The sequence below is a fragment of the Gammaproteobacteria bacterium genome (assembly GCA_009838035.1).
Classification (GTDB): domain Bacteria; phylum Pseudomonadota; class Gammaproteobacteria; order Steroidobacterales; family Foliamicaceae; genus Foliamicus.
Genome location: VXSK01000002.1, coordinates 346,029 through 573,971 on the forward strand (window position 1 = coordinate 346,029; position 227,943 = coordinate 573,971).

The 227,943-nt window shown below is 63.9% G+C and carries 196 protein-coding genes, 4 tRNA genes and 2 pseudogenes (1 of these 202 cut by a window edge); 91 read left to right on the plus strand and 111 right to left on the minus strand.

Annotated elements, in window-relative coordinates; translation table 11 throughout:
- The 20 genes from F4Y72_01565 to F4Y72_01660 all read right to left on the minus strand — a co-directional run.
- Positions 1-1,575, minus strand: the 5' portion of a protein-coding gene (locus F4Y72_01565) for a DUF262 domain-containing protein (GenBank protein ID MXZ26975.1). Its footprint begins 225 nt before the window's first position; only the first 1,575 of its 1,800 coding nucleotides appear in the window; it begins with the start codon at positions 1,573-1,575; its stop codon lies beyond the left edge, outside the window.
- A complete protein-coding gene (locus tag F4Y72_01570) occupies positions 1,575-3,551 on the minus strand; it encodes an SAM-dependent DNA methyltransferase (GenBank protein MXZ26976.1) in 1,977 nt (658 codons plus the stop codon). Before F4Y72_01570 ends, F4Y72_01565 begins: the two co-directional genes overlap by 1 nt.
- A gap of 148 nt (positions 3,552-3,699) precedes the next feature.
- On the minus strand, positions 3,700-4,269 hold the full coding sequence (locus F4Y72_01575; GenBank protein ID MXZ26977.1) for a hypothetical protein: 570 nt from the start codon (positions 4,267-4,269) through the stop codon (positions 3,700-3,702).
- A gap of 133 nt (positions 4,270-4,402) precedes the next feature.
- On the minus strand, positions 4,403-5,134 hold the full coding sequence (locus F4Y72_01580; GenBank protein ID MXZ26978.1) for a hypothetical protein: 732 nt from the start codon (positions 5,132-5,134) through the stop codon (positions 4,403-4,405).
- A 187-nt stretch (positions 5,135-5,321) separates the two neighbouring features.
- Complete coding sequence (locus tag F4Y72_01585; protein ID MXZ26979.1) at positions 5,322-5,795, minus strand: methyltransferase domain-containing protein; 474 nt, start codon at positions 5,793-5,795, stop codon at positions 5,322-5,324.
- Between the two features lie 119 nt (positions 5,796-5,914).
- Positions 5,915-6,706 carry an NAD(P)H-binding protein gene (locus tag F4Y72_01590; protein MXZ26980.1) on the minus strand — a complete coding sequence of 264 codons (792 nt, stop codon included), beginning with the start codon at positions 6,704-6,706 and terminating at the stop codon, positions 5,915-5,917.
- Between the two features lie 38 nt (positions 6,707-6,744).
- Positions 6,745-6,817 (minus strand) — tRNA-Lys (locus F4Y72_01595).
- A gap of 25 nt (positions 6,818-6,842) precedes the next feature.
- On the minus strand, positions 6,843-7,670 hold the full coding sequence (gene ybgF / locus F4Y72_01600) for a tol-pal system protein YbgF (GenBank protein ID MXZ26981.1): 828 nt from the start codon (positions 7,668-7,670) through the stop codon (positions 6,843-6,845).
- On the minus strand, positions 7,657-8,256 hold the full coding sequence (pal, locus tag F4Y72_01605; GenBank protein ID MXZ26982.1) for a peptidoglycan-associated lipoprotein Pal: 600 nt from the start codon (positions 8,254-8,256) through the stop codon (positions 7,657-7,659). Before pal ends, ybgF begins: the two co-directional genes overlap by 14 nt.
- A 28-nt stretch (positions 8,257-8,284) precedes the next feature.
- Positions 8,285-9,562, minus strand: a complete 1,278-nt coding sequence (gene tolB, locus F4Y72_01610; GenBank protein ID MXZ26983.1) for a Tol-Pal system beta propeller repeat protein TolB — start codon at positions 9,560-9,562, stop codon at positions 8,285-8,287.
- Positions 9,562-10,581: a cell envelope integrity protein TolA gene (tolA, locus tag F4Y72_01615; GenBank protein ID MXZ26984.1), complete on the minus strand. Its 1,020-nt coding sequence runs from the start codon at positions 10,579-10,581 to the stop codon at positions 9,562-9,564. The genes tolB and tolA overlap by 1 nt, the downstream gene beginning before the upstream one ends.
- Entirely contained in the window at positions 10,578-11,003 is a 426-nt protein-coding gene (gene tolR / locus F4Y72_01620; protein MXZ26985.1) for a protein TolR, read from the minus strand. Before tolR ends, tolA begins: the two co-directional genes overlap by 4 nt.
- A complete protein-coding gene (tolQ, locus tag F4Y72_01625; protein ID MXZ26986.1) occupies positions 11,004-11,687 on the minus strand; it encodes a protein TolQ in 684 nt (227 codons plus the stop codon). It lies immediately after the preceding gene.
- A 53-nt stretch (positions 11,688-11,740) separates the two neighbouring features.
- Positions 11,741-12,787 carry a Holliday junction branch migration DNA helicase RuvB gene (gene ruvB, locus F4Y72_01630; protein MXZ26987.1) on the minus strand — a complete coding sequence of 349 codons (1,047 nt, stop codon included), beginning with the start codon at positions 12,785-12,787 and terminating at the stop codon, positions 11,741-11,743.
- Positions 12,784-13,359: a Holliday junction branch migration protein RuvA gene (ruvA, locus tag F4Y72_01635; GenBank protein MXZ26988.1), complete on the minus strand. Its 576-nt coding sequence runs from the start codon at positions 13,357-13,359 to the stop codon at positions 12,784-12,786. The genes ruvB and ruvA overlap by 4 nt, the downstream gene beginning before the upstream one ends.
- Positions 13,356-13,889, minus strand: coding sequence for a crossover junction endodeoxyribonuclease RuvC (gene ruvC / locus F4Y72_01640; protein MXZ26989.1), 534 nt, complete (start codon positions 13,887-13,889; stop codon positions 13,356-13,358). The genes ruvA and ruvC overlap by 4 nt, the downstream gene beginning before the upstream one ends.
- Before the next feature lie 5 nt (positions 13,890-13,894).
- Positions 13,895-14,632 (minus strand): YebC/PmpR family DNA-binding transcriptional regulator, encoded by a 738-nt coding sequence (locus F4Y72_01645; GenBank protein ID MXZ26990.1) that lies wholly within the window; start codon positions 14,630-14,632, stop codon positions 13,895-13,897.
- A 28-nt stretch (positions 14,633-14,660) separates the two neighbouring features.
- Positions 14,661-16,088: a dihydrolipoyl dehydrogenase gene (lpdA, locus tag F4Y72_01650; GenBank protein ID MXZ26991.1), complete on the minus strand. Its 1,428-nt coding sequence runs from the start codon at positions 16,086-16,088 to the stop codon at positions 14,661-14,663.
- Positions 16,089-16,106: 18 nt separating this feature from the next.
- Entirely contained in the window at positions 16,107-17,378 is a 1,272-nt protein-coding gene (odhB, locus tag F4Y72_01655) for a 2-oxoglutarate dehydrogenase complex dihydrolipoyllysine-residue succinyltransferase (GenBank protein ID MXZ26992.1), read from the minus strand.
- 3 nt (positions 17,379-17,381) lie between these two features.
- Positions 17,382-20,189 carry a 2-oxoglutarate dehydrogenase E1 component gene (locus F4Y72_01660; protein ID MXZ26993.1) on the minus strand — a complete coding sequence of 936 codons (2,808 nt, stop codon included), beginning with the start codon at positions 20,187-20,189 and terminating at the stop codon, positions 17,382-17,384.
- An 82-nt stretch (positions 20,190-20,271) separates the two neighbouring features.
- Between F4Y72_01660 and F4Y72_01665 the strand changes: the two genes are divergently transcribed.
- Genes F4Y72_01665 through F4Y72_01675 form a run of 3 tightly spaced genes read left to right on the plus strand, consistent with a single transcriptional unit; the run spans position 20,272 to position 22,999 of the window.
- Positions 20,272-21,012 (plus strand): glycosyltransferase, encoded by a 741-nt coding sequence (locus F4Y72_01665; GenBank protein ID MXZ26994.1) that lies wholly within the window; start codon positions 20,272-20,274, stop codon positions 21,010-21,012.
- Positions 21,005-21,313 (plus strand): hypothetical protein, encoded by a 309-nt coding sequence (locus F4Y72_01670; GenBank protein MXZ26995.1) that lies wholly within the window; start codon positions 21,005-21,007, stop codon positions 21,311-21,313. Before F4Y72_01665 ends, F4Y72_01670 begins: the two co-directional genes overlap by 8 nt.
- Positions 21,314-21,316: 3 nt before the next feature.
- On the plus strand, positions 21,317-22,999 hold the full coding sequence (locus F4Y72_01675; protein MXZ26996.1) for a glycosyltransferase family 39 protein: 1,683 nt from the start codon (positions 21,317-21,319) through the stop codon (positions 22,997-22,999).
- Between the two features lie 4 nt (positions 23,000-23,003).
- Here the strand turns inward: F4Y72_01675 and F4Y72_01680 are convergent, their stop codons facing one another.
- From F4Y72_01680 to F4Y72_01700, 5 genes are all read right to left on the minus strand, one after another.
- Positions 23,004-23,963, minus strand: a complete 960-nt coding sequence (locus F4Y72_01680) for an SDR family NAD(P)-dependent oxidoreductase (GenBank protein ID MXZ26997.1) — start codon at positions 23,961-23,963, stop codon at positions 23,004-23,006.
- A 24-nt stretch (positions 23,964-23,987) separates the two neighbouring features.
- Positions 23,988-24,326 carry a hypothetical protein gene (locus F4Y72_01685; protein MXZ26998.1) on the minus strand — a complete coding sequence of 113 codons (339 nt, stop codon included), beginning with the start codon at positions 24,324-24,326 and terminating at the stop codon, positions 23,988-23,990.
- Between the two features lie 89 nt (positions 24,327-24,415).
- On the minus strand, positions 24,416-25,738 hold the full coding sequence (locus F4Y72_01690) for an MFS transporter (GenBank protein ID MXZ26999.1): 1,323 nt from the start codon (positions 25,736-25,738) through the stop codon (positions 24,416-24,418).
- A 9-nt stretch (positions 25,739-25,747) separates the two neighbouring features.
- Entirely contained in the window at positions 25,748-27,061 is a 1,314-nt protein-coding gene (locus tag F4Y72_01695) for an MFS transporter (GenBank protein ID MXZ27000.1), read from the minus strand.
- Between the two features lie 25 nt (positions 27,062-27,086).
- Positions 27,087-28,577 carry a hypothetical protein gene (locus F4Y72_01700; protein ID MXZ27001.1) on the minus strand — a complete coding sequence of 497 codons (1,491 nt, stop codon included), beginning with the start codon at positions 28,575-28,577 and terminating at the stop codon, positions 27,087-27,089.
- Here F4Y72_01700 and thpR point away from each other — a divergent pair.
- Positions 28,441-28,965 (plus strand): RNA 2',3'-cyclic phosphodiesterase, encoded by a 525-nt coding sequence (gene thpR, locus F4Y72_01705; GenBank protein ID MXZ27002.1) that lies wholly within the window; start codon positions 28,441-28,443, stop codon positions 28,963-28,965. The two genes, F4Y72_01700 and thpR, sit on opposite strands and share 137 nt — an antisense overlap.
- 6 nt (positions 28,966-28,971) lie before the next feature.
- On the opposite strand, the gene F4Y72_01710 is transcribed toward thpR, so the two are convergent.
- The 3 genes from F4Y72_01710 to F4Y72_01720 form a co-directional block, all read right to left on the minus strand.
- A complete protein-coding gene (locus F4Y72_01710) occupies positions 28,972-29,877 on the minus strand; it encodes a DUF1838 domain-containing protein (GenBank protein ID MXZ27003.1) in 906 nt (301 codons plus the stop codon).
- A 326-nt stretch (positions 29,878-30,203) separates the two neighbouring features.
- Positions 30,204-30,277 (minus strand) — tRNA-Arg (locus F4Y72_01715).
- An 85-nt stretch (positions 30,278-30,362) separates the two neighbouring features.
- Positions 30,363-32,864 (minus strand): TonB-dependent receptor, encoded by a 2,502-nt coding sequence (locus F4Y72_01720; protein ID MXZ27004.1) that lies wholly within the window; start codon positions 32,862-32,864, stop codon positions 30,363-30,365.
- Positions 32,865-32,950: 86 nt separating this feature from the next.
- On the opposite strand from F4Y72_01720, the gene F4Y72_01725 reads away from it, so the two are divergent.
- Positions 32,951-35,218, plus strand: a complete 2,268-nt coding sequence (locus F4Y72_01725) for a hydroxymethylglutaryl-CoA reductase, degradative (protein MXZ27005.1) — start codon at positions 32,951-32,953, stop codon at positions 35,216-35,218.
- The gene (locus tag F4Y72_01730; protein MXZ27006.1) at positions 35,215-35,736 is read left to right on the plus strand and encodes an isopentenyl-diphosphate Delta-isomerase; all 522 of its coding nucleotides are present in this window, start codon (positions 35,215-35,217) and stop codon (positions 35,734-35,736) included. Before F4Y72_01725 ends, F4Y72_01730 begins: the two co-directional genes overlap by 4 nt.
- Here the strand turns inward: F4Y72_01730 and F4Y72_01735 are convergent.
- Complete coding sequence (locus F4Y72_01735) at positions 35,724-37,109, minus strand: class II fumarate hydratase (protein MXZ27007.1); 1,386 nt, start codon at positions 37,107-37,109, stop codon at positions 35,724-35,726. The two genes, F4Y72_01730 and F4Y72_01735, sit on opposite strands and share 13 nt — an antisense overlap.
- 54 nt (positions 37,110-37,163) lie before the next feature.
- On the opposite strand from F4Y72_01735, the gene purB reads away from it, so the two are divergent.
- The 4 genes from purB (at position 37,164) to F4Y72_01755 (ending at position 40,884) form a co-directional block, all read left to right on the plus strand.
- Positions 37,164-38,540 (plus strand): adenylosuccinate lyase, encoded by a 1,377-nt coding sequence (gene purB, locus F4Y72_01740; GenBank protein ID MXZ27008.1) that lies wholly within the window; start codon positions 37,164-37,166, stop codon positions 38,538-38,540.
- A gap of 24 nt (positions 38,541-38,564) precedes the next feature.
- Positions 38,565-39,635, plus strand: a complete 1,071-nt coding sequence (gene mnmA, locus F4Y72_01745) for a tRNA 2-thiouridine(34) synthase MnmA (GenBank protein MXZ27009.1) — start codon at positions 38,565-38,567, stop codon at positions 39,633-39,635.
- 116 nt (positions 39,636-39,751) lie between these two features.
- Positions 39,752-40,468 (plus strand): hypothetical protein, encoded by a 717-nt coding sequence (locus tag F4Y72_01750; GenBank protein ID MXZ27010.1) that lies wholly within the window; start codon positions 39,752-39,754, stop codon positions 40,466-40,468.
- A 110-nt stretch (positions 40,469-40,578) separates the two neighbouring features.
- Positions 40,579-40,884, plus strand: coding sequence for an RNA-binding protein (locus F4Y72_01755; protein ID MXZ27011.1), 306 nt, complete (start codon positions 40,579-40,581; stop codon positions 40,882-40,884).
- Positions 40,885-40,899: 15 nt separating this feature from the next.
- Here the strand turns inward: F4Y72_01755 and F4Y72_01760 are convergent, their stop codons facing one another.
- Genes F4Y72_01760 through F4Y72_01770 form a run of 3 tightly spaced genes read right to left on the minus strand, consistent with a single transcriptional unit; the run spans position 40,900 to position 43,919 of the window.
- Positions 40,900-42,345 carry an MFS transporter gene (locus F4Y72_01760; protein MXZ27012.1) on the minus strand — a complete coding sequence of 482 codons (1,446 nt, stop codon included), beginning with the start codon at positions 42,343-42,345 and terminating at the stop codon, positions 40,900-40,902.
- Positions 42,306-43,340 carry an NADP-dependent oxidoreductase gene (locus F4Y72_01765; protein ID MXZ27013.1) on the minus strand — a complete coding sequence of 345 codons (1,035 nt, stop codon included), beginning with the start codon at positions 43,338-43,340 and terminating at the stop codon, positions 42,306-42,308. Before F4Y72_01765 ends, F4Y72_01760 begins: the two co-directional genes overlap by 40 nt.
- 45 nt (positions 43,341-43,385) lie before the next feature.
- Positions 43,386-43,919: a VOC family protein gene (locus F4Y72_01770; GenBank protein MXZ27014.1), complete on the minus strand. Its 534-nt coding sequence runs from the start codon at positions 43,917-43,919 to the stop codon at positions 43,386-43,388.
- A gap of 244 nt (positions 43,920-44,163) precedes the next feature.
- Here F4Y72_01770 and F4Y72_01775 point away from each other — a divergent pair, with 244 nt between their 5' ends.
- The 3 genes from F4Y72_01775 to F4Y72_01785 all read left to right on the plus strand — a co-directional run bounded on the left by F4Y72_01775 (position 44,164) and on the right by F4Y72_01785 (position 46,755).
- Positions 44,164-45,255: a choice-of-anchor B family protein gene (locus F4Y72_01775; GenBank protein ID MXZ27015.1), complete on the plus strand. Its 1,092-nt coding sequence runs from the start codon at positions 44,164-44,166 to the stop codon at positions 45,253-45,255.
- Positions 45,256-45,326: 71 nt separating this feature from the next.
- Positions 45,327-46,409, plus strand: a complete 1,083-nt coding sequence (locus F4Y72_01780; GenBank protein ID MXZ27016.1) for a class I SAM-dependent methyltransferase — start codon at positions 45,327-45,329, stop codon at positions 46,407-46,409.
- 49 nt (positions 46,410-46,458) lie between these two features.
- The gene (locus tag F4Y72_01785) at positions 46,459-46,755 is read left to right on the plus strand and encodes a hypothetical protein (GenBank protein ID MXZ27017.1); all 297 of its coding nucleotides are present in this window, start codon (positions 46,459-46,461) and stop codon (positions 46,753-46,755) included.
- Here the strand turns inward: F4Y72_01785 and F4Y72_01790 are convergent.
- From F4Y72_01790 to F4Y72_01815, 6 genes are all read right to left on the minus strand, one after another.
- On the minus strand, positions 46,729-49,890 hold the full coding sequence (locus F4Y72_01790; GenBank protein MXZ27018.1) for an efflux RND transporter permease subunit: 3,162 nt from the start codon (positions 49,888-49,890) through the stop codon (positions 46,729-46,731). The two genes, F4Y72_01785 and F4Y72_01790, sit on opposite strands and share 27 nt — an antisense overlap.
- Before the next feature lie 2 nt (positions 49,891-49,892).
- On the minus strand, positions 49,893-51,005 hold the full coding sequence (locus F4Y72_01795) for an efflux RND transporter periplasmic adaptor subunit (protein MXZ27019.1): 1,113 nt from the start codon (positions 51,003-51,005) through the stop codon (positions 49,893-49,895).
- Between the two features lie 146 nt (positions 51,006-51,151).
- Positions 51,152-52,384, minus strand: coding sequence for a TolC family protein (locus F4Y72_01800; GenBank protein MXZ27020.1), 1,233 nt, complete (start codon positions 52,382-52,384; stop codon positions 51,152-51,154).
- Between the two features lie 79 nt (positions 52,385-52,463).
- Positions 52,464-52,865, minus strand: a complete 402-nt coding sequence (locus F4Y72_01805; GenBank protein ID MXZ27021.1) for a hypothetical protein — start codon at positions 52,863-52,865, stop codon at positions 52,464-52,466.
- A gap of 63 nt (positions 52,866-52,928) precedes the next feature.
- Positions 52,929-54,182 carry an MFS transporter gene (locus tag F4Y72_01810; protein ID MXZ27022.1) on the minus strand — a complete coding sequence of 418 codons (1,254 nt, stop codon included), beginning with the start codon at positions 54,180-54,182 and terminating at the stop codon, positions 52,929-52,931.
- A 51-nt stretch (positions 54,183-54,233) separates the two neighbouring features.
- A complete protein-coding gene (locus F4Y72_01815; protein MXZ27023.1) occupies positions 54,234-55,460 on the minus strand; it encodes an MFS transporter in 1,227 nt (408 codons plus the stop codon).
- 119 nt (positions 55,461-55,579) lie between these two features.
- Between F4Y72_01815 and F4Y72_01820 the strand changes: the two genes are divergently transcribed.
- The 6 genes and pseudogenes from F4Y72_01820 (at position 55,580) to F4Y72_01845 (ending at position 62,952) form a co-directional block, all read left to right on the plus strand.
- Positions 55,580-56,962, plus strand: coding sequence for an MFS transporter (locus F4Y72_01820; GenBank protein ID MXZ27024.1), 1,383 nt, complete (start codon positions 55,580-55,582; stop codon positions 56,960-56,962).
- 30 nt (positions 56,963-56,992) lie between these two features.
- Positions 56,993-59,593 carry an aconitate hydratase AcnA gene (gene acnA / locus F4Y72_01825; protein MXZ27025.1) on the plus strand — a complete coding sequence of 867 codons (2,601 nt, stop codon included), beginning with the start codon at positions 56,993-56,995 and terminating at the stop codon, positions 59,591-59,593.
- A gap of 9 nt (positions 59,594-59,602) precedes the next feature.
- On the plus strand, positions 59,603-60,493 hold the full coding sequence (locus F4Y72_01830; protein MXZ27026.1) for an ABC transporter ATP-binding protein: 891 nt from the start codon (positions 59,603-59,605) through the stop codon (positions 60,491-60,493).
- Complete coding sequence (locus tag F4Y72_01835; protein MXZ27027.1) at positions 60,487-61,503, plus strand: ABC transporter permease; 1,017 nt, start codon at positions 60,487-60,489, stop codon at positions 61,501-61,503. Before F4Y72_01830 ends, F4Y72_01835 begins: the two co-directional genes overlap by 7 nt.
- 1 nt (position 61,504) lies before the next feature.
- Positions 61,505-62,323, plus strand: a complete 819-nt coding sequence (locus F4Y72_01840; GenBank protein MXZ27028.1) for a TatD family deoxyribonuclease — start codon at positions 61,505-61,507, stop codon at positions 62,321-62,323.
- Positions 62,320-62,952 (plus strand): annotated as a pseudogene (locus F4Y72_01845) (glutathione S-transferase family protein). The gene F4Y72_01840 and the pseudogene F4Y72_01845 overlap by 4 nt, the downstream one beginning before the upstream one ends.
- Here F4Y72_01845 and thrC read toward each other — a convergent pair.
- The 4 genes from thrC to F4Y72_01865 are packed head-to-tail and all read right to left on the minus strand — an operon-like array spanning position 62,933 to position 69,643.
- Positions 62,933-64,240, minus strand: a complete 1,308-nt coding sequence (gene thrC / locus F4Y72_01850) for a threonine synthase (protein ID MXZ27029.1) — start codon at positions 64,238-64,240, stop codon at positions 62,933-62,935. The pseudogene F4Y72_01845 and the gene thrC sit on opposite strands and share 20 nt — an antisense overlap.
- Before the next feature lie 11 nt (positions 64,241-64,251).
- Positions 64,252-66,729, minus strand: coding sequence for a bifunctional aspartate kinase/homoserine dehydrogenase I (thrA, locus tag F4Y72_01855; GenBank protein MXZ27030.1), 2,478 nt, complete (start codon positions 66,727-66,729; stop codon positions 64,252-64,254).
- Between the two features lie 47 nt (positions 66,730-66,776).
- Entirely contained in the window at positions 66,777-67,706 is a 930-nt protein-coding gene (locus F4Y72_01860; GenBank protein MXZ27031.1) for an alpha/beta hydrolase, read from the minus strand.
- Positions 67,703-69,643, minus strand: coding sequence for an ATP-binding cassette domain-containing protein (locus tag F4Y72_01865; protein ID MXZ27032.1), 1,941 nt, complete (start codon positions 69,641-69,643; stop codon positions 67,703-67,705). The genes F4Y72_01860 and F4Y72_01865 overlap by 4 nt, the downstream gene beginning before the upstream one ends.
- Before the next feature lie 278 nt (positions 69,644-69,921).
- Here F4Y72_01865 and F4Y72_01870 point away from each other — a divergent pair, with 278 nt between their 5' ends.
- Genes F4Y72_01870 through F4Y72_01885 form a run of 4 tightly spaced genes read left to right on the plus strand, consistent with a single transcriptional unit; the run spans position 69,922 to position 77,261 of the window.
- The gene (locus F4Y72_01870) at positions 69,922-71,922 is read left to right on the plus strand and encodes an ATP-binding cassette domain-containing protein (GenBank protein ID MXZ27033.1); all 2,001 of its coding nucleotides are present in this window, start codon (positions 69,922-69,924) and stop codon (positions 71,920-71,922) included.
- A gap of 35 nt (positions 71,923-71,957) precedes the next feature.
- On the plus strand, positions 71,958-74,009 hold the full coding sequence (locus F4Y72_01875; protein ID MXZ27034.1) for an ATP-binding cassette domain-containing protein: 2,052 nt from the start codon (positions 71,958-71,960) through the stop codon (positions 74,007-74,009).
- The gene (locus tag F4Y72_01880; protein MXZ27035.1) at positions 73,906-75,273 is read left to right on the plus strand and encodes an efflux RND transporter periplasmic adaptor subunit; all 1,368 of its coding nucleotides are present in this window, start codon (positions 73,906-73,908) and stop codon (positions 75,271-75,273) included. The genes F4Y72_01875 and F4Y72_01880 overlap by 104 nt, the downstream gene beginning before the upstream one ends.
- Positions 75,270-77,261 carry an ATP-binding cassette domain-containing protein gene (locus tag F4Y72_01885; protein ID MXZ27036.1) on the plus strand — a complete coding sequence of 664 codons (1,992 nt, stop codon included), beginning with the start codon at positions 75,270-75,272 and terminating at the stop codon, positions 77,259-77,261. Before F4Y72_01880 ends, F4Y72_01885 begins: the two co-directional genes overlap by 4 nt.
- 29 nt (positions 77,262-77,290) lie before the next feature.
- On the opposite strand, the gene F4Y72_01890 is transcribed toward F4Y72_01885, so the two are convergent.
- From F4Y72_01890 to F4Y72_01905, 4 genes are all read right to left on the minus strand, one after another.
- Positions 77,291-79,279, minus strand: a complete 1,989-nt coding sequence (locus F4Y72_01890; protein MXZ27037.1) for an ATP-binding cassette domain-containing protein — start codon at positions 79,277-79,279, stop codon at positions 77,291-77,293.
- Positions 79,280-79,316: 37 nt separating this feature from the next.
- Positions 79,317-80,576 carry a TRAP transporter large permease gene (locus tag F4Y72_01895; protein ID MXZ27038.1) on the minus strand — a complete coding sequence of 420 codons (1,260 nt, stop codon included), beginning with the start codon at positions 80,574-80,576 and terminating at the stop codon, positions 79,317-79,319.
- Positions 80,576-81,103 (minus strand): TRAP transporter small permease, encoded by a 528-nt coding sequence (locus tag F4Y72_01900; protein ID MXZ27039.1) that lies wholly within the window; start codon positions 81,101-81,103, stop codon positions 80,576-80,578. Before F4Y72_01900 ends, F4Y72_01895 begins: the two co-directional genes overlap by 1 nt.
- Before the next feature lie 91 nt (positions 81,104-81,194).
- Positions 81,195-81,941, minus strand: a complete 747-nt coding sequence (locus F4Y72_01905; protein MXZ27040.1) for an NADPH-dependent F420 reductase — start codon at positions 81,939-81,941, stop codon at positions 81,195-81,197.
- On the opposite strand from F4Y72_01905, the gene F4Y72_01910 reads away from it, so the two are divergent.
- Genes F4Y72_01910 through F4Y72_01940 form a run of 7 tightly spaced genes read left to right on the plus strand, consistent with a single transcriptional unit; the run spans position 81,763 to position 88,508 of the window.
- Positions 81,763-83,079 carry a zinc-binding alcohol dehydrogenase family protein gene (locus F4Y72_01910; GenBank protein ID MXZ27041.1) on the plus strand — a complete coding sequence of 439 codons (1,317 nt, stop codon included), beginning with the start codon at positions 81,763-81,765 and terminating at the stop codon, positions 83,077-83,079. The two genes, F4Y72_01905 and F4Y72_01910, sit on opposite strands and share 179 nt — an antisense overlap.
- Entirely contained in the window at positions 82,959-84,119 is a 1,161-nt protein-coding gene (locus F4Y72_01915; protein MXZ27042.1) for a TRAP transporter substrate-binding protein, read from the plus strand. Before F4Y72_01910 ends, F4Y72_01915 begins: the two co-directional genes overlap by 121 nt.
- Positions 84,116-84,715 (plus strand): peroxidase-related enzyme, encoded by a 600-nt coding sequence (locus F4Y72_01920; protein MXZ27043.1) that lies wholly within the window; start codon positions 84,116-84,118, stop codon positions 84,713-84,715. Before F4Y72_01915 ends, F4Y72_01920 begins: the two co-directional genes overlap by 4 nt.
- A 20-nt stretch (positions 84,716-84,735) precedes the next feature.
- Positions 84,736-85,788 (plus strand): aldo/keto reductase, encoded by a 1,053-nt coding sequence (locus F4Y72_01925; GenBank protein MXZ27044.1) that lies wholly within the window; start codon positions 84,736-84,738, stop codon positions 85,786-85,788.
- A gap of 37 nt (positions 85,789-85,825) precedes the next feature.
- Positions 85,826-87,163, plus strand: coding sequence for an MFS transporter (locus F4Y72_01930; protein MXZ27045.1), 1,338 nt, complete (start codon positions 85,826-85,828; stop codon positions 87,161-87,163).
- Positions 87,160-88,221: a class I SAM-dependent methyltransferase gene (locus tag F4Y72_01935; protein ID MXZ27046.1), complete on the plus strand. Its 1,062-nt coding sequence runs from the start codon at positions 87,160-87,162 to the stop codon at positions 88,219-88,221. The genes F4Y72_01930 and F4Y72_01935 overlap by 4 nt, the downstream gene beginning before the upstream one ends.
- Positions 88,218-88,508, plus strand: a complete 291-nt coding sequence (locus tag F4Y72_01940; protein MXZ27047.1) for a hypothetical protein — start codon at positions 88,218-88,220, stop codon at positions 88,506-88,508. The genes F4Y72_01935 and F4Y72_01940 overlap by 4 nt, the downstream gene beginning before the upstream one ends.
- Positions 88,509-88,520: 12 nt before the next feature.
- Here the strand turns inward: F4Y72_01940 and F4Y72_01945 are convergent, their stop codons facing one another.
- The 5 genes from F4Y72_01945 to F4Y72_01965 form a co-directional block, all read right to left on the minus strand.
- On the minus strand, positions 88,521-89,687 hold the full coding sequence (locus F4Y72_01945) for an NAD(P)-binding protein (protein MXZ27048.1): 1,167 nt from the start codon (positions 89,685-89,687) through the stop codon (positions 88,521-88,523).
- Positions 89,688-89,693: 6 nt separating this feature from the next.
- Positions 89,694-91,277, minus strand: coding sequence for an FAD-binding oxidoreductase (locus tag F4Y72_01950; protein MXZ27049.1), 1,584 nt, complete (start codon positions 91,275-91,277; stop codon positions 89,694-89,696).
- 3 nt (positions 91,278-91,280) lie between these two features.
- Positions 91,281-92,345: a class I SAM-dependent methyltransferase gene (locus F4Y72_01955; protein ID MXZ27050.1), complete on the minus strand. Its 1,065-nt coding sequence runs from the start codon at positions 92,343-92,345 to the stop codon at positions 91,281-91,283.
- 69 nt (positions 92,346-92,414) lie between these two features.
- The gene (locus tag F4Y72_01960; protein MXZ27051.1) at positions 92,415-92,732 is read right to left on the minus strand and encodes a hypothetical protein; all 318 of its coding nucleotides are present in this window, start codon (positions 92,730-92,732) and stop codon (positions 92,415-92,417) included.
- 37 nt (positions 92,733-92,769) lie between these two features.
- Positions 92,770-93,699, minus strand: a complete 930-nt coding sequence (locus F4Y72_01965; GenBank protein ID MXZ27052.1) for a phytanoyl-CoA dioxygenase family protein — start codon at positions 93,697-93,699, stop codon at positions 92,770-92,772.
- Positions 93,700-93,862: 163 nt separating this feature from the next.
- Between F4Y72_01965 and F4Y72_01970 the strand changes: the two genes are divergently transcribed.
- Together F4Y72_01970 and F4Y72_01975 are read left to right on the plus strand one after the other, a co-directional pair.
- On the plus strand, positions 93,863-95,344 hold the full coding sequence (locus tag F4Y72_01970) for an aldehyde dehydrogenase (protein MXZ27053.1): 1,482 nt from the start codon (positions 93,863-93,865) through the stop codon (positions 95,342-95,344).
- Positions 95,214-96,185 (plus strand): alpha/beta fold hydrolase, encoded by a 972-nt coding sequence (locus F4Y72_01975; GenBank protein MXZ27054.1) that lies wholly within the window; start codon positions 95,214-95,216, stop codon positions 96,183-96,185. The genes F4Y72_01970 and F4Y72_01975 overlap by 131 nt, the downstream gene beginning before the upstream one ends.
- Positions 96,186-96,201: 16 nt before the next feature.
- On the opposite strand, the gene F4Y72_01980 is transcribed toward F4Y72_01975, so the two are convergent.
- From F4Y72_01980 to F4Y72_02015, 8 genes are all read right to left on the minus strand, one after another.
- The gene (locus F4Y72_01980) at positions 96,202-97,491 is read right to left on the minus strand and encodes a beta-lactamase family protein (GenBank protein MXZ27055.1); all 1,290 of its coding nucleotides are present in this window, start codon (positions 97,489-97,491) and stop codon (positions 96,202-96,204) included.
- Between the two features lie 19 nt (positions 97,492-97,510).
- Complete coding sequence (locus F4Y72_01985) at positions 97,511-98,794, minus strand: beta-lactamase family protein (protein MXZ27056.1); 1,284 nt, start codon at positions 98,792-98,794, stop codon at positions 97,511-97,513.
- A gap of 42 nt (positions 98,795-98,836) precedes the next feature.
- A complete protein-coding gene (locus F4Y72_01990; GenBank protein MXZ27057.1) occupies positions 98,837-100,171 on the minus strand; it encodes an MFS transporter in 1,335 nt (444 codons plus the stop codon).
- Positions 100,168-102,057 (minus strand): propionyl-CoA synthetase, encoded by a 1,890-nt coding sequence (locus F4Y72_01995; protein ID MXZ27058.1) that lies wholly within the window; start codon positions 102,055-102,057, stop codon positions 100,168-100,170. The genes F4Y72_01990 and F4Y72_01995 overlap by 4 nt, the downstream gene beginning before the upstream one ends.
- 32 nt (positions 102,058-102,089) lie before the next feature.
- Positions 102,090-103,022: a nuclear transport factor 2 family protein gene (locus F4Y72_02000; protein ID MXZ27059.1), complete on the minus strand. Its 933-nt coding sequence runs from the start codon at positions 103,020-103,022 to the stop codon at positions 102,090-102,092.
- The gene (locus F4Y72_02005) at positions 102,968-103,486 is read right to left on the minus strand and encodes a cupin domain-containing protein (protein MXZ27060.1); all 519 of its coding nucleotides are present in this window, start codon (positions 103,484-103,486) and stop codon (positions 102,968-102,970) included. Before F4Y72_02005 ends, F4Y72_02000 begins: the two co-directional genes overlap by 55 nt.
- A gap of 90 nt (positions 103,487-103,576) precedes the next feature.
- Positions 103,577-104,494 carry an ABC transporter permease subunit gene (locus F4Y72_02010; protein ID MXZ27061.1) on the minus strand — a complete coding sequence of 306 codons (918 nt, stop codon included), beginning with the start codon at positions 104,492-104,494 and terminating at the stop codon, positions 103,577-103,579.
- The gene (locus F4Y72_02015) at positions 104,491-105,348 is read right to left on the minus strand and encodes a TlpA family protein disulfide reductase (protein MXZ27062.1); all 858 of its coding nucleotides are present in this window, start codon (positions 105,346-105,348) and stop codon (positions 104,491-104,493) included. Before F4Y72_02015 ends, F4Y72_02010 begins: the two co-directional genes overlap by 4 nt.
- On the opposite strand from F4Y72_02015, the gene F4Y72_02020 reads away from it, so the two are divergent.
- Positions 105,223-106,017 (plus strand): SDR family oxidoreductase, encoded by a 795-nt coding sequence (locus tag F4Y72_02020; GenBank protein ID MXZ27063.1) that lies wholly within the window; start codon positions 105,223-105,225, stop codon positions 106,015-106,017. The two genes, F4Y72_02015 and F4Y72_02020, sit on opposite strands and share 126 nt — an antisense overlap.
- A gap of 56 nt (positions 106,018-106,073) precedes the next feature.
- Here F4Y72_02020 and F4Y72_02025 read toward each other — a convergent pair whose 3' ends face one another.
- From F4Y72_02025 to F4Y72_02035, 3 genes are read right to left on the minus strand one after another with little or no spacing between them, the layout of a single operon-like run.
- Positions 106,074-107,954, minus strand: a complete 1,881-nt coding sequence (locus F4Y72_02025; GenBank protein MXZ27064.1) for a hydantoinase B/oxoprolinase family protein — start codon at positions 107,952-107,954, stop codon at positions 106,074-106,076.
- 14 nt (positions 107,955-107,968) lie between these two features.
- Positions 107,969-110,026, minus strand: coding sequence for a hydantoinase/oxoprolinase family protein (locus F4Y72_02030; GenBank protein ID MXZ27065.1), 2,058 nt, complete (start codon positions 110,024-110,026; stop codon positions 107,969-107,971).
- Positions 110,027-110,052: 26 nt separating this feature from the next.
- Entirely contained in the window at positions 110,053-110,979 is a 927-nt protein-coding gene (locus F4Y72_02035) for a hydroxymethylglutaryl-CoA lyase (protein MXZ27066.1), read from the minus strand.
- A 124-nt stretch (positions 110,980-111,103) separates the two neighbouring features.
- Here F4Y72_02035 and F4Y72_02040 point away from each other — a divergent pair, with 124 nt between their 5' ends.
- The 5 genes and pseudogenes from F4Y72_02040 (at position 111,104) to F4Y72_02060 (ending at position 115,249) form a co-directional block, all read left to right on the plus strand.
- Positions 111,104-112,306, plus strand: coding sequence for a CoA transferase (locus F4Y72_02040; protein MXZ27067.1), 1,203 nt, complete (start codon positions 111,104-111,106; stop codon positions 112,304-112,306).
- A 4-nt stretch (positions 112,307-112,310) separates the two neighbouring features.
- Positions 112,311-112,934, plus strand: a complete 624-nt coding sequence (locus F4Y72_02045; protein ID MXZ27068.1) for an isochorismatase family protein — start codon at positions 112,311-112,313, stop codon at positions 112,932-112,934.
- Complete coding sequence (locus F4Y72_02050) at positions 112,931-113,794, plus strand: hypothetical protein (protein MXZ27069.1); 864 nt, start codon at positions 112,931-112,933, stop codon at positions 113,792-113,794. The genes F4Y72_02045 and F4Y72_02050 overlap by 4 nt, the downstream gene beginning before the upstream one ends.
- Before the next feature lie 46 nt (positions 113,795-113,840).
- A complete protein-coding gene (locus F4Y72_02055) occupies positions 113,841-114,971 on the plus strand; it encodes a class I SAM-dependent methyltransferase (protein MXZ27070.1) in 1,131 nt (376 codons plus the stop codon).
- Positions 114,972-114,994: 23 nt separating this feature from the next.
- Positions 114,995-115,249: pseudogene (locus F4Y72_02060) on the plus strand (hypothetical protein).
- Positions 115,250-115,332: 83 nt separating this feature from the next.
- Here the strand turns inward: F4Y72_02060 and F4Y72_02065 are convergent.
- The 9 genes from F4Y72_02065 to F4Y72_02105 form a co-directional block, all read right to left on the minus strand.
- The gene (locus F4Y72_02065; protein ID MXZ27071.1) at positions 115,333-115,653 is read right to left on the minus strand and encodes a 2Fe-2S iron-sulfur cluster binding domain-containing protein; all 321 of its coding nucleotides are present in this window, start codon (positions 115,651-115,653) and stop codon (positions 115,333-115,335) included.
- A gap of 33 nt (positions 115,654-115,686) precedes the next feature.
- Positions 115,687-117,003, minus strand: coding sequence for a tetratricopeptide repeat protein (locus tag F4Y72_02070; protein MXZ27072.1), 1,317 nt, complete (start codon positions 117,001-117,003; stop codon positions 115,687-115,689).
- Between the two features lie 4 nt (positions 117,004-117,007).
- A complete protein-coding gene (locus F4Y72_02075) occupies positions 117,008-117,640 on the minus strand; it encodes a TonB family protein (GenBank protein MXZ27073.1) in 633 nt (210 codons plus the stop codon).
- A 15-nt stretch (positions 117,641-117,655) separates the two neighbouring features.
- A complete protein-coding gene (locus F4Y72_02080; GenBank protein MXZ27074.1) occupies positions 117,656-118,279 on the minus strand; it encodes an energy transducer TonB in 624 nt (207 codons plus the stop codon).
- An 87-nt stretch (positions 118,280-118,366) separates the two neighbouring features.
- The gene (locus tag F4Y72_02085) at positions 118,367-118,777 is read right to left on the minus strand and encodes a biopolymer transporter ExbD (GenBank protein ID MXZ27075.1); all 411 of its coding nucleotides are present in this window, start codon (positions 118,775-118,777) and stop codon (positions 118,367-118,369) included.
- A gap of 60 nt (positions 118,778-118,837) precedes the next feature.
- Positions 118,838-119,248 (minus strand): biopolymer transporter ExbD, encoded by a 411-nt coding sequence (locus F4Y72_02090; GenBank protein MXZ27076.1) that lies wholly within the window; start codon positions 119,246-119,248, stop codon positions 118,838-118,840.
- Between the two features lie 41 nt (positions 119,249-119,289).
- Positions 119,290-119,820 carry a MotA/TolQ/ExbB proton channel family protein gene (locus tag F4Y72_02095; protein ID MXZ27077.1) on the minus strand — a complete coding sequence of 177 codons (531 nt, stop codon included), beginning with the start codon at positions 119,818-119,820 and terminating at the stop codon, positions 119,290-119,292.
- 41 nt (positions 119,821-119,861) lie between these two features.
- Positions 119,862-121,232 (minus strand): energy transducer TonB, encoded by a 1,371-nt coding sequence (locus F4Y72_02100; GenBank protein MXZ27078.1) that lies wholly within the window; start codon positions 121,230-121,232, stop codon positions 119,862-119,864.
- 6 nt (positions 121,233-121,238) lie between these two features.
- Positions 121,239-122,003, minus strand: a complete 765-nt coding sequence (locus F4Y72_02105) for a DUF3450 domain-containing protein (protein MXZ27079.1) — start codon at positions 122,001-122,003, stop codon at positions 121,239-121,241.
- A gap of 441 nt (positions 122,004-122,444) precedes the next feature.
- Between F4Y72_02105 and F4Y72_02110 the strand changes: the two genes are divergently transcribed.
- The 15 genes from F4Y72_02110 to F4Y72_02180 all read left to right on the plus strand — a co-directional run bounded on the left by F4Y72_02110 (position 122,445) and on the right by F4Y72_02180 (position 136,532).
- Entirely contained in the window at positions 122,445-124,028 is a 1,584-nt protein-coding gene (locus F4Y72_02110) for a 2-isopropylmalate synthase (GenBank protein ID MXZ27080.1), read from the plus strand.
- 57 nt (positions 124,029-124,085) lie between these two features.
- Positions 124,086-125,024: a branched-chain amino acid transaminase gene (locus tag F4Y72_02115; protein ID MXZ27081.1), complete on the plus strand. Its 939-nt coding sequence runs from the start codon at positions 124,086-124,088 to the stop codon at positions 125,022-125,024.
- A gap of 6 nt (positions 125,025-125,030) precedes the next feature.
- Complete coding sequence (gene leuC, locus F4Y72_02120) at positions 125,031-126,437, plus strand: 3-isopropylmalate dehydratase large subunit (protein ID MXZ27082.1); 1,407 nt, start codon at positions 125,031-125,033, stop codon at positions 126,435-126,437.
- Positions 126,438-126,451: 14 nt separating this feature from the next.
- Positions 126,452-127,030, plus strand: a complete 579-nt coding sequence (gene leuD / locus F4Y72_02125) for a 3-isopropylmalate dehydratase small subunit (protein ID MXZ27083.1) — start codon at positions 126,452-126,454, stop codon at positions 127,028-127,030.
- Positions 127,031-127,033: 3 nt separating this feature from the next.
- Positions 127,034-128,110 (plus strand): 3-isopropylmalate dehydrogenase, encoded by a 1,077-nt coding sequence (gene leuB, locus F4Y72_02130; GenBank protein ID MXZ27084.1) that lies wholly within the window; start codon positions 127,034-127,036, stop codon positions 128,108-128,110.
- Entirely contained in the window at positions 128,110-129,015 is a 906-nt protein-coding gene (locus F4Y72_02135; GenBank protein ID MXZ27085.1) for an ATP phosphoribosyltransferase, read from the plus strand. Before leuB ends, F4Y72_02135 begins: the two co-directional genes overlap by 1 nt.
- Positions 129,012-130,322: a histidinol dehydrogenase gene (hisD, locus tag F4Y72_02140; GenBank protein ID MXZ27086.1), complete on the plus strand. Its 1,311-nt coding sequence runs from the start codon at positions 129,012-129,014 to the stop codon at positions 130,320-130,322. Before F4Y72_02135 ends, hisD begins: the two co-directional genes overlap by 4 nt.
- On the plus strand, positions 130,319-131,614 hold the full coding sequence (locus F4Y72_02145; protein ID MXZ27087.1) for an amidohydrolase family protein: 1,296 nt from the start codon (positions 130,319-130,321) through the stop codon (positions 131,612-131,614). The genes hisD and F4Y72_02145 overlap by 4 nt, the downstream gene beginning before the upstream one ends.
- 3 nt (positions 131,615-131,617) lie before the next feature.
- Positions 131,618-132,679, plus strand: a complete 1,062-nt coding sequence (gene hisC, locus F4Y72_02150) for a histidinol-phosphate transaminase (GenBank protein MXZ27088.1) — start codon at positions 131,618-131,620, stop codon at positions 132,677-132,679.
- Complete coding sequence (gene hisB / locus F4Y72_02155) at positions 132,676-133,743, plus strand: bifunctional histidinol-phosphatase/imidazoleglycerol-phosphate dehydratase HisB (GenBank protein ID MXZ27089.1); 1,068 nt, start codon at positions 132,676-132,678, stop codon at positions 133,741-133,743. The genes hisC and hisB overlap by 4 nt, the downstream gene beginning before the upstream one ends.
- Entirely contained in the window at positions 133,740-134,345 is a 606-nt protein-coding gene (hisH, locus tag F4Y72_02160; protein ID MXZ27090.1) for an imidazole glycerol phosphate synthase subunit HisH, read from the plus strand. The genes hisB and hisH overlap by 4 nt, the downstream gene beginning before the upstream one ends.
- Positions 134,336-135,070, plus strand: coding sequence for a 1-(5-phosphoribosyl)-5-[(5-phosphoribosylamino)methylideneamino] imidazole-4-carboxamide isomerase (locus tag F4Y72_02165; protein MXZ27091.1), 735 nt, complete (start codon positions 134,336-134,338; stop codon positions 135,068-135,070). The genes hisH and F4Y72_02165 overlap by 10 nt, the downstream gene beginning before the upstream one ends.
- A complete protein-coding gene (gene hisF / locus F4Y72_02170; protein ID MXZ27092.1) occupies positions 135,052-135,819 on the plus strand; it encodes an imidazole glycerol phosphate synthase subunit HisF in 768 nt (255 codons plus the stop codon). Before F4Y72_02165 ends, hisF begins: the two co-directional genes overlap by 19 nt.
- Positions 135,820-135,889: 70 nt before the next feature.
- Positions 135,890-136,126, plus strand: a complete 237-nt coding sequence (locus tag F4Y72_02175; GenBank protein ID MXZ27093.1) for a type II toxin-antitoxin system prevent-host-death family antitoxin — start codon at positions 135,890-135,892, stop codon at positions 136,124-136,126.
- Entirely contained in the window at positions 136,116-136,532 is a 417-nt protein-coding gene (locus F4Y72_02180; GenBank protein MXZ27094.1) for a type II toxin-antitoxin system VapC family toxin, read from the plus strand. Before F4Y72_02175 ends, F4Y72_02180 begins: the two co-directional genes overlap by 11 nt.
- 60 nt (positions 136,533-136,592) lie before the next feature.
- Here the strand turns inward: F4Y72_02180 and hisE are convergent, their stop codons facing one another.
- From hisE to F4Y72_02295, 23 genes are all read right to left on the minus strand, one after another.
- Positions 136,593-137,000 (minus strand): phosphoribosyl-ATP diphosphatase, encoded by a 408-nt coding sequence (gene hisE / locus F4Y72_02185; protein ID MXZ27095.1) that lies wholly within the window; start codon positions 136,998-137,000, stop codon positions 136,593-136,595.
- Positions 136,892-139,480 carry a bifunctional aspartate kinase/diaminopimelate decarboxylase gene (locus F4Y72_02190; GenBank protein ID MXZ27096.1) on the minus strand — a complete coding sequence of 863 codons (2,589 nt, stop codon included), beginning with the start codon at positions 139,478-139,480 and terminating at the stop codon, positions 136,892-136,894. The genes hisE and F4Y72_02190 overlap by 109 nt, the downstream gene beginning before the upstream one ends.
- Complete coding sequence (locus F4Y72_02195; protein MXZ27097.1) at positions 139,477-140,883, minus strand: FAD-binding oxidoreductase; 1,407 nt, start codon at positions 140,881-140,883, stop codon at positions 139,477-139,479. The genes F4Y72_02190 and F4Y72_02195 overlap by 4 nt, the downstream gene beginning before the upstream one ends.
- Positions 140,880-142,022, minus strand: a complete 1,143-nt coding sequence (locus tag F4Y72_02200; protein ID MXZ27098.1) for an AI-2E family transporter — start codon at positions 142,020-142,022, stop codon at positions 140,880-140,882. Before F4Y72_02200 ends, F4Y72_02195 begins: the two co-directional genes overlap by 4 nt.
- Positions 141,978-142,054: transfer RNA gene (locus F4Y72_02205), tRNA-Pro, on the minus strand. Before F4Y72_02205 ends, F4Y72_02200 begins: the two co-directional genes overlap by 45 nt.
- Before the next feature lie 34 nt (positions 142,055-142,088).
- On the minus strand, positions 142,089-142,442 hold the full coding sequence (locus F4Y72_02210) for a MerR family transcriptional regulator (GenBank protein MXZ27099.1): 354 nt from the start codon (positions 142,440-142,442) through the stop codon (positions 142,089-142,091).
- On the minus strand, positions 142,429-142,734 hold the full coding sequence (locus F4Y72_02215; GenBank protein MXZ27100.1) for an integration host factor subunit alpha: 306 nt from the start codon (positions 142,732-142,734) through the stop codon (positions 142,429-142,431). The genes F4Y72_02210 and F4Y72_02215 overlap by 14 nt, the downstream gene beginning before the upstream one ends.
- Positions 142,731-144,764 carry a phenylalanine--tRNA ligase subunit beta gene (gene pheT / locus F4Y72_02220; GenBank protein ID MXZ27101.1) on the minus strand — a complete coding sequence of 678 codons (2,034 nt, stop codon included), beginning with the start codon at positions 144,762-144,764 and terminating at the stop codon, positions 142,731-142,733. The genes F4Y72_02215 and pheT overlap by 4 nt, the downstream gene beginning before the upstream one ends.
- A complete protein-coding gene (gene pheS / locus F4Y72_02225; GenBank protein MXZ27102.1) occupies positions 144,761-145,747 on the minus strand; it encodes a phenylalanine--tRNA ligase subunit alpha in 987 nt (328 codons plus the stop codon). Before pheS ends, pheT begins: the two co-directional genes overlap by 4 nt.
- A 40-nt stretch (positions 145,748-145,787) precedes the next feature.
- Positions 145,788-146,138: a 50S ribosomal protein L20 gene (gene rplT, locus F4Y72_02230; protein ID MXZ27103.1), complete on the minus strand. Its 351-nt coding sequence runs from the start codon at positions 146,136-146,138 to the stop codon at positions 145,788-145,790.
- A gap of 16 nt (positions 146,139-146,154) precedes the next feature.
- Positions 146,155-146,352 (minus strand): 50S ribosomal protein L35, encoded by a 198-nt coding sequence (gene rpmI, locus F4Y72_02235; protein MXZ27104.1) that lies wholly within the window; start codon positions 146,350-146,352, stop codon positions 146,155-146,157.
- A gap of 25 nt (positions 146,353-146,377) precedes the next feature.
- Positions 146,378-146,905 (minus strand): translation initiation factor IF-3, encoded by a 528-nt coding sequence (infC, locus tag F4Y72_02240; GenBank protein ID MXZ27105.1) that lies wholly within the window; start codon positions 146,903-146,905, stop codon positions 146,378-146,380.
- Positions 146,906-146,955: 50 nt separating this feature from the next.
- Positions 146,956-148,851 carry a threonine--tRNA ligase gene (gene thrS / locus F4Y72_02245; protein ID MXZ27106.1) on the minus strand — a complete coding sequence of 632 codons (1,896 nt, stop codon included), beginning with the start codon at positions 148,849-148,851 and terminating at the stop codon, positions 146,956-146,958.
- Between the two features lie 125 nt (positions 148,852-148,976).
- A complete protein-coding gene (locus F4Y72_02250; GenBank protein ID MXZ27107.1) occupies positions 148,977-149,474 on the minus strand; it encodes a hypothetical protein in 498 nt (165 codons plus the stop codon).
- 82 nt (positions 149,475-149,556) lie between these two features.
- Positions 149,557-151,137, minus strand: a complete 1,581-nt coding sequence (locus F4Y72_02255; GenBank protein ID MXZ27108.1) for a DUF1838 domain-containing protein — start codon at positions 151,135-151,137, stop codon at positions 149,557-149,559.
- A 183-nt stretch (positions 151,138-151,320) separates the two neighbouring features.
- Positions 151,321-152,109 carry a cyclase family protein gene (locus F4Y72_02260; GenBank protein ID MXZ27109.1) on the minus strand — a complete coding sequence of 263 codons (789 nt, stop codon included), beginning with the start codon at positions 152,107-152,109 and terminating at the stop codon, positions 151,321-151,323.
- The gene (locus F4Y72_02265) at positions 152,106-152,834 is read right to left on the minus strand and encodes an SDR family oxidoreductase (GenBank protein ID MXZ27110.1); all 729 of its coding nucleotides are present in this window, start codon (positions 152,832-152,834) and stop codon (positions 152,106-152,108) included. The genes F4Y72_02260 and F4Y72_02265 overlap by 4 nt, the downstream gene beginning before the upstream one ends.
- A complete protein-coding gene (locus tag F4Y72_02270) occupies positions 152,831-154,081 on the minus strand; it encodes an SDR family NAD(P)-dependent oxidoreductase (GenBank protein MXZ27111.1) in 1,251 nt (416 codons plus the stop codon). Before F4Y72_02270 ends, F4Y72_02265 begins: the two co-directional genes overlap by 4 nt.
- Positions 154,082-154,084: 3 nt before the next feature.
- Entirely contained in the window at positions 154,085-155,248 is a 1,164-nt protein-coding gene (locus tag F4Y72_02275; protein MXZ27112.1) for a thiolase family protein, read from the minus strand.
- Positions 155,245-156,873: an ATP-dependent acyl-CoA ligase gene (locus tag F4Y72_02280; protein ID MXZ27113.1), complete on the minus strand. Its 1,629-nt coding sequence runs from the start codon at positions 156,871-156,873 to the stop codon at positions 155,245-155,247. Before F4Y72_02280 ends, F4Y72_02275 begins: the two co-directional genes overlap by 4 nt.
- A 20-nt stretch (positions 156,874-156,893) precedes the next feature.
- Positions 156,894-157,382 (minus strand): aromatic-ring-hydroxylating dioxygenase subunit beta, encoded by a 489-nt coding sequence (locus tag F4Y72_02285; GenBank protein MXZ27114.1) that lies wholly within the window; start codon positions 157,380-157,382, stop codon positions 156,894-156,896.
- The gene (locus F4Y72_02290) at positions 157,375-158,694 is read right to left on the minus strand and encodes a Rieske 2Fe-2S domain-containing protein (protein ID MXZ27115.1); all 1,320 of its coding nucleotides are present in this window, start codon (positions 158,692-158,694) and stop codon (positions 157,375-157,377) included. The genes F4Y72_02285 and F4Y72_02290 overlap by 8 nt, the downstream gene beginning before the upstream one ends.
- A gap of 143 nt (positions 158,695-158,837) precedes the next feature.
- Positions 158,838-160,052, minus strand: coding sequence for a hypothetical protein (locus tag F4Y72_02295; GenBank protein MXZ27116.1), 1,215 nt, complete (start codon positions 160,050-160,052; stop codon positions 158,838-158,840).
- 236 nt (positions 160,053-160,288) lie between these two features.
- Here F4Y72_02295 and F4Y72_02300 point away from each other — a divergent pair, with 236 nt between their 5' ends.
- The 5 genes from F4Y72_02300 to F4Y72_02320 are packed head-to-tail and all read left to right on the plus strand — an operon-like array spanning position 160,289 to position 165,367.
- On the plus strand, positions 160,289-161,470 hold the full coding sequence (locus tag F4Y72_02300; protein ID MXZ27117.1) for a serine hydrolase: 1,182 nt from the start codon (positions 160,289-160,291) through the stop codon (positions 161,468-161,470).
- 14 nt (positions 161,471-161,484) lie between these two features.
- A complete protein-coding gene (locus F4Y72_02305) occupies positions 161,485-162,762 on the plus strand; it encodes a serine hydrolase (protein MXZ27118.1) in 1,278 nt (425 codons plus the stop codon).
- Between the two features lie 17 nt (positions 162,763-162,779).
- Entirely contained in the window at positions 162,780-163,208 is a 429-nt protein-coding gene (locus tag F4Y72_02310; protein MXZ27119.1) for a DUF1801 domain-containing protein, read from the plus strand.
- Complete coding sequence (locus F4Y72_02315) at positions 163,195-164,055, plus strand: c-type cytochrome (protein MXZ27120.1); 861 nt, start codon at positions 163,195-163,197, stop codon at positions 164,053-164,055. The genes F4Y72_02310 and F4Y72_02315 overlap by 14 nt, the downstream gene beginning before the upstream one ends.
- A gap of 31 nt (positions 164,056-164,086) precedes the next feature.
- Positions 164,087-165,367: a serine hydrolase gene (locus F4Y72_02320; protein MXZ27121.1), complete on the plus strand. Its 1,281-nt coding sequence runs from the start codon at positions 164,087-164,089 to the stop codon at positions 165,365-165,367.
- On the opposite strand, the gene F4Y72_02325 is transcribed toward F4Y72_02320, so the two are convergent.
- Complete coding sequence (locus F4Y72_02325) at positions 165,359-166,201, minus strand: hypothetical protein (protein ID MXZ27122.1); 843 nt, start codon at positions 166,199-166,201, stop codon at positions 165,359-165,361. The two genes, F4Y72_02320 and F4Y72_02325, sit on opposite strands and share 9 nt — an antisense overlap.
- A 433-nt stretch (positions 166,202-166,634) precedes the next feature.
- Here F4Y72_02325 and F4Y72_02330 point away from each other — a divergent pair, with 433 nt between their 5' ends.
- Positions 166,635-167,009: a type II toxin-antitoxin system VapC family toxin gene (locus tag F4Y72_02330; protein ID MXZ27123.1), complete on the plus strand. Its 375-nt coding sequence runs from the start codon at positions 166,635-166,637 to the stop codon at positions 167,007-167,009.
- A 22-nt stretch (positions 167,010-167,031) separates the two neighbouring features.
- Here the strand turns inward: F4Y72_02330 and F4Y72_02335 are convergent, their stop codons facing one another.
- The 7 genes from F4Y72_02335 to F4Y72_02365 all read right to left on the minus strand — a co-directional run bounded on the left by F4Y72_02335 (position 167,032) and on the right by F4Y72_02365 (position 174,793).
- Positions 167,032-168,345, minus strand: coding sequence for an NADP-specific glutamate dehydrogenase (locus F4Y72_02335; GenBank protein ID MXZ27124.1), 1,314 nt, complete (start codon positions 168,343-168,345; stop codon positions 167,032-167,034).
- Positions 168,346-168,378: 33 nt separating this feature from the next.
- A complete protein-coding gene (locus F4Y72_02340; protein ID MXZ27125.1) occupies positions 168,379-169,545 on the minus strand; it encodes a VWA domain-containing protein in 1,167 nt (388 codons plus the stop codon).
- Complete coding sequence (locus F4Y72_02345) at positions 169,529-170,416, minus strand: MoxR family ATPase (GenBank protein ID MXZ27126.1); 888 nt, start codon at positions 170,414-170,416, stop codon at positions 169,529-169,531. Before F4Y72_02345 ends, F4Y72_02340 begins: the two co-directional genes overlap by 17 nt.
- Positions 170,417-170,421: 5 nt before the next feature.
- Positions 170,422-171,219 carry a xanthine dehydrogenase family protein subunit M gene (locus F4Y72_02350; protein ID MXZ27127.1) on the minus strand — a complete coding sequence of 266 codons (798 nt, stop codon included), beginning with the start codon at positions 171,217-171,219 and terminating at the stop codon, positions 170,422-170,424.
- A 14-nt stretch (positions 171,220-171,233) separates the two neighbouring features.
- Positions 171,234-173,630, minus strand: coding sequence for a xanthine dehydrogenase family protein molybdopterin-binding subunit (locus F4Y72_02355; GenBank protein MXZ27128.1), 2,397 nt, complete (start codon positions 173,628-173,630; stop codon positions 171,234-171,236).
- Positions 173,627-174,106 (minus strand): (2Fe-2S)-binding protein, encoded by a 480-nt coding sequence (locus F4Y72_02360; protein MXZ27129.1) that lies wholly within the window; start codon positions 174,104-174,106, stop codon positions 173,627-173,629. Before F4Y72_02360 ends, F4Y72_02355 begins: the two co-directional genes overlap by 4 nt.
- Before the next feature lie 93 nt (positions 174,107-174,199).
- Positions 174,200-174,793 (minus strand): carbon monoxide dehydrogenase subunit G, encoded by a 594-nt coding sequence (locus F4Y72_02365; protein ID MXZ27130.1) that lies wholly within the window; start codon positions 174,791-174,793, stop codon positions 174,200-174,202.
- 201 nt (positions 174,794-174,994) lie between these two features.
- Here F4Y72_02365 and F4Y72_02370 point away from each other — a divergent pair, with 201 nt between their 5' ends.
- A complete protein-coding gene (locus F4Y72_02370) occupies positions 174,995-175,774 on the plus strand; it encodes a DeoR/GlpR transcriptional regulator (protein MXZ27131.1) in 780 nt (259 codons plus the stop codon).
- Between the two features lie 77 nt (positions 175,775-175,851).
- Positions 175,852-177,153, plus strand: coding sequence for an amidase (locus F4Y72_02375; GenBank protein MXZ27132.1), 1,302 nt, complete (start codon positions 175,852-175,854; stop codon positions 177,151-177,153).
- 36 nt (positions 177,154-177,189) lie between these two features.
- On the opposite strand, the gene F4Y72_02380 is transcribed toward F4Y72_02375, so the two are convergent.
- Positions 177,190-178,575 (minus strand): MmgE/PrpD family protein, encoded by a 1,386-nt coding sequence (locus F4Y72_02380; GenBank protein ID MXZ27133.1) that lies wholly within the window; start codon positions 178,573-178,575, stop codon positions 177,190-177,192.
- A gap of 62 nt (positions 178,576-178,637) precedes the next feature.
- Here F4Y72_02380 and F4Y72_02385 point away from each other — a divergent pair, with 62 nt between their 5' ends.
- The 11 genes from F4Y72_02385 (at position 178,638) to F4Y72_02435 (ending at position 195,038) form a co-directional block, all read left to right on the plus strand.
- Positions 178,638-180,707, plus strand: coding sequence for a hydantoinase/oxoprolinase family protein (locus tag F4Y72_02385; GenBank protein ID MXZ27134.1), 2,070 nt, complete (start codon positions 178,638-178,640; stop codon positions 180,705-180,707).
- The gene (locus F4Y72_02390; protein MXZ27135.1) at positions 180,704-182,545 is read left to right on the plus strand and encodes a hydantoinase B/oxoprolinase family protein; all 1,842 of its coding nucleotides are present in this window, start codon (positions 180,704-180,706) and stop codon (positions 182,543-182,545) included. Before F4Y72_02385 ends, F4Y72_02390 begins: the two co-directional genes overlap by 4 nt.
- Positions 182,542-183,918, plus strand: coding sequence for an MmgE/PrpD family protein (locus F4Y72_02395; GenBank protein MXZ27136.1), 1,377 nt, complete (start codon positions 182,542-182,544; stop codon positions 183,916-183,918). Before F4Y72_02390 ends, F4Y72_02395 begins: the two co-directional genes overlap by 4 nt.
- Positions 183,919-183,947: 29 nt before the next feature.
- Positions 183,948-184,652, plus strand: coding sequence for a hypothetical protein (locus tag F4Y72_02400; protein ID MXZ27137.1), 705 nt, complete (start codon positions 183,948-183,950; stop codon positions 184,650-184,652).
- Between the two features lie 105 nt (positions 184,653-184,757).
- On the plus strand, positions 184,758-186,929 hold the full coding sequence (locus tag F4Y72_02405) for a TonB-dependent receptor plug domain-containing protein (GenBank protein MXZ27138.1): 2,172 nt from the start codon (positions 184,758-184,760) through the stop codon (positions 186,927-186,929).
- A 93-nt stretch (positions 186,930-187,022) separates the two neighbouring features.
- The gene (locus F4Y72_02410; GenBank protein ID MXZ27139.1) at positions 187,023-188,321 is read left to right on the plus strand and encodes an MFS transporter; all 1,299 of its coding nucleotides are present in this window, start codon (positions 187,023-187,025) and stop codon (positions 188,319-188,321) included.
- Positions 187,994-189,094 (plus strand): VOC family protein, encoded by a 1,101-nt coding sequence (locus F4Y72_02415; GenBank protein MXZ27140.1) that lies wholly within the window; start codon positions 187,994-187,996, stop codon positions 189,092-189,094. Before F4Y72_02410 ends, F4Y72_02415 begins: the two co-directional genes overlap by 328 nt.
- Positions 189,095-189,144: 50 nt before the next feature.
- Positions 189,145-190,443 (plus strand): MFS transporter, encoded by a 1,299-nt coding sequence (locus tag F4Y72_02420; protein ID MXZ27141.1) that lies wholly within the window; start codon positions 189,145-189,147, stop codon positions 190,441-190,443.
- A gap of 3 nt (positions 190,444-190,446) precedes the next feature.
- Positions 190,447-191,658, plus strand: a complete 1,212-nt coding sequence (locus F4Y72_02425) for a molybdopterin molybdotransferase MoeA (protein ID MXZ27142.1) — start codon at positions 190,447-190,449, stop codon at positions 191,656-191,658.
- A 28-nt stretch (positions 191,659-191,686) separates the two neighbouring features.
- Positions 191,687-193,642: a hypothetical protein gene (locus F4Y72_02430; GenBank protein ID MXZ27143.1), complete on the plus strand. Its 1,956-nt coding sequence runs from the start codon at positions 191,687-191,689 to the stop codon at positions 193,640-193,642.
- A gap of 73 nt (positions 193,643-193,715) precedes the next feature.
- Positions 193,716-195,038, plus strand: coding sequence for a hypothetical protein (locus F4Y72_02435; GenBank protein ID MXZ27144.1), 1,323 nt, complete (start codon positions 193,716-193,718; stop codon positions 195,036-195,038).
- 51 nt (positions 195,039-195,089) lie between these two features.
- Here the strand turns inward: F4Y72_02435 and F4Y72_02440 are convergent, their stop codons facing one another.
- Positions 195,090-196,403, minus strand: a complete 1,314-nt coding sequence (locus F4Y72_02440) for an aspartate aminotransferase family protein (GenBank protein MXZ27145.1) — start codon at positions 196,401-196,403, stop codon at positions 195,090-195,092.
- 123 nt (positions 196,404-196,526) lie between these two features.
- On the opposite strand from F4Y72_02440, the gene F4Y72_02445 reads away from it, so the two are divergent.
- Positions 196,527-197,777, plus strand: coding sequence for a TlpA family protein disulfide reductase (locus F4Y72_02445; protein ID MXZ27146.1), 1,251 nt, complete (start codon positions 196,527-196,529; stop codon positions 197,775-197,777).
- Positions 197,778-198,857: 1,080 nt separating this feature from the next.
- Positions 198,858-200,456, plus strand: a complete 1,599-nt coding sequence (locus F4Y72_02450; protein MXZ27147.1) for a TlpA family protein disulfide reductase — start codon at positions 198,858-198,860, stop codon at positions 200,454-200,456.
- Here F4Y72_02450 and F4Y72_02455 read toward each other — a convergent pair.
- Together F4Y72_02455 and F4Y72_02460 are read right to left on the minus strand one after the other, a co-directional pair.
- A complete protein-coding gene (locus tag F4Y72_02455) occupies positions 200,453-201,706 on the minus strand; it encodes a DUF393 domain-containing protein (GenBank protein MXZ27148.1) in 1,254 nt (417 codons plus the stop codon). The two genes, F4Y72_02450 and F4Y72_02455, sit on opposite strands and share 4 nt — an antisense overlap.
- A gap of 83 nt (positions 201,707-201,789) precedes the next feature.
- Positions 201,790-202,056: an addiction module antitoxin gene (locus tag F4Y72_02460; GenBank protein ID MXZ27149.1), complete on the minus strand. Its 267-nt coding sequence runs from the start codon at positions 202,054-202,056 to the stop codon at positions 201,790-201,792.
- Positions 202,057-202,349: 293 nt separating this feature from the next.
- On the opposite strand from F4Y72_02460, the gene F4Y72_02465 reads away from it, so the two are divergent.
- The 8 genes from F4Y72_02465 to F4Y72_02500 all read left to right on the plus strand — a co-directional run bounded on the left by F4Y72_02465 (position 202,350) and on the right by F4Y72_02500 (position 210,792).
- Complete coding sequence (locus F4Y72_02465; protein MXZ27150.1) at positions 202,350-203,576, plus strand: hypothetical protein; 1,227 nt, start codon at positions 202,350-202,352, stop codon at positions 203,574-203,576.
- Positions 203,573-205,093 (plus strand): hypothetical protein, encoded by a 1,521-nt coding sequence (locus F4Y72_02470; protein ID MXZ27151.1) that lies wholly within the window; start codon positions 203,573-203,575, stop codon positions 205,091-205,093. The genes F4Y72_02465 and F4Y72_02470 overlap by 4 nt, the downstream gene beginning before the upstream one ends.
- Before the next feature lie 118 nt (positions 205,094-205,211).
- Entirely contained in the window at positions 205,212-205,712 is a 501-nt protein-coding gene (gene moaB, locus F4Y72_02475) for a molybdenum cofactor biosynthesis protein B (GenBank protein MXZ27152.1), read from the plus strand.
- 17 nt (positions 205,713-205,729) lie between these two features.
- Entirely contained in the window at positions 205,730-206,494 is a 765-nt protein-coding gene (gloB, locus tag F4Y72_02480) for a hydroxyacylglutathione hydrolase (protein MXZ27153.1), read from the plus strand.
- 271 nt (positions 206,495-206,765) lie between these two features.
- Positions 206,766-209,321: a cadherin repeat domain-containing protein gene (locus F4Y72_02485; protein MXZ27154.1), complete on the plus strand. Its 2,556-nt coding sequence runs from the start codon at positions 206,766-206,768 to the stop codon at positions 209,319-209,321.
- Position 209,322: 1 nt separating this feature from the next.
- On the plus strand, positions 209,323-210,180 hold the full coding sequence (locus tag F4Y72_02490) for an NAD(P)H-binding protein (GenBank protein ID MXZ27155.1): 858 nt from the start codon (positions 209,323-209,325) through the stop codon (positions 210,178-210,180).
- Between the two features lie 35 nt (positions 210,181-210,215).
- Positions 210,216-210,494, plus strand: coding sequence for a peptidase (locus F4Y72_02495; protein MXZ27156.1), 279 nt, complete (start codon positions 210,216-210,218; stop codon positions 210,492-210,494).
- A 10-nt stretch (positions 210,495-210,504) separates the two neighbouring features.
- Positions 210,505-210,792, plus strand: coding sequence for a HigA family addiction module antidote protein (locus tag F4Y72_02500; protein ID MXZ27157.1), 288 nt, complete (start codon positions 210,505-210,507; stop codon positions 210,790-210,792).
- A gap of 50 nt (positions 210,793-210,842) precedes the next feature.
- On the opposite strand, the gene F4Y72_02505 is transcribed toward F4Y72_02500, so the two are convergent.
- Entirely contained in the window at positions 210,843-211,214 is a 372-nt protein-coding gene (locus F4Y72_02505; GenBank protein ID MXZ27158.1) for a DUF4870 domain-containing protein, read from the minus strand.
- Between the two features lie 44 nt (positions 211,215-211,258).
- Between F4Y72_02505 and F4Y72_02510 the strand changes: the two genes are divergently transcribed.
- The 9 genes from F4Y72_02510 (at position 211,259) to F4Y72_02550 (ending at position 226,276) form a co-directional block, all read left to right on the plus strand.
- Positions 211,259-212,539, plus strand: coding sequence for a PDZ domain-containing protein (locus F4Y72_02510; protein MXZ27159.1), 1,281 nt, complete (start codon positions 211,259-211,261; stop codon positions 212,537-212,539).
- A 93-nt stretch (positions 212,540-212,632) separates the two neighbouring features.
- Positions 212,633-213,070 carry a DUF4065 domain-containing protein gene (locus F4Y72_02515; protein ID MXZ27160.1) on the plus strand — a complete coding sequence of 146 codons (438 nt, stop codon included), beginning with the start codon at positions 212,633-212,635 and terminating at the stop codon, positions 213,068-213,070.
- 405 nt (positions 213,071-213,475) lie between these two features.
- A complete protein-coding gene (locus tag F4Y72_02520) occupies positions 213,476-216,583 on the plus strand; it encodes a M20/M25/M40 family metallo-hydrolase (GenBank protein ID MXZ27161.1) in 3,108 nt (1,035 codons plus the stop codon).
- Between the two features lie 369 nt (positions 216,584-216,952).
- The gene (locus tag F4Y72_02525; GenBank protein ID MXZ27162.1) at positions 216,953-218,020 is read left to right on the plus strand and encodes a DUF262 domain-containing protein; all 1,068 of its coding nucleotides are present in this window, start codon (positions 216,953-216,955) and stop codon (positions 218,018-218,020) included.
- A 1,264-nt stretch (positions 218,021-219,284) separates the two neighbouring features.
- Positions 219,285-220,331 (plus strand): DNA cytosine methyltransferase, encoded by a 1,047-nt coding sequence (locus tag F4Y72_02530; protein MXZ27163.1) that lies wholly within the window; start codon positions 219,285-219,287, stop codon positions 220,329-220,331.
- Positions 220,332-220,433: 102 nt separating this feature from the next.
- On the plus strand, positions 220,434-221,375 hold the full coding sequence (locus F4Y72_02535) for a hypothetical protein (GenBank protein MXZ27164.1): 942 nt from the start codon (positions 220,434-220,436) through the stop codon (positions 221,373-221,375).
- Between the two features lie 2 nt (positions 221,376-221,377).
- Complete coding sequence (locus tag F4Y72_02540; GenBank protein MXZ27165.1) at positions 221,378-223,129, plus strand: hypothetical protein; 1,752 nt, start codon at positions 221,378-221,380, stop codon at positions 223,127-223,129.
- Complete coding sequence (locus tag F4Y72_02545) at positions 223,122-224,012, plus strand: hypothetical protein (GenBank protein MXZ27166.1); 891 nt, start codon at positions 223,122-223,124, stop codon at positions 224,010-224,012. Before F4Y72_02540 ends, F4Y72_02545 begins: the two co-directional genes overlap by 8 nt.
- Before the next feature lie 614 nt (positions 224,013-224,626).
- Positions 224,627-226,276, plus strand: coding sequence for a toll/interleukin-1 receptor domain-containing protein (locus tag F4Y72_02550; GenBank protein ID MXZ27167.1), 1,650 nt, complete (start codon positions 224,627-224,629; stop codon positions 226,274-226,276).
- Positions 226,277-226,375: 99 nt separating this feature from the next.
- On the opposite strand, the gene F4Y72_02555 is transcribed toward F4Y72_02550, so the two are convergent.
- From F4Y72_02555 to F4Y72_02570, 4 genes are all read right to left on the minus strand, one after another.
- Positions 226,376-226,449 (minus strand) — tRNA-OTHER (locus F4Y72_02555).
- A 59-nt stretch (positions 226,450-226,508) separates the two neighbouring features.
- On the minus strand, positions 226,509-226,772 hold the full coding sequence (locus tag F4Y72_02560) for a hypothetical protein (GenBank protein MXZ27168.1): 264 nt from the start codon (positions 226,770-226,772) through the stop codon (positions 226,509-226,511).
- Positions 226,773-226,774: 2 nt separating this feature from the next.
- Positions 226,775-227,038 carry a hypothetical protein gene (locus F4Y72_02565; protein ID MXZ27169.1) on the minus strand — a complete coding sequence of 88 codons (264 nt, stop codon included), beginning with the start codon at positions 227,036-227,038 and terminating at the stop codon, positions 226,775-226,777.
- 24 nt (positions 227,039-227,062) lie between these two features.
- The gene (locus tag F4Y72_02570; protein ID MXZ27170.1) at positions 227,063-227,671 is read right to left on the minus strand and encodes a hypothetical protein; all 609 of its coding nucleotides are present in this window, start codon (positions 227,669-227,671) and stop codon (positions 227,063-227,065) included.
- Between the last annotated feature and the right edge of the window lie 272 nt (positions 227,672-227,943).

Below are 227,943 nucleotides of genomic sequence, written 5' to 3' on the forward strand. Positions count from 1 at the left end.
GTCCCCAATTGCGATGTTGATCTCGCTCTGCGCGATAACGAAGTTAGCGATCTGATTGTAACGACCGCGGGCCAATCCTTGCTTCTGCAGGTACTTACGCGGAAAGACATGGTGCCGATCGCCACGGTTCAGCAGCAAGTCACGAACGGTGATGTCTGTAGAAAGAAAGCCTCTGTCGCCGAGCCGCGCCTGCGCAGCTTGATAGGCCACGAAATACGGACTCGTTGAAGACGAGGTATCCATAAGCTGCGGCAGCATGCCCGTCCAATAGGTGTCGGGCAGTTCGTTCTCGATCACGGTTTCGGTGTAGACGGTCAGCCCCTGAGCCGCAATCTGGCGGATGTCTAAGTCAAAAGCGGTCTCAGGATTTCCGGAATAACGCTGCGTGAGAATCGACATAACGTACCAGCGCCGCACGAGGCGTTCGAGGTCGTGCGCTGACAGTCCCTCCGATCGGCCGCGAAGGTAGATGATGTAGGCAAAGTTGACCGCGTTCTGGCTACGGATCAGATTGGAGGTTAGAAAGCCAGTAGAACGTAGAATCATCGTCAAACGATCGAAATGTGTCCGGTTCATGAAGGCACTGATGCCATTACGCAGCTTGGAGAAAGACTGTTCGACAATCGCCTCCTCGTAAGCTCGCGTCTCAAAGTTCCGACCCGATAGCAGCGCCACTAGGTCGCCTAGCTTTCCTCGCCCAAACTGCGACGTGAACGCAACGCGCAGCATGTCGGTGTACGTCGGATCGTACAGATCGTCGGTGGTGTCCTTGAGCCACTTAATCTTCGGCCAAAACTCCGATGCAGCAAACTCCGGGTCACCCTTTTCGATCCTCGAGTGGTATTCGGGCGCCACGGCGAGATGGCAGAAGTAGTCAATTGCCTTGCGCAAGACGTTACCGCCGTAAGTCTCGTTGACGGCGATCTTTGACATGGCGAAGTCGGCCTGCGAAAGCGGCGTGCCGGCGGAGTTCACGCGGATGAATATCTCGGTGACTGTCTCGATGTCCAGGTCTTCCGCCAGTTCAATAAGCCCCACATGGTTGTTGACGATCTTGCCTACCTTCTGCAGCACATTCCCCACCTTTTTCCGGTCGGTGCCCGGATTACCTTCAACATATTGCTCGACAAGCGCAAACAAATCCGCGTCCGGCGCGAATATCTTCGTTACATCGTCAATCCAGCTAGTATCCTTTCGGATAGCTGGATTGCTGACCTCGAATCGATTTTCGACTGGGTGGAACGCGATGCGTATACGAACGGTCCGATACTCTTTGGTCAGGACTTCTTGTCCAAGCAACGCAGCCATCAATGCGGTAACGCGTTGCTGGCCGTCGATCAGAATTCGCTTGCCTGCGGACCTCGTGCCGTCCTTGAGCCGGATTGTAGGATTGCGCCATGAGATCAGGTAGCCAACTGGGTAGCCCTGATAGAGAGAGTCAAGCAGATTGCGGACCTTTGTCGCATCCCAGACGAAGGGTCGCTGAATTTCGGGAATGGCGATTTCCCCGGATTTCACCCAAGTCAGCAGGGTTTCAATAGGGTGTGGCGTAACCGAATAGCGTTGCGTGGCCATCAGCCGGCAGACCCAAGTATTTCTTCCAGCAACCCTTCGGTGTCCCGCCCTACCGCAAGGATGTCAGCCCGGATCTCGTGCAGCGTCCGCATAGGCTGCTGTTTGTAGAAGTAGCGGTTGAAACTGATCTCGTAACCGATTTTCACGCCGTTGGGCCGGTACCACGCATCTGGAGTGTAAGGCAGGACCTCGCGGCGAAAGAAGGCTTCGATACCGCCGTCTTCCTTGAGCGGAATATGCTCAGTATCGCGCAGGCTCGTGTCCGGCTCGTACTCGACAACGACCGACTGGCCGTCAATATTGTCCTCGAATAGTCCGTGCAGCGGGTCGGCTTCCGTGCCACGCTTGTGAACCCGCTTGACAACGCACGGTGCGTCTTCGCTGCGCGTGCCATGTTCCTTGAGCATCTTGATCTCGGCTGCCGTGTAGGCGCGCCTTTCGGCGCCTTCGATCCGTAGCGGCTTATCGACCGTCACCTTCCAGTAGCCGAAGGCTTCATTATCGAAGATCTTGCTCTGTTCCGTCTCCTCGAAAGCCAAGAACGTCTCGCAGATTCGCTCAATGTCGTCCTCGCCGAGTTCGCAGTTCTTCTTGCCGAGATTCTTGCGTAGTAGGCGATACCAGATAGTCGCGTCAATCAATTGAACTTTGCCGCGCCGGTGCTCAGGCTTGCGGTTAGTCAGCACCCATACGTATGTGGCGATGCCCGTGTTGTAGAACAAGTTGAGCGGCAGCGCGACAATTGCTTCGAGCCAGTCGTTCTCGATGATCCAGCGACGGATGTTGCTCTCGCCCTGCCCTGCGTCGCCGGTGAATAGCGAACTGCCATTGTGGACCTCCGCGATGCGGCTGCCCCGCCGGGTGTGCCTCTTCATCTTGGATAGCTTGTTCGCGAGGAAGAGCATTTGGCCGTCGCTCACGCGCGTGACCAGCGAGTATTCCGGATCGCCATCGTGCTCAATCAGAAAGCGCGGATCGCGCATGCTCTTCTTGCCACCCATGCGCTCAAGATCGGTCTTCCAGCTCTTGCCGTAAGGTGGATTGGAGAGCATGAAATCGAACTCGCGGGAGGGGAAAGCGTCGTTTGCCAATGTCGAATGCTCCGGGCCGCCCACGATGTTGTCGGCCGCTTCGCCTTCACCCTTCAGCAAGAGATCAGCCTTGCATATGGCGTACGTCTCGGCATTGATCTCCTGACCGTAGAGGTGCGTAGAGACCTGCTTACCGCGCTCGTCGGCGAGTTCCCGTAGCGTCTCCTCGGCCACAGTCAGCATGCCGCCGGTGCCGCAGGCGCCGTCATAGAGCAGATAGGTTCCGGATTCGATCCTGTCGCTAACAGGCAGAAAGACGAGCTTCGCCATCAGCCGCACGGCGTCCCTTGGCGTCCAGTGCTCGCCAGCCTCTTCGTTGTTATCTTCGTTGAACCTGCGCACCAACTCCTCAAAGATCGTGCCCATCCCATGGTTGTCCAAGCCGGGACGGAGGACGGTACCGTCGGTGCCCCTTACGGGATCGGAACTCAGATTGATGTCCGGGGAGGTGAGTTTTTCGATCAAGGCGCCGAGTGCGTCGGCCCTGGAAAGGCGCGGGATCTGATTGCGGAACTCGAAGCTATCGAGGATGTCCTGCACGTTGGGGGAGAATCCGTCGAGCCAAGCGCGAAAATCAGCTTCGAGTTGTTGGCGACTGGCACGCGCGCGCAGATCGCGAAGGGTGAACGGCGAAACGTTGTAGAACGCTTGGCCGGCCGCCTGGCGCAGAGCGGCATCCTGCTCGACAACGCCGGCGGCATCGAGCGAAGCCTTCATTTCGATGACGGCCGACTTGTTGTCTTCCAGCACGGCATCAAGACGGCGCAGCACTGTCATCGGTAGGATCACATCGCGATACTTGCCGCGCACATAGAGATCGCGCAGCACATCGTCGGCAATACCCCAGATGTAGTTCGCGATCCAGTTGAGGCCGCTGTTGCTCATCCGTTGTGCGTCCGTTCGTCCAACAATTATTTTGGGCCATGCATCTTGCGTGTGCACGATATTATTGGGATTTTTTGGGTAGTTCGATCCGGCATCTGGAAAAAATTTTAGCTAGACCACTCATTCTCGACGGGCTGAAAATTTGCCTTTATTTCTTTGCGGTTTCCCACAACTTGTGGTGCTCGTCGGCCTTGAGGAAGAGCGCAACCAGACTTCCCTTCTTCAACATTAGATCCCGCTTCCCTAAGTCCTTTCTAAATTGGCGGAGCACATCGTCCCACACCAGCAAAATTGACATATCTCCTTTTTCTCGCTGGTCAAAGGTTGATAGATCGGCTTCCAATTTCAACCACACATCTATGGTTGCACCGTCGCCCCAAATGAGCAGGTTTCTTTTGAACTCAATCAGTTTTTCCGCCAGTTTCCTTTCGCTTAGGGGTCGTTGCCCAAGCTTCCCTGCGAGAAGATGCCGGTGCATCACGCCAACAAATTCGTTGTAGATCTTGCGCTTCTCTGAGAAGTGGCGAGAATCGATCTCTCGTGTCCGAATTGCGCGCTGGTTCCAAACGGCGACAACAAAAGCGACAACCGCAGCTATGATGCCGGCTTGAAATTCCGGTTCGGTCTTTGTGAGCGCTACAGCGAGCCAGACGATGCTTGCCAGACCAAGCGCCAAAAGTGCGAATGAGGCAATTCCAATCCAGAACTTATGCTTCATAAATATGTCTTTTGGGTTTGCAAATGAGGCCAAAAGCGACTATCAAATAAATTGCCAAATACTCGGGCAGTGCCTTTGCGCGGAACGCCAATCGATGCCCATATCCATGTTCCGCCCCCTGGAGCTAAGTTTGCTAGTCACCAACCCAGCTTCGGATAAGACGAAAGAGCTTTAACAGAAGTGCTCCGGGAATCGCCGCCAGAAGTCCAAATAAAAGACATAGACCAGCGGCTACCCAAACCGAATCAATGAGCCATATCGCAAAAAGGTAGAAAATTAAGCTAAGCGCAGCACCCGCGAGCGCTGTGCTGCGTTGAGGGATTCCTAAGAATTCCTCTTGACGAGCTTGAAACTTGAGCTTCGCGCCCGTATGCACAATATCTAGCCACAAGTTGGGGTTTTGATCTGTCGCAGGCACCGTCAAAAAAGTTAGCCGCACGATTTGGCCACGGTTCATAGTGGGCACAAGGTAGTCACGCTGCTTGAAATACCGTTCCTTTTGTTCAACGGTAGGCTCACTGCCAGGTTCAACCCTAATGAATTGCGCGAATTCGCTGGTCCAATGAATAGCGCGAGTGGTATCGACCATATAGGTAGTTTCGTTAAGAAGGTGCGCATCGTTTGTAAATACACGAACCAAAACGTTCTCGTAATCCTTCAAACTCGCGTTCTTTAGCTCCACGGTAGAAACGTAGAGTCGCGGAACCGGCGTATCATTCCAGGTTACAGCCACTGAACCTAAACTGTTGTCGCTTCCGGAAATGCCGATTCGCTCATGTTGGACAGAATACGAAAATAGACCGCGCTTGTTGCGAATAAGTTGAATAGTAATGGTCAATAGGCTGCCGAGGATCAAGCTGACCAAGCTTGAAAGAGCAACACTACCGGATAACCAACTAGGCACAACTATTACCGCCAACCATCTAAATTGAGAACGGACGCGCTGCTTTCATCACGTAATACCACGGGCCCAACAAACGTGGTCAAAATGTGTCATGGGCCGGTCATTCTCATGGCACCGACGGTGACCGCGAGCAATCCGGTCAACTCTTTCATTGGGGCTCCGTATGCTGGAATCGATAGACGAACGCCGGGGGCATGTTCAGCGCGGCGACTCCGAGACATGACGCCTTGAGTCCGAGGCTGTCTAGCGTGCGCCTGCCCACGGGGCAAACGCCGCCGTAGGTGAACTGATGAAAGGCCCCACCCTCGCCGAGCAGCGCGAAGGCCGCAGCCAGCACCCGGCGTTTTCCGGCATTTGAAAACAGCAGCAGCGGCAAGCCGCTGATAATGTAATCGACCTGGCCCGTCAGATCCTCCAGGTGCTCGCCCAGCGACAAGGCGTCACCATGCACGGTGCGGGCGCCGGGGAAGCGCTCCTTGAGCATTTCGACGAATCGCTCGTCACTGTCCACCAGGCAGAGGTCCTGTTCGGCTACGCCCGCATTCAGGATTGCCCTGGTCAGCGCGCCCGTTCCCGCTCCCACCTCGACAACGCGTGTGCCGGCCCCGCAGCCGCGCGCCATGAGCCGGCCGAGCGACGCGCCGCTGGGCACGACGGCGCCCACGGAACGCGGATCGCTGACCAGGCTGCGAAAAAAACCGCCAAGCTGGCCGTTGCCGTTCGGCTGGAAGCCGTTGCTCGTCACGCCGGATCCTGTTGCAGATACTGCAAGGCGTCGCGCCAGATTCCGACCTCGGGAGTGATGGCGTTAAGGACCGTGAAGGTCTTGTTGATGGCCTTTTCGCTGACCGCGCATTCGACCAGCACCGAGGCGCTGTCCTCCCGGCAGATCATGAACGGCCCGCCCGGCGGGATGGGCGATTGCAGGAGCATGATGCCGTATTCGCCGCCGGGCCTGTCCGAAAGACCGGGCGTGCGCGAAATGGTGTAGTGGATTCCGGCAGCGCGCAGCGCCGCTTCGCCCCTGGCCTTGGCGTCCATCGAGGGAGCGAGTGCCTCGGGCATCCAGCCGGCCGGCGACCGCCCGGCGGATGAAAGCAGAACGAAGCGCTTCACGCCCGTTCGTATGGCCACGTCCGCCGTATCGGCAACGCCCGTGTGATAGACGTCGTACAGGTCGCTGACTTCGACTTCGGAAAAAGTCACGCCCACCGCATAGATAAGCGCATCCACGCCTGCAAGCGCCGGACCCAGGGATTCCGGCCTGCGCACGTCGGCGCTGATCCAGGTCACGCCGTCCTGCGGCGGCCGCTCGCCGGCGCTCCTGGAAATGCCATGCACGGCATGCCCGCGCGCGAGGAGATCGCCGACAATGAACTTGCCGGTGCGCCCGGTCGCGCCCAGAACGGCAATGGTCAGAGGGGTTTCGCCAGCGGCGCGCGACGGATCGGCGGCGGCGGAAAGCCTGGCGCCCAGAAGGGCGGACGAGCCCAGGGCGAGACCGTTGAAGAGGATGGTGCGGCGTGTGGTCATGGCAGTACCCGGCCCGCTCGGCGGCTCCACTTTCAGTGTGGGTCGTGCAGGAATCGAACCTGCGACCTACTGGTTAAAAGCCAGCTGCTCTACCAACTGAGCTAACGACCCGTGGCGCGCAATTGTAGCTGCTGGGTCAGCGGGAGCGGGCCTCGATCTGGGCCAGTCGGATAGTCGCGAGGTTGGCGGCGTCGGCGCCGGCGAAATCCTCGCGCACGCGCTCGAGCGTGGCGGTGGCCGTTTCCGTATCGCCCAGTTCATCCTGGGTGTATCCGAGCTTGAGCAGGGCGTCCGGGAGCTTGCTGGAATCCGGGTAGTCGGACACGACCCGGGCGAACTCCGCGCCTGCTTCCTGGTACTGGCCCTGCACGTAGAAAGTCTCCCCCAGCCAGTAGCGGGCATTGGCCGCCAGACCTCCGCCGGGACTGGCTTCGAGGTAGCGCATGAATTCGGCACCGGCCTCCTGGTAACGGGCCTGCCCGAGCAGTTCGCGCGCCTGTTCGTAGTTATCCTGGCTGCCGGCCGCAATCGCGGGCTCCGTGACCTCCGGGGGTTGATCACCCGAAACCGCACTGTCGGCTACGTCCGCAGCATCGCCCGGAGCCTGCCCTGTCGCGTTCTGCGGTACCGCCGGCGCGGGCGTGAACCCGCGGGCCTCCATCGCGGCCAGGCGTTCCTCCAGCGCCGTGAACTGGCTGCGCCGCAGCTCGGCGTTGCGCCGCAGGTCCTCATCCATACGCTCGACGGCGTCGCGCAGCGCCTGTATCTCGCGCCTGAGTTCATCCTGGGCGTTGATCAGAGCGACCACGTTGTCGGCGCGGATCTGCTGCTCCAGCACGCCCACCCGGGTCTCCAGTTCCTCCAGCACGTCGCGGTCGCGGCGGCGTTGCGCATCGGCCGGCGCCGCCAGCACGGCGGCAAGCGCCAGCGCTACCGCCATGACCGGCCAGTCAGTTCGTTTCATATACCAACTCCACACGACGATTCTGCGACCATGCCATCTCGTCGGCTCCCTCCGCGGCCGGACGTTCCTCGCCGAAACTCACCGCATTCAATTGTGCACCGGCCGCGCCCAGCGCGGTCAGTGCCTGGGTCACGGCGTTCGCCCGGCGCGATCCAAGCGCCAGGTTGTATTCGGGTGTGCCGCGTTCGTCCGCATGCCCCTCGAGCCGCACGGTCTGCCCCTGGTTGGCCGCCAGCCAGGCGCCGTGAGCCTGGAGAATCTGGCTGTACTCCTCGCGGATCGAGCTTCGGTCATAGTCGAAATAGATCACCAGCGTGCCCTGGGGACCGCCGATCCAGTCGCCGCTGGCGCTGCGCCCGGGCTCGATGGCGACCGGCGGCCCCTCCCGGTTGATGACCGTGCCGCTGGCGATGGCGCCGCTGCCCGCGCCGGCGGCGGTGGCGCCGCCGTCGGCTGTTGCGGTGCCGGAGCCGGCCGGTTCCGGGCCCGGCTCAGGCCCCGCCGTAGTGCCGGAAGTTTCGCAGGCTGCAAGCACGACGGCCAGAAGGATGGGCAGGCAGGCTTTGGTTTTTCTCGGAAATTTCATGATGGTGATCCTTGCATCTTGGTTGCAGTCAGTTTTCGTAGGGCCCCCACGCCGGTTCGCGGAGGATTCCCTCGGGTGAGCGCAGCAGGCGCATTACGCCGCTGTCGATGAAATAGACGCCCAGGCCCCTGCCGGCGGTCGTGCCCGCGCCGAAGATCAGGGCGCGGCCGTTGGGGGCGAAACTCGGCGACTCGTCCAGCGGGCCGTCGGTAAGCAGGCGCAGCGACTCGTCGCGCAGATCCATAAGGCCGATCCTGAAGCGCCCGTCCTGCTGGTGCACGATCGCCATCTGGTTCCGGTCAGGCTGCAGCCGCGGTCGCGCGTTGTACGAGCCGGTAAAGCTGACGCGTTGCGCCCGGCCGCCCCGAGCCGGCACGACGTACACCTGCGGGCCGATGCCGCGGTCGGAGGTGAAATACACGCGGTCGCCGTCGGCGGAAAACTCGGGCTCGGTCTCGACGGCGGCATGGCGCGTCAGGCGCTGCGGCGAGCCCCCATCTATCGAGTAGATATAGATGTCGCTGTTGGCGTTCACGTTCCGGGCCACCGCCAGGGACCTGCCGTCGGGCGACCAGGCCGGAGCGCTGGCCGAGGTCCGGTCCGGCGACAGGGGCCGGCGCTGGCCGGTCGCGACCTCCTGAACGAAGACCTCGGCGTAGCCGGCTTCGAACGACACGTACGCCAGGTAGGCGCCGTCCGGCGACCAGCTCGGCGACATGATGGGGTCGGTCGAGCGCAGCACCACGATCGGATTGTGGCCGTCGGCATCGGCCACGATCAGCCGGAATTCCTCGCGGCCCGGCGTGACCTGCACATAGGCCAGGCGGGTGGAGAACATCCCGCGCGCGCCGGTCAACTGCTCGTACACTAGGTCGGCGATACGGTGGGCCGTGGCGCGAAACGCGTCCCGGGAGCTTTGCAAGCGGTACACAAGGAGCGATTCGCCCGCAAAGACGTCCACCAGCTCGAACTCGACGGTCGGGTTGGCTTCGCTGCCCGAAACATGGCCCACCAGCACGGCCTCCACGTCCATGATGCGCCAGTTGGTCAGGCGCATTTCCGAAAAACGGGTCGGCCGGGTAATCATGGTCTCGCGACCCATCGGCGCGAACTGTCCGGTGCGCTCGAGGTCGGCCTCCACGATCTCGGCGAAGTCATACGTCAGCCCCAGCGTCACGCGCCACTCGAAGGGAACTACCGCAATGGGGATGGCCCGCTGGGTGGAGCGGGTGATGACGACGTCGAGCTGCGCCGAGGCCGCCAGCGGCAGGAGCGCGAAAACGGCGAGCCAGAGCGCCCGGATCATTAGCCGGGCTCCGTCGGTGGGTAGCGCAGGCGCATTTGTCGCTCGAACAGTTCGGGTATCGGCGGCTCCGGCAGTGGCGACGACCGGCGAATCGCGGTTTCGATCGAGCGCTGATCAATTTCCGTTCCATTGAATTGCTCGAATTCGATATCCGCAACCTCGTTGCCGGGCAGGACATCCAGCAAGACCACCCACATCAGGTCTTCCCTGCTGCCCGCGGGCCGCTGCCAGTTGCTCTCGATCCGTTGCCGGATGCGGGCCTTGTACTGGTCGAGAAGGCCGGACTCGATGGCCTCATTGCGCCGTTCCTCCGCCATTTCCCTGCGCAGCTGTTCGGCCATTTCCGCCTCGCGCGTCCTGCGTTCGGTTTCCGCGATTCGACGCTCGGCCTCATCCGCTTCCTCGGATAATTTGCGGGCCTCTTCCCGGGCCTGTTGCCGCTCGGCTTCCGCTTGCTCGAGTTCGGCCTCGGCCGCCTTGACCCGCTCTTCTTCCGCCTGGCGCTCGCGTTCCACCTGCGCCAGCCGCTCGCGCTCCGCCTGCTGCTGCTGCTGCATCGCGCTGAGCTGGCGACTGGCCTCTGCCTGCTGCTGGCTCAGCGTTTGCCGGGCTTGTTCCGTCTGCGAACTCAACGCGCTCAATTCCTGCTCCTGTTGCCTCTGCCGCTCCTGCTGCTCCTCGATCTGCTCAAGCAGGCGCTCGACCTCCTGTTCGCGCTCGATGACCGCCGCGCGCTCCAGTTCGTCGAGACGCTGAATTTCCCTTTGAACCGCCTCGTCGTCCAGCACCACGCCGTCGATGGCGATGGTTCCGAAGGCCGGCTCGTCCGTTTGAATCCGGGTGGCAAAGCCGATCAGCAGGAACGCCATCAGCGCGGCGTGCCCTCCAACCGACCAGGAACACGGACGCAGCATGGGAAGCGGCGGCGCGTTGGGGTTGGCCCCCGGTGAGCGAATACCCGGGCCGGTCCGCAAGGACTGAACCACACCCTCAACCAGCGCCTTCAGGCGGTCCATCATTCCTCCACTGGCAACGGCCGTGTCACGAGTCCCACCTTCTCGGCGCCCGCGCGCTGAAGCAGGGCCATGACCGTAACCACGTCGCCGTAAGGCAATTCCTCGCTCGCGCGAACCAGCACCGGCGTTTCCGGCTGGCGTTGCAGAACGGCGGCGGCACGCGCCACCACGACCGGGGAATCCACGGCATCGTCGGGGGCTTCGCCGATATTCAGATACATCCGGCCTTCGGCATCCACGGTAAGAATGAGCGGCCGGTTATCGCGTATCAACTCCTGCGGAAGCGGCTCGGTCGCCAGTCGCGGGAGGTCGACGTGAATGCCCTGGGTGAGCAGTGGCGCGGTGATCATGAAAATCACCAGCAGCACCAGCATGACGTCGATATAGGGAACGACGTTGATTTCATTGACCAGCCGTCGGCGCATCTATCCCCCCAACTCGAAATCCGAATGGGCGTGCTCGCTCAACAACGTCACGCATTCTTCCCGGTAGGCCTGATAGCGGATCTCCAGATTGCCCACGCGATAGGCAAAGCGGTTATACGCGATGACCGCGGGGATCGCGGCGAACAGGCCCATGGCCGTTGCAATCAGCGCCTCCGCGATGCCCGGCGCCACCAGCGAAATCGTGGCCGACTCGACGTTGCCCAGGGCGCGAAAAGAATTCATGATCCCCCACACGGTGCCGAACAGCCCGACGTAGGGGCTCACCGAGCCGATCGTGGCCAGCCAGGGCAGGCCACTTTCCAAACGTTCCAACTCGTTCATCTGCGCCAGGCGCATTTCCCGCCGGCCAACTTCCACCAGGCGCTCGGGATCGGTCTTGCCGCGCGCCGCCTGGCGATGGAATTCGCGCATCCCGGCCTCGAACACCCAGGCCATGCCAGTGGAGCTGCGGCTCTTCTTGCGCGACAGCGCGACAAACAGCGATTCCAGGCTGTCGCGTTCCTTGAAAGCCTGTTCGAAATCGCCCAGGTCACGCTCGGCCCCGCTCAGGATTACACGCCTTTGCAGGATGATGATCCAGGACAGGATGGAAGCCGCCAGCAGCAGGCCCATGATCAACTGCACCAGCAGCGTGGCCTGGCTGATCAGTTCCCAGAATCCCATGTTTACGCCGACTTCACCCACGTCTTCGCCTTACCTTTTGCATGAACCGTTCCTCAGTTATCCAAACCTTCCAGGGGCGGATTATCGCCCTGTTTTCCGGGCCTCTTCAGTCCCAGTGCCGAGTAGGCGGCCGGGCCGGCAACCCGGCCGCGCGGAGTGCGCAAAACGAAGCCCGCGCGCACCAGGAACGGCTCGTAGACGTCCTCGATCGTGCCGCGGTCCTCGCCTATTCCGGCCGCCAGCGCTTCGACGCCGGCCGGCCCGCCATTGAAGCGCTCGATCAGCACGCCCAGCAGGCGCCGGTCCATGCGGTCGAGACCGTTCGCATGCACGTTGTACAGCTTCATGGCGGCGGACGCGGTCGTGCCGCTCACCTTGCCGTCGGCCCGCACTTCGGCGTAGTCGCGGGCTCGCCTCAGCAGGCGGTTGGCCACCCGCGGCGTGCCGCGCGCGCGGCCGGCGATCTCCGATGCTCCCTTCGGCGTGCAGGGGATGTCCATGATTCCCGCCGAACGCAGCACGATGCGCTGCAGTTCTTCCCTGGAATACAGTTCCAGCCGTTCCTGTATTCCGAAGCGGTCGCGCAGCGGCGAGGACAGCAGTCCGGCCCGCGTGGTGGCGCCCACCAGCGTGAAGGGCTTGAGCTTCAGCCGCATCGTGTGCGCGGCCGGGCCCTCGCCGATCACGATGTCGAGCCGGAAGTCTTCCATGGCCGGATAGAGCAACTCCTGCACCACTGGATTCAGCCGGTGCACCTCGTCCACGAACAGCACGTCGCGTGCCTTCAGGTTGGTCAGCAGCGCGGCCAGGTCGCCCGGGCGCTCCAGCACCGGCCCGGACGTATGCCGCAGTCCGACTCCCAGCTCGCGTGCGATCACCTGCGCCAGGGTCGTCTTGCCCAGGCCGGGCGGGCCGTACAGGAGCGTGTGGTCCATCGCTTCGCCGCGCTTGCCGGCCGCCTCCACGCTGATCTCTATGCGTTCCTTGACCTGGCGCTGGCCGAGGAATTCCGACATCTGCCGTGGACGGACAGAGTTCTCCACGTCGCGTTCGTCCGCCCGCAACTCGCCCGAGAGAATCCGGTCGTCCTTGTCGTTCACGACGCAGCAACCCCACCGGACAACGCCTCGCGCACCAGTTCCTCCACGTCCCGGCCACCGGGATCGCCGACCTGCTTGAGCATGCGCGTGGCTTCGACCGGCGTATAGCCCAGTCCCGTCAGCGCCTTGAGCGCCAGGTTGGCGGCGCTGGACTCGCCATGCGCCGGAACCGCTTCCAGCCGGCCGCGCATCTCGACGATAAGACGGCTGGCGGTCTTGGGACCGATGCCCGGCAGCCGGGTTAGCGCCTTCACGTCGCCGGCCTGGATCTGTTCGGCGAATTCGGCCACGCCGCTTTGCGAGACGATGTTGAGCGCCAGTTTCGGACCGATGCCCGGCACGCGGATGAGTTCGCGGAACCAGGCGCGATCGGCCGTCTTCCGGAAACCGTACAGGCTCAGCTCGTCTTCGCGCTGTACCAGTTGGGTAGAGACCTTCAACTCGCCGCCCAGTCCCGGCAGGTCCGACAGGTCGCTGAGCGGCAATTGCAGTTCGAAGCCCACGCCATGCACGTCCAGCAGGATCATCGGCGGCTCCACGGCCAGCAGCCTGCCTTTCAGCGAACCGATCATGAGACGGCTTCTTCCTCCCGGCTGCGAGCAATCTCCGCCGTCTGCGCCATGCGCCGATGGTGAGCGTGGCAAATGCCGAGCGCCAGGCCGTCGGCCTCGTCCTCGGCCAGTTCCTCGTCGTAATCCAGCAGTCGCGCCACCATGGCGCTCACCTGGTCCTTGCCGGCGGCCCCGTAGCCGCACACGGCCTGCTTGACGCGCCGCGGCGAATACTCGGCCGGTTCGGTCACCCCCGCCATGATCAACGCGCACAGCGCGGCGCCGCGCGCCTGACCGAGTTTGAGTGCGCTCTGCGCATTCCTGTGCATGAAGACGGTCTCGATCGCCGCCTCGTCGATTCTCGTCCGCCGGGCGATATCGCCCAGCTCGGTGAATATCCGGGCCAGGCGCTCCCCCATCGGTTTGCCGCGGGCCAGGGCGATGCAGCCGCTGTCCACGTAGTGGCTTTCCATGCCGTCGCTTTCGATGACTCCCCAGCCGGTGAATCGGGAACCGGGATCCACACCCATGATCCGGACCGGGGCGTTCACGTCAGTCAGTCGCCGCCCACCGATTGCAGTTCGGCATTGGTCCACACGTCCTGCACGTCGTCCAGGTCCTGCAGGTACTCGAGGAGCCTCAGCGCCTGCTCCGAGCGCTTGTCGTCCAGCGGCGCGTCAACCGAAGCGCGCATCGTGACCTCGGCGTTTTCCGGGGGCAATTCGGCGCCGCGCAGAGCTTCCAGCACCCCGGAAAAGTCGCGCGGGTCGGCCAGGACCTCGATCGTCCCGTCGTCGTCGCTGACCACGTCCTCGGCACCGCCCTCGATCGCCGCGTCGATGATCGCCGCCTCGTTCGAACCCGGCGAATAGGTGAATACGGCCACCTCGTTGAACAGGTAGGCGACGGCGCCGTCGGCGCCCAGGTTGCCGCCGTGGCGGCTGAAGCCGTGGCGGACTTCGGCCACCGTGCGGTTGCGGTTGTCGGTCAGGCAACGAAGCAGGATCGCGGCGCCGCCGGCGCTGTAGCCCTCGTAGGTGACCTCCTCGAGGTCGGCGCCTTCGCCGCCGCTGGTTCCGCGGCTGATTGCGCGGTTGATGTTGTCCTTGGGCAGGCTCTGGGCCCGCGCTTTCTCGACGGCCAGCCTCAGTTGGGCGTTATTGACGGGGTCCGGTCCGCCCGTGCGCGCGGCGACGGTGATTTCGCGCGCAAGGCGTGTGAAGAGTCGACCGCGTTTGGCGTCCTGCCGGCTCTTGCGGTGCTGGATGTTGGCCCACTTTGAGTGCCCCGCCATGGGCCCACCATGATACCAGCCTTCGTGTCTAGCGGTTTATGGCGTGGATGGCGCGCTTGTCCACCGACAGGGCCGCTTCGTGTAGGGCCTCGCAGAGCGTCGGGTGGCCGTGAACCGTGCGCTGCAGGTCCTCGGTGCTGGCCTCGAACTCCATCGCCAGCACGGCCTCCTGGATCAGTTCGCCGGCCATCGGGCCGACGATGTGCACGCCCAGAATCGCGTCGGTGTCCGGGTCCGACAGCAACTTCGCCAGGCCCGCGGCCTGCGCCATGGCCTTGGCCCGGCCGTTGGCCGCCATGTTGAAGGCGCCCACCTTGTAGGCCTGGCCGGACTGTTGCAGTTCCTCCTCGGTCCGCCCCACCCAGGCGATCTCGGGCGAGGTGTAGATCACCGACGGGATGGCGCCGTAATTCACCTCGGCGGAACGCCCGGCGATCATCTCGGCCACCATCATCCCTTCCTCGGACCCCTTATGCGCCAGCATCGGCCCGCGCACCAGGTCGCCGATCGCCCAGACGCCATCCGCGCTGGTGCGGCAGTTCCCGTCCACCTGAACGTGCCCTCTTTCGGTCAGGACGATCCCGGCGCTCTCGTCAATCAGGCCTTCGGTCGCCGGCTTCCTGCCGACCGCCACCACCAGCTTGTCCACGGTGATGTGATGGTCGCCCTCGCGGTCGCTGAACCGCACTTCCACATGGTCGTCCACGCGGCGGGCGCTTTCCACCTTCGCGCCCAGGCGCGTGTCCAGCCCCTGGCGCTTGAACTGGCGCTGCGCCTCGCGGGCAACCTGGCTGTCGGCCATGAAAAGGAAGCGGTCCATCGCCTCCAGGATCGTGACCTCCGACCCCAGCCGGTTCCAGACGCTGCCAAGCTCCAGCCCGATGACGCCGCCGCCGATGACGCCCAGGCGTTGCGGCGGACGATCAAACTCCAGCGCGCCTTCCGAGTCCACTATGTATTCGCCGTCAAACGGGGCGAGCGGCAATTCCACAGGCAGCGAACCGGCGGCCAGAATGACGTGTTCGGCGTGCAGCAGGTGCGGATCGCCGTCGTGCGCAGCGACTTGCACCTGCCGGCCGGCCAGCAGTCTCCCCCGCCCGTTATAAGCCGTTACGCCGTTGGCCCGGAACAGCGCGTTGATGCCCGTCGTGAGCTGGCGCACGATGCGGTTCTTGCGGTCCTGCATCGCGTCCAGGTCCAGCTTCACTTCCGGGATCATGATGCCGTGGCCGGCAAACTCCTCGCGGGTCCGGTGGTACAGCTCCGACGATTCCAGCAGCACCTTGGACGGAATGCAGCCGGCGTTCAGGCAGGTGCCCCCCAGCGCCGGCTTGCCCTTGCCGTCGCGCCAGTCGTCCACGCAGGCCACCGACATGCCGAGTTGCGCGGCGCGTATCGCTCCCACGTAGCCGGCAGGGCCGCCTCCGACCACTATTACATCATATTTATCAGACATATAAAGAGAAAAAATAAACTAAACAGAAAGAATTAGGCGGGCCGGATCTTCGATCGACTTCTTGATTTCGGACAGGAACAGCACGGCCTCGCGGCCATCCACGATGCGGTGGTCGTAACTGAGCGCGAGGTGCATCATGGGGCGGGCTACGATCTCCCCGTCCACGACCACGGCCCGCTGCTCGATCCGATGCATGCCGAGGATTCCGCTCTGCGGCGGGTTCAGAATCGGCGTGGACATCAGCGAGCCGAATACGCCGCCGTTGGTGATCGTGAAAGTGCCTCCGGTCAGTTCGTCCAGCCCAATGGTCCCGGCGCGCGCGCGCGCTGCGAATGTGCCGATCGTCTGCTCGATGTCGGCGAAACTCAGCCGGTCGGCGTCACGCAGCACGGGAACCAGCAGCCCGCGGTCGGTGGACACGGCAACGCCGATGTCGTAGTAGTCGTGATAGACGATCTCGTCGCCCTCGACGCTGGCGTTGACCACCGGATAGTGCTTCAGGGCCGCGACGCTGGCGGCCACGAAGAAGCTCATGAAACCGATCCGTACGCCGTGCCGCGCCTCGAAGGCCTCGCCGTGGCGGCGGCGCAGATCGAGCACGGCGCTCATGTCGGCGTCGTTGAATGTGGTCAGCATGGCCGCTTCCCGCTGCGAATCCACCATCCGCTGGGCGATGCGGGCCCTCAGGCGGCTCATGGTCTCGCGCCTTTCCTGTCGGGCCGGCTGCGCGGCGGGAGCTGCGGGCGCCTCAACCGTTTCACCGGCGTCCGCCTCGACGGTATCCGGCTCCTCGACCCGGGCCGCTGTGGCCGCGCCGGCCGCGCTGCTGAGCACCGCCAGCACGTCGCGCTTGAGCACCCTGCCCCGCTTGCCGCTGCCCTTGATCGACGAAACGTCGAGATCGTGCTCCTCCAGAAGCCGCCGGACCGCGGGCGACATCGCAACGGAACCGTTACTGTCGGCTGCCGGCTCGGTTGCCGGCCGCTCGGCGCCGTCGCCGGCGGCCTCCACCGCCGCATCGTCGACGCCCGCACCGCTGCCGTCCGCGGCCGCGTCCAGCACGGCCAGGGGCGTTCCGGCGTTTACCACCGTGCCGGCATCGGCCAGGATCTTCTCCAGCACGCCGTCCGCCGGCGCCGGCACTTCCAGCACTACCTTGTCGGTTTCCAGGTCGGCAAGGTTTTCGTCCTGCACCACGGACTCGCCCGCCGACTTGTGCCAGGCCAGAACCTTGGCGTCGGCCACCGATTCAGGCAGTTCCGGCGTTCTGATCTCGATTGAATTGCTCATTGCCTACGACACCTTTCGATCACTTTCAAGCACCTGCTCGACGATCGCGTACTGCTGAAGCCGGTGCAGATGGATGGAGCCGGGCGCCGGCGAAGCGGCTCCGGCGCGGCCCATGTAGCGCAGCCGCTGGCCCTTGAGCAGCCAGCGTTCCAGGCGCGCGCGCACCCGGTACCAGGCGCCCTGGTTCTTCGGTTCCTCCTGCGCCCAGACGATGTCCTCGACGTCCGCATAGCGTTTGAACAGCTCCTCGCACAGATCGTGCGGAAACGGGTAGAGCTGCTCGATGCGAACGATGGCCACATCGCTGACGCCCCCTTCACGACGCGCCTCCAGCAGGTCGAAATACAGCTTGCCGCTGCACAGCACCAGGCGGCGCACGTCATCGAGTTCATCCACCTCGTCGATGATTCGCTCGAAACGGCCCTCGCTGAGCGCTGCCAAGGGCGTAAAGGACAGCTTGTTGCGCAGCAGGCTCTTGGGCGTCAGGGCCACCAGCGGCAGCCGCGCCCTGTTGTGCATTTGCCGCCTCAGCATATGGAAAACCTGGCTGGGCGTGGAAGGCACGCAGACCCGCATGTTGCCCTGTGCGCATAGCTGAAGGAACCGCTCCAGGCGGGCCGAGGAATGCTCGGGCCCGGCCCCTTCCTGGCCGTGCGGCAGAAACAGCGTCAGACCCGACATCCGGCCCCACTTGGTCTCGCCCGAGGCGATGAACTGGTCGATCACGACCTGGGCGCCATTGCAGAAGTCGCCGAACTGCCCTTCCCAGATCGTCAGGCAGTCCGGATCGGTGGTCGAGTAGCCGTACTCGAAGCCCATCACGGCCTCTTCGCTGAGCAGCGAATCGGTGATCGTGAAGGCGCCCCGCATCGGAGCCACGTCGTCCAGCGGCGAGTAGGCGCGCCCGCTGTGCTGGTCGATCAGGCTGGCATGGCGGTGAAAGAAAGTTCCGCGACGGCTATCCTGCCCGGTCAGGCGCACCCGGTAGCCGTCGCGCAGGAGGCTGCCATAGGCCATCAGTTCGCCGAAGCCCCAGTCCATGTCGATTTCGCCGCGCGCCATCCGCAGCCGGTCCGCGACGACCTTGATCACCCGCGGGTGCAGATTGACCCCCTCGGGCACCGTGCCGAGCCGCTCGCCGAGATCCGCAACCTGCTCCGGCGGGATGGCCGTATCGACTTCCACATCGGCATCGGCCTGCCGGTAGCTGTCCCAATCGACGGTGAACTCGTTGCCGACCATGCCCATGGCCGCCTCCGGCAGCGGATCGCCCGCGTCCAGCCGCCTGCGGTATTCAGCCTTGTCGGCCTTCAACTGCGCCCTGGTGACCACGCCGTCCTCGCAAAGGCGGTCGGCATACATCTCAAGGGTTGTGGGATGACCGCGGATGCGCTCGTACATGAGCGGCTGCGTGGCGGCCGGTTCGTCGGCCTCGTTGTGTCCATGGCGGCGATAGCAGACGAGATCCACGAACACGTCCTTGTGGAACGCCTGCCGGTATTCCAGCGCCAGGCGGGTCGCGAACACGCAGGCCTCCGGCGAATCTCCGTTCACATGGATTACCGGCGCCTCGATCATCTTGGCGACGTCGCTGCAGTACGGCGTGGAGCGCGCGTCCTGCGGATCGCTGGTGGTAAAGCCGATCTGGTTGTTGACGATCAGGTGCACGGTGCCGCCGGTGGCGAAGGAGCGCGCCTGGGAAAGCTGCAGCGTTTCCGTGACTACGCCCTGCCCGGCCACGGCGGCGTCGCCGTGGATCAGCACCGGAAGGATCTCGTCGCCCTCGCTGTCGCGCCGCCGGTCCATGCGCGCGCGCACGGACCCCAGAACGACCGGGTTGACGATCTCCAGGTGCGAGGGATTGAACGCCAGCACCACGTGCACCAGCCCGCCCGGCGTGGTTACGTCCGACGAAAAGCCCATGTGGTACTTGACGTCGCCGTACTTGCCCGACAGCGGCCCGGACTCGCCGGCAAACTCCGCGTAGAGTTCCTGCGGCGCCTTGCCCAGCACGTTCACCAGCACGTTGATGCGCCCCCGGTGGGCCATGCCGACCACGATTTCCTGCAGACCCTTGGAACCGGCCTGCTGGATCAGGTCGTAGAGCATGGGGATAAGGCTGTCGCCGCCCTCCAGTGAGAAGCGCTTTTGCCCCACGTAGCGGGTATGCAGGTAACGCTCAAGACCCTCCGCGGCGATCAGTTCGCGCAGGATTGCGCGCTTGACCGGGTCCGGCGGACGCCCCGCCAGTTTCGCCGCTTCCACCCGGTCCCGTAGCCACAACCGCTCGCGGGCCCGCGACACGTGCGCCATCTCCACGCCGACATCGCCGCAGTAAATCTGCTCGAGTTGCTCGATGATGGTCCGCAGCGGCAACTGGCGGCCCTCGGCGCCGCCGAACCGCCCGGTATCGAACACGGTGTCCAGGTCCGCCTCGCTCAGGCCCGCGTACTCGAGCTTGGGCGCCTGGCTGCGCAGGTTTGGGTTCAGGTGCAGCGGATCGACGCGCGCGGCGCGATAGCCGCGCAGCCGATACAACTGGATGAGCCGCACCACCGCGCCCTGGCGCGAGGCGCCGGCCCGCACAGCGGGCACCGACCTGCCATTGCTTGCAAGCGTCGCGGCTCCTCCGCCGTTCGGAAGGCGCGTCGGCAACGGCCGGCCGGCCTCGATGCTCTCGAACAGTTCGCGCCAGTGCGGCGCTACTTCGTCGGGATTGCTGCGCCAGGCGGAATAAAGTTCGAACACATAAGGCGCGTTGCTTGCAAAAAGCGGAGATTCCCGGTAGGCGCGTTCGATACGGCCGCTCATGGCACTAGTGTCGTGTCAAGCTCATATTCGACACTCGCATTTTATAGCGCCGGCAACTTCCGTAGGTAACAATACGTACGCCATGAACAAGCCCGGAATCAGCATTGTGGCGCCGGCCCACGAAGAGGCCGAAAGTCTGCCGGAGCTGGTTCGCAGCGTGGGCAGCGCCTTCTTTGCCGTCGATGCCTGGGAACTGATCGTCGTGGACGACGGCAGCCGGGACGATAGCGCCGGCGTGCTGGCCGGCCTGCAGAGCGAGCATTCAAGACTGAGGGTGGTCCGGCACTTGACGAACAGAGGCCAGAGCGCCTCGATGTGCACGGGTGCGGACGCCGCGCGATACGCCTGGCTCGGCTTTCTCGATGCCGACGGGCAGAACGATCCCGCCGACCTGGCGAAGCTGTATTCCGAAATGCTCGAGGCGGGTAATACGGCGCCCGGCATGATCATGGGCCACCGGCGGAAGCGCGAGGACGGCTGGTTGACGCGATATTCCTCGCGCATTGCCAATGCGGTGCGCGCGGGCTTGCTGCGCGATCGAACGCCGGACACCGGATGCAGCCTCAAAGTCCTGGCCCGCGACGACTTCCTCTCGCTGCCGCGGTTCGACCATATGCACCGTTTTCTGCCTGCCCTGCTGCTGCGTCAGGGCCTGCAAACCGTTTCCCGCCCGGTGGCCCACCATCCGCGGCGCGCCGGGCGCTCAAAATACGGCCTGGGGAACCGGCTGTGGGTGGGGATCGCCGACCTGCTGGGCGTCTGGTGGCTCGGCCGGCGGAGCTTCCGGCCCGGATCATGCGAGGAGATACGACACGATGACTGAACTCATTGAACAGTGGCTGGCTCTGCCGACCGGCGACCTGATCTGGCTGGCGGTGGGGTTCGGCGGCCAGGCCATATTTGCGTCCCGGTTCCTCTACCAGTGGATCGTCAGCGAACGCGCGGGCCGCAGCCATATCCCCCGGGCCTTCTGGTACCTGAGCCTGGCCGGCGGCCTCACGCTGCTCAGCTACGCCATCCATCGCGCCGATCCCGTTTTCATCCTGGGCCAGACGACCGGCTCCGTAATCTACATTCGCAACCTGGTCCTGCTGCACCGCCACGGCCAGCTTGAGTCCACCTGACGTTTGCGGTTCAGTAAAAACGAAATCTGGCTCGGCGCGGCGGCGCTGCTGACGCTCGCCGCCGGCCTGGGGCTGCGCGATCCCTGGGCACCGGACGAACCCCGCTACGCGCTGATCGCCGCCGAAATGCTGCAATCGGGGGACTGGTCATTGACCCGTCTGGGCGGCGTGATTTACGCGCAAAAGCCGCCGGTGTATTTCTGGCTGCTGGCCGCCGCCCAAGGGCTGGCCGGTCTCCGGCTCGGGTTCCTGTTGCCGTCGCTCCTGGCGGGACTGGGAACGCTGGCACTTGTCTGGGATCTGGCCCGGCGGCTGTGGTCACGCGAGACGGCATGGTGGGCGGCCTTGGGACTGCTTGCCTGCCTGCAGTTCACGATGCAGGCCCGAAGCGCGCAGATCGATGCGGTCCTTTGCTTCTTCACGACGCTGAGCCTGTACGGGTTGCTCCGTCACCTTCTTCAGGGACCGGACTGGCGCTGGTTCAGCCTGGGCTGTCTCGCGGCCGGCCTGGGAGTAATGACCAAGGGCGTGGGCTTTCTGCCGTTACTGGTGCTGTTGCCCTGGGCCGGAATGCGTTGGGCCGGCTGGAACGTACAGCGGCTCGGCGGCGGCACGCGCTGGCTCCTCGGACCTGCGGCCTTCTTCGCGCCGCTGGCGCTCTGGCTGGTCCCGCTCTTGCTCAGGGCCCAGGGCGACCCTGAAATTGCCGGCTACCTGGACAACCTGCTGTTCCGCCAGACCATTACCCGTTACGCGGACCCCTGGCATCACTTCCAGCCCTTCTGGTACTTCTTCGTGGAGGTCATTCCCTGGGCCTGGTTCCCTTTGATTCTGCTGTTTCCGTGGCTTGCGGCACGCTGGGCGCGGCGGTGGAAGGAACGCGACGCTTCGGTCGTGCTGCTGTCGGGATGGATCGCGCTGGTTCTCGTGTTCTTCACGATCAGTTCCGGCAAGCGTGGCGTGTACCTGTTGCCGGCGGCGCCGGCCCTGGCGCTGCTGGCCGCGCCCAACTTGAGTGAGCTCGCCGAACGCTTGTCGTGCCGGCGAATGTTACGCGGGGGTATGTTCATCCTGTGCCTTGTCGTGGCAGCGGGTAGCGGCTGGCTACTGTTCTTTGATCTCGAGCGGCTTTCCGAATTGAAGGCAACCTATGAAACCAGCACCGCGCCGCTCTGGACTCTGTTCGCCACGTCCGCAGCGGGCGCGCTGATTTCGCTTGCCTGTCCCACTCGCCGGGCAGCAGCGGGCATTGGGCTGTGCCTGTTCCTCGGGTGGCAAATCTGGGGATGGGCGCTGCAGCCGCAGATCGACGAGGCCCGGTCGGGCGCAAGGATCGCCGCCCGAGCGCTGGAGAACTTGCCCGAAGGTGCCCCGCTGGCGCTGGCCGACTGGCGCGCTCAACAGGTCCTGCATCTCGACCGGCCGGCCGTTCATTTTCATGCGCAGGGCACGGGAAAGGATGAGGAACTGAAGCAGGCCGCCGCATGGCTGAACGCCAACCCGCAGGGGCGGCTTCTCGTTCCCGCGGAGCACCGCGAGCCCTGTTTCGATCCGGACTCGGGCATGCGCCTGGGTCACGCCCACCGCCGCGGCTGGGTGCTGTTGTCGCGCAGCGACTTGAACGGCGCCTGTACGGCGGCTGCCGATCCAGCCAACTGGATTGAACTCCCGCCGCTGCGCCCGTGAATCTCTAACCGCGGTATTTGCGGAACCAGCGGACGAAATCCCGAACGCCCCGCTCCAGGCCCACATTCGGCTCGAACCCGAAGTCGCGGCGCATGGCGGACATGTCGGGCAGCGTGGCGCGCATTTCCCCGGGCGGTTCCGGCGCGAACTCGATCTCGACTTCGGCGCCCATTTCCCGGCCCAACATCCGGATGAAATCCAGCAACTCCACGTCTTCTTCGGAACCGAGGTTATAAAGCGCCGCAGGCGGCTGCCCGGACGGCGGGCCCGCCTTCAGGATGGCAAGCGTTCCCCGCACGGCATCGTCGATAAAGGTGAAGGCGCGACGCTGCTTGCCGTCGCCGAACACTCGCACGGGATTACCCCCGGCGAGCCTATTCGCAAATGTAATCGCGGCCATGTCCGGCCGTCCCCAGGGACCGTAAACCGTGAAAAAACGAATCCCGGTACTGGGCAGCCCATGAATGCGCGCGTACGAACAGGTCAGCAGTTCGCCTGCGCGCTTCGTGGCCGCATAGACGCTCCTGGGACGATCGGCAGCGTCTTGTTCGGAAAACGGCGTCTTTTCCGTGTCGCCATACACCGACGAAGATGAGGCGTACAACAGATGCTCCACGCCGCTGCGAGCGCAGCCCTCCAGCAGCACGGTAAACCCGGCGATATTGCTTGATATGTATTGCTCCGGCGCTTCGATTGAATAGCGCACTCCGGCCTGGGCAGCCAGGTGCACGACTTGTCGAAATTCATGCGCCTCGAAGAGGGCCAGCATCCCGCTCTGGTCCGTCAGGTCCAGCTTGTGAAAGGAAAACCCGTCATGCTTGTGCAACCGGGCAAGCCGGGCATGCTTTAGCGCTGGATCGTAGTACGCATTCAGGTTGTCCAGCCCGATAACCTCGCGGCCGTCGGACAACAGTGCCTTCGCCACCGCGTGACCGATAAAACCGGCCGCTCCCGTAACCAGAATCGGCGTTTCAGATTGCTGCAATTGCTATTGAACGGCGGCTTCGGAAGCCTCGCGCGATGAGATCAGGATTCCTTCAACCCGGGCCAGGCGCTGGGCAATTTCCCCAATGCTCGACGCCAGGCCATCGATTCGATCGTCGCGTCGCTCGAATCGGGCTTCGAGCCGGTCCATCCGGGTTTCGAGCGCGTCCATGCGGGCTTCGAGCGCGTCCATGCGGGTTTCAAGCGCACCCACCCGAACTTCCAGCGCGCTCAGCCGGGACTCGATGCGATCCAGGCGGCCAACGGTTCGCAACTGCAACGGAAGGACAACGGCCAGCACCGCGCCTGCCGTTCCTGCAATGGTGATCAGTTGCTCAATCATGGGGCTCTCCCTGTTCCCGTTTCCTGTTGGCGATTCTGAACGATGGCGGTGAAAAAGACAATGTGGGAATCGTAGTCCGTTTGCACCGTTTATGTGGAGGCGCGGACTTCCTTGGCGGACATGCCCGGGGCGCGCACCAGCACGACCAGCGCAGCGATGACCACGAGGAAGTTGATGATGCCCATCATCGCAAACGGCGCGCCCCTGCCGATCTTGTCGAACACGATTCCTCCGAAGTAGCTCGTGCAGAGGATCGAGAACGCGCCCACCAGCCCGAACACGCCGACGATGGCGCCACGCCTCTCCTTCGGCGCTTCCTGTCCAAGCAGTGCGCCCCCCGACAACAGCGCGGATATTTCGCCAATACCTACGGCAACACTGGCCAACAGCGCTGCGGAAACAAACGGGTCATTGGCCAGGTACATGGCGAAGTAGGCTAATCCTGCCACACTGAAACCCAGGCACACGGTCAACACTCGATTCAAACGGTCGGCAATAAATCCCATGATGGGTGACCAAATGATTCCGGTCCCGAAGATGAGGACGTACATGATGCCTGCCCTAAGCGCACCCTCAGCGTTGGTCAGGCCCAGGTCATGGCTGCGTTGAGCCACCCACAACGGAAGGAATATGCCCACCGCAACCAGGTCACCCCTGGAGGCGAAGGAGGTCATGTATGCGAGTGCGATTCGCGGGTTTTTCGCGGCCTCGGAGAAACCTTTGCCCACTTTGGCCCAAAGGTGGTCCCGCGGCTGATTATGGGCAACCTGTCCCGAGCGCCAGGACAAGCGGATCACGAGCGCGACGAGCAGCGCAAACCCGACCATCAGCCAACACATATAGAGATTGGCGTCGGCCGAGCTGATTCCCAGGCTTTCCAGGTAGCTGAGAAATACGCCGACATTCCGTGACATCAAGCCCATACCCACGGCCGTGCAAACGCTTCCGAGGCCAAGTAGAAATCCGCGCGAACGATTGGCCGGCAGATCCTGCAACGACGCGCTGTACATAACCGGCACGAACGCTGCGCCTATGGCGAACACCGCCCGGTAGGCGTATATCTGGAATTCATTCTGCGCCAGCGGGTAGATCAGCAGGCCCAGGGCCACGAAGCCCAGCCCGATGACCATGATCACGCGGCGACCGTAATTGTCTGAAGACGCGCCCACAATGCCCATCAGCAACAGGACCACGATCTCCTGCAGGGAGGCCAGTCGCCCCGTCAGTCGGCCCTGGACCTCTTCGGCAATTCCGAATGTGTCCGTCAGGAGGTAGGGCTGGATGAACCCAATGAATCCCAGCAGCGGTATGACCGTGAGCCCGGCAAACATCACGCCGCCGGCGTTGAGCCACGTATATCCCAATGTAAGGGTCAGCGGACCGATTCGCCGGGGTTCGCTCAATTCACTCATGGCGCGCGATCAGGTCGAAGTGCGGACTTCCTTCGCCGACATCCCCGGTGCGCGGATCAGCACGTACAGCGCAGCCAGCGCCACGACGAGGTTCACTATGCCCATCATGACGAACGGCGCCACGCGGCTGATCTTGTCGAAGACGATCCCGCCGAAGTAGTTCGTGCAAAGGATGGAAAAAGCACCGATTAGGCCGAACACGCCGACCACCGCGCCACGTCTCGCCTTCGGCGCCTCCTGCCCCAGTAGCGCGTTGCCGGTGATGATGACGGCAATCTCGCCTATGCCCACAAATACGCACGCGACCAGCGCAATGTTCAGGTACGGATCCGCTACCAAGGCCATGCCCAGATACGCGGCACCGGCAACCGCAAACGCAATGAAAACCGCGAGAACACGGTTCATGCGATCCACAAACCGACCGATAAAGACGGCCACAAGAAGCCCGATACCGTTGATAGCCGCAATCATGATGCCGGCCCTTCTCGTGCCCTCGCCGGTGCTCAGGCCTGCGTCCCAGCCGTCCTGAACCACCCAGAGCGACAGGAAAGTCAGGATCACGACCAGGTCGCCCCGGGAAGCGAACGAAGTCAGGTATGCGAGCGCGATTCGCGGATTCCGAGCCGCTCCGGAGAACCCTTGCTTCAGGTTTCGCCCGATAGGCATGCGTGGTTCCCCTGCCGCCACGCGGCCGGCGCGCCAGGTCAGCCGGACCATCAGCGCGACGATGGCCGCGAAAGCCACCATGCACCAGCAGGTGTAGATGCCGGCGTCCCCGGGAGTGAAGCCGCGCGCGACCAGGTATTCGGGCAGCCTCGCAATCGTAAGACCCATCACGATGACGCCCCCGCCCGTGGCAATGCTGCCGAACCCGATGAACTGGCCGCGCGAACGGTTCGCCGGGGTGTCCTGCATGGAAGTCCCGTACATCAGGGGAGCCGTCGCGGCGCCGAGCGCGAATACCGCCCGATATCCGTAAATCTGCAGTTCGTTCTCGGCAAGCGGATAGACCAGAAGCCCCAGGCCCACCAGGCACAGCCCCACGACCATCAACATGCGCCGGCCGAAATTGTCGGACACCGCACCGACCACCCCCATCAGCGCGATCACGATCACTTCCTGCAGCACTCCCAGGTTGCCCGTCATCCGCCCGTGAAAAGCGGGGTCAATCTCAAACACTTCCTTGAGAAGAGTCGGCATGATCAGGCCCATGAAGGCCAGCAATGGAATAATCGAAAAACCGCCCAGCAGCACGCCGAACGCGTTCAGCCGCGTGTAGCCTTCCGCAAGGACGATCGGACCGAATTTTTTCGGCACGCTCACGGGCGCGCGCGGGCGCTTGCCGGATTCAACCGCCGCGCCGCTTCGCCTGAACGGCGTCGAGTATCGCGATGTTGGCCTCGCTGCTGCCCTGCTTCTGCGCTTCGGCGATCACGGCGCTGATGGCCGCGCCGCGAAACATGCGCGGAATCTTCTTGAGCCGCGCAGCCGCGCCGGGCGTAAACACCATGCCGTGCCTGTTCTCGTTCAGCTTGTTCAGAAACCCGGGATCGACCTCCACGGCATGTTCGTCTTCCGGTTGCGCCGCCCCGTTGCCCGATTCGGCAGCCGCGCCGTTGCCTTGCGCGGGCTCTTCGCCGTCCACGTGGTAGGTCAGTTCGGGCTTGTTGACGAACAGGTCCTCCACGCGGATGAAGTCGGCATTACGGTCGTAGTCCAGGCGCGGCTCCTCGTCGGGGTTCAGCGAAGGGCGGCGGTCGTCGATGATCGGTATGCGGTGCATCAGCCGGAACGCCGGCGAGAAATCGTTGATCCCGCGGTGCTGCGTGCAGCGGTTGTCCCAGATCGCCACCGAGTTGTCGCGCCAGAAGAACCGGCACTCGTGCTCCGGCTGGTAGCTGTGCTCGAGCAGCATCGCCAGCAGCGCGTCGCTTTCGTCCTGGTTCAGTTCCAGGATGCGCGACGTGGTCATCTGGCAGACGTAGAGGCATTTGCGGCCCGTTTCGGGGTGCCTGCGAACCACCGGGTGCACGACCGGCGGGTTGCGCTTCATCATGTCCTCGTAGGCCCTGGCGCCCCCGCCCTCGAGAATGCCCGCGCCGAAGTTCTTCGACAGGGTCTGTTCGGCGGTCAGGCCCTCCAGGAACTTCTGCATGGGTTTGGACAGGCTCGCGTACGCCTTCTCCATGTCGCACCAGATGGTGTTTCCGCCGCCGGTCGGCATGGTCAGCCCGCGGAGGATGGACATGCGCGACGGATAGTCGCGGAAGATGTCGTCCGTGTGGTAATTCACGTCGCCGCCGATGGTCTGATACTCGTCCATGCGCTGCAGGCGGATCATCGGGTAGCCCTCGACCTGCGGTATCGAACCCGGGCCCTGGGGCATCCCGAACTTGCGGGCCAGCCTGAGATGCTGTTCGTCCGTCATTTCCTGGTCGCGGAAGAAGATGACCTTGAATTCCAGCAGCGCCGCGTAGATTTCGTCAATGACGTCCTGGGCGAGGTCGTCGGCCAGTTTGGCGCCGCTTATCGTCGCACCCAGCGCGCCCGACAGCGGCTCCGCTTCAAGGTGCCTGAATTCCGGCAGATCGCGCTGCGAAGTAAACAGGTATGACATAGGAATTCCCCCAATGCCCGCGCTGCCAGCATACCCTAACGCGGGAGCGCGGGCGTGTCCCGTGCTCCCGTGATATGGTCGCGCAATGCCCCGGTCCGGCAACAGGCGCCTGTTCTTCGGGCTATGGCCCGACGACGATCTTCGCACCCGCGTCGTACGCGCCACCCGCGCCGAAGTGAGGGGCACGGGCGGCAAGCCCACGCCGCCCGAAAATCTGCACATGACGCTGCATTTCCTCGGACCGACTCCGGAAGAACTCATTCATCGTCTGATCGAGCGGGTATCCACATTGCCGCTGGACCCGTTCGAGTTGACGCTGGAGCAATACGGCTACTGGCAGCGTGCAAGAACCCTATGGCTGGGACCGAATGAAACCCCTCTCCCGCTGGCGGAACTGGCCCGCGATATCGGCCGGATCTCGCACGAACTGGGGCTGCCCCGAAACCGGCGCGCGTTCATCCCGCACATGACACTGGCGCGCAAGGTCAACCGCCTAACTCCGAGGGAACCGCCTCTTCCGTTGCACTGGCCCGTAAACGAGTTTGTGCTGGTGGAGTCGGTGCTCGGCGGTCGCCATTCCCGCTATACCATCCTTGAGCACTTCGGCTGACCCGCGTCAGTTTTCGAACGGGCTCAGATCCACGACGAGCAGCTCCGGATTGTCCCGTTCGATGCGGGCGAAATACTCGGCCGGCAACTGGTGCACGCCATCGAGCTTCTTGCCGCTCCAGATGGCGAACATGTGGCCGGGGATGTCGCCCATCTGCAGCCACCGGGGATAGGGAAAGACATAGCCGCCGGCCGTTCCCATGGGCAGCCTCGTGATGGAGGGGTCCTCGAACAGGGATCTGGCCGTCCAGTTGTGCGACGTTTCGATGAACGGGGTCACCCAGTTGTCCGGCGGCACACGAATCTGCTCCGCCTTCACGATGTCGTCCTCGATTCGGAATACCGTACTGGTGGGCGTGTAGCCGTCGCCTTCCCGGTCCAGCGGATGCTTGCCCTCCGGCGAATACAGCATTCCCGGATCTTCCGTGAGAATGGTCGGCTCCACCTTGACCGTTTCGCCCGTTACGGGGTTTTGGACACGATCGATGAACTCGCCCGTTACCGGATGGCGCGGATAGGAGGTGTTGTGCCCGTGCACGCGAAAGACATGCGTGTCGATTCGCTTGTGATGAGAGAACTCGATTCCCTCATAGCGCACCACGGGCTCCACGCGCCGTCCCTCGGCGACGATGAACATCGTGAAGTGATACCAGAGCAGCACATCCGCTTCGTCCGCCAGGTCGCGATAGATGCGGAACTCGGCGGTCATCTTGTCGAGCGGGTTGTCAAAGGCGAAGAATTCCGAGCGCACCCGGCCTTCCGAAGGCGGCATGTAGGTAGTTTCCGGAGGCTCTGCGGCCTGTGCCGGGCGAAAAGGTGCAAGCGCCGCGGCAGCCGCGGCAGCGGCCGGAAAGATCAGCGCGTCACGGCGCGATAAAGGCAGCGCTTCGCCGCCGCCAAAAGCCCGCTTCATGATTTCGAGCACGCTAGATGATGAGCAGCAGCAACACAACTAATGCAACCACAGTGAGAATAATTGCCATCCAGCGCTTATTGCGTTTACGTATCCGCTGGCGCTGCTCGAAGTCCGTCTGCGGAATACCCAATCGTGGGCGCCAAAGGAAGGATTTATCCTTGCTCTTCGCCATACCGCGATCCCACAAATGGCAGATCAGTCATGCTTATGCTGGACGCATAACAACGCCTTCAGGTGATTCTAATCGAGACTATGGTGCCAAGTCGATTCAGATAGTTTCAACTAGTCTCACGCACCGCGCGGGGCACCCTGATGTGGTTAAGCGCCCCGACCAGGATTCGAACCTGGGACCTTCCGCTTAGGAGGCGGACGCTCTATCCAGCTGAGCTACCAGGGCGCGGCGGCGTCCAGCATAAGCCAGCGGGCCGCTACGCGCAAAATTGCGCAGCGGCCCGCTGGAGAGGTCTGCCCGGAAAGGCTGCCTAGAACGTGTAGCTGGCGCGCACCCCGAATTCACGCGGGTCGGGGTAGTAGAGCGTCAGCGCATTCGGGAACAGCAGCGTTGGCCCGAATATGCCAAGCGATGGAACCCCGGGTAAAAATCCGATTGCGCCGAAGTCGGGCGCTGAAACCCCGCTGCGAATTGTGTCGTCATCGAACAGGTTTTCGACATACGCCATCACGGTCCACGTATCCCGCGACAGGCCCAGGCGAATGTCAGCCAGCATGTAACTTTCGACTTCCACCATGTTCCACTCGTCCATCCACCGGGAACCCTGGTACTGGACATCGAAATCTATCATCAACTCCGTTCCGTTGGCCATCCCCGAGCGCCAGGACAGACCGGCGAAAAGCTGGTGCCGTGGAACGTCCTCGATCTCATTGCCGGTAAGATCGATCAGGCAGGTGGTGCGTCCCCCCAGCGTTGTCAACTCGCAGCCTCCGCCGCGCACGGCATCGTTGATGGAACTGCTCAACTTGTTGTATTCGTCGTACTCGGCCGAAAGCAGCGTATAGCCCCAATTCATTGTGAGGTTGTCGGTCAGAACCGCTTCCACGTCAACCTCTATTCCCTTGATCAGGGCAGCCGAAGCGTTTTCCGGGCGGGTGCTCAGGATGCCGCTCGGCGGCAGGTACTGGGTAGTCAGTTGCTTGTCGGTGAAGTCCTGATAGAAGACCGCCCCGTTGAAACGCAGGCGATTGTCCATCCAGCTCGTTTTCCAGCCGAACTCGTACACCGTCATCTTCTCTGCTTCGAAGCGAAGCACGTCCGGATTGAAACCCTCCGGTCCCACCAGCGTGCTGATTCCGGCGGGCTTGATGGCCTGCGAAACGGAGCCGTAATAGGTCTGTTCGTCCGACGGCCGATAACGCAGGATCACCTTGGGCGCCAGGTAGGAGTCGTCTTCCTCGGCGGCAATTGAATGGGCCTCCGGCGGGAACTGTACGTGGAAGGGACCGAAGGCGTTGCCGATCAGCGTGCCTCCGGACGGTCCCGTCATATCCAGGTCCTCGGTCACGTAGCGGGCCTCAAGGCCGATGTCCCAGGCTTCCGAGAATTGCCAGTCCACCAGGCCGTAAGCGGAAGTGTGGGCAACGTCCCGGTTCCAGGGAAGGACATGCCTGGGCACTTCGCTGCCGATCCGCGCCACCCAGTAGCCGCAGTCGATCCGCAGGCGGAAATTCGGAACCCCCATCGAGAAGAACGGAGGCATGAAGCCGTAGTTGATGCAGGTCGTGCCGTACTCGTCGTGCTGGTATTCCTCAGTCCAGTACAACCCTCCCAGGACCCAGGAAAAAGGCCCTTCGCCTGTGGACGTGAGCCGGAATTCCTGGCTGAACAGATCATTCTCCGTCACGAAGTTCACTTCGCCGGACACGCTGATACTAAATGGCGGAACCGGGGCAGATACATCGCCTATTCGCTGGGAATCGTGGAATTGATGGGCCTCAACGGAACCGACGTGGGTAATGGAGGTCAGCATTGCGCCGGCAAAGTCGAACTCGGCGCGCAACTGCCCGCGCAATACCTCGCGCGTCGTGCCCGGAAATTCCTCACCGGTCCTGGGATCCGGGCTCAACGTTATCGGAACGTCGTCCATGTGCGGCAAGGGCCCGAACGGCTGATTGACCGAGGTCGCGGCCGGGTGCCAGATTACTCCCAGGCCAGCGGCTGGCGTGGGGACTGGAACACGAATGGCGGATGCCGCTGCCGCCGCGGGATCAAATTCGTCGTCCGTGTACTCGAACCGCGCCGTAAAGCGGGCCCGCTCCCCAACGTCCAGCGCCCCCGTCAGCGTGAAGCCCACGCCCTGCTGACCGCCGACGTCCCCGTCGGTTACGGTGTTCTGGTAATAACCGTCCTCGTTCCAGGCCGCGAAGTTGAATCCCACGAAGAAATTGTCGCTCAGGGGGCCGCTGGCCGAACCCATGATCTCCTTCTTGCCTTCGGCGGAAACGTCGACGGAAAGCTGCCCGCGGCGCTCCGCGCCGGGCCGCCGGGTCACGTAGTGGATCGCGCCGCCGAAAGCGCTGCGTCCGTATAGCGCGGACTGCGGTCCGCGGACCACTTCGATGCGTTCAATATCGATAAGGCGTGGATTGATCGTGAGCGAACTGCCGGAAGTCCGTACTCCCTCGCTGGAAATATCCACATCGTCCAGCAGCACGGCCACGTTGGGCCGTCCCCGCGTGGGGGAAAGGCCGCGCATTACGATGCGCGTGTCCTGCGGCGAGAACCCCTTGTCGAAGATGATCCCGGCCGACTGGCGGGCGATATCCTCAAGGCTGTCGATGCCCTGGACCATCAGGTCTTCCTGGCTGAAGGTGGTGATGCTGATCGGCACCTCCTGCAGCGATTCCTCGCGCTTTCGCGCCACAACCACGATTTCCTCAAGCTCCTGCGCATAGACAGGAATCGTGAGGCTTGCGGCGCAAACCGCCGGAATCATCAGGCGCCAGAGCGCCTTGCCGCGTGCTTCCATCTGCTTTCCTCCCAAGCAACGTAGGTTTTCGCGACGGATTTTGCCACAACTGCCCCAAGCGCTGCTTTCGTATAATTGCCGGCGCTTTGAAGGGTTCCCGCATACCCGGTTTCTACCGCCTGACGCCGCGCGAGCGGGTGCAGACCGCGCTCGAACATGGCCTTTTGAGCGAAGCGGACTTCAAGGACCTGGCTCGGGGCCGCGCCAGTCTGGACGCCGCGCGTGCCGACCGGATGATCGAGAACGTGATCGGCGTGCTCGGACTGCCGGTGGGCCTCGGACTCAACTTCCTGATCAACGGCCGCGACTACGTTGCGCCGATGGCGGTGGAGGAACCGTCAGTCGTCGCCGCCCTGAGTTCCGCCGCCAAGCTGGTACGCGAAGCGGGCGGCTTTACGGCCGAAGCCGATGATCCGGTGCTGATAGGGCAGATCCAGGTGCTCAACGTGCCGGATCCGGCGCACGCTGCCGCCGATCTGCTGTCGAAGCGCGAGGAGATCATCCGCCTGGCCAACAGCATTCATCCGCGCATGGTGGCGCGAGGCGGCGGCGTGGTCGATGTCGAAGTTCACCGGCGCCCCATGCCCGGCGGCGAGGGCGAAATGCTGGTCCTGCACCTGCTGGTCGATACCCGCGACGCCATGGGCGCGAACCTGGTCAACAGCATGTGCGAGGGCGTGTCGGCGCTGGTCGAGAGCATGAGCGGCGGGCAGGTGTTCATGCGCATCCTGTCGAATTTGAGCGATCGCGCCCTGGCCCGGGCGGAGGTCGTGATCCCGGTTGAGTTGCTGGGCGGCAAGGGGCAAAGCGGCGAGGACGTGCGCGACGGCATCGCCATGGCTGCCGAACTGGCCGCGGTCGATCCCTACCGCGCGGCGACACACAACAAGGGCATCATGAACGGCGTCGATGCGGTTGCGCTCGCGACGGGCAACGACTGGCGGGCCCTGGAGGCCGGCGCGCATGCCTGGGCGGCGCGTCACGGCAACTACACGGCGCTCTCGAAGTGGTGGCGCGGCGAGGATGGGGCACTGTGCGGGCGCCTGGAGATGCCAATCAAGGTGGGCACGGTCGGGGGCTCGCTGGAAGCCAACCCGGCCACACAACTGTTCCTGCGGATGATGCGGGTGGAGTCGGCCCAGGAACTCGCGCAGGTCATGGCCGCGGTCGGCCTGGCGCAGAACTTCTCGGCGCTGAGGGCGCTGGTTACCGAAGGCATTCAGGCCGGCCACATGACGCTGCATGCCCGCACAGTGGTCAAGGCCGCCGGCACGCCGCCGGAACTGTTCGACCAGGTGCTGGAGCGATTGATCGGCGAAGGCGACGTCAAGGTCTGGCGCGCGAGGGAAGTCCTGGGGGAGCTGGAAAGAAAACAGCACCTGCCGGCCCTGGACGAGGCGGCAATGGCCCGCCTGGGCGTGGCCGCGGGCAAGCTGATCCTGCTGGGCGAGCATGCCGCCGTGTTCGGGCAGCCGGCGCTGGCCTGTCCCGTTCCCCTGAACGTGCGCGCACAGATCGACGACAGCGAGGAAGGCATCCAGTTGGCGATCCCGGGCTGGGGACTCGAATACCGCCTCTCGCACTCGCGCCGTCGCCGACCATGGGAACGTTCGGCGCTGAAGATGCTCGAGGAACTGGGTCTGGCCGGCAAGTCGATGCGCATTTCCGTCTTCTCCGACCTGCCCCGCGGCGTCGGCCTGGGATCTTCGGCGGCGATGGCTGTCGCCATCATCCGGGCCCTGAACAAGCGCTTCGACCTGGACCTCAGCGTCGAGAGAATCAATGAAATAGCCTGGGCCTGCGAACAGTTTGCGCACGGGCGCGCGAGCGGCGTGGACAATGCCGTCTCCGCCTATGCAACCACCCTGCTCTACCGCAAGAACACGCCGCCGGAAATCCGGCCGGTCAAGGCGGGCGCCGACACGTATTTCGTGATCGGTATCAGCAGTGAGGAAAGCCTGACGGCCGTAACCGTCGAAAACGTCAGGACGGCACGCGACCGCAACCCGAGTGTTTATGACCGGATCTTCGAGGAGATCGGCGAACTCGTGGTCGAGGCCCGAAAGTGCCTGGAAGGCGGGCGCCTCGAAGAACTGGGCGACCTGATGAACCTCAACCACGGCCTGCTCAACGGCCTGCAGCTCGCCACGCCGGAACTGGAACAGTTGATCGACGCCGCGCGCATGGGCGGAGCGCTGGGGGCCAAGCTGACCGGCGGCGGCGGCGGCGGGGCCATGCTTGCGCTGTGCGCAGAGAGCTGCCACACAGTCAAGGAATCGATCGAAAAGACCGGCGCGAGAACCATCGCGCTGAAGCTTCCCGCGGGCGGAGGAGAGGTGGAACTGGTCCCGTGAACGCGCCGGTCAACCTGGTGCTGGTGGACGCCGAGGACCGTGAAATCGGCGTCGCGGAGAAATTCCAATGCCACGAGGGCGATGGCCTTCTGCACCGCGCCTTTTCCGTTTTCGTCTACGGACCGGACGGTCGGGTCCTGCTCCAGCAGCGAAGCGCCGCCAAGCCGCTGTGGCCGATGTACTGGTCGAATGCCTGTTGCGGCCATCCCCTGCCGGGCGAGGACGTTCCGGCCGCTGCCGAGCGCCGCACGCACGAGGAACTGGGCATCTCCTGCAAGGCCCGGTTCCTGTACAAGTTCATCTATCAGGCCCGCTACTCCGCCGGCTACTCGGAACACGAGTTATGCCACGTATTCCAAAGCGACTACGACGGCGAACTGGCGCCCGACCCCGCCGAAATCGCCGCCTGGCGCTGGATCGCGCCGGACGAACTGACGCAGGAGATCGAACGCCACCCCGAACGCTTCACCCCCTGGATGAAGCTCGAATGGGCTGAAATCCTCCGCTACTCGGAGTGAATGCCGCCCCTGGTGAGCGTGACCGGGTTCAGGATGGCCTTGAGCTGCTCTTCGGACAGGTCGGTTTCCTCGACCGCCACTTCCAGGATCGGCCGCCCTTCCGCATAGGCCCGCTTGGCGATCGCCGCGGCCTTGTCGTAGCCGATCACCGGATTCAGCGCCGTCACCAGGACCGGGTTGCGCTCCAGCAGCTCCGCCAGGCGTTCCCTGTTGACGGTCAGGCCGGCAATCGCCTTGTCGGCCAGCATCCGGCAGGCCGCCGAAAGGATCTGGATGCTCTCTAGCGCGTTGCGCGCGATCATCGGCAGCATCACGTTCAGCTGGAAGTTGCCCGCCTGGGCGCCCACGGTTATCGCCGCGTCGTTGCCGATCACCTGGGCCGCCACCTGCATGGCGGTTTCGCTGGCGACCGGATTGACCTTGCCCGGCATGATGCTGGAGCCCGGCTGCAGCGCCGGCAGCGTGATCTCGCCGAGTCCGCCCAGCGGCCCCGAGTTCATCAGGCGCAGGTCGTTGGCGATCTTCATCAGCGCCACCGCCGTTACCTTGAGCTGGCCGGACAGCTCAACCATCGTGTCCTGCCCGGCGAGCGCCGCAAACCGGTTGCCGGCCGGCGTCAGATCGAGGCCGGTCTTTTCGCTGATCCAGCGGCAGGCCAGTCCCGACATCACCGGGTGGGCATTGACTCCCGTCCCGACTGCCGTTCCGCCCAGCGCCAGTTTGTTCAGCCTTAAATTGAGCACCTGCTCGAGCCGGGTCCGGCAGTCGCGCAATTGTGCCGCCCAGCCGCCGAATTCCTGACTGAGCGCCAGGGGCATCGCATCCATCAGGTGCGTGCGGCCGGTCTTGACGACACCCTCGAATTCCGCGGCGCGCTTTTCGATCGACCCCGCAAGGTGATCCAGCGCCGGCAGCAATCGCTCGTATACCTCCAGGGCCGCGGAAAGATGCAGCGCCGACGGAATGACATCGTTGCTGCTCTGCCCTATGTTGACGTGATCATTGGGATGCACCCTGACCTCTTTGGAACTGGCGGCGTTGGCGATCACTTCGTTCACGTTCATGTTGCTGCTGGTGCCCGATCCGGTCTGAAAGACGTCCACGGGGAAGTGTTCGTCGTGGATGCTGTGGGCAACGTGTTCCGCTGCCCTCATGATGGCGTTGGCTCGGGCCGAGTCCAGCAGGCCCAGCGTGCGATTGGCCGAAGCGCACGCCCCCTTGATCAGGCCCAGGGCGCGAATGAACGCGCGCGGCATCCTCTTGCCGCTGATCTGGAAGTTCTCCACGGCACGCTGGGTGCTGGCGCCCCAAAGCGCGTCGGACGGGACCTTGAGCGTTCCCATGCTGTCGCGTTCGGTTCTGAATTTTGGCACGAACTACCCCTGTTGCAGTATGATGCGCGCCTGCGAGTATAGCCGCCCCTCCCCATGTCCCGGTATTCGAGCCCAGCGAATTCCTTATCCGCTCTAGGGCCGCTGGACGGGCGCTACGCTGAAGCCGTCCGCCCGCTCGCGGAATTGTTCTCCGAACAGGGCCTGATCCTGTGGCGGCTCAAGGTCGAGCTCGCCTGGCTGCGGGCGCTTTGCGGCGAAGAAGCATTCGGCCCCGCACCTCCCCTGAGCAGCAGGGAAACGGCATTTCTGAACGCGCTGGAGCAGGATCTGGGGCCGCAGGCGGCGGAGCGCGTTAAGGAACTGGAACAGAAGACCCGGCACGACGTCAAGGCGGTGGAACTGTACCTGGCCGAACGCCTGCGCGAGCACGACTCGCTCTCCGACCGCATTCCGATGCTGCATTTCGCCTGCACAAGCTGGGACATCAACAGCAGCGCCTATGGGATCATGCTGGCAAGGGCCCGGTCCGAAGTCCTGGTCCCGGTGCTGGAAGCCCTGATCGGGCAGCTTCACTGCATGGCCCGCGAGCACGCCGGCCTGCCCATGCTGGCGCGCACCCACGGCCAGCCGGCCAGCCCCACGACGCTGGGCAAGGAACTGGCGGTATTCGTGCACCGGCTGAAGCGCCAGCTTGCCGTTTTCGGCGAAGTTCCGGCCATGGCCAAGTGCAGCGGCGCCACCGGCAACTACAACGCGCACTACGCGGCCTGTCCCGAGGTGGACTGGCCGGATTTCAGCCGCCGCTTTCTTTCGGGGCTGGGACTCGAGCAGAACCCGGTCACGACCCAGGTCGAACCGTACGACTGGGTGGCGGAATATTGCGACGCCCTGGCGCGCATCAACCGCATCCTGCTCGACCTCAGCCGGGATGCCTGGGCCTATATTTCGATGGGCTACTTCCGCCAGAAGGCGGTAGGTAGCGAAACGGGATCGTCCACCATGCCGCACAAGGTCAATCCCATCAACCTCGAAAATGCCGAAGGCAACCTGGGGCTGTCCAACGCCTTGCTGGGTCACTTTTCGGAAAAGCTCCCCGTGTCGCGCCTGCAGCGGGACCTCAGTGATTCCACGGTCCTGCGCAACCTGGGCGTCGCATTGGGACATGCGCTTGTGGCTTGGACGGAAGTGCAGAAAGGACTGGACAAGCTCTCGCCCGACGAGTCCAGAATGAGCGAGGACCTCGACTCCGCCTGGGAAACGCTGGCCGAGGCGGTGCAAACGGTAATGCGTGCCCACGGCTGTGAGAACGCCTACGAACAACTTAAGAATATATCACGTAATCAGATAGTTACAAGAGATTCCTTACATTCTTATTTGATAAACGCAGAGCTGCCCGACGCAGCGCGTGAGGCGCTGCTCGCCCTGACTCCCGCGACTTACACGGGCATCGCGAAGAAACTGGCTGAGTGAGGTTCTCCTGTGACGGGCACCGTCATGGTGGCAATTTCCGGCGGAGTGGATTCCGCGGTGGCCGCCTTGCGCCTGATCGACGCGGGCCACCGGTTGGAAGCCCTGCACATGACCAACTGGGACGAGCCCGACGGCTCCTGCCCTGCCGCCGAAGACCTTGAGGCCGCCGCCGACGTGGCCGGCGAACTCGGCATCCCGCTTCACCACCTGAATTTCTCCGAGGAGTACCGGCGGGAAGTCTTCGAGGACATGCTGCGGGAATGTCGGGCGGGGCGTACGCCCAACCCCGACGTGGGCTGCAACCGGCGCATCAAGTTCGGGGCCTGCCTGAACCAGGCGCGCAGGCTGGGCGCCGAACGGCTGGCCACGGGCCATCACGCGCGCCTGGAGCACTCGGCATCCGGCACACGGCTATTGCGTGGAAAAGACCGCAACAAGGACCAGACGTATTTCCTGCACGCGGTTGACGGAAGCGCGCTCGGCGGCTGCCTGTTCCCGGTCGGCGACCTGGACAAGAACGAGGTGCGCGACATCGCGCATCGGCGCGGACTGCCGAACTACGCGCGCCCGGACAGCACCGGCATCTGCTTCGTAGGAGAACGATCCTTCCCGGAATTCATCTCGCGGCACCTGGCAATGCAAGCGGGGCCGATAGTCACGCTTGGCGGGAAACACGTGGGCGAACACCAGGGCTTGGCCGCCTATACCATCGGCCAGCGGCGGGGACTGGGGCTTGGGGGGATGAAGGGCTGCGGCCCGGAACCCTGGCACGTCGTGCGCAAGGACCTGAGCGCCAATGCCCTGGTCGTGGCGCAGGGACACGACCACCCCCTGTTGTTCAGCCGCATGATCACGGTGGGAAAGCTGAAGTGGGTAAGCGGCGCGCCGGATGGACTCCCGGGAGGCACGCGGTTGAGCGCCAAGACCCGTTATCGCCAGGACGACGCCGACTGCGAGGCGCGACTGCTCGGTCGGGACCGCTGCCTGGTGCGCTTCGACAAGCCTCAGTGGGCGGTGACGCCGGGACAGTACCTGGTGTTCTACGAGGGCGAGGAATGCCTGGGCGGCGGAGTAATCGAACGCGCCGAGGCTTGACTTGGTAGGGAGGGCGTCCCGCCCTCCACGAAGGCGTCACCCGGGAGTGAGGGCGTCCCGCCCTTGGCGAAGCCGGGACGCCTTAGCTCCCAGGTCGAACTGTTAGCATTGGTCGAATGCGAAACCGGCGGCCGCAAACACTTCTTGCAAGCGCACTCTTCGGCGTATGGGTTGCGTTCACTCTCGTGCTTTCGCCCGCCGGCGCCGCGGCAAACGAGGAGGCAATCGTGAACGCCGACTTCAACCCTCTGGCCGAACTCGGCCGGGAACGCCGCCGCCAGGTCCAGGTCCGTCAATCCTTAAAGGGCGCATTGGAACAGGTGCAGCCGGGAGACGACAGTCTCGCCGGCCTGTTCGAAGCCTGCGCCGACTACCTGGTTAACTCGATGGGTCGGCTCGACCTCACGGACATGAACATCCACGACTTGCTGAAGGAGCGCGTTCGCAAGGACAACGCGGAGGTTCACGAGGCGCTGCAAACACTCGCAAGCCGCCAGGAAAGAGCGAGAGCCGAAAATGCGCTGCTCGCTGAGACGCTTGACGCGTATCGCCAGGCGGACCGTGCCGATTTTGCCGTCCTGGACGAGGCGCTAAGGCACTACCACGCCGTAATGTCGGACTTGATGACGCCGCGCAAGAACCCCTTCAGCGACTACACCGATGTCCTGTTCACAATGGACGACTGGACCAATATCGCCGAGGTCAGCGCGGAAACCATTGCCACCGAAGATCGCCTGTTCGACGAAGTCTCGGTGGCGGCGCCGGACACTCTGAAGCCGGACGCCTTCTCCGGCACGCACGGCATGCAACGGCCGCCTGTTTCGAACAAGTGATCCCTATCACGCCACTCTCGCGCTAGAATGTACGTTCCCGCAATTCTTGCGGGCCAACGGGTGCCCTGCGCACTAGCATGCAGGCGCCAACCAACTTATTAGAAGGAATCATGGGAAGAAAACTGTACGTAGGCAATCTGCCCTATTCAGCAACGGAAAGTTCCGTTACGGAGAAGTTCGCCGAGTCCGGGACCGTCGAGTCCTGCAAGCTGATCAGCGATCGTGACACGGGCCGCAGCAAGGGTTTCGGCTTTGTGGAAATGGCCACCGACGCCGAGGCCAAGGCGGCCATCGAGAACCTGGACGGCTCCGACTATGACGGCCGCCCCATGAGGGTGAACGAAGCCAGGCCGCAGCAAAAGAGATCCGGCGGCCGGGATCGGGGTGGTTATGGCGGCGGCAGGTATCGCCACTGACCTTTCCCCGATCCGCTAGTTCTCCCCGATACGGGCGAGTTCGCGGCGAAAGCAGCGCAGGGTGACGGGCGCCAGCAACAGCACCACCGAACCGTACAGCAGCGGCACGGCGGCAAAGGCAAGAGCCAGGCTCTTGGCGCCGGTCGCCCCGGGCAACACCCACTCCACAAGCGCGTCCATGCCCGCCACGCCGGTTCCGCCATTGAACCAGTCCGACAGCCAGCCCACGGTGGACGGCCCCAGCGTGAGGCCGGTAATGCTGATCGCCATGTAATAGATGGCGGTAATCTGGCCGCGAAATTGTGCCGGCGTGATCATCAGCAGCGCGGTGACGCCGGTGGAGGTGGTGGTGGCGATACCCACGAGGCTTACGCCCAAAACCACGAACGCCGAAACCGTGCCTGGCATCAGGGCAATAAGAAAACCGGTGGGCGCGAAGATGAACGCGCCCACCACGGCGATTAGCAAGGGGGCGTTATCGCGCCCTCGTCGCACCAGAAAATCAGACAACGCGCCGGCCGCGAATACCGTGGCGGGCGCGCACAGCACCGTGACGATGGCCTTGATCTGGGCAAATTCAGGCGTCTCCATGCCCCAGGTCCTTGAAAACACCGCCGGCATCCAGAGATGCGTGTAGGCGACGGTCGTCATCAGGCAGAACGGCAACACGAACGTCAGATAGGTCTTCCAGTGCGTGAAGACATGCCGGAACATGAGCACCGGCGTGGCGTTGATCTGCAGGTGCCTGCGCCCCGGAAGGGAGGAGACATCCCGCTCAAGGTCGCGGCGCACCGGCTCGCGGACCGTCAGCATGGCCAGCGCCAGCAGCACGCCCGGAAGCCCCACAATGATGAAAACCGCCTGCCACGGTCTGATGGCGCCTACCAGCGGCCAATTGAGCACTTCAACCCCGCGCAGCGCCGCCAGCAGCGCGCCAATCACGTAGTAGGCGAAAGCCGTGCCCAGCGACAGCGCCATGGAGTACACGGCAATGGCCTTGCCGCGCTTCTCCTTGGGGAAACTGTCCGCGATCATCGACATCGTGCAGGGACTTAAGGCCGCCTCGCCCACCCCGACACTCATGCGCAACAGGAACAACTGCAGATAATTGCTGGCCAGTCCGCAGAGCGCGGTTGCGGCGGACCACAGCGCGATTGCGCAACTGACGATGGTCACACGGCGCGTACGATCCGCCAGCCAGCCCAGCGGCAAGCCCATCGTGGCGTAGAAGATACCGAAGGCCAAACCCATCAACAGGCCCATCTGGCCGTCCGTCAATCCCATGTCCGCCTTCATCGGCTCCACCAGCAGACCGATCACGGTGCGGTCGATATAGGAAATGAAGTAGGCCAGGGTCAGTAGCACCACCATGTACCAGCGGCGTGCAGGTCGCGGATAGGGAGCGGCAATCGCGGTATTCATCAGTGTTTTTTCTCCGGTTCTCCCCGCACGCTGCAGCATTGCACGCCTACGTTGCGCCCATCGTACAGCCTCGCCAGGGCGTCCGGCATATTCTCGAAGCCCTCCACGACGTCCTGGACGGGTTTGAGCTTACCTGCCTTTATCCACTCCGCCAATCCGTCGAAGGCGTCCTGGAAACGGTCCTGGTAGTTGTAGACGAAGAAGCCGGTCATGCTGCCATTCGCCGAACGCAGATTCAGGTAGTTGGGAAGCGCGAAGCGTTCCCCTCGCAGGTATTCCGAAATCGAACCGCACAGCACGATACGCGCGCCGAACGCCAGGTTGTCCAGGCAGGCAGCAAGCAATTCGCCGCCCACGTTGTCGAAGTAGAGGTCCATGCCGTCGGGACAGAGTTCCGCGACGCGTGCGCAGGCGTCCTCGTTCTTGTAGTCGATGGCCTGCTCGCAGCCCAGTTCCCGGATGAAGCGGCATTTCTCCGGACCCCCGGCAATGCCGATGACGCGGCAGCCGTGGATCTTCAGCATCTGCACAACGATCGAACCGACCCCGCCCGCGGCGCCGGACACGACCGCCAGGTCGCCTGACCTGGGCCGCCCGCAGTCCAGCAGTCCCCAATAGGCGCTTACCCCGGTCATCCCCAGTACGCCGGCGCCCAGAGAAAACGGCAGGCCGTAGTCCCTGCACTTGAAGAACCGCTCGCGCGGCGTCGCGGCCGTGACCTTCCACGTCTGCCAGCCAAGCTGTCCCTGAACGATGTCCCCAGGCTGGTAGTCCGGGTGGTTGGACTCCACCACTTCGCCCACTCCGCGCCCGTGGATCACGTCGCCTATGTCCAGCGGCGTCTCTCCCGAGGGATTGAGGCCCTGCATGTACATCCGCATCACCGGCGCCAGGCCAAGGTAGCGCGTCTTCACCAGCATTTCGCCGGGCCCGGGCGAAGGGATAGGCCGTTCGGCCAGCTCAAAGTCGCTCGGACGCACGTTGCCTTCCGGCCGCGCCGCAATGCGCCATTGCAGGTTGACGTCCTCTCGCAAAGTGCCGCGCCCTCCTTCCCGGCGGCCACTATACTGGATCGGGCCCTATTGATCCTGCTCGATCATTTCGTAGATCTCGACCATTTGGCCCGTGGGGGCGCGCAGCAGGATCGTCATCGAGCGGCCCGTGCGCGACGGTCCGTAGGGCTTGACGATGTCGACACCGTGCGCGACGGCGCGGTCGTAAACGTCGCGAATATTCTTGCCCATGTGCACCAGCACCACGCCGCCATAGGCCGTGCCTTCATCGGGCAAATCAAGCTCGGGAAAATCCGGAGTGTCCTCCACCATCAACAGGCCGATCATGGCCCCCTCCCTGGACGTGAAAATGGTGAAGTAGGTGGTCGAATCTTCGTTCCAACCCAGCAGATGGGCAAAGCCCGTGCGCGCTTCCGGATCGCCGGCGTAGTCGAAGCCCATTACGTCCCTCCAGAACGTGATGGACGGCTCGAGGTCGGCCCGGCGTGCGAGCACCGCGGTGCGTATGAAGGTAGCGTAGCCCGGCTCGGGTTCGTGGCTGTCCGCCTGGGCGCCCGCGAACATCAGTACGCCGGCAAGCAATAGAGTAAATTTGCGCATGGGTGTGCTCCCTGTTTTGTTTCGGCTGCAACTATAGACCTTTAGGGTAATCATGCGGGTCAGGAGAAGAATCGCAGGCGGCGCGGCCGCGGTGCTCTTCCTGTGCGCGGTCCTGTCCGGCTGCGGTGGCGGTGGGGGCGACACAAACCCGCCACCTCCGCCGCCTCCCGTTACGCCTCCGCCACCGCCGCCGCCCGTCACACCGCCGTCACCCGCGACCCTCGGCACCGGACCGGAAAATTGCATCGACGGCAACGCCGGAGATTTCGCCTGCAGGGGCATCTCGCTTGAGAAACGGGTTTCGCTAGCCACCATGGAGGGAACCTCGGGCAACGACGTCTGGGGCTGGCGGGACTCGCAGACGGGCAAGGAATACGCCCTGATGGGCATGACCAACGGCACCGCATTTGTTGACGTTTCCGAGCCGCAAAGCCCGTTGTTCCTCGGAAGGCTGCCGACGGAAACCAGCAATTCCGTGTGGCGGGACATCAAGGTGTACCGCGACCATGCCTACGTTGTCGCGGACAACGCCGGCGCGCACGGCATGCAGGTATTCGACCTGACGCGCTTGCGGGGCCTGTCCGGGCCTGCGGATTTTTCCCCCGATACGGTGTATGACGGCTTCCGGCACTCGCACAACCTGGCGATCAACGAAGAAACCGGCTTCGCCTACGCGGTATCGACGGACACCTGCGACGGCGGGCTGCACATCATGAACATCCGGACGCCCATCAATCCGATGTTTGCCGGCTGTCACGAAGTGACCAGGACGCACGATACGCAGTGCGTCATCTACCGGGGCCCGGACGAAGAGCATCGCGAACGGGAAATCTGCTTCAGCTCCAACGAGAACCACGTCGAGGTGGTCGACGTTACCGACAAGTCCGCCCCTGTGCGCGTTTCATCCATCACGTACCCGCAACTGGGCTACGTGCACCAGGGTTGGCTAACGGAAGACCACCGTTACTTCCTGCTGGGCGATGAGCTGGACGAGACCAATTACGGTCTGACCACGCGCACGCATGTATTCGACGTCTCGGACCTGGATTCCCTGGAACACCTCTATGCGCACGACCTGGGCACGCAAGCGACCGATCACAACCTCTACGTGCAGGGAAATCGCGTGTTCGAAGCAAACTACAGCTCCGGTCTGCGGGTTCTTGAGTTCGGCGACCTGACGACGGAGGACATCAGGGAAATCGCTTTTTTCGACACGTTCCCGGACAGTAACACCCGGAGCCTGCAGGGCGCCTGGAGCGTGTACCCGTTTCTTCCTTCCGGAACGCTGCTCGTCAGCGATATGCAGAACGGGCTGTTTGTTCTGTCGATGCAATAGCAAGCACCGCAAGCAAACGTGCCAGCCACTTTCGCGCTAAACTAATCGAACCGCCAACCGAGGGAACCCGCATGATCCCGATCAGCCAGAGACACCGCGCCGGCCTTCAGTTCCTGGGGTCGCTGCAGCATTTTTCCTCCAGCCACATTCGCGATATTGCGCGCGAGCAGTTTGCCGCCAGCGAGAAAGGGCGAGAGTTGCTCGAAGCCGAGGTCAAGCCGGAACCGCGCGCCCAGTTGAAACGTGCGCGGGAAGCCCGCAAGGCGGCGTTGGAATGCCCGGCCTACCAGCACGAGAGGCTTTATCAGCGCTACGTGGCCGAAGAGAATTTCGTGCGAGCGATTCCGGCCGTGGAGGAAAAGCGCGAAGAGTGCATCGAGGTCCTCAGCCGCGAGCCGGAATACGAAGGCGGCTCGCTGGAACTCGACGACAGCGTGCCGATTCCGAAGTACTACGAAGGCGTGGAGTGGCACCTGGAGCCGGGCGGCTGGGACGGCTACGACCTGGCCACCCCGATGTTCATGGCGGGAGTGGCCCCACATGTTTTCTCCCGCGGCGGCTATGCGGCCGTGGAAGTGGACCAGGACATCCGCCGGCAGCGCGTGGATGTTGTTAGCCTGCTGCCGAAAGACCACTACGACCGCATCTACGAACCCGGATGCGGAGGTCTGGGCGCGCTGGCAGCCTGCAGCAAGGTGTATCCAGACGCCGAGCTGACCGGCAGCGACATCTCGACGTCGCTGCTCAAGGGCGGGCACAAGGCCGCGCGCACCATGGGAATACCCATCCACCTGAAGCAGCGCGATGCGCGCGACACGGGCGAGCCGGACGAGTCCTACGATGCCGTGCTCATGTACGCGCTTCTGCACGAAATGCCGGTGAAGGTGAGCATCGACACCATCCGCGAGGCGTACCGGATCCTCAAGCCCGGCGGCGACATCGTGATCAACGACCCGCCGCCATTCAGCCGCGTGGACGCATTCCAGGCCGCGATCCTGGACTGGGAAAGCGAATATCGCGGGGAACCCTTCTTCAGCGCGGCCTGTTCGATGGACTGGGCGACGGTGCTCGAAGAAGTCGGCTTCAAGGTGCTCGAAGCGCGCGCCCTGGATTCAAGGGGCTACCCCTGGGTCAACGTAGCGACCAAGCCTTGAGCGTTGCGCTGCACCCCGCGGACGAGAGCGGGAGGCCCTCGATCCCGGCATGACCAAACCGCCGACCCGTCCGCTCACCGGCGACGAAAGCCTGGACCGGCTGCTGCGCATGAACACGGAGCTCCTGTCGGAGCTCTGGATCCTGCGCGACCGGGTCATGGTCCTCGAGAAAATCCTTGAGGAGAAGGGGTTGCTGGATGCCGCGGCAATAGACGACTATGCGCCTTCTCCGGAATTCGGCGAGGTCCTGCAGGACGAACGCGACCGACTGGTGCGGCGCGTGGCCGGCGCGCCCTGGACCGAGGAATTCACCTGGCAGTCACTCGTCGAGCGCGGCGGGCGGTAGTTTCCTCCCGACCCAGGCGAAATACACCGCCGGGATAACCAACAGCGTAAGCGCCGTCGTCGAAACCATCCCGCCTAGCATGGGCAGCGCGATCCGGCGCATCACGTCCGCACCGAGCCCGCTGGTCAGGAAGATCGGCATCAGGCCGACGAGCACCGTTATCACGGTCATCAGTATGGGCCGCAGGCGCAGCGCGGCGCCCACGCTGATGGACAGCATGATTTCCTCCTTGTTTGCGGGCATGTCCTCTCGCACGTGGTTGTCGAGGTACATCACCATGACCACCGCGGTTTCAGCCGCAACTCCACCGAGCGCGATGAACCCCACCGCGACGGCCACGGACAGGTTGTAACCGGCCAGCCATATCGCCCACAGTCCCCCGATCAGGGCGAAGGGCAGCGAAAGCATGATGATGGCGGTCCGGTCCAGCCGTCCGAAGTGCAGCATCAGCAGCAGAAAGATCAGCGCGATCGCCGACGGTATGGCGATCCTGAGACGTGCCCCGGCCGCTTCGATCTGCTCGTATTGCCCGGACCACTCGATCGCGTAGCCCGGCGGGAGCCGCACGGCGCTGTCCACGACGCGCCGGGCCTCGGCAACGTAGCCGCCCAGGTCCCGGCCCTCGATATCCACGAAGACCCAGCCGGTGAGGCGCGCGTTCTCGGAACGGATCATGGGCGGCCCCTCGGTAAAGGACACGGCTGCGAGTTCTCCGAGCGGAATATGCGCCCCCGTGGGCGTCGGCACCAGGATGTTCTCAAGATCGTCCCGGGTCTCCCGAAACGGCCGGTCGTAGCGCAGCATGATGTCGTAGCGCTCGCGTCCTTCCACGCTCTCGGCGAGCTTCATGCCGCCCAGCGCGGTCTGGATGACCGACTGGAATACGCCCATGTCGATATTCCGGCGCGCAAGCTCGGAGCGATTCGGCAGGATTTCGAGGTAATTGCCGCCCAGCACCCGGTCGGCAAGCGCCGTGCGGGTGCCGGGGACCCGGCTGACGGCCGATTCCACTTCGCGGGCGATCCGCTCAATCTCGGCGAGATCGTCACCCGTAATCTTTACGCCGACGGGCGTGCGCACGCCGGTCGACACCATGTCCATCCGAATATTGATCGGGTTGCCCCAGGAATTGGTCAGGCCCGGCATCTGAAGGCGGCCGTTCAGGTCTTCGATGAGTTTTTCCGGCGTCATTCCGTCCCGCCACTCGGACATCGGCTTCAGCCGAATCCAGGTTTCGATCATCGTCAGCGGCGCCGGGTCGGTGGCGGTGTCCGCCCGGCCGGCCTTGCCGAAAACGCTCTCGACCTCCGGCACGTCCGCGATGACCCGGTTGGTCTGGCCCAGGACCTCGCGGATCTTCGTGGAGGAAACGCCCGGCAGCGTGGTCGGCATATACAGCAGTTCGCCTTCGTAAAGGGGCGGCATGAATTCCGATCCCAGGCGGGAATACGGAATCAATGCGCTTGCGATCAGGATTACGGCCGCCGTCACCGTCATCCATTTGAACCGCAAGGCAGCGCGCAGACAGGGAGCATAGAGTCGCGCGGCGAACTCGCTGACCGGATTGCGCACCCGCAGACGCCCCTTGAGGAGCAGCAGGATCAGCACCGGCACCAGCGTGACCGACAGCAAGGCCGCGAAACCCATTGCGTAGGTCTTGGTGTAGGCCAGCGGGGCGAACAGGCGGTGACTTTCGCCGGTCAACGCGAATACCGGCAGAAAGGAAACGGTGATGATGAGCAGGGAGAAGAACACGCCGGGGCCGACTTCCCTTACCGCCTGGATGACGGCTCGCCGGCGGGCTTCGCGACCGGCCCCCGCGCCCAGATCCGACAGCCTCCGGTTCGCGTTCTCCACCATCACGATCGAGGCATCCACCATCGTGCCGATGGCGATGGCGATACCGCCCAGCGACATGATGTTGGCGGTTATGCCCTGCGCGGACATGATCACGAATGCTCCGAGCACCCCCAGCGGCAGCGTGATCAGGGCCACGAAAGCGGAGCGAACATGCAGCAGGAAGATGAAGATCACCAGCGCCACCGCGATCCCTTCTTCGATCAGCTTGCGATACAGGTAGGAGACGGCCCCTTCGATGAGCGGGGCGCGGTCATAGGTCGTGACGATGCGGACGCCTTCGGGCAGCCCGCGCTCAAGGTCTTCCAGCCTTGCCTTTACCCGGCGGATCACGTCCAGCGCGTTTTCCCCGTCGCGCATAACGACGATTCCGGCGACGGTCTCGCCCACGCCGTTCAGGTCCACGATGCCGCGCCGCAACGCCGGGCCCTCGACGATCCGCGACACGTCGGCGAGGGTCACGGGCGTGCCGTCTTCCGCGTACACCACCACCTGCTCCAGGTCGAGACGGTCCTCCACGTAACCGGACGACCGGATCACGAACTCGCTTTCACCCTGCTCCAGCACGCGTCCGCCTACTTCGCTGGACGCGGCTCCGACCGCCTCGGAAATGCGCCGGATGGACACGTCGTAGGCGCGCAGCTTGTTGGGGTCGATGAGCACCTGGTACTCGCGCACGAAACCGCCCACGGACGCAACCTCGGCCACCCCGTCGACGCCGGCCAGCTCAAAACGCAGGAACCAGTCCTGCAGCGAACGCAATTGGGCGAGGTCCGTGCGCCCGCTCTCGTCCACCAGAGCGTATTGATATACCCACCCCACCCCGGTCGCGTCCGGACCGATCTGCGGTGTTGCGCCTTCCGGCAATTCCGCGCTGAGGCGTGAAAGGGCCTCCACGACCCGCGAGCGCGCCCAATACAGGTCCACATTGTCTTCGAAGATCACGTAGACAAAGCTGGTCCCGAACATCGACGAGCCCCGCACGTCCCTGGTCTTGGGCAATCCGAGCAGATTGGCCGACAGCGGATAGGTCACCAGGTCCTCGACGATCTGCGGGGACTGCCCCGGAAACTCGGTGCGGATGATCACCTGCGTGTCGGTCAGGTCCGGTATGGCGTCCAGCGGCGTCCGTTCCAGCGACAGCCAGCCGGCCAGCATGAGCCCGCCGGCCAGCGTCAGCACGATGATCGGATTGTCCGCCGACCAGGCGATCAGCCGGGCGATCGCCGAGTCCGACGGGTCCCGGCCGGCCAGCTGCTCTGTCGGATGCTCGGCCACGGTTAGTGCCTGTGCATGGAATGGTCCGTGGCGCCGCCCGGGGGCAGCGAATCGAGCTTGGCAAGCCCCTCTCGCAGGTTGGCCTCGGAGTCGAGCATGAACTGCCCGCTCACCACCACCCTCTCGCCTGGGTTCAGGCCCTTGAGAATTTCCGTGCGGCCGCCCCCGGCAACGCCTGTCTCCACGGCCCGGCCGGTAAAGCGGCCGTCCCCCAAGGCGACGATCACGTGCTCGCCCCGGCTGTCCCGCAGGAGGGCCTCGGTCGGCACGGAGAGGCGCGCTTCACCGCTTCCCAGGCTGAATTGAATGTCCGCGTAGGCGCCGGGGCGCAGCGCCCCGGAGGCATTGTCCACCTCGATGCGGACGTCTGCGGTCCGGGTCCTGGGATCGATTGTCGGATAGACGTAGTCCACCGTTCCCTCGTTCGGCGCCCCCGGCGCGCTCGGGAATTGCAGCGAAACCGTCTGTCCGGCCTCCACCATGGACAGGTCCGCTTCGGGGATGGAGGCGATGATCCAGACCCTTTCGTACGACTGAAGACGCAGGATCTGCGTTCCGGGCTTCACGTAATCGCCTTCCCGCACCGAAAGGGCGGATATCGTCCCGGAAGCCTCCGCGTAAACGGGCAAGCGCTCGATCACTTCGCGGTTTTCGACGAGCTGCTCGATTGCGGCGGCCTGCATGCCGTCGGAAATCAGACGCTGGCGGCCCGAATCCATGCGCGTCCGGCGGCCCGCCTCCAGTGCAGCCAGGAAATCCTTCTGCGCGGCAATCAACTCGGGGCTGTATACGCGATACAGCAGCGCGCCGCGCGTAACCTCGTCTCCCTCCGCACGCACCGCCAGGTCTTCGATCCAGCCCTCCAGCCGGGAAACCGCAACGGTCTCAAGCCGTTCGTTGCTTTCGACGTTTCCGTACGCACGCACCGTCCTGTCGAAAAAGGCAGTCTCCACGCGGGCGGTGCGCACACCCATGGTCTGGATCATTTCCGGCGCTACCCGCACCTCCAGCGCGGCGCCTTCCGGGAGTGTGGACCCATTCGAAACGGGCACGAGATCCATCCCGCAAATGGGACAGGGGACGTCGGGATCCTGTGACACGAATTGAGGATGCATCGGGCAGGTGTGTTGCTGATCCGCCTGCACAAACGTTGGGGACTGTCCCGTCGACGAATCGGGGCCGGACCCGTTTCCGCCACAGCCTCCAACCGCCAATGCGGTCAACAGCAACACGGCGAAATAACAACGGAAATTAAAACTGTTCATGACGTCACCAGTAAGGAGTTGAGTTGCGCAACAGCGCGATCGCGGCGGGCCTGCTCGTCTGCCATACGGCCCAGCAGGATCAGTTCCGCCAGTTCGCCATCGATAACCGGCGAGTAGTCCCCTATTCCCGACTCGTACCGGGTCCGCTGAGCCTGAACCTGCTCGCGGATGGCGGAGATCTTTGTCTGCAGCGCGGCGAAGGCCGCTTCCGCGGCCCGTCTGGTCGCGTCCAGGGCCGCGTACCGGGCCGCCGCGGTCCTCGCTGCGGCCATGTGGCGATTTCTGGCGCTTTCCCGCTCAGCCCGCGCCGCGCGTAGCGCCGGAGCCTGCGAACGGCTGCCCCACAAGGGAACACTGAAAGTTACGGCGGCCGATACCCAGTCGTCGCCCGGAAAGCGCATGCCCGAGGCGCCCGAGTCACGTTGCTGATAAGTAACCTGCAGGCCCCAGTCCGGTTTCCAGGCGGCCTGCGCCTCGGACACGCCTGCGTCGGCCACGGTTATGTTTTCCCGCGCCACCCGTACCGCGTGAAAGGCATCGGGATTTCCCGACCAGGCCTGTGGCTCCAGATCCGGCGGAGGCACGTTTCCGGCCCCGACGACGAGGTCCTGAAGACGCGCATCGACCTCTGCCCTTTCGCCTTCGAGGTCCGCCAGGGCACGGTCGACCTCCGACCGCTGCAGGTCGATCTCGGCCAGGCGGAACAGCACCGGGCGCCCTGCGGCAATCTCGCCCTGCACGATCTGCTCCAGTTCGCCATACAGGGAATCCTGCTGCCTCAGGAAAGAAACCTGCTCTGCTATACGGCGCCTTTCGACCAGTGCAACGATCAATTCGGCGCGCATCCGCGCAAACTGCAGAGCTTCCACCGCGTCATTGTGCGCGGCGCGGCGATTCGCGCGCTCCGACCGGGCTGCGCGTTCGGGCCGGTTGGGAATCTGCTGGCTTATGCCGAGCGCCTTGTTGGTAGGCAGGTAAGTACGGAATGAAGGGTCGAGCAATGGAAAGTTGTTGACGCCTACCGATACCACAGGATCGGGCCACGCTACGGCGGCAACGGCATCTTCGCGGTAGGCCTGCGTTTGCAGGCGGAGCGCCTGGAGTGCGGGATGGTCCCTGAGACGCGCCTCAAGCTCCTCGAAGCTTTGCCCGAACAGGGGCGGTGCGCTTAGAGCAAGACCAAGCGAACACGCCAGGAATAAGAATGGTTTTCGGCTGTTTCTGGCCATCTTGATCTCCCTTTGAGGGAAATGAGCGGGTACGGAAGCGCACCGGGCGCGCGCCCGGTGCGAGCGTTGCGCTCGATGGCTAGTTCAGGAGGCGCTGCTTCAGAAAGACGGGCGTTAACGCAGCCCGAGGGATCGCGGGAGGCGGTCCGATATTCCGAACCGTTTGCGGGCGAACGGACACGGCCGGATGACCGGTAATCGCCGGCGCCGGATTGAACTCCGGCAGATGATTGGATGCAAAGGCCTGGGCTGCCGAAGGTGCTGGGGCCGGCTCGTAGTCGCCGCAATCGGCGCACTGCGGGCAATCGCCCTGCTGCGTATCGGTATGCCCCGTCTCAGTGGATTCGTGGCAGGCAGGTTCTTCGACCGAGGTCTCGCGCGCATGGGTCAGCAAGTCTTCCGGGCAATGGCAAGCCAGTGCCGGCTGCACCGCCAGGAAGGCGCCGGCCAGGGCAAGCAATGCGCGTCGAAGGACTTTCATATGCGCCACGATTATACGCTTTCCGGGCGAAGTATCTGAGCTGCAAGGTATTTTGGGACCGATTCAGCGCCCACGGGACTCGGCCCTGTCGCGCCCCAGCAGCAACAGCAGCGCCGGGCCCAGCACAAGCAGCGCCATCGCCGGCAGCAGCACCAGAATATACGATCCCTCACGATCAAAGGTGAGCCCGAATATCACGGGGCTGGTCGCGGTTATGAAAGCCTGGCAGATCATGATCAGCGAGTAAACGCGCCCGTAGGATGCAAGGTCGAATTCGCGTGCAATCATGTACGGCAGGGCGGCGAATTTTGCGCCCGCGGACAAGCCCACGCAAGCCGCCGCGCACACTACCGTCCACAGGGGAAGTTCCGGCAGCGTAAGCAATCCGCAGGCAGCCGCCCCGACGGCCAGCGCCACAAAAGCCAGGCCCGGCGCCCACACGTAATCGATCAGATATCCGCCGCCCACTCTTCCCACCATGATGAACAGACCGACCAGGCTGAACAGCGCCGCCGCCTGCGGCCTCGCATAACCGGCGTCCTCGAGGATGGGGACAAAACTGGAAATCATTCCCGACAGACCGAACGTCGCAGCGCAGAATGCGACTGCCATGATCCAGAAGGTTCGGGACCGAACCGCCAGCCGGAACCCCGAGTCGGGCCTGGCCTGACCCGGCCGGGCAGGCGCCTCGTTCTCCTTCGGCGGGGGTTCGGCCGGCTTGCGCGGAGCATCCTTCAAACCCAGGATCAGGACAGGAACCCCCACCAGGAGAATGAGCGCGGAGACTCCGTAAAAACCGGCGCGCCAATTGAAGTAATCCATGAGGGTGGCGACATAGGGCGGCAGGAACAGAGCCGCCAGTCCGCTTCCCGAAAGCAATATGCCGAAGGCCATGCCCCTCTTGCGTTCGAACCATCCGGCCACGTACCGCGTCAGCGCGATCGATGAGGCGCCCATGCCAAGGACGGTTGCGATCGACCAGGAGGCGTAGAAGCGCGGCAGCCAGTCGCTGCTCGTGCCGATGAGCGCCATGCCCAGGCCATAGCCCACCGTGCCCCAGATCACCAGGGGCCGGGCGCCGTAGCGATCGCAAAGCCAGCCGAGGAGCGGCGCCACGCTCGCGGCGGTCATCGTGGCGACCGTAAAGCTCAGGGCCACCTCGGCGCGGGACCAACCGAAGGCTTCCCCCAGGGGGATGGTAAGAACACCCAAAAGGTAAACCGGCACGGTGCCGAAACTGAATATCTTGCCGACCAGGGCAGCACCCAGCGGCCGCCAGCCGCGGCGAAACTCGCTCCAGGGACTGTCGGGGCTCATCGGCGCAACCTGAACTGTCGGGAGCCTCGCCGTGCAGAGTCCTGACTGGCGTCAGTGCCCCGCCACGGGACCGCGGCCCCTGCTAAGGAAAAGCAGCAAGGCAGGGCCCAGCACCAGCAGCACCATTGAAATCAGCAGCACCTCGCGATAGGAGCCCTGCTGGTCGAACGTATTGCCGAAGATCGGAGGGCTTATGGCCGTGATGACCGCAACGCTGATGACCAGCAGCGAGTACACGCGGCCGTACGATTTGAGGCCGAACTCGCGCGCGGTCAGATACGAAAGCGCATCCCATTCCGCTCCGGCGGAAACGCCCAGGCAAAAGGCCGCGAGAACCACCATCCAGACGGGCAGTTCAGGCAGTGTCAGCAATCCGCAAGTCACGGCGCCGAAGCACAATGCAACGAAAGTCAGTCCCGGAGCCCACAGGTGATCGAGCAGGTAGCCCACACCCAGCCGACCGACCATGACGAATAATCCGATCAATCCCGTCAGCGTCCCTGCCTGCACCCTCGAATAACCGGCGTCCTCGAGAATAGGGGCAAAACTGGAAATCAACCCGGCGATTCCGAATGTCGCGGCGCAGAACGCAATCGACATGAGCCAGAATGCGCGGGACTCCACGGCCAGCCGGAATCCGGTACTGCGCCTGGCAGCTGCCTGCCCGGCAGCGGATTGTTTGAGAGGCGCTTCCCTCAACCAGAAAAATATCACGGGAACTCCGACAAGAAGGATCGCCGCCGAAAGTCCCAGATAACCCGCTCGCCAGTTGAAGTTTTCGATCAGCGTAGCTACGAAGGGAGGCGCCATGGCTGCGGTAAGCCCACTGCCCATCAGCATGATTCCAAGAGCCAGGCCCCGCTTGCGCTCGAACCACCCGGCCACGAATTTGGTCAGGGCTATCGCCGAAGCACCGACCCCCAGCATTGTCGCCAGGGACCAGGAAGCGTAGTACCGCAACAGCCAGTCGCTGCTGGTCGCAATGATCGCCATGCCAAAGGCATATCCGATCGTACCGACGAGTACCAGCGGACGCGAACCGAAACGGTCGCAAAGCCAACCAACGAGCGCGGATAGGCTGGCGGAGGTAAATGTGGCCACGGTGAAGCTGAAAGCGATTTCGCCGCGCGTCCAGCCGAACGCCTCTACCAGCGGAATCGTGAACACGCCCACCACGTAGATCGGGATGGTTCCGAAGCTGAACGCCTTGCCGATGACGGCGGCGCCAAGGGGTACCCACCCCCGGCGGAACTCATTCCAGGGACTGACCGAATTCATTGGCGCAACATAAGCGCTTCGGCGTGCCGAACGCAAGCGCCCGGGAAACGGCTGCCCTCGTGCGGTGCGCGGTTTGACCCGTAGAATAGCGCCCTCATGCCCCACCCCGCGTCGAGTGAATCACGGCCTTGAACCAGTCCATCGCACCTCAGGCCAACGTCCCGCTGCACCAGAGAATCACGTGGGGATTCGGCTCGTTGGGGACGATTACGTACCTCAACGTCTTCACCGCGCTGGCCATGTACTACCTGACCTTTGTGCTCAAGGTGGACGAGGCCCTGGCCGGAACGCTGATTACAGCCGCCCGCCTGATCGATGCGTTCAGCGACCCATTGATGGGCTGGGTGACCGATCACACGCGCAGCCGCTGGGGTCGCCGCCGGCCCTACCTGCTGCTGGGCGCCGTGATCTGCGCCGCTTCGCTTCCGGCCGTCTTTTCCCTACACGGCATGTCGGACGTACTGCCGCCTTCCACCGTCCTGGTGATGGCGGTACTGATCGCCTATTCCCTGGGATTCACCATTTTCAACGTTCCGTATCTCACGATTCCCGTGGAAATGACCACCGATCGCATGCAACGCCTGAGCCTGATGAGCTATCGCTCGGTGTTCATGATGGTGGGGGCCGCGCTTGGCGCATCGGTCGCCCCGGCGATGCTCGAGTTCTTCGGCGGCGATACGAGCGCTTCCGCCTTTCAGATCATGGCGGGGACGCTCGGCGCAGTAGTTCTGGTCGCAATGCTGACAACCTTTCTTGGTACTCGCGGAGCGTATTCCGCACCAGTTGAAAAACAACCGAAACTGTCCATTGGGAAACAGATCCGGACGGTCAGCAAGAACACGCCTTTTGTGCTGCTGATCGGCGCCAAGTGCACACAATTCGTGGCGCTGGCCGTTACGGGCGGCACCGTCGTTTACATGTTTACGGTGGTCCTCAAGCAGCCACTCACACTTCTGCCCTGGCTGGCCGTCTCTACAAGCCTGACCATCCTCGTCGCGATTCCGTTCTGGAAATGGTTCGGCCGGTCCATCACCAAGCGGCGCGGCGTCCTGATCGGGGCGGGTGCGGAGATCTTCGCCCACCTGAGCTGGCTGCTGGTGAGCCCGGACTGGAGCAGGGAGGCGATGATTGCCTTCCTCGTTGTCCGCGGAGCGTTTTCCGGGTTCTTTGCGGGAGCGATCCTGCTCTATTCGCAGGCCATGTGGCTCGACACGATCGATTACGACCAGGAACGCACCGGGCTGCGCCGCGAAGGCCTCTACACGTCGGTCTACGTGTTCGTGGAAAGACTGGGCTATTCGCTCGGCCCCATCCTGCTGGGGTTCATCCTGAAGGCAGGCGGATTGAACATCAATCTGGACCCCGCGGACCAGCCGGCCAGCGCGGCGACGGCCATCCTTTTCTGCATGGTCGCGATCCCTGCGATCGCGCAGGTATGCATGGTGCTGTTCGTCTGGTTCTACAGATTGCCAGAAATAATTAAAGGCATATCAAAGATATAACTGTAATTTCTATATCAAGGATTAATTGTAATGAGTGCACGGAAACTCTCCAGGCTTGAGATCGGCGGACACAGCCTTGCCTACCACGGACTGTCTGCGTTCGATGCGAGCGAAGTCGCGAAGCTGCCCTACTGCCGCAAGATCCTGCTTGAGAATCTATTGCGCAACGCGGATGGAAAGGCCTCCGGCGCGGACCTGCTCGCCGCCTTGCACGGAAAGCGGGAACTGGAGTTCCGGCCGGCCCGAGTGATCCTGCAGGACTTCACCGGCGTTCCGGCGGTCGTTGACCTAGCGGCGATGCGCGACGCGATGGAGGCGCTGGGCGGCGATCCCCAGGCGATCAACCCACTGGCGCCGGCCGAACTGGTCGTGGACCACTCGGTCCAGGTCGATCACTACGCCACGCCGGATGCCCTGGCCCGGAACAACGAACTCGAATTCGAGCGCAACCGCGAGCGCTATTCCTTCCTGCATTGGGGACAGCAGGCGTTTCGCCAGCTCAAGGTCGTGCCGCCCAACACCGGGATCGTCCACCAGGTCAATCTGGAACGACTGGCGCGGGTCGTTTTCCGCAAGGAGCACGATGGCGTAACCCTGCTCTACCCCGACACGCTGGTAGGAACCGATTCCCATACGACCATGGTCAACGGTCTCGGCGTGCTCGGCTGGGGCGTGGGAGGCATCGAGGCCGAAGCCGCCCTGCTCGGCCAGCCGATCACGATGCTGCCTCCCCCGGTGCTGGGCGTGCGCCTGCACGGCAAGCTGCGCCCCGCCTCCACGGCCACGGACCTGGTGCTGACGGTAACCGAGGCGCTGCGCGAGAAGGGCGTCGTTGGTTGGTTCGTCGAGTTCTTCGGCGAAGGGCTGAACGGCCTCCCGCTGGCCGACCGGGCCACTTTGGCCAATATGTCACCGGAATTCGGAAGCACTTGTGCCATATTTCCTGTTGATGGCGAAACAATTCGCTACCTGGAGCTCACCGGACGCAGCAAAGAGCATGTGGAAATCGTGGATGCGTATGCCCGGGCACAAGGCCTGTGGCGGGAGGATTCAGGCCCCGAACCGGAATTCGACGACACGCTGGACATCGACCTGGACGCCGTCGTGCCGTCCATCGCCGGCCCCCGGCGTCCGCAGGACCGGATTCCGATCACACAGAGCAAGCCGGCTTTCGCTTCGGCGCTGAAGGAGCGCGGGAAAACTGCCGTTCCGTTCTCGGGAGACAAGCCCGGTGACGGCGCGGTGCTGATCGCGGCCATCACGAGCTGCACCAACACCTCCAATCCGTCGGTCATGATGGCCGCCGGCATGCTGGCGCGGGCGGCCCGCAAGCGCGGCCTCAGGCCCCCGGACTGGGTCAAGACCAGCCTGGCGCCCGGTTCCCGGGTGGTGACCCGTTACCTGGAGTCCGCCGGCCTTCTGGACGACCTGTCGGCGCTGGGCTTCGAGATCGTCGGATACGGATGCACGACCTGCATCGGCAATTCGGGGCCCCTGCGCGAGGACATCGCGCGCCACGTCGAGGAATCCGGACTGGGCGGCTGCGGCGTTCTGTCCGGCAACCGCAACTTCGAGGGGCGCATTCATCCCCAAGTGTATTTCAACTACCTGGCCTCCCCTCCCCTGGTCGTGGCCTGGGCGCTGGCCGGGCGCATGGACGTGGACATCGAGAACGATCCTCTTGGCCTGGACTCGGAGGGCCATCCCGTCTATCTGCGCGATGTCTGGCCGGACGCCGCCGAAGTGCAGGCTGAAGTGGCGCAGCACGTGCGCGCGGCGCAGTTCGAAGCGGGTTATGCGGGAGTGTTCGACGGCGACGAACGCTGGAACGCGCTGGAGAGTCCGGCCAGCAGCCGCTATCCCTGGGACGACGACTCGACCTACGTTCGCCGTCCGCCGTTCTTCGACGGCATGTCGGCCAAGCCCGAAGAGCCGCAGGGCGTGACCGCCGCCCGGGTCCTGGCGCTGCTTGGGGACTCGGTCACGACCGACCATATTTCGCCTGCCGGGGCGATCCCGGCCCGATCGCCCGCCGGCCAGTGGCTGAGCGAACAGGGCGTGGCGCCGCGCGAATTCAACTCGTACGGTTCGCGGCGCGGCAACCACGAAGTCATGCTGCGGGGCACCTTCGCCAATATCCGGCTGCGCAACCGACTGGCGGGCGGCGTGGACGGCGGCTGGACGCGGCTCCAGCCCGACGGTGAGGTGATGAGCATCTACGACGCCGCCATGCGCTACAGCGAAGAGAAAACGCCTCTGGTGGTGCTGGCCGGCAAGGAATACGGTTCGGGCTCCTCGCGCGACTGGGCGGCCAAGGGCACGGCCCTGCTGGGCGTGCGCGCGGTGATCGCGACCAGCTTCGAGCGCATCCATCGCTCCAACCTCGTGGGCATGGGCGTGCATCCGCTCGAGTTTCCGCAAGGGACGGATGCCGCAAGCCTGGAACTGGACGGCAGCGAGACCTATGACATCTCCGCGCCGAACGGAGTGGACGTGTCGGTGCGCGCCACCCGCACCGACGGCTCCACGGTCGATTTCGCGGCCCGCTCGCGAATCGACACGCCCAAGGAGCACGAATATTTCCGACATGGAGGCATCCTTCCCTACGTGCTGCGCCGCCTGGCGGCCTGAGCCCCGCGCATGACGGACCCACCCATCCTCGCGGTGCGTGAGCTGGTCAAGGACTATGGACCGGTTCACGCGGTTCGCGGCATTTCCTTCGACGTGCCGCGTAACTGCTGTTTCGGCCTTCTCGGGCCGAACGGCGCCGGCAAGACCACCACCGTGGAGATCATCGAAGGCGTAACGCCCGCCACATCCGGCGAGGTGCTGTACGAGGGCGAGAAAGCCGGAGCTGCATTTCGGCAGGATTCCGGAGTGCAGTTCCAGACGGCCGCACTTCAGGACTTCATCACGGTGCGCGAGACGCTGGAAATGTTCCACCGCCTGTACCGGCGCCGGGCCGACATCGACCAGGTGATCGCCGACTGCGCGCTGGAAGAGCTCCAGAAGCGCGACAACCGCAAGCTGTCGGGCGGACAGCGCCAGCGCCTGCTGCTGGCGATCGCGCTGGTGAACGATCCGAAGATCCTGTTCCTGGACGAGCCGACGACCGGCATGGACCCGCAGGCGCGGCGCAATTTCTGGGAACTGGTGGAGCGGATCCGCGCCCGCAACAAGACCATCGTGCTGACCACGCACTACATGGAAGAAGCACAGGCGCTGTGCGACGAAATCGTGATCATGAACGAGGGCGTGATCGTCACCCAGGGCGCCCCGGACACGCTCCTGAAGGCGCACTACAAGGAAATCATCCTGGAACTGCCCGAAGCCGACCTTGAGGAGCTGCCGGCGGAGTTTCCCTTTCACACCTATCGGCGCAACGGGCTGGTCGAGATTCACACCGATGACGCCAATGAGGCCATCACCCGCCTGAGCCGCGCCGGAGCGCCGCTCGGCCGCCTGAACATCCGTCCCTTCCGCCTGGAGGACCTGTTCCTGGACCTCACGGGCAAGGAGCTCAGATCATGATCCAACGAATACTCGCGATACTGCACGCGCGCAACCTCGAGTTTCTGCGCGACAAGGCCACGCTCGGCTGGAACGTGGCGATGCCGCTGCTGCTGGTGGCGGGCATGGCCGCGATCTTCTCCGGCGGCGACCGTGCCTCCTACAAGGTGGCGCTGGTGCAGGCCGAACAGGAGATCGACACGGCCGCGCACCCCTACCTCGAGACCCGCTATTTCGACTTCATCGCCATGGAGCAGGAGGAAGCGATCGAACGGGTGGCCAACCACCAGCTCGACCTGGCCCTGGACCTGAATGCCGGAACCTACTGGATCAACCCGGAATCACCGGGCGGATATTTCGCCGAGCGCCTGCTTGAAGCCTCGTCGGAGGAGGGCGCGTGGCTGCGGCAGCCGGCCAGCGGCGATCCCATCACCTACGTGGACTGGCTGATTCCGGGCATCCTCGGCATGAACATCATGTTCAGCTGCCTGTTCGGCGTCGGCTACGTCGTGGTGCGGTATCGCAAGAACGGCTTCCTGAAACGCCTGAAGGCCACACCGCTGCGGCCGGTGGAGTTCATGTCCGCGCAGATTCTTTCGCGCCTGTTGCTGGCGATCTTCGTCACCCTGCTGCTCTACGGCGCGACCCGGCTGCTGCTGGATGCCCGCATGGAGGGTAGCGGGCTGGCGCTGTTCCTGGTCGCGGTGCTGGCTTCGATCAGCCTGGTTTCGATCGGCCTGGCCATGGCGGCGCGCGTGACCAGCGAGGAACTGGCGGGCGGGCTGCTGAACCTGGTGACCTGGCCGATGATGCTGCTGTCCGGCGTATGGTTCTCGCTGGCGGGCGCTCCGCAGTGGGTGCAGCAGCTTTCCAACATCTTTCCGTTGACGCACGCCTTGACGGCCGCGCGCGAAATCATGCTGTACGGCGCGGGATTTGCCGATGTGCTGCCGCAACTGCTGATCCTTACCGGCATCACGGCGGCTTTCCTGACGATCGGCGCGACGATGTTCCGCTGGCGCGGCGCGTGAAATGCGATTGATCGATATCGGCGTGAACCTGGCCGACGCGTCGTTTGATGTGGATCGGAACGAGGTGATCGAACGAGCTGCGGCGGCTGGCGTGCGGCACATGATCGTGACGGGGACGGGGCTTAAGGAATCGGAGAGAGCGCTGGCATTGGCGGAGCAGAATTCGGGGATTTTTCGGTGTACGGCGGGGATTCATCCGCACCTGGCGACGCGGTGGGCGGATTCGCCGCAGGAGGCGCGTGAGCGGCTCGGCAGAGTGCTTGGCAACGAGCTGGCGGTGGCGGGGGGCGAGTGCGGGCTGGACTACTTCCGCAACCTTTCTCCGCCGGACGCGCAGCGGGAGGCGTTCGCGGGGCAGCTCGAGCTGGCGGCGGAGCACGGCAAGCCGGTGTTCCTGCATCAGCGCGACGCGCACGATGACTTCCTCGCCATTCTGAAGGAGCACGATGTCGCCAGGCTCGGCGGCGTGGCCCATTGTTTTACCGGCGGACCTGGGGAAGCGGAAAGCTACCTGGAGCTGGGGCTGTATATCGGCATTACCGGCTGGGTCCTGGACGAGCGGCGCAATCACGAACTGCTTGAGGCGATTCCCCTGATTCCGCTCGACCGCGTTCTGCTGGAAACCGACAGCCCCTACCTGCTGCCCCGCCATCCCGATGTGAAGCCGCGGAAGAAACGCCGCAACGAACCGGAGTTTCTCCCCTACGTCGCCCGAACTCTGGCCCATAAAATGCGCGTGGACCCCGAAGAACTCGCTGCCGCCGTGCGCGAGAACACGCACAGACTATTCGGCTGGCCCGAACCGGAGGATGCCCCATGAGCGATTAACTCGTCTTTTACACGAACCCCATGTCGCGCGGACAGATCGCGCGCTGGATGCTGGAGGAAGCCGGCGCCGAATACCGCACCGAGGTGCTGCAGTACGGCCCCGAGATGAAATCGGAAGACTTTCTGGCCGTCAATCCGATGGGCAAGGTGCCTACGATCCGGCATGGCGACGTCGTGGTGACGGAGGCCGCCGCGATCTGAGCCTACCTGGCCGACGCCTTTCCCGAAGCCGGGCTGGCGCCTCCGCCCGGGCAGCGCGGGGCCTACTACCGGTGGATGTTCTTCGCCGCCGGGCCGCTTGAAGCGGCCACCATCAACCGCGCGCTCAAATTCGAGGTTCCCTCGGAACGCGAGTCCATGATCGGTTACGGAACTCTTGAAGCAGTGCTCGATACGCTCGAGGCCGCCGTCAGCGCAGGCGAATTCGTTGCGGGCCCGAACTTTAGCGCAGCCGACGTGTACGTAGGCTCGCACATTTTCTGGGGCCTCCAATTCAAGTCAATCGAGATGCGGCCGGCTTTCGTTGACTACTGGTCGCGCCTGGAAAACCGCCCGGCCCGGCTGCGCGCCGCGGCACTCGACGAGGCGCTGATGCCCGAATCTAGCCAAGAAACGGAGTAAGCGCGTCAAGTTCGGCGGGGATTTCCTCGTGGCTGGAAGGCCGCGAGAGCAGTTCCTCAAGCTGCGGGGGCGGCGCCACCGCAGTCCCGATCAGCGGTTCGACCACGGTCTCGAACTTGGCTGGGTGGGCGGTGGCGGCGATGACCCAGTCTCCGGCGGGCGCGCCGGATTCGGCGAGCAGCCCGCGGCAGGCATCCACGCCGGCGGCCGTGTGAGGACATAGCACGGCGCCGGAATCCGAGTATTCCCGGTGGATCCGGCGGCGAATCCGCCCATCGTCAACGCTCGCGGCGCTGACGGCGGCCCGGATCCGGTCGACATCGCCGCCGAACTGGTGACGCAGCCGTTCCATGTTGCTGGGATCGCCCACGTCCATCGCATTGGCCAGCGTGCCGATGCTTTCGCGTCCGAGGTATTCGCCGCTGGAAAGGTAGTCCCCTATCGTGCGGTTGGCGTTGGTCGTCAGCAGGATGCGGCCGATGCCCGCGCCCATCTCGCGCGCCCAGAGGCAGGCCACCCCGTTGCCGAGGTTGCCGGTGGGAACGACGAAATGGGTTCCTTCCGGCGATTTGAGCGCGGCCCATGCGTGGTAGGCGCTTTGCGGCAACAGTCTGCCGAGATTGATGCTGTTCGCCGAGCCCAGCCGCACCCTTTTTCGCAGTGCGGCGTCGGCGAAAGCCTGCTTCGCCAGGCGCTGGCAGTCGTCGAACGCCCCATGCACGGCGAGCGCCTGGACGTTGTCGTCCCAGCAGCCGAGGTGGTGCTCCTGGCGCGGCGATATCCGGCCCTTGGGAAACAGCACGACCACGCGGATCTTCTCGCGGCCGGAAAACGCCGAAGCCACGGCCGCGCCGGTATCGCCCGAAGTGGCGACGAGGATGGTCAGCGGCGGCGAGGACGCGGGCTCTTCGGCCAGGATGCGCTCCAGGCAGGCCGCCAGGAAACGCGCGCCGTAGTCCTTGAACGCCGCGGTGGGACCGTGAAACAGCTCCAGCAATCGCAGCCCCGCGCCGTTCCCGGCAGGCGACAGATCGACCAGGGGCAGCGGACAGCCGAAGGCGTTGCGGCAGATGTCCGGCAGGGCGCCAGCCAGGGACGAACCCGCGAAGTACGGAGCCAGCATGTGTTCGGCCAGCTCCGCCGGCGTGGCGGCTTCGGCCAGCGCTTCGCGTTCGAAGACCGCCAGGCGCTCGGGAACGTACAGGCCGCCGTCCGGCGCGGTTCCGGTCTGCAGCACGGCTTCCAGAGTGGCGGGTCCGCCGCCGCGGGTGCTGTGAAATGCCGTCACGGGAAACTCCGCTAACGCGGCGCGCCCAGCATCCGCGCCAGGCGCAGCAGGTCCGCGAAAATGCCGCCGGCGGTCACCTCCGGCCCGGCGCCGGGCCCTTGTACCACAAGCGGGCTATCGCTGTAGCGGGCGGTGCGGAACAGGAACATGTTGCTGGTGAGATCCAGCCGGGCAAAGAGATGGTCCTCGGGCAGCGACTCCAGCCGCACGGATGCCCGGCCCTCGCTGTCCAGCCTTCCGACGTAACGAAGAACACGGCCTTCTTCTCCGGCCTGCTCAAGACGCCGGCGCATGTCGCCGTCGTAGCGCCCCAGGCCGTCAAGAAACTCCTCGACCGTGGCTTCCGACAGCTCCTCCGGCGCCAGGCTCTCCACTTCGACGTCGGCCAGGTCCATGCGCAGATTCAGCTCGCGCGCCAGGATCAGCAGCTTGCGCGCCACGTCCATGCCGCTCAGGTCCTCGCGCGGGTCCGGCTCGGTATAGCCCGCGTCGCGGGCCTGGCGCACGACCTTTGAAAAGTCCGAGTCGGCGTCCAGCGCGTTGAACAGATAGGCCAGCGTGCCGGAAAAAATGCCCTCCACGCTGAGCACCTCGTCGCCGGTGGCGATCAGGTCGCGCAGCGTCTCGATGACCGGCAGCCCGGCCCCCACGTTGGTCTCGTACAGCAGGTGCACGCCGTTGGCCCGGCGCAGTTCGTGCAGGCGCTCCCAGGCCGCGTGCGGCGCGCTCTGCGCCCGCTTGTTGGGCGTCACCACATGAATCCCGGCGCGAAAGAAATCGGCATAGCCGTCACTGATCGTTTCGCTGGCGGTGCAGTCCACGATCGCCGCGTGCGGCAGGTGATCGGGGTTCACATGCGCGCTGAAACGCTCAAGGTCCATGGCTTCGCCTTCGTTTGCCAGCACGCTGCGCCAGTCGTCCAGATCGAGGCTGCGCGGGGCCAGGTGCATGCGGCGCGAGTTGGCGATGGCCCGCACCCGGAAGTCGAGATTGAAGTTCTCCCGCAACTGGCCTGTGGCCCGGGCCATCTGATCCAGCAATTCGGCGCCGACGGTGCCCACGCCGATCACGCCCAGCGACAGCGTTGTATGCGAAAGGTAGAAGCCGCCGTGCGCGGCCCGCAGCGCCCGGGTTGCGCTGGCGCCGGTAACGACAGCGGATATGTTGCGCTCCGACGATCCCTGGGCAATCGCGATCACGTTGACGCCGGCGCGCCCCAGCACGCCGAAGAAACGGCCGGCCACCCCGGGAATTCCGACCATACCGTCGCCCACCAGCGCCAGCACGTTCACTCCATCGTCCCGCGTCACGCGGCTGACCTGCCCAAGGCCCATTTCCTGGGCGAAGGCATCGCGGGTGACATTTTCAGCGCGGTCCGCGTGGCCCTCCGGAACCGCGAAGGTTATCGAATGCTCCGAGCTTGCCTGGGTAATCAACAGCACCGTGACCTGCGCCTTGCTCAGCGCGTTGAACAGCCGGTCCGCGGTCCCGGGCACGCCGATCATCCCCGCGCCCTCCAGGCTGAGCATCGAAACGTTTTCGATCATCGTGATGCCCTTGACAGGCTCGTTCCGGTCGCCGTCGGCGGAAATCAGCGACCCTCGCAGCTCCGGCCTGAAGCTCGAGCGAATCCACACCGGGATCTTCTTGCTGATCACCGGCCCCATCGTCTGCGGATGAATCACGCGAGCGCCGAAGTAGGCCAGCTCCATGGCCTCGTTGTAGGACAGCTCGCGGATCACGTGAGCCTCGGGAACGCGCGCGGGATCGGCGCTCATCACGCCCTCCACGTCGGTCCAGATGGTGAGCGACTCCGAGTCCAGCAGCGCGCTGAATATCGACGCCGAGAAATCGCTGCCGTTGCGGCCGAGCGTCATCTGCAGTCCGCGCCCGTCGCGGGCGATATAGCCGGTAACCACGCGCACCGGAGTGGCGTCGTTTGCAAGCAGGCGCTTCAGGTGCCTGCCCGAGGTCTCCCAGTCCACCACCACCCCCAGTTCGCCCGGCTCCACGCGCAGGACATCGCGGGCATCGAGCCACCCGGCCTCGCGTCCGTCGCCGGCCCCGCGTTCGCTGATCAGGGCCGCCAGCAGGCGCGCAGACCACAGCTCGCCGCATCCGGACACCAGGGCTTCCATTCGCGGCCCCGCCGACCGGATCAGCACGGCGGAATGAAGAATGTCCGCAACGTCGCGGCACTCTCCGGCCTGGGCATCCAGCAGCGCGGCGCGCTGTTCCGGGTCCGAAATCAGTTCTTCGGAGACCGCGGAATACCGTTCCTGCAAGGCATCGAGGTCGTCCTGCCACTTCTCATCACCCGAAACCGCGCGGTCCAGCAGTGCAAACAGGGCGTTGGTCACGCCCTGCATGGCCGACACCACCACGGCCACCCGCGGCGAGGAATCGCCCAGCACGATGCCCGCCGCACGCTCGAAACCGCGCGCGTCGGCCAGGCTGCTACCGCCGAATTTATGTACTGTCCAGGTCATGGGAAAAACCTTAGGCCGCCGCCCTGGTCCTGTTGGCGACAGGAATTCTACGCAAAGCCATGGTTCCGGAGGAACCGGCGTATCAGCCGTTCGCACCGTTTCGGGTGTTCCAGTTGAAGCAAGTGCGTTGAATCCGGGATGAAGTCGTAGTCCACAGGATGGTTGTGTCTCGGATTCAGTGTCGGCCTGTAGGCGGGCGTCATGGTGGGATCCGACGCGATTACCTTGGTCGGACAGGGAAGGTTGCTCAGGTCCACCAGATACGCGAAGCTGCGCGCGTACGCCCAGATCTGCGCCTCGTATTCGCGGGGACAGCGCAATTCGACGCTGTTTCCGTCCCGAGAGCTCCGGAGCACGGTACGTGCCATGAGTTCGGCCGCCCCCGGAACGGCCCGCGACAGCAGAAAGTGGTGAGCGACTTCGGCGAACTGACCCGTGTCGCGAAATCGGTCGGTTCGGCGCCGCGCGATTTCCGCCGGCCTGTAGATCGACTTGTCGAACTCTTCCTCCCAGCGCTTCGGCTTGACGAGCGGCGGATCGAAAAAGATCCAGGCCGACAGGTCGCCTGTTCGGCCTGTGCCGAGCGTACGCGACAGCAGCGCGGTCAGCGCCGAGAGAGAATGAAAGACCCCGACACTGCATCCTGGACCAAATCGATCGGCGAGGGACTCCACGACATCTTCCTGGTCGCGGATCAGGTTGGGTATGTTGTGTCCGCTTTTCGGGCCAACCGCGTTCCACCCGTGGTTCCTCAAGTCGTAAACGAATACATCGAAGTCGTCCGTGAACCGCGACCAGAACGGATAGTAGAAGTCGCTCGCCAGGCCGTTGCCGTGGCCCACCAGCAGGCGCACGCCACGAGGGTCTCCGTGTCGTCGCAATTTGGTTACGCTGCCATCTTCGTGCTGGACGTCATGCACGGAATGCGGTTCCGGTACGTCCCAGGCCGGGCCGGAAGCCATGCTGCGGAAGTTCAATCGTGCGCCAGCGCGGCTACCGGATCCAGCGCGGACGCGCGACGGGCCGGCAGAATGCCCGAGAGAAGGGCCGACACCAGGGCAGCGCCGGTTGCCGCCCAGATGTACCAGGATTCGTATGCCGAAGGAGCGTCCAGGGCAAGCTCCACCAATTGACCCGCAAGAAAGCCCAGGGGCACTCCAATTGCGATGCCAAGCAAAGTGACCAGGCACGTCTCGGCGATGAACTGCCTGGAGATGTCGCTTCGGCGGGCGCCCACGGCCATTCGAATCGCGATTTCCCGCGTTCGTTGCCGAAGCGCGCCCAGCATCAACGCCATTGTGATGGCTGCGCCCGTCAGTAGCGCAGGCACCGCGATCCCGACCAGAAGGGTCACACGGGTCCTGATGGAATCACGGTAAACGCCGAAGATCTGCCTGTCCGTGGTAATCATGACGTTCTCGTGTCCGAGGCGACGTATCAGCAGATCGCGAATATCGGAGGCGGTGTCCTCCACCTGGGCAATGTCCCGCACGTACGCGGCGATCCCCATTCTGATTTCGTTCCCAAAGAGCACCTCCCTGCCGGTAGCGAAGGGCACAAAGAGGTTGGGAGCAAAGCTCGGCCGCGAGAGATACGGTTCTTCCTGCATGATGGGATGCGGTGCGAGAACGCCAACGATTTGGAAAGGAACACCGGCGACATCGATCCACTCACCCAATGGTTCCTCATCCGGAGCGAAGATCTGGTCGCGCAGGAAATTGTCGATTACGACAACCTGTGAATTGTTCTCCCCATCCTGCCGCGTGAGATATCGCCCGGCTTCCAGCGGCCAAAGCGTCTTCATGAAACTCGGCAGGACCTGAGTTCCGAAGGCCTGAACCTCTTCCACACTCCTGTCACCGTAGCGCACGAACTTCATTTCAAACTGGTTCGCAACCACTTCGCGCACGTTTGTGACCTCTTCAATGCTGCGCGCATCGTCGGGATTCACATCCCTCATTCCTGGCTGAGGAAGAACACCGATATCCACGCGATCCACACCCATGCTTCCGACGACCTTCAGGCTCGCCTCGTAGGTGCCGTTGGCGAGACCCAGCAACGCAATGGCGGAAGCCACGCCCAGCAAGGGGCCTCCGGCCTGCAATGCCGTGCGCAGCCGGGCGGCGCGAAGCGAATCCACTCCCGCGCGCAGAGCCTGGGCCATTTGAGCCAGAAACGACAGCTTCTTCTCCATCATCGCCGGTGCACTGGAGGCCGGCTTTGGCTGTTCTCGATGCGCCCCCGAATCGCGCGATATAGCGCCATCAAGCAGTTCAATCCGGCGCTCCGCCGCGCCGGCCACGGCGGCGTCATGCGAAACCATGATCACGGTATGGCCCCGGGACGCCAACTCTCGAAACAAGGACAGAATCTGGTCGCCATTTCGACTGTCGAGAGCACCGGTGGGCTCGTCGGCAAGAATGATCCGCCGACCGTTCATCAGAGCCCGGGCAATCGCCACTCGCTGCTGCTCGCCACCGGACAGTTCGACCGGCAGGTGGGTCTTGCGCCCTTCCACGCCGAAAGAACGCAAGAGTTCTTCAGCCTGGCGGCTGCGCTCCTGCCCCGGAATGCCCGCGTATTCCGCCGGCAGTTCGATGTTCCGCAGCGCCGTCATCCGATCCAGCAGACCGTAATCCTGGAACACGAAACCGAAGGCCAGGCGCCGCAGCATCGCCAGCCCCCGGTCGCCCAGTCCACCCACGTCGCGGCCGGCGAACCGGTAATTCCCCTCGGAAGGCCGATCCAGGCAACCGATGATGTTCAGCAACGTGGATTTGCCCGCTCCCGAAGGCCCGGTAAGGCAAACAAACTCGCCGGAATCGATGGTGACGGAAACGTCATTCAGGACACGAACAGGACCGCCTTTCGTAGCAAAGGCTCGCCCTACTCCCGCAAGTTCAATCAAGGGCATTCGGGACCGTCCTCCAGGCAGGATTTCATGCAATCTATGGGACTGTTCTTTTCGTGGACCAGAGGATTCTAAGTCACGCTACGGGCCGCGCCGCAGTCAATGCGCCTGGGTGCGATTGGATAACGTACACGACCTAACAGGTTGCAATGAAAAGTCGGCATAATCCAACCGCAAGTGGTTTTGGCGCGAATCTCCTGCCCGACGGTTGGGCGTAATGCTGGCGGAACGCGCGTTCAGCGACCGCCGGCGCGCAATTGGTTGAATCATTGGGCGAATCCATGCCGTTAATCGAGCTCAGCAGCGTAAGCCGTTCCTTCGAAGGCGAAGGCGGCGTCCGCATCGAGGCGCTGCAGGACGTCTCGCTGCAGATCGACGCGGGCGAGTTCGTATGCATCACCGGTCCGTCGGGAGCCGGCAAGTCAACCTTGATGCACCTTCTGGGGTGTCTGGATCGGCCTACCAGCGGGTCGTACCGGCTGGCTGGACGTGAAATCGGGAATCTGGGGCACGACGGGAGAGCCTGGCTGCGCCGGCGAATGTTCGGGTTCGTATTTCAGGGCTACAACCTGATCGAATCCGGAAGTGCGTTGGAGAACGTAGAGCTTCCCGGCATGTATGGGGGACTGCCCCGGAAGGCGCGAGGCGAAAGAGCCGGGGGGTTACTCGCCAGGCTCGGCCTTGCCGACCGCGCTGCCCAATCGCCCGCGGAATTCTCCGGCGGCGAGCAGCAGCGCGTGGCAATCGCCCGCGCGCTGATGAACGGCGGCCGAATCATTCTGGCGGACGAGCCGACAGGAGCGCTTGACAAACCGACCGGCGAAGAAGTCCTGCGCACGTTGGAGAACCTTGCTGAGAACGGTCATACGGTCGTGATCGTTTCGCACAACCCGGATATTGCCGCGCGTGCCGACAGACGCATCGAGTTGCGGGACGGACGCCTTGTTCACGACTCCGGCGCCGCGAAGGTGAGCGCGCGCAGTCCAGGCGATGGATTAGCGGCCGCGGAAACCTCAAAGCGAACGATTTCGCAAATCCGGGAAATGGCTGCGGAGGGATGGAAAACTCTTCGTGCCAGCGTGGTTCGGGGGGCGCGGCTCCGAACCGCGATGTCCCTGTTCGGTATTTTGCTGGCGGTGTGGTTGGGGGCCATGACGCTTGGCGTATCGGAGGGAGTCTTCCGGGAATATGTCGTACGCGTGAGTTCAATGGGGCTCGACATGATCTGGGTTCTTCCAGAATTTAATGCAAGACCCAGACAAACCAAGAATTTTGAAGGACTTACGGAGGCTGACGTGCAAGCCATCAAGGAGCAGATTCCGAACATTCGTGCCGTATCACCGCAGTCGTTTGAAGTTGGCAAGATCGTTCGCCGCGGAGAGATGAGCGAAAAGCTGAATGTTTCGGGGTATGTGGACCTGGGTAAGAAAGAAGGCCGCGGACCCAGCGAGGATCGCATCGATCTGGGCGATTTCGTTACCACGGAGGACGACGAGAACGTGGCGCTGGTGGCGGTTCTGGGCTCGGTAGCCCGCGAAAGGCTGTTCCTGCCAGACGAGGATCCCATCGGCAAGGAGATTCTTATTGAGAACGTCCCGTTTCGGGTCAAGGGCGTGCTGAAACGTAACACCGGCTTGCACCAGGAAACACTGTCTGGCGAAACAGCGACGTACGAAGACTTTGCGAACAGTGGCATCAATGTGCCTTACAAGACTGCAATTACATTCCTGTTTGAATCGGACAAGCCACGCTACATATTCGTGTATATGCAGGATCCCGATCAGGTTTTCGAGACTGCCGGCGCCATACGGGATCTTGGCATTCGTCGCCATGGCGAGGATGCCTTCGCGGTGCGCTTTGTTGCCGATGACATTGCGGCCGCCAAGCGGGCACGCGCACAGTTCCGGATTTTTCTCGGGGCAATTGCCGTCGCTCCACTGCTGGCAGGAGTCATCAGCGTGATGTTCATCATGTTGCTGGCCGTGCGCAGGCGCAGGCGTGAGATCGGAATCCGCATGGCCATAGGCGCGCGCCGTCGGGACATTTTGCGGCAATTCCTGAGCGAAGGCATGGTCCTTACCGTAGCCGGCGGTTTGCTGGGCGTTGTTGCGGCGCTGGCGACCATCCCGCTCGCGCGGGTCGTCGACCTGCCCCTGATCCTGTCGCCCTGGTTTTTCGTCATTCCGTTTGCCGGCTCGCTGCTGGCCGGGCTGGTTTTGGGGACAATTCCGGCGCGGCGGGCGGCCAGGCTCGATCCGGTAGAGGCCCTGGCGTCCGACTGACGAGCGGCGCAGAGATTGGTGATTCCGATGGGTCGATGGCCATGCCGTTAATCGAACTGAGCAGCGTAAGCCGGTCCTTCGAAGGGGAAGGCGGCGCCCGTGTCGACGCGTTGCATGAGATTTCGCTGCAGATCAATGCAGGCGAATTCATCTGCATCACCGGGCCTTCGGGTTCGGGCAAGACCACGCTGTTGAACGTCCTGGGATGCCTCGACAGCCCCACGAGCGGCTCGTATCGCTTCGCGGGCCGCGAGGTGGGCGCGCTGGGGCCGGATGCACTCGCCTGGATTCGGCGCGAGGCCTTCGGCTTCGTTTTCCAGTCCTACAATCTCCTGGAGGGGTCCAGCGCCATCGAAAACGTCGCGCTGCCGGGGGTGTATGCGGGGACGCCGCGCCGTGCGCTCCGGGAGCGTGCGGCGGACCTGCTGGCCGGGGCCGGGCTTGCGGATCGCGCCCTGCATGCGCCGTCCGAGCTGTCGGGCGGCGAGCAGCAGCGCGTGGCGATCGCCCGCGCATTGATGAACGGCGGCCGCGTGATCCTGGCCGACGAGCCTACCGGCGCTCTGGATCAGGCGAACAGCAAGCGCACTATTGACGAGTTGGAGACGCTCGCGCGCCGCGGCCACACCGTGGTCATTGCTTCGCACAGCAGGGAAATAGCCGAACTTGCGGACCGCGGGATCGAGTTGCGGGACGGCCGCGTCGTCAATGACTCGGGGCGGGCCGCAGCGCCCGCGCAACGAAGCGGCGAATCGGAGGATTCCCGAACTTTCCTGCCAACCCGCGAGCGATCGGCGGGTGGACCAGGCGGCGGCAAGCTGATACACGCACTCGCCGATGCGTTTGGCATGCTGCGAGCCGACTTCCTTCGGCGGAAACGGCTGCAGGCGTCAATGAGCCTTACCGGTGTGGCCGTTGCTGTGTGGTGGCTGCTCACTCTGAGCTCGGTCATTGACGGCGTCACGCAGGAGGGAATGCGGATGATCGGCACGCAGGACGCCGACAAGATGACGCTCATGGGTCACGACCTGATCGACGGCCCGCCGCCGCTTCGCCTGACGCTGAACGACGCAAAGACAATCGAGGAGAGCATCGCAAACGTACGTCTCGCGATTCCCTTGATAGCCCAGCCGGGCGCTGTTATACGGAACGGCTCGTTCAGCATGCAGGCTACTGTTGCCTCATATAGGCCGCCCGGCGGGGAATATGAAGGCGCCGCCGCCGCTCTTGAAGTCACCCAGGGCAGCCCGATTACCGAAATGGATAATGAGCGGTCGGAATCGGTGGCCCTGATCGGGCCAGGTGTCCGCAGGCAACTGTTCCCCGCCGAGCAAGACCCGATTGGCAGGCATGTGACGATCAATGGACTCCCCTTCCGCGTCGAGGGCGTGGCGAGGCCCCAGGGGCTGAGCGTCATTTCGTCGTCTGATGACCCTGAAGTCCTGGAAAGTTTGCGCGCGTTTTATGAGGATTTCGTCGATGTGCCTGTGCAGACTGCCATAAATCACTTTTTGGAAGGCGACCGCATCAGGATTGTTGAATTCTGGGTGGACGATCCGGGGATTATTGACGAGACCGCGCAAGCCATTGGCGACCTGCTGATCCGCCGCCACGGTCAGGTCGCATTCCTGCTGGAATACAGCGCCAAGCAACTGGATGAAATGACGAGGGCGAATCGTCTGATCATGGCATTTGGTTATTCCATCGGCGGGATCGCTCTGCTGGGCAGCGGGCTGGGAGTGATGTCCGTGATGCTGATGTCGGTGAGCGGGCGCCGGCGCGAGATCGGCTTGCGCATGGCGGTAGGCGCTCGCCGGTCGGATATCCGCAGGCAGTTCCTGCTGGAGTCCGCCGCCGTAGTGGCCACCGGGGGACTGCTGGGACTCGCGGCCTCCTGGGCTTGCCTTGCCGCGCTGGCCTGGCTGGGCCCCGCCGAATTCAGCCAACTGAGCCTGTCCGCAATGCTGGCCGGCTGGCCGGCGCTTGCGGTGCTGGTTGCGGTGGTGGGCTCGGGGCTGCTGTTCGGAGTGCTGCCGGCCCGACGCGCCGCCGCCACCGCGCCTGCCGAGGCTCTGGCAGCGGACTGACGATTGCATCTTCGAATTCAGCCTGGCTCGTGCTGTACCGGGCCGAGCCGGTAGTTTGATAGACTGCGACGCCGTGAGTTTCGATGACGAACTGGACCGCGCGCTCAAGGAGAGTGAGTCCGTACGCGCCTGGTGGAAACGCCCGTGGCTGTGGATCGGCGTCGCGATCCTGCTGATTGGCGGCGGGCACCTGCTTTTTTCCGACGGAGAAAACGGTTCGTCTTCGGCCGCGGATGGTGCGCCCGTCACCACGACCGTGGGATTCCGCAGCATCGCGGACGTGGTGGCGGCTTCCGGGCGCCTACGCCCTATCCAGGTCGTGGAAGTGGGCGCGCAGGTATCGGGGCAACTCAAGAAACTGCATGTGCGGGCGGGCGACACCGTATCGCAGGGCGATGTCGTCGCCGAGATTGATGCCACGATCCAGATGAATGTCGTTACGGCACAGCGTGCCGCACTCGAGGCTCTGGAGGCGCGCCTGCCTTCCACCAACTCCTTCATCGAACTGGCCGAAGCTGGGCTGGCGCGACAGGAGCGGCTGATGGAGGCGCAAGCGACAAACCAGGTCGCCCTGGATGAGGCGCGAAATTCCCTGATCTCCGCGCGTTCCGGCCTGATTCAACTGGAGTCACAAATCGAATCGCAGAAGGCCGTCGTCGCCAGCGAAGAGGCGAAACTGAACTACAGCACGATCTACGCGCCGGTTTCGGGGGTGGTGGTTGCGGTGGATATCACGGAAGGACAGACGCTGAACGCGGCACAGACGACCCCGGTCCTGCTTCAGATCGCCGATCTGTCCAGAATGACGGTCGAGGCGCAGGTCGCGGAGGCCAACGTCGGCAAGCTCTCGGTGGGCTCCGGCGTTTCGTTCAATACGCTGGGCGGCGGTGCCAGGAGCTGGCGCGGCGTGCTGCAGCGCATCGTTCCCAGGGCCTCGGAGAATTCCAGCGTGGTGAGCTACACCGCGGTGTTCGAGGTGGACAACGCCGATGGCGCCCTGCTGCCCGGCATGACGGCGCAGGTGTTCTTCGAACTGTCCGAACCGCGCGAGGTGCTGGCCGTGCCGGTGAGCCTGCTGCGCGAGTTTGGGGACTCGCTGCCCGGCGGCGCCCGGACGGCGCGCGTCCGGTTGCTGTCGGACGGGGGCGGCATTGAGGTTCGAGAAATCACGGTGGGCGAGATCGGCAGCACGCATGCGGAGGTACTGGAGGGTCTCAAGGAAGGCGATCGAGTCGTCTCGCCGGGTTCGCAGCAGAGCGAATGAACGCCGAACCGCCGCTGATCGAGCTTGCGGGCATCGGACGGCGTTACAAGGGGAAACGCGGCGCGCCGGTAATTGCGCTGCGGGACGTGTCGCTCCGGCTGCATGCCGGGGAATTCGTCTGCATCACGGGCCCCTCGGGTTCGGGCAAGACGACCCTGATGAATATCCTGGGCTGCCTGGATCAGCCCAACGCCGGGATCTATCGATTTCTCGGGCGTGAAGTTCAGCAACTGAGTCCGGACGGCCTGGCGTGGCTGCGCCGCAAGGCGTTCGGGTTCGTATTTCAGAACTATAACCTCCTGGGTTCCGCCACGGCCCGCGAGAACGTGGAGATGCCGGGAACTTACGCGGGGCTCGCGCTGGCTCCGCGTCGCAATCGCGCCCTCAAGCTGTTGTCCGGCCTGGGGTTGGCCAAACGCACCGGACACCGTCCTGCGGCTCTGTCCGGCGGCGAGCAGCAGCGCGTTTCGATCGCGCGCGCGCTGATGAACGGCGGTCGCGTAATCCTCGCCGACGAGCCCACGGGCGCGCTGGACAGCGTGAACGGCGAGCAGGTGCTGGGCCTGCTGGAGGAACTCGCAACCCGGGGACACACCATCGTCCTGGTGACGCACAACCCGGAGATTGCCGCCCGGGCCGGCCGCCGGATTGAATTGCGCGACGGGCAAGTGATAGTGGACACGGGACCGTCAATCAATCAGCGGAGCATTCCCCTGGCCGATGAAACACCCGGCGAGCGTCAGCCCGTAATGGGGGTCGCGACCCGACTGCTCCAGGCGCTTCGCTCGGGCTTGACTTCGCTGCGGGCCAACCTGCTGGGAACCCGAAAAATGCGCGCGATGCTGAGCGTTTTCAGCATTCTCCTTGGCGTGTGGGCCGTGGTGACCATGCTGAGCATCGCCGAAGGCGTGTTTCGCGATACGCTGGAACAGGTCGGCCGCCTGGGTGCGGACCGTATCGAGGTTTCTCCCGATTGGAGCGAAGGCGAGCCCTCTGTCGCGCTGACGATAGAGGACGCCCAAGCCATCGCGCAGAGTATCGGCAACGTAAGGCGGGTGGTGCCGTCCCTGACGCAACGGCTCACGATTCGCTATGGATCCGAATACCTTGATTCCAACGTGGAGAGTTACGCGGCATTCGTCCCCGGGTCCGGGATTGACGGCGATGCGCCGGCGGTAGAGCGCGGTCTGTTTCTGTCCCCACGCAACAACGAAAACCGCGACCAGGTTGCGGTCATCGGATGGGGCGTCGCCGACAATCTCTTTGCAGCCGGCGAGGACCCGCTCGGCACGCACGTAATGATCGGCGACTGGCCGTTCCGGGTCGTCGGCGTACTGGCCGGACGGGAAGCATTCGCCGACGCGCCGGATTGGTTGACTGACCACGAAGGCCGGCGCACCATCATTCCTTTCGATACCGGCGCCGCACTGCTGCACGGTAACCGCAATCCCAGTTCCCTGAACGTGTTCATGCAGGACCCCCTGCAAGTCAACGCAACCGATCGGGCCATACGCGAACTCCTGATCGGACGGCATGGCAATGAAGGATTCCGCATCGCCTTCATGGGTGCCCGGATCGAGCAGGTCGGCGAAATGAGAACGATGCTCTGGCTGGGCCTGGGGTCCATTGGCGGCATTGCGCTGCTGGCCGGGGGCATGGGCGTGATGGCCATCATGCTCATGGCGGTCACCGAACGCACCCGCGAAATCGGCATCCGCATGGCCGTGGGCGCGCGCCGCAGGGACATTACGCAACAATTCGTGATCGAGGCCATCGCATTGGCCTCGTTGGGCGGCTTGCTGGGGCTCTGCGCGAGCATGGCGACCAGCCCGCTGGTGCAGTCGTTCGAGCTTCCGGTCGCGTTCTCGCCGTGGATCGTGATCGCCGCGTTGGTCTGCGCTGTCGGAACCGGACTCGTGTTCGGTATCGTGCCGGCCCGCCGCGCCGCCCGCCTCGACCCGGTAACGGCGTTAGCTACGCGAGGGTAAGCCGTTCAAGGCACTCGAAAGCACTACCGCTAATCGGATGCCAGGGCGGCGACAGGGTGCAGTTTCGCTGCGCGGCGTGCCGGTACGATGCCGAACAGTGCGCCTGCGACCAACGCGCAGACGGTCGGAAGAACGAAGAACGCCAGCGAAGCCTCTATAACCACATCAAGGCGCTCAAGGATCGAAACGCCCGCCAGGGCAAAGAGCGCGCCGATCACCGCGCCAACCGCGCTCATTACGATGGCCTCGCAGAAGAATTGGCGAAGGATATCGGCGCGGCGCGCACCGACGGCCATCCGGATACCGATCTCCCGACGGCGGGTGCGTACGGAAAGCAGCATGATATTCATCACGCTGAGACTGCCGGCCAGCAGCATGCACCCGGCAATCGATCCCACAACGAACCACAATTGCGCCCGTGCCTTCCTGGCTATCCGGACCTCCCTTCCCACGTGATTCAGGACCAGTGTGTCACCGCCGCGACGACGAATGCCGAGATCCCGAATGGCCTCGGCCGTCTCGAAAAGGCGATCGAAATCCTCAAGATAAACAATGATTTCATCAACGTCATCCCTGCTGGTAAGTAAGGCGGAAGCGGTCCGGAAGGGAACGACGATTCCATAGTCAACAAGGTCCGTATTCGCGAATACGCGCCGCTCGTATGTTCCCTTTACACGAAAGGGTATTCCTTCAATGAGAACCTGCTGTCCCAGGGGATTCGTCTCCGCCGCAAACATCCGCTCGCGAATTTGCGATTCCAGGACGGCAACGCGCTCCATATTCTCGTCTTCCCGATCGGTGATGTGCTCACCTGTCTCCAGACGGTACTCCAGAGGTCCTCGGTCGGACCTTTTCCCCCGGTCGACGTAGCCTGTTACCAGGAGCCGCATGGTGATCTCGCCATGTCGAGCCGTAACGGGGAACAGGTAAATTGCCGGGGATACCGCCCGAACGTTGGGCACCTCGTCGTGTATCGCGCGCGCGAGTTCCTGGGTAAGAGGCATGTAATCCGCAGATACTCCTGACTCGTCACCGCTGCTGCCTGGCAGGGAGCGGGGCGGACGTTTTGCAAAGACACGGATAGTCTCCAGCCCCATCAGCTTGACGCTTGCAATGGTTTCTCGATAGGTACCTTCACCAACACTCAAGACCAATGCGCCTGAAGCTACGGCAATCATAATGGCCGCGACCGTCAACGCCGTTCGCAGTCGCGCTCCGCGTCCGAGAAACCGCCGCAACGCACTTTGACTGTCGTGAATGAATTGAGACGGGCGCGACATCGCGGCCGTTCCCCGCCCTTCGGTCATGAATTCGTCATTCGCCACGCCAGCCGCCATGCCGGCTGGCCCCGTATCGGCCACGACGTGGCCATCGCGTAACTCGATATGCCGGTCGGCCCGGGCAGCGACTTCCGGGTTGTGCGTCACGAGGATTACCGTGTGACCCGCCCTGGCCAGCGCCTCCAGCGATTCGAGCACTTGCTCACCGTTTTGCTTGTCCAGCGCCCCGGTCGGTTCGTCGGCCAGGATCACACGGCCGCCGTTCATCAGTGCGCGCGCGACGGCGACCCGTTGCTGCTCGCCACCCGAGAGTTCGGAAGGCAGATGGCTCGAGCGACCCGCCAACCCAAGCTGCACCAGCAACTGCGTCGCCCTGTTTCGCCGTTGTGCTCGAGGCAGGCGCGCATACACGCCGGGCAACTCCACATTCTCGGCTGCGTTGGATCCATCGATCAGGTTGTAGCTCTGGAACACAAAGCCGAAAACCCGCCTGCGCAACATGGCCAGACCGTCAGCGTTCAACGTTGTGACTTCCTTGCCGACAAGCCGGTACGATCCCTTGCCGGGACGATCGAGACAGCCCAGGATGTTAAGTAGAGTTGATTTGCCCGACCCGGAAGGGCCGGAAATGGCCACGAACTCTCCGGGAGCAATCGTCAGGGAGATTTCTTTCAGCGCCTCTACGGATAGGCCCGCGTCACCCTTGAACGTTCGGCCTATGCCCTCAAGTGTGATCATGGAGGCGATTCAATAAAACAAATACGGCGGTTCCAGATTATTGCAGAAGAAACAGCGACAGGCCGGGCCAGAACGAGACCGTGATGAGCGCCAGCAGCATCAATGCAAGGAACGGCAGCACCGCCCGGCATATCTCGCCGAACGATTCGTTGAACGCGGTCATGGCCACAATGAGGTTCAGGCCCATGGGCGGGGTCAGGTAGCCCATCTCCAGGTTCACGACCATCACCACGCCGAAATGCACGGCGTCCATGCCCTGGGCCACGGCGATGGGCTGCAGCAGCGGCGACAGGATCAGGATGGCCGAGCCGATGTCCATGAAGCACCCCACCAGCAGCAGGAAGGCGTTCATCAGGAGGATGAAACCGGGAAGCGAGTCAATGCGCGTCGTGAGCCATTCCACGGCCATGTCCGGAACCTGCTCGTAGGTCAGGAAGACGTTCAGCGCCAGCGCCATCATCAGGACCGGAAACAGCGATCCCATCAGGCGCGTCGTGGTGGTAAAGACCTCGACGACATCCTTGAAACGCATTTCGCGGTGAATCACGATTTCCACGAAAAAGCCGTAAACCACGGCGATGGATGCGGACTCCGTCGCGGTAAAAATCCCGCTGTAGATGCCGCCCAGAATGATGACGGGCATCAGCAGCGACCAGATCCCCTCCTTGAGCGCAGCCGCGATTTCGGCAAGGCGCCATCCGCCCAGCCGGAAGCGCCAGTTGCGGACGATCGCGTAGGCGCTCATGCAGCCGGTCAATAGCAGGGCGGGCCCGATGCCGGCAATGAAAAGCTCGGAAATCGAAGTCTGCGTCATGACGCCATACAGAATGAGCGGAATGCTGGGTGGCACCACGATCCCCAGGGTCGCGGCGGCGCACAGTGCGCCCAGCGAGAAGCGCTTGCTGTAGCCGGCCTCCAGCAGGGCGGGATACATCACCGCGCCCACCGCCAGCAGGGTCACGGTGCCGGAACCGGTCACCGCCGCGAACATCGCGCAGGACAGCACCGTCGCGGTAGCAAGCCCGCCGGGGGTTGGCGCGGAAAGCGCGCGCGCCCGGCGGATAAGGCGGGTTGCGATCGCGCCCCGGGGCCTGACCGCACCCGCCAACAGGTACATCGGGATCGACAGCAGCACGTCGCGATTGAGACCGTCCCAGCCGTCGTTGATGATGTTCTGGATCTGCCCGTCGCCCCAGAACCAATAGGCCAACCCGCAGGCGACACCCAGCACTACCAGCAGGTTCTGCCGCAGCGCCAGCAGCACGAGCGCCGCGGCAAGAATGCTCAAAGCGCCGATCACGTTTTCAACTCCGTTTGCGAATCGGCCAGCGCGCCCTGCTCCGGCGGCTTGAGGTCGGGCCACAGCGCGAAAAGACTGTGGCGCAGGGTGGCAAGCACAAAGACCAGCGGAATCACGCCCTGGATCGGCCACACGATGATGCGCAGGACCACGGAACGCACGTCCAGCAGGTAGGTCTCGCGGACAAGGTCGAACGCGACCACGGCGAAGACGATGCAGAAGAGCGTCATCAGGACTTCGCTGAAATGATCGAGAAACGGCCCCCAGGACTTCGGAAGCCAGCCGTCGGCAAACCGGGGCCGTAGATGCGAGTTGGCGGCGGAGGCCAGCCCGATGCCGAACATCACCTTGATGATGTTCGCGTACACGCCGATCTGCCGCGCCCAGTACAAGCCGGATCCGCTGATCTCGCGGATCACCACGTCGCTGAAAATCACCACCACGAGCAGGGCGAAAGCGGCGATCGCAATGGCCCGCTCCACCTGGTACAGGGCGGCAAGCATGCGCCGCGCCGTCTCCTTCACCGCAAACCCCTCCCGCTCACTGGCGACGCGCGAACCACTACTTCAGATCAGGCACGCAAATGAAATTGAGGACGCAAATCCGCGGGTTCCCTCAGCGGCCGCGGATGGCGCGCACTTCCTCGGGACCGGGTCCCGATACCCGGCGCATGTGATATTCGTAGGTGTCCTGCCTGCGGCCTGCAAAATGCGGCACACGGTAAAGGGCCGACATGCCTTCCAGAATGCGCGAGATCCGGATCGGTCCAACGTCCATCGTTTCGAAGCCGAGGTCCGTTACCAGGTCCATCACCCATTGCTTGGAAGCCTCGTCGTTGCCGGCTACCGGTACGGTAACCGGACCATTGGCTCGCGCCGGATCGAGCACGATGTGAAAACCAACGGTGTTGAACGCCTTGACCACGCGCGCGTCGGGCGCCAAGCCCTGCACCGTTTCGCCGTAGGACGTATCACTCAACGGCTGCGGCAATCCATCCGGCCCCTCCTCGACCGCATTGCCGACGTCGATGACCAGCTTGCCGGCCAGACTCGGGCGCAGCCGCTGCACCACGTCTTCCGCGGCGAACCAGGGAACCGCCAGAATGACGATTTCGCCTTCGGCGGCGGCTTCCTCCTGAGTCTTCGCGCTGGCTTCGCCCGGCGTACGGGCGAGCAGCCGCTGAATGCGTTCGCTGGCCGGGTCGCGCGAACCGTATACGATCGTATGGCCGAGTTCCGCCGCTCGGGGGCCAAGGGACCCGCCCATCATGCCCGTGCCGATCACGGCGATGGTCTCGGCGGCCGCCGGTGAAGCGGCGGTCAGCAGCGCGATCAGCACCAGCGGCAAAGTTCGTTGCTTCATCAGAATCCTCCCAATATCTCCAGGCCCCGGCAACACGCAGTTCCCGTTCGAAAACCGCCCTCGCTCCCCCGGAACACGACCACGGGAAGCGCATCAAGGGGTGAGTACAATGCCCTATTTTGCCCGCACAGGAGAAGCCCTGATGCCAAACACCATGCGCGCCGTCGTTGCCGAAGCGCCCGGCGGCCCCGAATCCCTGCAAATGAAGGAACTGCCCATTCCCTCTCCCGGTGAAGGCCAGGTCCGGATACGGGTCGCCTACGCTCCGCTCAACCCACTGGACACGCACGCGCGGGCCGACCGCATCAAGTGGATGCATCCCGGCTTTCCGTTCGTGCCCGGTTACGAGTACTCGGGAAGAGTGGTGGAAACCGGCGACGGAGTGGACTCCGCGCTCAACGGCAAGCGCGTGGCCGCCAATGGACAGTGGAACGGCAACGGCGAATTCGCCATTGCCCGCGCAGCCGGCCTGGTACCCATTCCGGACCGCTTCGACTACCAGTTGGGATCGACCTTTTCGACCTGCGCACCCACGTCCTGGCACCTCGTGCACTCCGCCGGAAGGGTCCAGCCGGGCCAGACGGTTGTTCTGCACTCCGCGGCCGGCGCGGTCGGCATCATGACCACCCAGATCGCCAAGGACGCCGGCGCCATGGTGATCGGACTGGTCGGCGGCGAGAAGAAGGCCGAATGGGCCAGTCAGTTCGGCGCCGACCACATGCTCGACTACCGCTCCGAGGAATGGCCGGCGCAGGTCAAGGAACTGACCGGCGGACGCGGCGCAGACGTGATCGTCGACGGTGTGCAGGGGCCCAATGCGGCGCGCAACTACGACGCCTGTGCGCCCCTGGGCAACGTGATCTACATCGGCGCGATGGGCGGCATGGCGCCGCCGGCCGATATTTCCCTGATCATCGGCAAGAGCATCAGCGTTACCGGCTTTGTGCAGTTCTTCCACCAGGCCCGCACCCGCCAGGCGGAAGACGCCGAGATCGAGGAGAAGCTGGCTACCGGGCAATGGCGGATTCCGATCGAGCGGGTCGCCGCGCTGGACGAAACGCCCGCAATGCATGCGGCCTTCGAAAACCGCGAACTGTTCGGGCGGACCCTGATCGAGGTCGGCGGAGAGGACGTCTGACCCTCGCCGGCCGAATCACTGCCCCTTTGCTGGCCGCGCTCCTTGCGGCGGCCTGCGGAGACGATGCCGGCCGGGAGGAGGAGGACGGCAGACTTGTCGTCGTGATCGGCGCTTCCGGCGCCATCGACACGCCCTGGCATGACGGCTGGCGGCGTTTTGAGCGCCGCGTCTACGAGGCTGCGTACCCGGGACTGGAGTTGCAGATGTCCGTCAATGGGCAACTCGGAACGGAGGAGACCATTCTGGCGCAGGCGCGGCGCGGACGAATTCAATATGCGGGAACGTCGCTGCACGGGATGTCCAGCGTCATTCCCGAACTCAGCGTGATTCTCTCGCCGTACCTCTTCGAGAGCTATGAAGAGGTGGACTTTGTCACGGACAAATACCTGACGCCCGTATTCACCGAAATGCTGGCCGAACGCGGGATCACCTTCATTCAGTGGAGCGAGGTGGGATGGAACCACATCTACTGCCGCGAGCCACGGATCGAACCGGAGGAATTCCGGGGTGTAAAGATGCGCGCGTCCACGGCCATCGCGCCCCAGGTGTTCACCGGTGCAATCGGCGCCGACAACATCCCCCTGCCGTTCGACGAGACCTTGCCCGCGCTTCAGACCGGCCTGATCGAATGCGGCCAGAGCGGCGCCGGCCAGTACCTGCTTTCCGGCATCGCCGAAGAGGCGCCGCATTACACGCGGACCGGGCACGCCTACGACTCCGGCGTGCAGTTCGCCAACTCGCAATGGTGGGAATCGTTGCCGGAGGAGGTGCGCCAGGTGCTGATGAACGCGCTGGACGGCCAGCAGGAGAACCGCGACATCGTTCGCGAAGTGATTGCCGGGCAGGAGCGCGAATGGCAGGAGGCAGGCCGGGTTACGTTCTACGAACTGAGCGAGGAGCAGGAAGCCCGCTGGCGGGAAGCGGCGGAAGGGTCGCACCAGAGGCTGATCGAGCGCATTGGCGGCCGCGCGCAGGAGATTTACGACCTGATTCTGGTCGGCAAGGCGGACTTTGCGGCCCGCGGGGAGGATGCGGCATGAGCATTCGTGACGAGGTGATGGCGCTCGACATCCCGCCGCTGCGGCGGGACGAACTGGCCGGGGACATGCGCGACTATTTCGCGCTGTGCGAGGAAAAGCTGGGCTTCGTGCCCAACGTGCTGACCGCGCATTCCTTCAGCAGCGAAAAGCTCCGCGTCTTCCGCGAAATCTACGACGAACTGATGCTGGCCGACTCGGGCCTGAGCAAACTGGAGCGCGAAATGATCGCCGTCGTGGTGTCCTCGGCCAATCATTGCCTGTATTGCCTGGTCGCCCACGGCGCGGCGGTGCGCAAGCTTTCGGGCGACCCGCTGCTGGGCGAGGTGCTGGTGATGAACTACCGCGAGGCGGAGATCACGCCGCGCCAGCGGGTCATGCTGGACTTCGCCTGGAAGGCCACGGTCAGCCCGAAGGAAACCGGTGCGGAAGACCGCGCGCGGCTGCGCGACGCGGGCTTCAGCGAGCGGGACATCTGGGACATCGCCAACGTGACCGGCTTCTTCAACTTCAGCAACCGCGTGGCGATGGCCACCGGAATGACCCCCAACCCCGAATACCACGATATGGCGCGCGAACCCGCAGAGGACGGGAAGTAGCTGCCGGGAGGATTCCACCAATGAAACTGAGATTGCTGGGCTCGAGCAGCCTGCGCGTTTCCGAACTGTGCCTGGGCGCGATGACGTTCGGCGGGACGGCCCACCTGTACGCCGGGGAAGAGGATTGCCGCGCCGTCTACGACGCGTACCTCGCCGCCGGCGGAAACTTCATCGACACGGCCGACATGTACGGCATGGGCGCCAGCGAGAGCATGCTGGGCCGCTTCATGGGCGAGGACCGCGGGCGGATCATCCTGGCAAGCAAGTACTCGATGAACACCGATCCGGACGACCCGAACGCCGGCGGCAACCACCGGGCCAACCTGGTCCGCTCGCTGGAGGGCAGCCTCGAGCGGCTCAAGACCGACTACCTGGACCTCTACTGGGTGCACGCCGCCGACGGACTGACCCCGCCATTAGAGGTCATGCGTGCGCTGGACGACCAAGTTCGGCTCGGCAAGATCCTGCACATCGGCGTTTCAAACGCGCCGGCCTGGTGGGTCGCGGCGATGAACGCGGCGGCCGCGGAGCGCGGCTGGACGCAATTCACCGCCTTCCAGCTCCAGTACAACCTGGCGGAACGCACGATCGAGAACGCGTTCTTCCCGCTGGCGAAGTTCCAGGACATGGCGATTACCGCCTGGAGCCCGCTGCTGTTCGGCGCGCTCACCGGCAAGTACACGGTCGCGAAAGACGGCTCGGTCGAGGGAGAGGGACGACTGGGCGGACCCATGGGCGGGCGCATGCTCACGCCGCACAACCTCAAGGTGGCCCAGGGCCTGCAGAAGGTCGCGGACCGCCTGGGCGCCGCGCCGGCGACCGTCGCGCTGGCCTGGCTGCTGCACCGTCCGGCGCCGGTCATCCCGATCGTCGGCGCCCGCAACCTCAAGCAGATGGATCAGAACCTGGCCTGCGTGGGCCTGGAGCTGGACGCGGAGACGCTGGCCGAACTGGACGCGCTTTCGCCGCCGGCGCCGACCTTCCCGGAGTCGCTGCTGGCGATGCCGCCGCTGCGGACCATGGTCCACGGCTCGGCGCTGGTCGACCGCCTCGTGCCCTGGGACACGGACTGATCGCTCGCTCTCCCCAAGGCGTTCCCGGCAGGATGCCGTGATTTCGCAGCGCATCCGCGTTTGCTGGGGCACCGGCGCGCTGGGCGTGGCGCTGCTGATGAATGCGGTCAGCGTGCTGGGACTGTTCTACCTGGTCAACGTCTTGGGAATCGATCCGCTTCTTGCCGGTGCGCTGATCTTCCTGACCAAACTCCTGGACGTGGTCAGCGACCCCATCGTGGGTGGCTGGAGCGACCGGGTGAAGACGTCGGTCGGCCGGCGGCGGCCGTTTCTCCTGGCCGGCGCATTCGTGTCCGCGCTGGCGTTCGTGCTGATCTTCACGACTCCGGTCTTCGACTGGAAGTGGCTGACTGCGAGCTACGTTTTCTTGGCCCTGTTGATGTATACGGTCGGCTATACGCTGTTCAACGTTCCCTACATGGCCATGCCGGCGGAAATGACCGACAGCTACCACGAACGTTCGGCGATTCACGGCTATCGCATGGTGTTCATCGCTAGCGGCGTGTTCCTCGCCACTTCGATCGCCCCGCTGGTCCTGGAAAATCTGGGGAGAGAGAACTGGGACGCGTACGCCGTAATCGGCGCGGGCGGCGGAGCCGTCATCCTCGCCGCCATGCTGATCACCTGGTTCGGCACGGCCGGCGCGCGCTTCACCGACGCGGGCGTCGAGCGGATCAACGTCTTTCGGCAATTCCGCCCCATTCTCGGCAACCCGCATTTTCTGCGGCTGATCGCGGTAAAGGCGGCGCAGCTGATCGGCATCGCATCCTCGCAGGCGACCGTGGTGTTTTTCGTCAGCTTTTATCTCAAACTCCCGCTGACCGTTCTTTTCTACTACGGCATCGTGGTCACCATCGTGTCCACCTGCAGCACGCCGCTGCTCGTGGCCATTTCGAAACGCATCGGCAAGCGCGAGACCTACCTGCTGGCCGCATTCTGCTACCTGGCCGGCGTATCGAGCTGGATGCTGGCCGGGCCGGGCGAACCCTTGCCGCTGATCCTGGCGCGGGGCGCGATCATTGCGGTTGCGGCGAGCGGCAACATCGTCATGGCCATGTCGATGCTTACCGATACGATCGAATTCGATTCCAGCCGGACCGGAATCCGGCGCGAAGGCGTGTACACGGCCGTCTACAGCTTTGTCGAGAAAGTCACTTTCGCCACGGGACCGTTGATCGTGGGCTGGGCCCTGCGGGTGGCCGGTTTCGAACCGGGCCTGCCGGAAATTCAACTGTGGACGCCGGAAGTATCGAGGGCCCTGCTGCTCGGGATGTCCTACGTCCCGACGTTCATGGGGTGTGTGGCAATCTTGCTGCTGACCCGCTATCGTCTGACCGACAAGGATCTTGCGAAACTGAGGGCCGCGTCATCATGAACAACACGCTGCAACCGAAACTCCGCCAGCGCGGTCGCGCTTCCGTCGATTTCCTGGCCCACGTATTTCACGGCACGACCGGAGTGCGAAAGGGCGTCCAGGAGGAACTGAGCACCCGCTTCGGTGACGGGTCGTCCCTGCCGGACGACCTCGACGAGCGCCACCAAGCCGTCACCGGCGTCCTGTCCAGTGAACCGGGCTACCGAGTGCAGCAAACGATCGGCGAATGGCATTCGCGCCAGCACGGACTGATCGCGATGAACGCGTTCGAGGAACTCAAGCCGGGCGTGACCGAACTGCTCGCGCGTTACGACGAAGGACCGTCGCGGCTCGTTGCCGACGAGGACTTCAAGGTTCCTGACTATTTCGATGGCGTGGAGATTCACCGCACCCGCGGCGGATGGGACGGGCATCCCTACATGGGTTTCGTTCATGGCGAGATCGTCCACAGGCTGATCGTGGACGCCACCTATCCGGGCGGCATTTTCACACAGCGGCGCATGGTGGCCGGGCTGGCGCCCAAGGAAAGCTACGGCCGCATTCTCGAGATGGGCTGCTCCACCGGGCACTTCACACGGGCGCTGGCCGAGACCTATCCGGACGCGGAAATCACCGGAGTGGACGTTTCGATCCGCACACTGGAGCACGCGCTGCGCACCGGCAACTCCTGCGGCTACGGCTGGCAACTGTATCTGCGCGCCGCCGAGGACACCGGCTTCGACGACGAGCACTTCGACCTGGTCACCTCGTACATCCTTCTGCACGAAATGCCCGCCGACGCGATCCGGGACTCCTTTGCCGAGGCCTACCGGGTGCTGAAGCCCGGCGGCGACCTGCTGATGAGCGACGTCGCGCGCTACGCGCACCTGAACAAGGTCCAGGAATGGCAGGCCGACCAGCTCGCGCGTTTCGGCGGCGAGCCGTTCTGGCGAGAGTCCGCCAGCCTGGACCTGGTCGCGGCGCTGGAGGACGTCGGTTTCGAGGAGGTTGACGGTCGCGCGATAGGCAATCAGGGTTATCCCTACCCCTACGTCGTGACCGCGCGTAAGCCCGGATGAACGACGACCCCAGGTCCTTCAACAATCCCGACCGCCCGACGCTCACGGCGGACGACATGCCTGGCGTGGGCCAGGCCGTAATGACGCTTACGCACGAGCTCTACGTCCTGATTGACCGCCTCGCCGCACTGGAAGCGGTGCTCGAGCGCCATGGCCTCAACGTCGGCACGGAAATCGAAACCTTCAAGCCGGATGCGGAACAGCAGAAGCAACTCAACGAGCGCGGCCGCGCCCTGGTGGCCCGCGTTACCAACGCCCTGGCCGGAAAATCCGACCCGCTGCCCTGACCGCCTCCCGTTCTAGAGCGGTTCGGTTGCGGGATCGTAGTGGGAAAGGCCTAGGGTTTCCTCGGTGACTACGGGCCTTCGGGCCAATTCGTCCGGGTCCTGCTGCATCAGGCGCTCGCCCCCGTGAAGGGACTCGCGGTGGATGACGGTCACGCGCTCCAGGCGGGCGTTCTCGTAGCGACGCAGCGCCTCATCGGCCCCTTTGAACTCGATCAGCGATCGGCATAGGATCACCGCGTCCTCGATCGCCATCGCGGCGCCCTGGCCCAACCAGGGCAGCATCGGGTGGGCGGCGTCGCCCAGCACGGTAGCCCGGCCCTTGACCCAGCGAGGCAGGGGTGGACGCGAAAAAAGGCCCCACTTGTGGCAGCGCGTGCCGGAAAAAGCTCCAAGCACAACACGAGCGTCCTCGTGAAAGTCGGAAAAGACGCCACGCACCGAACCGATATCGCCGGTCTGCGACCAGCCTTCCGCGGTCCAGTTGTCCGCCCGCGAGAATGCCACGAAGTTCTGCAATGCCCCGTGGCGTACGGGGTAGCGAACGAACATCCGGCCCGGCGCCACGAACACCATGGAACCGGGGCGGGACTGTTCCGCGCCCAACTCGTCCCGGGTCACCAGGCCCCTCCAGGCCACGAAGCCGGAGAACTCGGGCGCCGGTTCGGAGAAGACCTCGCGGCGCACGGTGGACTTGAGCCCGTCGGCGCCGACCAGCAAATCGGCGGCTGCCTGCGACCCGTCGGCAAAACCCAATACATAAGCACTCGCCGAATCGACCGAAACGGCCGTCAGTTCCCTGTCCAGCACCAGCGCATCAGGCTGCAGCGTGGCCAGTCTTTCGCGCAGAAGATCATGCAGATCGGCGCGATGGGCCTGCAGGTATGGCGCGCCCAGTTGCTCGCGGGTGTTGTGGCGCCGGAAGTTCACCAGCACCTTGCCGTTGGCGTAGTGGCGCGTGACCTGGGTCGGCGGCTCGTCGGCCAGCGCCTCCAGTCGCTCGCCGATGCCCAGGTAACGAAGTCCCTTGACGGCGTTCGGCGACAGCGAAACGCCGGCGCCGATCTCCCTGAGCTCGGGCGCCTGCTCATAGACGCGCAGCCGCTGGCCCGCGCGGGCCAGCCCCAGCGCCAGAGCCAGGCCGCCGATGCCGGCGCCGACAATCGCAATTTCTTCCGCCACGGGTTGCTAGATGCCGAGGGCGCCGGGATTGATCAGCCCCGAGGGATCCACCTGCCGCTTGACGGAGCGCAGCAACTCCAGGGCCCCGGGGTCGCGGTCTCTCGCATACGGGTAGGCGCGGCCGATCTGAAGGTGCACCGCGCCATGGCGGTACATGAGCTCGATCAGATCCACGCGCATCCGCTCCACAAGCTCCCGGCCCTCGGGGTTCGCCCGGCCCTCGCTCGCGACGCCTTTCATTTCTTCCGGAAGATACCGGCGATGGTAGGAAAGCCACTCGTCATCCCAGTAAATCACCACCTCCCAGAGGAACCCGGCCCTGGCACTGGTGCTGTACACGACGAATGCCTGCACGCTCTTCTCTTCGCACTCTCCCCGAATACCCTCTACGTATTGCAGGTACTCTTCATGCAGGCCCACGGCACCCGAAAACGGAACGATCGCATGCAGGGGCAACAGCCGGCGGCCAGTGGGGCTCACGATCATCGGGGCCGGAAACGGGGCCGCGCGCGCATACTCGGCCATGGTATTGGCCACTTCAATGCCCCGATCACCGACCGCCCTGCGTATCCGTCGCAGATTCATGCGCAGTTCCGCCGCGTCCGCCCCTTCGGTCAGGAAGTTCAGCAGGTACTTGGAGGCGTTCAGGAACCGGCGCCCGCCCATGACCACCCGCAGTCCCTTGCGCAGGGCCTGTACGGGCCCTGAAGCGGCGCGCATGATGGTGAATAAGTTTCGTGCGTCCTGCTTCAGCTCGGCCCGGCCCGCGGCCTGCCGAATCAGTTCGGTCTCAGCGCCGAACACCTCGGTGGCGAGGCCGCTGCGGGACACGCGCCGAGTCGCCTCCACGAGTTGGGAAAAATCATCGAACGAGAAACTCAGGCCCTCGCCGGCAGCGGGACGCGGCTCCAGCTTGAGCGTCACCGCCGTCTTCACTCCCAGGGCGCCCGCGTCGCCGCAGAAGAGCCCGGTGAGGTCCGGGCCGTATTCCCGGAAAAAGGAACTGTGCTCCGGCTGCCCTCCGGAACCGGTCACCAGCACGCTGCCGTCACCCAGCACGACTTCCAGCCCCAATGCAGCCGAAACCGATGGCCCGTGCCTTCCCGAGCCGAAAGTGACCGCCCCCTGCGACATGGCGCCGCCGACGGTCGAAAGCCGGCCGGACATCGGCCCCCAGAACACCGACCTCAGCCCGTGTTCGGCTAGTTCCGCATCCACGGCGGACCAGGTGCATCCGGCCTCCACCGTGGCGTACAGATCGTGCGCATTGATCTCGCGCACCGCGTTGAGGCGGCCGGTGTCCAGGACGATGGATCGCTCGCGATCAGGCAGAAAGGCGTCCGTGTACGACATGCCGCCGCCCCGCACAAACGTCGCCGTTGCGTGCGCATGGCAGGCCCGCAGCACGGCCTGCACTTCCTGCGTGGAACCGGGGCTGACCACGGCCAGCGGCATCTCGACGCTGCGGTAAACGTCCTGCGAAGCGAGTTCCCTCGCTTCCTCCGACGTGGCCGCGTGTTCCGGCCCGACCGCCTCGATCAGCGCATCGATCAGCGCCGCGCCGTCGGCGCCCGGGCTATCGCGGCGCATTGCTCAGCCGGGCTTGGTGGCCAGCGTATTGAGAAGAAACGTGTTGGTGGTTTCCTTACTGACGTCCTCGAATCCGACCTTATCAAGCAGGGCCGCGAAATCGAACGCACCGAATGCCTGGGAATACGGCTCGCAGTTGTAGCGCGCGTCGAACACCTTCCACATCCAGTTCGGGGTGGGAAACACAGTGGAATTGGGCGTATCGATCACCGTGAGTGTGCCGCCCGGGCGCAGCACTCTCAGCATTTCGCGGACGATCGGTTCGAAGGTGTGCTCGGGGACCTCGTGAAACAGTATGTAGGCAAGCACCGCGTCGAAAGAATCGTCGTCATGTTGCATGTTCTCCGCCAGGGCCTGCTGAAAATGCACGTCCAAGCCCATATCGGTAGCGCGCATGTGCGCATAGCGAAGCATGGGCAGGGCCACGTCCAGTCCCCAGACCTCCGCCTCGGGGTGCCGCTCCTTCAGCACCGTCGTGCATTGCCCGATCGAACAGCCGAGGTCCAGGATTCGCCGGACCTGCCCGTCCGCCGGCAGCCGCATGTCGTCCACGCAGGCTTCGTGAATTTCATCCTTGTCGTTGTCGCCCTGGTAGAAGACGCGGGTGCCGTGATAGAAGACAAAGCCCGCCAGGTTGTCGCCGCAATAACCGCCAGGCTGCAGGTGGATGTCCTCGCAGGCCGACTCCGGCACGTGGAAGTCCGGATCGCAGTGCAGGCGACCGGGGTTGCGTTCTTCGGCCTCCGTCAGTCGGCCTTCCCAGAATTCGCGATCGGCCGCGTACGAGTCCTGCAGCTTCTGCCAGGCAAGCTGCTGTTGGCTGCGCATGACCCGCTTCCAACCGGCAACCGCCGGGCTCCGATCGATTTCCGGCGCAAGCTGTGCGTACTGGTCCGAGTCAATCACCGCGGGCATGCCGGCTTGCGCGGCGATGCCGCCAACCTCGCCGGCGATTTCGGGAAACCACGACCGTATCGCGAAGTTGCGGACCTCGGTCATGTACTCCATGTGGCTCGCGTCCTCCCTCCTCGGGGGCTGGGGATGCTTGCCGGGGTTTCTTTGTTCCATATCAGCTTTCCTGTATTTCAGTGGCGCCGAATGCACTCAGAGATTAACGCACGTCGGCTGGGGGCGGCGCTAGCCGTCGGCGCGCATGGTGCGAAGCGGGTCGAGCAAACGACTCACCAGGGCAGCCAACTCCTCCTGCCGGCCCTGCGTATCGGACTCGGAATGGGCTTCGATTTCCTCGGGCGCAACCAGGCCCTTGGAATGCAGCAGCGACTCCAGCGCACGGCGCCGGTCCCGCTCGATCCAGAGCTCGCCGCCCAGGACGATCACCGCTTCCAGCAGGCGGTCCATCACCGGATGAGGAAGAAAGTGCGGCTCCTCGCCGGGGCCCGGCAGACCGGCGCGCTCCACCTGCGCCCGGGACAGTTCGTCGTGTTTCGAATTCATTGTCGACCTCCCCTGCCTCACCTGCCAAAGGGTGAGGTCAGCCCGCCTTCTGCGCCGCCATCGCGCGCTTGAACGCTTCGTACTCGTTGATGTCGGTGCGCCGATCACGGCTCCAGGCGGTCGCAAAACCCGTGGGGAAATCGCCATCGCCGTCCCGGTAGCCGTCTTCCGACCACAAGACGGGAAACAGCGGTCCCCCGGGCGGCTCCCCTTCGATCATCTCGTCGAAACTGACACCTGCCAGGTTCACGCAGTCCGGCCTTGGATGCCAGCGAATATCGTCGCCGAAGACTCGAATGGACAACGCGATCCGCCAGTCGTCCGCGTTGTTGCCGTGCGAGTAGTGCAGCGTCCACGGATGCACGATCAGGATATCGCCGGGTTCCATCGCCCATTTCAGAAAGTGGTTGGCGGGATCGGCGCGGAGTTTTTCTCCATCCGGATGCGGCACGCGGTCGTCCGGCCTCTCCATCTGGCGCGCATTGGGCGAGAACAGCCAGTAGCGCACGTCCTGGCTCTGCGAACCGGCAATGCACTCCAGCGAATTCTCTTCGGCGATCCGCGTCAGAGGCACCCATATCGAAGGCACCATCTTGCCGACCGTGGGCCAGCCCATCCGGTCACAGTGCCATATCGTGGTCTTGCTGGAGCGCGGAGGCTTGACGAAAAACTCGTCAAAGAAAAAGCGCACCATGCTCGACCTCATGACCCGGGCCGCCGCTTCGGCCACCGGCGATTCGAACACGAACTTGCGGAATTCCGGCACCTTGCGCGACATGTAGCGACCGGGATACGTCGGCAGCAGTCCGACATCCTCGTTGTCTACGGCGATCCGCCTGGCAGCCGGAATCAGCGAATCGATCCAGCGCCGATCCAGTATGCCCCGCAGACATACGACTCCGTCGCGTTCGTAGATTTCTATTTCTTCACGGGTAATGGGCCGGCACGGTTCGGGCAGTGTGGTCATGGTCGGTCAGGCCGTCGCAGGGTACCCGGCAAATGTACACGAGACCGGCCCCATACCGCCAATAGAAAACGCGTTGCCCTGCCATAAACGCGGTGAATGGCGACTTTACGGTGTCAGCCGCGCTGCATAGAATCAACGTTCCTTTGCATCGGGGGATGCCGCCATGGGAATCTCGACCAATCCGGCCGAGCGGCTGAGCCGCCCGCAACCGCACTTCATCAACGGCGAACGCGTCGCGAGCGGGAGCTTGCGGGACGTTCTGGATCCAGCCACCGGAAGCCCGATCTCGCAATTGCATCTGGGCGGACAGAGTGAAGTCGATGCGGCGGTAGCGGCAGCCCGGGCGGCGCTGCCGGCCTGGGCCGCGGTAGCGCCGGACCAGCGTGCAAGACTCATTCTCAGGTTCGCGGAGCTGATGGAGGCCAATGCGAAGGACATTACTGAGTTGTCGATCCTGGACGGTGGACTGCCGCGCATGATCGCCGAGGGATCGGCGCCGTTCGCGTCCCTGTTCCTGCGCTACTACGCGGGGTGGACGAACAAGATCACCGGCAAGACCATGCCGTCTTCGGCCATGGGCAAGTCCCCGACCGACCTGCTTGCCTATACCCTGCGGGAACCGATCGGCGTTGTGGGCGCGATCACGCCCTGGAACTATCCGTACGGCATGGAAATGCTCAAGATCGCGCCGGTGCTGGCGGCCGGCTGCACGCTGGTGCTCAAGCCCGCGGAAGACGCTCCCATCGCGGGCTTGCTGATGGCGGAGATTGCGCAGGAAGCCGGCTTCCCGGACGGTGTTTTCAACGTCGTGAACGGACTCGGTGAAGAGGCCGGCGCCGCGCTGACCGCGCACGACGACGTGGACAAGATCGCCTTCACCGGTTCGACCGAGGTCGGACGGATCATCGTCAAGGCCGCGGCGGGCAATCTGAAGAAAGTTTCGCTGGAGCTGGGCGGCAAGTCCCCGGTGTTCGTATTTCCGGATGCGGACCTGGCGACCACGGTGCCCGGCGTGGCCATGGCCGGTTTTCTGCTGTCCGGCCAGAACTGCGTGTGCGGCAGCCGCCTGTTCGTGCACGAAAAGATCGCAGACGACCTGGCGGCGGGAATCGCCGGATTCGCCGGCAGCATGCAGATCGGACCCGGCTCGGACCCGGCCAACATGATCGGTCCGTTGATAACCGAGCGGCAGTGCGAGCGGGTCGAGGGAATGATTGCCCGTGCGGAAAAGGAAGGCGCGCGGCGCGTCACCGGCGGCAATCGCGTGGACCGCGACGGCTGGTTCATCGAGCCGACGCTGTTTACGGACTGCGAACCGGGTATGCAAATCGTTCGCGAAGAGGTGTTCGGCCCGGTGATTTCGATGCAGACCTTCTCGGACGACGAGGACTTCGAGTCGCTGGCGGCGCGCGGCAATGACACGACCTACGGGCTGTCCGGCAGCGTCTGGACGCGCGACCTTGAAACGGCGATGCGCATGACCCGGCTGATCGACGCCGGACAGGTCGGTGTGAATTGCCACGCGGCGATGGATCCCACGATGCCGTTTGGAGGCAACAAGCAGTCCGGCTGGGGGCGCGAGTTCGGCGAAGCGGCCCTGGACCTCTACACCAAGACCAAGGCGGTCACGCTGTCCTGGTCATAGACCGCTACCCCGGGAGCGAGGGCGTGCCGCCCTCGTAGTATTCGTGCCCCTGATTTCCGCAGGCGACGCTGAGCTTTTCGTCGAGGAGCATGGCGAGGGGGAGGTCCTGCTGCTGGTCGCTGGGCTGGGCGGATCGGGAGTGTTCTGGCGCAAGCAGGTCGAGTATTTCTCGCCGTGCTACCGCGTCGTGACCTACGACCATCGCGGCGTGGGGCGCAGCCCGGAGGCGCCGCTGCACAGCAGCGTCAGCGAGATGGCGGATGACGCACTGGCGCTGATGGACGCGCTTGGAATCGAAGCGGCGCATATCGTCGGTCACTCGACCGGAGGCGCCATCGGACAGCACCTTGCGCTGAGAGCGCCGGCCCGGGTCCGATCGCTCGTCCTCAGCTCAAGCTGGGCCGGGCCTACGCCGCTGTTCGTCGAACTGTTCCAGCTCCGGCGCAAGATCCTGCTGGACGCCGGCGCCGAGAGTTACCTTTTCTCGGGGACCCTGCTGGTCACTCCGGCGTGGGCGATCGAGGACTCCTATCCGGGCAGGGACAGGATCGTCGCGGACCGCCTCAAGGTGTTTCCGGGGGTCGAGGCGGAACTGGGGCGGCTGAATGCCGTCATGACGCATGACCTGAGAGAGGAAATCCACGGAATCCGCGTCCCGACCGGTGTCATATCGGCGAAAGACGATGTGCTCACGCCCCCCGGCATGGCGCGGGAACTGGCCGAGCGGATTCCCGGCGCGCGCCGGGTAATGCTGCCGGAGGGCGGGCACTTCTGCACGGTGACCGTCGCCGACCGCTATAACGGCGAATTGTCCCGCCTGCTGCGGGAAATCAACTCCTGAGACCGCGGACGGAACTCTAATCCAATACCGCTCCGTACAAGGATGTGCGCAGGGCCATCTCCAGGTCGTCCTGGCCAGGGCCAAGGTACTGGGTAAGCGCCACCGCAACGATGGCGTTTTCCGGATCGACAAGATACGTGGTGTTGGCGAGACCGTCCCATTTGAATTCGCCCTGACCGCCGGCGATGGCGTGACCGCCCCCTTCGGCGCGCACGCCGATGCTCAGGCCCCAGCCATAGCCGTTGAGCCGGGTCCACGGATCGTTGTCGGCAAAGCGTCCCTGGGCGTACCAGTTGAGCGGGCCCTGGTCCGGGGTGAGGTGGTTGCGGGTCATCAACGCGACGGAGTCGGTCTTGAGCAGGCGCTTGCCGTCGAGCTTGCCCCCGTTCAGCAGCATTTGCGCCACGCGGAGGTAGTCCATGGCCGTCCCGGCGAGACCGCCGCCGCCCGAGAACATGGTTTCACCGTCGCGGAAGGAATTGATGTTGGGCACGCGTGCCGTGGCGTTGACCAATCCGCCGTCTTCGCCGGGAGCGTAAACCTCGGCCATGCGGTGCCAATCGTCGTCGGGCACCGTGAAACCCATGTCCTTAAGATCGAGGGGATCGAACACCCGTTCCTGCAGAAATTCGTCATAGGGCCGGCCCGACCAGATCTCCACCAATCGCCCGAGCACGTCGCTGGAAAAACCGTAGTACCAGCGGGCGCCCGGCTGAAAAAGCAGCGGACGGGTGGCGAGATAATCCACGCCCTCCTTAATGGTCAAACCGGGCCACAACGTTTTCTCGAACGTCACCTCGAGAGAGGGATCGTAATCGAAGGGATAACCGAGACCGGACGTATAGGTCAGCAGGTGATAAATGGTCAGCGGCGTGGCCTGAGGTTCGGTCTCCGTGCCTTTGCGGTCTTTCAGCACCGGCGTGTCGGCGAAGGCCGGGATGTACTTCGAAACCGGATCGTCGAGCTTGAACCGGCCCTCTTCGTAGTTGATCATCACGGCGACCGTAGTGATGGTGCGCGTCATGGAGTAATAGCGAAACAGGGAGTCCGTCTCCATGGGCAGGCCTTCTTCCCTGTTGCGGAACCCTGCCGCCTTGAGGGCGACCAGTTTGCCGTCCTTGGCCACTGCCCACACCACGCCGGCACGCCGGTCAGTCTCCACCAGCGCGGTCATGGCCTTCTCAAGGTGCTCCAGGGCCAGGGGAGACAGACCCACGTCCTGCGGGTCCGCCGGCTCCATCGCCACGGAAACGCCTGTCGCAGCAAGAGCGCAGACAAGCGTGAGAAGTGTCAGCAGGCGTTTCATGATCCGCTCCGTAACGAACTTAATCCGCGAGCGCACCGTAAACCCCTTCGCGCAGGCGGAAGACCAGCTCGGCGGAGTCGGGCCCCAGATATTGCGTCATGGCCACGGCGACGATGTTCTCGACCGGATCGAAGAAAAAGGTGGTGTTGGCCAAACCGCCCCAGACCAGGTCCCCCGGCGAGCCGGGCACTGTGTGTACGCCGTCGGCCAGACGCACGCCGATGGCCAGGCCCCAACCGTATCCGGCAAAGGGTTTGGGCGGGACAAAACCGTCGCCAAAGGACACCGTCCCCTGGGTCGGTCCCAGGGCATTGGCGCCCATTTCCGCCACGGTCCCGGCCTTGAGAATGCGTGCCCCGTCCAGTTCGCCGCCGTTCAGGATCATCTGACCGAAACGGAGATAGTCGGGCACCGTCGAAACGAGGCCGCCGCCGGCGGAGAAAAAGATGCCCGGTTCCGTATAGGAACCGGAGGGCGGGGCGTCGCGGCGCACCAGGGCGCCGGAGTCGTCGGGCCCGTACACGATGGCCAGTCGGTCGTTGGACCCGCGGCGAACCCAGTACCCCGTGTCCTTCAGGCCCAGGGGTGTGAACAAACGGCGGTCAAGGAAATCGCTGAGGTCTGTTCCCGACACCTCTTCCGCCAGGGCCCCGAGCACATCGGAATGAAAGCCGTAAATCCATTTCTCGCCCGGCTGGGCCAGCAGCGGATAAGTGGACAACTTGTCGACCATGTCCTCCAGCGTGTGCTCGAGCGACAGAATCTCCCGCTGTTCAATGCCGACGCCGGCGGGCCAGCTGACGGCATAGCCAAGGCCGGCGGTGTAATTGAACAGGTGCCGGATGGTCATGGGCGGGTCCTGCGGCACGGTGCGCACGACCTGGTCGCGGCGCAGTTCCGCAATCACCGGCATGGCGGCGATCTCCGGCAGGTAATTGGCAACGGGGTCGTCCAGACCCATCGACCCGTCGTCCACCAGCGTGAGGATGGCGGCGCCCGTGACCGCCCGGCTTTGGGAATAGATCCGGAACACGGTGTCCGCCTCCATCGGAAGGCCTGCTTCGCGGTCGCGGTGTCCGTACGCTTCCAGTTGCACGAGCTTGCCGTGCCTGGCCACGCCCCACACGACGCCGGCACGGCGACCTTCGTCCACCAGAGCGCGCATGGACGCCGCCAGCGCGTCCATGCCCGATTCCTTCATCCCCACATCGGCGGGTTGGGCGCGCGGCAGAGGGTCCTGCGCAAAGGCGGTCGCCGCTCCAAGCACGCTGGCCAGGGCGGCGCAGAAGATCACGCGTTTCATGGTTTTGATCCTTGAGGTTTCTTTCTCGTGCAATATCCGGCGCTAGGCCGATGCATCGGCCAATTGCGCGCGCAACGGCCGCCATCCGGACAGCGTGAGCAGGCTGCCGATCGCCAGGAGCAGCGGCACCGAGATCATCAGCGACCATCCCACGGCTGCGTCATCGGCAAATACCCGGTCGGTGAACTGCGCGACCAGCCAGGGCCCGCCCGCCTGACCCAGAATGTTCGCAACCAGCAGGTAAAACGCGACGAGCTGGGCGCGGAACTGAGGGGGCGAGACCATCGGAAGCGCCGCGACGCCGCCGCCGAACGGTATGGCGCCGAACATCACGGCCGGGGCGAGCAACGCGACGGCAACCATCGGATCGGATGCAAGGGGGATCGCCACGGCAAATGGCATTGCCAGCAGCCCGCCGAACGTGGAGGTCTTGAGATTGGCGTCGCGATGGCCGCGCGCCTGCATGGCGTCGGTAAGCCAACCGCCCCCCACGACGCCTATCGTGGCGCATACGAGGAAAACGAAGCCCTGGGCGTAGCCGATGTCTCCCGCCGACCAGCCATGGATGCGAATGAAGTACGCCGGAATCCAGGCGCCCAGCGCGAACTGGGCCGCGGCCAGGAACGAAATGCCCGCGTAGATCGCCAGGAACAGGCGGCGGTTGTTGCCGACATAGCGCATGGCCTCCAGAAAGCCGCGCCGGTATTCCAGGGAACTTTGCAGGCTGGAAGGCGCGCTTCGCCGGGGCGGCTCACGAACCGACAGGAAAAACCAGATGGCGGCCGGAATGCCGGGCAATGCGCCAATGATGAACACGGCCTGCCACAGGCGCAACGGTCCGAAGAACGGCAGCGAGATTCCGTCGGCGGCCTGGATCGCATTGACGATGTATCCGCCCACCATCAGCGCGATGCCCGAACCGAAGAAGCTGGACGCGGTAAAGACGCTGACGGGCCGCGCCAGCCGCCTGGGCCTGAAGAAGTCGGCCAGCAGGGAGAAGCCGGCAGGCGTCAGCACCGCCTCGCCCACACCCACCATCATCCGGGCAAAGAAAAGCTGGGCGTAGGTCTGCGCCAGACCGCAGCAAATGGCGGCCATCGTCCAGGCGCAGATGCCGACGGTAATCAGCAGGCGCCGGTTGGTGCTGTCGGCGATTCGCCCCAACGGAATCGCCACGAGCGCGTAGAAGACCGCGAAGGCAAAGCCCTGCAGGAGGCTGATCTGGGTGTCGCTGACCGCCAAATCGGCCTTGATGTACTCCACCAGCAGGTTGATGATCTGCCGGTCGATGAAAGCCACCACGCCGCACACGCACAGCACGAAAACCACGTACCAGCCGTAGCCTTCCCCGGAAAGCCTGCCCTCGCGGGTGTTCATTCGGCGCGGATTCCGGCGCTCTGCAGGCTGGATTCGATTTCTCCCAGGATGGCGGGGTCATCGATGGTGGCCGGAAACGCATACTCCGCGCCGTCGGCGATCTTCGCCAGCACCCCGCGCAGGACCTTGCCCGAGCGCGTCTTCGGCAATCGGTCCACGACCAGGGCCTTGCGGAACGCGGCGACGGGTCCGATGTGCTCGCGGACCAGTGAGACGCACTCACTCACGATCTCGCTTTCCGCCCGTTCGATCCCGGACTTCAGGCACAAAAATCCCAGCGGAACCTGCCCTTTCAAGGCATCGGCAATACCGGTCACGGCGCATTCGGCCACGTCCGGGTGCATCGCCAGCACTTCCTCGAGCGCGCCGGTCGAAAGGCGGTGGCCGGCCACGTTGATGACGTCGTCGGTCCGGGTCATGACGTAGAGATAGCCCTCGGCATCCATATAGCCGGCGTCGCCGGTGGTATAGCAGCCGTCGAAATCGCTCAGGTATGTTTCCCGAAAGCGGTCGTCGGCCTGCCACAGTGTCGGCAATGCGCCCGGCGGCAACGGCAGGCGGCAAACGATGGATCCCGTTTCTCCGGCCGGCACTTCGGCGCCGTTCTCGTCCAGCACCCGCACGTCCCAACCCGGAAGCGCCCTGCCGGCGGATCCGGCCTTCACCTCGAACAGTCCCTCACCCAGCAGGTTGCCGGCAACCGCCCAGCCGGTCTCGGTCTGCCACCAGTGGTCGATGACTGGAATTCCGAGCACCTTGCCGGACCACTCCAGGGTATCCGGGTCGCATCTTTCTCCCGCCAGGAACAGCGCCCGAAGCGAGCCAAGGTCGTGCTGCCCGGCGTGGGCAAGTTCGGGATCTTCCCGCTTGATCGCGCGGATCGCGGTCGGCGCCGTAAACAACGCGTTGACTCCATGCTGGCTGACGACCCGCCAGAACGCGCCCGCATCCGGCGTGCCGACCGGCTTGCCTTCGTACAGCACGGAAGTGGCGCCGGCCAGCAGCGGCCCGTAGACGATGTACGAGTGACCGACCACCCAGCCTATGTCGGAGGCCGCCCAGAACACGTCGCCGGCCGATATGCCGTACAGCGCCCTCATCGACCAGTGCAGCGCCACGGCATGCCCGCCGTTGTCGCGCACGATGCCCTTCGGTTGCCCGGTAGTGCCCGAGGTATAGAGGATGTATAGGGGATCGGTCGCGTTGACGGGAACACAATCGGCGGCCCCGGCATCCCGCACGAAGTCCGTCCATTCCACTTCGCCTTTGCCTTTCAGCTCCGCTTCGAGTTCCGGCCGTTGCAGGAGAACGACAAGCTCCGGACGATGCGCGGACTGGGCCAGGGCGCCATCCAGCAGAGGTTTGTACTCGACGATGCGATTGGGCTCCAGGCCGCAACTGGCCGTGAGGATCAGTTTCGGGCGCGCCTGTGTAATCCGGGTCGCCAGTTCCCGGGCGGCGAATCCTCCGAAGACTACCGAGTGAACGACCCCAAGCCGGGCGCAGGCCAGCATGGCCATGACCGCTTCGGGAATCATCGGCATATAGATCAGCGCGCGGTCGCCGCGGGAAAGTCCGGCCTCCTGGATCGCACCGGCCAGTTGCGCCACGCGGTCGCGAAGTTCGGCATACGTAAACCTGCGGATCGCGCCGGTCATGGCGCTGTCGTAAATGAGCGCCGTGCTGTGCGCCGCCGGGGAATCCGCATGCCGGTCCAGCGCGTTGTAACAGGTGTTCAGTTCAGCGCCGGGAAACCATCGCCCGGACGGCGAACCGCGGTCGAGGACCTCCCCCCACCTGACGGTCCAGTCAATGCCTTCCGCCGCCTCGGCCCAGAATTCCTCCGGGCCGGCCAGCCATTGCTGCCGAACGCTGTCATAGGACATACGCGTTTACGCTCCCTGCGACGCGATAGGCGTCAATTAGTCCCTGAGACTGGCGCCCTGGTCCGCCCCATGGCGCCCAAGAGTCTCCATTCGCCGGACTCGAACGCCCAGATGTGCGTGATCTCGAAATGCTGGTCCACCGGCTCCCCGCCCGGCATGCGGGTCCGATGGGTGCGGTAGTAAATCACTGCCGTATTTCCGGAGAACGCAATGTTGCCGAACTCCAGGGTGAGTTCTTCCTGATCGATTCCACGCATCTGCTCGACCCCGGCCCGCAACTGGTCAATCCCCGACGGCTTTTGCCAGCCCGGAGGCCAACCCAAATAATGCTCCGAAGCGTTATCGACGTAATACTGAAGGTCACCCTGTCCGCGGGCTGCGTAGATGGCCTGCTCCTTTTCCCAGATCTCCGCCTTGGCTTGCTCCCGGTCGTAGCCCGGTGACGTGTAGCGTCCCAGGGCGCCGAGCAGTTTCCATTCGCCTGCCTCCCGGACCCAGACATGGGCAATGTCCGCCGTCTGGTCTACCGTTTCTCCATCGGGCAGGCGTGTCTTGTGCGTGCTGTAGTAGATCACCGCGGTGTTGCCGGAAAAAGTGATGTCGCCGAACTCCATGGCGATCTCCTCCTGGTCCTTGCCGCGCATCTGCTCGGCGCCCTCACGCAACTGCTCGACCCCGAGCGGGTCCGGCGAGCCCGGTGGCCAGCCCATGTAATCGCCAGCCGTTAAGCCCACGTAGACCCCCAGGTCGCCGCGGCTCCTGCCCTCGAAAATCGCCTGCTCCTTCGTCCAGATCTCATCCCTGGCGGCCGCCCGGTCGTATACCGCGTTACTCGAAGGCGGTCCGGCGCAGGCCGCGACGAGCATTGTCAGCAGCGGGATGGCCGCGCTACCTCCGAAATACTTCATCACTATTGTTTCTCCCCGTCTGTGTTGCGGTTGGCGGGCGGCACGAACCGCATCCATTCCATCAATTCCTCCACGCCCTCGGGGCGTGGGAACGCTTCGGGCATCGGTTCGCCCGGCCGGCGCTTGCGGCCGATTCCGCGAAACCAGTGCTCCAGGCCGGGCGGCAGAAACACCCAGAACAACTCCATATCTATGTCGCCGGTATTCTCAAGTATGTGGCGCGCATACCTGCCGAACAGCACGGTCGATCCTTCCGTGATCGGATACTCGTTTCCCTCGATCTCCACCCGCCCCTTGCCCTTGTGGACGAAGATCAGCTCGTGGTTGCGCCGGTGGCCGTGCTCGCGGATATGACAGCCCGGAGGCAGCAACTGCGTGCCCGACGTAAAGCCGTCGTAGGGCGTGTTCTCGGGCGTTAGCTTGAGGTCCACATAGCCCCGTGAAGGCAGCGGCTGCCAAAGGGACTCGCCCTCCTCGGGTCCGATCACCGCCCACCAGGGCTCATTGTGCCGTTCGTTCATCCCTCACCCCGTTCCCGCGACCGAAAGTGCATCATACTGCGGCTGGCGATGAGCCGAAGATCTCCGCTGCTCCGCCGGTACGACAGGCCTTTAGCGCGGATCGGTTTCCTGCTTGAGACCGGCGAGCCATTCTTCATCCTGTTCATAGCGTTTCAGGTCCGCGAAGTGAAAGCGCAATAGAGCTACAAGGAACAGAATGGCCGCAAAGTTCAGCGTATAAAGGATCCGAAAAAATACACCAACCCCATCGGTGTACGCAGCAATATTGCTCAATTGACTCACATCGAACAAACCCGAATCGGGCAACACGAAATGCAGGTAGTAGAACGGGTTGCTTTCACCGAGAGACTCCCTGAACAGCTCTCCATCCGCAATAAGCGCCAGTAACCCGGCAAGAAAAGGCGGCATGTACAGGGAAAGCATGAAGGCCATGGAACCGGAAAGCAGACCCAGGCTAAGCAGATAGACGATTTCAAAATGCCAATGAGCAGGTGTGCCTTCCTCCTGGAGCAAACTCATAAACAAGGCCAATTCGGTGCCCAGGATCAGCCAGAAGCCTGTTATCACGGTCATTGCGGCCAGGTATTTCCCAAGAAGGTACTCCCCCCGCGTCACGGATCCGGAGACTGCTTGCCTGGCCGTCCCCGAACCCATATCGCGGCGGACCCCGGTGGCGCCGAGGTAGAGAGTCGCGAGAATGCCGAGGAACACCGATACGCCGACGTACCAGACGATGACATTCGCACCAAAGCGCGCGAGTGACCTGTTGTAGCCGGCTTGCTCGTAGACGTCGACTTCGCCGGCCTCCTCTGTCTGCTGCGACTCGTCCTGCTGCGACTCGTACTGGGCAACCGCGTCCAACGCGTCCTCGACGTAAATGCGTGCTGCGGCGGCGGCCAGGCCGAGCACCATGGTCAGAATCGTGCAGAACAGCATGAAGCCCCTCAACCCCCGCCGCTGCAAAAGGCTCACAAGGCTTTCCCGGGCTATCTCGAAGACCGCGCTCATGGATTCCGCCTGCCGCCGGGATCTTCCGCCGGCGTGGTCAAGCTCTTCAGTTTGTCGGACACGCGCTCAAGACGATTGGAACGGTTCCGCCACCGGAGTCGGCCTCGGGGCGGGTAGCCGGATTCAATATGCTCGATTCGGCCATCCATTCCGACTATCGCCAGCACCGGCACCCCGGGCAAACGGAAACGTGTCCTGACTTCGGCGGCCGGATCGGTCAGCACACCGAAACTGAACGGGACCCACGGCACCGGCTCCTTAAACCTGCGTTCGGTCTTTTCTGACAGATCATCAATCTTCTCTCGAACCGTTTGCGGGTTCTCGCCCACGTTGACGGCCAGGAATTCAATGCCGCGATCGCTGAGCCAGTGGTTCAGACTTTGAAATTGTTCGAGACTCTCATCGCAGGTTGAGCACCAACTCGTCCAGAACTGGAGCACGACCACTTTCCGGTCGCGGAACTGCGACAACTCGACGCGCCTTCCATTAATGTCGAGCAAGGAAAAGTCGGACGCCGGTTCGCCCACTGCGATATTGCCCATACGCGCGACCGACCCAACCGTTAGTGCGTAGCTGGATTTCACGTATGAATGAAGCGCGACGGTAGCCACCCCAAAAACCAGGAGCCCCAGGATCCAGATTTCTCTGCGGCGCATAATCAGGAGTTTAAGCGTACTGTGCAAAGACTGCAGGTGTGTATCCTGGGGCGCCGATAGCAGCCTTTGCTGATGGCAGAATGGCGCAGGTGGCGCGCAATGGAATCTCCAATGAACAGCAACGTAGCAAGGCGGCAAATCCTGTCGATGGCCCTTGGCCTGATTCTGGCGACTCCGGTGTTGGCGCAGGAAAGCCATAAGGTGCTCGTGGTTGGCGCCTCGGGCGGCACCGGCCGCTTCATCATCGCCATGCTCGAAGAGCAGGGGTACGAGGTTGTGCCCACTAGCCGCAGTCCCGAAAGGGCGGCGGAACCGGTGGGAGGCGACTTCGCCTGGCGGCAGATGGACCTGACCTCAAGGGAAAGCGTGGACGCGGTCGTGAGGGACGTGGACTTCATTGTGACGGCGCATGGGGCAACCCAGGCGCAAGGACCGAACGATCCGGAGCAGGTCGATTGGATCGGCACCCGTTATCTCATTGACGTCGCCGGGAAAATCGGCGTGAAGCACTACGTGATGATCTCGGCGGCCAGCGCGGGGAACCCGGACTCGCCGCTGAACGAGAGATTCGGCAATGTCCTGGTATGGAAAGGACGCGCCGAGGACTACCTCCGCGAATCCGGCCTTCCCTATACGATCGTGCGCGGTCCGGGCCTCCGCGACAATCCCGGAGGGGAAAAGCCCATCGTCCTCGAACAGGGCGGTTCAGGCCGGCGCTTGATGGAACGCGAAGACCTGGCTACCGTCACGGTCGCCGTATTGAACAACGAAGCCGCCATGGGAAAAACCTTCGTCGCCCGTAACGCCGACGAAGGCGGCGCAGCGATAGATTTGAACCGGCAACTCGAAAGCCTGCAGCCGGATTAACGGCAGCAGGCTTCGAGGGCGGGACGCCCTCGCCAAGTGGATGTACTCGGCTTTGCTTACGCGGCGGAACCGAACCAGTTCTGGAATTCGGGCGCGGCGGGGGCCGGCAGACCGGTCTCCTCTTCGCAGCGGGCCTTCAGTTCCTCCGTGGTTCCGCCGAAATCGAACAGCAGAGTGTCGCCACGCTCGGTGGCCATGTCCGAACGCAGTTTCTCAGTCGCGCCGTCGTCCACCTCGCCGTCCTCATTGCAGACCACACCGTAGCGGCGCGCGCCATCCACACTAACCAGGCCGGCAGCGACATCGAAGCCCACCTGCTCGGCGGGACGCTTGAGCGGGTCGCCCCAGCCGCCGCCCCCCCAGGTGTCGAAGTACAGCAGGTCGCCCGGCTCCACCTTGATCCGGTCGCATTTCGACTGCAGCAATTCCTCGCTGCCGTCCGTGCGGTGCAGGATCTTGCGGCTGCGCTGTCCGGGCAGGCCGCCATTCACTCCCCAGGGATAGGTGAGCCAGCGGTCGTCATGGATCGAGATCTCGCCCGGTTCCAGGAACCGGTAACCCACCCGCAATGCGTTGCCGCCGCGGTGCAGGCCGGGACCGCCGCTGTCCGCCAGGGTCTCGTAGACGTCGATGCGCAATGGGAAGTAGCTCTCCAGGAATTCGTTCGGCACGTTGGTGAAGCTCGGCCACAGCGAATGGCCGTCGGGGCCGTCGCCGAAGGGCTTGCCGGGAATCCCGCCGAAGCCGATCTGGTAGAGCTGGTACCACTCGCCGTCGGCGCGCCGGTAGCCGGAATACATGAAGTGCGGGCTGTCGGAAAAGCCGGCCGCACACAAGAAATCCGGGTTGCCCTGCCCCAGCAGCCCGCCCAGGATGTCGAAAATGCGTCCCAGGGCGTGGGTGCGGCATGACAGCGCCGCCGGGAACCTGGGCTTGAGCAAGGTCCCCTCGGGAATGCGCACCTCCATCAGATCATAGAACCCGTCGTTGAACATGATCTGTGGATCGAAAACCATGATCATGTACACGCCGGCGAACATCTTGAACATTTCCTCGTTCAGGTAGAAGTTCACCGAGCTGATGGATTGGGGATCGGTGCCCTCGAAGTCGAAGATCACCTTCTCGCCCTCACGCCACATCGCGCACTTGATCTTGTACGGCCCCATGCCCAGCCCGTCGTCGCAGATGAAGTCCTCGAAATACTGCTTCGTCTCCGGCACCGTCATGTTGATGAGCGTGCCCATGGCACGCTTGTTACGGTCAAGCAGTTCTTCCAGCGCGGAGTAGTAGACGTCGTCGCCGAATCGCTCCGCCATCTCCAGCACGCGCTTCTCCGCGGTGCGGATGGCGGCCACGATGGCGTTGAAGTCGCTGCGGTTCCAGTGCGGCAGCCGGCAATTGTGAAGTATCAGGCGCAGGACATCTTCCTGCAGTTCGTCATTCTTGTAGATCTTGACCGGAGGCACACGAATGCCCTCCTCGAAGATCTGCCGGGCGTCGGTGGGCAGGCTGCCGGGCACCTTGCCGCCGATGTCGGTCATGTGTCCGAACATCGACGCGTAGGCGATCAGGCGCCCGTCCTTGTAGATCGGCCGCAGCAGCAGCCAGTCGTTGGCGTGGCTCACGGCCCCGTTACAGGCATAGGGGTCCGTGGTGAGGAACATGTCGCCTTCCTCGATCGTCCCGTCGTAGGCCTCCTTGAAGCCGTGAATGAAACTGCCGAACTGCCCCACGACCATCTTGCCTTCCAGGTTGGCGATCATGGGGAACTCGTCGTGCTGCTCGCGGATGCCGGGCGACATGGCGGTGCGGAACAGCACCGCGTCCATCTCCCAGCGGGCGTTGAGCATCGCGTTTTCGATGATGTCCAGCGTAATGGGATCCAGCTCCACGCGGTTATAGGGGCGTGGGCGGCTTTCTATGATTTGTGCAGGCATTGTCTAACTCCCGTTCAGGAATCTGAAGGCGTAATCAGGATGTTGCCGTATTCGTCCACCTGCCCCTCGTGAGCAGGGAGAATCAGCGTGGTCGAGTCCATCTCCAGAACGATGGCCGGGCCGTTTATCACGTTGCCGGCCTTCAGTTTGGAGCGGTCATACAGCATGGCTTCCTGCATGCCGCCATCGACGTAGATTTCGTGCGTGACCATTTCGGCGGCTGCAGGGCTGGCGTCGCCCTGGGCAACCCGTAATGCGCGCACCACCGTGGGCTTGCCCTCGGATACGGCACGCAGATTGACGAGCTCCTTGTCTTCGGGAAGTGCGAAGGTGAAAAGTTGCTCATGCATCTGATCGAATCTGTCTCCGATCACATCCAGGCCCTGCTGCCGCAAGTCGTCCAGTTCGAAATCGACGGTCAGCAGCAAACCCTGTCCGTGGTAGCGGATGTCCGCCTGGTAGCTCAGGGTCTGGTCACTGCGCGGAATGCCCTCCTCGTCCAGTGCCTGTGAAGCCTGCTCGGCAAGGTCCGCGAAAATATCCGCCGCTTCTTCGGCCTTGGTGCGCCCGAATCGCCGGATGAAGGTTCGCGAGGCTTCGTTGCGCACCCGCGTGGTGGCGTCGCCGTAGGCGCACAGCACGCCAGGCCCCGGAGGAATGATGACCGGCCAGGAACTCATGAGCCTGCCCAGCGCGTTGGCGTGCAAGGGGCCGGCTCCGCCGAAGGCGATCAGCGCGAATTCGCGCGGGTCGTGGCCCTGCTCCACCGATACCAGCCTCAGGGCGCCGTACATGTTCTCGTTCACCAGGCTTACGATGCCCGAGGCCGCCTCCATCAGCGAAAGCCCCAGGGCGTCGGCGATCTTCTGCACGGCGGCTTCGGCCGCGCCGCGGTCCAGCTTCATGTCGCCGCCAAGTCGCACCTCCGCCGGCAGGTAGCCGAGCACCACGTTGGCGTCGGTAACCGTCGGCTCCTCGCCACCCTTGGCGTAGGCCGCCGGTCCCGGATCGGCGCCGGCGCTCTGCGGTCCGACGCGCAGCGCGCCGGTGAGCTCCGGAACGTGGGCGATGGAACCGCCCCCGGCGCCCACGGTGCGCACGTCCACCGATGAAGCGCGCACGGTCACGTCCCCCACGGTGGTCTCGCGCCTCAATTGCGCCTGACCGTCCTGCACGAGCGCCACGTCGGTGGACGTGCCGCCCATGTCGAAGGTCAGCAGGTTGTTGTGATCGGCCTGCGAGGCAATCCAGATGGCGCCGGAAACGCCGCCGGCCGGGCCGCTCATCAGCAGGTTGACCGGGACGGCCTCGGCCGCGTCCGCGGAGGCCAGACCGCCGTCGGAGCGCAGCACGTGCAGTTGCACACCGCTCATCGTGTCGTTGAGCTGCTGCTCGAGGTTGCGTACGTAGGTCGCCACCTTCGGGCGCACATAGGAGTTGGCGACCGTGGTGATCGTGCGCTCGTATTCCTGCATCTCCGGAACGACTTCCGATGACAGCGACACCGGAACGCCGGGGAGAACGCGTTCGGCGACCTCACGGACCTGCTGCTCGTGCGCCGGGTTGGCGAAGGAGTTGATCAGCGACACGGTCAGCGCTTCCACGCCCTTCCCGGCCAGCTTCTGCAGTTCCGCCTCCAGGGACCCGACGTTGAGTTCGTGCACCACCGATCCGTCGGCGCCCACGCGCTCGTCCGCTTCGATGGTCAGCGCCAGCGGCGCGATCGGCAGGCTCTTGTTGTAGATCACCCATCCGCCCAAGCCGCCCGGCACGAAGGAACGGGCAATCTGCAGTACCTGCCGGTAGCCTTTGGTCGTAACCAGCCCTACCTTCGCGCCCGTCCCCGTGAGGATGGTATTGGTAGCGACCGTGGTCCCATGCATGACATGAGTGATGTCCCCGGGATCCACGTCCGCGTCGCCGCAAACCCGGTCGATGCCGTTGGACACGCCGATCGACGAATCCTCCGGCGTGCTGGGGACTTTTGCGGTGTACATCTCCCCCGACTGCTCGTTAACCAGGAGCAGGTCGGTAAAAGTACCGCCCACATCCACGCCCAAGCGAAAGCTCATGCTGTTTCTCCCGTGTGTATTTCAGTTCAGGCCTGCGCGCCCATGGCCACGTCCGGGAATATTCCCGCGCGTGGCAGCATCGCAGGCAAATCGCCGTGGCCGAGCTGCTCGCGCAGCCAGCCACTGGTTTCGATGATCTTCTTCAACGACACGCCGGTCTCCACTCCCGACCTCGACAGAAGGTAAAGCAGGTCGTCGGTCGGAATGTTGCCGGTCGCCAGCGGCGCAAAGGGGCAACCGCCTATCCCGCCGATGCTGGCGTCGATGGACGCCACGCCGGCATCCAGCGCCGCCTGGGCGTTGGCCAGCCCGGTGTTGCGCGTATTGTGCAGGTGCACCCGGATCGGCAGGCCGGGCAGACGTTCGGAAATACGCCCGAGAACGTCCGTGATCTGCGCCGGCACGGCCACGCCGATGGAATCGGCGATCCCCAGTTCCACCGGGTCGCCCTCGGCCACTCGTTCGGCGTACTCCACCACACGTTCCGGGGGAACCTCACCTTCGAAGGGGCAACCGAAGGCCGACGAAACCATGCAATTGGCCCGTATCCCTTCCTTCTTCGCTTCCTTCGCAATCTTGAGCCAGGCGTCGATGGATTCGAGGCTGGAGACACCCTGGTTGCGCCGGTTATAGGTGTCGCTGGACACCACGACCATGCCCACCTCGTCGATGCCGCAATCCCGGGCGCGTTCGAAGCCGCGCTGGTTCAGGATCAGGCCGATGAGAATCAGATCGTCGCGCTTCGGCACGCCGCGAACCACGTCTTCGGCATCGGCCATCTGCGGAACCCGCTTCGGGTGGACGAAACTGACTGCCTCCACCTTGCGTATCCCCGCGTCCACCGCGCGGCGAATGAAATCCAGCTTGACCTCGGTCGGCAACACTTCCTCGGATTGCAGGCCGTCCCGCGGACCCACTTCCACAATCGAAACACGACGCGCGCTGGCAGTCATCGAAATGCCGTCCCCCTCAAACCAAGGCAGCGTATTCTATACAATGTATGTTCAAACTTCATCATGGCCCGGCCCCGGAAACAAGCGGGGCCGGGCTTTTCGCACGATAAGGGGAACCACGAACATGACGGACAAGACCGGCCCGCTGGCCGATCTGAGGCTGATTGAACTCGGGGCGCTGCTGGCGGGCCCGTTCTGCGGGCAACTGATGGCGGATTTCGGCGCCGAGGTGATCAAGGTGGAAGCGCCGGACCGGCCGGATCCGATGCGTGACTGGGGCCAGGAGAAAGCCCACGGAATGTCGCTGTGGTGGCCGGTGATTTCCCGGAACAAAAAGGCGATCACGCTGAATCTTCGCGAGAAAGAGGGCCAGGATATCCTCAAGGAACTGGTCGCCCAGGCCGACTTCCTGCTGGAGAACTTCCGGCCGGGAACGCTGGAGCGCTGGAACCTGTCCTGGGAGGAACTGCACGACATCAATCCCGCGCTGATCCTGATACGCGTGTCCGGCTATGGGCAGACCGGCCCCTATTCCTCGCGGGCCGGCTACGGCGCGATCGGCGAGGCCATGGGCGGATTGCGCTACGTAGCCGGCGATCCCTCCACTCCGCCAAGCCGCGTGGGCATCAGCATAGGCGACCAGCTCGCGGCCACCTTCGCCTGCATCGGGGCCCTATCCGCCCTGCATCACCGCGAGCGCACGGGCGAAGGGCAGATCGTGGATTCCGCGATCTACGAGGCGGTGCTCAACATGATGGAATCGCTCGTCACCGAATACCAGCAGGCCGGCTATGTCCGCGAGCGCACCGGGTCCATTCTGCCGCGTGTGGCGCCGTCGAACGTCTATCCCACCAGGGACGGTACCTACATCCTGATCGCGGCCAACCAGGACAGCGTTTTCCGGCGCTTGAGCGCGGCCATGGGGCGGCCGGAACTGGCCGACGATCCCCGCTACTCCAGCCATGCCGCGCGTGGCGAGACGCAGACGGAACTCGATGAGCTTATCGCGGAATGGACCGCGACCAAGGACGCCGCCGAGCTGGAGGCGCTGATGGACGAGAGCGGCGTCCCGTCCGGCAAGATCTACCGGGCGCCGGAAATGCTCGAGGACGCGCACTTCAAGGCACGCGATGCGATCGTTTCGGTCATGCACCCGAAGTTCGGCGATCTGAAGATGCAGAACGTGGCGCCCAAGCTGTCGCTGACGCCCGGGCGGATACGGAACCCGGCGCCGGAGATCGGACAGCACAACGACGAAATCTACCGGGGCCTGCTCGACTACGACGATGACAGGCTCGCCGGACTGAAGGAACGGGGGATTATCTGAAATCATGGTGGAACTCGACCAGGACTACAGCCAGGCCGGTTTCGGCGGCTCGATCCAGCCCGGGGCCAGGCCCGCGCTGCTGATCATCGACTTCGTTCAGGCCTACCTGGACCCCGAATGCTCGCTCTACGCGGGCGTGGAGGAAGAACTGGCCCAGGCGGTGAACCTGCTGGGCGAATGCCGCAAGGCCGGCATACCCGTTTTTCACACCTGCGTGGAATATGACGCCGCCGGGGTGGAGGGCGGCGTGTTCTACCGCAAGGTGCCGGCGCTGGCCAACCTTGTGAAGGGGTCGCCCTATTGCGCTTTCGGCGACGGGCTGGAGCCGGCCGAGGGCGAGGTGGTGATCGTCAAGAAATACCCCAGTGCGTTCTTCGGCACGCACCTGGCGGCCACGCTGTCTTCGCTGGGAGTCGATACGCTGCTGATTTGCGGATTGACCACCAGCGGCTGCGTACGCGCCTCGGCAGTGGACGCGCTGCAGTACGGCTACATTCCGATCGTCGTTCGCGAGGCCACCGGCGACCGTGACGAGCGGCCGCACGAGGCCAACCTGTTCGACATCAGCAAGAAATTCGGCGAGGTCATCGGCATCGATGACGCCCGCCGATACCTGGCATCGTTATGATCGGCCCGATCAGTTGCGTGACGATCGCCGCGCCCGACCTGGGCGCGATGGAAGAGGCCTACGAGCTTCTGGGCTACCAGTCGACCGGCGGCGGACGGGTTTCGGGGGAGCTGGCGAAATTCTGGGGCGCCGAGGCGGTGGAAGGCGCGCAGTTCCTGCTCATGGCGCCGGCAACCACCACCGGATTTCATTTCCGGTTCGTGGAGCAGCCGGAAACGGAAGGCTACGCGGCCTATCGATGCTGGGGCTGGAACGCGGCCGAACTGATGGTGCAGGACACCGATGCGCTGGAGAAACAACTCCTCGGCACGCCCTTCCACATCCTGGGGCCTCCCGCGGACCTGTCCATCACGGACGCCATCCGCGCCATGCAGGTCCAGGGACCGGCCAAGGAATTCCTGTACCTCACCATGTTCAAGCGGAGGACGGAATTCGACGTGCCCGAGGCCGTGGATTTCGTCGACCGCACCTTCATCGTGATCCTCGGAGGGCCTTCGGTCGAGATGATCGGCGACGCCTGGGGCGAGCGCTTCGAACTCAGCTACGGCGAACCGCGTCCGGTGCGAATCACGGTCATGGGACAGGTCTACGGCCTGCCGTACGATCACCGCTTCATGCTGAGCACGATGTCCCTTTCCGGAAGCAACCTGATCGAACTCGACAGCATGCCGGAAACCGCCGAGCCGCGACCGCAGCGGGACGGCTGGCTGCCGCCGTCGATCAGCATGGTCAGCTTCGTTTCCGATTCGCTCGGAGAACACACGCTGAAGGACCAGCCGGGCGCACCTTATTACGGCCGCGAGGCCGGCATCTGGCGCGGTCCGGTAGGCGAGTGGGTGGAGCTCATCGCGCCCGTCTGAGCCGTGCTATTCTCCATTCAGGCTCCTTGAGAGGGAGGAATTCCAAATGTTTCGAAACGTTCACGCCCTGACGCCCGACGCCAATCACGACGAAGCTTCCCGCATGGACTTCGTCCGTGCTTTCCGGGCCCATCTCTCCGGCACGATCATGCCCGGCAACTTCTCCCTCTACGAAGAGAAGATCAAGCCGGCCATCGAAAAGGAAACCGGACGTCCGCCGCAGCATCGCGACGAAATTCGCAAGAAGATGATGTCGGAACCGTATTACCAGCTGTGGAGCGCGATGACCCGCCGCAGTCAGGAAATGATGTGGGACGCCACGGTGGACACGGTCGAGCGGCAACTTCCCGACATGATCGAACGCTTCCGGGCCACGCACGGGAACGCCGGCGGCAGCCTCGAGCTGAACCCGGACCTCGAAATTCCGCGCTACCACACGGTGCACGACATTCACATCCAGCCGGGCGGCTACCACACCGACCAGGTTGCCGACGACATCACGGCCGGCGCCCTGTACGAGACCGGCCTGCAGATGTACATGGCCGGAGCCTGGGGGCCGGAAGGGGATTTCCTGGGTCACATGCTGTGCAACGGCATGCGCGGAATCTGGCCGGATTTCCAGCCGAAACGCATCCTGGACATGGGCTGCGGCGCCGGCAACAGCACCCTGCCCTGGGGCAAGGTATTCCCCGATGCGGAGATCCATGCCATCGATGTCGGCGCACCCATGCTGCGCTACGCCCACACCCGGGCGGAGTCGCTGGGCGTTGCGGTGCACTTCAGCCAGCAGAACGCCGAATGCACCGACTACGAGGACGGCAGCTTCGACCTGGTCGTATCGCACATCATGCTGCACGAGACTTCCAAGAAGGCCCTGCCGCGCATCTTCGCCGAGACCCGCCGGCTGCTTGGCAGCGGCGGCCGGATGTTGCACTTCGACATCCCGCGCGGCGACACGCTGTTCGACCAGTTCATGCACGACTGGGAGAGCTACAACAACAACGAGTCCTTCGCCCGCTGCATGACCGACATCGACCTGGTCGCCGAAGCGGTCAAGGGCGGCTGGCCGGCGGACGAGGTGGGACTGGAACTCATGAAGTCCAACCTGGACGTCACCCAGCGCAACTACTCCCGGGACGAAATGAGCTTCAAGTCGCTGGCGGGAATTCGCGCATGAGCGCAGGCGAGGAAGCGCCCCGCCTGCGCCGCACCGCCAGGGGGAAACGGCCGCGCTACTTTTCCGACCCGGCAACCGACCGGCTCCTGGGGATCCTGATGTCGCTGATCGGCGAGGTGTCGGTGCTGCGCGACCGTCTGGACAGCGTCGAGCGCCTCATCGAGAAGGGCGGCCTGTTCAAGCGCGAGGACATCGACAACTTCCTGCCCGATGCGGAGGCCGAAGCCCAGCGCGAAGACACGCGCCGGCGCTACGTCGCGCGCGTGATGCGGGTCGTGCAGAACGAGATGGAAGAAAAGACGCCGGTGGCCGCCATGCCGCCGGTGGCCGAAGTCCACAGCCAGTTCGAGAAAGGCAAACTCTAGGCTTCGTTATCGGCGGCGCGTAGCTTCAGGCCGGCCAGTTCGGCCGTCATCTGGATCTGGCATGTCAGCCGGCTGTTGGGCTTGCGCTCGAGCGCGCAATCGAGCATGGCGTCTTCCATGTCGTCGATCGGAGGCAGCTTGTCGACCCACTCCTCGTCGATATAGCTGTGGCATGTCGCGCAGGCGCAGCAGCCGCCGCATTCCGCCACGATCCCTTCGACGTCGTTTTCCAGCGCAATCTCCATGAGAGTGCAGCCTTCGGGAACCTCGATATCACGCGGGTTCCCCTTGCAATCGACGAAATGCACCGTGGGCACTGAAATACCCCTTCCTAATACGCTTTTGGCGGATCAGCCGCCGTACTGGGCCAGCCGGGCCTCGAGGTCGCTGCGCCGCTTGACCTCTCTCCTCAGGTAGTTCTGCCACTGCGTGGCGGTTCTGCGCGTATCGCTGTCGCGCGCCGCGCGGGTGAAGGCGTCGCCCGCATCGTCGAATTCTTCCTTTTCGAACAGGCACTGCCCGAGCAGCATATAGGCCCTGCCCTCGCTCTTCAATTCGCCTTCCCGAAGGGCCTGACGGGCCGACGAAGCACAGTCGTCATACTCGCTCAAAGCGTTATAGGTTTCCGCCAGCCGCATGTAGAGCTCTCCCTTGTCCTCCACGTCCTCCTCGCTCTCGGCGGCCTTGCGCATAGGATCCAGGGCCTTGCGGTCCTCCCGCGCCATCTGCCAGGCCTGCGCGAGGTAGCGGTAATTCACGGCGGTCGCTTCGATTTCGCCGCTGTCCAAGCCCTCCTGCAGCACGACAGCCGCCTTGTAGGGGACTTCCCGCAGCATGAAGAGTTGGGCCATCGTCACGAGTTCGTTGCTTCGGTCCAGAAGTCCCTGGTCGTAAGCGCTCCAGAATGTCCAGAATTGCCGGGCCTCATCTTCCACCGTGGCGTAAAGACCCTGAACCTGAATCCAGTAATCCTTCTTTGGCCAGGTAGTCAGTAGGATCTTGCTTACTTCAAGGGCCTCGGGATACTGCTCCAATTCCCAATGCGCGGCAAGCTGGTATTTCAGCCAGTTCTCGTCGATTTCCATTCCGGCGTTCCGGGCGGCCTCGATCCCCAGAAGGATATAGTCCAGGGCGTTCTGCCAATCGTCCATCGCGAAATACACCTGCGTCAGGAAGATGTAGTCGTTTGGCTGCGGACTTTCCTGGGATTCGATCCACTGGAGACCGAACCTGATGGCCTCGGAATAATTCTCGACCTGTGCGTAGAGTCGCGACAGTGTTTGTATGGTCCCATAGTACAGGCCTTCGGGTATCACGTCCGGGCCACCGATCGCGATGACGCCGCGGAAGGACTGAATCGCACTGGGATAATCTTCCCTCTCGATGTGAATGAAGCCGTAGAAGTTGTTGGTCTGGGCGCGTTCGTAGGGCGTCAGGCCCCGCAGTTCGGTGATCTCCCGCAGCAATGCCTCGGCAGTGGCAAAGTCCTCTGCTTCCATGGCGTCCTGCGCCCTGGAAAAACGCCTGTGCACCCTCTCGCTCATGGCCTCGCTGCGCTTCGTCTTCTGCTCGTCCTGCTCTCCTTCCTGGGCCGGCGCGAAACCAGCCGGAACAAGCAGGGCAAGGCCCACAAGCCCCGCGAAGATTACGTTGAACCTGGCCTTCACTGCGTCAGTCTTCAATCTGGAACGTAATCCTGTGCCGCAGCCCGGGGACGGCGATGGCGGTGCCGTTCACGACGCGTGGTTTGTACTTGAACTTGAGCAGCGCCTGCACCGACGCCCGCTCGAACAGGGAGCTGGTGCACTCGATGACGCTTACGTCCGCCGTAGTACCCAGCGGCGTAACGGTGAACTGCAGGTCGCAGTGGCCTTCCAGCCCTCTCGACTGCGCGCGGCGCGGATACATCGGCGCCACCTTCACGATCGGCAGGTAGTCGCCCTCGGCCAGGCTGAAATCGCCCAACTCACCGTCCAGGCCCACATTCATGTCCGGGCTCGGGACCGACACTGCAACGGCCGAATCGAAGTCCGAACTGTCCATGTCCTGCTGTGGAAGCTCGGGGGGCTGTTCATCCACTTCGGGCGGGCGCTCGGGCTTCTCCTGCTTGCGCTCGACCGTCTCCTCGCGCTTGACCCGCACAAAGTCAACGAAACGCGCATCGAGCGCTTCGGTGATCGCCGCCTGACCGGTGGCGATCAGGAACTGCATAACCCAAAGCAGCGAGAGCGCGGCGAAACCGCCTATGGCCAAGGCCACGAAATAGCGCCCTACCCGGCGCTTGACCTTCTGTTGATCTGCCATGTCTTCCTCCTTCCCCTATTTTTCAATCTCGAAGGACAATCTCTGGCTCCTTCCGTATACCGCTATCGGAACGCCGTCGTTCACGCGCGGCTTGTATTTTGCTTTCTGCATGGCCCTTATGGAAGCCCGCTCAAACAGCGAACTGGTGCAATAGATTACCCGCACATCGGTTGTGGTTCCGAGTTCAGTTATGGAAAACTCCAGGTCGCAATATCCCTCCAGCCCCCTTCTCAACGCCGATTGCGGATAGATGGGATTGGGAGGCACCAGCGGCACGAGGTCACCATCGAAAACGAGAGTGCCCAGCGTCGACCCGGTACCCGTATCGACCACGGTAGGTGGCGGCGTTACGAAAACCGCCGGGCCCGTCACTTCGCCACCTGTAACTGTCGTGATAGGTGGCGGAGGCTCCTGTAATTCCGGCGGCCTGTCCGGCGGCTTTGGCGGCGGTGGGAGTTCCTCAGGAATTACACGCACAAAATCGACAAAACCTGTCGAGCGGTCCTCGGTGAGCGCCGCTTCGCCGGTGGTTATGAGGAATTGCATGAACCAGAGAAGCGCCAGCGCAGCTACGCCACCTACCGCCAATGCCAGCCCGTAGCGCTTTGACCAATGGAATCGTGGCTGTTGCTTGTCCATTTCTAGTCCTCCTACGCCATTCCGCGCAAGCTGACGCGAGTCGTCTTACGCGAACCGACTGACGCGAGTCGTCTGACGCGAATCGCGTCAATCATCTCTGGCCGCGATCGAAACGTCAAAAACGCCGGCCTGACGAGCGGAATCCATGACGCCGACCAGCGTTTCCGTATACGCCCGCTTGTCTGTCTGAATAATAACCGTACGCTTGGGATCCTCCGCGTGCAGGCGCTGTATGTTGGCCCGCACCGCTCTTGGATCGACGCGTCGCCGGTCGATCCAGATCTCGTTCCCCGCGCTGATGGCCACCAGGATGTTGGCCTTCTCCTGAATCCGTGCGGTTGGAGCGTCGGGCCGGTTCACGTCGATGCCCGCCTCCTTGATGAAGGAGGCTGTAACGATGAAGAAGATCAGCATGATGAACACCACGTCCAGCATGGGCGTGAGGTTGATCTCGGCCTTGCCGTCTTCACCTGCCGCTTGAATGATGGATTTGCGCATTTATGCTATAGCCGCCTTCGACGCGGGTCATCTGACGCGGACCGTCTGACGCAAACTGCGTCAGTCATCGCTGGCCGCAATCGATACGTTGAAGACGCCGGCCTGACGAGCGGAATCCATGACGCCGACCAGCGTTTCCGTATACGCCCGCTTGTCTGTCTGAATAATAACCGTACGCTTGGGATCCTCCGCGTGCAGGCGCTGTATGTTGGCCCGCACCGCTCTTGGATCGACGCGTCGCCGGTCGATCCAGATCTCGTTCCCCGCGCTGATGGCCACCAGGATGTTGGCCTTCTCCTGAATCCGTGCGGTTGGAGCGTCGGGCCGGTTCACGTCGATGCCCGCCTCCTTGATGAAGGAGGCTGTAACGATGAAGAAGATCAGCATGATGAACACCACGTCCAGCATGGGCGTGAGGTTGATCTCGGCCTTGGCTTCCTCGCCTGCGGCTTGAATGATGGATCTGCGCATTAGTGCTTTCTCCAGTTGATTTCGTGCGTCCGGACCAGGGTTCAGTGATCCATCGTCAGGTGCTCTTCCAGCTCCTCCACCTCACGATCGGCGCGCCGGGTGAGGTAGGTCGTCCAGAAAACGCCCGACAGTGCGCCCACCATGCCCGCCATGGTGGGGATGGTGGCCTTGGACACGCCTGAGGCCATGGACCGCGGATTGCCGCTGCCGGCAACGGCCATGACGTCGAACACTTCGATCATTCCCGTAACTGTGCCCAACAGTCCCAGGAGCGGACAGAGCGCCACCAGCGTCTGTACGATCGGCAGCGAGCGACGCACGGCCATATTGAACTCCGAGATCATCCGGTCGCGGATCTGGTGGGCCTCCCAGGACTGGCGTTCGTGGCGTGCTTCCCAGTCCTCGTAGATGGCGTCGCGCCGCTTGCCGAGCTCGACCCGGTAAAACACCAGCCGCTCGAAGACCAGCATCCACATAAGGAAGATGGTCAGCGCAATCAGGAACAGGACGTCTCCGCCGAGTTCCATGAAGTCACGGATCGCCTCGAAGGCGTCGTAGAACCAGCTAAACATGGTCAACGAAACCGATCAGTCGCTCCTCCGTTCCGGCCCGGCTATTCCGGAGCCTTGTTCTGGGCTTCGGAATGCTCCGCCACGATGCCGGTGCTCTGCTCCTGCAGGATCTGCACGATGCGGCGGCTGCGTCCGCTCACCACGGTATGCAGCAACACCATCGGTATCGCGACGCTCAGGCCCAGTACGGTGGTGACCAGCGCCTGCGAGATGCCGCCCGCCATCAGCTTGGGATCGCCGGTGCCGAACAGCGTGATCGCCTGGAAGGTCTTGATCATGCCGGTAACGGTTCCCAGCAGACCCATCAGCGGCGCCACCACCGAGATGATCTGTATGAACAGCAACGAGCGGTTCAGCTTGGGCGTTTCCTTGAAGATGGCCTCGCCCAGCTTGAGTTCCAGCGTCTCCGTGTCCACGTCCTTGTTCTCGTGGTAAACCGCGAGCACGCGGCCCAGCGCATTGTCGTCGGATGGCGTGGAACTGCGCAGCTGCGCCGTTACCTTGCGGCTGGCCAGCGATAGAGTCACGAGGCGTTCCAGCGAAATCAGAAGGCCAATGACGCCCAGGGCGAGGATGAGATAGCCCACCAATGCGCCCTGCTGTATGCGCTCCACCAGGTTTGGTTGGCCGACCAGCGAATTGAGCACGCCGCCCAGCGTCGGATCCAGTCCGAAGCGCACCACGTCACCGGAATCGGCGCCGAGCAGGTCTTCCGTGCTGCCCGTGTAGCGGCCGGCCTCCGGCTGGCGGCCGAGCTCGGTCAGGTTGCCGGTTTCCGGCCGATAGGCCAGGTACTTGCCGTCGGACACGATATTGAACAGGCCGACCCGCACCACGTCTGTCGGCTCGCGTTGGCCGTCCAGAGAGATCACGTCCGTACTGAACCGCACGATCTTCGCCGATTCGGTCATTTCGCGCTGCAGTTCCCACCACAACCGTTCCATCTCCTCTATGGAAGGCAGTTCGATTCCGGACCCCAGCTTCTCTGCCAGCGAGGTGAGAAAGGCCGATCTTTCCGGGTATTGCACATTCGTGAGCGAGTTCTCGAAATTGGAACGCGCATCACCCGCGACCTGCTGGGTGACGCCGAACAGTTCCTTGAGCGCGCCCAGCCGCTCGTCGCGGGTCTGCATCAGCGCCGCGATGCGGCGCTCGTTCTCGCCGTACTCGTTCTCCAGGCGCTGGCTGCGGCGTTCCTCGGCCGACTTCTCGGCGTTCGCCTCGTTCAGCAGTCTTTGCTGCTCCCCGCGAGCCTGGCGGAACTGCTCCTCGCGGGCGCGCATTTCCTCGTTGTCGCGAACGGCGCCCTGCTCGACCAGGTCCAGCAGTTCATCCAGTGTCAGCGCTTCCTGCGCCTGCAGGGGCAAAGCCAGCAGCAGGCCCAGCACGGAGCCGGCAATCGTTCTTGTCATCGTCATTTATCCGGCCTCCGGCGCCGCAACCGGCAGCATCAACAAATCCGGCGCCACCAGCTCTTGCGCCACCCGCAGTCCCATGCGCACCTGGTTGCGGTAACTGCCTTCCAGGTCAACCCAGGCCTTGGCATCGTGGTCCCATCTGCGCGTCGCACTCTGGTCCGCGGTCTGGTAAACAAGCGCTACTCGGCCGACCCGCAGCACGTCCACTTCCAACTCCGCGCCCTCATGCTCCACCGCAGCCTTGTAGGCTTCGATCGTGCGGCCGTAGTCGTTCTCGATCTGGTAGGCCTCAAGCACCTTGCGGAATTTTTCGGCCACCGTAACGTCCTCGCGCTCCATCAGGCCGTAGAGTTCGCCGACCCGGAGCCGGCGCTCATCCAGCAGGAACGGCGCGTCCGCCTCCACGAACAATTCCAGCGACTCGATCATGCGCACCATCAGCGGCAGCATCTGGCGGCCGGTCGCCTCGACTTCGTCGATGGCCTCGTTCAGCTTGCCGATATCGCTTTCCTGCCGGTCAATCTGGCGCTGCATCAGAGTATTGAAGACCTTGAGGCCTTCGAGTTCCTTCAGCACCCGCTTGTATTCGGTCTCCAGCGAGTCGGTCTCCTTGACGATGTCGTCGATCCGATTCTGCGACTGCCTGCCGGCTTCCGCACGATCGGCCTGGACGGCCTCGACCTCCTCCAGCGTGGTCGCTCCCGCCAGCGCGGCTGCAGCCAGCAGCGCCCCTGCGCACAACGACCCCCTAAGAAATGGCTTCATCAACAGCTCCCCCTGTACATCTAAAGCGGGCACATGAACAGCAGGCGGGTTCCAAGAGACCGGCCTGATTCAAGGCACGGGATATTAGCACAGCTTGGGGTACAGCCATGTTTCGGGAGTGTGACAGTTTGAGGCAAGGGAGCCCCGATCTGAAGGGCCGAGCGCGGGCGGGCAGGCTCTGCGTCCGAGTGCGCCGGCCTTGACATGCGGGCCGCTTGGCGCATAATCCGCGCACATGGACGCCCGGCGCTCTATCCTTAGCCTTCACGCAGCCGCCATCGGCCTGCGTCCGGCTGCGCTCGCACTGCTTGCGGGGCACCGAAAGCGGGGTAAGGAATAAGCCCGGACAACTCCAGAAGCCTTATTTCAAACCCCGCTAACCGAACACCGGATGCGGGGTTTTTTCTATGGGCATAACCGCCACCCGACGAGAACCTCAACATGAACCAGCAAGCCAAACAGGATCGCGTTCGAATCTTCGACACCACCTTGCGCGACGGCGAACAGGCGCCCGGCTGCAGCATGACGCTGCGCGAGAAGCTCAAGGTGGCGCGCGCGCTCCGAGACATGCGGGTGGACATCATCGAGGCGGGCTTTGCGGCGGCCTCGCCCGGCGATTTCGAGTCGGTGCGGGAAGTGGCCAACTCGATCAAGGGCGTCACCATCTGTTCGCTGGCGCGCTGCCACGAGGGCGACATCGAGAAGTCCGCCCGAGCCCTGGAGCCGGCAGCCCGCAAGCGCATCCACGTGTTCGTCGCGACCAGCGAGATTCACCGCAAGTTCAAGCTGGAAATGGCCCGCGACGAAATCGTGCGCCGGGCGGTCGAGGCGGTGCGCCTGGCCAGGCAGGCCTGCGACGACGTGGAGTTCTCGCCGGAGGACGCGTCGCGCACCGAGCCCGAATTCCTGACCGAAATCGTCACCGCGGTGGTGGAGGCCGGCGCCACCACGGTCAACATTCCGGACACCGTCGGTTACGCGATGCCGGAGCAGTTTCAGGCGGTGTTCGAGCATCTTCGCGAGACCGTTCCCGGCATCGAAAACGTCGTCCTGAGCGCCCACTGCCATGACGACCTCGGGCTTTCGGTGGCCAACAGCCTGGCGGCCGTCGTGGGCGGCGCCCGGCAGATCGAGTGCACAGTCAACGGCATCGGAGAACGCGCCGGAAACTGCTCGCTGGAAGAGGTGGTGATGGCGCTCAAGGTGCGCGCCGATTACTTTGGCGTGGACACCGGCATCGAAACCACCGGGCTATATCCGGCCAGCCGCCTGGTCTCCAGCGTCACCGGCATGCACACGCCGCGCAACAAGGCCATCGTGGGCCAGAACGCCTTCGCGCACGAGGCCGGCATTCACCAGCACGGCATGCTCAAGCACGCGGAGACCTATGAAATCATGCGTCCCGAGTCCGTTGGCATGCACCGCTCCAACCTGGTGCTGGGCAAGCACTCCGGACGGCACGCCTTCCGCGACCGGACCCGCCAGCTCGGCTTCGAACTGAGCGAGGATCAGCTCAACCGTGCGTTCATCGAGTTCAAGAAGCTGGCCGACCGCAAGAAGGAGCTGTTCGACGCCGACATCGAGGCGCTGATCGTGCACAAGGACACGGCCGCGATGGGTCCCTGGCGCCTGCGCGAACTGCGCATCAACACCGGGGGCAGCACGCTCGCGGTGGCGGCGGTGCGCCTGGAGCACGACAGTGGCGAACAGCGCGACGAGGCGGCCGTGGGCGATGGCCCGATCGACGCGACCTTCAAGGCGCTGGAGCGCGCCACCGAAATGAGCGTCGAGCTGATCCACTTCGACGTGCGCAGCGTCACCACGGGTGAGGACGCGCAGGGCGAGGCCACGGTCACGGCGCGCTGGGGCGACTCCTCGTACCGCGGACGCGCGGTCAGTACCGACATCGTGGAAGCCGGCGCCGAGGCCCTGCTGGAAGTGCTGAACCGGGCGCTGCGGGCCAAGGCGCGCCTGGATTCCGGAAAAGCGGCGAAAAGAGGCCCGCGCAGGCGCCTTGGGCCGTAAAATCGCGGCGAGCCGCAGTTTTCGGCTGTCCCTGAAGGTACTGGAGACCCTCACGCCATGACCGCACAAGACGAATGGATCTGGCACGACGGCGAGATCAAGCCGTACATGGAGGCCCAGACTCATGTAATGACGCACGCGCTGCACTACGGCACTTCGGTGTTCGAGGGCATTCGCTGCTACGCAAGTCACCTGGGGCCCGTAATCTTCCGGCTTCGCGCGCACACGCGACGCATGTACAACTCGGCCAAGATTTACCGGCTGAAGATTCCGTACACGCCGGAGGAAGTGAACGGCGCCTGCCACGCGGTCATCGCCCGCAACCGGCTGTTCGACGGCGCATATATCCGCCCGATCGCATTCCGCGGCGCCGGCGACCTGAGGATCCTGCCGTCGGAAAACGTACCGGTTCACGTGGCCGTTGCCGCGTGGACATGGGGATCGTACCTCGGCGGAACCGACGAGGGCGTGGACATCTGCTGCACGTCCTGGCAAAGGGTGGCGCCGAACACGGTGCCCGCACTCGCCAAGGCAGGCGGCAACTACCTGTCCAGCGTTCTGGTCACGCTCGAGGCCCAGGAGAACGGCTACGTCGAGGGGCTTGCCATGACCCACGACGGACTGGTCAGCGAAGGGGCCGGCGAAAACGTCTTCGTGGCGGTAGCGGGCAAGCTCTACACGCCGCCCTACTCCGCTTCGATTCTTCCCGGGATCACCCGCGACACGGTGATCAAGCTCGCCACGCGGCTGGGCATTCCGGTCATACAGGAGGCGCTGCCGCGCGAGGTGCTGTACATCGCCGACGAAGTCTTCCTGGCGGGCACCGCCGCGGAAATAACGCCGGTCCGCAGCCTGGACCGGCTGACGATCGGCAACGGCAAGCCCGGCGAGCTGACCCGGGCGCTGCAGGACGCCTTTTTCGGGCTCTTCGACGGGCGCACGGAGGATCCGCGCGGCTGGCTGGAGCCGGTGGAAGGAATCGACAAGGAGGGCTGAACGCCGATGCACGGACAGACCCTGCTCGCAAAGATCTGGGACGCGCACGAAGTCGTTCCCGAAACGCCGGAAACGCCGGCGGTGCTCTACATCGACCTGCACCTGGTGCATGAGGTGACCACGCCGCAGGCCTTCGACGTGCTGCGCGCGAACGGCCTGCCGGTGCGCCGGCCGGACCGCACGCTGGCGACGATGGACCACTCGACGCCGACCGAGCCGGCTTCCACTCTGGAGGAGCTGGACAGGGTCGCGCTGCCCGCGGCCGCGGCCCAGGTTCGAGCGATGATCGAAAACTGTGCGGAATTCGGCGTGGAGCTTCGCGGCCTGGACAGTCCGGAGCGCGGAATCGTGCATGTAGTCGGTCCGGAGCAGGGCGCCACGTGGCCGGGCCACACGGTAGTCTGCGGAGACAGCCACACCAGCACCCACGGCGCGTTCGGCGCGCTGGCCTTCGGCATCGGCACCACGGAGGTGGGCCACGTGCTGGCGACGCAGTGCCTGCTGCAGCGCCGCCCGGGAGCGCTGGCGGTCAACGTGAGCGGCCACCTGGGACCTGGCGTGACCTCGAAGGACCTGATCCTGGCGATCATCCGCAAACTGGGCGTGGGCGGCGGAACCGGTCGAGTGCTGCAATACCGCGGCGAGACCATCCGGTCGCTGACGATGGAACAGCGGATGACCATGTGCAACATGAGCATCGAGGCCGGCGCCCGCGCCGGCATGATCGCGCCCGACGACACCACCTACGAATGGCTGCATGGCCGCCCGATGGCGCCGGCGGGCGCCGAGTGGGACGCCGCGCTCGAGCGCTGGCGCGAACTCGAGGACAGCGGCGACGCGCGGTTCGAACGGGAAGTGAGCCTGGATGCGGGGCGGCTTCGCCCGATGGTGACCTACGGCACCAATCCCGGTATGTCGGCGCAGATCGACGAACCGGTGCCCGGCAGCGGCGATCCCGCCATCGACAAGGCCCTGGCCTACATGGGCGTGGAGCCGGGCAGGCCGCTGCAGGGGCGCGAGGTAGACATCGTTTTCCTCGGCAGCTGCACCAATTCCCGGCTGAGCGACCTGCGCTCCGCCGCCGAGTTGATGCGCGGAAACCGGGTCGCGGACAAGGTTCGTATGCTGGTCGTGCCGGGCTCGCAGATCGTGAAGCGCGAGGCCGAAGCCGAGGGGCTGCATGAAATCTTCCTTTCGGCGGGCGCCGAATGGCGCGAAGCGGGCTGCTCGATGTGCATCGGCATGAACGGCGACACGGTCGGCGCCGGCAAGCTCTGCGTCAGCACCAGCAACCGCAATTTCGAGGGCCGCCAGGGACCGGGAGCGCGCACCGTCCTGGCCAGCCCGCTGACCGCCGCGGCCAGCGCGATACGGGGCCGCGTGGCGGACCCGCGCGAGCTGATGGACCGCTGAAACGGGGCGCCGTCATGGAGAAGATCATCCGCATCGAATCGCGCACCATGGTGCTGGACATCGACAACGTCGATACCGACCAGATCATTCCGGCGCGCTTCCTCACCACCACCGTGCGCAAGGGCCTGGGCGACGCGGCCTTCCACGACTGGCGCTACGCCGGCGACGGCGAGCTCGACCCCGATTTCGTGCTCAACCGCCCCGAGAACCGGGACCGCACCATCCTGGTCGCGGGCGACAACTTCGGTTGCGGTTCCTCCCGCGAACACGCGCCCTGGGCCCTGCTGGAAGCCGGCCTGCGCGCCGTGATCAGCACCAGCATCGCCGACATATTCCGCAACAACTCGCTCAAGAACGGCTTCGTCCCGGTAGTGATCGACGAGCAGCCGCACCGCTGGCTCAAGGCCAATCCGGGAGCGGAAATCGCGATCGACCTCGAGAAGACGCAGGTCGAACTGCCCCAGGGGCCGCCCGCGCCATTCGAACTGGACCGGTTTGCGCGTTACTGCCTCATGAACGGCGTGGATCAACTCGGTTACCTGCTCCAGCAGCGCGACCGGATCAGCGCCTGGGAACAGCGCGCGGGAGGCTAGCCATTGACGTCCCTCATTGCCGTTCTGCCCGGCGACGGAATAGGGCCGGAGGTCATGCGCGCGGGCCTGCGCGTGCTGCGGGCCGCGGCTGCCCGGCACTCGCTGGATATTGAGACGCGCGAGGCGCCGTTCGGGGGCCGCGCGCTCGCCGAACTGGGCGCCCCCTTCCCCTCCTCCACGCGCGACCTCTGCCTTGAGGCCGACGCGGTATTGCTGGGCGCGGTGGGCCTGCCGGGCCCGCCGCCGGCCGATCCGGCTTTGCGGCCGGAGCAGGGCCTGCTGAACCTGCGAGCGCTGCTCGGCGTTTACGCCAACCTTCGCCCGATCCGGCCCTTGCCGGGCGCCTCGGACGCCTCGCCGCTGCGAGCGGACAAGTTGGCGGGCGTGGACCTGATCGTCGTGCGCGAACTCACCGGCGGCGTCTATTTCGGCGACAAGCAGGAAGGCGACGATGCCGCCAGCGACCTGTGCACGTACAGCAGCGAAGAAGTCGAACGTGTCGTGCGCTACGCGGCGGGACTCGCGCGTAGCCGCCGCGGCCGCCTGACCTCCATCGACAAAGCCAACGTCCTGGCCACCTCGCGCCTTTGGCGGACGGTGACCGCGCGCGTCGTCGCCGAAGAGTTCCCGGAAATCGAGCTGGATCACCTCCTGGTGGACGCCGCAGCGATGCGTCTGCTCACCCACGCCGCGCAGTTCGATGTCCTCGTGACCGAAAACATGTTCGGCGACATCCTCACCGACGAGGCATCGGTGCTGACCGGTTCGCTGGGAATGGCGCCCTCGGCCTCCGTTGGAGAGGGCCGGCGCGCACTCTACGAACCCATACACGGAACCGCGCCGGACATCGAGGGCCGCAACCTGGCGAACCCCTGCGGCATGATCCTGTCGGTCGCGATGATGCTGGAATTGAGCCTGAACAGCCCCGAAGCCGCCCGCGAGGTCGAAGCGGCAGTCGCAGCCGCCGTTGCCGGCGGCATCCGCACGGCCGACATCGCGGGGAGCGCGTCGCCCGCAACGACCGAGCAGTTGACCGAGGCCGTCCTCGCCCGCCTCGCCACCGACCGCGAGGAACTGTAATGACATCGAAATGGAAGCGCAGCGAACGCGTACAGATCGCAGTACAGAAGTCCGGCCGTCTCACCGACCACTCGCTGGCTCTCCTCAAGCGCTGCGGCCTGCGCCTCACGCAGGGCGCCGACGAACTGCTGGCCGTGGCCGAAAACATGCCCGTTGACGTGCTGCTGGTGCGCGACGACGAAATCCCGGGCCTGGTGCGCGAAGGCGCCTGCGACCTGGGCATCGTCGGCCTGAACGTTGCCGAGGAGCAGCGCCTGGGACTCGAGACCGGCCAGCCCGCCCCCGGCAGCATCCGAAACCTGGCATTCGGCGATTGCCGCCTGGCAATGGCCTACCCCAGGGACGGCGAAGCGCGCAAGGTCGCCGACCTCGAGGGACTTCGCATAGCGACCAGCTATCCGCGACTGACCGGACGGTTTCTGACCGAATCGGGCGTGAACGCCGAGGTCGTTCCGTTCTCGGGCGCGGTGGAGCTTGCGCCGCGGCTGGGCCGCGCCGAGGCCATCTGCGACCTGGTCTCCAGCGGCAAGACCCTGGCGGCCAACCAGCTCAGGGAAGGCGAAACGGTGCTGGAAAGCCGGGCCACGCTGCTCCTGAGTCCGGCCGAATTGCCGGCCGCGAGAAAAGACTGGGTTGACCTGCTCAGGCGCCGCATGGACGGCGTGATGCAGGCCCGCGAAACCAAGTACATCATGCTGCACGCCCCGCGCGCCGCCCTGCCCGTCATTGCGGAACTGCTGCCCGGCTCCGAGGCCCCCACCATCATGCCGCTGGAGGGACGCGAGGATCGCGTGGCCGTGCACGCGGTGTGCCGGGAGAGCGTTTTCTGGGAGACGCTGGAGGCCCTCAAGGATGCGGGCGCCAGTTCGGTGCTGGTGCTGCCGGTGGAGAAGATGCTGGAATGACTGCCATCCCGCCTCTCTACAGCTGGAACGCGCTGGACGACAGGCAGCGCGCGTCGGTCCTCGAACGGCTTGCCGCTCCGGCCGACCCTGCGCTGGAGGCGCGCGTGAAGGACATCATGGAACGGGTGCGCAACGGCGGGGACAGGGCGCTCAGAGAGCTGGAAGCCGAGCTGGACGGCGTGGAACTCGACGAAATCGAAGCCGGCGAGAGCGAGATCGCGGCGGCCGGCGATCGGCTGAGCGCGCAACAGCGCGAGGCGATTGGCGCGGCGCTGGACAACATACGCACCTGCCACGCGGCGCAGAGGCCCGCGGACTCCCGCACCGAGCCGGTCCCCGGCGTGGTTTGCGAGCAGCGATTCCGTCCGTTGCAGGCGGTCGGGCTGTACGTGCCGGCCGGCGCTGCCCCCCTGCCCTCCACGGCGATGATGCTGGCGGCTCCGGCGCAACTGGCCGGCTGCCCGCAGCGCATCCTCTGCGCACCGCCGGCGAGCGACGGCAGCATCAATCCGGCGATTCTCTACGTGGCGGGCCTGTGCGAGGTGCACCGCGTGTTCAAGCTGGGCGGGGCCCAGGCGATCGCCGCGATGGCCTACGGCACCGAAAGCGTGCCGCGTGTCGACAAGATTTTCGGACCCGGCAGCCGCTGGGTCGCCGCCGCCAAGCAGCGGGCGGCGATGGAGCCGGGCGGACCGGCGCAGGACCTCCCCGCGGGGCCGACCGAGGCCATGGTGATCGCCGACGACACGGCAAACGCGGAATTCGTCGCCCTGGACCTGCTCAGCCAGGCCGAACACGGCGAGGACGCGCATGTGCTGCTGCTTTGCCTGGACGAACGGCTGGCGACGGCCGTCCAGGAAGCGATCGCGAACCAGTTGCGAACGCTGCCCCGCACGGACGTGCTGGAGAAATCGCTGTCGGCCGGCGCCTTGCTGGTCGTGGACTCGCTGGAGAACGCCGTCGAGGTGGCCAATCGCTACGCTCCAGAACACCTGCTGCTGCAGGTCGCGGACCCCCGATCGCTGGCGGCGCAAATCCGCAACGCGGGCGCCGTGTTCCTCGGGCCGTGGGCGCCGGAATCCAGCGGCGATTACTGCAACGGCGCCAATCACGTGTTGCCCACCTACGGCAGCGCGCGCTGGGCCAGCGGACTTGGGCTGGTCGATTTCTACAAGCGGATCAGCGTGCAGGAACTTACGCGGGAAGGCCTGGAAAGTATTGCGAGCTCTATTGCCACGCTGGCCCGCACCGAGGGGCTGGAAGCCCACGCGCGCGCCGCCGAAGTGCGCCGGAGGCCCGATCGATGAAAACCAAAGACTTCCCTGGCGGCGACGACAGCCTGATGCGCCGATTGCCGATTGCCTTGCTGCTTGGTTTGCTCGCCGTCAATGCGACGGCCGACTCCACGGTGCTGCGCTGCGGGGCGGTGGTGGATGTCGAGCGCGAACAACTCGTGCAGAGACAGGACATCCTCGTCTCCGACGGCGTCATAGCAGCCGTCGGGTCCGAGATTGCCGCGCCGGACGGCGCCTCCATCATCGACCTGAGCGGGCATTACTGCCTGCCCGGCCTGATCGACGCGCACACCCACCTGATGGTCGGCGGGCCGGGCCTGAACTCCTCCAGCGCGGAGAAGACGCTGGTCGCCCTCCGGAACGCGCAGACGATGCTGCAGCACGGTTATACGACCCTGCGAATACCGGGCGACGGCGACGTCGGTTTCGGGTCCATCGCGTTGCGCGACGCGATCGCCAATGGTTTGTTCACCGGCCCTCGAATGCAGGTGGCGCCGCACTATCTTTGCCCGCTCGGGGGGCATTGCGACAGAAACGCCCTGGCTCCCGACAGCGGCGTGCCGACGGCGCCGCATGTCATCGCAGCGGGCGAGGATGCGGCCCGCGAGGCGGTACGCCGCGAACTCAAGTACGGAGCGGACTGGATCAAGGTACATGCCACAGGCGGCATCATGTCCGTGGGCGACGACCCTTGGGTACAGTCGTTTACCGACGCGGAGCTCGCCGCCTTCTCCGACGAAACCCATCGTCACGGCAAGAGGATCACCGCGCACATACATGGCGCGAGCGCCGTCAAGTCCGCGGTTCGGGCCGGCTTCGACAGCATCGAGCACGGCACGCTGATGGATGACGAGGCCATCGATATGATGGTGGAGTCGGAAACCTGGCTGGTGCCGACCGTATACGTCCTCGATTACATCGTGGGGAGCACGCAATCCCGCCGGATGACGCCGGAAATCATGGCCAAGGCCCGCGAAGTCGCGAAGATCAGGGACGGCAGTTTCAGAAAAGCCTACAAGGCGGGGGTGAGAATGGCGGTGGGCTCCGACCAGATTTTCCCTCACCGCCACTCCGCCAGGGAGTTCGCCGCGCTGGTCAGACTGGGCGTAACGCCGATGGACGCCATCGTCATGGGAACGCTCAACGGCGCCACGCTAATGGGCCTCGAGGACGAAATCGGCAGCGTGGAGGCCGGCAAGCAGGCCGACGTCATCGCCGTGCCCGGCAACCCCCTGGATGACATTTCAATACTGGAGTCCGTCGAGTTCGTGATGCTCGGCGGCAAGATCATCCGCAACGACTGAACCATGAGCTGGATTACATCATTGGCGAGAGAAGCCGTGCAGAAAGGCCGGGCCTACAAGGCGCCCACAACGACGAACCTGGCCCGGCTGCACGCCAATGAGCTTCCCTGGCCGCCCGACTACGACCCTGCCCCGGGCAGCCTCAACTGGTACCCGCTGCTGTATCCGGCCGCGCTTACCGAACGCATGGCCGAGCACTACGGGGTACGGCCGGAGGAAGTTTCCGTAACGCGCGGCAGCAGCGAGGGCATCGACTGCCTGTACCGGGCTTTCTGCGAATCGAAGCGGGACAGCGCAATCTTCTGTCCCCCGTCGTTCGAGATGTTTCGCTGGTACGGCCGTTTGCAGGGCGCGCGGGTCGTCGAAGTTCCGTTGCGGGCCAAAGACGGCTTCTCGCTCGACGTGGCGGCGATCAAGGCTGCCTGGTCCGATGACGTCAAGCTCCTGATCCTGTGTTCCCCGAACAATCCCACGGGCAACCTGATGGACCCGGACGATGTCCTGGAACTGGTGGAATACGCGCGCGAAAGAGCCATTGTGGTGCTGGATGCCGCGTACGCCGAGTTCGCGGACCAGAATCCGGGCGCCGACTGGATTACCGCGCACCCGCATGTCGTGGTCCTGCGCACGGTATCGAAGGCCCTGGGGCTGGCGGGCGTGCGCTGCGGCGCCCTGCTTGCCTGCGAGGAAATCGTCGGACTGATGCGCCGCGTACAATCGCCGTACAGCTTTTCCGCACTGTGCGAACACACCGTGCTCAAGGCCATGAAACCGGAAAACCTGGCCAGGATGCAGGGCCGCATAGCACTGGTCATCGAGGAGCGCGAGCGCGTCAGCGCGCTTCTGGCGGAACTCCCGCAGGTGACGACCGTGTATCCCAGCCGCACCAACTTCGTGTTGCTGCAAGTCGCCGACGCCGACGGCTTCAATGCCACGGCCCGGGACGGCGGCTACCTGCTGCGCAGAATCCCCGACGAACCGGGGCTTGAGTCCTGCGTGCGCATAACGCTGGGCACGCCGGAGCAGAACGACGGCCTGCTGGCGACGCTGAGGGCGGCGGCATGAGCGCGCGGGTGGCATTCGTTGATCGTGACGGCACCCTGATCGAGGAGCCGTCGGACTTCCAGGTTGACAGCCTTGCAAAGCTCAAGCTGGCGCAGGGCGTGGTGCCGGCGCTGCGTCGATTGCAGGACGCAGGCTTCGACCTGGTGATGGTCAGCAACCAGGATGGGCTTGGCACCGACAGCTTCCCGCAGAAGGACTTCGATGAACCGCACGAATTCCTGATGTCGCTGCTGGCGTCGCAGGGTATCGGGTTCGCCGAGGTGTTCGTGTGTCCGCACCGGTCCGGGGACGGCTGCGATTGCCGCAAGCCCCTCACGGGCCTGGTGAACGCATTCATGCGCGAGCGGCCAGTGGACCGAGCCGCCAGCGTCATGATCGGCGACCGCGAGACCGACCTCAAGTTCGCCGAGAACCTGGGCGTGCGCGGTTTCCGTGTCGATGCCGGACAGCCGGGAAGCTGGGAACAGCTCGTTCGCGAGATCGTCGATGCGCCGCGGATCGGCCGCGTGCGCCGCAAGACCCGCGAGACCGACCTGAGCGTGGAAGTCGATCTCGACGCGCCGCCCGGCGCCGAAGTGGCCACCGGAATCGGCTTTTTCGACCACATGCTGGAGCAGCTCGCCAAGCACGGCGGGTTCGGGCTCAAGCTCAGTTGCGAAGGCGACCTGGAGGTGGATGAGCATCACACCGTTGAGGACAGCGCGCTGGCGCTGGGCGCGGCGCTGAAGGAGGCGCTCGGCGACCGCCGCGGGATCGGCCGCTTCGCCTTCGAGCTGCCCATGGACGAGGCCGACGTCAAGGTGCTGCTGGACCTGTCCGGACGCCCGTGGCTCAAGTTCAAGGGCAAATTCGAGCGCGAACGGGTCGGCGGACTGCCTACGGAGCTGGTCGAGCATTTTTTCCGTTCGCTGGCGGAAGCCAGCGGCGCCACGCTGCATATCCGGGTACGCGGCGAGAACACCCACCACATGATCGAGTCGTGCTTCAAGGGCGTCGGCAGGGCACTGCGCCAGGCCATCGCGCGCGAGGGAGGCGACATTCCCAGCACCAAGGGCGTCCTGTGAAGCGGGACGTGGCCCTGGTGGATTGCGGCGGGGCCAACATTGCATCGCTGCGATTCGCCCTGGAGCGACTGGACGTGGAAGGGCACTTCACGCGCAACGCCGGCCGGATCGAAGCCGCGGAACGCGTCCTCCTGCCGGGCGTCGGCGCCGCGGGGGCCGGCATGGAAAGGCTGGCCGATGCGGACCTTCTGGAGCTCATACCCCGACTGGCGCAACCCGTGCTGGGCATTTGCCTGGGAATGCAGTTGCTTTATGAGGTATCCAGCGAGGACGACACGCCCTGCCTTGGCGTAATTCCCGGGCAGGTCGACCTGCTGGAAGCCTCCCCCGAACACACGATCCCGCACATGGGATGGAACCAGGTGGAACGGCGCGCGGAATCGCGCCTGTTCGACGGAATCCCCGACGGCTCCTGGTTCTACTTCGTGCACAGCTACGCCGCCCCGCCCGGCGAGCACTGCGTCGGCGATACCGAACACGGCCGCCGCTTCGCCTCGGTCGTCAACAAGGAAAATTTCTTCGGTGTGCAGTTCCACCCGGAGCGGTCCGGGCAACACGGCCAGCGGCTGCTGAAGAATTTTCTTGAGCTTCCTTGGAACTGATCCCTTCCATCGACCTGATGGGCGGCCAGGTCGTACGGCTGCATCGCGGCCGCTTCGATGACGCGGTGTTCTATTCCATGGATGCCCTGGAGCTGGCCCGAACCTGGTCCGGCCTGGGCGCGCGCAGCCTGCACGTGGTCGATCTGGACGGCGCCCGCTCCGGCCGGCGGGAAAACGCCGACACCATAGCCCGCGTCGTGGAAAACACGACGCTCGCCGTGCAGGTCGGCGGCGGCATTCGCGACGACGAATCCCTGGAAGCGGTCTACGCCAGCGGCGCGGAACGGGCGGTAAGCGGCAGTGCGCTGGCGGAAGATCCGCTACGGGCCGGCCGCTGGGTCAAGCAATACGGCCCCGGCAGGCTGGTGGCGGCCCTCGATGTGCGCTCCGGCAGCGAGCCCGAAGTGCTGACGCGGGGCTGGGTGCGCGAGAGCGGCCGCTCGCTCTGGGAACTGCTGGACCTGCTCCTGGACCAGGGTTACCGGTGGTTTCTGTGCACCGATGTCGATCGGGACGGCATGTTGAGCGGCCCGAACACGGACCTGTACGCCGAGTGCGTCCGGAGGGCGCCCCAGGCCTCGTTTATCGCCTCCGGCGGCGTATCGCGAGCGGACGACCTTGAGGCGCTGGCCGACACGGGGGTGGCGGCGGCGGTCTCCGGCAAGGCCTTGCTGGAAGGGCGCATCAGCGCCGAGGAAGCGGAGCGGTGCTGGCGCGGCGAATAATCCCCTGTCTGGACGTGCGCGACGGCCAGGTGGTCAAGGGCGTGCGTTTCCGCGAGCACCGCGTGATGGGCGAGATCATGGACCTGGCGCGCCGCTACCGCGAGGAACACGCCGACGAGGTCGTGTTCTACGACATCACCGCAAGCCCGCACGGCCGTTCCGTGGACCGGAGCTGGATCCTGCGCGTGGCCGATGTCCTGGACATACCCTTCTGCGTGGCCGGAGGGATTCGCGACGTCGCCGGAGCCGAGGAAGTGCTGATGAACGGCGCCGACAAGATTTCCGTGAACAGCCCGGCGCTGGCCGACCCCGACCTGATCGGCGAATTGGCCCGGCGGTTCGGCTCGCAGTGTGTGGTGGTGGGAATCGACAGCAGCGGCGGTGACGGCCGCTGGCGCGTGCACGAGCTGACCGGCGACCCCTCGCTGAGCCGCGAAGCGGGGCGCGACACGCTCGACTGGGTCCGCGAGGTTCAGGAGCGCGGCGCGGGCGAAATCGTGCTCAACTGCATGAACATGGACGGTGTGCGCCAGGGGTACGACATCGAACAGCTATGCGCGGTTCGCGACTGCTGCCGCGTGCCGCTGATCGCCTCGGGCGGCGCGGGCGCGCCGGAACACTTCGTCGAAGTCTTTCGCCGGGCGCGGGTGGATGGCGCGCTGGCCGCGACCGTGTTTCACTCGGGACAGATCGCGATCCCCGATCTCAAGGAATACCTGGCCGCCCGCAAAATTTCGGTGCGCTCCTGATCCAGGCGCTTGCATCGCAGCGTTGTCCGATTTAACATGAACATCAACTTCAACTTCATGTGTGAATCTCATGTCGTCAATATCAATGGTGGAACTGAGGCAGGACGCCGAGGGTGTCTTGCGTCGGGTAAAGCAAGGCGAGAACTTGATACTCACCTACCGGGGCAAGCCCGCGGCTCGCTTGACGCCCTATGCCATGTCGGCCCCGCAGCCGGACGATCCCTTATATCGCCTGCCTGATCTCGCCGCACCCGGCGGCGAATCGCTTCGGAACGAAGAAATCGACGCGATAGTCTATGGCGGGTGAAGTATTCGTCGATACCAGCGGGTTCTATTCACTGCTGGTGCAGGCGGAAGGCATGCATCGGGAAGCGGCCGAATTCATGGCGCGAGCCGCGCGGGAGCGCAAGAGATTCATTACTACGGACTATGTGCTCGACGAAAGCGTGACACTGTTGCGGGCGCGCGGACACGGGAAGCTCCTGGTTCCACTGTTCGAGACAATGGATGCTTCGTCGGCCGTTCGGGTGGAATGGACCACTCCCCAACGTTTCCACGAAACCAGAGCGTTCTGCCTGCAACACGCCGACAAGGCCTGGTCGTTCACCGACTGCCTGAGCTTTGTGGTAATGAGTGAACTCGATTTGCGGGAAGCTCTGACCAGCGACATTCATTTCGAGCAAGCCGGCTTCCGCCGCCTGTTGAAAGCCTGACCAAGCGCGAGAGCGCCCTGTTTCCGGGATGAGGGCAGCGCGGGCGAGTTCGGCCTCGGATCAGCGGCGGGAGCGCAGTTCCTCCAGGACTTCGGCCAGCGACACGCCGGCGCCTTCGAGCAGGACCAGCAGGTGATAGAGCACGTCGGCCGCCTCGGCGCGCACCGCCCGCGGGTCGCCGGCGGCCGCGGCCAGCGCCAATTCCACCGATTCCTCGCCGAACTTTTGCGCCACCCGCTGAATGCCTTCGCCAAGAAGCCTTGCGGTGTAGCTTTCCTGCGGCGCGGCTTCCGCGCGGGACCGGATTACGGCCTCAAGCTCCAGCAGGAAATCCGCCGAAGCGCCGTTGCCTTCATTGCTCACTCGATCACCTCCTCCGCGGCGGGTTCCCTCAGGTTGTAATTCGAGGCCATCACGCGGCCGTAGGCGCCGGCGTTGGCGAACAGCAGCACGTCGCCCTCCCGGCATTCGGGCAGCATGCGGTCGCGGGCCAGCACGTCGCCGCTTTCGCAGATCGGACCCACCACGTTCACCAGCCGCGTCGCCGGCTCTTCCAGCCGGGTGAGGTTGTGCACCTCATGGTAGGAACCATACAGCGCCGGGCGTATCAGCGAGTTCATCCCGGTCTCCACGCCCACGTAGCGGGCGCCGCTCTTGCCCTTGACCTGGGTGACCCGCGCCAGCAGTACGCCGGCTTCGGCCACGACATAGCGGCCGGGCTCGAGCCAGAATTCCAGTTTCCGGGGCGCGTTTTCGCGGCAGCGAGCCAGGTTGGTGTCCAGCTCCGCGAGGTCCAGGCCCTGCTCGCCGCCGTGCTGGGGCACGCCCAGCCCGCCGCCGAGATTGACCACGCGCGCATCCGGAAAGTGCTCCAGGCACTCGAGCAGCGTCTCGGCGATCGGAGCCCATGCACCGGGGTCCATCACGCCGCTGCCCATGTGGGCGTGCAGCCCGATAACCCGCGCTCCCGCGGCGGCGGCAGCCTCGGCGGCCCGCTGCACTTCAAACAGCGGCACGCCGAACTTGGAATGGACGCCGGCCGTGCGCACATGCCGGTGGAGTCCGCGCCCCACGCCGGGGTCCAGTCGAAGGAACAGGTCGCTCCCGGCGAACAGGTCCGGCCAATCGCGCAGCACGCCCACGTTGTCCACGGTCAACTGAACGCCCGCCTCCAGTGCTTCGGCGTACTCGGAGCGGGCCGCGAAATTCGGGGTAAAAAGGATGCGCGCGGGCTCGTGCTCCGGGAACAGCTCGCGCAGAAGCCCGACCTCGCCGGGCGATACGCACTCGAACTCCAGGCCGCAGTCGCGAACGCGCCGCAGCACGCCGGGGTTCGAGTTGGCCTTGATCGCGTAATAGACGCGGTCTATCGATTCCAGCCCCTTGAGCCGCTCCGCCTGCGCGGCCACCCGCCCGAGGCTGTAGGCGTAGGTCGCGCCGCGCTCTTCGGCCAGCTTCAGCAGCTTGCCGCGCCGTTCGGCCCACCAGGGCGCGTCGGCGCTGGCGGGCGCAACCGGCGCCGCTTGCGTCAGTTCCTCCCAGGCGGGGCCGAACAGTTCGTCGCCGTCATCCGGCACGATCAGCCGCCCGTGCAGGCGCTGCGCCAGCCGGCGCGCCTGCGCCGGCTCCACCACGAAGCTGATGTTCAGGTCGCTGGCCGCCTGGCTGAGAAGATGAATGGGCTGCTCGCGAAACGCTTCCAGCGCCGGCCCGACCTCGTGCAGCACCGCCCGGATGCGCCTTCCGACCAGGGTCACGACGCTGGTATTGGTCGTGATGGTCACCTGGCCTATGCGCTCCAGTTGCGACCGCAGGCGGTCCATCAGCGCCGGTGTCAGCACTTCGGGATCGGTATCGAGCGTAACGGTCACATTGCTCTCGGAGGTGGAAACCAGGTCCACCGAAAGCCCGAGGTCGCCGAAACAGGTGAATACCTCCTTGAGAAAACCGACCCGCCGCCACATCCCCAGCGTCTCCAGCGAGACCAGCGGCACGCCGCTGCGCAGCATGACCGCCTTGACCTGTGCGCTGTCGGACTCCTCGGCCGGCCCCACGGCGGTGCCGGACAGTTCGGGGTGCAGCGTCGAACGAACGGTCATGCCGATCCGGCTGTCGCGCAGCGGGGCGATGGACAACGGATGCAGCACGCCGCCGCCTGAAGTGGCGATCTCCTGCGCTTCGGCGTAGCTGAGCCTGCGCAGCAGCCTCGCGCCGCTGATTTCCCTGGGATCGGCGCTGAATATGCCGGGCACGTCGGTCCAGATTTCCAGCCGCCGGGCGCCGATGGACGCGGCCAGCGCGGCCGCCGATACGTCGGAACCGCCCCGGCCAAGCAGCACTTCCTCGCCCTGGGCATTGCGGGCGATGTAACCCTGTGTCAGCGGCACGCCCGAAAGGCTTTCGAGCAATGCGGCCGCTTCGGGATCGGGGTCATGCGCGCACACCGCGTGCAACATGGAGTCGCGTTCGCTGGCCCAGTCCCGCGCCGTGGCCCGCAGCAACTTCGCGGGATTCACCGGAGAAATCCCCATGCCCTTGAGCTCCAGCGCGGCCGCCCCAAGCCGCCCGGCCAGCCGCTCGCCCAAGGCCAGCACCTTGACCCGGGCCCGGTAGCCCGCCTCCCCGGTCAGGGCGATGCCGCGAAGCAACTGCGCCAGGTTCTCCAGTTCCGGTCCCAGGCAACCGTCCGGGTCGCTGATATTCATTTCCCGGGCCAGTTGGCGGTGGCGGTCGCCCAGCTCCCGCTCGAGGATGGCGTGCTCCTCGCGGCGCGCCAGTTCGATCAGGGCTTCCAGCTGGTCGGTAACGCCGGCCACGGCCGAATGCACGACGATGGGCCGCACCCCCTGCTCGCGGCGGCGGCGGACCAGGCGCGCGACCGCGTCCCAGCCGGCTGCGGTGGCCACGCTGGCGCCGCCGAACTTGAGCACTACCCAGGGCGCGTTCATGCGCTCAATACCTTGCCGGGATTCATGATCCCGCGCGGATCCATGGCGCGCTTGAGCGCCCGCATCAACTCGAGCTTGACGGGATCGCCAAGCCGCTCCAGTTCGTCCTTCAGCATCAGGCCCACGCCGTGCTCGGCGCTGAAGCTGCCGTCCATCGACCATGCCAGTTCACGCAGTTCGGCGCTCAGCGGCCGGCCCTGCTCCAGGAACCGGTCAGGATCGACGTCGGGCGGACAGGGCACGGAGTAATGCAGGTTGCCGTCGCCCACGTGTCCGAACGGCAGGGACTCGGCGCCCGGAAAGTGCTTGCGGCACACCTCCAGCGCCGAATCGAGGAAATCGGCAATGCGTTCCGGCGGCACGGCCAGGTCATGGCGCAGGGCCGGTCCGGACAGGCGGACGGCCTCGGGAACGCCATGGCGCAGGCGCCAGATCGCCTCGCGCTGCGCCTCGCTGACCGCGCATACGGCATCGAGCAACGCGCCCTGCTCGCGGGCGTCTTCCAGGAACCGGGCTAGGCGCTCGGCCAGCAGTTCTTCCGGCCCCGCGCCCGCCGCTTCGACGCAGACCAGCCAAGGCGCATCGATCTCCCCCGGAATCGGGACTCCTTCCAGTTGCTCCCCGCACAATTGCGCCGCCCCGCGTGAAATCAGTTCAAAGGCGTTGAGCTCCTCGCCCAGCGCCGACTGCGCGCGGCGAAAAAGCGCGACCGCCCGGTCGGCGTCGGCCACGCCCAGAAGCGCGGTAATCCAGACCTGCGGCCGCTGGTACAGGCGCAGCGCGGCCGCGGTGATCACGCCCAGCGTGCCTTCCGAGCCGATGAACAGCTGCTTGATGTCGTAACCGGTGTTGTCCTTGGCCAGCGGCCTCAGGTCCGACAGCACCCGGCCGTCCGGCAGCGCGACTTCCAGTCCCAGCACCATCTCGCGCGCCATGCCGTAGCGCAGCACGTGTATGCCGCCGGCGTTGGTGGACAGCACCCCACCCAGCTGGCAGCTGCCTTCCGAACCCAGGCTCAGCGGAAAGAGGTAGCCGGCCTCGTCGGCGCGTTCCTGCAGCGTGGCCAGCACGCAGCCGGCCTCGGCGGTCAGGCAGCCGGCGCCCAGATCGCGCACCCGCCTCTGGCGATGCAGGCTCAGCAGTATCTCGTTCGCTCGCGAATGGGTGCCGCCGCACAGCCCGGTGCGACCGCCCACCGGCACCACGCCGACGCCCCGCCTGTTGCAGCAGGCCAGAACGGCGGCGGTTTCCCCGGCGCTGGCCGGGGCCACCAGCAGCCGCGACTCGCCGTGGTAGCGCCCGCGCGGTTCCTCGAGATACGGCTCAAGCAGCGCAGCGTCGGCGACGCAGTGCCGCTCGCCGACGATCGAGGCAAGCTCCTGATGGACGGTCGGCGTGCTCATGGCTCATCCGGAGATTCCGCCGGCGAGAATTCCTCTTCGAAAAGCCGCCAGGAAACAAGGAACAGCGCCGCCAGGACCGGCCCGATGACCAGTCCGGAGAACCCGAACACCGACAGCCCGCCGATGGTGGCCAGCAGCACCAGGTAGTCCGGCAGCCGCGCGGTCCGGCCGACCAGTATCGGCCGCAGCAGGTTGTCCGCCAGCCCCACGATCAGGGTGCCGACGATCACGAGGATCAGGCCCTGGACCCACATCCCGGACGCGAACAGCCAGATTGCAATCGGCGCCCACACCAGGCCGGGACCGACCGCGGGAATGACCGACAGCACGCCCATCAGCACACCGAGCAGAACCGGGCTGCCGATGCCCAGCAGCGCCAGCGTGACGCCACCGAGTCCGCCCTGCACGGCGCCGATCACGATCAGCGAGGTCACGCTCACCCTGGACACGGTCGCGAACTGGCCGAGCAGTTCGTATTCGCGCTCGTCGCCCAGAGGCAGGATGCGTACCAGCGTAGCGACAAGCTTTTCGCCGTCGCGCAGGAAGAAAAACAGCAGGTACAGCATCACCGCCAGTTGCAGGAGCAGCTTCAGCGCGCCCTGCCCGGCGGCCACCAGGCCGGTTGCCGCGAAACGGGCCGCGTTTCCCACCATCGAAGTCAGCCCGGACCGCATCTTCTCGAAGTCCAGGCCGAAGTTGTCCAGGATTTCCCGCACCCAGGGCAGCCAGGCGCCGACCGTGTCCAGGGCTGCACCGGGGTCCAGCGCGCCCCCTTCGACGGCGGCGTAGAACTCGCTGGACTCGCGCACCACCGCCCACCCCAGCAGCAGCACCGGCGCCACCACGCCGGCCAACACGATGAGGAGAACGGCAGCCGCCGCCAGCGATCGCCTGTTCCAGAGCCGCGGGATCAGGCGCGCATACAGGCCGTGGAAAAGAATCGCCAGCACGACCGCCCAAAAGACCGCCAGCAGAAGGTCGGCGAGCAGCAGGATGAACGCCGCGGTGACCGCGGCGACCAGCAATAACAGGGAACTGCGCTGAAGGGTCTGGCCCATGACTGAAACTATTGCACCAGGACGGCAAAAGGAAAATGGTCGGGGCGAGAGGATTTGAACCTCCGACCACCTGCACCCCATGCAGGTGCGCTACCAGACTGCGCCACGCCCCGGACCGGGTGCAGATTCTATCGCGTGGCGGCCGCGCTATCGCAGCAAACGGAGCAACTCCTCCAGTTCGACCCGCATCTGGCGAACGATTTGCTTCATGTGACTCTGGTCCTGGCGCGAATCCTCGCCCTCGAGGCGCTGCCGGGCGCCGGCCAGCGTATAGCCCTCGACCTGCAGCAGATGCCGGATCTGGCGGATCAGCATGATGTCCTGCGGCTGGTAGTAGCGGCGTCCGCCGCGACGCTTGGTGGGGTTGAGCTGCGGAAATTCCTTTTCCCAGTAACGCAGCACGTGTTGTTCCACCTGGCAAAGCGCGCTGGCCTCGCCGATGGTGAAGAGGCGTTTCGCCGGAATCGGCGGCAGCTTCAGGTCCCGGTCAATCTGGTCCAGCACCCGCTTCCACCAGTTGCCTCAGTTTCTGGCCCGCGGAAAAGGTCACTACCCTGCGTACGCTGATCGGAATGCTTTCGCCTGTGCGCGGATTGCGCCCCGGCCGCTCGCCCTTGTCGCGCAGGTCGAAGTTGCCGAAACCGGAGATCTTCACGCGGTTGCCGCCCACCAGCGCATCGCTGATGCTCTCGAACACCGCGTTGACGACCATCGCGCTCTCCTGCTTGCTCATGCCGATATTGGCGTGCAGGGAGCTGACAATCCCGGCCCGGGTAAGCATGTTTCGTTTCATTGCCGAACGCCGACCCCAAACTTCTCCACCAGAAGCGAAACGGCGTCCGCAACGGCCCGGTCCACTTCCGCGTCCGTAAGTGTGCGCGAAATTGACTGAAAAATCAAGCCTAAACCCACGCTTCTTGCATCAGAGTTCAAACTCTTGCGATCCTCGTAAACGTCAAAAACGATCACTTCGCGCAACAGTTCGCCCGCTTCCGCGCGGATCGCGCCGAGCAGGTCGCCGACCTGAACCGACGGCGGCGCAACCAGGGAAAGGTCGCGGCGCACGGCGGGGAAGCGGGATACCTCGGTGACCCGGGCCGCGCGGGATTCGAGCGCCGCGTCCAGACGAAGCGCAAACAGTTGCGGCGCCGGTCCCCCGTCGGCAAGTTCCGGATGCAGTTCGCCCACCCAGCCCACTTCGCTCTCGCCGCGAAGGACCCGGACCGAACGTCCGGGACGAAGGCCGGGATGCCCGGCGGCCCGGAAATCGAACCCGCAGGCCGGGCCGTCCAGGGCCAGGATGGCCTCGACGTCGCCGCGGGCATCGAAGAAGTCCGCATCGCGCCGCGGTGAGCCCCACTGTTCCGGCATCGCGCCTCCGGCCAACAACCCCGCCAGCCAGGTTTCCTCGCGGATGTCGTCGGGCGTGCCGGAGAAGCAGACACCGATCTCGAACAGGCGGGCGTCCGTCGTCCCGCGGTCGCGATTGGTCCGGTAGTTGCGCAGCAGCGCCGGCCACAGCGACCGGCGCAGTACCGAGAGCTCCCCGGACAGCGGATTGGCCAATTCGAGTTCTTGCGCAACGGAATGAAACGGCTTGTGCGATTCCTCGTCCAGAAAGCTGTAGTTCAGGCACTCGTGGTAGCCGCGATCGACGAGCAGCGCCCGCACCCGGTCGGGATCGACCTGCCGCTCGGTGGACGCAGAGGGATGCGCGCTCCAGTTCGCCGGCGTCTCGGGAATGTTCTCGTAGCCGTGAACGCGCGCGATTTCCTCTACCAGGTCCGCCTCCTCGGCCAGGTCGAACCGGAACGACGGCGGCGTGACCCGCCAGCCCGCTTCGGTTTCCTCCACGGCCATGGTCAGCCGCCGCAGCATGGCGGTTACGGCCCCGTCGGGCAACCCGACTCCGAGCAGTGCCGACAGCCGCGCGCGCCTCAGCTCGATTGCCCCGCGTTGCGGCAGGTCCTTTTCCGAAACCGAATCGACCACCGGCCCCGGTTTTCCGCCGCCCGCCGCGACGATCAGTTCGGTCGCCCGCTCGATCGCCTCCACCTGGCCGGACGGGTCCACGCCGCGTTCGAATCGCAGCGACGCTTCGGTCTGCAGCCCCAGCCTCCGGGCCCTGCCGGCGACCGCGCCCGGAGCGAAGAACGCCGACTCCAGCAGGACGCCGGAAGTCCCGTCGCCCACCGCGCTGCCGTGCCCGCCCATGATCCCGGCGGCGGCGACCGCTCGTTTTTCGTCGGCGATCACCAGCACGTCGGTTTCCAGCTTCAGTTCGGTCCCGTCCAGCAGGGTCAGCGATTCGCCCGGCTCCGCCCAGCGCGCGCACAGGCCGCCGTTCAACCGTTCAAGGTCGTAGGCATGCATCGGCTGGCCCATCTCGAGCATCACGTAGTTGGTCACGTCCACGAGCAGGTGCTGCGGCCGTTCGCCGGCGGCGGCAAGCCGCTCCTTGATGAACGCGGGCGTTTCCGCCGTCGGGTCGAGGCCCTCGATCACTCGGCCGACGAAACGGGGACAGGCCTCCGGCGCCACCAGGCCCAGCTCCCTGCGCGCGTCGATCGACGCCGGCGTCTCCGCCACATCCCGCGCCGACAGGGGCGCGGAAAACAGGGCCGAAACTTCGCGCGCGACCCCGCGAACCGAAAAGCAGTCGGCCCGGTTGGGCGTCAGCGCCAGCTCCAGGACGGCGGACCCGTCGGGGCCGGCAACCAGGTCGTCGACTTCCACGCCGGCCATCGTGAGCTGGTGCGCCAGGTCCTCGTCGCCGACCCCCGGATCGCACCACTCGCGCAGCCATGCCATATCGATCTTCATGGCGCGAACTGCCCCAGGAAACGGACGTCGTTCTCGAAAAAGCGGCGGATGTCCGTGACGCCGTAGCGCAGCATGGCCATGCGCTCCACGCCCATGCCGAACGCATAGCCGGTATAGCGCTCGGGGTCCACGCCTCCGTGCCGCAGCACTTCCGGATGCACCATTCCGCAGCCCAGGATTTCCAGCCAGCCGCCGTCGCCCCAGCGAACGTCCATTTCCGCGGAAGGTTCGGTGAAGGGAAAGTACGACGCGCGGAACCGGACTTCGACCTTGCGCTCGAAGAATCGTTCGGCAAATTCGTGCAGCAGCGACTTGAGGTTCGCCAGGCTCACGTTTTCATCCACAGCAAGTCCCTCGACCTGGTGGAAAACCGGCGTATGCGTCTGGTCCGAGTCGCGTCGGAACACCCGTCCCAGCGAGATGATCTTCAGCGGCGCGCCCTCGGCCAGCATCGACCGAATCTGCACCGGCGAAGTGTGCGTCCGAAGCAGCATGCCGGACGGCAGGTAGAAGGTGTCGTGCATGGCCCGGGCCGGATGGTTCTCGGGCATGTTTAGGGCCGTGAAATTGTGGAACTCGTCTTCCACTTCCGGCCCCGAACGGGCGGAGAAGCCGGCGCCGGTCAGGATGTCCCGCATCCTCCGGATCGTGCGCGTGACCGGATGCCGGGCGCCGGGCGGTATGCCGCGGCCCGGCAGCGTCACGTCGATGCCGCCGCCGCTCAGTTCCTCGTCAAGCCGGCGATCGCTGAGCGCCTGCCTGCGCGCCGCGATCGCGGCGCTGATCGCGTTCTTGGCTTCGTTGACGGCCTTGCCCGCCGCGGGACGCTCCTCCGGCGGCAGCGAACCCAGCGCCTTCAGTTGCGCGGTGATCTCGCCCTTGCGCCCCAGCAGGCGAACCCGAAGCTCTTCCAGCGCTTCCGGCGTGGCGGCGGATTCGATCTCCGTCAGCGCTTCGCGCGCCCTGTCCTGAAGACCCTCCATTTGCGCCGTACCCAACGGCTATCCGGACACCGGCAGCGGCTCAGGCCGCCGCCGCGCGCTTCGCCAAATCGGCAAACGCCTCCCGGTAATGCACCGCGATATGGGCCAGTACCTTCCGGTCCAGTTCGATTTCCGCCTTTCGCAATCCGCTCATGAAACGGCTGTACGACATGCCGTGCTGCCGCGCCGCGGCGTTGATGCGCATGATCCACAGCGCGCGGAAATTGCGCTTGCGCTGACGCCGGTCCCGGTAGGCGTACTGGCCGGCCTTGGTGACGGCCTGGCGCGCCACCCGGTAGGAGCGGCTGCGCGCGCCCTGGTAGCCCTTGGCCTTCTTCAGGACTTTCTTGTGCCTTGCATGCGTTGTGACGCCACGTTTGACCCTGGCCATAGTGAATTCCTCCGGCTTACGCGTAGGGGAGAAGCCGCTTGGCGTTCTCCACGTCCGCTTTCGCCACCGTGGCGGGAGAGCCCAGCTTGCGCTTGCGCTTGCTGCTCTTCTTGGTGAGGATGTGATTGAGATGCGAGCGGGCGCGCTTGAACGAGCCGCCCCCGGTGCGCCTCAGGCGCTTGGCCGCGCCGCGATTGGTTTTCTGCTTTGGCATATCGTCTTTCAGGCTCTCTATCGGCTCAATTTTTCTTGCGCGGCGCCATCACCATCGTGAGCTGCCGCCCTTCCAGTTTCGGCTCCTGTTCCACCAGCGCGACTTCGCTCAGGTCCTCGCGCACCCGGTCCAGCAACTTCGCGCCCAGATCCTGGTGCACCATTTCCCGTCCACGGAAGCGCAAGGTGATCTTGGTCTTGTCGCCGTGCTCCAGAAACCGCAACACGTTGCGCAACTTGACGTCGTAATCACCCTTGTCCGTACCGGGACGCAGCTTGATCTCCTTGACCTGAATCTGCTTCTGCCGCTTCCTTGCCGCGTGCGCCCGCTTGTTCTGCTCGAATACGTAGCGGCCGTAGTCGAGTATCTTGCAAACGGGAGGCGTGGCGTTGGGGTCCACTTCAACGAGGTCGAGACCTCGTTCCTGGGCGGTACGAAGCGCATCCTCGCGATTCATGACGCCGATCTGCTTGGAATCCTCGCCGATTACGCGAAGCTCGTAGGCTTCGATCTCCTCGTTGCGAAGAATCCGCTTCTTTTGAGCGATATTGATATCCTCCGGGCAGCTAAGTTCTCATCAATGCCTTGCGGGGCGCCCGATCCTCAAGCCGCTGTCCTGGCCATGAAATCATCGAGAGACATGGCGCCGAGATCGCCGTCCTCGCGGGACCGCACGGCTACAGTGCCCTCCCTGGCCTCACGATCACCGATCACCAGGAGGTAGGGAACACCCTGCAAAGTGTGGTCGCGGATTTTATAGCCTATTGTTTCGCTTCTCAAGTCGGCATCGGCGCGCAATCCCGCGTCCTGCAAGGCATTCAGCACCTGCCGGGCGTAGGCCTCCTGGCGCTCGGTAATGGCCAGCACGACCGTCTGCACCGGCGCCAGCCAGAGCGGAAACTTGCCCGCGTAATGCTCGATCAGGATGCCGAAGAAGCGCTCCAGCGACCCCAGCAGGGCCCGGTGAATCATGATCGGCCTGCGCCGCGCTCCGTCGGCAGCGACATATTCCAGTTCGAAGCGTTCCGGCAGATTGAAGTCGAGCTGCACGGTCGAGCACTGCCACTCGCGGCCGATGGCGTCGCGGATCTTGATGTCGATCTTGGGTCCGTAGAAGGCGCCCCCGCCCGGATCGACTTCGTAGCTCATCCCCTTCTCGTTGAGCGCCGATTCCAGCGCCGCGGTCGCCCGGTCCCAGATATCCGGCGTGCCGACGGCCTTTTCGGGCCGTGTCGCCAGCACCACGTTGAGTTCCTCGAAACCGAAGGCCCCGAAAAGTTCCAGGGCCAGGTCCAGGATCCGCAGGATCTCGTCGGCGATCTGGTCCTCGGTGCAGAAAATATGGGCGTCGTCCTGGGTGAAGCCGCGCACGCGCATCAGCCCGTGCAGCGCGCCGGACATCTCGCGCCGGTAAACGGTCCCCAGCTCCGCCCAGCGCATCGGCAGCTCGCGGTGCGAGCGCAGCCGGTTGCGGTAGATGAGGATGTGAAACGGGCAGTTCATGGGCCGTAACTGGTAGCCCCTGCCCTCCTCCTCCACCGGCGAATACATCGACTCGCGGTAGAAGTCGGTGTGGCCGGAGCGGTCCCATAGGTCCTCCAGCGCGATATGCGGCGTGTACAGCAGCTCGTAGCCGGCCTGCTCGTGCCGTTCGCGCCAGAAGTCCTCGATCACCCGGCGGATGCGGGCGCCCTTCGGATGCCAGAAGACCAGGCCGCCGCCGGCGTCCTCCTGGATGCTGAACAGGTCCAGGTCGGTGCCGATGCGCCGGTGGTCGCGCTTTGCCGCCTCCTCCAGGCGCCTGAGGTAGGCCTTGAGCGACTTCGAATCGGCCCAGGCGGTGCCGTAGATGCGGCGCAGTTGCTCGTTGGACGAATCCCCGCGCCAGTAGGCGCCCGCTGTGCGGGTCAGCTTGAAGGCCTTGAGGTGCCCGGTGGAGGGCACATGCGGACCGCGGCAGAGGTCCTTCCATTCGCCCTGGCCGTACAGCGTGATGGCCTCGTCCGCCGGAATGCCGGCGATGATCTCGGCCTTGTAGTGCTCGCCGATGGACCTGAAATACTCCACGGCGTCGTCGCGGGCCACGGTCTCGCGCGACACGGGCAGGTCGGCCTTCGCCAGTTCCTTCATGCGCTTTTCGATGCTCTCGAGGTCTTCGGGAGTGAACCCGCGCTCGTAGGAAAAATCGTAGTAGAAACCGTCGTCGATCACCGGCCCTATCGTGACCTGGGCGCCGGGGAAAAGCTGCTGGACGGCCTGCGCCAGCAGGTGCGCGGTGGAGTGGCGCAGCACTTCCAGCCCGTCCGCGTCGCGGGCGGTCACGATCGCGACGTCGGCGTCGTTTTCGATGCGGAAATCGGTGTCGACGAGCTCCCCGCCTACCCTACCGGCCAGCGCCGCGCGCGCCAGTCCGGGGCCGATATCGGCGGCCACGTCGGCCACGCTGGGAGGCTCGTCGTAGGAGCGGCTGCTGCCGTCGGGAAGCGTTATTTCCGGCATCCGGCGATTGTACGGGAGATGCGCCGGCGCAGCTCGTTCCTTTGGCTGCGCCGGCGCTCGCTCGGGCCCCTGCGTCATGGGGCCCCGGGATCCCCCGCCGCTTCAGGGGGGAGGGAGGGGTCTATCTATTCGTCGGCGGCGGGGTTTTCGGATTGCTCCTGCTTGTAACGGTTACGCATCATGCGCCGGGCCATGTCCCTTCTGCGGTCCATGCCGCGCCCACGGTCCATGCCGCGGCTCCAGCCTCTTCGCTCGGCGCTGCGGCGCATGATCGCGCGCTCTTTCATGCCCTCGCGCATATCGGAGAGCTTTGCGTTCTGTTCCTCGGTCAGCACGGCGGACAGCCGTTCCCGGGTCGCCTCGTTGATCGACTGGGTCTGTTGCCACCGGGCCTTGCGTTGCTCGATGGCGGCCTTTCGCTCTTCCCTGGCCTGCTCCCTGAGGGCCTCGCGCTGCTCCTGCGCCTCGGCATAGATCTCGTTCACCTGCGCCTTCTGCTCGTCGTTCAGCTCCAGCTTCTCGCCGAGCCAGTCGGCCCGCTGCGCGGCGGGGTCGTGGGCCTGGGCGGCGGTGGCGCCGAGCGCCAGGAACACGGCGGCGGACGTGGTCAGAATCTTCCTCATCGGTCTGTCTCCTTTCTTCAGGTCATGGCCGTAACGGCCCGTCTCGCTCTATGGATGCCGCAAACCGCAAGACGGTTGCGTTTCAGTCGGAATGAGGCCCTGGCCGGTCTTTCGCGCTGCGGCGCCTTTCGACCGTTTCGAGATAGTCCGGCCCTTCGTCGAACTCGGGCGAGACGTCGAAAAGAGGGTTCCTTGCCCGGGCGTGGGCGATGTAATCCTCGCCCAGGTCTTCCAGTGTGAACACCTTGGTGCTCTCGAAGTGCCAGACCATGTAGCCTTCTACGTCGGCCATGTCGAGCCAGTGGCTGAAGCTGCCGACGAACCAGCCGGCGCGCACGGCCGGGGACTGGACGGCGCTCTCGTCCAGCGCCACCCCGGCCGGAGCGAAGTAGGTGTAGGTTTCGTAGATGGGCCGTCTCGCAACCGGAGCGAACTTCTCGATTTCGAACAGGCGGATCGAGCCGTTGTCCACCCGCCAATCCAGGTCCAGCGGCTGGTCGTCGTACATTTCCGGAAATCGCGCCCTGCTGTTCGGAAAGTAGCTGCCCCTGGGGGTGAACACCTCGCCGTCCTGGCGCCGCTGCAGGGCCGGCTCGAGCCGGACCGTCCGGCCGGTCAGCGGATTCTCGAACGCGTCGATGAAAGCGCCGGTTTCGGGGTCGATAAAGAAATTGATGGACGACGGGTAGCGGCGGTAGATCCCCTGCCCGTCGGGCCGCCACCAGGACCTCTCGCCGCCGCGGCTTTCAAGCAAGGGCGTCACGCCGTCGGGCGTCAGCGCGTATATGCGGCTGGCCCCCTGCCAGTAACTCTCCCCTTCGTCGGTGCGTCCCAGGATGCGCACCCTGGCGGCGTTCTGTTCGACCGGGTCCGTCGGCAAATCCCGCGCATGTTCGCCGGCACCGGCCTCCCTCCAGGGCAGAACCGCGGGCCCCAGGCCCATGGCGGCGATCAACGCCGTGGCATCGCGCCGCGTAACCACGGCGGCCCGGCCGCTCAGGACCCCACCTCGGTGATGTCCAGGCTGACCGTCTCGAAGATCGAGCCGTAGGCCGCGCCGAATACGAGATCCATGCGCAGCAGGATACGATCCTCCTTCGTCAGCCACACCTTTGTGCCGCTGACCATCTCGAACTTGTCCGCCTTGAAAGTCTTGCCGTCGGCAATGGTGATCTCCTCCTCGCCGAGATACGTGTATTGAGACAGGGCGATTACGCCGACCATCGTGCCGTGCAGGGTGCCTCCCATCCAGTAGATGCCGTGAGGCTGCTTGCCCGGTGCGTCGAAGTCGTAGTGGAGGAAATGAAGCCCGTCGGCCGAGGCCGGACCGACTCCGATGGAATCCAGCCGGGCGAGAGCCTTCACTTCTTCCCGGATCATGCCTTCGCCGGCCCGCTCGAACCGGAGATCGGAGGCCGCCACGTCCACGCTGTCTTCCCGCTTCACGGCATAGGCCGAACCGATGACGCCATTCCTGGTCCAGGTATTGAGAAAAGCCTCCCGCGTGTCGCCCTTCGGATCGACCCAGACCATCGCGTGGCGCGCCTGGCCGAAACGCATGTTGTCGGACACCACGTGCATGTAGCGGCTGCCGTCCGCATGGATGTACATGGTCCAGTATTCGGTGGCGTAGCGGGCGTTGTCCCTGGACGGCTCCCGGCATTCGGTGGCGCCCCGGGCTATTTTGACGATGCCCGGCGAGCGGTCTTCGGGCTCGATGATTTCCACCTGGGCCGGTGCGTATAGGGGCGCCGCAAGAAGCGCAACGAAAATGAGTCCGCTTGAGAATTGAATGCGCATGGACAGGGTTTTCTCCTGAGGTCGAACTGGCGGCGCAAGCCGCGCCTTATGCGGGAGCGGGAGTGAGGGCGAGGACGCGCAGGGGGCTGCCGGAGCCTTCCTCCAGCTTGAGCGGCGCCGTGAACAGGACCGCGCCGGTGGGCGGCAGCCGGTCCAGGTTGTTCAGGCACTGCAAGCCGTACTTGCCGGCGCCGTGCATGTAGTAGTGGCACGGGAAAGGCGGGTTCAGGCGCTGCGCCTGGCCGCTGTCGGTGCCGATAGTCTCGGTGCCGAAACCCAGCACGTCGCGCTCGTCCACCAGAAAGCGCACGCAATCCACGTCCGGACCCGGCGTATGCTGGCCGATCTCGTCGAAATTCTGAAACGCCACCGGATCGTTCACCCGGCGCGCCCAGCCGGTATGCATCAGCACCCATGAGCCGGCCGGGATCCGGCCATGCTCGGCCTCCCATACCTCCAGGCGCTCGCGGGTCAGCAGAAAGTCGGCGTCGCGCTCGGTATCCTCGGTGCAGTCGATTACGCAGGCCGGCGCGATCATGTGCTCGGGCGGAATCGTATCGACCGAGTTGTTCGGCAGCTCGCGCCCGGAAACCCAGTGGATAGGCGCATCGAAGTGTGTTCCGGTGTGCTCGCAGAGCGTGAAGTTGTTCCAGTACCAGGCGGGGCCGCGGCCGTCGTAGCGGGAAATCTCCTCGCTTCGGTATGGCAGCGCCTGGCCCATTTCCGGCGGAAGGCTGAGCTGGGGGAAGGACGGGCCCAGCGTGTGCGTCAGGTCGACAACCTTGAGCTTGTCCGCGGCGATTCCCGCCAGCAGGTCCTGGAGCAGTTCGGTCACAGCGTCAGTGAACCCACGGAGGTGCCGCCGCAAACGTAGAGCGCCTGGCCGGTCACGAAGCCGTTGCCGCGGTCGAGGAAGAACAGGGCGGCGCGGGCGACGTCATCGGGCCGGCCCAGGCGCCCGATCGGAATGGAGGAAGCCAGCTTGCCGGCGCGTTCGCTACCGGGAGGCACGACATCGTCGAACATTTCGGTCTCGGCGATCGGGCCCGGCAGGATGACGTTGGCGGTCACCTTCAGCGGGGCCAGTTCCAGCGCCCAGGTGCGCGCCAGGCCCAGCATGCCGGCCTTGGTGGACGCGTAGGCGGTGCGTTTGGCCAGCCCCACGACCGCGCGGCTGGACATCAGCACGATGCGGCCCCAGCCGGCCTCGCGCATGCAGTCGAGATTCGCCTGCACCATCGCCACGGCGGCCCCCATGTGCAGGCGCGCCAGCGCGTCCATGTCTTCCTGCGTGACTTCCGACAACGGCCTTTCGCGGATCACGCCCGCGTTGTGCACCAGGCGATTGGCCGGAACGCTCCCGGCGGCTTCCTCGAAGGCCTGCCGGGTCGCTTCCGGATCGGACAGATCGACCGCAATGGATTTCACTGCGGCGGAATCGGTCGCGGCGGGCCGGCGCGAGAAGCAGATCACCTCGCTGCCCTGTTCCACCAGAATGTCCACGAGACGGGCGCCGATGCCCGAGCTCGCGCCCGTCAGCCAGACCCGCTCCCCGCTCATGCCGTCTGCGACTCCAGCGCCAGTTCGCGTTCCAGCACCTTGGGGTTGTCCTTCCATCGCTCCAGCCATTCCTTCGCCACGTCCCCGGGAAACAGGTCCTCGACGCCGTCGCGCAATCCCTGGACGATGTCCCTCGCCAGCCGTTCCGGCGCCAGCTTGGGCGGCGGCAGGGGCTGGTTCCATTCCTCGTCGATGGGGCCGGGAAATACGTTCACGACCCGGATTCCGGCGTCCTGCATCTCCGCGCGCAGGCATTGCGACAGCGACAGCGCCGCGGCCTTCGAAGCCGAATACGTGCCCTGCGGCGGATAGTTGCTCAGCGCGTAAACGCTCAGCACGTTCACCCAGGCCGTGGCCGACGCGCCGCCGTCGGCGCCGCGCGCGCGCATGGCCGGGCCGAAAGCCTGGGCCAGGCGCAGGAGCCCCAGGTAGTTGACCTCCATTTCCCGCCGGGCCAGTTCCGCCCCGCCGCTGCCGGCAATGCCCTGGGTCCGGTGCACCTCGGCGTTGTTGATGAGAATGTCCACCCGCCCGCCGATCTCCGCGCCGATGCGCTTGACGCCGCGTTCGTCGGTCAGGTCCAGCGGTATGACGGTGACCTGATCCAGCTTCTCGATGGCGTCCTGGCCCGCGTATTTCTTCCACGGCTCGGCCTGGCCCACCCAGATGACGGCCGCGCCGGCCGCCGCAAGCTCCCGGACCAGTGCCTGGCCGACCCGGCTCTTGCCGTCGGTCACCAGCACCTTGCGGTGTTCGGGGTCGCAGGAGAATTCCCCGTGACGTGGATCCGTGCTCATGTCTCCCAACTCGTCCGCGGGGAGCGCCACCAGCACGCCTCGGCCCGCCTTGTCCAGTTTAGCCGTAACGCGCACGGCGGCGGGCGGCGGCGGGCAATCGCGGTGCAGGTGTGCGACGACCACCGGCCCTTCCTCGAGCCGGGTCAATCCCAGCCGCCAGGGCAGGCGCTCGCGATAGAAAGGATCGTTGCTGTGGTGCAGGGTCGTGTGCGCGAGCAGCTCGCCGCGGCCCGACATCGGCGTCCAGAGCAAATCTTCGGACAGGCAGCGGCGACAACTGTCCGCCGGCGGGTACTGCACCTGGCCGCAGGACTCGCAACGCTGCAGCGAAAAGCGCCCTTCCGCTGCCTGCGCCGTCAGGCCCAGCGCCGTGCGGCTGCGCGGCATCGGCGGCGTCAGCGGCTGCCGCGTGCGCAGGATGGGGTTCTTGAGGCGGGGCCGGGCGCGCATGGCTCAGGAGCGGGCAAGGACGGCGGCGGCGCTGCACAGGCCGCGGTCGTAGTTGATCATGCCGAAACCGGAGACCGCGCCATGCGTGGCGTCGGCAACCTGCTTCCCCAGCGGGCGGCGAAGGAGTTGGCGCAACGCCTCCACGAGCCCAAGGAATCCGCCGGCGGCGCCGGCCTGGCCCATCGACAACTGGCCGCCGCAGGTGTTCAGCGGACAGTCGCCGTCATAAGCGAATTCATGCGCGCGGACGAATGCCGCGCCCTCGCCGGAGGGACAGAAGCCCAGCTCCTCGATCTGCATCAGCGTGATCACCGGATAGTCGTCGTAGGCCTGGAAGAAATCCATGTCGCCCGGGCCCACGCCCGCCTGCGCCCAGAGTTCGTCGCGGTCCAGCTCCCAGCCCCCGCGCATCTGCACCGGGTCGTCGGGAAAAGCGTTGTGCCGTTCGATCGCGCCCAGCAGCCGCACGGAGTCCAGACCCAGGGCTTCGGCGCGCTCCGCCGTCATGACGAGGTAGCCGTCCGCCCCGGCACAGGGCATGACGCAGTCGAACAGGTGCAGCGGCTCGGCTATGACCCGCGCTCCAAGGTAATCGTCAAGATCGAGCGGCTTGCGCAGCAATGCAAGAGGGTTGTCCATGGCATTGCGACGCTGGGCCACGCACAACTTGCCGAAGTCCTCCCGCTCGACGCCGAACTGCCGCATCCACCAGTCGGTGATGAAGGCGAAGCTGGCGTTGGGGCCGCCCGATCCGTACGGATAGACGGCGTCCTGGGCGAAGCGGCTGAAGGTGGAAAGCGTGCGCCGGAACGTGTCCACGTGATTGGTGTCGCCGGCGATGCAGGCAACGATCTCCGCGTCGCCGGACTGCACCGCGCGGGCCGCCCGCCTCAAACAGACGACGCCGGAAGCGCCGCCCATGGGCACGTGGTCCAGCCAGCGCAGGGACATCCCGAGGTGCTGGGTCAGGCCCACCGCGGTGTCCGGGCCGAGTGTAAAGCTGGATATGCCCAAGCCGTCGATGTCGTCCTTTTTCAGACCGGTGTCCTTCAGCAGCGCCGCCAGCGCCCGGGCGATCCACCAGTGCGCGTCGCGCGTCGAATAGCGCCGGTACGGAACGGTCACCGGCGCGGCCAGCGCAACGCCCTCGTAGCCTTGCCGGCTCATGCCGCTCGCGATGGGGCAGACTTTTTCATTGAGCGCAGGTCCAGGCAGTCGGCACGATCCGTCAAGTCCGCGGCCAATGACTTGAGCGCCGCCCGGTCTAGCTTTTCCGTCGTGGTGTGGGGCAAGGCATCGACGAACGCGACGTACCCGGGCGCCTTGAAATAGGCAAGCCGCTTGAGGCAGTAGCGCACCAGCTCTTCCGCCAGCAATTGCGCGTCGCCGGAGTCCGCGCTCCCGCCCTTCGGCCTGATGCAGGCGAACACCTCGTCTCCGCGGATCTCGTCGGGCGCCGCCACGACGCCCGCTTCGGCGACGGCATCATGCTCGGCCAGCACCCCTTCGACCTCCACGGCGGCGATGTTCTCGCCGCTGCGCCGGATCATGTTGCTCTTGCGGTCGACGAAGTGCATGTCGCCGTCGGCGTCGCGCGCCACGATGTCCCCGGTGTGGAACCATCCGCCCTCCCAGGCGGCCTCGGTCGTCGCGGCGTCCTTGAAATAGCCCGAGAAAAAGCCCAGCCGGGGATCGCCGCCGGCATGGCGCACCCACAACTCGCCCGGCTGATCCACCCGCACCTCATTCGCCTGGTCATCGACGATGCGCGCGTCCACCGCCGGCAATGGCCGGCCGAAACAGGCTGTGCCGCGCTTGCGCGGCTCGTGGTTGGCGATCATCGCGGCACTCGCGCCGGTCTCGGTCATCGCCCAGGCTTCCACCAGCGGGAACCCGAAGCGCTCCTCGAACGGCACATGCTGGCGGCTTCCGACCCCGGCGCCGAACCCGAAACGCACGCCGTGGCGGCGCTCGTCCGGGTCCTCCTCCAGCTTGAGCAGGATCGCCGGCATCACGCCCAGGTAATGGACGATGGTCGCGCCGGATTCCCGGACTTCCCGCCACCAGCTCCGCGGGTGGAACCGGTCCAGCGGCACGATACAGCCGCCGTTGACCAGCATGACCATGGTCGAGCAGGCCATTGCGTTCATGTGGTGCATGGGCAGCGGCGTGATCACGCAATCTCCATCCCTGTCCAGCGCGCACAAGCCGCCCAGCGCCGTGTACCAGTCGCCGATCATCGTGAAATAGCGGTTGCTGAGCATGCAGCCCTTGGGCTTGCCCGTGGTCCCCGACGTGTACAGCAGGGCGCACTCGCGGTCGGCGGGGTCCTCGGGCTGCTGCCCGCCCCCGGGCCGCGACGGCAGTTTCGGAAGGTCCTCGCCGAGCGCCCGCACCGGCACGTCCAGCCCTTCCTGCCTCACGACGTCCCGCAGCTCGGCCACCCGTGTCGGCAAAGCGATCACGAGCCGTGATTCGCTGTGCGCCAGAGCATAACCAAGCTCGGCCGACCGCCAGGCCGGGTTCAGCGGCGCCGCCGATATGCCCAGCGCGTTCAGCGCCAGCCAGTGCAGGAACATCTCCGGGCGGTTCTCCAGCAGCAGCGCCACCCGTTGCGGACCGCCGTCGGCGATCCCGGAGAAATCGCCGATCAGCGCCTGCGTGCGGTCCCAGGCCTCGGCATAACTCAGGTCGCCCGCCTCGATGCCCGTCCGCTCGGCCGTGTCCCGCGTAATTCGGAGAAACGGCTTGTCGCCGTGCCGCGCCGCCGCGTCCTCCAGCACGCGCGCCACGGTGCACGGAGCCGCGACGCTCACAGGAAAAGCTGTATGGAAGGCAGCGCCGCGTCGCGGTTCAGCAATTCGATGCGCTTGACCGCGATCTTCAGACGATCATCCTCGAGGCGAAGATCGTGGTGCGCCACGCCGCCGAGTACGAACTGCTCATCCAGCCGCGTCTCGAGATAGACGAAGGGCGTGCGCATCGCATACTCGCCCGCATCGTCGTTCCGCTCGACGACCTCGGGGCGCTGCAGCACGTGCTGGCAAAAGCTCGGCTGCTGCTGCGAATGCGACAGCGGGTTCTTCAGCCGCTCGATGCGAACCTTCAGCAGAAACCTGTCCTCGCAGAACAGCGACGTGTGACTGTGCGGATCCGTCTGACCGCGCACCAGCGGCATCCAGTACAACGCGTCCTCGGCAAACAACTCGTACCACTCGTCCAGCCGCTTCTCGTCGATCAGCCGCGCCTCCCGGTACACGAACCGCGCCAACTCCCCCTCGCCGGGCCCCTTCCTAGTCATGGGGAAGCATGTACTTGAGCCAGGCGCGGAACTGGCCGCGCATCGAGACTTCGCTCGTGCCGTTGTACATGCCCGCGATGCCGTCCCGCTCGGCGGGATCGTAGTTCCGATGCAGGCTCACCCATTCGTTGCCCTGCGCGTGCAGTCCCTTCTGGATTTCGCTGTAGCAGTGCAGGTCGTCGTGCCCGACCACCGAGGTCGGCGCGTTGATCAGCCGCGAATACGTCATCGTGCGCTTGAGCAGTTCCTCCGGCGCGCCGACCAGGCGAAACGTCCAGCTTTCCAGCACCGTCCTGTTGGACGCCAGCGGACGCGCGACGCGGATCGCCTGGATCGCGCCCTTGATCGTGAGGCTCGGAAAATAGACCGTGTTGTGCCGGTTCTCGCCGAGGATCGCGTGGGCGCGTTTCTCGCCGTAGGCTTCGATCATCCGCCGCTCGTACTCCGGCTCCGCCGAGTACTTCGAGTGAATCGAGAATTTCACGCCCGTATAGGAGTGGCCGTTCTCGTAAATCTTCACGCCCATGTTGTCGAAGAAGTCGTAGTCGTTGACGAAAGGCGCGAACTGCTGAACCACCATCGGCGGCTCTCCGCCGTCGCCCTCCTCCTCCCAGAGCCGCTTGGCGATGCCGGCCGACGACTGGTGCGCCACCATCGGGTGCATCGCGTCGTTCAGATTCTCCACGAACATCTTCCAGTTGCAGTCGTGGTCGTAGCGCAGCACGCCGCCGGCGATCTCCAGCCGGCCCTCCGGCGAGCGGTCGGCCATGTTGTCGATCGAACTCAGGGAATCGCCGAAGTAGTCGTGAAAATCCGGCCCCTCGTTGCTGAGCCGCACGAACACGAAGCCCCGGTAGATTTGCTGATTGGGGACCGGCGTCAGCCCCTGCCAGTGGGCCGAATCGGAGATCTCCGTTCCCCGGTAACCGCCTTTCATCGGAACCGTCCTGAGGCTGCCGTCCAGGCGATAGGTCCAGCCGTGGTACGGACATCTGAGCGTGCTCCCGCAATTCCCTTCCACCGCGCTGACCACCCGGGTGCCCTTGTGCGCGCATCGATTGAGGAACACCCGCACCTCGTCGTCGCGCCCCCGCAGCATCACCAGCGGCGAACCGGCGATGTCCGCGGTATAGAAATCGCCCGGCTTCGGCACCTGGCTGTCGTGCCCCATGTAGATCCAGGTGTTGCGCCACAGGCGTTCCAGTTCCAGCTCGTAGAGTTCCTCGGATATGTACAGGTCGCGATGCACGGCGTCGGGCCGGACCAGGGCGCTCAGTGCGTCGGGGTTGCTGGCGTATGAACGGGCGGTCATCGTCTCGTGCGAATTCGCTTGGTCGGCAGATTCTAGCCCCGGCAGACCCCGACAAGGCGCAATGGGCGGTGGCGAACTGTCGAAAAACTGAAACGAAGACCTTCCGCCCTACCAATCAATCCGGGCTCGCGAGCGATGCTGAACTATGCCCAGCGCCTGGCGGTGTATTTGACAATCTCGTTGCCTTCCAGGACGCGGGTTGAATTGTTCATCCGAACATAGAGCGCGCCTTCCTTCATCGACTTCGATTTTTTCACAAATGTGGGGCTGGCCGCCGCCTCTACATCCAGGACGCAAACGTGCCGACCTTCTACCTTTTTGAGGCTGATAGTCGTCAAGGCTGCGGCGGCTGAGCCCATGGAGCTTTCAATTCTGCTTGTCAGGGTTCTGACGTATTTATCGACGCTCCAGTTCTTTAATTCAAGATCTTCTTGTATGCCCAGCACCTCGCCGTCATCACTCATGCCGATAATTAGCGATCCGCCTCTCGCGTTGAGGAAGCCGGCAACGGGCTTCAGAACCGATCCCTCAAAGAGATGAGTTTCCGGGATTTGCGTCTTGTTATAGTCGTAGAAAGCTGAGGACTTGTACTCAAGCTGCTCGGATTCCTCGCCCTCAAGAATCTTCACTCTAGCCCGCTGTTCAGCCACAATTTCCGAAGTAATAACGCTGACCGGAATTGCAAGCATTCCGTAGCCAAGAATCATGACGAAGGATTCCAACACTTGACCGGCTGGCGTAAGTGGGTTTAGTTCGGAATGCCCTACCGTTGTCAGGGTGGCAATGCCCCAGTAGATGCCCGCGGGAATGTGGGCGAACCCACTTTCCGGACCTTCAATCATGTACATAAGAGAACCGACCACTACGGCAATAAGAACTGCCCCAACAAGGAACGCGGCGATTCTGTAGCGGGACTCGGCTAGCGCGTTGCCAATGACCTTTCCCGCCCGCGCAAATCGACTTAAGCGAAATACGCGGAAGATGCGGAGTAGCCGCAGCACGCGCAACGCGGCAAACGTTTGCAAGCCCGGGAAAAGAAGCGCGAGGTAGGTCGGAACGATGGATAGGAAATCGATAAGCCCGAACGTGCTAAAGGCAAATCGCAGCGCTCTTGGATGGCACCAGAGCCGGATAATGTACTCAATACTGAAGATCAGCGTAAAGGCAATCTCAACAATGCGTAGACGGGCGGTCCAAGGGGAATCGGCTGACTGACTGGATTCGACTATTACGGTCAGAACGCTCAACAGAATCGCAGCGAACAGAACGGTATCAAATATCCTGGCCGCCCTGCTCGTGCCGCCAAAAAGAACCGCATAGGCGCGGTCCCGGGCGCTGCCCTTTCTTTCATCGGCCATACCCACTCCCCCAATTCCCCCTAAAGCGGGACCCGCTTTATAGCATGTTTATTCGGTAATACCTAAGGTAAAGCTCCCTGTTACTCTCCCAGCAGCGAAGCGCATTCGGCTGCCAAAGAGGCGTTCGTTCAATCTCGCCGAATTCCGAGCCGCGCTGCCAACCAGCAACTAGAGGACAAGATGCCTTCGTTCCCCGGATATGATTACGCGCTCTGTTGGGGGTTGCGGGTCCGTTCGTGAAGAAATTGCTGCGCATCTTCGGATTGACCATTGCCTGGGCGGTGGGCGGCGTGGTTGGCCTGGTGCTGCTGATCGTGCTTGGTTTCCTGGTCGCAAAGCCGACCGAAACCATCCGGTTATTCGGCCAGTTCGCTGGAAACCGTCCCGGTCATATGCAACGGGTCCCCGGAACCCCGGAGCAGCCGCTTCCCCAGGCCTCTTTCGGCGAACGCGCCTTGTCCATCGAAAGCCTGCAGGCGGCCATGGCCTACGGCGCCGAAACCGGGTCCGACGCGCTGATCGTCTGGCGCGGCGGCCGCATTCAGCTCGAGCACTATTACGAAGGCGCCGACGAAAACACGCTGACCTCAACCCAGTCCATGCACAAGTCGGTGGTCGCCCTGCTGGTGGGCGTTGCGATCGCCGAGGGGCACATCGGCTCCGCGGACGACCCGATCAGCCGTTATCTACCCGAGTGGGCCGACGACGAGCGAGCCGCAATCACGATTCGCCAGGCGCTCTGGCAAAGCAGCGGAATCGATTTCCCGACCTTCGCCTTCGGCAGCCTGGGATCGATGATGGGCCTGCTGATCGGCCAGGACATGCGTCCGATCACTTTCGAGCAACAGGCCGTGGAGCCGCCGGCCACAAGTTTCGAATACAACAGCATCAATCCGCTGGTGCTGGGCCTGGTCATCGAAAACGCCACCGGCCGGCCGTATGCGGAATACCTGTCCGAAGCGCTCTGGAAGCCGTTGGGCGCGGGCGACGGCTGGGTGCAGATGGACACCGAGGGCGGCATGGCCCGAAGCTACTGCTGCCTGGACATTCCGGCCCGCGGCTGGCTGCGGTTCGGCCTGCTGCACCTCGAGAACGGCCGCGCGAGCGGGCGCCAGGTCGTGCCGGAGGACTGGATCGCGGCGGTCCGCACGCCCGGCCCCAACAATCCGAACTACGGTTTCCTGACCTGGCTGGGCACGGAGCACATGGAGCAGCGTGCCTACAATTCAAAAGCTTCGCTGCGGGCGTTCCACTCGGAACCGTTCGCCGCCGGCGACGTGGCCTATTTCGACGGCTTCGGCGGGCAGCGCGTCTATATCATTCCGAGCGCCGACATGGTGATCGTGCGCACCGGCGCGCTGGCCATGGACTGGGACGACTCGCGTCTGCCCAACCTGTTGCTGGCGGGACTGAGATGAAAGGGAGCAAGGCAATGACGACAAGACTCTGGCTCGCCGCCGTGACGCTGATCGCGGTGGGCGCGACGGCCGCCCAGGACCAGCCGAATACGCAAATGACGCCCGAGGAAATCCAGGCCCGGGTGGACTGGGTCAACGAAGTGGAGGCGCAGGACTTCCACTTCTGGCGGCGCTGGCGCGACCAGCCCGACCAGACCGCGTTCCGCCAGCCCCAGACCTGGTACAACCCGATGATCCTGGTGGACGGGGGCGTGTCGCAGCCGTTCTTTCCCGGCGCCGATCCGGACGAGCCGCCCACCATCGATCCCGAGGCCGTCGCCGCCGCTTCGAGCTACGCCATGGAGCGGGAAACGCAGGCCTTCATGATCTATCACAAGGGCAAGATCCGTCACGCGGAGTTCATGGAAGGATTTCACGAGAGCTCGCCGATCAGCTCCCATTCGTGGGTGAAGACCCTGCACGGAATCGTCGCCGGCTTCGCGCTGGCCGATGGCGACATCGGGAGCCTCGACGATCCGGTCGAGAACTACATCCACGAGTGGAAAGGCGATCCGCGCGGGCAGATCACGGTGCGCCAGGTGCTCCACAACACCACCGGCCTGGAACTGCCGTTCGGTCAGCGCGGCCAGGGCCCGCAGCCGTACGCCAAGAGCATGCAACTGGTGGAGGGGAGCGATATTTACGGTACCGTGCTTTCGTTCGAGCTGGCTGAGGAACCGGGCACGACCTTTGCCCACAACAACCCCAACACGCAGCTCGCCGGCATGATCATCCACCGGGCCACCGGCAGGAACTTCGCGCACTACCTCGGGGAGAAGTTCTGGCGGCCGCTGGGCGCGCAGCGCGGCGCCATGCGCCTGGATGGCCTGGAGGGCAACGTCATCTCGTATTGCTGCTTCCTTTCGGCGCCGGCCGACTGGATGCGGGTCGCGCACCTGCTGATGAACGACGGCAAGCTGCCGGACGGCACGCAGCTGCTGCCGGACGGCTGGGTGGACGAAATGCTCACCGGCTCGGAACCCAATCCGAACTACGGTTTTCAGATCTGGACCGACACGGTGTTCATGGAGCGGCGCCCCTACTACCCGAGCATGCCCCCGAACTTCGCCAACTATCACTCGGAGCCCTTTGCCGTCGACGACCTGTTCTACCTGGACGGCGGCGGCAAGGTGCGGGTCTGGATCAGCCCCAAGCTCGACCTCATCGTGCTGCGCATGGGCTATCCGCCGCCGCGCGACAAGGGCTTCGACGAAGCCATCATCCCCAACGCCGTCATTCGCGGCATCCTGTAGTTTTCGTGGGCGGTCAGGTGGCGGCCAACCGGAACAAGACTCGTCCAACCGGCGCTGGAGTCGGATCGTTTCTGGACGCCGTTGAAAACGAACGCCGGCGGGAGGACGCGCGAACGATCAATGCCATGATGGAGCGGATCACCGGCTGGGAGCCGAGGATGTGGGGACCGAGCATCGTGGGATTCGGCGAGTATCACTACCGCTACGAAAGCGGCCGCGAAGGCGACTTTCTCATCACCGGATTTTCGCCGCGCAAGAATGCGCTTACGATCTACATCATGCCGGGGTTCGCGCGCTACGATGCGCTGATGGCCAGGCTGGGAAAATTCAAGACGGGCAGGTCCTGCCTGTATATAAACAAACTCGACGATGTGGACCTTTCGGTTCTGGAGGAACTGATTGCGTCATCCGTGCAATACATGGTCGGGAAATATGGAGCGACATGAAATGATCTATCGCGCTGCAGCGGCATTCGCCCTTGCCGCCATCGTATGGCAGTTGCCGGCTTCGCCCGCCGGCGCGCAGGAGCGCCTGACCCGCGAGGCGCTGGCCGGGGCCGACTACGTGCGGGGCCGGCTGGCCTTTCAGCAGCGCTGCAGCGCCTGCCACACGCTCGCCGAGGACGCCCTGCACCTGGCCGGACCCAATCTGTGGGAGGTTATCGGCCGGACCGCCGGCACCCGGGAGGAATTCAGCTATTCAGAAACGCTCAGGGAGGCCGAATTCGCCTGGACGCCGGACCGCGTGGATGAATGGCTTGCCAACCCCGACGACTATCTGCCGGGCAACACGATGCTGATCCCCGAACCGGTGCCGGATCGGGACCGCCTCCCGATGATCTCGTTCATGATGATGGAAACCGGCGGCGCCGACTGGCCGCGCCCCGAAATCGACATCGCCGCGCTCGAAACGCCCAGGGGCGAATCGCCCGCCGAGCGCTTCCCGAGCTTCTGGAACCACCTGATGCACAACACCACCCGTTACCGCTGGGTGGACGACGAGCAGGAATTCGTCTTCGACGCCTACTACAACAAGGACGGCTCGGTCAGTTCCAATATGGAGGGCGTGGACGGCTTCTGGCACATCGACGACCGCGATTTCTTCTGCTACGCCCTGCAGGGGTTGCCGATACGGCCGAACTACTTCGTCCAGTGCTTCCCGGTGGCGGCCATGGCCATACCGCGCTTCTCCGAACAGTTGTGGCAATCGCCGATGTACGGCGGAGCGGTACTCTACGGGGGTATTCTTCCCGGCCGGCCGACGGACGACGCGGAGACAGCCGCGCCCGAGTAAGCGTGCGGCCCCGAAACAAGAAGGAGACAACATGCTCAAGCGCATACTCAGAGGACTTGCCAAGACCGGCAAGTGGACGCTGATCGTCATTGCCGTAATCGGCGTGCTGGTCTATCTGCCTTCGCGGCTCGGCTGGTACGGCATCTACGCCAAGCGTTACGTCATCTCGCTGTCCGGCAATCCCATGAGCCCCGCACGCGCCTGGTATGACCCGCAGGAATTGGTGGCCGGCAGCGACTTCGTGCCGCTGGAGGCCTGGACGGCGGGTGAAAACCCGATCGATCCGGCCATATACGAGGAAGCCGCCTCATGGGCCGGGCAGCAAAGAAGCGATTCGCTGGTGGTGCTCTACAAGGGACGGCTGGCGCATGCCAGTTATTTCAACGACCAGGCCCCCGAGTCTGAATTCAGCACCCACTCGCTGACCAAGGTCCTGACCTCGATACTCGTGGGCCACGCCATCGCCGACGGCCACATGGAGTCCGTCGATCAGCCGGCTGCGGATTTTCTTCCGGAATGGGACACGGACGAACGCCGCGGCATCACCGTTCGCGATCTCCTGAACATGGCCGGGGGCCTCGAGGAAACCTTCGCCTTCTATCCGGGCTCGGCGCGCCTGGCGCGCACGATGGGAACCGACATCGTTACCGCCAACCTCGACGTGGGAATCTACGCGCCCCCGGGAACGGCGTTCTCGCACGCCAATCCCAACAGCCAGGTGGCCGGAATCGTGGTGGAGCGCGCGATCGACATGCGTTTCGCCGACTACCTGTCCGAGAAGCTCTGGGAGCCGCTGGGGCTGCGCGACGGCTGGCTGCTGCTGGACCGCGAGGACGGCATGGTGCACACCGACTGCTGCATGTGGACCGCGATCGAGGACTGGGCGCTCATCGGCCAGGCGCTGATGCAGAACGGCTGCTACGCGGGCGAGCAGGTCATTCCCGCCGGCTGGGTGGACGAAATGACCACGCCCTCGGCGGCCAACAAAAACTACGGGATGCAGCTATGGCTGGGAACGTCCCATGAGCCCCTGCGCAAATACGACCCGAGCATCGAGTTCATGGGGAACGTGCATTCGGAGCCGTTCGTGGCCGATGACGTGTTCTTCCTCGACGGCGCCGGTGACCAGCGGCTTTACATGATCCCGTCGCGGGAACTGGTGATCCTGCGCACCGGGAAGGACGGCCCCGAGTGGGACGACGCCGTGCTGCCCAACCTGTTCACGCGGGCCGTGGACTCGATCGGTGGCCAGCCCGCGGAAACGCTCCCCACGCGCGCCGACCTGAACGCCGCCTGCCTCGGCTCAGGATAGGTCGTGGCCGACGCAGAGCACTGTGCATCCGCCCTCGCTGGCGGATTCGGCCGGCACGTTTAGCGCCGTTCCGGCGCGCCAGATCAGGAACGCTCCCTCCCGCAGCGCCAGAACGCGCCGCGCCCCGTTCTCCGTTAGTTGAACGCAGAGGTCGCCGGCAATCACAAACAGCCAGGGCGACGGTCCTTTACCCGGCGCCTGCACGGGTTCGGGCGATCCGCTCCAGTCGGCGGGAACGTGCACAAGTCTGACCGCGCCGGAGTTCTCTACGGCCTCGGCCAACGGCTTCCGCTTCCAGCCCGACGCCGAGTCATGCGCCTGCCAGGCGACCTCCGCCGTATCGAACAGCCGGGCGTCGGAAAAATCGGTGCGGTCGGCATCGGCGCTATCATCAAAGGAAAGTTCAACCGATTCCATCGGAGCGTCCGGTTCGGCCACGCCGGTGCCAGGGCCTGTGTTCCAGTACAGCAGCACGCATCCGGTTTCGGACAGCGGCTCGGGCATGAGCCCGTGAATGCTCTTCGGCGGCCGGTCCATGAACAGGTGGCGACGGAACACGATCATCTCGCCCTCGCGGTCCCTGGTCGAGGAAAACTCCCAATGCGGAAAGTCGCCGCCCAGCGCGTAGGCCCGTTCCGTCACGGTCCTGTGGTAATGGCGGTGCGGCAGTTCGATCACCCTCGGTATGGCGCCGGGCGGCACGTAGTCCATACGGACCTCGGACCGGGTGGCGTCGTCGAAAACCAGCAGCCGGCGCTTGAATCCGGGAATTCCCGGGTTGTCCTCCCAGGGCACAGCGTTGGTATCAAGGGATGTAAAAGACGCAGCGGTCATCTCTTCATTCTCCATTTCACAGACCTTGCCCGGACGGACATCCCGTCCGGCGCGAAGATAACACGGGGGGCGCACAAGGCGCCTTGCGCCCGAATGCGAAGTCCAGACTATCCGTAATTTGACGAACAGACATATGGCCATATACTGCTGGTATGGCCATACCAACTATCAAGTCAACCTATACCCTCGATGTGGGTTCAGTCCGCGCGCTTGAATCGCTGGCGCAGCGATGGAAGGTCTCCAAGTCTGAAGTACTCCGAAGGGCCATTCGCCTGGCAGCGTCCACTGCTTACCCGGAGAAAGCAGGCCCCCTGCACGCGCTGGACCGATTGCAATCCTCCGTGAGGGAGCGGGGAGTTGATCTATCGGGGTGGGAGCAGGAAGTGAACGTGGAGCGCCTCGAAACCGGCAAGCGGGTGCTTTCGAAAACGCAATGATCCAGTTGGACACCAGCTTCCTGATTCGCGCCCTTATCCGCGGGTCGCAGGAAGACCGGAGATTGCGGAGGTGGGTCGAAACCGGCGAACCATTGAGCATGAGCGCAGTTGCCTGGGCCGAACTGCTGTGCGGGCCACTCACGCCGGATGAGCTGGAATTCGCTGCGGAAGTCGTGGAGCGGCGCCACGAGTTCACGGAGGAGCAAGCCGCAATCGCAGCCCGCCTGTTCAACGAATCGGGCCGCCGCCGGGGGTCTTTGCCGGATTGCATGATTGCGGCCGCGGCCCTGTTTCACGGCGCGGTCCTTGCCACCGCAAATGAAGCCGATTTTCGCCGGCTCGAAGACTCGGGAGTTACCCTGGCGAGCTGATTAGCCTCGATAGCAACGGCGTTCAGACGACGCCGTAGGCCAGCATGGCCTCGGCGACCTTCGTATAGCCGCCGATATTGGCGCCCCGGCAGTAGTTGATGAAGCCGGACTCTTCGCCATGGCGAACGCACTGTTCGTGAATGTGGCGAATGATGTCGTGCAGCTTCGTGTTCACCTCTCCGCGGGACCAGCTGAACCGCTGGCTGTTCTGGCTCATCTCCAGTCCCGAAACGGCGACGCCGCCCGCGTTGGCGGCCTTTCCCGGCATGTGGGGCACGCGGGCCTCCGCCAGGAATTTCATCGCTGCCGGCGTGCTGGGCATGTTCGCGCCCTCGGCGACGGCGCGGCACCCGCCTTCGACCAGGCTGCGTGCATCCGGCTCGTCGAGCTCATTCTGCGTGGCGCAGGGAAAGGCCAGGTCGCAGGGCACCGCCCAGGGGCGCTCCCCGGCATGGAAATCGCAGCCGAATTCCTTCGCGTATTCCTCGATTCGGCCGCGCCGCGACAGCTTCAGGTCGTAAACCCAGGCGAACTTGTCCGTGTCGATACCGGCCGGGTCATGCACGAACCCGGACGAGTCGGAGAGCGTAACGACCTTCGCGCCCATGTGGATCAGCCGCTGGCAGCAATGCAGGGCCACGTTTCCCGAACCCGATACGACGCAGGTCCTGCCGTTCAGTTCCTCGTTCTTCAGCGCCAGCATCTCTTCCATCATGTAGACCACGCCGTAACCGGTGGCTTCCGGGCGCATGTAGGAGCCGCCGAACTCCAGCGCCTTTCCGGTAAGCACGGCTTCGAAAGCGTTCTGGAGGCGCTTGTACTGGCCGAACAGGTAACCGATTTCCCGATCGCCGACGCCGATGTCGCCCGCCGGCACGTCGGTGTTGGGGCCGATGTGCCGGTGCAGCTCGGTCATGAAAGCCTGGCAGAACCGCATGATCTCGGCGTCGGAGCGGCCCTTGGGGTCGAAATCGGAGCCGCCCTTGGCGCCGCCGATGGGCAGGCCGGTCAGGCTGTTCTTGAAGGTCTGTTCGAAAGCGAGGAATTTCAGGATGCTCTGGTTGACCGACGGATGGAAGCGCAGGCCGCCCTTGTAGGGCCCGATCGCATTGTTCCACTGGACGCGGTAGCCGCGGTTGATATGGATCCGGCGGCGGTCGGTTTCCCATACCACGCGGAAGGAAACGACCCGGTCCGGCTCCGCGAGCCGCTCGAATACCCGCGCCTCGCGGAACAGCGGGTTTTCCGCCTCGAAGGGAATGATGTCGACAGCGACTTCCCGGACCGCCTGGTGGAACTCCGTCTCGCCCGGGTTCCGCCGCACCACGCCGGCCATGAACGATTCGAGCGAGAAGTCCGTCATCGCCCCCTACTCTAACGCGTCGGCAAGCCCCAGCAGGCTGTGGACGTTGTGGCCCGGGCGATGTTCGTGCACCGCGGGCAGCAGCGCCCGCACGCCGCGCGCGCGGGGCTCGAAGTCCTTGTAGCCCAAGAGCGGGTTCAGCCAGATCAGGCGCTTGCAGGACCTGCGCAGGCGCGCCGCCTCGAACCGCAGTTTTTCCACATAGGCCCGCTCCAGGCCGTCGCTGAACAGCAGCACCATGCCGGGCCGGGCCAGCACCCGGCGCGACCATTGCCGGTTGAACTGGCCCAGGGCCGAGGCAATGCGGGTGCCACCCTCCCAGTCGGGAGCGGCCTTGAGCGCCGCGCCGGTCGCGACGTCCGCGTCCCTCCCCCGCAGTTCGCGGGTCACCCGGGTCAGCCGGGTGGCGAAAACAAATGCTTCGACGTTTCGGCGGGCGCTGCACAGCGCGTGGGCGAAATGAATCGCCATGCGCGCATAGGTGGTCATCGAGCCCGAGACGTCGAACAGCAGCACCAGCGACATCGGTTCGGCGCGGCGCGCCTTGCGCTTCAGCCGCACCAGCTCGCCGCCGGATGCGAGGCCCGCCCGCAGGGTGGCCTGCAGGTCGATCCGCGGTCCGTGCGCGGCGGCCTTGTAGCGCCGGCCGATGCGCTTGGGGCAGAGCACGCCGCGGCGCAGCAGTTCGCGCGCCTGGGCTTGTTCCTCCGGCGTCATCTGCGCGAAGTCCGTGGAGGCAAGCCGCTCCTGCGGCGAATAGCCGGCTCCGGCAATGGCCCGCTCGGCGCCGGGGGCGGCGATCAGGTTGGACGCGCTGTCCATGGCCCGCAGCATCCGCAGCGCGCCGGGCGGAGGCCTGGCCTCGCCCATGGAACGCAGTCCCAGCTCCTGCAGGTCCCCGAGCCGCGCGAAGGCCGCGGCGTTGCCGAAGAACATCGCAAAGGCGCAGTCGAAAAGCACGCCCTCGGCGGGACCTGCGGTCAGGACCGAGCGCAGCGCCGCGGAAAACTCGGCGCGATTGCCGATGTCGACGCGCCTGGCGGCCTCGAGGGCCAGCGCGCTCCTGCCCACGCCCAGCGGCAGTCCCGCCGCGCGCAACGTGCGCACGAAGCTGACGATGCGCTCGGAGAGGCCCGGGACGCCCTCCGCCCCAGGGTCAGGCAGAGGCGGCAAGGAGGCGATCGACAACCGACTCGTCGACCTGCTCCAGATCTTCCTGGTACTTCAGCAGGGCGCCGAGGGTTTCCGAGACGGCTTGCGTGTCCACTTCGCGGGCGCCCATGGCCATCAGCGATTCCGCCCAGTCCAGCGTTTCCGATACGCCCGGCGACTTGAACAGGCCTTCCCTGCGCAGGCCCTGGACGAACCCGACTACCTTTGCGCGCAGGACCTCGGGCAGTCCCGGCACGCGGGCCTGGAGGATGCGTGCCTCGGCAGCCTGCGTCGGGTAGTCCACCCAGCAGTAGAGGCAGCGGCGCTTGAGCGCGTCGTGCACCTCGCGGGTGCGATTGGAAGTCAGCACGACGACCGGCGCCTCGGGCGCCCGCACCTCCCCCAGTTCCGGAATGCTCATCCGGAAATCGGATAGGAACTCAAGCAGATAAGCCTCAAACGGCTCGTCGGCCCGGTCCAGTTCATCCACCAGCAGCACCGGCGGCCCCTCGGGACGTGGCGACAGCGCCTTGAGCAGCGGACGTTCGATCAGGAATTCGCGGGAATAGAGGCCTTCGGACATCTCGTCCACGCGTTGCTCGGCCTCCGCCAGGCGAATGGCGAGGATCTGGCGGGCGTGGTTCCATTCGTAGGCCGCGCCGGCCAGGTCCAGGCCCTCGTGGCATTGCAGGCGGATGAGCCGGCGCCCCAGCGCCGCGGCCAGCGCGACGCCCAGTTCGGTCTTGCCGACGCCGGCCTCCCCCTCCAGGAACAGCGGGCGCTTGAGGCTGAGGGCCAGGAATACGGCGGTGCTCAGACGGTCGCCGGCGATGTAGTCCTGCCCCTCGAGCAGGCCGCGCACCTGCTCCACGGAGTCCGGTGTGGCGGTCAAACCTGTCAGTCGAGGGCCGTCGAGACGGCGCGGCGGGCCATGACGCCCACCAGGTGCGCGCGGTAGTCGGCGCCGGCGTGCATGTCATCGTTCAGGTTCGCCGCCGAAGCCGTCAGCCCGTCCAGTGCAAGCTCGGAGAAGTCGGAGTCCAGCGCGTCTTCGAATTCCGCCAGCCGGTACACCGATGCGCCGGCGCCGGTCACGGCCACCCGAACGCCGGTCTTGAACTGCGCCACGCAAACGCCCACCAACGCGTAGCGCGTGGCCGGATTGGGGAATTTCGCGTAGCCCGCCCGCTGCGGTATCGGAAACAGGACCTGCGTGACCATCTCGCCGCGCCCCAGGGCCGTCTCGAACATCCCGGTAAAGAAGTCGTCCGCGGAAATCTTGCGCTTGTTGGTGAAGATGGTCGCGCCCAGCGCCAGGGCCACCGCCGGATAGTCGGCCGCCGGATCGTTGTTGGCCAGCGAACCGCCCAGCGTGCCGCGATTGCGCACCTGCGGATCGCCGATCGACTCGGCGGCATGCGGCAGGACCGGAACCGCGGCCCGCAATTCCACGTTGCCCGCGACTTCCGCGTGCGTGGTCGTGGCGCCGATATGGGCCCCCTTGCGGGTCAGCTTGACGCCCCTGAGTTCATCGATCCCGGCCAGGTCGATCAGTTCCGCGGGTTCGTTCAGTCGCAGCTTGAGCGCCGGCAACAGGGTCATTCCGCCGGCCAGCAGCATCGCGTTCCCGCTCGCACCGAGGCGCTTGGCCGCGTCGCGCACCGACCCGGCGCGGTAGTAATTGAATTCGCGCATTGCCCTTTCCTCCTCTACTCGCCGGACTGGGCGACCTGAATCGCCTGCCAGACGGCCTGCGGCGTGGCCGGCATGTCGATGTGCGTAACGCCCAGCGGGCGCAGCGCATCGAGCACGGCGTTGATGACCGCCGGCGGCGCGCCGATCGCGCCGGCCTCCCCGCAGCCCTTGACCCCCAGCGGGTTGAACGGCGTTGGCGTGCAGCGCGTGGCCACGACGAAATTCGGCAGATCGTCCGCCCGCGGCATGCAGTAATCCATGTACGAACCGCTCAGCAACTGGCCTTCGGGCGTGTACAGGCAGTGCTCCAGCAGCGCCTGCCCGATGCCCTGCGCCAGCCCGCCGTGCACCTGCCCTTCCACCACCATGGGATTGATGATGTTGCCGAAGTCGTCGGCGGCAACGAAATCGCACAACTCGACTTCGCCCGTGTGCCGGTCCACTTCGACCTCGCATATGTAGCAGCCCGACGGAAAGGTGAAGTTCTCCGGATCGAAGAACGCGGTCTCCTCCAGTCCCGGCTCCAGTTCCTGCAACGGATAGTTGTGCGGCACGTAGGCCGACAGCGCGACATCCCCGAAGGACACCGCGCGATCGGTACCGGCCACCCGGAACTGGCCGTCGGTGAACTCGATATCGGCCGCCTCCGCCTCGAGCAGATGCGCGGCGATCTTGCGTCCCTTCTCCTCCACCTTGTCGAGTGCCTTGTACAGGGCGGTTCCGCCGACGGCCAGGGAACGGGAACCGTAGGTGCCCATTCCGAACGGGATTTCGCCGGTATCGCCGTGGACGATTTCGACGTTGCCGAAATCGATGCCCAGACGCTCGGCGACGATCTGCGCGAACGTGGTCTCGTGGCTTTGGCCGTGGCTGTGAGACCCGGTCAGGACTTGCACGCTGCCGGAAGGATGCACCCGGACGGTGGCGACCTCATAGAGCCCGGCGCGCGCGCCCAGTTGCCCGGCGGCCTGCGACGGGGCGGCGCCGCAGGCTTCGATGTAGAAGCACATGCCGCGGCCGCGCAGCTTGCCCCTGGCCTGGCTCTCCCTGCGACGTTCGTCGAATCTCTCGTAGGCGTTCAGTTCCCTGGCCAGGTTCAGGCAGCCTTCGAAATCGCCGGAGTCGTAGAGCTGCCCCACCGGCGACTGGTAGGGAAACTCGTCCGGCGGAATGAAATTGCGCCGGCGGAGTTCGGCCGGATCCATGCCGATCTGCACGGCAGCCTCGTCCACGGCCCGCTCCACCGCGTAGCAGGCCTCCGGCCGCCCCGCGCCCCGGTAGGCGTCGGTGGGCGTGGTGTTGGTGAACACGCCCTTGACGGTCACGTAGATGTTGGGCGTCTTATAGACACCCGCCAGCAGCGGCGCATAGAACACGGTGGGAATGGCCGGACCGAAAGCCGACAGCCATCCGCCCAGGTTGGCGATGGTGTCCACCCGCATGCCGGTGAACCGCGCCTCGGCGTCCAGCGCCAGTTCCACGCGGGTCACGTGATCGCGCCCCTGCGCGTCGGCCAGGAACGACTCGCTGCGCTCGGCGGTCCACTTCACCGGGACCCCCAGCCGACGCGACGCCCAGCAAACCGTCAGTTCCTCGGCATAGTGATAGATCTTCGATCCGAAACCGCCGCCGACGTCCGGCGCCACCACGCGCACCTTGTGCTCGGGCATCTTCAGCGTTGCCGTACACAGCAGCAGTCGGTTGACGTGCGGGTTCTGGCTGGTCGTGTAAAGCGTGAGCTGGCCGGTGGCCGGATTGAAGTCCGCCAGGCTGGCGCGCGGTTCCATCGCGTTCGGGACCAGGCGATTGTTCACCAGTTCCAGCGATACGACGTGCGCGGCCTCCTGGAAGGCCCTGTCCGTGTTGCCCTTGGCGTCCGGCGCCATGGCCGCGGGCAGCCACTCCCAGTCGAAACACATGTTGCCGGGCGCGCCCTCATGGATCTGCGGAGCGCCTTCCTCCATCGCGGCCGTCGCGCTGGACACGGACTCCAGTTCCTCGTAGTCCACGTTCACCATCTCGGCCGCGTCCCGGGCCTGGGTTCGCGATTCGGCCACGACCACCGCCACCGGGTTGCCCACGTAACGCACCCGGTCTATGGCCAGCGCCGGATACGCCGGTTCGTGGGCGGGCGAGCCGTCCCTGCTGGTTATGCCCCAGGCCACAGGCAGCGATCCGATATCGTCGGCCTGCATGTCCGCGCCCGTCAGCACGGCCGTTACTCCCGGCATCTTCAGGGCGTCCGCCGCGTCCACGCCCCGAACCTCGGCGTGCGGGTGGGGCGAGCGAACGAACCAGGCGTACTGCTGCGAACGCAGGTTGATGTCGTCCACATACCGGCCCCTGCCGGTGATGAAGCGCCGGTCCTCGGTGCGTGGCGCCGAGACGCCGATTCCCAGTTCGCCGCTCATGATGCTTCCTCTCCCATTGCGACCGCCGCCGCGCGCACCGCCTTTACGATGTTGTGATAGCCGGTGCAACGGCACATGTTGCCCTCCAGCCAGTCGCGCACTTCGACTTCGCTGGGCCGCGGGTTGCGGCGCAGCAGATCGACCGCGCTCATGATCATGCCGGGCGTGCAGAACCCGCATTGCAGGGCGTGATGCTCATGAAACGCCTGCTGAACGGGATGCAGTTCGCCGTTCGCGGCCAGGCCCTCGATGGTCTGCACCGTGCGGCCGTCGGCCTGCGCCGCCAGCATCGTGCAACTCTTGACCGAAATGCCATCGACGTGAATCACGCAGGCGCCGCACTGGCTGGTGTCGCAGCCCACGTGAGCGCCGGTCAGTCCGAAATGGTTGCGAAGCAGATCCACCAGCAGCGTCGCGCCGGTCGTTTCGGCGCTGACATTCTTGCCGTTCAGCGTGAACGAAACCGTAGCGTCCATTCCCGCCCCTCCTTAACTTGCGATTACCCTCATCCGGCTAGTGCCGGACCCTGGCGTGCCTTCCGACCACACCGGTTCCGATCATAACGCCAATCACGAAGTCAACAACAGGAAAACGGCAAGCGCCGCCAGGCCGAGCAGCACGGCCGGAACGGCCCAGCGCAATACCCGGTTCCGGAAGACCCGGCCCAGGGCCACCTGAAACCAGACTCCCGGCCGTTTCGCCCGCGCCGCCCCGACCGGCCGCTTGCCCTCCAGCACCTGCGCGAAGCGCTCGAAAAAGTTGGCCGCGATCTTTCGCGTAATGCCCGACAACAGGCGCGATCCGACCTGCGCCAGTTTGCCCCCCAGTTGCAGTTTCGCAACGTAGCTGAGTTTCGTTCCGCCCCGGCCGTCTTCCTCCAGGCGAACGTCGGCCTGGCCGCGGCCGAAGCCGACGGCCGCCTTGGCATTGCCTTCCAGGCGGTATGAGCGCGGCGGATCCGGATCGGCTATCCGTATCTCGACCGCGAATCCCGCGCTGACCGGCCCGATATCGGCCTGCATGGACGCGCGGTAGTTGTCCTCGGAAATCCGCTCGAAGGACTTGCAGCCGGGCACGCAGGCGCCCAGCACATCGGGATCGATCAGCGCCGCCCACACGGTTTCGCGCGGGTGCGCCAAGCTTTGTTCTCCCCTGATCTCCATCGTTGCGGACCGGAACCGGATTCGGGCGATATCGTAACCGCAAGCGTTACGGCGATCGGGCGGAACCGAGCCATCGCGCGCGCCGCGCGCGTGCCAGGCAACACCTTCGGTGCGGCTGCAGGCGCCGGTTGTGAAAATCAGCGCGAGTGATTAGGATTTCGCCTCAACCGGGGGGAATTCACATTGAGCCGGGGGGAATTCATGTTGAGCCTGATCGAAAGGCGCTCCGAAATCGTGCGTCAGACTGAGTCCAAGGGCAAGGTAGGGGTGGAGGAACTGGCCCGGATGCTCAATGTTTCGCAAGTCACCATACGCAACGATCTGAACGCGCTGAACAGCAAGGGACTGGTCGTGCGCGCGCGCGGCGGCGCCGTCGCCAGCAACCGTCTGACCCGGGAGCTTTCCATGCAGGAGCGGCACAAGGACAACCTGTCCGTCAAGCGGCGCCTGGGGCGGGCCGTAGCGGACCTGATCGGCAACGACGTCCACACCATAGCCCTGGACTCCGGCACGACGACCGAGGAGGTGGCCCTTTGCCTGCTCGACCATCGAGACCTGACGGTCGTCACCAACGGCCTGAACGTGGCGTCGGCGCTGGCCCGGGCCCAGCACATTGAAATCCTCGTAACGGGCGGAATACTGCGCACCCGGTCGCTGAGTTTCTTCGGCAAGCATGCCGAGGAAGGCCTGCGCCACATGCATTTCGACAAGTTGGTTCTCGGCGCCGACGGCATCGACATTGGGGTTGGAGTAACCACGCATTTCGCCCAGGAGGCCAGCCTGAACCGCCGGATGTGCAACATGGCCAGCGAGATCATCCTGGTGTCGGACTCGTCGAAATTCGGCAAGCGCTGCTCGCACATCATCTGCAGGTTCGACCGAATCGACACGCTGGTAACGGACGCGGGAATTCCCCCCGACATCGCCCGGCAACTGGCCAACCAGGGCATTAGCCTGCACATCGTCGACGAAAACCACTGACGGCGAGACGCCGCCCGGGGAGCGGCCATAATGTTCGGCGGCAAGGCGTCGGACCCGACTATGGCCGGACCACATCCATGAATCGCAATCCGGACTCCGGCTTTCGGTCGCAGAGTTTGTGGGCGAGGCTGGCACGCGGGGAAGTCTCCAGCGAGCAGGCGGTCGAGCGTTGCATCGCGCGCTACGAGGCCCGCGAGAATGACGTGCAGGCGTTCGCGGCCTTCGACGCGGAGCGGGCGCTGGGCGAGGCGCGGGCGCGGGACCGCGAGCGCGAACTGCGCGGGCCGCGCGGCGCGCTGCACGGCTTGCCGTTCGCGGTCAAGGACGTGATCGATACGGTGGACCTGCCCACGCAGCGCGGTTCGCCGCGCTACGAGGGACGCCGCGCCGAGCAGGACGCCGCCTGCGTGCGCCTGCTGCGCCAGGCCGGATGCGTACTGCTGGGCAAGGCGGACACGGTCGAATTCGCCGGCATCGGGCGCGACCCGCCCACCGCCAACCCGCACGACCCCAAACGCACCCCGGGCGGATCATCGGCCGGTTCCGGCGCAGCCGTGGCCACCGGCATGGCGCCCATGGCGCTGGGAACGCAGACCGGCGGTTCGGTGATCCGGCCGTCGTCGTTCTGCGGCGTGGCCGGCTTCAAGCCCACGTACGGCCGGGTGCCGGTGCAGGGACTGTGGCTGCATGCCCCCAGCCTCGATACGGTCGGCTGGATGGCCGAGGACACGGAGTTGCTGGCGCGGACCGGGGAAGTCCTGAACCTGGGCGTATGGCAGGCGCCCGAAGCAGGGAGGCGCCTGAATATCGGGCTCTATCGCACGCCTTACTGGTCCGACGCCGAGCCGGCCAGCCGCTTGGCCGTGGAGGCCGCCGCCGAAAAGCTCGCCGAAGCCGGCCATGCCGTCGAGGAGGTGGACGAGGTCCCGGGCGCGGAAAACCTCAACGAGTGGCAGGACGTGATCATGCACGGCGAGGCGCGGATCTCGCTTATGGCCGAGTACGGCGCCGGCAAGCAGAGTCTGCACGAAGACATCATCGAGGAGGTGGAAGTCAACCGCGGGATCACGCCGCGGGCAATGGCCGAGGCCTATGATGGCATCGGCGGCCTGCGCCCCGTGTTCGACAAACGCCTGGCCGATTACGACGCCTGGCTGACGGCTTCGGTGCCGGGTGAAGCGATCCCGCGCAGGGACGGAAACGGCGAAGCCACGTTTAACCGGCTGTTCACGGCGCTGCAGTTGCCGTGTGTGACGATTCCGGGCCTGACCGGGCTGGCCGGCCTGCCCGTGGGCGTGCAGTTCGTGGGCGCACGATTCGCCGACATGCAGGTGCTGGCCGCGGCAGCCATGCTGGAAAATTTGCTGGCCGGCGAGTAATCCGGATATTAACTGTCTTTCAAGATATCGTTACTATTACATTGATATAACGTGTAATTCAGGAAGGTCTCCGACGCCGCCCATTTCATCCAGGCGCGATAAGCGATCAAACAGATCTGCAGCCAGATCGTCAGAAACTGCGCCGGTAACAGTCGTGCAATCCATGAATTTGGCGCGCAGCTCGTCCGGGGAAAGCGGGTTCTGTCCATGCCCCCGGTAGCGATGGACCGGCTTGCTTTCCAGAGCGGTTCCGTCGTCAAGCACAACGCCGACCGTGTCATGGCGCGCCCCCACCGGGTATACCGGATCGTCGTCCGGACCCTCCTCCCGCTCCACCTTTCGCATCAGCGCCTGCACGTCGTCGCGCCGCACGCAATCGTCGCGCATTTCCGCGAAGCCCAGCCGCCCGAAGATCAGCGGGGCGGCGACCGCGAACTCGAGACTGAACTTGGCCTGCATGGCGTCCGCGGGCAGCCGGAACTGCATGACGGACGAGTGCGCCTCGCTGGTGCGCGCGGTTACGCGCTCGATCGCCGCCGGGTCCGGGCCATGCCCGGCGCGCAGTTGCAGGGCCGCATCCACGCAGCGCTGGGCCGCGCCCACCACCGGGTAGCGCTTGATGTTCAGCCCGTGTTCGGCCATGTACCAGTCCTGCCCCAGTTCCGACGCGGCTGAGGCCCGGTCCACGCGCCCCGACGGTGAAATCACCGCAAGGAAGCCCCCTACCCCATCCAGCGCATCCGGTCCCGCGTCCACGCCGGCCAAGGCCCGCCGCACCGCGGTGACGCCGGCTTCGGCAGCGCGCGCGGCCTGGTAGGGCTTGGCCTGGGTCCCGAAGTTGTCCATCACGCCGCCCCCGGCGGCGGCGGCGAGGCCCAGCGCGTTGCGCGTGTCCGCGCGCGGCATGCCGCGCAGCCGGCTGAGCGCGGCCGCCGCTCCCACCGGGCCGTAGACGCCGGTCGGATGCCACCCCGCCCCCTGCATGTAGTCCCGCTCGCGCCGCGCGAGGACGCCCCAGACTTCGAATCCGGCCAGGTAGGCTTCAATCATTCGGGCGCCGGACGCCTGCACGACCTCGGCTTCCGCCAGGATCGGCGGCACAAGTACCGCGCTGGTGTGGTTGGCGAATGCGTAGTCGTCGAGATCGAGCGCGTGGGCAGCGGCGGATCCGATCAGCGCCGCGGCCGAAGCCGGCAGGCGTTTGCCGCTCAGCAGCAGTCGCGCCTCCGGGTCGCCTCCGCCGTCGGACCTCAGCAGGTTGCGCACCACCGGCTGGTCCGCCCCGGCCAAAGCCACACCAATACAGTCGATAAACCCCGTCACCGCAATCCGCCGCGCTTCCTCCGGCGCACTCGCGGGCGCGTCGCCGCAAAGAAAATCGAGAACAGATTCGGTCAGCGCACCCATGGCCGCACGAACCATACACGACCCGCAGTGTGCGAAAATTCGCCGTCTTTCTGGGCGCGCGAAGGGGCGCGGGTAACTTGGCGCGTATCGGCATCGACATCGGCGGGACCTTCACGGACCTCATCGCCGCCGGCCGCGACGGACAGGTGCTGGCCACCCACAAGCTCGCCTCCACGCCGGACGACCCGGCCCGCGCCGCCATGCAGGGCGCCGAAGAACTGCTGCGCAAGGCCAGCCTCGATTTCGCCGACGTCGAGTTCTGCTGTCACGGCACCACCGTGGCCACCAATGCACTGCTGGAACGCAAGGGCGCAAGAACCGGGCTGATCACCACCCGCGGTTTCCGCGACGTCCTGCACATCGGGCGCAAGGACCGGCCCTACAACTTCTCGCACTACCAGGAAATCGCCCGTCAGAGCCGTCCGCTGGCGCCGCGGCGCTGGCGGACGACTGTGCGAGAACGGATCCGCGCGCCCGACGGCGAAGTCGAAGTGCCGCTCAATGAGAACGACGTGCTCGAAGCCGTTGCTCTTCTCAGGGACCAGGGCATCGAATCCATCGCGGTCTGCTGCCTTTTCTCCTTCCTCAACCCGGAACACGAGCGGCGCATCGCGGAAATCGCCCGGCGCGAGTTCCCCGAGGCCTACGTCACCGCCAGTCACGAGATCGCGCCGCTGGTGCGCGAATACGAACGCTTCTCCACCACCGCGATGAACGCCTACGTGGGCCCCGTGACCGGCCGCTACGTGCGCCGCTTCGCCACCGCGCTCGAAGAGGCGGGCGTGCCTGCGCAACTGCGCCTGATGACTTCCGGCGGCGGTATGGTCGCCCCCGCCGAAGCCTGGCGGCGGCCGGTCAATCTCCTGCTTTCCGGACCGGTCGGCGCGCTGATCGCGGGCATCGAGGCCGGCGCCGAAATCGGGCGCAGGAACGTCATCACGCTGGACGTGGGGGGCACGTCGGCGGACATCGGCGTGGCGCCCGACGGCGAAATGCGCATGCGCAGCCTGCTTGACACCCGCGTCGGCGACTACGACGTGATGACGCCGATGGTCGATATCGCGACGCTGGGCGCCGGCGGCGGCTCGATCGCCTGGCTGGACCCCGAGGGCATGTTCCGCGTGGGCCCGCAAAGCGCCGGCGCCGATCCCGGCCCGGCGTGCTACGGCAAGGGCGGCGAACAGCCCACCGTTACCGACGCGCTGCTTGTAAGCGGCTGGTACCGCGCCGACCACCTGGCCGACGCCGTCCCCACGCTGGCGCCCGACCGGGCCCGCGACGCCATCCGCCGGCAGGTCGCGGAGCCGCTGGGCCTGACGCTGGAGGACGCCGCCGGGGGCATCTTCGATATCGCGGTCAACAACATGGTCGAGGCGATGCGCCTGGCGAGCGTGTCCAAGGGCTTTGACCCGCGCGAATTCACGCTGGTAGCCTATGGCGGCGCGGGCGGGGCCTTCGCCGCGCCGGTGGCCCAAGCGCTGGCCATAGGCGAAGTGCTGGTCCCGCCGCACCCCGGCGTGGGCGCGGCCGGCGGGCTGTTGTGCGCGCAGGTGCGCTATGAATTCAAGGCAACGCTTTGGGGCGATTTGGACGACCTGGATTACTCGGCCGTGTCCGGCCGGTTCGATGAGATGACGCAAGAAGCCACCCAACGGCTGGCCGGCGACGGGTTCGGCGCGGACGAAGTGCGCCTGAAACTCTGGGCCGAGTGCCGCTACGCCGGCCAGGGCAACGAACTCGCGGTGGACACGCCTCCCGGCGACATCGATGCGGAGTGGGCCGAGGCGCTGCGCGAGCGCTTCGACGCCGAGCACGAACGCGCCTATCTGCGCGCCTACCCGGACATGCCGGTGCGGGTCGTCAACCTCGGCGTGTCCGCGTACGTGCCCGGCACGCCGCTTGTTTCGGCTCAGGCCCCGGAGGCGGCTTCCAAAGACGCCGAGCCGTTGCTGACCGCGCCGGGCCGCTTCCCCGGCGCCGGCGAAGCCCTGGCCACGTCGTTCTACCGCCGCTCCGCTCTCAAGCCGGGCCACCGCATCGAAGGCCCCGCGATCGTCGAGCAGCCCGACACCACCACCGCGATTCCTCCGGGCTGGCAGGCGCGCGTTGACCGCTATGCCAACCTCCTCCTGACCCCCGCGACATGAACGCCGCCGAAATCTGGCCCGGCCTCGACCAGGCGCGCAGCACCGGACTGGGCGCGCACGCCGAGCGCCGCTGGAACCGCGTCGACGTCGATCCCGTCTCGCTGCAGGTGATCGGCGGCGCCCTGCACTCCATCGCCCACGAGATGGCCGAACTGCTGGTGCGCATGGCCTATTCCAGCGTGATGCGCGAGTCGCGCGACATCGGCGCGGCGCTGCTGGACTTCGACGGACGGCAGTTGTGCGAGAGCGACTCCACACCCATGCACTGCGGTTCGCTGCCCGCCTACGTGCGCGGCATCGACCGCAAGCACCGCGGGAGTTACCGGCCCGGCGACATCTATCTTCACAACCATCCGTATCACGGCGCCTCGCACAGTCCCGATTACGGTGTGCTGCTGCCGCTGTTCGTGGGCGGCGTGCACGTCGGTTTCGCCGGCTGCACCGGCCACATGGTGGACATCGGCGCCGCGGACCCGGGGTTCTCCGTGGACGTGCCGGACTTTTTCGCCGAGGGCCAGATCCTCGACGCGGTGAAGCTTCACGCAGCCGGCGAACGAAGCGAGGACCTCTGGTCGCTGATCATGGACAACGTGCGCACGCCCGAAGCCAACGCCGGCGACCTTGAGGCGATGATCGCCTGCTGCCGGCTGGGCGAAGAGCGTTTCGCGGGACTGGTCGCGCAGCATGGCCTGGACCGCGTGATGAGCGCGGCCGAACAGTGGATGAACTACGCCGAGCGGCGGATGCGCGCCCGGATCGAGGAACTGCCCGACGGCGAATACCCGGCGCCGGACGCCTGGCTTGAGGACGACGGCAAGCATTTCGGCAAGCCGCTGAAGATCGCGACGCGCGTTCTGGTGCGCGGCAGCGACATCTGCGTGGACCTGACCGGCTCCACGCCGCAGACCGCGACCGGCTTCAACTGCCCGTTCGAAGGCAGCGTGCTGCCGGCCGTGAACTTCGCGGTGCGGGCCCTGCTGCTGGACGAGACCGCCGAGGGCGCGGGCGTGCCGCAGAACGACGGCGTTTTCCGCCCCGTCTATGCCCACGCCCCGAGGGGCAGCATCTTCAACCCGATCTACCCGCGCGGCTGCGAGGCGCGCTTCACCCAGATCAACCGCATTCCCGACCAGGTCCTGGCGGCGCTGAGCGAGGCGCTGCCGGAGCGCGTCACCGGGGGCAATGCCGCCAACGTTTCCTGTTTCGTGTATTCGTTCGAGTCGTACCGGGGCAAATACCAGATCAACGTCGAGATCAACGAGGGCTCGTACGGCGGCCGGCACGGTCGTGACGGACTCGACACCGTGGACACGCTGATGGCCAATACCCGCAACAATCCGCTGGAGGAAATGGAGCTGTCGGCGCCGATGCTGTGCGAGCGCTACGAACTGCGCGACGAAGCCCCGGCCCCCGGACGCTGGCGCGGCGGCATGGGGGCGGTCAAGACCTGGCGCTTTCTCGAGGACGCGGCGGTCAGCTCCACCGGCGACAACCGCTCCGGCGATCCGCCGCGGGGTATCTTCGGCGGCGGCGACGGACTGCCCGGCCAGGTGAAGGTCAATCCGGGCACTCCCGACGAGCAGGAACTGCCGGCCAAGGTGTCGCACGCCCGTTTCGAGGCCGGCGATCGGCTGGAGATCACGCTGGTGTCCGGCGGCGGCTACGGCGACCCGCTTGAGCGCGATCCCCGCAGCGTGGCCGACAACGTGCTCGACGGGCTGCTATCGAGCGACGAGGCGCGCAAGCAGTACGGCGTCGTGATCGACCCGGAAACCGGTGCGCCGGACCTCGCCGCCACCCAAGCCCTCCGACGCAAACATGCGGGTGAGACAGCATGAGCGTGGCGGAGAACGGGCGCAGCCTGGCGCTGGCCGAGGAACTGCTGGCGGTGGGCGACGCGCCGCTTGGCGAGCGCGACCTCAAGCAGATCCGGAACCTGATCCTGGACCACCTCGGCTGCTGCTATGCCGGTTCGCTGCTGGCCTGGGGCCGGCGCATGCACGAGTGGGCCGCGCCGCACGCGGGCTCGGGCAACGCGCCGCTGCTGGCTTCGCAAACGCGCCTGGCACCGGGCCTGGCGGCGTTCGTCAACGCCACCGCCGCCCACGGCCTGGAACTGGACGACACCCACGACGAATCGGTCAGCCACCCGGGCGCGGCGGTCATCGCCTCCAGCCTGGCGATTGCGGCCCACCACGGATTGAGCGGCGAGCGACTGGCCGCCGCGATATACGCCGGCTACGAGGCGGTCGGGCGCGTGGGCGCGGCCACCAACGCGGCCGAGACCATCGAACTGGGCTTTCATCCCACCAGCCTGTTCGTCGGCTTCGGCGCCGCCGCCGCCGCGGCCTTGCTGCTGAACCTCTCGCCCAGGGAACTGGCGCGCGGCTGGGGCCTGGTGCTGTCGATGGCAGGCGGCTCGATGCAGTTCAGCCAGGAACCGGAAGGCACGACCGTCAAGCGCCTGCACGGCGGCTACGCGGCGCTGCACGGCGTCATGGCCGCCGAACACGCGGGGCTCGGCATCGCCGGCCCCGAACAAGCGCTGGAGGGCCGCTACGGCCTGATCAGCAACTTCGGCGCCGATTCCGATCCCGAGCGGCTCAACCACGCGCACCCCGACGGCCCGGAGATCCACCGCATCAGCTACAAGCCCTACCCCTGCTGCCGCCTGTTCCACTCCACGCTGGACGCGCTGGCCGAGGTAACGGACGAATTCAGCATGAACCCGGAAGAAATCGAATCGATCGTCGTGGGCGGGCCCGACATCATGGTCACCCAGCACATGCTGCGCCGGCCGACTTCGGAGATGGCCGCGCAGTACAGCCTGCCGTTCACGCTGGGCGCGGCGCTCTACTATGGGCCGTCATCGGTGGCCGGCTTCATGGGCGAGGCGCTGGAGGACCGGCGCACGCTGGCGATCGCCGATCGCGTCGACGCGGTGGCGGACCCGGACATGCAGGCGGCCTTCCCGGCGCACTTCGGAAGCTGGCTGGAACTGAAGGACCGCAACGGCGATACCCGCCGCTCGGACGTGCTCGACAGCCTCGGCACGCCCGCCAACCCGATGGGCCGCGCCGAACTGGTCGCGAAGTTCGATTCGCTGACCGCCGGCGACAACGGCCTTGACGGCGCCGAAATTGCCGCCATGCTCGAAGAACTACACCAAATGCGTCTAATTGACGCTCTTCTTACACCCTTCTGCAAGTAAATTCGCTCTAAAGGAAGACTACAACGCCTATGCCCAACGAACGTACGACCGCCGACCCGGTCCCGCGGAAGCAGTTGCAGGCCGACGTGGCCCTGCTGCTCGACACTATCGCCGCCGGCGAAGTGGCGATTGCGCCTCTGGACGTCGCATACGCGATCAACGCCTGCACCGAGCCGGGAATCCGGCGCATATACGCCGCCAAGAAGCGCAGCTACGAGAAACCGGGCGGACTGTTCGCCAACACCACGATGAGCCGCGCAATCCACGTCATGGACGACTGGAAGCACGACCTGGCCGAGACCATCGTGCGCGAGGAGGACATCCCCTTCTCCATCGTCGCGCCGTTTCGCGTCGAACACGAGTTCTTCGCCCGCGTCGATCCCTTCGTGATGCAGTCCTCCACCAAGGCCGAGACCCTGGACATGCTGCTCAACGCGGGGCAGTTTCACAACGAGATCGCGCGCCAGTCCTGGGAGCGCGGCATGCCGGTGTTCGGCTCGTCGGCCAACACCTCGCTGCAGGGCTCGAAATACCGCTACCAGGACATCGAGGCGCCGGTGCGCGACGCGGCCAGCGTGCATTTCGACTACGGGCTGTCGAAATACGCCAACCCGCACGGCCACTCCAGCACCATCATCGACTTCCGCGACTTCAGCGTGATCCGCGTGGGCGTCGTGTTTGACCAGGTCTCCGCCGCCTTCCTCAGGCACGGCAACGTCACCCTAACGACCTGACCCGGGAATTAGGTATTGCACACGCAATCCGTTATTATTCCCGGCCCCCGGCAGCTAAGGGAGCGGCCGGATTCCCCAAGAAAACTTTCAACAGGAGAAGTTCGCATGAAAAATCGTTTACTGCGGCTATCGCTGGCCGCACTTACCGTCGGCTGCATGATGGTTGCGGCAAACGTGACGGCACAGGAAAACGTCCTCGAAGAAATCATCGTCACGGCGGAGAAACGCGAGGCGTCGATTCAGGACACGGCCCTGGCCATCACCGCCGTCAGCGGCGACTTGCTTGAGAACGGCGGCCTGGACGAAATCGAGGACCTGAGCCTCGATGTGCCCTCGCTGGTGTTCAGCCGGGCCGGCGGCGAAGCGCAACTCTATATCCGCGGCGTGGGCACCAACCTGTTCGGCATCGGCCAGGACTCGTCCGTGGCCGTGCACCAGGACGGCGTCTATCAGGGCCGCGCCCAGATGGGCCTGACCCAGTTCCTCGACGTGGAGCGCGTCGAGGTGCTGCGCGGTCCGCAGGGCACGCTCTACGGCCGAAACGCCACCGCCGGCGTGATCAACATCATCCACCGCGCGCCCGGCGACGAGCCCGAAGGCTATGTGAACCTCAAGTTGGGCAACTTCAACCGTTACGACGGCGAGGCGGCCTACGGCGGCCCGATCGGCGATAACGCCGGCTTCCGCCTGGCGGTGCGCTACGGCAGCGACGGCGGCTTCACCGAGGACCTCGATCCCAGAGGCGGCGACGAGGTGGACGGCGGCGAGACCATGGCCGCCCGTGCGACAGTGACTTTCGCGGTTTCCGACACGGTCAACGCCAAGATCATCGGCGACTACACCGACTTCGACGGCGACAACCGCACCATCCGCCCGCGCGGCGACCTGCATCGCTCGGCGGCGGAAGGCGCCCAGGCGCTGCCGGACTTCGACCAGACCCGCAACGAAGTGGACAGCTTCCAGAAGTGGACGATCCGCGGCGTTACCGCCGAAGTGACGGCGGACCTGGGCACCGGCCTGAGCCTTACCTCCATTACCGGCTACCGCCATTTCGAGGACAGCTTCCGCTTCAACACCGACGGCACCGAGATATTCGTGACGCAGACGCATTTCGAGCGCCACACCGACCAGCGCTCCCAGGAACTCCGCCTGGCCTGCGACTGCCCCGACTACGAGTGGATCGCGGGCCTCTACTACTTCGGCGAAGACAAGGAGGAAGCCCTCGGCCTGCCGGCCATCAATTTCGGCGGCGCGTTCAACATCTTCGCCACCAACGAAACCACCGCCTGGGCCGGCTTCGGCGAATTGACCTGGCATTTCAGCGACCGTCTCGACGGCATCGTGGGCGTGCGCTACAGCAGCGAGGAGAAGGACGACTGGAACCTTCGCGGGCTTACCGGCGGCAACTTCGACGGCCTGTTCGGCGCCAGCGATCCACGGGCCTTCTCGTTCAGCTTCCCGCCGCGCATGACCACCGACGACTGGAACGCCTTCACGCCCAAACTGGGACTGAAGTACGACTACAGCGACGACATCATGATCTACGGCACGCTCACGCGCGGGTTCAAGTCCGGCGGCACCAACTCCCTGAGCGGCGACCCGGCCTTCGATCCCGAGTACCTGTGGAGCCTGGAGGTGGGCAGCAAGTCCACGCTGGCCGACGGCAGGGCGATCGCCAACGCCTCGGCCTTCTACTACGACTACACCGACCTGCAGGTCTCGACCTTCGCGGAAGGAACGGTCAGGGTGAGAAACGCCGCGGAAGCCACGGTGGTGGGCCTCGAACTGGACGTCTCCGCGGTGCTGTCCGACCAGTTCACCTGGGACTCGTCCGCGATGCTGCTGAACGCCGAATACGACAAGTTTGTGACGCGCTACGGCACCCAGGTGCTCGACGTGGCAGGCAACGCCATGGTCAACGCGCCGGAAGTCTCGCTCACGTCCACGCTGAGCTACAGCGCCGACGTCGGGCCCGGAACTTTCTCGGCCATGGCCCAGATCGCCTACCGCTCGGAGGTTTTCCACAGCCAGTTCAACGAAGCTGAGGTGGGGCAGGACAGCGTCATGCTGGCCAATGTTCGCGCCGGGATCACCTTCCTGAACGGCGTGGAAGTCGCGTTCGTCGTGCGCAACCTGCTGGACGAGGAGTATTACCAGAACTCGGTGCGATTCACGTCGCTGAACGACCGCAGCAAGGACCTCACCGGCATCGGCGCGGCCCTGGGCTACCCGGGCGAAGGCCGCTCCATGGCGCTGCAACTGCACATGGGCTTTTGATCAGCGAGGGCGACAAGCGCTCGCTACGGGCGCCCTGAATGAGGGCGCCTGCTCCACGGGGGAGGGCGTCTCGCCCTCCCCCGTGACCAACCCATGAACCGCAGGAGATGGTACGTCGTCGGCGTCCTCACGGTCGCCTATATCTGCTCGTTCATCGACCGCTCGGTGCTGGGCCTCATGGTGGGGCCGATCCGCTCCGAGCTGGGCATCAGCGACACCCAGTTCAGCCTGCTGCACGGCTTTGCCTTCGCGATCTTCTACACGCTGCTGGGCATTCCCATCGCCTGGCTGGCCGATCGCGCCAGCCGGCGCAACATCATCGCCGCCGGCATCGCCGTGTGGAGCCTGATGACCGCGCTGTGCGGCCTGGCGCGCACTTTCGGCGCGATGTTCATGGCCCGCGTGGGCGTGGGCGTGGGAGAAGCGGCGCTGTCGCCGGCCGCCTACTCGATGATCGCCGACCTGTTCCCGCGCGAGAAACTCGGCCGCGCCCTGGGCATCTACTCGTCCGGCGTGTTCATCGGCATCGGTCTGAGCTTCATCCTGGTGGCCGAACTGATCGGCGCGCTGGACACGGTGACCCTGCCGGTGGTGGGCGAACTGACTCCGTGGCGGCTGACGCTCATCGTTCTGGGCATTCCCGGCCTGGCAATCGCGGCGCTGTGCTTTACGTTTCGCGAACCGGCCCGCCTCGGGGCCGCGAAAGGCGGCGTTCCGCTGGGCGAGGTCGGGCGGTTCTTCGGCAGCAATTTCAGCCTTTACGCGCTGCATTTCATCTCCTTTTCCATGCTCACGCTGCTGTTCAACGCGGTGATGGCCTGGTTCGCCGAGTACCTGATCCGCATTCACGATATGGACCGGGGCGATGCGGGCTGGTACATCGGCCTGATCGTGACCTTCTTCGGCGGCGGCGGCATCATTTGCGGCGGGCTCTACGCCGACCACCTGAAGCGCCGCGGCGACAACGGCGGCGCGATCCGCTCGGCGCTGCTGGCAGCCGTCGTGCTGCTGCCCTTCGGCGCCGCCGCCACGCTGATGCCGAACGCCGGGCTGTCGCTGCTGCTGTGCGCGCCGCTGCTGTTCTTCTCGAGCTGGGTGTTTGCGCCGGCCACCACCGCTTTGCAATTGTTCACGCCGCCGGCCATGCGCGCGCAGTTCTCCGCCGTCTACCTGTTCGTCGTGAACTTAACCGGAATCGGCTTCGGCGGTACCGCCGTGGCGCTGATCACGGATTTCGTGTTCCGCGACGACGACATGCTGCACTACTCGATCGCCCTGACCGCCGGGCTCAGCGGTCTGCTCAGCATCATCCTGCTTTGGCGGCTGCTCGCCATCTACCGCCGCGGAATGGACGCGCGCGAACAAGAACTGGCAACCGAGAGCGTGCCGTGAGCCGTATCGCGCTGGATATCGACCACGTCGGCCTGGTGGGGCCGGACATCCACGGCACGGTCGCTGCGTTCCGGGAATTGGGTTTTAGGGTCACCGACCCCGTCGAGCTCATGGGCACGGGGCCGGACGGACAGGAGAAAAGCCTCGATCAGCAAAGCGCGCACTTCATCTTCGGCTCGACCTACGTGGAACTGAGCGAGGTCACGCGCCCCGGACCGGACCACCACCTGGGCGCCTGGCTGGGCGACGATCCGGCCATCCGCATCCTGATCCTTCGCGCCGCGGACATCGACACCGTCCGCGAGCAGGCCGTGGCCTCCGGACAGGATCCCACGCCGGTGGGCGAGGCCAGCCGGGCGCTTCACTATGCCGACGGCGCGACGGCGCGCTTCAAGTGGCTGGCGCTGCCGCCGGAGAGCTTCCCGGAAGCGCTGTGCGGCTACGTCCAGCACCTGACGCCGGAACTCGTGTTCCGGCAGGAGATGAACGCGCATCCCAACGGTGCGGGCGAACTGACCGGCATGACGCTGCACGCCGCGGACACGCGTGATGCCGAGCGCCGGTTCGAGCCGCTGGGCCGTGCCGGTGCGCCGGAAAGCCTGGACATCAGGCAGGCCGAAGGCGACGCAAGCGGCTTTACCGTCCTGCACCTTCGCACCCGCAGCCTGAACCGGACCGCCGACACACTCGCCGCCGCCGGCAAGCCCTTCAAGCGGGATGCCCGCACGCTCGCCATCCAGGCCCCCGGCGTTCTCCTCCACTTTCACGAATAGGCCCTTCCATCGCGTAAGCTACGCCGCGGAGCTTCAGGAGGGCGAGGCCAATCGACAGGCTGAAGAAATGGGGGGCGTGGTATGCGGTGACCCTGCTCACCGTCGCTTACACCTTCGCGCTGATCGACCGCTGGATCATCGGCCTGATGGTTGGGCCGATCAAGGCCGACCTCGGCCTCAACGACACGCAATTCAGCCTCCTGCAGGGCATCGCCTTCGCCCTGTTTTACTGCACCGTGGGCATCCCCATCGCCCGGTTGGCCGACCGCTCCAGCCGGCGCAACATCGTCGCCGCCGGAATCGCCTTGTGGAGCCTCATGACCGCGCTTTGCGGGCTGGCACGCAATTTCGGGCAGCTCTTCCTGGCCAGGGTGGGCGTGGGCGTGGGCGAGGCCGCGCTGGCGCCGGCGGCTTTCTCGCTGATCACCGACCTCTTTCCCCGCAACAAGGTCGGCCGCGCGATAGGCGCCTATCAGATGGGCCTGTTCCTGGGCTACGGGCTGAGCGTGATACTCGGCGGCTGGCTGGTCGGCACGCTGGAACAGCGCCCGCCCCTGGAATTCCCGTTGGTCGGCGAACTGTCGGCATGGCGGGCGACGCTGGTCATCGTCGGCCTGCCGGGCCTGGTGGTTGCCCTGCTGTGCCTGACGTTCCGCGAGCCGCTACGACAAGGCGCCGTGGAAGGCGGTGTTCCGGTCCCGGAACTGCTTCATTTCCTGAAGAAAAACATTGCTGTTTACGGCAACCTGGTGGCCGCCTTCTGCATGATCTCGCTGCTGTTCAACGCGGTCCTCGTGTGGGGCGCGGAGTACTTCATCCGGATCCACGAAATGCCCCGAGCCACCGTGGGACTCCGGCTGGGGTTGATCGTCGGAGCATTCGGCTGCGTCGGCTCCGTCGTCGGAGGCCTCTACGCCGACCACCTCCACCGGAAAGGCGATCGCGGCGGAACCATCCGCTCCTCCATAGTCGCCACCGTCGTGCTGGTGCCGGTGGCCGCCGTCACTTCGCTCATACCCGATCCGAACTACTCGCTGCTCATGTACGCACCGCTGCTGTTCTTCGGGAGCTGGGTCTTCCCTCCCGCGGTAATGACGTTGCAACTGTTCACGCCCCCGTCCATGCGCGCCCAGACCAGCGCGATATACCTGTTCATCGTGTCCCTCGTCAGCATGGGCTTCGGAAGCACATCGGTGGCGCTGATCACCGACTTCGTGTTCGCCAACGACCTGATGCTGCATTACTCGATGGCGATCGTCGGCACGATCAGCGGCCTGCTGGGCCTGTTCTTCCTGTGGCGCCTGCTGCCGATCTACCGCAAGGCCATGGCGGCCCGCAATCTGCCCTGACCCATGCAGACCGAGCTCACCGTCGCGCAGGCCGACCGGCTGATCCGGGAAACGGTTCAGGCTTGGCCGGCCGAGCAGGTCGCGCTGGACGCAGCGACCGGCCGCGTGCTTCGGCAGAACGTGCTCGCCGAACGCGACCTGCCCCCGTACGACCGCGCCACGATGGACGGAATCGCCCTGGTCTGGCGCTCCTGGTCTTCCGGACAGCGGGAATTTCCGCTTGAAGGAATGCAGAGCGCCGGCCAGGCTCCCGGCGCGCTTTCGAAAGCAGGCGTCGCATGGCGTATCGCCACCGGCGCACCCCTCCCCGAGGGCGCCGACACCGTCGTGCCCGTCGAGAGGATCAGCGAAACGAACGGCGGAGCCCGCATCGACGACGACTACCGCCCGAAGCGCGGCCAGTTCATTCACAGGCGGGGATCGGACCGCCGCGCCGGCGCCCTGCTTCTCAAGGAGGGCCAGCGCATCGGCGGCGTCGAAATGGCGCTGCTGAGCGCCAACGGCGTGGCGCAACCGCGCGTCGGCCCCGATCCCCGCATCGCGCTGATGTCCACCGGCGACGAGCTCGTCGGCCTGGACTCGCGCCCCGAAAGCTGGCAGGTGCGCTCCAGCAACGGCCCCGCCATGTCGGCCCTGCTCAAGCGCCACGGCTTCGGAAAAGTCGCCGCCGCGCATTCGCCCGACGATCCGGACGTGCTCGCGGAACGCATCCGCAAGGCGCTGTCCGACAGCAACGCGATGATCCTGAGCGGCGGCGTCTCGAAGGGCGCGAAGGACTACGTCCCCGGCGTGCTGGTCGAGCTCGGCGCAAGGCCGGTATTGCACCGCATCCGCCAGCGCCCCGGCTTCCCGCTGTGGTTCGGCATGCACGCCGGGAAACCCGTCTTCGGCCTGCCCGGCAACCCCGTCTCCAGCCTCGTGTGCCTGCGCCGCTACGTCATCCCCGCGCTCAAAATGGCGCAGGGTGCGCAGGCTGCCGCCCCGGAACACGCCACGCTCTCCGATGAAGTGAGCTTCAAGCCCAGCCTCACCTGGTTCCTTCCCGTTCGCCTGTCCACCGACCGGGACGGCCGGCTGCTCGCGCGCCCCCGCCAAACCAACACCTCCGGCGACTTCGCCTCGCTGGCCCGGACCGATGGCTTCGCCCAACTCCCCGCCAACCGCACCCGCTTCCCCGCCGGCTACGTCGCCCGCATCTTCCGCTGGCACAATTGATTCCCCGCCGGGGAAAGGGAGGAGAGACATGAGAAGCGCGGCGATTGCAGGCCTGTGCCTGCTGCTGATGGCTGGCTGCGCCGGAGAGCCGTCGGATTCCGGTGCGCCTCCCTCCGCCGAAGACGACGGCCTCGGGCAGTTGTCCGGAACGGTGCAGGGCACCGTCGAAGGATTGCTTCCGGTCGTCTACGCCTACAACACCGACAAGGACCTCGCCTACACCGTGTTCGTCGTGGACGGCGAATACCGGGCGGTAAAAATGATCCCCGGCCGCTACGACGTGACGATACGCCGCGCGGTCGATCAGCTTGAAGGATTCGATAGCCAGACGGTCAATATTGAAATCGGCCCCGGCGATGCGGTCGAACTCGATTTCGCGTTGACGGGCGTCGGCCCGGTGGTCGATTACGCCGGCGGCATGCACTACCCCAATGCCGAGATTCTCCCCTACGACGAGGTCTATCCGCCGGGGCCGGGGCGCGACATTCTCGAGCGTGCCTGCCACGGCTGCCACACGATCCAACTCTTTTCCTACAACGACTTCTCGCGCGCCTATCCCGGCGCACGCGCGCCGAAAGACAGGCAGGCATGGGAAGTCGTCGTGGACCGGATGTACGAAGCTCCCGCGTTCGGCCGCGCCGGCAAGGCGTCGCTGTTCGATCCGAAGTTCCTGCCGCCGGAGGACCGCGACATCCTGGTCGACTACCTTGCGGAGACCTTCCCCGCGGACCGTCCGCCGGTGGTCGTGCAACTCACGCGCGAACCCGAGCTCGATTACGAGGCGCTGAAGAAGGCGATGTTCGTCGAGTACATCTACCGCGAATCCGACGAATACGAAGTCTGGCCCTGGCCGCACCAGGTGGATTTCGACCTGGACGGCAACGTCTGGATCGCCTACACCGCCTGCTGCATCGTCAGGTTCGACCCGCGCACCGGCGAACAAACGGCCTTCGAAGGGCACGGCGGCGGCCACGGCATCGTGGTGGACCAGACCGACGGGACGGTCTGGTATTCGGGCGACGTCGTGCGCCGGCTCGATCCCGCAACCGGCAAGGTGGACCATTGGGTGGCCCCCGATCCGATGCTGGGCAGCAATACCCAGATCTTCGACTCGAAGGGCAATCTCTGGCTCTCCCTGATCGCCGCCGGCGCGCTGGGGAAATGGGACCGGGCCACGGATTCGATCGTTTACTGGGAAGTCCCGGTGATGCGCAGCCGCCCCTACGGGATCATCGTCGACCACAAGGACAAGGTGTGGTTCTCCGACTATCACAACGGCGGCGTGTCGCGCTTCGACCCGGAAACCGAAGTGTTCCGCCACTACCCGGTGGTCGAGGACGACGCCACCACGTCGATACGCCGGCTGGGCGTCGATTCGAAGGGCATGATCTGGACGTCCACCTGGGGAAACCGCGCCTTCGACAATGCCATCCTGTATCGCCTGAATCCTGAAACGGGCGAGGTGTTCCGCCGCAAGATGGACGTTCCCTATGCGGCCTCGTACAACGCCGAAGCCGATCCAGACGACAACATCTGGGCCGCCAACGACAACTACCTGTCCAAGTACGACCAGGAAGCCGACACGTTCACCCACTACCCCATCCCCACGCGCTCCGACTCCCTCAAGACCACGATCACGCGCGACGGCGCGGTCTGGTTCATCTACCGCAACGCGGGCCGGTTCGCCGGATACGGCGGCGCCGTGTCCGTGCTGTATCCGGACAAGGACAACATCCCCACACTGGGCGCCTATCACTCCGAGGACAGCGCCGGCTACCAGTTGAGCGGCTACGACGGTCCGCCCGCGCCGCCGGTCCTGGGCGAGAACCGCCCGGTCGCACTGGGCGCGCAAAACGTCGACGAATACATCGACTTCGCCCTGGCAGCCGGCATAGTGGACGAAGCAGGCGCCGCCGAACTGCGCGCGACTCAGCCGCGGCCCCCAAGCAAGGAAGTGCAAGAACGCATTGAACGCGCCGACTGACCTGGGCGGGGGCCTGACCCTCGCCGCGTCCCAACCTCCGCGGGGGCAAGCCGCCCTCCTTCCCGGGTCCTGCATGGCGTTCTTCCTGGCCCTCGCTGTCCCCCTTTGCGTGTCCGCAGGCCAACCGGGCGCTACGTCAGCCGCCGAACCGCTCCTGGCATCCGCAAGCGAATTGACTCCGCAGGAGGTAATCGACAATCCGCAATGCCGCATGCACGCAGCTCAGGATGCGGCGGTGGTTGTGCTGATCGAGTCCGACGTGGCGCGTTTCCTGGTAGTGGATGGGGACGGCCCGGTCTATGGCGGCGATTTGTCGTTCCCCGCAAGCGGATACAGACTTGGGCGTCGGGAGGACGGTTCCCTGATCGCAGGCTTCTTTGGCGTTCTCTCACATGCCGCAGGCACCGTCCCCATGCCACCGGAACCGGCCGTGATCTTTCTGGATGGGCAAGTCATATACGAGCATCACGATGTAGTTCGCCTGGGCATTGCTCCCGATGGTTCGTCCTTCTACGCTGTCGAGACAGTCACTGAAGACTCATTCGAACTGCTGATCCGAAACCTCGACCAGGGAAAAGAGTATCGCCACGACATCGGCAACACGTTCAAGTCCTGGGGGCTTGAACTCTGTTACAGCGCCTCCTACTCGCCGGACTACTCGGAAGTGCATCTGGACCCGGGGTGCCCCGGTGATGAGGGAGGCGTGGGAACTCACTACTTCTATAAGACAGGCGGCGGCACGCCGAGAACAATCAGGATCGAGGACACGGAAAGCAGGCGGGACGAGGCTGTGCTGGTTTCGTCAACAGAAGGCTACTTCGTCGAGGACGAGAGGGTTGAGCGGAACGAGCCCAGATTTAGGATCGCGAAACGGCAATACGTTTGGCCGGAGGGCAATTCAAGGGATGTTTGGTCCTTCGTAACCACCCACAACTTCTCTTTCTGGACCATCAGCGTATGGAGTTCCGGCGCCTGGCTTACCCTGATTACCATTCCTTCCGGCCTCCCGCAGACGTGGGACCGGAAAGATTGGAGACTCTTAGTCGTTAACGGGGCCACAGGGGAGATCGTGTTTGATTTCCCACGAGTATCGGAAAAAGAGCAGTGCGAACGCCTGGGCGACTTCCTGAATCCCGCAACCATGCCCCCTGGTATAGGCAATGTCAGCGGGCACAGAATAAGCGCCAACGAACTCCTGATTCACCGTTCATTTTCCCGCGATCAAAGAACCGCCGCTTACGACGTCTACGACCTGGATACGATTTCCAACAACGCGAAACCGTTGTTTCGGATTCCGATTAATCGGAGATGGAACAACAGTTGTGCGTCCCGAGACTATCCGCGAGCATTGGCGGAACGCAAAGGCCGGCTCGCGTATGTGTCGGTGCGAAAATAGCTGGATTGCGACGGCGGGACGCCGTGGGGGACATGCCCCCACTCCCGGGGGTTACGAAAGGGTGTCGAGGACCCGGGCGAGTTTGTCCACGAGTTCGGCGATGTGCGACTCTTCGGCGACGAGCGCGGGGCACAGCGCAATGGTGTCGCCGGTGGTGCGCACCAGCAGGCCGTTGTCGAAGCACAGCCGGAACGCTTCCTGCGCGCGCGCCGTGGGCTTGTCCGGCACCGGCTCCAGCTCCACCGCGCCCAGCATCCCGAAGTCGCGGATGTCGATGACGTAGGGCTTGCCCTTCAGCGCCTGCAGCGCGTCGCCCAGCAGCTTGCCGGTTTCCTTGCCGCGCTCGAACAGGCCCTGGTCCTGGTACACGTCCAGTGACGCGTGCGCGGCCGCCACCGCCAACGGATGGCCCGAATACGTGTAGCCGTGCGCGAACTCGATGAGTTGCTCGGGGCCCTGCATGAAGTCTTCGTAGATTTCGCGGCGCGCCAGCACCGCGCCCATCGGCACCGCTCCGCTGGTCAGGCCCTTCGCCAGCGTGATGATGTCGGGCGTCACGCCGAACGTCTGCGAAGCGAACGCCTCTCCGGTGCGTCCGAATCCCGTGATGACCTCGTCGAAGATCAGCAGCAGCCCGTGCTCGTCGCAAATCTCGCGAATCCTTTCCAGGTAGCCCTTCGGCGGGACCAGCACGCCGCCCGAACAGGCGATCGCCTCCACGATCACCGCGGCGATGGTCGAGGCGTCGTGCAGCGCCACGATCTCCTCCAATTCGTCCGCCAGGTGGGCGCCCCACTCGGGCTGGCCGCGGCTGAAGGCCTGGTGCTCGAGGTCCTGCGTGTGCCTGAGATGATCCACGCCCGCCAGCAGCGCCCCGAACAGCTTGCGATTCGACGAGATGCCGCCCACCGAAATGCCGCCGAAACCCACGCCGTGGTAGCCCTTCTGACGCCCGATCAGCCGCACCCGCTGCCCCTCGCCGCGCACGCGGTGCCAGGCGAGCGCGATCTTCAGCGCCGTATCGACCGACTCCGAGCCGGAATTGGTGAAGAACACGCTGGTCAGCCCCTCCGGCGCCATCCCGGCCAGCCGGTTGGCCAGCTCGAAGGTGCGCGGATAGCCCATCTGAAACGCCGTGTAGTAATCCAGCTTCGCCGCCTGCTCCTGGATCGCGGCCACAATGTGCGGATGGCAGTGTCCCGCGTTGCAACACCACAGACCCGAAACGCCGTCGAGCAACTGCTGCCCGTCGTGCGACGTGTAATACATGCCCTGGGCATCGACCACGAAACGCGGGTCGCTCTTGAACTGCCGGTTGGCCGTAAACGGCATCCAGTACGCCTGCAAATCGGGCAGGTCCGTCATCACACTCTTGCTCGTATCCATGGCCCGGTACCCTACCAGCCCAAGCCCCGCGCGCCCACCCCCTTCCGGACGATCCGCTGTGGTAGGGTGAGTGCAAGTCTCCGAACCTCGCAGGATCAACCCATGGGCTACCGCAAAACCAATATTCCGGGCTGGTTCTGCCAGCTGATCCTCCTGACTCTGATTGCCTTGCCGGTCCTCGCCGATGACGTTCCTCTCATGGTGCTCGAAGGTACGGCGACCGGGGGACGCGACAACGGCGACTTCATGGTGTTTGATCCGGCGCTGGCGTGGAACCGGGACCAATTGACGGAATGGCAGGAAACTGCAAAGGAAGGAGAACGACCACCCATGGAAGAGTTTATGGGCGCCATTGGAAAAGCTCGGATCGGTCCCGACCACAAGTTTCGTCTCGAAATACCCGTAGACCGTCCCCGCCGCGTCTATTTCGCCATCTTCAACGCGAAGTCTCCTGACGGAATGACCTATGGACCAGTCAAGACGGGCAACAACTTCGTCCTGGAGCCGGGGAAGCTCAATCTGCGGACCATACGCGGCAATTACTGGATCATGACGGGCGGCTATTACAACGATGCCATTCACAGTTCATGGCGGACTTCGGAGGAATACACGCAAGCGCAGGCCGACTACGAGCGGTTCTTGACTCCCGCGGAGGACGAGACCGAGGAAGCCAGGCGGCGCAGGGTGGACAACCTCACGGAGGCCTCCAGGCGGCTTACGCAAATCGAGATGGACGGCTTCGCAAAGGTCGCGCTGAACCACGATGATCCCGAGGTAGTCAAGCATGCGATCCAGACAACCTGGCTGTTCGGTCCGTGGATGGGCGAAGCGATACAGAGGCTGGCGGAAATCGCGCCGGAGGATCCCTGGGTCATTGGACGCCTCGCCGCGATGGAAGCGGCCGCGGCGAATGCCGAACAGAACAGGCAATTGCGCGTCGGCGAGAGCGTCCTGGACTTCACGGCCGAGACACTTGGCGGCGAAGAAGTAACGCTTTCCGATATACGCGCCGACAGCCGCTATTTGCTGGTTGAGTTCTGGGCCTCCTGGTGCGGCCCCTGCCGGGTGGAAATACCGCACATGAAGCAGGCCTATGAACGTTTCCGCGACAAGGGGTTTGAGATCGTATCGTTTACCGTCGACGAAGAGCGCGAGGACTGGGAAGAAGCCTCCGTCGAAGAAGATCTGCCCTGGTTCGATCTCGGCATGGGATACGAGGCCGAGGCCGCAAAGGCCTACAATGTCCTCGGTGTTCCGAACAACTACCTGGTGGAATCCAGCACCGGAAAAATCATTTCCAAGGACCTGCGCCAACACAAGCTCGATGAAAAACTGGAAGAACTGCTCGAATAAGGAGTGACGCTCGATGAAACTCGTGCTCTGGGCGTTTGCCGGCGCGCTGATCGTGCTGCTGATCCTGAGTTACACGGGAATCGCCCGGTTTGAGATTCTGCCGAGGGAAACGGCAACGCTTCCACTCCCGGAAGGCATCACCCAGAAAAACCTTTGCCACGAGCGCAGCTACGGGCGCCACTGCTGGAAGGAAGTCGTGAACCGGCCGGGGTGTTTCACATGGGTCTATGTGGAATCGCCGGACCAGGAATTCTATTGGTACGGCGAATGCCCCGATGGCCTGGCGGAAGGAGAGTACGGTCTGGAATCACGATCGCACCTCGATTTGACCGTTTTCGTCTTCTCGCTGCTCGACGGCAGGCACGAGGGAACGCTCGTCAAGGGGAAGCGGCAGGGCGACTGGTACTCCCGATACCTGGGCGGCAGGGAGGCGGAGCAGTCGTACTTGTACGGGTATCGGCACGGCATCCGCTGGGTCGGCCACAGGAACGGAGAATTCGTCGAAATTCCCTACATCCTGGGACGGCAAAGCGATGTTCCGTTCCGGTACAGACTGGGTGGAGAGAGAATCATCCCCCCGTGGGAGCAGCGCTACGACGAGGATTGGCCGTACCGCGACGGGTACCGGCACGGCTTTGAGCCTGGGCCGGGCGCCGATGGAGAAGCACGGAGGGAGCTGTTTATCGAGAACAGGAAAGTCGTCGCCTGGGGTCCTGCCGAATCGAATGAAGAACCGGTTGACCGGCCGTTTCCCGACGGCGGGCTGACAGGACGCTACTTGCTGCACCTTTCCGCCGGGAGTGACGCAGGCGAGCACTACTTTGACGGCACCGAAGCCGAAGGGCAATTCGCCGACGGAGTCATGCAGGGAGAATGGACCTTCCGCGATCCCGGCGGCACGGTCCGTAGCGGGCTTTACCAGGACAACCGCCCGACAGGCGAATGGGTCGAGATCGACCACGGAAGGAGCTTCGCGCAGGGAGCCTACCTGGGCCAATACAAGCACGGCGACTGGGTGGTTCGGTACGACGACGGCGCGGTGCACGAAGGCGCCTACGAGGGCGGCGTTCGTGACGGCAAATGGATGATGAAGGAAGCCGACGGGCGCGTGGTGGAAGGCGAATACCGTGGCGACAGGCCGAACGGCGAATGGATCTACCGTTATCCGGACGGGACGATCGAGAAAGCATCCCTGCTGGGCGGCATCCGGCACGGAAAATGGACCACCACGCTGCCGGACGGCGCCGGAAGCGACGGCTTCTACTGGGAGGGAAGCAAATTCGGGGATTGGATCGTGCGCAGATCGGACGGAACCGTTATAGAGGAATTCTGGGAGAACGGCGCGCTCGTCGAGACCGCATTCCTCCATTAGCCTGCATGAATCCCGATGAACCAATGAATCAACGGAGAAACGAGATGCGAACATTCATGATTACCCTCTTCCTGGCACTGCTGGCGGCATCGCCGGCACACGCCGACGAAACGTCAGTGATGGTGCTCGAAGGCACTACGGCCGCGCCGTACGACAACGGCCAATTCGCGGTACTTGACAGCAGGCGAGGCTGGGACACCGCCCGATGGGAAGAATGGCAAAGTACGGCAAAGCCGGACGAACAGCCGCCCATTGAAGCCTACGGCGCCATCGCCTGGGCGCCGATTGGTCCCGATGGCGCATTTCGCCTGGAAATCGCCGTGGATCAGCCGCGTGTGGCCACCTTCGCCGTAATTGGCGCAAAGACCGCCGACGGCAATACGTTCACGCCAAACAAGCAGGGCAACAATTTCATCATGGAGCCCGGCGAACTCAAGTTGCGGATGATCCGCCACGATTACTCGGAGATAACAGGCGGCCATTACAACGATGCCGTGTTCAACTCCTGGCGCCTTTCGAAGGAATACATAAAGGCGCAGGCGGACGCCGAACAAGCGCGGGCGGATCACGATCAGGCGCAGGCGAAAATCGGGGACGAAGTCCTGCCGGGGGACGACCCGCGGGAGCAAGCAAGGCGGCGCCTGTGGGATCGCATGGTCGAATCCAACATGTTGACGATACGGCTTCAGGAAGAGGGCATGTCCAAGGTTGCGCTCACCCACCCCGACCCGCTGGCAAGGCGTTTTGCAATCGAGGCATCCTGGATAGTCGGACCGTGGATGAACGACGCGTTGCACTCCCTCGCCAAACTGACGCCGGACGATCCGTGGGTCGTCAACCGGCTCGCCCCCGCCACGAATGTGATAACGATCAATGCCCTGAAGGAGGGCGACAGCATCGTGGACTTCACCGGCGAGACCCTTGACGGCGTGGAGGTGCGACTGGCCGATGTGCAATCGATAAACCGCCTGGTCCTGGTGGAGTTCTGGGCGTCCTGGTGCGGCCCCTGCCGGGTGGAGATTCCGCACATGAAGCAAGCTTATGCCCGCTTCCGCGACAAGGGCTTCGAGATCGTCTCGTTCACGCTCGACGACGAACGCGAGGACTGGGAGGAAGCGTCGGCCGAGGAAAACATGCCCTGGATTGATATCGGCATGGGATATGAGACGGAGGTAGCGCAAGCCTACAGTCTCAAGAATCGGGGCATACCATTGAACTACCTGGTGGATTCGGGCACCGGAAAAATCGTCGCGGCCAACCTGCGGCAACACAAGCTTGACGAAAAGCTGGAAGAATTGCTCGACTAGGCCTTGTCCCGAAAGGAGCCCCTCCAGGCACTCGGCGAAAACCGTTCGACGGCTTCCGGGGACTCTTCCCGGAAGCGCGACTGCAGGCGGGGCGGCACGATGGGGCAAGCGGTTTCGGTGCGGCCGAAGAGACGGTAGCGGCGCTTACCGATAAAGCGGTAGGCAGCGTTTCTCCATCGCCTGGGGAAGGCGCCGAGAAGAACCGCCAATACCAGCCACATTCCTCCCAGCATCTTCAATATCCGGATTGCGGCATCGCCCTCCAGCAGCAGGCCCACGTCGCTCTTGAGCACAATGCTGTCCGGAAGCCCGGCCCGCTCTTCTGCCGTGAACGCCGAACGAAAGAACTCGCTTTGCAGCGGCGAGAATGTGATGCGCTCGTCTTTGTCCTCCGCCAGCACGAATCGGGCGAGGCGATGGCACAGGGCACAGGTTCCGTCGTAGAACAGCGTTGCTCGCTCGGGCGGCTTGCGGGTTCTGATCCAACCGGGGTCGAACGCGAACAGGTGAAGCAGCAACAGGACAATCGACACCCCGGCAAAATCAACCAGAAAGGCGATACACATTTGAGTTGCGAAGATCGCGCACCAGAACCAGACGCGGACCCGGTCGAACATCATGAATAGCGGGAACAAGTAGCCGACCAACATGGCCTTCAACTCAAGCGCCTCGACCAAAAATGGCGGCAGCAGGCCCAGAAAATCCGGGGGAACGTAGTCTCGCAAGTACGGATCGGGAAACACATCCGGCAGGAAAACTCCCGCTACCGTCTGCGGACCGAATGTCAGGGATTGGCCTGCCAGGAGATAGCTCCATGCCAAAAGCAACCAGGTGCCGAGAACGAGTGCTACCGGGAAACGCCAGCCCGCGCCCGGATCCGGTCGTCCTCGCGCCGCCAGGGAGCCATATGGCGCCCTGCGCATGAGCAGGTGCGCCAGCAGCATCCAAACCAGAGGGGCGACGCTCGCCTTGGGAAGCGCAGGATTCAGGCCGTACAGGTAAACCAGAATGAACCCGAGATAAAGCGCCGCCCACTTGTCGGCGAGCCCGACGATGAACAAGAGCGACGCGACCGCCGCAACGCAGGTGACGGCCAGCACAAACCCGGACGGCAAGTCCCAGGCCCAGAGCGAGAGCTGCACGAAATGCGACAGCAGAAAGCCGCCCAGCAGCACGCGAAAAATGCTGTATTGACCCCCGGTCCATCCAAAGGGCCAAGAACCCCAAACCCCATCTAACTTGCCGGCCATCGCCACCTGCCCCCAACGCTCACGGGAGTATCGGTAGATTTCGTCGATGCGGAGTGCAGTCTATCCTTTGGCGCGCACGACAATCATGGGCTGGGACACTCCTTGTTCCTGGCAATAACTTTGGAAGCGGAAAGCGGACGAAAGGATTTCTCCGGAGCAGCAAAGGCACGGGTCAATTCGGCCTTCAACCGCTCGAAGGCCTCGTGCTCCGACCGCTCCTTGTCCCGCCGGATCAGATCGCGCACATACTCGCTAACGTTCTCGTAGGAACCGTTCTCCCCCACATTGGCGGATAGGAAGTCACGCAATGCTCCGCTGAGCCGAACCGTAATTGTCGTTTTGCTTGGCATGGAGCGTTCTATTCGATGGAAGAAAATTCAATATAACCAATATGTAATACCTATACAATCCGGCTGGGCCACATGTCCGGATAGCATAGAATCGAGACATGTGGAAAGTTGTGCTGGGGATATTGCTCGTCGTCCTTGGCGCCCTGGGAGTCTCGCTACTCCTGATAGCCGTCGGCGCCATCCAACCTGATGTGCAGCGAAAGGAGCCGAGCTTGCTTCAGCTCCCAGAGACAGTCAGCAAGGCAAACATTTGCGCGATGGATGACTATGGGGATCGGTGCTGGATAGAAGTCATGAACCAGCCGGGATGTTACGTTTGGCTGGCATGGCATCGCCCGCTTCACGAAGTTCTTTGGTTCGGCGAATGTGCCGAGGGCCTGGCGGAGGGAACGGGCAAGTGGCTGGAGGGACGGCGGGTCCGCTTGTTGATGGCCAGCTGGCTCTCGAGGCCGAGCATCGAAGAAGGGTTGTTGGTGCGGGGCAGGAAACAGGGCGACTGGCAAGCGCGATTCCGTGACGGAAGAGTGGACACCGTGTCCTATCTGGATGGGCTGCCGCACGGAGTCTGGCTTACGCGCTACGCGGACGGGAACACGCGTGAAACGCGGTACCTGCTGGGCAAGTCTTACGGGTACCCGATCGTGAGCGGTCCCGATGGCGAACCAAGGGAATCAAACCCCTTCGCGAAGACGAAGATCGATGAAGGTCCTGTCAATACTGACAAGCACGGTATATGGCGTCGTCAAGACCCTGACGCCCGTCCGCAGGAATTGGTTCTTGTCGATAGCCTGGAACTGAAGGCCTGGGGCTTGAGCGGGTCGGATAAGCCACTGAAGGAAACGCCATTTCCCCGCCGCGAATTGACCGGAGACTTCGTGCTTCGCCTGGCCGGCGGCACGGAGGCGGAAGGGCTGATCGTTGATGGGGAAATGCACGGAGAATGGACCTTCCGCTCACCCGGCGGCAATGTGGCCAGGGGACTATACGTCGACAACAGCAGGTCCGGAGACTGGATCGAAACCCACGTCGACGGCACCGTAGGGCAAGGGCCTTACCGGGGCAATCTGAGGCACGGCGAGTGGGAGTTTCGATACGCGAACGGAATGGTGCAAGAGGGCGCTTTCAGCAATGGCAGAAAGAGTGGCGAATGGGTCACGAATTATGCCAACGGGCTCGTGGCGACAGGTCCCTACCACGGCCGGAAAGCGCATGGCGTATGGATCTATCGCTATCCGAACGGTGAAGCCCACGAGGGTTCGTTCGTTGAAGGAAAAAGGCACGGGGAATGGACCCGGAAATTCCCTGACGGAACCGTGCAGCAGGGCATGTTTGCAGACGACCAGGAGTATGGCGAATGGACGGAATCCTATCCGGACGGTACCGTCATGAAAGGGCCTTATGCAGCAGGCAAACGGCACGGGAGGTGGCTGGTGCGCGAGGCAAACGGCAATACGTTCGAGGAACACTGGGAAAATGGCATAAGAGCAATTAAGGCAGGCGAACAGCGTGGTGGGCCGTGACCTCGGTTAGTAAACAATGGAAAGTTGTGTTGGGGATACTCCTCGGCATCGTGGGCGCGTTGGGAATCTATCTTCTCCTCATAGTCTTCGGCGTAATTCAGCCTGATGCACAGCGGAAGGAAGCCGGTACGCTGCCGCCACCGGAGTCCCTCAGCGCCGCGGAAATCTGCACGGGTGACGGCAGGCGACTTGACTGCTGGATTGAGGTCGCGAACGAGCGGGGATGCTACGTGTGGATCGAGGAGTTGCAGCCTGGATCCACAATTTCCTGGACCGGAGAGTGCTCCGGCGGCTTGGGAGAAGGAACAGGATCCTGGCTCGAGAAACGACGGACCAATGGGAGGGTTTTCAGGAGCAGGGAGCAGGGTCGATTGGTACGCGGCCTGAGGCAAGGATCCTGGACAGCACGCAACAGCAACGGGTGGGTTATGGAATTGTCCTACCTGGACGGACAGAAGCACGGAACCTGGTTCTCCCGCCGCGTCAACGGAGCCACGCTAAAGCAGCGCTACTTGTTGGGCAAAGCCTACGGTCCCCTGGAAATGCGCGGCCCCGATGGTGAAGTGCTTGAGCGCATTCCCGTCGAAGACAACAGAACCGGGCACTACGTCGTTCCTCTTCCTGGCGGTGGGGAAGAAGCGGGGCACATGGAGAACGGCGAGAGATATGGAACTTGGGTTGTGCGCCAGCCGGACGGAAGTACGCAGGAAGGGCCTTACGTCCAGGGAAGGCGACATGGGCGCTGGGTGCAGCGCAACGCTGACGGCCATATCCGGGAGGTCTTGTTTTTGGAAGGTGTTTCGATCAAGGCCTGGGCGCCTGGCGAATCGCCGGGCGATTGGCAGGAAAGCTTGTTCGTGCCCAGCGAGCGGCATGGCGATTTCGTGCTGCTGCGGGAAGACGGAACCGAAGCCGAAGGATCCTTCATGGACGGAAAAATGCACGGGAAATGGAAGTTTCGCTTTACCAACGAAACGACAATCGAAGGGCAGTATGCGAATGGCACCAGGCAGGGGCGATGGACCGAAACCCTTCAAGACGGAACCGTGGGTCAAGGACGCTACTCAGGCACACGACGGCACGGACCGTGGTCATTTCAATACGCAAACGGCCTGGTTCAGCTAGGCAACTACGAGAATGGCAGAAGGACCGGGAATTGGATTGTTCGATACGCCAGCGGCGTCGATGGGAAAGGCCCGTTTACGGGAGACAAGCAGACCGGAGAATGGGTCTATCGGCACCCGGACGGGACCGTGCACAGGGGCTTTTATGTGGACGGCCAGAGGCATGGTGAATGGGTCATTACGTCGCCTGATGGCACCGTGCGCGAGGGCATGTTTGCGGATGGAACGGAGTACGGGGAATGGGTCGTGACCGATCCGGACGGCACTGTAGCGCGAGGGCAGTATGCGGACGCCAAACGGCACGGACTGTGGACCGTGCGTAACGCAAACGGCAACGTTGTCGAGGAACAATGGGAGAACGGCGTACTCGTGCAAGACCCATCTCTAAATTGACCTTACGGGAAGCGAAGATGGCCTACACCGACCCGGAGCACGCGCAGCGATCCCGCCTGACTTAGAATCTCCGTATGCCCGGAGCGCGTAGCGAGTGAGCGAGAAAACAGACACATTTTTGCCGTTGAATGTCGCGGTGCTGACGATTTCGGACAGCCGCACGCTGGAGACGGACGACTCGGGTGCGCTGCTGGCGGAGCGCATCGGCAGCGCCGGCCACAAGCTGCACGAGCGGCTGCTGGAGCCGGACCACCGGTACCGCATACGCGCGGTGGTTTCGCAGTGGATCGCCGATGAGGGCGTCGACGCGGTCATCACGACGGGCGGCACCGGGCTGACCGGGCGCGACGGCACGCCCGAGGCGGTAGAGCCGCTGCTCGACAAGCAGATCGAGGGCTTCGGCGAGATGTTCCGGGTGCTGTCGTACGAGGACATCGGCACCTCCACGCTGCAGTCGCGCTGCCTGGCGGGGCTGGCCAACGGCACCTTCGTTTTCTGCCTGCCCGGCTCGCGCAACGCCGTGGCCACCGGCTGGGACAAGCTCATCGAGGCGCAGCTCGACACCCGCACCCGCCCCTGCAACCTGGCCGAGCTCAGGCCCCGCCTGCGAGAGACCTAGGATCCGCGAAGATGGCGTTGCTCCAGATCCACCAGTTCCCCTGCCTGTCGGACAACTACGGCTTCCTGATCCACGAGCGCCTGTCTGGCCTGACCGCCACCATTGACACGCCCGACGCCAAGGTCATCCACCGCGAACTCAAGCGCAAGGGCTGGCGCCTGACGCACATCCTCAACACCCACCACCACCCCGACCACGCCGGCGGCAACCTGTGGCTGAAGGACCGCACCGGCTGCATCATCGTAGGCCCCAGCGCCGACGCCGCGCGCATCCCCGGCATCGACCTCCAGGTCGGCGAAGGCGAAACCCTGGAATTCGGCAACGCCAAAGCCCTCGTTTACGACACCCCCGGCCACACCAGCGGCCACATCGTCTATTACTTCCCCGACGAAGACGCCGCCTTCGTGGGCGACACACTCTTCGTCATGGGCTGCGGCCGGCTGTTCGAGGGCTCGCCCGGGCAGATGTGGGACTCGCTGCAGAAGCTGATGAGCTGGCCCGGCCGCACGCGCATCTACTGCGCGCACGAATACACCCGCACCAACGGCCGCTTCGCGCTCACCGTGGACCCGCACAACGAGGCGCTGGTCCAGAGAATGGAAAAAGTGGAACGGCTGCGCGAGGAAGGACGCCCGACCGTCCCCACGACCATGCACCAGGAAAAACGCACAAACCCCTTCCTGCGCCCGGACAGCCAGGGCATCCGCGTGCAACTCGGCATGGAAGACGCGGACGACGTCGAAGTGTTCGCCGAGGTAAGGCGCCGCAAGGACCGCTTCTAGCATTTGCGCCAAACAACACGCAGGCGACTGAAGCAAGCACGAGGATCGGATATGATCCGGCATGCCAGCCCGGAGCCGACCCCCCCAATCTTTAGGAGTACAGGCGGCAGCGCGATTTGGCGTACTGATCGCCGCTGCTTTTCTGGTCGCATGTGGCGGATCGGGTTCCGGCGACGGTTCGCCGCCGCCTCCTCCGCCGCCTACTCAGCCCCCTCCGCCTCAACCCGACCCGAACCGGGCGCCGTCCATTACGGTCAGCTCCTCGGCCACCGTGGCGGAGAACGAGTCCGGCGCCGTTATTACTTCGGTCCAGACCAGTGATGCCGACGGCGACACGGTCACGGTTACGGTGGATGACGATCGGTTCGAAGTGAGCGACGACAATCTCAGGCTCAGGGAGAACCGATCGCTCGACTACGAGGCCACGCCCTCCGTGGAAGTGACGATCACCGCCAGCGACGGGGAGGATTCCACCACGGCTGACGTAACGATCTCCGTAACCGACGTGCGCGAGATGCTGGTCGTCGAAGGGACCGCGTCGGAGGGCCAGCGCCACCAGGTCTATCTGCTCCCGTCGGCGTCCGAACCGTCAAGAGATGGACTCGTACGCATCATCAACCGTTCCTCCTGGGCGGGTGAGGTGCGGATTTACCCCACCGACGACAATGGACGCCGTTTCGATGCCTTGACACTGGAGATGGAAGCGAAGCAGACAGTCCATTTCAATTCCATGGACCTGGAGTCGGGCAATCCGGGCCTGGGGCTGTCGGGCGGTACCGGGGGCGGTCAAGGCAACTGGCGCCTGGAATTGACGAGCGACCTTGACATCGAGGTGCTCTCCTACGTGCGCGCGTCGGACGGATTTCTGACGCCTGTTCACGACGTGGCGCAGAGTACGGGTGACCTCCATCGGGTAGTCACGTTCAACCCGGGCAGCGACCGTGACCAAGCCAGCCGGCTGCGGCTGATCAATGTGGGGGACGAGGAAGCGGTCGTCAGGGTTCGCGGCACGGACGACGCGGGCGCGCCGGGCCAGGACGAGGTAAGGCTGCGGATCAATGCGGGCGCCGCGCGGTCGGTCACGGCGCAAGAGCTGGAGTCGGGCGGCGCGCATATTGAGGGCATGCTGGGCGATGGCGCGGGCAAGTGGCGGCTGGTGGTGGAATCGGATCGACCGATCGTGGCAATGAACCTTCTGGAGAGCTCGATGGGCCGTCTGGCCAACCTGTCAACGGCGGCGCAGCCGAACAACGGCGTGCATCGCGTTCCGTTGTTCCCGGTCGCCGGAGACGCGATGGGCCATGAGGGGCTCGTTCGCGTTGTCAACCGCTCCCGGAGATCCGGCGAGGTTCGTATCAAGGCATCCGATGACACGGATATGGACCGTGAACCCGTAACGCTGAGGATTGGCGCATTCGAAGCGGTGCAATTCAACTCCGAGGACCTGGAACAGGGTGGCCGCAAGGGCTTGTCAACGGGGACCGGCTCCGGGGAAGGCGACTGGCGCCTGGAACTGACGAGCGACCTCGACATCGAGGTGCTTGCCTACGTTCGCGCCCCGGACGGATTTCTGACGCCGGTTCACGACGTGGCCCCGAGCACGGGCAACGTCTATCACGTCATGGCATTCAATCTCGGCGCCGATACCGGCCAGACGAGCCGGCTGCGCCTGGTCAATGTTGGCGAAGAGGCGGCAGCGGTCACGATCAAGGGCATCGACGAGCGGGGCGAATCGCCCGGAGACGCCGTTGAGGTCATGGTTTCCGCCAGCGCCGCGCGGGAGTTCGAAGCGGCCGAACTCGGATTGGGCGACGGCCGAGAAAGGTGGCGGTTTGCCATCGAGTCCGTTGAGCCGCTGATGGTGATGAGCCTGATGGAGGACTCGACCGGACAAGTGACGAACCTGTCGGCAAGTGCGCCGCGTGTCGACCCCGTGCTGACCGAGGACCACTTTGAAGAAACGATGAAGGGCAATGCCGACGGCGTGAGCGTATCTGTGGTGGATGCCCGGGGATTCGGTTCCGGTGACCATGGGCAGAGAATCACAGACATCTTTCTGGACAACTCGGATCGCGCGTCGCTGGTGCAGATTGGAGGCTGGTGCACCTACGATCTGCATGGCGTTGAGTTGCGCGAAGTCAACATGTGCGGCTACGTCAGGCACGCCCTGAAACACGACGTGGGCATTTTCTGGACCGCAACGGACGTATCTCAAGGCTATCGCCCCGGCAGGGACGACTGGATCGTCAGAAACGGTCGGCCCTTCGTCGATAAGGTAAGGACGTTCGCGCGATGGTTGCGGCAAGCCAATGTGCTCATGGTCAGTGCCCTGGAAAACGCAACCTGTGCGGAATCCGCCGACGGCGTTTGCGACATCTCCGTCTATTGCGACGACTTTGATTCGAGCGCTGCCGAACGGGACGGGTGGTCGCCGCAGTGCGGAGAAATCGACGACTATGTCGCCCACTCCGGCGAGGGAGTGGAGAAGGTGGTTTTCGCCGGAGCGATCCACAGACTTGGAGCAGCTTCCGCGGGCATTCGCGCCGACGGCGTGTACGCGCCTCACACAATCTATGTCGAGTCTCCGGACGGCTCAACGTCCCAGGCCACGGCGGTTTTGGCGGCCTATGCAACCAACCTCGCATTCTCCAATCCGAAGTGGGGGGCGGCGAGGATCAAGCGGGAACTCATGGACCTGGCGCGCGAGGAGACTCTCGATTACAGGCCGGGAGCGATCGACAGCAATGATCGAGCGGTGATTGAGAGACGAGTCGTCAAGGTCATCCGCCCCGAGTTCGCTCCGGGCGCATCGGCGCCAAACTCCTGACATGACTATCCTGCTCACCGCCGCCAATGGCCGAACGGGCCGCGCGGTACTGAAGGCGCTCGCAAACCGCGGCGCCGACGTGAAAGCGTTCCTGCGCGACGAGGCCCAATGGCCCGCGCTCAGCGGCCTCGGAGCAACGTCCTTCGCCGTCGGCGACATGGAGGACGCATCCACGATCGACGCCGCGATGGCCTCGGTGGACACGATCATCCACATCGGCCCGCCCATGCATCCCAACGAGGTGGAAATCACGACCCGCTTCATCGACGCCGCCCTGTCCCACGGCGTATCGCGGTTCGTCTATTACTCCGTCATGCACCCGCTGCGGCGCGCGGTCCGCCACCACCGGCTCAAACTCGACGCCGAGGAAACGCTCATCGAATCCGGCCTGCCCTACACCATCGTGCAGCCTATGCGTTACATGCAGCACCTGGGGCTGATCTGGAACAAGGTGTTGGAAACAGGCGTGCACAACATGCCCTTCAATATCGACGTCAAGTTCAACGTCGCCGACCTCCGCGACCTCGCCGAAGCCACGGCCATCGTGGCCACGGAGCGGGGACATCTCTACATCACCTACGAACTGGCCGGCCCGGAGGCACTGAGCCAGCGCGACATGGCCGCCGTGATCAGCCGAGTGCTAGGCAGGGAGATCCGCGCCGAAGCCCTGAGCCTGGAACAGATGGAGAAGAACGCCCGCGCCGCCGGCGCCAGCGACGACCGAATCACGCAAATGCTCACCATGAACCGGCACTACGACCAGTTCGGCTTCCGCGGCAACCCCAACGTGCTGCGCTGGATCCTGGGTCGCGACCCCAATACCTTCGAAAACTACGTAAAACGACTCAGCAGTCTGTGATTGACTACTGTCAATAGACACCATACACTCTGCCGGTGATCCAATCGTTTCGGCATCGTGGCCTGAAAGAACTCTACGAAAACGGACGCTCAGCGCGAGTGGCGCAGGAACACGTTGCGAAACTCCTGCGTATTCTTACGGCGCTGGACCGGAGCAGCAGCCCCACCGGGATGGATATTCCCGGCTTTCGGCTGCATCCGCTCAAGGGCCGCATGCAGGGGCACTATGCCGTTTCCGTCTCATCCAATTGGCGGGTGACTTTTCGGTTTGAGGACGGACACGCAGTCGATGTGGACTATCTGGATTACCACTAGGAGGTTTGACATGGCAATGAAGAATCCGGTGCATCCTGGCGCCATCGTGCGAGAAGACTGTTTGAAGCCATTGACCCTGTCCGTTTCGGAAGGTGCGAGACGGCTCGGTGTCGGGCGTCAGACACTTTCCCATCTGGTGAATGAAAAGGCGTCCGTATCCATCGAAATGGCTTACCGGCTGTCAAAAGCATTCGGCTCTACACCCGAAACATGGCTAGGCATGCAATTGGCCTTTGATCTTTCCCGGTCGCGCCACCTTCAACAGGAAATCAACGTCGAGCGCATCGTTGCCGCATAGATTGGGAGGCAACATGCTGCGGGCCGTCAGGCAAACATCAGGCGCACGTCCTACTTGAGAAACTGGATGCTCAGCAGATAGTTCGGATCCTGGTCGTCCGCGGCGCGAATGGTCGCCACGATCACCATGATGAACCAGAAGATCGCGTAGGCGATGATGAGCGGGAGACCGATCAGGATGATCACGAGAAGTCCCATCCCGATAAAGTAGATCGTCGAACTGATCTGGAAGTTGAGCGCCGCCTTGCCGTGGCGATCTATCAACTCGGACTCCGGCTTTTTGATGAGCCAGAACAAAAATGGTCCGAGCACGTTACCAAGCGGAAAGACCATCCCGGCAAGCGCCGAAATGTGAAGCAGGATGGACCAGGTTCTTTCATCGGACGTGGACGCGGGCGGGTCAACGGCAGGGGTCTCGTTCATGATCGCGGGATACGTGGCAGGTATACGATAGGCCTATTCTAACCATGCAACTTGATCCTCTACCAACAACTACCAATAGATTCGGCAATCGCCAGACAATGAGATCGACTCTGAAGTTTGCTGCGTTTGCAACGGTGTTTGTGCCGGTTGCTGCCGTACTGGCGGCCGGTACCGGGGTGTTTGATCTGGAGATTGGGGATCCGGAGCGCAGGGGGCGGCATGCCCCCGTGGTGCTTGACGGGATTACCGACACCGGGACCGGTGATCTCCTGACCCCGCGGGAACTGGTGGAGCGGCTGGCCGATACGCGCATACTTTTTATTGGTGAGGACCACACCGACATGGACTTTCACCGCGTGCAGGCGAAAGTCCTGGAAGAACTGCACCGCGCCGGGCGCGAGGTGATGATCGGGCTGGAAATGTACCCCTACACGCGCCAGGCAATCCTGGACGAATGGAGCGCCAGCTCACTGACAGAAGACGAGTTTGTCGAATCGTCCGACTGGTACGAGAACTGGGGTTATCGATGGGACTACTACCGGCGCATCTTTCTGTTCGCCAGGGACAAAGGCATCCCGATGTTCGGCGTGAACATTCCCCGCGACCACGTCAGAACGGTGCGCACGGAGGGCTTCGAGGGCCTGAGCGCCGAGCAGGCCGCGCATATGCCGGAGACCGTGAACACGGACAGCGACGAGCACCGGCAGTTGTTCCGCGCCTATTTCGCGGAAGACGACGCGCTGCACGCGGCCATCAGCGACGAGCAGTGGGAAGGCATGTTCCGGGCGCAGTGCACCTGGGACGCGGCGATGGGCTGGAATGCGCAAATGGCGCTGGAACGCCACGGCGGCGAGGACGCCATCATGGTGGTGCTGATCGGTGCGGGCCACGTCACCTACGGCCTGGGCGCCGAACGGCAAATTGCACACGCCTTCGACGGCCGGATCAGTTCGCTGGTGCCGGTGCCGATACGCGACAACGACAACGAACCGGTCCACGAGGTAAGGGCTTCCTACGCCGACTTCATCTGGGGCGTGCCGCCCGAAACCGCACCTGCCTATCCGAGCCTGGGCGTCTCGCTGATGGGCGCCGTGGGCTCGTCCCCAACCAGCGTCATCCAGGTCAGCGACGACTCGGTGGCGCAGCGTGCCGGGATCCTCGTAGGCGACGTGCTGCTGCAACTCGACCAGAGCGAACTGGACTCTAGCGTCGCGCTCAGCAAGCAGATCGCCGGCTACGACTGGGGCGACAGCGCCGTATTGCAGTTCGAGCGCGACGGCGAGGTCCATACGCTGGATCTGCACTTTCGCCGCCAGGGTGAGTAAAAGTGCTTCCACCCAGGCAATCAAATGGCGTGTTAGACTGCAAATTCAGTTGGTTAGCGCCTGAAAGCCGCTTCTTTTCAGGAAAATGGAATCATGAGCGTACGTGCAGAGGACGTCGCGGCATACATCCTGAGCAGCCAGGGATCAATGCCGGCCATGAAGCTTCAAAAGCTCGTCTATTACTCACTGGCCTGGTCACTGGTTTGGGACGACAAACCGCTCTTTGAGGAAACGATAGAGGCGTGGGCGAATGGCCCGGTGATTCGAGAACTCTATGACGCGCATCGCGGACAATTCTCCGTTTCCAGCATTCCCGACGGAGCCCCCGATCTGTTGGATACAGATCAGCGCGAGACAGTCGATACCGTTCTTCAGTTTTACGGGGACAAGTCATCGCAATGGCTAAGTGATTTAACCCACACGGAAGCGCCGTGGCGGGATGCACGCGAGGAGAACGGGCTTGACAGCGGCGAGCGTGGGCGGGCGCCTATCACGCATGCATCACTGCACGAGTACTACTCCGCCCTGTAGATGCGCTTACCCGTACGGCGCAAAAGAAAGCGGCCGAAGCTTGCCCATAGGCCCCAGCCGACAAAGCGCCCCAAGGCGCTGGCGCCGACGATTCATGGTCAGCTGCTCTCGTGGAGATTAAGCGAATGTGACCGGGGAGGCGCCTGGTGTTGGGTTCTGCTGCTGTTCCTGGTGGCGGGGACGGCGCATGCCGCCGAAAATGCAACGCGCTACGAACTCGACGTGGGCATCGAGCCGGAGACCCATCAGCTTGAAGTAGACGCAGTCGTCGAACTGCCGCTGGAGTTCGAGGGACGCGAGGTCGAGTTCCTGCTGACCTCGGCCCTCTAAATCCACGACTCCGACCCCGAAATCTCCCGCCTGCCCTATGAGCAGGGCGGCTTTACCGGCATCAACGGCTCCAGCGTGGTGCTGGGGAAACTCGATGCGATCGCGCGTTACCGGGTCACGCTGCCCCAGGGTTCGAGCACGCTGAAGCTCAGCTACGGCGGCACGGTGAACTTCCCGCTGTCGTCCCCGCAGGAGGAATACGCCCGCGGCATCATCGAAACCGCTGGCACGGTCAACAGCGACGGCGTTTATCTGGCCGGCGGCACGCTCTGGTACCCCTACTTCAGCGATGAGCTGGTCCGTTTCGAACTTACGGCCACCGCGCCCGACGGCTGGCACCTGATCAGCCAGGGCAACGGCTCTTCTCGGGACAAAGCCGGACAGGCGCACTGGGATTCCGGCGGCCTGGTGGACGAAATCTACCTGGTCGGCGGCCCACTCACGCTCTACGAAGCCGCAGCCGGCGCAACCGCCGCGCAGGCGTACCTCAGAAAGCCCGACCAAGCACTGGCCGACCGGTACCTCTCCGCCACCGCCCGCTACATCGAGATGTATCGCTCACTGATCGGCCCCTACCCCTACGGCAAGTTCGCACTGGTCGAGAACTTCTGGGAGACCGGTTACGGCATGCCGTCGTTCACGCTGCTGGGACCGATGGTCATCCGCTTCCCGTTCATCCTGACCTCTTCCTATCCCCACGAGATCCTGCACAACTGGTGGGGCAATTCGGTGTTCGTCGATTACCCCACCGGCAACTGGTGCGAAGGACTGACCGCCTACATGGCCGACCACCTGATGAAGGAGCAGGCAGGCCAGGCCGCGGAGTATCGGCGCGACACGCTGAAGAAATACCGCGATTTCGTGCGTGACGGCCGCGATTTCCCGCTCACCGAATTCCGCTCCCGGCACAGCGCCGCCACCGAAGCCGTCGGCTACGGCAAGACGATGATGGGCTTTCACATGCTGCGCCGGCAGCTCGGCGACGAAGCGTTCACGACGTCGCTGGCGCGCTTCTACCGCGAGCACCGCGGCGCCAAGGCCGGCTTCGGCGACATCCGCGCGCAACTGGAACAGGTTACCGGCCAGGACCTCCAGCGGTTCTTCGAACAGTGGGTGGAACGCCCCGGCGCGGCCGACCTGCGACTTGACGCGGTCGAGGTCCAGCAGACCACCAGCGGCGGTTACGAGGTTACCGGCGTGCTGCGCCAGGTCCAGGACGGCGAGAAATTCGCATTGCAGGCTCCGCTCGCCCTGACCACCACCGACGGACTCGAGACCCAGGTGCTGAACGTGACCGGAGAAGCGACACAGTTCAAGTTCCAGACCGCCTCCCAGCCGCAGCTCCTGGAAGTCGACCCGCAATTCGACCTGTTCCGGCTGCTGGACGCGCGCGAAACCGCCCCGTCGATCGGCCAGGTCCTCGGCGACCGCAAGCTCGTGGCCATCCTGCCGGCAGCCACGAACGAAGCCACCCGCGCCGCGTACCGCGAGCTGGTCGAACGCTGGCGAAGTCCAACGCAGGACATGACGATCGTGTTCGACGCCGACATCGATACCGATGAACTGCCGGCCGACGCCGCCGCCTGGGTCCTGGGCCGAAACAACCGGTTCGCGCAAACCCTTTTCCAGTCGGACCCCGCGCTGGGACTCACGGTCACCGACACCGGCCTCAAGTTCGAGGACCAGGCAATTCCCCCCGCCGGCCATTCGACCGTGACAATCCGCCGGCATCCCGCGAACGTCAACAAGGCGGTCGGCTGGATCGTCGTCGATCCCGTGGCCGCGTTCCCCGGAATCGCCAGCAAGCTGCCCCACTACGGCAAGTATTCCTACCTCGCTTTCGAAGGCGACGAGCCCACCAACATCGCCAGCGGCGAATGGGCCAACAGCGATTCGCCGCTACGCGTGGACCTGCGCAGCGCGGAACAGCGCGCCGCCGGCCCGGCAACCGCCGCGCCCCCTCCGCCCCGCAAACCGCTCGCCGAACTCCCGGCGGTCTTCTCCGAAGAACGGCTGCAACAGCACGTCGACTATCTCGCCTCGCCCGAACTCGAAGGCCGCGGCCTGGGCTCACCGCAACTGGAAGAGGCGGCCGCCTACATCGCCGGCGAATTCGCCGACGCCAGCCTTGCAGCCGCCGGCGACGACGGCAGCTATCTCCAGGGCTTCACGGTCGACAAAGGCGAAGACGGCCAACCGCATCGCGTCCACAACGTCATCGGCTACCTGCCCGGCATCAACCCCGCGTACAAAGACCAGGCCGTATTGATCACCGCCCACTACGACCACCTCGGACGCGGCTGGCCCAATGCCCGGCAGCAGGATGTCGGGCAAATCCATCCCGGCGCCGACGACAACGCCAGCGGCGTGGCGGTCCTGATCGAGCTGGCGCACAACTTCGCCGCCGGAGCGCCCCCCGAGCGCAACCTCGTGTTCGTGGCGTTCAGCGCCGAGGAAGCGGGACTGCTGGGCTCGCGCCACTACGCGGAGCATCCGCGGCCCGCGCCGCTGGAAGGCATCGTGGGCGTCATCAATCTCGACAGCGTGGGCCGACTGGAAGACCAGCCGATATCGGTGCTGGCCACGAGCAGCGCGATGGAGTGGCCGTTCGTGTTCCGCGGCGTCAGCGCGGTAACGGGCATCCCCAGCGAGAACATCGCCGGCGCCCTGGCGTCGTCGGACCAGAAGAGCTTCATCGATCGCGGCGTGCCGGGAGTGCAGATCTTCACCGGCGCCCATCTCGACTATCACCGCCCCAGCGACACGCCGGACAAGGTCAACGCCGCCGGCATGGTCAAGGTCGCGACCTTCGTCAAGGAAGCGACCGGCTACCTGATCGGTCGCGAGGAGCCCATGGTCCTTGCAGGCAGCGCTACAGCCGCGCCCCCCGGCAACCAGCCGGCCGACACCGAAGGACAGCGACGCGTGCAATTCGGCACCGTCCCGGACTTCGCCCACAACGCCGACGGCGTGCGGGTGGAATCGGTAGTGCCCGGCTCCCCAGCCGAACTGGCCGGAATCCAGGCCGGCGACGTACTGCTGGAAATGAACGGCGATCCAGTGACCGGCCTCGGCGCCTTTTCCGATTTCCTCAAGACCCTGGCGCCGGGCGACGCCGTCACCGTGACGGCACTGCGCGACGCACAAACGATCAGCGTCCCGGTTACGCTGGCGCCACGCTGAAGATGCCTGCTGTCGCCGCACGCTTCACCGGATCCGTGAACTCGTCCCAAATGACCGCCCAGAAACGCACGTCGGAGAGCGGCACCGTGTCTGTCACGTCCTTGCCCGTGTCGATTCAGTGCTGCAAGAAGTCCATCGGAACAGCCTATTACCTAGCATGAGAATAGAGTTATTGGACTACAAATGACCCAGTTTAGGCCGTCCGATTAAACATGAGCACTGCACACAATTCTCGAATGCGGATTAACCAAGATCGCCAAGTCCAAATGGAAGTAGCTATGGTCTTGATGTCTCTCGCACCGAGAACTTCGTATCACGAATAAAGTATGCTCTCATTCCTTCCTATCAACTATTGCTCGGAGTAGCTGCATGAGAGCGTTTGATGTACGGGCATATTCCATAGCTGATTTTCGTGAATGGCACTCACAGGGGAAGCTAGAACTTTCTCCAGATTTTCAACGCAGATCAGTTTGGTCAAATGCTGCCAAATCGTTTCTGGTCGATACGGTCATTAAGGGAAAGCCAATCCCAAAGATCATATTGATGCAGACATTTGCAGAGGAAAGAACGATACGAGTTGTCGTAGACGGGCAGCAGCGCCTACGCGCGATCTTTGAGTTTCTTTCCGATGGAATCAAGATTTCGCGCGCGCATAGCAAGAAAAATGCTGGAAAGGTATTCTCTGAATTGCACAAAGACGAACGGGACGAGTTTCTTCAGTACGAGATTGGCTGTGATGTCTTGAATGATGCTCCGATAAGCGAGCTTCTAGATATCTTTGCGCGCATCAATCGTTACACAGTCAAGCTTAACTCTCAAGAACTCCGAAACGCTCAGTACAGCGGGTTTTTCAAAACCGCGGCATTCGAACTTGGCTATGAATTTGTTGAGTTCTGGCGAGCAGCCGGAATATTGAATCAGAATCAGATTAATCGCATGGGTGAAGCGGAGTTGGCCTCTGACCTTCTTGCTGCCTTTCTCAACCAAATTCAATCGACAAAGGCTATCGAGCGCGTGTATCGAGAGTATGAGGACACCGAGGGGAACATACCTCATGCTGTCGAGAGATTCCGAGCTGCCGTGAACAAGGCGGCACTAATTTATCCACAGGATGAAATCCGCGACACATGCTGGTCGAGCAAACACATGTATTACTCCCTGGTTACATGTATTGGTCATATCCAATCACCCATTGCAAATTTGCCTTCGACCAAGTTGCGGTCCGAATTTCTCTCGAACCACGAAAAAATTAAATCCATCCTTAATGGGATTAGTAGTGATTACCAGAGCTACAGCCCCCAACCGAAGCGGACGTTGGCTCCAGATGACTTGAAGCCATTCATTCGAGCTTCCACACTGGCGACTACGGATACAGCTTCTCGAATAGTTCGTGTTGACTACATGCTAAGCGTAATTGAGGAGTTCCCTTGGGCATAAGGGAGGAGCAAAAGCTCTTCGACGAAAGTAACCTCTTCTTGGAAGCAAGAATCAAGGCGTTAGCAAAGGTTGACGCCCAAAGAGCTACAAGAGAGGACATTTTTGTTGCCGAAGCCGTTGCGTTTCGCGTTTACCGAGGATACGAACGATTTGCCCGCGCTCTCTTCCTACACAGTTGCGCAACAACACAAACACGCAATGGTCAGAGGATAATTTCTAAGCTAAAGTGTGCCGATTGGAGTACAACGGAGCGCATTCTCAAGGCAGGCAATCGCTTCTTGAATTGGGGCAAGCCTGAGACGACTAAGAAACTAGCGGAACTTGTCTTCCAAAATGGATTCCCAATCAGTGACGTAATCTCTCCCGTGTATTCGACACTAGTGGATCTCCAAAGAATCCGCAATTTCATTGCTCATGACAGTAGTGAGGCGCGTAGCGGATTCGACAAAGCAGGACAGAAATACTTGCGCACTGGGTCTCCTGTGCCTGATAGCGCAGGACTATTGTTGCTGTCGCGAAAGTATCCGCGGCGCGCGCAAGCAATACGCCAAATATTCAGAAAGGTAGCAGCGCTTTCGAAGATTTATTCGCAACTCTGAGCACAGAGCTTTTTCCGCACTCATCACCTTGGCCGAAGTCCAGCCTGATCTAACCGTGCCAATGAAGGCAGCAGCAAGGCATCCACGCAATGCCCCCGACCACATCGATTTCCAATTCAACGGGGCCGACCTCCGAAATGTCTCTGAAGCCACCGCTATCGTGGCCATCAACCCCTGACAACTTCTGCGCCACCCACGAACTGGCAGGCCTGAAAGCCCTAAGTCAGCGCGACATGGCCGCTCTATCAGCCGCGTGCTTGGCGGAAAAGTCTTCGCCTAAGTCTTAAGCGTGGCGCAAATGGAGAAAAACTGCCGCGGATTCGGGCGCGCGAGCCGAGTATTTTCGGGAACTACGTAGCAAGATTAGTCAGGAGAAGTGCGGGCGAAAAACATGCACATACGGACAATTGGTTTCTTGCGTGAGGATGACCTAACGCAGCAGCAGAACCTTCCATTCCCCGCAATATTCTTTGCAACGAGTCTGCTGTGTTAGTCTCCACCTTCCGTACGCGTGAAGGGGGAGAAATTCATGGCGTTGTTGCGATTGCATGTGACCTGGATTTCTGCAATTCGGGCGCCTATATACGGGCCACTAGATGCTGCTGCCGCGCACGTAGCGTAGCCCTGATACATATACCGCCCGCACCCCACGCTAACTGCGAAGAATGATCGGTATCGATCTGTTTTGTGGCGCAGGTGGGCTTTCGGCCGGCGCGGTGGCAGCGGGGATCAGAATCGCAGTCGCCGTGGAATCCGACCAGCACGCTGTCGCAACCTATCGCACAAATCATCCTGGCGTCAAAGTATTGCAGCAGGACATTCGGTCCCTGCCAGATCTTCCGCCAATAAGTTCGACGCAGCCGACAGTCATATTTGGTGGCCCCCCTTGCCAAGGCTTTTCAACATCCAATCAGCGAACCAGAAACGCTGAGAACCCTCACAATCTGCTGTATATCGATTTTCTTCGCCACGTCCGTTCCGTAAATCCGTCATTCGTGGTGTTTGAGAATGTAAAGGGTTTCATTGAAACGGAAAGGGGCTTCTTTTTTTCTGCCGTAGTGCGCGAACTTGAGAGACTAGGATATCGTGTCGAACATGCGGTACTGAATGCGACAGACTTCAGCGTGCCGCAACGGCGCTCCCGCCTCTTTATCGTGGGTTCGCGCGCTGATGGGCAGTTGTTTCCCAAACCCACGACTGACCGCCCCACAACCGTCGCGGATGCCATCAGCGATCTGCCCGACCTCCCGAACGGAGCCGCCATTCCGCAAACCCGCTACGGCACGAAACCCAAGTCAGATTACTCGCGTCTCCTCCGGGGTGATTGCGAAACTTGCACTAACAACTACGTTACCAAGAACGCCGACTATGTCGTAGAGCGCTATTCCTTTATCCCTCCGGGCGGCAACTGGCGGTGCATTCCGGAGCACCTCATGTCAAACTACTCTGACCGAGCCCGCTGCCACGACGGCATTTATCACCGCCTTTCGTGGGGTCATCCTTCGATTGTGATTGGAAATTATCGCAAGAATATGCTTGTACACCCATCAGCCAATCGCGGCCTTTCTGTTCGAGAAGCCGCACGCCTTCAATCGTTCGCTGATTCCTACTTTTTTACGGGAAGCATAGGCTTCCAGCAACAGCAAGTTGCAAACGCAGTCCCGCCGTTACTAGGTAAGGCCGTTTTCCGGCAACTAGGCAATTGTTCCTAATAAGTCAATAAGCAGAGTGTAGCCACAATGCCAGATTCTCCCTTTGAGGCCCGAATGTGCGAACTTCTACACGGGGAGCATCCGACCCGACACGATGAGCTGATGACTAACTATAGGGACGCTAGAAATTATCTGCTCAGGCACGTCTACGAGGAGATTCGAGCAAGCGAACCAAACCTAACCGATCATGGTCCGCGCCACATCCGAGACGTACAGCGGAATGCACTAAAGCTCCTTCCAGATCGCACGACGGGAACCGACGGCCTTTCTGCACTAGAGATGTATTGCCTCGGCATGTGTATCCTGTTCCACGATACGGGCAACATCACCGGGCGGGAGGGTCACGAACAGAATATTGGAGGCATCTTTGATGCTGCACGCGGCACAGAAGCCTCAACGAGAAGGGAAAAGACGTTAGTAACGCGGGCCTGTAACGCGCACACGGGGTATGCTAGCGACGGGTCGCGCGATACACTTAGAGAACTTTCAAGGGAAGAACCGTTCGAGGGCGAACGGATTCGGTTCCGTGAAATCGCTGCAATCCTGCGCTTTGCGGACGAGCTTGCGGAGGGTCCGCATCGAACATCTGATTATCGGCGGCAAACCGATCATTACGAGTCCTCGTCACGAGTACACCACGAATACGCTTCAATTACACACGCGCTAATAGACCGCCACCACGAGCGCATAGTTCTTGCTTATGAGATACGCGTGGACCAATCGCCAGAAGGCCGCGACCAAGAGGAGTGGTTGATAGAGCTGATGGAATACACCTTGGGGCGGATCAGAAAACTCGATCAAGAGCGCCGTTACGCTACCTACTATGCCCCGCTTCTTGAGCCTTTCAAGGCAACGGATGTATCGTTCAATTTCCACTGTGGAGAACAGGTCATGGATGTGGATCTTCCCGCACTACGTCTTCATGACTTCACAGTGCCCGGCACCGAAGCAAAGCCCTTAGACGTCAAATACCCAGAGTTGTCACCTTCCACCCTTGTTCCTGGCCTGATCCGGGAATGCCAAGAGACTAAAGCGGAAGAATAACAATGACTCGCAACAATCCTTTCCAATTCGAAGCTGCCAACAATCTGAGCGCCGAAATGGTTGCGGACTTTTTTGTTGACGACTTCAACTACTCTCGATTCCTTCAATCTCGAAGAAACGTCTTCTTGGTTGGCGAGCGTGGCAGCGGCAAGACAATGGCGCTTCTCTATAACAGTTCCCGTATTCAAAAGCTCATCGCAACAAGAAAGGATAAGCAATCTTCTTCTGAAGTTATTGGCATCTATGTGCCATGCAATACCCCGCTGACTTACAAGCCGGAGTTTGAGTTACTTGGCAAGTTCTTAGCCGGGATTTTATCCGAGCATCTATTCGTGCTCTCCATCGCGCACGCAATTGTCACGACGCTGTCTGATTATCCAAGTGCACTGGCGGACGTTGACCAAGCTCGCCTCCGATCCGAAGCATCGACAATATTGGCTACAGATCTATCTACAGAGACACCGTTCTTTGATTCAATCCGATTGTTCTTGGAAGGTCAGATTCGTGATACGCAACGAACTGCCCTTTCTAGGGAACTTGGCGAATATCATGAAGACACTTTCTCATTTGCATCCCTTGTGATGCCTCTGTTAGGCCTATTCAGTCGCAACATACCTGCACTCAAGGAATCACACTACAGTCTGCTCATTGATGATGCACATGCCCTCAACAAGTACCAGCGGCGTGCTCTCAACTCGTGGGTGGCGTTCCGAGATCACTCACTCTTCAGCTTCAAGATTGCAACCACACAAGTGGCGCTGAACGCAGGTCGACCTGACCCGGGAGGATCAATCCTAGAGGGTCACGACTACACAAGAATTGACCTAGAACGGCCGTTGCATAATCCGCGCACAGGCTTCTACAAGTTAGCAGAGCAAATCATCACCCGCCGCCTTAGAAAAATTGGTATAGAAGCCTCGCCACAGCAGTTTTTCCCAGTCCACGAGCAAATGCGAAACGACCTTGCACGCGCCGAGGCTAAGGTAGAAGAAATCGCGGTGGAAAAGTACGGAGCAGAGAAAAAGAAAGCGATTACAGACTACGTCTATAAATACGCTAGGGCCCACTATTTCCGAGAGAGGGATCCAAAGGCAAACCGCCCAGCGTATTCTGGCTTTGAAACGCTCGTGTACATTTCTACCGGTGTGGTACGCAATCTGTTGGAACCGTGTTACTGGATGTATGAACAAGCCCGATCTACAGCGAATTCCGAAGAGTCAGATGTACTTGTTACGGTAATTGATCCTTCCATTCAAAGGCAGGTTATTCTGGAAAAAAGTGAGCAAGCTTGGCGCAGGCTTAAGGAGCAATTGCCTAGCGACATAGAGGACTGCTCAAACGAGCAAGGCACACAAGCGTATCAGTTGTTTGATGCTCTGGCAGTCCATTTGCGTCAGCGGCTATTGGGGCCAGGCTCCGAGCCAAATGCAACCTCATTTACGATATCGAAACGGGACAGCGATGCAATGCAGCGCTTAGCGCCACTCCTTAGAATTCTCCAGGCCGCCCAGATGCTTTATGTACGGTCCGGCCCCTCCAAGGACGAAGGACGCAGGGAAGAATACTATGTTCCAAACCGCATATTGTGGCCAATTCGGGGGTTGGACCCGCACGGCCAGCACGCACGAGTGTCGCTGCCTTCGGATGAGCTGTGGGCGGCTGCTCAGAGCGGCAAGTTGCCTGTTCCGAGATGGCTTAGCGGTAAAGAGGCCGGAGCAGGCACTCGACAAGCGGATCTATTAGCGGATGAGTAATTCAGACCACATGCTAGTCGCATTTGCGAGCTGGGAAGACCGATTTGCTAGAGGTCTGATCGATGACTTGGATGCGTTCCCCTGCAGCGAAGCGCTTGTCTTTTATTTCAACAATTATGCGCCACGAACCGAGGACGCGCGCTCTACCGTCAGAGCCCTGTGCAGCAAGAGAGGTGTCGGGTATCGTGAAGTCGAATTGAGTCCAGATTCGCCCTCCAAGAACCTAGAAGCGATGAACTCGATCATAGGCGGGCTAGACTCGGATACACCGATCATCGTTGATATTTCGACAATGCCTAGGGAGGTTATCTGGCACATCTTCTGGCTTTGTGAAGGTAAGTCCACTCCACTAAAGTATCGATACCATAGCCCGAAGAGTTACTCGCAAGAATGGCTTAGCCGAAACTTCGGACGCCCACGGTTAGTCCAAAAACTGTCCGGGATAGCTCTATCCGGACGGCAAACGGCCCTAGTCTTGGCAGTGGGCTACGATGTCCAACGTGTACGGCAGCTAGTCCGCTTCTTTGAACCAGCCACGCTTTTGATTGGATTGCAGGAAGATTCACAATTCGATGACAACGCAAACATCATGGAGCAATACGAGAGGGAATTTAAAGTCACAAGAGGCCGTTCGGTTTTTCGAATGGACGCGTTTGCCGAAGATCACGGTCTTGATCGTATTTTGGAGCAACTGCGGGGGTTAGAGGAAGAGCACAATATCATCCTGGGCTCGCTAGGGCCGAAACTATCTGCAGTCTCCCTCTATCGCATACAGAGGAAAAAGCCGGAAATGGGTCTGGCCTATGCGCCGGCACGTGAGTTCAATGACCAGTATTCCAATGGAATTGGTGCTTGTTTCGAAGGTATTATTGCGTCGGGATAACTTTAGCGCAGTTTATTCTCCACAGCCCCATTTGAGCCGCAATATCTCTCTGATCTAACCCTTTTGCGTGAGTATGCTCCCCTTCGGTTTCTGCCGAAACCGGACAACCGCGCGACTTGCTGCCGGAACGCCTTTAGTAGCCGATTCGAGGACCTTCACAATCTCCGGCGGCAATCGGCAACTCTTCTTCGACCAAGATGCCGTTTGCAGACTACCGAACGTCGCTTTCTATCCTTGTCTCGATCTGAACGCGATCCTTGAGCAGCAAGACGCACTATTATTGGCCGGGCAAGAGTTGCGAACGCTAGACAGGATCTAGTGCGAAGAAGGCTCTTTGCTTAAATCAATGCCCGTTCCAGACTTGTTTCCAAGCGAAATCAGTCCAGGAACCAATGCCATTGCAAGGTGGGATACCTTGTGGTCGAATACCGCGTCGTGCTTGGGAATTTTGACGGACACGGATTCTAATTCGGAGTTCCAGCCACATGGAGAGATCATTTGGTCGTCAGATTCCGATGACACAGACCTTGAGGATGTCAATCAGACTCTTAAGAGCAAAGACGCAGGCAGTGCTACTAGCTTCAGGCGCCTAGTGAGGGCGCAAAGGAAATACTATGAGCCGTTCCGGTACATTCCAAGTTCGACTGTTCTATAGCTATAGCCACAAGGACGATGCACATCAAGTAGAGATGGAGAAGGCTCTGGCTCGGCTCAAACAGGAAGGGGTTCTTAGCGATTGGAGCGACAAGAAAATTCCCCCTGGGCAGCGCATTTCGGCGGCAACCAAAAAGGCAATTCAAGAATCCAACATCGTAGCCTTCCTCGTAAGTCAAGACTTCATCGCATCAGAGGCCTGCCGGGAAGAATGGGAACTAGCGGGGGAACTTCCTTCCGTGGAACGCGTGCCGATTATTCTGTCACATTGCGCATGGAGAGATATGGGAGAAATGGCCGAACTAAAGGCTCTTCCGAACGACGGCAATCCTATCTGTTCCTATCGCAATCCGGACGAAGCGTGGCAAGAAATCTATGTGGGTTTGAGAGCACTGATCGAGGAGATAAGGACGACATTCACAATAAAGGAGCAATTTAGGGAAAAAATGGAAAACACAGATTTCCTGTCACAAAATCAAATCAGCCTGCAGGATTTTTTTGTGTTCCCCGTTCTGGGGTCGTACTCTGACGCCATTCAGGAAGACCCGATAGAAGCAATAATACCTAGTGAAGACGCGCTTTTAGAGCATGACTATTTGCTGCTACATGGAGAAAGATTGAGTGGCAAGACCGCGCTGTGTCGTTACTTATTTCTCCGGTTTATTGACCAGAAAGTCCCGGCTCTTTATCTGGACCTCGAAAGTGTGAGAGCAAAGACAGCACGAGAGCAGGTATTTGAAGAGGCCTACCAAGGCCAATCCAATGGCGACTATTCCATGTGGAAGAAGCAAAGGGACAAAGTGATTATTCTTGACAATCTCTCAAGTGATACAAGAAGTCATGTTGACGTCGCTATGGAACATTTTGATTGTGTAATTGTTGCTGTGCAGACAGATATATTCGATGCGTTTTACAGAGATGACGAACATCTCGCGAAGTTCCAAGTGGTCAAGATTCTCCCGCTTACACATGTTGCGCAGGAGAAGCTGATAAGAAGGAGGATTGAATTAACTGGTCAACCTGATTCGGCGACGCACGGCTATATCGATAGTGTTGAGAATCGAGTCAATGAAATCATCATCAACAACAAAATTCTCCCAAGGTATCCATTCTACGTATTGTCAATCCTGCAAACTTATGAAGGGTTCATGCCTAGTGATCTCGCAATTAGTTCGTACGGGCATTGCTACTACATACTGATTATCGCCCATCTAGTAAAGTCGGGTATTGCAAGAACTGATGACGAAATCAATCCCTGTTTTAATTTTGCGGAGCAATTGGCATTCAAGCTATTTACTGAAAGTCCGTCATTGCACGCGATAGACAAAGAGACATTCGAGAATTTCAAGACTGACTACGGCAAAACCTTTTTGCCGATTAAGACTTCAATGTTGCAGCGAATCTTGCATCCAGACTATGGAATCGTCACCGACAGGAACGATTACAGATTCCGGAATCCCTACATGTATTACTTCTTCTTGGGTAAGTTCCTAGCACGGAACGCAAAAGAGTTTGCAGAAGTTATCGGCGAAATGATTGAGAAGAGCTATCTTCCATCTAATCGCTTGGCCTTAATTTTCGGGGCTTACCCACCTAACTACACAAAATGACCTAAATAACAAAGTGACCGATAGAACAGGCCAAAACACGGAGATAGGAAAACCTCCAAAAACACCTGCCCTATCGGTCAATTGAAATTATACTGAAAGCGCCCCTGATGGGATTCGAACCCATAACCTCCGTGTAAGTCATTCAGGCGCTCTATCCTTTGAGCTACAGGGGCATTTTCATTCTACCTCTGTCCTAAGATCCACCTAACTACACAAATTCCCAAACAATCCCCTAATGCCCTAATTTCTTCAACCTATCCGATATTTCCCTCAGCAACTTTATTGCCGTCTTAAAAAGTTCCTCGAGTCCAGGATCCTTGATTCCCTTAAGTTCGGCCGAAACTGCCTCAAGTTCCCTATTTTCTTCATTCATTTGTTCCTGTTCCTCGGCATATATTCTTTCCGCTTCCATTATTTTTCCTGATTCCTTTTCCAATCTTTCTAATTCGTCCGCGAGCAACTTTGAAGGTGCTGTCGGCAAAGATTCCTTACTCATATTTAGTCTCCTATCCTCAAATACCCATCGTACAGTTCAAGCACGTATTTCCGATAATCCCTCAATTGCCCCAGCAGTTGTTGAATCAGTTCGATACATTCATCCGAGTCCAGGTCGAATAATGCCGCGTCCAACATATCCTTATGGACTTTGGTAATACTTTCCAGCGCATTGACTCGGACCTCGATTGCTTCCTTGATTATGATTTCGGGATCATTCTCGCCGCCAGTAACGGCGGTGTTTTCGTTGGTCTGTAATTTATTCATAACTATCTCCTTTTCTACACGCGCCTAAGGCGCATCGTATCCTGCCTCCTCCGCCTGATCTCGGGCTTTCTCCATCAACCTCGGATAGGCCCGTTTAGCATTCTCCAAATTCCGAGTGTTTCGGTCGTATTGCGAGTTATCCAGCCCCGCCGATTCTCTGAAATCCCTTTCCTCATTGACCGCCTTTTCCCATTCCTCAAAATTACTCACCATAAGGGTGCCCACCCACCAAGTATTGGCTCTTACGTCGGCTGCCCAATGACCTGCTCCTCCGTCGTTTACTAATAGAGCAAACGCGAGGTGGGATCTTTCGTAGGATTCCCGTGATTGGACTACTTGCGAGGCATACCAACTAGCTTCCTCCTTGCGTTTGCGTATAGCTTTCTCCCTGAGCCTAGCTTCCTCCCTGAGTCCAGCTTCCTCCTCGTGTCGTCTAACGAATTTCACTTTCCAATCCGCTAAGTTTGTCTCGATCCACGTCGGATCATTGGCCACTAGATCGAGACACGCCATATATTTCTTCGTTGACCGACCGAGATCCTCGCAATCCTCCATATACTCACTTAATTCCTGTCCTGTCGTGGTCGCCGAAATAATGATTCCGAGCAGCGCCAGATATCGCAGTAATTTCATAATCCATTCCTCTTTCGTTTCGCAAAACCCGTACAAGGTGTCGGGCCATTGCGACATCAAAGAGAAATGACGTTCCTGCCTATTCGCCAGGACTTTGAGGAGCTACCTCAGTCGGGCTATGGGCTGTTGTATTCAGCAGGTAACCCGACTTAACGGATTCTCTCTGATGCCGCACTTCGGGTTATATCGCTTTAGGGCGTTTTCGTCAAGAAAGATTGGTTCGATTCGACCGACCGTCCACTCCTGACACCAAATCCTTGTATTTGATTCGA

Bases quoted from the DNA above. Each gene is read 5' to 3' on its own strand.
- F4Y72_02195 (MXZ27097.1), bottom strand. From the start codon at position 140,883: ATGAGCACGCCGACCGTCCATCAGGAGCTTGCCTCGATCGTCGGCGAG.
- rpmI (MXZ27104.1), bottom strand. From the start codon at position 146,352: ATGCCAAAGCAGAAAACCAATCGCGGCGCGGCCAAGCGCCTGAGGCGC.
- F4Y72_01670 (MXZ26995.1), top strand. From the start codon at position 21,005: ATGACTGAACTCATTGAACAGTGGCTGGCTCTGCCGACCGGCGACCTG.
- F4Y72_02020 (MXZ27063.1), top strand. From the start codon at position 105,223: ATGGCAGAATGGCGCAGGTGGCGCGCAATGGAATCTCCAATGAACAGC.
- F4Y72_02565 (MXZ27169.1), bottom strand. From the start codon at position 227,038: ATGAATAAATTACAGACCAACGAAAACACCGCCGTTACTGGCGGCGAG.
- F4Y72_01925 (MXZ27044.1), top strand. From the start codon at position 84,736: ATGAAACTGAGATTGCTGGGCTCGAGCAGCCTGCGCGTTTCCGAACTG.
- F4Y72_01645 (MXZ26990.1), bottom strand. From the start codon at position 14,632: ATGGCGGGGCACTCAAAGTGGGCCAACATCCAGCACCGCAAGAGCCGG.
- F4Y72_02405 (MXZ27138.1), top strand. From the start codon at position 184,758: ATGAAAAATCGTTTACTGCGGCTATCGCTGGCCGCACTTACCGTCGGC.
- F4Y72_01760 (MXZ27012.1), bottom strand. From the start codon at position 42,345: ATGCTGCAGCGTGCGGGGAGAACCGGAGAAAAAACACTGATGAATACC.
- F4Y72_01965 (MXZ27052.1), bottom strand. From the start codon at position 93,699: ATGACCACACTGCCCGAACCGTGCCGGCCCATTACCCGTGAAGAAATA.
- tolR (MXZ26985.1), bottom strand. From the start codon at position 11,003: ATGCGCCGACGGCTGGTCAATGAAATCAACGTCGTTCCCTATATCGAC.
- F4Y72_02265 (MXZ27110.1), bottom strand. From the start codon at position 152,834: ATGAGCGGGGAGCGGGTCTGGCTGACGGGCGCGAGCTCGGGCATCGGC.
- F4Y72_01955 (MXZ27050.1), bottom strand. From the start codon at position 92,345: ATGGAACAAAGAAACCCCGGCAAGCATCCCCAGCCCCCGAGGAGGGAG.
- F4Y72_02530 (MXZ27163.1), top strand. From the start codon at position 219,285: ATGATCGGTATCGATCTGTTTTGTGGCGCAGGTGGGCTTTCGGCCGGC.
- ruvA (MXZ26988.1), bottom strand. From the start codon at position 13,359: ATGATCGGTTCGCTGAAAGGCAGGCTGCTGGCCGTGGAGCCGCCGATG.
- F4Y72_02095 (MXZ27077.1), bottom strand. From the start codon at position 119,820: ATGTTTAGCTGGTTCTACGACGCCTTCGAGGCGATCCGTGACTTCATG.
- acnA (MXZ27025.1), top strand. From the start codon at position 56,993: ATGAGTGCACGGAAACTCTCCAGGCTTGAGATCGGCGGACACAGCCTT.
- pal (MXZ26982.1), bottom strand. From the start codon at position 8,256: ATGAAATTTCCGAGAAAAACCAAAGCCTGCCTGCCCATCCTTCTGGCC.
- F4Y72_01685 (MXZ26998.1), bottom strand. From the start codon at position 24,326: ATGATTGAGCAACTGATCACCATTGCAGGAACGGCAGGCGCGGTGCTG.
- F4Y72_01805 (MXZ27021.1), bottom strand. From the start codon at position 52,865: ATGAAAGTCCTTCGACGCGCATTGCTTGCCCTGGCCGGCGCCTTCCTG.
- F4Y72_02465 (MXZ27150.1), top strand. From the start codon at position 202,350: ATGAACCAGCCGGGATGTTACGTTTGGCTGGCATGGCATCGCCCGCTT.
- F4Y72_02045 (MXZ27068.1), top strand. From the start codon at position 112,311: ATGGTGGAACTCGACCAGGACTACAGCCAGGCCGGTTTCGGCGGCTCG.
- F4Y72_02010 (MXZ27061.1), bottom strand. From the start codon at position 104,494: ATGAGCGCGGTCTTCGAGATAGCCCGGGAAAGCCTTGTGAGCCTTTTG.
- F4Y72_02175 (MXZ27093.1), top strand. From the start codon at position 135,890: ATGTCGTCAATATCAATGGTGGAACTGAGGCAGGACGCCGAGGGTGTC.
- F4Y72_02000 (MXZ27059.1), bottom strand. From the start codon at position 103,022: ATGGATGCGGTTCGTGCCGCCCGCCAACCGCAACACAGACGGGGAGAA.
- F4Y72_01915 (MXZ27042.1), top strand. From the start codon at position 82,959: ATGGCGGATTCCGATCGAGCGGGTCGCCGCGCTGGACGAAACGCCCGC.
- F4Y72_01700 (MXZ27001.1), bottom strand. From the start codon at position 28,577: ATGTGCAGATTTTCGGGCGGCGTGGGCTTGCCGCCCGTGCCCCTCACT.
- F4Y72_02215 (MXZ27100.1), bottom strand. From the start codon at position 142,734: ATGAAACGAAACATGCTTACCCGGGCCGGGATTGTCAGCTCCCTGCAC.
- hisD (MXZ27086.1), top strand. From the start codon at position 129,012: ATGACTGCCATCCCGCCTCTCTACAGCTGGAACGCGCTGGACGACAGG.
- F4Y72_02145 (MXZ27087.1), top strand. From the start codon at position 130,319: ATGAAAACCAAAGACTTCCCTGGCGGCGACGACAGCCTGATGCGCCGA.
- pheT (MXZ27101.1), bottom strand. From the start codon at position 144,764: ATGAAGATCGATATGGCATGGCTGCGCGAGTGGTGCGATCCGGGGGTC.
- F4Y72_02445 (MXZ27146.1), top strand. From the start codon at position 196,527: ATGGGCTACCGCAAAACCAATATTCCGGGCTGGTTCTGCCAGCTGATC.
- purB (MXZ27008.1), top strand. From the start codon at position 37,164: ATGTCCCGGTATTCGAGCCCAGCGAATTCCTTATCCGCTCTAGGGCCG.
- F4Y72_02005 (MXZ27060.1), bottom strand. From the start codon at position 103,486: ATGAACGAACGGCACAATGAGCCCTGGTGGGCGGTGATCGGACCCGAG.
- leuC (MXZ27082.1), top strand. From the start codon at position 125,031: ATGCACGGACAGACCCTGCTCGCAAAGATCTGGGACGCGCACGAAGTC.
- F4Y72_02305 (MXZ27118.1), top strand. From the start codon at position 161,485: ATGACGACAAGACTCTGGCTCGCCGCCGTGACGCTGATCGCGGTGGGC.
- F4Y72_01720 (MXZ27004.1), bottom strand. From the start codon at position 32,864: ATGGAAGCACGCGGCAAGGCGCTCTGGCGCCTGATGATTCCGGCGGTT.
- F4Y72_02490 (MXZ27155.1), top strand. From the start codon at position 209,323: ATGACTATCCTGCTCACCGCCGCCAATGGCCGAACGGGCCGCGCGGTA.
- F4Y72_02315 (MXZ27120.1), top strand. From the start codon at position 163,195: ATGGAGCGACATGAAATGATCTATCGCGCTGCAGCGGCATTCGCCCTT.
- pheS (MXZ27102.1), bottom strand. From the start codon at position 145,747: ATGGAGGGTCTTCAGGACAGGGCGCGCGAAGCGCTGACGGAGATCGAA.
- F4Y72_02180 (MXZ27094.1), top strand. From the start codon at position 136,116: ATGGCGGGTGAAGTATTCGTCGATACCAGCGGGTTCTATTCACTGCTG.
- F4Y72_02270 (MXZ27111.1), bottom strand. From the start codon at position 154,081: ATGCGCGCCCGGCCCCGCCTCAAGAACCCCATCCTGCGCACGCGGCAG.
- F4Y72_02250 (MXZ27107.1), bottom strand. From the start codon at position 149,474: ATGAGGAAGATTCTGACCACGTCCGCCGCCGTGTTCCTGGCGCTCGGC.
- F4Y72_02100 (MXZ27078.1), bottom strand. From the start codon at position 121,232: ATGACAAGAACGATTGCCGGCTCCGTGCTGGGCCTGCTGCTGGCTTTG.
- F4Y72_02500 (MXZ27157.1), top strand. From the start codon at position 210,505: ATGGCAATGAAGAATCCGGTGCATCCTGGCGCCATCGTGCGAGAAGAC.
- F4Y72_02110 (MXZ27080.1), top strand. From the start codon at position 122,445: ATGAACCAGCAAGCCAAACAGGATCGCGTTCGAATCTTCGACACCACC.
- F4Y72_01690 (MXZ26999.1), bottom strand. From the start codon at position 25,738: ATGAGTGAATTGAGCGAACCCCGGCGAATCGGTCCGCTGACCCTTACA.
- F4Y72_02410 (MXZ27139.1), top strand. From the start codon at position 187,023: ATGAACCGCAGGAGATGGTACGTCGTCGGCGTCCTCACGGTCGCCTAT.
- F4Y72_01960 (MXZ27051.1), bottom strand. From the start codon at position 92,732: ATGAATTCGAAACACGACGAACTGTCCCGGGCGCAGGTGGAGCGCGCC.
- leuD (MXZ27083.1), top strand. From the start codon at position 126,452: ATGGAGAAGATCATCCGCATCGAATCGCGCACCATGGTGCTGGACATC.
- F4Y72_02390 (MXZ27135.1), top strand. From the start codon at position 180,704: ATGAACGCCGCCGAAATCTGGCCCGGCCTCGACCAGGCGCGCAGCACC.
- hisB (MXZ27089.1), top strand. From the start codon at position 132,676: ATGAGCGCGCGGGTGGCATTCGTTGATCGTGACGGCACCCTGATCGAG.
- F4Y72_01890 (MXZ27037.1), bottom strand. From the start codon at position 79,279: ATGATCACACTTGAGGGCATAGGCCGAACGTTCAAGGGTGACGCGGGC.
- F4Y72_02285 (MXZ27114.1), bottom strand. From the start codon at position 157,382: ATGACTAGGAAGGGGCCCGGCGAGGGGGAGTTGGCGCGGTTCGTGTAC.
- F4Y72_02375 (MXZ27132.1), top strand. From the start codon at position 175,852: ATGAATCGCAATCCGGACTCCGGCTTTCGGTCGCAGAGTTTGTGGGCG.
- F4Y72_01970 (MXZ27053.1), top strand. From the start codon at position 93,863: ATGGGAATCTCGACCAATCCGGCCGAGCGGCTGAGCCGCCCGCAACCG.
- F4Y72_02050 (MXZ27069.1), top strand. From the start codon at position 112,931: ATGATCGGCCCGATCAGTTGCGTGACGATCGCCGCGCCCGACCTGGGC.
- F4Y72_02545 (MXZ27166.1), top strand. From the start codon at position 223,122: ATGAGTAATTCAGACCACATGCTAGTCGCATTTGCGAGCTGGGAAGAC.
- thrS (MXZ27106.1), bottom strand. From the start codon at position 148,851: ATGCCGGAAATAACGCTTCCCGACGGCAGCAGCCGCTCCTACGACGAG.
- F4Y72_02540 (MXZ27165.1), top strand. From the start codon at position 221,378: ATGACTCGCAACAATCCTTTCCAATTCGAAGCTGCCAACAATCTGAGC.
- tolA (MXZ26984.1), bottom strand. From the start codon at position 10,581: ATGATGGACCGCCTGAAGGCGCTGGTTGAGGGTGTGGTTCAGTCCTTG.
- F4Y72_02550 (MXZ27167.1), top strand. From the start codon at position 224,627: ATGAGCCGTTCCGGTACATTCCAAGTTCGACTGTTCTATAGCTATAGC.
- F4Y72_02105 (MXZ27079.1), bottom strand. From the start codon at position 122,003: ATGAAGCCATTTCTTAGGGGGTCGTTGTGCGCAGGGGCGCTGCTGGCT.
- F4Y72_01990 (MXZ27057.1), bottom strand. From the start codon at position 100,171: ATGAACACCCGCGAGGGCAGGCTTTCCGGGGAAGGCTACGGCTGGTAC.
- F4Y72_02515 (MXZ27160.1), top strand. From the start codon at position 212,633: ATGAGCGTACGTGCAGAGGACGTCGCGGCATACATCCTGAGCAGCCAG.
- F4Y72_02425 (MXZ27142.1), top strand. From the start codon at position 190,447: ATGCAGACCGAGCTCACCGTCGCGCAGGCCGACCGGCTGATCCGGGAA.
- F4Y72_02030 (MXZ27065.1), bottom strand. From the start codon at position 110,026: ATGAGCTTTCGCTTGGGCGTGGATGTGGGCGGTACTTTTACCGACCTG.
- hisE (MXZ27095.1), bottom strand. From the start codon at position 137,000: ATGCCGGGAGGGCGACGTGCTGCTGTTCGCCAACGCCGGCGCCTACGG.
- F4Y72_02560 (MXZ27168.1), bottom strand. From the start codon at position 226,772: ATGAGTAAGGAATCTTTGCCGACAGCACCTTCAAAGTTGCTCGCGGAC.
- F4Y72_01800 (MXZ27020.1), bottom strand. From the start codon at position 52,384: ATGGCCAGAAACAGCCGAAAACCATTCTTATTCCTGGCGTGTTCGCTT.
- F4Y72_02255 (MXZ27108.1), bottom strand. From the start codon at position 151,137: ATGCCGGGAGCCGTCCAGGGACAACGCCCGCTACGCCACCGAATACTG.
- F4Y72_02075 (MXZ27073.1), bottom strand. From the start codon at position 117,640: ATGGCAGATCAACAGAAGGTCAAGCGCCGGGTAGGGCGCTATTTCGTG.
- F4Y72_01785 (MXZ27017.1), top strand. From the start codon at position 46,459: ATGACCAAACCGCCGACCCGTCCGCTCACCGGCGACGAAAGCCTGGAC.
- F4Y72_02525 (MXZ27162.1), top strand. From the start codon at position 216,953: ATGAGAGCGTTTGATGTACGGGCATATTCCATAGCTGATTTTCGTGAA.
- F4Y72_02430 (MXZ27143.1), top strand. From the start codon at position 191,687: ATGAGAAGCGCGGCGATTGCAGGCCTGTGCCTGCTGCTGATGGCTGGC.
- F4Y72_02135 (MXZ27085.1), top strand. From the start codon at position 128,110: ATGACATCGAAATGGAAGCGCAGCGAACGCGTACAGATCGCAGTACAG.
- F4Y72_02435 (MXZ27144.1), top strand. From the start codon at position 193,716: ATGGCGTTCTTCCTGGCCCTCGCTGTCCCCCTTTGCGTGTCCGCAGGC.
- F4Y72_01815 (MXZ27023.1), bottom strand. From the start codon at position 55,460: ATGAATTCGGTCAGTCCCTGGAATGAGTTCCGCCGGGGGTGGGTACCC.
- F4Y72_02360 (MXZ27129.1), bottom strand. From the start codon at position 174,106: ATGGACGCTACGGTTTCGTTCACGCTGAACGGCAAGAATGTCAGCGCC.
- F4Y72_02330 (MXZ27123.1), top strand. From the start codon at position 166,635: ATGATCCAGTTGGACACCAGCTTCCTGATTCGCGCCCTTATCCGCGGG.
- F4Y72_01870 (MXZ27033.1), top strand. From the start codon at position 69,922: ATGCCGTTAATCGAGCTCAGCAGCGTAAGCCGTTCCTTCGAAGGCGAA.
- F4Y72_02040 (MXZ27067.1), top strand. From the start codon at position 111,104: ATGACGGACAAGACCGGCCCGCTGGCCGATCTGAGGCTGATTGAACTC.
- F4Y72_02320 (MXZ27121.1), top strand. From the start codon at position 164,087: ATGCTCAAGCGCATACTCAGAGGACTTGCCAAGACCGGCAAGTGGACG.
- F4Y72_02370 (MXZ27131.1), top strand. From the start codon at position 174,995: ATGTTGAGCCTGATCGAAAGGCGCTCCGAAATCGTGCGTCAGACTGAG.
- F4Y72_01885 (MXZ27036.1), top strand. From the start codon at position 75,270: ATGAACGCCGAACCGCCGCTGATCGAGCTTGCGGGCATCGGACGGCGT.
- tolQ (MXZ26986.1), bottom strand. From the start codon at position 11,687: ATGGGATTCTGGGAACTGATCAGCCAGGCCACGCTGCTGGTGCAGTTG.
- F4Y72_01665 (MXZ26994.1), top strand. From the start codon at position 20,272: ATGAACAAGCCCGGAATCAGCATTGTGGCGCCGGCCCACGAAGAGGCC.
- F4Y72_02295 (MXZ27116.1), bottom strand. From the start codon at position 160,052: ATGGCCGATGAAAGAAAGGGCAGCGCCCGGGACCGCGCCTATGCGGTT.
- F4Y72_01830 (MXZ27026.1), top strand. From the start codon at position 59,603: ATGACGGACCCACCCATCCTCGCGGTGCGTGAGCTGGTCAAGGACTAT.
- F4Y72_01810 (MXZ27022.1), bottom strand. From the start codon at position 54,182: ATGAGCCCCGACAGTCCCTGGAGCGAGTTTCGCCGCGGCTGGCGGCCG.
- F4Y72_01995 (MXZ27058.1), bottom strand. From the start codon at position 102,057: ATGTCCTATGACAGCGTTCGGCAGCAATGGCTGGCCGGCCCGGAGGAA.
- tolB (MXZ26983.1), bottom strand. From the start codon at position 9,562: ATGATCCGGGCGCTCTGGCTCGCCGTTTTCGCGCTCCTGCCGCTGGCG.
- F4Y72_01840 (MXZ27028.1), top strand. From the start codon at position 61,505: ATGCGATTGATCGATATCGGCGTGAACCTGGCCGACGCGTCGTTTGAT.
- F4Y72_02505 (MXZ27158.1), bottom strand. From the start codon at position 211,214: ATGAACGAGACCCCTGCCGTTGACCCGCCCGCGTCCACGTCCGATGAA.
- F4Y72_02450 (MXZ27147.1), top strand. From the start codon at position 198,858: ATGGATGATGAAGGAAGCCGACGGGCGCGTGGTGGAAGGCGAATACCG.
- F4Y72_02325 (MXZ27122.1), bottom strand. From the start codon at position 166,201: ATGACCGCTGCGTCTTTTACATCCCTTGATACCAACGCTGTGCCCTGG.
- thrA (MXZ27030.1), bottom strand. From the start codon at position 66,729: ATGACCTGGACAGTACATAAATTCGGCGGTAGCAGCCTGGCCGACGCG.
- F4Y72_02080 (MXZ27074.1), bottom strand. From the start codon at position 118,279: ATGGACAAGCAACAGCCACGATTCCATTGGTCAAAGCGCTACGGGCTG.
- F4Y72_02090 (MXZ27076.1), bottom strand. From the start codon at position 119,248: ATGCGCAGATCCATCATTCAAGCCGCAGGCGAGGAAGCCAAGGCCGAG.
- F4Y72_01985 (MXZ27056.1), bottom strand. From the start codon at position 98,794: ATGAAACGCGTGATCTTCTGCGCCGCCCTGGCCAGCGTGCTTGGAGCG.
- F4Y72_01865 (MXZ27032.1), bottom strand. From the start codon at position 69,643: ATGCCCTTGATTGAACTTGCGGGAGTAGGGCGAGCCTTTGCTACGAAA.
- thpR (MXZ27002.1), top strand. From the start codon at position 28,441: ATGCCCCGGTCCGGCAACAGGCGCCTGTTCTTCGGGCTATGGCCCGAC.
- F4Y72_02365 (MXZ27130.1), bottom strand. From the start codon at position 174,793: ATGGAGATCAGGGGAGAACAAAGCTTGGCGCACCCGCGCGAAACCGTG.
- F4Y72_02510 (MXZ27159.1), top strand. From the start codon at position 211,259: ATGCAACTTGATCCTCTACCAACAACTACCAATAGATTCGGCAATCGC.
- F4Y72_02290 (MXZ27115.1), bottom strand. From the start codon at position 158,694: ATGACCGCCCGTTCATACGCCAGCAACCCCGACGCACTGAGCGCCCTG.
- F4Y72_01585 (MXZ26979.1), bottom strand. From the start codon at position 5,795: ATGGCGCGCGGCTGCGGGGCCGGCACACGCGTTGTCGAGGTGGGAGCG.
- F4Y72_02055 (MXZ27070.1), top strand. From the start codon at position 113,841: ATGTTTCGAAACGTTCACGCCCTGACGCCCGACGCCAATCACGACGAA.
- F4Y72_02115 (MXZ27081.1), top strand. From the start codon at position 124,086: ATGACCGCACAAGACGAATGGATCTGGCACGACGGCGAGATCAAGCCG.
- F4Y72_01910 (MXZ27041.1), top strand. From the start codon at position 81,763: ATGCGTTCGCTGGCCGGGTCGCGCGAACCGTATACGATCGTATGGCCG.
- F4Y72_02455 (MXZ27148.1), bottom strand. From the start codon at position 201,706: ATGGCCGGCAAGTTAGATGGGGTTTGGGGTTCTTGGCCCTTTGGATGG.
- mnmA (MXZ27009.1), top strand. From the start codon at position 38,565: ATGGTGGCAATTTCCGGCGGAGTGGATTCCGCGGTGGCCGCCTTGCGC.
- F4Y72_01905 (MXZ27040.1), bottom strand. From the start codon at position 81,941: ATGAAGCAACGAACTTTGCCGCTGGTGCTGATCGCGCTGCTGACCGCC.
- odhB (MXZ26992.1), bottom strand. From the start codon at position 17,378: ATGAGCAATTCAATCGAGATCAGAACGCCGGAACTGCCTGAATCGGTG.
- hisC (MXZ27088.1), top strand. From the start codon at position 131,618: ATGAGCTGGATTACATCATTGGCGAGAGAAGCCGTGCAGAAAGGCCGG.
- F4Y72_01935 (MXZ27046.1), top strand. From the start codon at position 87,160: ATGAACAACACGCTGCAACCGAAACTCCGCCAGCGCGGTCGCGCTTCC.
- F4Y72_02335 (MXZ27124.1), bottom strand. From the start codon at position 168,345: ATGGCCGGCGTGGTGCGGCGGAACCCGGGCGAGACGGAGTTCCACCAG.
- F4Y72_02025 (MXZ27064.1), bottom strand. From the start codon at position 107,954: ATGCCTGCACAAATCATAGAAAGCCGCCCACGCCCCTATAACCGCGTG.
- F4Y72_02015 (MXZ27062.1), bottom strand. From the start codon at position 105,348: ATGGCTTTCCTGCGCCAACACCGGAGTCGCCAGAATCAGGCCAAGGGC.
- F4Y72_02190 (MXZ27096.1), bottom strand. From the start codon at position 139,480: ATGAACGCGCCCTGGGTAGTGCTCAAGTTCGGCGGCGCCAGCGTGGCC.
- F4Y72_01660 (MXZ26993.1), bottom strand. From the start codon at position 20,189: ATGAGCGGCCGTATCGAACGCGCCTACCGGGAATCTCCGCTTTTTGCA.
- F4Y72_01770 (MXZ27014.1), bottom strand. From the start codon at position 43,919: ATGCGCAAATTTACTCTATTGCTTGCCGGCGTACTGATGTTCGCGGGC.
- F4Y72_02355 (MXZ27128.1), bottom strand. From the start codon at position 173,630: ATGAGCGGCGAACTGGGAATCGGCGTCTCGGCGCCACGCACCGAGGAC.
- F4Y72_01780 (MXZ27016.1), top strand. From the start codon at position 45,327: ATGATCCCGATCAGCCAGAGACACCGCGCCGGCCTTCAGTTCCTGGGG.
- ybgF (MXZ26981.1), bottom strand. From the start codon at position 7,670: ATGAAACGAACTGACTGGCCGGTCATGGCGGTAGCGCTGGCGCTTGCC.
- F4Y72_02200 (MXZ27098.1), bottom strand. From the start codon at position 142,022: ATGGGGTGCAGGTGGTCGGAGGTTCAAATCCTCTCGCCCCGACCATTT.
- F4Y72_01940 (MXZ27047.1), top strand. From the start codon at position 88,218: ATGAACGACGACCCCAGGTCCTTCAACAATCCCGACCGCCCGACGCTC.
- F4Y72_02085 (MXZ27075.1), bottom strand. From the start codon at position 118,777: ATGCGCAAATCCATCATTCAAGCGGCAGGTGAAGACGGCAAGGCCGAG.
- F4Y72_01920 (MXZ27043.1), top strand. From the start codon at position 84,116: ATGAGCATTCGTGACGAGGTGATGGCGCTCGACATCCCGCCGCTGCGG.
- F4Y72_02035 (MXZ27066.1), bottom strand. From the start codon at position 110,979: ATGACTGCCAGCGCGCGTCGTGTTTCGATTGTGGAAGTGGGTCCGCGG.
- F4Y72_02570 (MXZ27170.1), bottom strand. From the start codon at position 227,671: ATGAAATTACTGCGATATCTGGCGCTGCTCGGAATCATTATTTCGGCG.
- F4Y72_01755 (MXZ27011.1), top strand. From the start codon at position 40,579: ATGGGAAGAAAACTGTACGTAGGCAATCTGCCCTATTCAGCAACGGAA.
- F4Y72_02350 (MXZ27127.1), bottom strand. From the start codon at position 171,219: ATGCGCGAATTCAATTACTACCGCGCCGGGTCGGTGCGCGACGCGGCC.
- F4Y72_02440 (MXZ27145.1), bottom strand. From the start codon at position 196,403: ATGACGGACCTGCCCGATTTGCAGGCGTACTGGATGCCGTTTACGGCC.
- rplT (MXZ27103.1), bottom strand. From the start codon at position 146,138: ATGGCCAGGGTCAAACGTGGCGTCACAACGCATGCAAGGCACAAGAAA.
- F4Y72_01875 (MXZ27034.1), top strand. From the start codon at position 71,958: ATGGCCATGCCGTTAATCGAACTGAGCAGCGTAAGCCGGTCCTTCGAA.
- F4Y72_01795 (MXZ27019.1), bottom strand. From the start codon at position 51,005: ATGCATCCTCAATTCGTGTCACAGGATCCCGACGTCCCCTGTCCCATT.
- F4Y72_02275 (MXZ27112.1), bottom strand. From the start codon at position 155,248: ATGAGCCGGCAAGGCTACGAGGGCGTTGCGCTGGCCGCGCCGGTGACC.
- F4Y72_01980 (MXZ27055.1), bottom strand. From the start codon at position 97,491: ATGAAACGCCTGCTGACACTTCTCACGCTTGTCTGCGCTCTTGCTGCG.
- F4Y72_01950 (MXZ27049.1), bottom strand. From the start codon at position 91,277: ATGCGCCGCGATAGCCCGGGCGCCGACGGCGCGGCGCTGATCGATGCG.
- F4Y72_02400 (MXZ27137.1), top strand. From the start codon at position 183,948: ATGCCCAACGAACGTACGACCGCCGACCCGGTCCCGCGGAAGCAGTTG.
- F4Y72_02380 (MXZ27133.1), bottom strand. From the start codon at position 178,575: ATGGTTCGTGCGGCCATGGGTGCGCTGACCGAATCTGTTCTCGATTTT.
- F4Y72_01750 (MXZ27010.1), top strand. From the start codon at position 39,752: ATGCGAAACCGGCGGCCGCAAACACTTCTTGCAAGCGCACTCTTCGGC.
- F4Y72_02460 (MXZ27149.1), bottom strand. From the start codon at position 202,056: ATGCCAAGCAAAACGACAATTACGGTTCGGCTCAGCGGAGCATTGCGT.
- F4Y72_01575 (MXZ26977.1), bottom strand. From the start codon at position 4,269: ATGAAGCATAAGTTCTGGATTGGAATTGCCTCATTCGCACTTTTGGCG.
- F4Y72_02535 (MXZ27164.1), top strand. From the start codon at position 220,434: ATGACTAACTATAGGGACGCTAGAAATTATCTGCTCAGGCACGTCTAC.
- F4Y72_02395 (MXZ27136.1), top strand. From the start codon at position 182,542: ATGAGCGTGGCGGAGAACGGGCGCAGCCTGGCGCTGGCCGAGGAACTG.
- lpdA (MXZ26991.1), bottom strand. From the start codon at position 16,088: ATGTCTGATAAATATGATGTAATAGTGGTCGGAGGCGGCCCTGCCGGC.
- F4Y72_01570 (MXZ26976.1), bottom strand. From the start codon at position 3,551: ATGAGCAACAGCGGCCTCAACTGGATCGCGAACTACATCTGGGGTATT.
- F4Y72_01590 (MXZ26980.1), bottom strand. From the start codon at position 6,706: ATGACCACACGCCGCACCATCCTCTTCAACGGTCTCGCCCTGGGCTCG.
- F4Y72_01710 (MXZ27003.1), bottom strand. From the start codon at position 29,877: ATGAAGCGGGCTTTTGGCGGCGGCGAAGCGCTGCCTTTATCGCGCCGT.